Source organism: Frondihabitans sp. VKM Ac-2883, assembly GCF_015350875.1.
Lineage (GTDB): Bacteria > Actinomycetota > Actinomycetes > Actinomycetales > Microbacteriaceae > Frondihabitans.
The window spans coordinates 55,210-276,074 of the sequence record NZ_JADKSF010000001.1; the positions used below are offsets into that span (position 1 = coordinate 55,210).

Sequence of the window (220,865 nt, forward strand, 5' to 3'; positions counted from 1 at the left end):
GGGCAGATGAGTCACCCGCGACAAACGCCGAGGTGAGTTAGGCGGCCCCGTCTTTTCGACGCCGTGTCGGACTCTTTCAATCCTCGTCTGGCCCATGCTGCTGTAAATGATTAGGTTCGTCGTATGAGCGCACCGGAGCAACATCGCCCGCTGATAAGCCGACTCCGTAGAGCCGTCCTTGGCCGACGAGTTGGCACGCTCTCTTCCACGATGCGAAACGTGGATTCAATTGCCACCTATGGGCATACCGACCTCGACGCTGCCGTGTTCAACGAACGAGATACACGCGAGCCAGACCGGACCTAACCATGCGCGGTGGCCAACGCCACCCGATCCCGGTTCAGTTCTTCGTCCGGCAGGCGCAATCCTTCGAAGAGCGATCTGCGCGGCCTAGGTTTGGTCTATGAGTGGACACGGCGGTAACCAAGCGCCTCTCGATCAGTCCGGGGTCGGACGTTCGGAAGCCGAGACGCCGAGGTCCAGGGGATCAAATAGTCATCCTCGCGCTGTGCTCCTGGATTTTCATAACACGATGGCAGTTGTTCGTTCCATGGAGACGTGGATCGATGAGGCAGGATCCCTGCTGGCGAGACGTCCTGCGTCGAGGTCGACGGCAGCTGAGCGGCTCGGGAACGTGTGGGGTGACGCGAGAAAGCTCTTCCCGGCTCTGGATTGGGACCTCGATCCCGCGGCTCACAGGCACGCTTTCGTTTCAGCCCTGAGCCAAGACGGCGCAATCGCCCTCGATTTCGCCGGAGCGCTGTACGAGACCATGCCGAACCAGTGGAAGTTGAACCGAGGAGTATCGGATTTCATCGTTCGCGCGTCGGGCGCGGGGGTGCTTTTGGCGATCGTCTCAAACATTGCCCTGGACATCCGCCCCGCTCTGGAGGGTTGGGGCATCGCCTCGGCACTCGATGCAGTGGTCCTGTCCTACGAAGTCGGATACGTGAAACCGGATCCACGTATTTTTCAACTCGCGGCGGATTTGCTCAACACGGACCCGGCCGATTGTTTGATGATCGGCGACTCAGCGTACGACGACGTGGGCGGTGCGGTCTTGGGAATGCAGTGCATCGTCACTCGGCCTGAGGAGATGTGGCGGGCGTTCGAGCTCGCTAGTCCACGGTGAGCGGCCCCGCTTCGTACTCGCGGCGCGAAAAAAGTAGGCAGGCGTCCGCAAGCCGGACGCCCGGCACACTTCAGTTAAGAGACGCCTGGAGCGCCCGACTTGAACCTTCTGCGACCGGCGCGGGTGGTCCGAGGGTTCGTCGTGTCCAGTCGCCCAGGGCGGCGGTCGCGGTTTTCGAGATAACGGCCTGGGGCATCATGCTGGTGAATCCGTGGAAGGCGCCCGGCCAGACGTGCAGTTCGGCGTCGACTCCTGCGGCCCAGAGGGCACTGGCATAGGCGACGGTTTCGTCGCGGAACACCTCGGTGCTGCCGCAGTCGATGTAGGTCCTTGGGAGACCAGAGAGGTTTTCGGCGCGGGCGGGTGCGGCGTAGATGGAGACGTCGTCGGTGGCGCGGCGAGCGCCGAGGTAGGCGTCCCAGCCGAAGCGAGTCATCTGCCGGTCAGCAACTCCGACCCCGTCGATCTGGAGCGTGGACACCGTGTTGTCGCGGTCGTCGAGCATCGGTGAGACGAGGATCTGCGCCAACAAGTCCGGACCTTTCCGGTCACGTGCGAGGAGTGCTGTGCCGGTGGCGAGCCCGCCGCCCGCGCTTTGGCCGGCGATGACGATCCGATCGGGGTCGATGCCGAGCTCGTCGGCGTGGGCTGCGACCCAGACGAGACCGGCGTAGCAGTCCTCGACGGGGTAGGGGTCGGGGTATTCGGGAGCGAGGCGGTAGTCGATACTCAGAAGGACGACGTCGTGGTCGAGGAGCCAGTCGTCATAGGAGTCGAGGTTGCCGAGGTAGTGACCGAACATCATCCCGCCGCCATGGATCGTGTAGACGGCGGCCGTGGCGCCGGTGCGACCGATTCTCTGGATGACGGCCAGCTCGATGGGGTCGCCCAAATGCCCGGGGACGGTGACGCTTCGGCGTTCGTAACCACGGTCGCGGAGCTTCTCGTCCAGCTCTTCTTCCGTCGTGTCGAGCTGGCGCATGCGGGGCAGCATCTCGGTCGAAAGCGTGAATGGTCCTCGAGCTTCGAGGGCGGTGAGGAACGTCTGCAGTTCCGGGTCGAACGTGGGGCGAATGGTGTGGTCAGACATGAGTGGGCTCCGTGGCGGTGGCGGTGGCAGAAGTGGTGGTGGTGGGTGACGGGCTCGTGGCGTGTCGGGCACGAACGATGCCGAGCGCGACAAGGGCTACGGCGATGGCGGTGATCGTGAGGCCGGCGATGGTGAGGGCGGTCTCGAACGAGTCGACTCGCGTCGGCGTCCAGGACCCGCTGGTGATGCTGCCTGTCACGAGTGCGGCGAGGATGGTGCCGGTGGCGGTAATCCCGACGGCGGTTGCGATCTCGCTGGCGGTGTCGACGAGGGCGGCCCCGATCGAGGTGCGGTTCTCTGGCAGGCCCCGAAGGACGTTGTTGCCGGCGACGACACCCACGACTCGCATGCCCGCTGCGACGAGGACTAGCGCGAGGGCAACCCAGACGTAGCCGAATCGGGCGAGGGTAGCGAACACGGCAAGGCCGGCGACCACTGAGGCGGCGCTCATCCACGCGGCACGGCCAAGACCTGCCCGGGTGACGAAGGGAGCTACAAACCGTCCGCTTGCGAGGAGGACGACTACCTGGGGCAGGGTGCCGATGGCGGCGAGAGCTGGCGACCACCCCCACGCGAGCTGCAGCTGGAGTGTGACCAGATACGACAGGCCCGCCATGGCAAGACCCGCCGCGGCCTTGTAGGCCAGACCGCTGGAGACCAAGGGCGTGGCGATGAGGTGCAGGTCGAGGAGCGGAAAGCGGGCCGACCGCTCCCGGATCACGAAAGCGGCGATCGAGAGGGCAGTGACGGCAACTGACCCCCACGACAAACCCGTACCAGCGTGGGTGACGAAGAGCGTGGGTGTGACGAGGATCCCGAGGACGGTCACGCTGCCGAGGACGGCGCCGAGGACGTCGATCGGATCACGGTGCAGGTCGGCTTTCTGATCGGTGCTGACACCGACACGGATTCCGACGAACGCGAGGGCGGCGATGGGAGCGGTGGCCAGCAGGAGCACCTGCCAGGGGGCGACCGCGAGCACGAACCCGCCGACAGTCGGTGCGATGGCCAGACCGACGAGCCCGGCAGTGGAGATCACGGTCAATGCCCGGATCCGGAGATCCTCCCTTGTGAAGAGGCGGAAAGCCAGGGCCATCGTTCCGGGGGTCGTCATCGCCGCGGCGACTCCCATGAGGGCTCGGACGACGATGAGCTGTTCCATCGACGTGACGAACACGGTCAGGACGCTTGCGATGGCAAGGAGGGCGAGACCGGTGAGCATGACTCGGCGCCTGCCGAAGCGATCGGCCACGGCCCCGAACAGGAGCATGAGGCCACCGAATGCAACCGAGTACGCCCCCGATACCCACTGGAGTGCTGCGGTTGCCGCGCCGAGGTCGCGGCCGATTGTGGGCAGGGCGACGTTCAGGATCGAGTTGTCGAGCATCTCGAACAGGAAAACGGCCGACAGCCCGGCCAGGGCGATCCACGCGTCACGGAGCCGCTCCGGTCGGGCGGTGACACGGGGAGAGGAACTTGTTTGCACAGACATAGGCGCACTCCTTCGAGGAAGAAGTGGCGACTCCCATGAGACGCGTGCGCATTTCCGCCGGCCGAAGCCGAACGGGATTTTTCCCTCTGCTCGGAATGTAGCGCATGGGCGGCGTCACCGCCAGCTCTGCTGGTCTGGGCCAAAAGTGAGCAAGGCAGGGAACGGCCGGTAGTGGTCGTCACCCGGCGGGCGTTAGGGCTGAAGGGAGGCGCCGTGCTTCGGGAGTCGGCGACTCGGATCCTTATGTGATGTGACCAGGCAGCGCCGCGGTCCGAAAGCGCGAGCGACTCGACCGGCCCTTGGCACGGCGATGGCCACTCTGCCAAGCTGAGCGAAAGTCACCGCCTACCCCGAAAGTCGGCTCATGCGCATCGCCGCGTTCATTCTCACCATCGTGTTGGCCACCGGGATCCTGATGGGGGGAGTGGTGCTTCTTGTTCTTCAGGGGAACTCCGAGAATCCAGCATGGATCTTCGCGCAGACACTGGCCATGATTCCGTTCGTCTATGGACCTCTGACCATCGGCTCGTTTCGCGCATACTGGGATGTCGCCGGGTCGGACGAATCTCGACGGTATTTCCGTCGCGTCGTATCGATTGTTCTCGGCCTCGAGGTCGTGGCCGCCGTGATCACGGTGGTGAGTGCTGTGGCGACCTCGAGCGGCCCGCTCATCCCGGTCGTTTTCATTGGCACCGGAGCTCTTTTGACGGTCGTTGCACTGCTGGTCGGGCCGGTCGCCTACCGCTACGACCGGGCTCACCCGAGGCCGCAGCAGGAGTGGGTGGCGATTGAGCCGACCGAGATCCGGCGGAAGATCGTGACCGTGGCGGTCACGTTCGTCGGAGTGCTTGCTCTTGGCCTCGTCGGCCTTGGCGTTCTGTGCGCGGTGGTCCCGCGCAGTTTGAGCCTGCTGCAGGTTCTGATCTTCGCGCTGTCTTTTGCCTGCATCGCCGCCGGCGGTGTCGCGCTCTTCTCCACCCTCCCGTGGAACCGACGGTTGCGCGATGTCACTGATCGGGATCCCGCTCGACTCCGACGCATCGCGAAAGTCGTCATTCGTAAGAAGCCGGGGGAATTGGATCCTCAGGACATGACCGCTGCGGCCCGATACGCAGCCGTGATCTCGATCACGATGTCGTTCCAGCTGGCCTACCTCGTGCTGCTCTATGCCGGAATTGTGCTGCAGCAGGTCAACTCGTTGCGAGAAGGTTTTGGCGACAGCTTCTCTATCATCCTCATCGTGTTTCTCGTGGCGGTGCTGGCTGTCATCCTTCCTCTGCAGGTGGTCCGCATTCGGCGAGCCCGTCGATATGTCACAGAGCACGCAGCAGACCTGAACGAGTCCGCGGTCGTCTAACCGGGCGACCTCTCCAGCTTCGCCAGACAGGGATGCGCGCGACGGCGTCGTTGTGCGTCAGCTGTCTTCTCGTCTGTAACAAAGGCCGAGGCGGGAACTGGCAAACGCCGGTTCCCGCCTCGGAAGGAGCTAGTCGTGTGTCGGCCGCCTCGGAGGTGAGCGGGCCCAAGGTGTCGAGGTTGTCCGACGTGAGATGCGGCGCCATGACGTCGTCGAGCAACCGGGGACGCCCGCAGGTTTTGCACGAGATGGCGTCAAGGGCGGTGCTGCCCGAATGACGGTCACGCCGGTTGCGTCGTCGAGGACGGCGTCGACGAGTATCTGTTCCGCCTGGCGGATGACGTCGTCGATGTCATCCCGGGTGGGAGTGTCGAGAGCTGCGACCAGAAGCATGGTGGCCTCCTCGCTGGTGCGTAGTGAGAGGGTGGGGTGAGGGCCCTCCTGGAGGGGCCCCCACCCACGCCGTCAGCTGTTCAGGGAGTGCTGTTCCGAACCCTGACCAGAGCTGAGCTCGGAAGCCTGGCCGGTGGTGACCTCGATCTTGCGAGGCTTGGCCTTCTCGCTGACCGGGATCACCAGCGACAGCACACCGTTGTCGTAGTGCGCTGTGATCTTGGTCGAGTCGATACCCTCGCCGACCGAGAACTGGCGCAGGTACGAGCCATGCGGACGCTCCTGGCTGAGCCACTTCACGCCGTCGCGGGTGTCGGCCGTCCGGTTGGCGCGGATGGTCAGGAGCTGACCATCGACGTCGATATCGACCGACCCGGGGTCGATACCGGGCATGTCTGCGTTCAAGACGTACCGATCGCCATCGCGATACAGGTCGACAGGCATGAACTTGGGCCCCTGCCGGGTTCCGAGAAGACCGGCGGTGAGACGGTCGATCTCGGTGAAAGGATCAAAAGACATAGCCATGAAGAGTCCCCTTTCTTGGGTGCTGCGTGTGGAGTTGGTGGTGCCGAACCCTCCCGGATTCAGACACCAAAAATATAAAACCGTGGCCGGGGTCGTAGCTCAAAAAACGCTCAAAAGTGCCTTCACGGTCGCCGCAAACGGAGTCGTTTTCGCGACAGGTGGTGCCGCTATTGTGGGCGTCGTTTGCAACCCCCAGCTACTCGGATCGGAGACATGATGGTCGACCAGGTCAGCTCGCCCGCTCAGCACCAGATCGAGGTGCCGTTGGGCGCGCCCGTGCTCGCACAGGCGCTGCGGTACACGGCGATGTACGGGCCGAAGCCGTTCCCGGAGGCGCTTTTGGTGTACCTCGACAACGGCGCCTACAAGATCCTCTCGCTCGGCGAGGAGCACTTCGGCAGCTACGTCTCGGCGACCGACCTGTCGACCGAACCGCGGCACGTCGCCTTCCTGTCGTGGCCATCCGCCGACTGGGGCCGCAACGTCGCGTCGCACACCCTGACCTTCGAGAAAGACACGGGCGCGTTCGTGCAGTCGCTGGTCTTGCCGGGCGACCCAGTGCCCCGGGCGCAACACGGCTATGCCGCGGTGATAGACACCCCACCGGCCGAGCTGATGGATGCGTCGTGGGAGGAGCTCCGGGCAGCCTGCGCGCCGATGTTCGAAGCCCTCAGGGAGGGTGCCGAACGCGCTAACCGAAGCGACTAGGCGACGGGCGCGCCATCCCACGAGACCGCTCGCCAGCCCTCGGCGGGGGAGCCGTGCAGCTCGACGATGCCGGTGTTCTGCACACCGTGGGTGCGACTGAACTCGGCATCGAGGTTCGTGGCCGTCGAGGAGGCCCAGACGCAGATCGCTGCCTCGTGCGAGACCACAATGGCGACCTCGTCCGATGCAGTCGCAACCGCATCGATGGCAGCACTGAAGCGGGCCATAAACTCAGTGCCGCTCTCACCCCCGGGGATGCGGGCGTCGGGGTCGTGCCACCAGCGCTGCATCGTGCCCGCATAGCCGGAGAGGGCCTCGGCGTAGGGGAGCCCCTCGAGGTCTCCGGCGTCGATCTCGTGGAATCCGTCGATCTCGTGATGCGCCAGACCGTAGGCGGCGGCCACCGCTGCGGCTGTCTGCGACGCCCGCAGCGCCCGCGACGAGTGCACGACCCCGACCTCGTCGGCGGCGAGACGATCGGCGAGGGCGCGAGCCTGCTCGATGCCGGTCGGCGAGAGGGCCGGCCCGGGCAGGTGCGAGCCGATGGTGCGAGCGACGTTGTCAGCGGTCTCGCCGTGGCGAATGAGGAGGAGTCGCATCGGATCCTTCGGGTCGGGGTGGCCTTCATCGTGGCATGCGGTGGCTGGGGCCGGTCTGTGCCCGTCGACGGTGGGCGACACCCCGGGAGGGAGGGCCATACTTCGAGATATGAGCGCCAGCGAAGACAGCCCACGACAAGGATCCGACGGACCCGACGCAGCACACCGCCGACCGGCCGGTCTCGACGACGCGACGGTGGCGGCCCTCGGCAAGCTGTCCGAGGCCCTCGAGGTCGTGGAGCACGCCCGCGGTTACCTCTACGGATTCCATCGACTCACCGGCAAGGCCGACCTCGCGCTGGGGGAGGCCGTGGAGATGCTCCGCCAGGCCGGCCAGGAGGCGATCGCCGACGAAATTGAGAACGAGCTCGTCGGGCGCAACGTGATCCACGGCCGATGGACGTTTCAGGTGGTCGAGGATTACGACGACAACTACTACGCCACTTTCAAGGCGGCCGAGTCGAAGGCCCGCGACGAATTGGCCGGCGGCAAGCGCCACCTGTTCGAAGCGGAGATGAAAGAGGATCGCCGCAGCCACGGCCGAGCGCACCACGAAGCGAAGCCGTGAGTGCCGAATCACACGGCACCCTGCGATCGCACTTCGAGGCGACGCACCTGCATGCAACCGACCCGTGGTCGGTCGAGACGAGCTGGTACGAGATCCGCAAGCGTGCCGTGCTGCTCGCCGCTCTGCCCCGGGAGCGATACGGCGCGGTGCTCGAGATCGGCTGCTCCACCGGGGTGCTGACCGAGGAGCTCGCGGGCCGGAGCGATCGGATCCTCGCTGTCGACCTGGCCGAGAGCGCCGTGCAAACGGCTCGCGAGCGACTCGCGGGTCTGGCCCACGTGCGGGTTGCGCAGGGCGACGTGTCGGACGGGCTGCCGGCCGGGCAGTGGGATCTCGTCGTGGTGTCGGAGGTCGCCTACTACCTCGACGAAGCGGTCTGGCGCGACCTCATCGGCGCGATCGCGTCGCAGTTCACGGAGGGCGGCACGGTGGTGGCGTGCCATTGGCGGCACCCGGCGTCCGACTTCCGCCAATCCGGTGACGCTGTCCATCACGCGCTCACGCAGCACCCCGAGTTCACGACGGTCGTGCACCACGAGGAGCCCGATTTCGTCCTCGACGTCGTGACTCTCACCAGAAAGGCGACGACATGAAGCGAGTTGCTCTCTCCGCAGCACCCGTGGGTCGCATCACCCAGGCGGTCCTGGATGCGAACCCCCAGACAGTGCACGACGCGCTCGACCTCGGCGTCTCCCTGAATCCGCTCCGCCCCTTCGTCGGTCAGGGCGCGACACTCGATGTGTGGGAGGCGCTGGCGACTCTTGCCTCCCATGATCTCGCTCTCGCGCGCGCGATCGAGCCGCACATCGACGCTCAGACCATCCTCGATCAGGAGGCGTCGAGCCATGTGCGCGGCGGCACCTGGGGAGTGTTCGCGTCGGAGGGTTCCGGTCATCGCGTCGAAGCTCGCGAAAGCGACACCGGCTGGCGCCTCACCGGCGTGAAGCAGTGGTGTTCGCTCGGGGGATCGCTTTCGGACGCCCTCGTGACGGCCTGGGTGAGCGAGAGTGAGCGGCGACTGTTCCGCGTCAAGCTGTCGGAGCACGGTGTGCGGGTGTCGTCGGCCGAATGGCACTCTCGGGGGCTCGAAGAGATTCCGAGCAACGCTGTCGAATTCGACGAGAGCCCGGCAACACCCGTGGGCGCGACCGGCTGGTACCTCGATCGCCCCGGGTTCGCCTGGGGCGGCATCAGCGTCGCCGCGTGCTGGCTGGGCGGCGCGACCGGACTCGGTCGCTCTCTGCTCGAGGCGACTCGGCGACCGGGTGGTCGAGGCGACGACATCACGCTCATGCATCTCGGCGTGGTCGACGCCCGCCTTGCCGAATCCCGTCGGGCCTTCGCGGCAGCGGCCGCCGTGCTCGATTCCGGCGACGAGGCGGTCGTGCTCGGCAAGCGCCTCCGCTCCACTGTCGCCCGAGCCGCGGAGGGCGCGATGTTCCACGTCGGGCACGCCCTCGGGCCGGAGCCTCTCGTGCGTGACGCATCGCACGCGAAGCGGGTCGCTGACCTCACCGTCTACATTCGCCAGCACCACGGAGAGCGCGACGACGCCTCCCTCGGTCGAAGCGTGCGCGACTCCGACATCGAGTGGTGATGTTCGACTCCGCCGACCCTGGCACGGCGGCACGGGAATGGGACGAGGATCCGAGGTGGCAGCTCCTGCCCCCACTCCGCCTCGACGGAATCGATCACGTGATCGTCTTCGCCGCCCACCCGGATGACGAGACCCTCGGTGCCGGTGGGCTCCTGGCTTCTGCCCGATCGGCCGGAATCGCGGTGACCTTCGTCGTCGTCACCGACGGCTCCGGCGCCGGTGTGGTTACTCCGGGCGAGACGCTCGCCGCGGTTCGCACCGCGGAAGCGGAGGCGGCAGCCCGTGACCTCGGCATCGACGACGTCCGGTTTCTCGGAGTGACCGACGGTGCCATTCGCGAGAACCGTGACCTTGTCGCCCTGGCGACCGGTGGGATCCTGCGCGAATTTCCGGGCGCCCTCGTGGTCGCACCGTGGCAGGGCGACGGGCACCGCGACCACCGTGTTCTGGGCGAGATCACCCTCGAGGTGTGTCGGCGCGAGCAACGGCAGCTGTGGGCGTACCCGATCTGGCTGTGGCACTGGGCCAACCCCGAGCACGCGGATACCCCATGGCCGACGATGGCCACGCTGCCGCTGACCGGCGACGACGAAGCTGCCAAAGCTCGAGCGCTAGGCGAATACGGCTCTCAGGTACACGGCTCTGCCCCCGTTCTTCACGAGAGGTTCCTCGGGCACTTTCAGCGCCCGGAGGAGGTCTTCGTCGTGGAGAACGAGGGCAGAGTAGCGGTCGGCTAGACCGTTCAGGCCTTGACGTCGCCTCGCCAGGCGCCGTCCGGCTTGCCCTGTGACTCGATGTACTCCTTGAAGTTCTTCAGGTCTTTCTTGATCGCGTGGTTGTCGGCGCCGAGCGTCGAGCCGACCTTCTCGAGGAAGCCGGTGGGCTCCCAGTCGATCTGCACGGTCAGGCGGGTCTCGGAGTCGCTGAGCTTGTGGAACGTGATGACGCCGGCGTGGTCGACCTCGCCGCCGGTGGAGTTCCAGGCGACGCGCTCGTCGGGGTGCTGCTCGGTTATCTCGGCCTCGAACTGCTTCTCGACGGGACCGACCTTGACGTTCCAGACGGTCAGGGTCTCGGTGACCTGGTCGATCGACTCGACCTCGTCGAGGAACTTCGGGAATTCTTCGAACTGGGTCCACTGGTTGTAGGCGACGGACACGGGAACGTTGACGTCGATGGTTTCGATTGCTTGTGCCATGGAGATCTCCTGGTTTGTGATCGGTGTGACGTGGACGGTAGCTCGATGGTGGAACGGAGGCTCGGTCACGCGGCTATTCGAGGCCACTTGACAGGTCGAGACCCGGTCAGAACGACGGAGCCACGCAAGCCGGCACGAGGCTCTCGGCAAGGTATCGGGCGTAGCCACCCGGGGTGCGACCCACCTGTCGGCCGGAGGTCATCACGTCGCAATCATCCGATGCGGCGAGCGTGACGCCCTGCGCTCGCAGCCTCGTGACCAGGTCGTTGTCTTCGTGCTCGTCGTGGTGGAGAAAGCCACCGGCCTCGAGATATGCCGATGCACGAACCCCGAGGTTGGCCCCGTGAACGTGCCCGTTGGGCTTCCCTGGAACGCGCTTCGCTTTCCACGCGACGATCTGGGCCTCGGTGAGATCGGCGAAGTCGGGCGTGACCGTGCCGAGCATCACGTCGACTCCGGCGTCGGCGAGCCGGAGTTGCTCGACAAACCAGTTCGGCGGAACGACCGAGTCGGCGTCGGTATTGCCGATCCAGACACCGCGCCCGAGAGGGCCGACATCAGCATGACCACGGAGGGCAGTCAGACAGTGGTCGATGCCCTCCGCCCGGGCCGCACCCACCGTGCCGCCCGTGCTCGAAAGGACTTCGATGCCGGAGAACGACGTAGCGATCGCCACCGTATCGTCGCTGCAGCTGTCGGCCACCACGACGATTCGCAGAGCGATGTCGGGGCGGCCGGCGTGCAGAGCCCTCGCAGCCGCGTTGAGACCCTCGAGGCAGGCGCCGATGAGGCCCTCCTCATTGTGAGCCGGCACCACAGCACACATAGCCGTTATCGACGACACTCGTCACTCCCCACCCGTCTTGCGACGCGGTCAATCCCTGCTGCACCGGACGTGCACGAACTTGGAACTGTAGGCGCTCGCGGCGCTTCGCGCGGGCCTCCTCTGCCACGGTCGCCCGCGTATGGCGGGCCCGTGGCCGAGCACGAGGCTCAGCCGTCGAGTGCATCCAGGTCGCGGAGGGCCTGCTCGGCCTGGGCCAGACGGTCGGCCACCGGCCGCTCCCACCAGTAGTCGCCCCGCTCGCCGAGACCGTGCTTGGCGAGACCCACCCGCTTTCGTGCGGCCGTCACCGCCGACTCGTCGCCAGCGCGCTTCGCCGAACCCACTCCAGAGCGACCGCGGCCGAGGTGCGACCTCAAGGCGGACGCGACGTCGTTGGGCAGGCTCGGGTCGGTTCGCCGCCACCGCCGGCCGTTGATGACGAACCAGCGCTCGTCGTCGGCGTCGGAGTGAGCCGCGGCCCGCTCGCCCGGTTTGGACTCGGTCATGGCGGGCACGGTACACGGGCCAGCCCCGGTGGGGTCGCGACGGTGGGGAAAGTCGTTGACAACGAGTCTTCTCAAGCCATACGGTCTTTCCGACAGACGATCGTCTGACGGAAGAGGAGCTGTTCGCATGTACAGCTTGGACGACCCGTGTGGCATCCCGCACTCCGTGACCTACTGGGTTCCCTTCTGGGATGAGCCGGTCATCGCTGAATGCACCTGTGGCCTGTCGCACGACCATTTCGAAAACATTCCCCTCCTCGGCGCTGACACCGCAGCTGGTTTCTGGCGGAGCGTTCGTGCCTGGTTCAGAAAGGAACCCCGCCAATGACCACCTTTACCCTTCGCTCCTCGGGCGCGCGGCCCGCACGGGGTTCAGCGCGTCGCCTCCGGAGAAGTGCCGTCGTAGCGACAATCGGTCTGGTCGCCGCCAGCGTGTTGGTGGCGGCAGGGCCGAGCAGGGCATCGGCAGGGCAGGTAGGCCAGGCGCCGGCGGCTTCCGCGTCGGATTCATCGACGGTGGTGTCACAGCACGACCGCCTCTCCGCGATCTCTGCGCTCGTCCTTCGTCGCCTTCTTCTCGCCGACCCCGTAGCCGAGTCGAAATGGGTGAGTGGGCGGCCGATCAGCGACCCCGCCCGCGAGCAGGCCGTGGTCGACGCCGCAGTGGCCCGGGCAACCCAGCGCGGCATCGACCCCGCCTTCGTCACCCGAGTCGTACGAGCGCAGATCGATGCCAGCAAGGTCGTTCAGCGCGGCCTCTTCGTCCGATGGACCCAGGATCCCGAGACGGCGCCGAGCACCGCTCCCGACCTGGCCACGATCCGTCAGCAGCTCAACGCGATCGATGACGCTCTCGTCGACTCCCTCGGCGACGCCGAAGAGGTGGCCGCAAGCCCGCGCTGCTCGCACGCGGTCGACGCCGCGAGGTCACAGTCGTACGCCGGGATCGACGCGTTGCACCGCAAGGCCGTCCACACGGCCTGGAATACCTTCTGCGTCACCCCAGCGGGGTGATGCCCAGCCCGCGGAATGCGGGGGTTGATGGGGTGCCACGACCCGAAGCGTGTCACCCCCATCAAAGTGCGGTTGTGCGACCCGAAATCGCGTGACCTGCACCTATGCCGTGGGGCTCTGACCGAGCCCAGCTCAACAGCCCCACCCCTGGGGATGCCGGCCGACATGTGTCAAGTAAGCGCCTTTTTTCGCGGTTCTCCGAAAAGACAGGCAATTTGCCAGGTTGATTGATTTCGTGAACCACCTGAAAGCCGAATTGCGACGACTTAGGTGAATCTGTGAACCAGTCTTCCCGTACGGCCACTCGTGGGGTATACCTCAAGTACCGGGGATCACGCGGGCGTCGTCGACGCTTGCACACGTGCCTCTCCCACTTAGGCAGGGGCCATCATGGCCAGAACGCCCATCTTCCGCCCGCTGTTCGTGGTTGCGACCGGCATCGGACTCGCTTCTGCTCTCGCTCTCGGCGCCGCATCGACCGCGTCGGCGGCGACCGTCATCGATGGGCCGGTCAACCTCGGGACCGCTGCCACCTACGGCGTCCTCGGTGCGAGTGCTGTGACTAACACCGGCCCCACCGTCGTCACCGGAGACCTCGGCGTCTCACCCGGCACCTCGATCACCGGCTTCGGCGGAGCTCCGAACGGTGTCGTCAACGGCACGGTCCATCAGACCGACGCCGCGGCGACCCAGGCGCAGGCCGACACGACGACGGCGTACAACGTCGCCGCCTCTCTCACACCGACCCGCACGGGCATCAGCGAGCTCAACGGGCTCAGCTTGAGCCCCGGTGTCTACACCGGCGGCGCGCTCGCGCTCTCGAACAACGGCGCCCTCACGCTCGCCGGCAGCGCGAACTCGGTCTGGGTGTTCCAGGCCGCCTCGACGCTGACCATCGGCTCGGCGACTCGTATCACCTTCACGGGCGGCGCATCGGCGTGCAACGTCTTCTGGCAGGTCGGCAGCTCGGCGACGATCGGCACCGCCGCGCAGTTCCGTGGCACGGTCCTCGCCCAGCAGTCGGTGACGGTGACCACGAGCGCCACCATCGTGGGTCGTCTTCTCGCTCGCACCGGGGCCGTGACGCTCGACACGAACACGATCACCGCACCCACCGGCTGCCCCACTCCAGGAACCCCGTCCCAGACGGTTGCGCCCACGATCACCTCGGGCGCTCCGACGACCGCGACCGCGGGCACGCCGTACTCGTTCCCCGTCACGGCGACCGGAACCCCCACGCCCACCTACACGTCGACACCCCTCCCCGCGGGTCTGACGCTGAACGGCACCACCGGCGTCATCTCCGGTACCCCGACCACCCCCGGCAAGACCACGGTCACAGTCACGGCCAGCAACGGCACCACGCCGTCTGACTCGGAGACCTACGTCGTCACCGTCCGTACGCCCACGGGTGGAAGTGGAACCGGAACAGGCACGGGGACAGGCACCGGCACCGGTACAGGCACAGGCACGGGCACGGGCACTGGAACAGGGACCGGCACCGGCACCGGCACCGGCACCGAACTCGCCTACACCGGCAGCAACTCGGTCGGCGCCTTCACGGCAGCAGGGCTTCTTCTCATCGGCGGCATCGCGCTGCTGGCGACGAGCGTCCGTCGCCGTCGCGTCGCAACCACTCACCGCGCCTAGACCGTGACGGTCCTGCCGATTTCAGGCCACAGGTCTGACGTGCACCACCCCGTCATCCCGATCGTGCAGGCCATCACCGGGCCGCGGGCCGGGCCCTTCACCCTGACCTACCTCGACGAACCGACGAAGAGGCATACGCGCACTTCTGTTGCCGGCACGACTCTGGTGCTCCGAAACACGGGGCGCCACACCGTGAGAGACGTCCACGTGCGACCGCTGCTCCACACCGCCGCGGTGGCAACGGCGGGGCGCCTGCGAAAGCAGAGCGCGCTCGGGGTCTGCTCCGGAGTCGATGTCGTTAGGTACATCGCCGACAAAGAGCTTCTGGTGCGCTGGGTCGATCACACGGGGGAGGAGCGTTCCGTCTGGATGCGCATACCGCCTCTCCCTCGACGCTTCGTCATTCCTGCTCCCTCGGAGGTGGCGCGAAGGGCCTGACAGACGAGGCAGATGAGTGCGTGGTGAGGGAAGTGTGCTTCGATTGCTTCCTGCGGATATTCACCGACTGATGACGGATGCTCGCGGACCCCACTACGGAAGGTCCTCCATGAGCTCATGCTCCGCCTCGCTCGTCGACGAGCACGATGACAACGAACCGCAAGTAACGCCAGTCGCCCCTGCCACGCCCGTGGCGCTTCTCGAGGCCGTGTCTGCCCTTCAGACCGCCGACGCTCTGCTTCGCTGGCGGCTCCGAGATCTGCTGCACCTCCGGGCCAACGAGATCATGGCCCTCGAGTTCCTGGCCCGGCTCAACAATCTCGACCAGCCCGTCAGGGCCCTCGATATCGCGCGGGCCCTTGGAGTGACGAATGGAGCCAGCACGCTCATCGTGGCGCGTCTGATGGAGCGCGGCCTCGTGACCCGGACCGAGAACCCCCGAGACGGGCGGGGCCATCTGCTGCACCTGACCGTCGCCGCGATCACTGCGCTCGACGATGCGCTCGGCGACTCTCGCCACGGCATCCGTGCGTTGCTCGAGGGGCTCTCTCCGCGCGAGTCCAAGCGCATCATCATGATTCTGGGGGAGTTGACGGCCTCCCTCGACCTTGGCGGGTTGCAGCCCGCTGCATAGTCGGGCGCGACAGCACAAAGGCGAGTGATCGGCGGTGGTGAGAGAATCGGATCCTAGGATCCGACCTCACCAGGCCACCGAACACTCGCCCTTTGGCGTAAAGCGACTAGTTCTTCGTCGTGACCTTCTTGGCCGCGCTTGTCACCGAGGCGGTGCTGTAGCCGGGGCTCGACGCCTTGACACTGACGGTCAGGCTCGTGCCGACGTCACCCTTCGACGCGGTGTGCGTCTTCTTGGTGGCGCCAGAAATCGGCTTGCCATCGCGCAACCAGCGGTAGGTGAGCGTGGCCGACTTCGGCGTGAGGCCTGACGTTACGGCGGTCAGCTTCGAGCCGACGACGGTCTTGCCCGAGATGACCGGCTTCAGCGCGAAGGTGCCGGGGAGGGCGGCAGCGGTCGAGGCGCTGGTCTGGGTGGCTGTGACGAAGGCCGGGCCGGATCCTGAGACCTTGACGGTCAGGGTGCGACGGAGCTCGGCGGGCGCGACCGTGTGGTACTGCTTGGTCGCCCCGGCGATGGCCTTGCCGTCGACCGACCACTGGAACGAGAGCTTGGCGGTGGCGGTCCAGTCGCCGGGGACGGCGGTCAGCTTCTTGCCGACCTTCGGGGTTCCGGCGACGGTGGGGACGGTCGACTCGATCGGGGTGCCGGCCTTGGCGTTCTTGTCGTAGATGTAGGTGCTGAATCCGTCGAAGTCGTACGACGTGTAGAACAGCTTCGAGCCGAACTCCTTGAACATGCCGAACGGTGCGACGGTCCCGCCGATCGGGCCCTCGTTGGTCGTCGTGGTGCCGTCGAAGCTGTACAGCGTGGGGCGCTGGCCCTTCGTCTGGTTGGTGAACTCGAGGTCGCCGTCGTAGACACCCACGGCAGGCAGGGCCGTGGCCGTCTTGAACGAGACACCGGTGGTGACCGGGGTCGGTTCGCCGGTGCCGTCGAAGCGGTAGACGGCTACGGTCTCGGTCTTCGGCGAGACTCCACCGAAGTAGAAGGCACCCTTCCATTCGACGCCAGTGATGGCCTCGGGCGATGCACTAATCCGCGTGAGAGCGCTCAGGTCGACGCGGTAAAGAGCCATCGCGTTCGACGTCAGGCTCTGGACCCAGAAGTACTGAGTGTCGCCAATGGAGACGGGGCTGGCCAGCGATTTCGTTGTCGTGATCGGGGTGGAGAAGGTCGTTCCGTCGTAGCGGGTGATGGCCGAAGTCTGGGTGAAATAGTCGTCATCGTAATTGTCGTAGTCGGTGGTGTCTTCGACGATGGTCAGCGTCGACCCGGCCGAGGCCAGCGTGACGTCGTGGGAGAACGTCTTCACCGCGGCGTAGTTCGTGCCGTCGAAGCTGGTGAGCGTGACAGTGGCCTTGCCGCTGCGGGAGTACGTGCTGACCGTGAAGTAGAGCAGGCTTCCGACGACGACGACCTGCTCGTCGATGTCGGTGGGAGCGCCGGCGACCGTCTTCCAGCCGAACGATGTCCAGTGCTGAAGGCGCGTCTCGTCGGATTCCCAGTCGTAGCTGACGCCATAAAGCTCGTCGCCGAGAACGGCCTGCGCGTACGCACCACCGGCGTTCGCGTTCGGGTCGACCTTCGCGGCCGGGATCGCGCCGGCGGGAGCCGGGCGTACCGCGTCGGTGGTCGCGCTGCGCTGAAGCGACGACGACGGAAGCGTCGAGGATCCGGCAGCGGTCCCGTTCAACGCCTGGGTGACGGCCGCTCGGCTGGCGGGCGTTCCGAAGTCGGTGTTGTGCAGCGCGTCGAGGGCGCGGCTCGACGCGGTCGCGCTCTGAGCCGCTGCCGGAGCTGCTGTAACCGGCGCCGCGGCGTTCGCGGGTGCGATGCCGCCGAGCGCGAGCCCGACGGTGCCGGCGAGAGCGGCGGTGATCGTGAGCGCGCGGCGGCGCAGACGTGGTGCGGACATGGTGTTCCCCCGTGTTGTCAGGCGCGGCCGATGTGATCTCGGCCGCTTTTTCTGAATCCTAGGGGAGACGGCGAACGGGAAAGGGGTGGTTTAACCCCCAGTCCGGGCGAACGGTCTCTCGGCGTTCAGGCTCGCGTGCTGACCGATGCCCCGAGCTGGTGAGTGCCGAAGCTGTCGACGATCTCGTTCAAGAGGGACGACGGCCGCATCACGTCGGCGAGAACCGCGTCGGAGAGCAGATAGTGGCCGGCGAGATCCTGCTCGTGGCCTTGCGCCCCGGTGAGGTCGCCCTCGATAGCGGCCTCGTGGGAAGAGAGCTGTTCTGCAAGCGGGGTGAACACCGCCTTGAGGTCGGGGCTGGTGGTTTGGCGGCTCAGTTCTTGGGCCCAGTAGAGGGCGAGGGAGAAGTGGCTGCCACGGTTGTCGATGGTGCCGACGTCGTCGGCAGGGCTCTTGTTCTCGTCGAGCAGCGTCGCGGTGGCGCGGTCGAGGGTGTCGGCGAGGGCACGGATTCCTGCGTCGCCGGTCGTGGTGGCGAGGTGGTCGAAGCTGGCCGCAAGAGCGAGATATTCGCCGAGGCTGTCCCACCGGAAGTGGTTCTCGTCGCGGAGCTGGTCGAGGAGTCGCGGGGCGGTTCCGCCGGCGCCGGTTTCGAAGAGTCCGCCACCGGCGAGGAGGGGAACGACCGACAGCATCTTGGCGCTGGTGCCGAGCTCCATGATGGGGAAGAGGTCGGTGAGATAGTCGCGGAGCACGTTCCCGGTGACGGAGATCGTCTCTTCCCCCCGGCGGAATCGTTCCAGGGTGAAGGTCATGGCGTCGACGGGCGCCATGATCGTGATGTCGAGGCCGGTGGTGTCGTGCAGGGCCAGGTAGCTCGCGACGAGCTGCGCGATGACGGTGTCGTGGGCGCGCGACGAGTCCAACCAGAAGACGGCGGGGGCGTGGGTTGCTGTGGCGCGCTTGACGGCGAGAGCGACCCAGTCTCTGATGGCGTCGTCGCGGGTGCGGCACATCCGCCAGATGTCGCCGCGGGCGACGTCATGTTCGAGGAGGACCGTTCCGGCAGCGTCTCTGACGAGCACCCTCCCGGCGCGGGGGATTTCGAAGGTGGTGTCTTGCGAGCCGTATTCTTCGGCTGCGCCGGCCATGAGGCCCACGTTTGGCACGGTGCCGAGAGTCGCCGGGTCGAAGGCGCCGTTGATGCGGCAGTCGTCGATGACGGTCTGGTAGAAACCGGCGTAACTGGAGTCGGGGATGACGGCGAGGGTGTCGTGGCTGGATCCGTCCGGCCCTGTCATCTGACCCGACCAGCGGATCATGGCGGGCATGGAGGCGTCGACGATGACGTCGCTCGGCACATGCAGGTTCGTGATGCCACGGGCCACGTCGACCATGGCCAGCTTCGGCTCGGCGGCGAGAGCTTCGTCGAATGCCGCCCGGATGGTGGCACCGTCGGGAAGGCTTTCCAGCCGGGCGAACAGTGCGGCGAGGCCGTCGTCGGGGTTGATCCCGGCGGCTGTCATAGTTTCGCCGTGCGCGTCGAAGACGGTGTGGAAGTACGTGCGGACGGCGTGGCCGAAGAGGATCGGGTCCGAGATTTTCATCATCGTGGCTTTGAGGTGCACCGAGAAGAGGAGGTCGTCCTCTCGCGCGCGGTCGAGCTGCTCGGCGAGGAACTCGCGAAGAGGCCCCACGCGAAGGACCGCCGCGTCGATGACGTCCTGAGCTCCAACCATTAGGGGCTCTCGCAGTGGTGCGTGGGTGCCGTCGTCGCCGACCAACTCGATGGTGACCGGGCCGTCGGCCGAGACGATGGTGGATCTCTCGGTGTCGCGGAAATCGTTGGCCGTCATGGTGGCGACGTGCGTCTTTGACTCCGGGCTCCAGGGGCCCATGGGGTGGGGGTGCTTGTGGGCGTAGGCCTTCACCGAGGCCGGTGCACGCCGGTCGGAGTTGCCCTGCCGGAGGACCGGATTCACGGCCGAGCCCTTGAGGGCGTTGTACCGAGACCGAATTGTCTCGCTCGCCGGGTCGGAGGAAGCGGCCGGGTAGTCGGGCACGGCGTAACCGGCCTGCTGCAGCTCCGCGATCGCAGCCTGCAGCTGCGGCAGTGACGCAGACACGTTGGGGAGCTTGACGATGTTCGTCGTCGGGTCCGAGATCAGGGCCCGGAGCTCCTCGAGGGCGTCGGGCTGACGCTGCTCCGGGCGGAGGTGTTCCGGGAACTTCGCCAGGATCCTCGCCGCCAACGAGATGTCACGCGTCTCGACGTGCACACCGGCTTTCTCCGCGTACGCCTGCACGATGGGGAGAAGAGCGGCAGTGGCGAGGCGGGGCGCTTCGTCGGTCAGCGTGTAGATGATTTCGTGCATGCGGAGGCGGATCTTTCAGTCTGGAGACGTGGGCCCCATCGCATGCCGACCGCGGGAAGGCGGGAGGGTCGTGACTGACTGATCGTCGGTTGCCGAGGAGCCGGGGCTGTTCGTCGGTGAACACAGAAGAGAAGCCTACGGCCGATTGCCGCTCACGAACGTGATGGGCCCCTCGCCTCGTACGTCGCAGGCAGCGTCGTCGTCCTCCCGATTCGGCAACCGAAGGATCCGGCGGCCCGTCACTCAGCCACTATCCATCCCGCGACGCACCCCCGGATGGCCTCAATCAGCCTGGCAATCGGGGGTTATCTGGCCATCAGTGGGTGCGTCGACACCGTGCGCCGCCCGCGCGGGGCTCAGTGGATGACGCCGCGCTCGATCCGGCCCGCCAGATGATCCACCACGGCGAACGCGACCGGCTCGACGAGCGGGCCCGAGCGGTGCTCCGACCAGTTGGCGTCGAAGCGCTCGCGGAACCCGGTCGTCCACGGCAGAGCCGAAGGATCCGCTGACCCCGTCGCGGCCCACCGCCACAGCAGCTGCCCCCGTCGATTCACCTCTACGTCGCCCGGCCCGGGGCCGACCGTGATCGGAGTGGGGCGCACGCAGACGACGGGAGCGTCGATGCGCGGTGGCGGATCCATCCCCGGAACATCCTGCGTCAGCATCGAATACGGCAACGCGACCCCGCGGGCCGTGAGTGCGAAGATCTCGAGCGGCCAGCACGGCGCAACGCTCTTGTAGATCGGGGCTCCGTTCGCGGCCCGACCGAGCATGACGGTCGTGACGGGCTCGATCCCGCGTCGGCGAAGCGCGATCGCGGTCTCGGCCAGCAGAGACTGGAGCGCCCACGACCCGGCGACCTCCTCCGATTCGACGGGGAGCGCCTCGATTCCGCGCCGGGGCCGGACGAATCGTTCGATGGCCTCGTCGAGTTCGGTCATGGTTCCACGCTACCGTTCGCGCGCTGCCCCGCTTTGCTCGCGCGCTGATGCCGCTTCGCTCACCCGCCCGCTGGAGCGCCGCGATGTCGTGAGACTCCAGTAGGTGCGGGTAGGCGTCGTCGGCACCCGCATCTACTGGAGTCTCGATTTCGGGGGCATACGTGCACCCCTGCAGGCTTGCGGCCCGCGCATCACCTCGTTTAGCGTCGAAAGCGGGTGAAGGGGGAGAGCATGGCGCAATTTCGCGTGTCATCGGAGGCGGTCGAGGCTGCGAGTGCCGAGCGCGAAACCATGTTCGTTGACGTTTATTTCACCTGCTGGGAATATCTGTGATCACTCTCCCCGAATTCGTGCCTGCCGGCGCCGTCCGTAACGAGGTCATCGACTCTTACGCGTCGAGGACGCCGCATGAGGTGGTGGATCTGTGGAGGGAGCTAGGCACAGGCTCAGCTGCGGGCGGATACATCCGACTCGTAGACCCGGCCGAATGGCAGCCGATTCTGGCCGAAGCCTGCCCGGGCCATGACGACGCCGTTGTTGCCTTCACCACGGCCCTGGGAGACATGATCGTGTGGGAGAAGGGGCTCTTTTACCTTCTCCGTTTCCGCAATGGAATCGTCGATGTCGTCGGAGCGGATGCCACGAACTTCTTCACCTATGTGGCCGACGCCAGGTTACTCGAGTGGAAGTTCGACTGGGATGCGTATGCCCCGGCCGTTGAGCGTCTCGGTCAGCCGGAGTTCGATGAGTGCTTTGGCCACGTGCCGCTCCTTGTTCTGGGTGGCCCGGAACGCGTCGAGAACCTGCAGCGGGTTCATCTCCCAGCTCGCAGGCCCTCTCGCCTTCGACCCCCTTTGATGCGGATGCAGTCAACCCACGTCACGACCGTCAACGGTTTCACCCAGATCCCCCTGGACGACTCGGAGGGGCCCGTCCCCGAGACGCTCGCGGGGATGCTCGGCCGATTGAACGGGACGAGCCTGCCATCTACCTCGCCTATTACGAGACGGGTGAGATTCCCGAGGGGCTCGCACTCCGCGAACTTGACCTCGGTCTCTAGAAACTTGAACTCCATGCCTCCGTTTACTTCTGTCTCCGCGATGCCTGAGGCGTCGATCCGGGAGCACTCGGCTCGTGTTCCTCACGAGATCGTGGAGCTGTGGCGGGAGGTCGGCCTCGCTACCGGGGCGGGCGGATACCTCCGACTTGTCGACCCGTCCGAGTGGGCACCCGTGATCGCCGATGCCTATCCCGGCCACAACGACGCGGTTGCCATCTTCGCCACTGCTCTCGGCGATGTCGTGGTGTGGGAGCGCGACTACTTCAATCTTCTGCTGTTCCGAAAGGGCATCGTCCACGTCGTGGGCAAGAAGCCTTCGACGTTCGTTCGAGTGGTCGTCGACCCGGAGTATCTCGACTGGAGGTTTGACTGGGATGCGTATGCCCCGGCGGTAGAGCGCCTCGGTCAGCCGGAATTCGACGAGTGCTTCGGCTACGTGCCGCTACTTGCGCTCGGTGGCCCGGAGCGCGTCGAGAACCTGCAGCGGGTGAAGATGCGCGAGCATATCCTCCTGATCTCGCAGCTTGCTGGCCCCCTCACCTTCGACGCCGGCTGAGCGCCGCTCCGGCGAGCGGCGGTCCTGCGCCGAGACTCCACAAATGGCCCATCGTCAGCCGCACGATGGGCCATTTGTGGAGTCTCGGCGCCGTCGAGAGCGGCGCACAGGCGGAGACAGAGAAGCACAGACGCAGAGCGCAGGATCCGCGCCCCACCCACCTACAGTAGAACGCTTCCACGGATCAGCGTCGTGGTCGCCCCGCCGACCCACACGGCTCCCGCGGAGTCGACGTCGATCGACACGACGCCGTCGCGCTGTAGCCGGGTGCCCTGGCCGTTCGTGTACGACGCCGGCGCCCGGCCCTCGCGCTGGAGCCACTGCGCGAGCGCGGCGTTGAGGCTGCCCGTCACGGGGTCTTCGCCCACTCCGACGTTCGGCACGAAGCCGCGTACCTCGAAGGCGTGTCGGGCACCCTCGGGGTAGGCGCCGAAAACGCCGATGGCGAGATCGAGGACGCCGCTGAAGTCGGGCTCGACGGCGAGCACCGCGTCAGCGTCGGCGAGCTCGATGCCCATCCACTCCGGCCCGTTGACGATCCACTGGTGGCTGACGATGTCGGCGCGCGAGACACCGAGGGCAGTGGCCACACGAGTGAGGTCGGCTTCGTCGACCGGGCCGGAGCGGATGGTCGGGGGAGCGCCGAAGGCGAGACGACCGTCGGTGCGACGAAGAGTAACGAGACCGGCCGCGCACTCCTGCACGACGAAGCCGGAGCCGGAGCCATCAGCACCACCGGGCCGAGGCACCCCGCCCGCCTCCAGCCACGCGTGCGCCGACCCGAGCGTCGGGTGCCCCGCGAACGGCAGCTCTTCGCTCGGCGTGAAGATCCGCAGCCGGTAGTCGGCGTCGGGGGAGGTGGGAGGCAGCACGAAAGTGGTCTCGGAGAGGTTCGTCCAGCGGGCGAACGACGCCATGGCCTCGTCGGTCATTCCGTCGGCGTCGAGCACGACGGCGACCGGGTTACCCAGGTAAGGATCCGACGCGAAAACGTCCACCTGAGCGAACGGTCTCATGCGAGCGGGGGCGTGGGAGGAATCGGGGGTAGGCACAGGGTCACGGTAGAGGGCCCCGCGGTTTGGTCGAAAGGGCCAATCCCCGGATCCTGGACTCCCGTCTCGTTCCCGAGAGGACGCAGATAGGGCCCCAACGACGAGTCGGAGCCCCATCTGTGCACGCTGGGCGAAGATGCCGGCCGGTCAGCCGGCGGTGACGAACCCTTCGCTCTTCAGCCAGTCGAAGGCGACGTCAGCCGGCTCTTCGCCGCCGACATCGACGCGCAGGTTCAGCTTGCGCAGCTGCTCGTCGGTGATCTTCGGCGAGATCTGGTCGAAGACCTCTTTCAGCTGGGGGTACTCGTCGAGCGTCGCGGAGCGGAACACCGGCGCGACGTTGTAGGCGGGGAAGAACTTCTCGTCGTCATCGAGCACCGTCAGGTCGAGCGAGTTGATGCGACCGTCGGTCGTGTACACCTCGCCGAAGTTGCACTTGCCCTGGTCGGTGGCCGTGTAGACCGCACCGGTGTCGAGGATGCTGACGTTGCCGGACGGCACGCCGTTCTTACCCGACCCGCCGAGCTCGAGGCCGTAGTGCTTCAGCATCGGCTTGAAGCCGTCGGCCCGCGAGTTAAACTCCGACTCGACGCAGAAGGTGCGATCGGCGACGGGGAGCTTCGCGATGTCCGAAACCTTCGTGACGCCGAGCTTCTTCGCGGCCTCCGAGCGGATGGCCATGGCGTAGGTGTTGTTCAGTGGGGCCGGCTGGAGCCAGTCGAGGCCGTTCTTCGCGTCGGCGTCGCGCACCGCCGCGTACTGCTTGGCCTTATCGGGGATGCCCTTGGCGTTGCCGAGGAACGTCAGCCAGGCCGTACCGGTGTACTCGTACGTCACGTCGGCACCGCCGGTCAGCATGAGCTGCCGGACCGCGACGGAACCGGGCACGTTGGTCATATCGGTGACATCGAAGCCGGCGGCGCTCGCGGCGAGCACGGCGATCTTGCCGAGGATCAGCTGCTCGGTGAAGTTCTTGCTGGTGACGGTCAGCTTCGCGTCGGCGGGCAGGCCGTCGATGTGCTTGATCGAGCCCGGCGCGACGGCCGGAACGAACGCGGTGGCGGGCTGGAGGCCGCAGCCGGTGAGGGCGAGCGCGGCGACGGCGAGGCCGCCGACGAGCGAGGCGCGCAGGGCGCGGGGAGTGCGGGTCATCGGAGTCCCTTCGGAGTGGCGAAATGCTCGACGAGACGGCCGAGCCAGTCGATGAGCAGCGCGAGGAGCGCGATGAGTAGGGCGCCCGAGATGAGCACGCGGGGCAGGTAGAGCGTGACGCCGGTCGTGATCAGCAGGCCGAGCCCGCCCGCGCCGATGAACGTCGCGAGGGCGGCCGAGCCGACCAGCAGCACGAGCGCGGTGCGGATGCCCGAGAGCATCACCGGCACGGCGAGCGGCAGCTCCACCTTCATCAGGACGGCGAACGATGACATTCCCATGCCGCGCCCGGCCTCGACCGTGCGGGCATCGACGCTCTGCACGCCGATCATGGTGTTGCGCAGCACCGGCAGGATCGCGTAGAGCACCAGCGCGACGACGGCCGAGCGGAAGTTGAAGCCGAGCCAGAACGCGAGAAGCACGACGAGGCCGATGGCCGGTGCGGCCTGCCCGAAGTTGCTGATGGCGAGGATGATGCCGCTGGCCTTGTTGAACGGGCGACGGGTGAGCAGGATCCCGAGCGGGATTGCGATCACGAGCACGATCAGCGCCGACACGAAGGTCAGCGCGAGGTGCTGACCGGCGTAGTCGACGAGGTCGGACGGGTTGAGCGTCGAGCGCTCGCTCGGCGTGAGGTCGGCGGTCATCAACCAGACGACGAAGCCCACGAAGACGAGGGCGATGGCAGCGGGCTGAATCAGTAGTCCGCGCCAGCTCGTCGTACCGCTGGCCCTCTCTACCGCTACGACGTCGGTCACTGGGGTGCCTCGACGGTGGACGCGGATCCTGAAGCCTCGGTCGGCTCGGAGTCGTCGGCCTGCGTCACTGCGGGAATCGCGTCGAGCGTTCCGGTGTTCGTGCCGACCGGCTTGTAGGCCTCGTCGGCGGCGAGACGGCGCGAGCGCGTGATCGCCTCCATGACGACCTCGACCGTGATGACCCCGATGAAGCGGTCGCGCTGACCGGTGACGAGGGCGGCACCGGCGCTCGAGACGAGCATCGTGTCGAGCGCGTCGTTCAGGGTCGACCCCTGGCTGACGACGGGGAGCGCGGGGTCGACGTCGGCGGGGATCGTGTCGAGACGGCCGAGCTGGCGGCGCGACGGCCACCGGATCGGACGCTCGCGCGAATCGACGATGACGGCGTGGCCGTGGCCCGCCTCTTCCACGCGTCCCAGCACCGACGACGCGGTGTCGCCCGGGTGGGCGACGATCGCCTCGGCGAGTTCGACGTCGCGCACGCGGTTCAGGGTGAGCTGCTTGAGGCCGGCACCGGCGCCGATGAAGTTCTCGACGAACTCGTTGGCGGGCTCGGCCAGAATGCGCTCTGGAGTGTCGTACTGCACGATGTGCGCGCCCTCCGAGAAGACGACGATCCAGTCGCCGAGCTTCACGGCCTCGTCGAAGTCGTGCGTGACGATCACGATGGTCTTCTTGAGCTCGTGCTGGATGTTGATCAGCTCGTCTTGCAGGCGCTGACGCGTGATCGGGTCGACGGCACCGAACGGCTCGTCCATCAGCAGCACGGGCGGGTCGGCCGCCAGTGCGCGGGCGACGCCGATGCGCTGCTGCTGTCCGCCCGACAGCTCTTTCGGGAACCGATCGCGGTAGACCGCAGGATCCAGCGACACCAATTCGAGCAGCTCGTCGACGCGGGCGCTGATGCGCTCCTTCGACCACCCCAGCATCTTCGGCACGACCGCGATGTTCTGGCTCACGGTCATGTGCGGGAACAGGCCGCCGGCCTGGATCACATAGCCGATCTGGCGGCGGAGCTCGTCGCCGTCGATGCCGGTCACGTCGTCGTCGCCGAGGACGATGCGGCCCTCGGTCGGCTCGATCAGGCGGTTGATCATCTTGAGCGTCGTCGTCTTGCCGCAGCCCGAGGGGCCGACGAGCATGACGATCTGGCCGGCGGGGATCTCGAGCGTGATTCCGTCGACGGCGGGCTTCGACTGGCCCGGGTAGCGCTTGGTGACCTGGTCGAGCAGGATGCTGCGGCCGGAGTCGGCGGTCTTGTCGATGGTGGTGGTGGGGTCAGCGTTCTTGGAGTCAGCGTGCGACACGGATACCTCGCGAGATGGTCAGGCGGCCGAGGCCGAGGAGAAGAAGGTCGAGGACGAGGGCGAGGACAACGACGCCCACCACCCCGACGACGACTGATTGCAGGGAGTTGGCGCCACCGAGCCGGGAGAGCCCCGAGAAGACGAAGCCGCCGAGACCCGGGCCAAGTGCGTAGGCAGTGACGGCGGCGACGCCCATCACCATCTGCGCCGAGATTCGCACGCCGGTGAGAATGATCGGCCAGGCGAGCGGCAGCTCGACGGTGAGGAAGGTGCGGAACTTGCTCATGCCGATGCCGCGCGCCGACTCGACGATGCTGGGGTCGACCTCGTTGAGGCCGACCACGGCGTTGCGGAGCACGGGGAGTGCGGCGAAGAAGGTCACCACGACGACCGAGGGCACGACGCCGAAGCCGAGCGGCGCGATCAGGAGGCCGATCAGCGCGAACGACGGAATGGTCAGCCCGACCGCCGAGACACCGTTTGCCACGGCGCTCCAGGTGCGGCTGCGGTAGACGAGCGCCGCGATCACCAGAGCCAGGATGACGGCGAGCACCAGGCACTGGATCACCAGTGACAGATGCTGCCAGGAGGCGAACCAGATTTGGTCCCACCGCTCCACTACGAAATTCCACAACATCTGTCGTCTACCCATTCACATCGTCATCAGCACATTCGTCACGCTTTTCGCCTGTTCCGAGTAGATCGGTCGCAAGCAAATGCTGGTCAGCCTAGCGAATATATGAGTTCGGACCGAATTGCCGGAGAGTGTTATGGCAGGGGAGCGGTTGCGAATTCGAAGGAAAAGCGTGCAACGGCGGGGCCGGATCCTGATGTTTTCGTTACCGGATCGACGTTTCTCCTTCGAATTCGGAAGGAGGGAGGTGAGGGGATGCCGGCGAGGGGGCGACGGGCCTAGTCGGCGTTGCCGATCGCCTCGGCCGCCGGGAACACGTCACGATTCTCGACCCGATCGAGCTCGTCGATCTCGGGCTGCGCCACCTCGCCGCGGTCGGCCGCAGTGAGCGCTTTGTGCGCCGTGCTGAGCACGATCGCCGCGGCGACGAGTGTCGCGGCTCCGAGCAGGAACGGCACGTGCTCGTTGAACGCCGTGACCAGCAGGCCTGCGACGAACGGCGCCATGCCGCCGCCGATGAACCGCACGAATCCGTAGGTGGCGCTCGCGACAGGGCGCTCGACGGGAGCGATGCTCATCACGGCCGTCGTGACCAGCGTGTTGTTGATGCCGATGAAGGAGCCGGCGACGATCACGCAGACGATCACGGTGACGTGGCTGTACGGGAAGATGCCGATCACGGCGAGGTCGATCGCCATCAGCACGAAGTTCACGTAGAGGGTGCGCGGGGTGCCGAAGCGGCGCTGTAGCCACGGAGCACCCCAGACGGCGAAGAGAGCGACGAGCACACCCCAACCGCAGAAGACGAGCCCCAGCTGAATGGGGCTGTCGATGCCCATCAAGAAGGGCGAGTAGCCGAGCACGGTGAAGAATCCCCAGTTGTAGAGGAAACCGACGATGCTCGTCGTGCGGAGCGACTTGTGCTTCAAGGCGGTCAGCGGCTCGGACAGCTTCTGCTTGCGGGCCGGTGTGGGCAGCTTCGGCAGCAGGAAGATGGTCGCCAGTAGAGCGATGAACATGAGGCCCGAGACGCCGAAGAACGGGCCACGCCACGAGATGTTGCCGAGCAGTCCGCCGATCAACGGCCCGAGCGCGATTCCGACCCCGAGGGCGCTCTCGTAGAGCACGATGGCCCCGGCGAACCCTCCCGACGCGGAGCCGACGATCACCGAGAGCGAGGTCGCGATGAAGAGCGCATTGCCGAGACCCCAGCCGGCGCGGAACCCGACGATCTCGCCGATCGACCCGCTCGATCCGGCGAGAGCCGCGAAGACGACGATGATGGTCAGCCCTGCGATCAGCGTGCGCTTCGGGCCGATGCGGCTCGAGATCCAGCCGGTGCCGAGCATGCAGACCGCCGTGACGACGAGGTAGCTCGTAAAGAGCAGCTCGACCTGCGACGGCGTCGCGCTCAGCTGGCCGGCCAGCGACTTGAGGATCGGATCGACCAAGCCGATACCCATGAACGAGACGACGCAGGCGAAGGCGACGGCCCAGACGGCGCGTGGCTGCGTGAACGGGCTCGGCGGCTTCTCGCCGGGGGTGGCGCCGGTGCTGGTGTGGTGCGACATAGCTGCTATTTCTCCTCGGTGACGTGGGAGTCGTCGACGAACCGCTCGAGCGCCGGCACGGCTTTGGCCAGGGCGCTTTGCGACTCAGGATCCAACTGCTCGAGCCGAGCGGAGATCAGCTCGGTTCTCGAGACGCGGTACTCGGTCAACCGGGCCAGGCCGTCGCTCGTGAGTGCGACGAGCACGGCTCGGCCGTCGCCCGGATCGGCGCGGCGCTCAGCGAGGCCGGTCAGCACGAGTCGGTTGACGAGCGTGGTCATACCGGGTTGCGTCAGGCCTTCGCGCTCGGCGAGGTCGGTGATGCGCAGCGGCCCGACGACGTCGAGGCGCGCCAGCGTGCTGAGCGAGCTCTTCGAGATTCCGACGGGCTCGCGCGAATCGCGCAGCCAGGTGACGACGGCCTCGAGCGCGTGCGCCACGTCGGTGGTTGACGGCGCGTTCTCGGCGGGTGACATAGCTCAACTATATAACTGGCTTATGCATATGGCCAGCCGCCCTGCCCCAACCGCCGAGTGGCGGCAAATGCCGCGCCAGCCAGGGGCTGGGAGGCATTTGCCGCCACTCGACGACGGGCGGGAGGCCTACTGTGCCGCGAACACCCGCACATCCCAGGCGCCGAGCTCGATCGTGGCACCCGCCTCGAACGACGTGCCCGCGAGCACGTCCGCCGCCGCACCGGGCAGCTCGAACGTCGAGGGCTCCCACGACCAGTTGTGCACGACGTGGATCGTCTCGCCGTGGCGGTTCACCGACGACGACACGGTCTGCGAATCGGTCTGCGGGCGCCAGGTCGGCGTTCCGGCGCCGACCGTGACCGCCCAGTCGACGACCGCGCGCGCCAGCGCGAGGTCGGGGACGGTGCCGACGTACGTGACGCGTCCGGCGCCGTGTGCCTTGGTCGTGACGGCCGCGAATTTCGAGAAGTGGGGGTGGTCGTAGGAGGCGAGCACCTCGGATCCTTCGCTGTGGAGGCCGTCGGCCCAGAGCGTTCCCGTGGCGCCGGCGGGGAGGACGAAGCCGAGCGCGTCGGATCGCGACGACATGAGAGGCACCGGGCCGGCGAGGTTCGAGAACTCGTCGTACCAGACCCCCGCGGCCTCATCGAGGAACGCCGGCTTCCGCTCGAGGCGGGCGCGCTGCTCGTGGTCTTCGTAGCCGGTGCGGATGCCGACGACGAGGTGCCCGCCGGCTTCAGCGTAGGACGCGAGCCACTGCAGCTCGGCGTCGGAGGCGATGGTGAACGCGGCGGCGACGAGCACGGGGTGGTCGGCCGCGAATGCGGCCGGATCGAGCGAGAAGATCTGTGACGGGTGCACCGTGTTCGCCTGCAGTCCGGCCTCGAAGACGCCGCGGGCGAACGAGTCGAACACCGTCTGGAACGAGCGGCGGTCGGCCTCCGGCCCGTGACCGGTGCCCTCCAGGCTGAGCGCGGGGTGCTCGTTGAGCGCCCACTTCGACGCGTTCGAGAACAGCAGCGCCACATCGGCGTGTGGTGTCAGCTCGGTCACGCGGTCGCCCGCAGCGGCGAAGTCGGCCCCGATCGTGGCGATCTCGCGGTACACCCGGCCCGGCTGGAGCGAGTGCGGCAGGATCCCGCCCCAGTACGTCTCGACCCCGGCCTGCGTCGTGTGCCAGTGCCAGTACTCGATCATCGTCGCCCCGCGCGACACCAGTGCCCACGCGGCCTGTCGCCACTGGCCGTCCCACGCCGGCTTGTTCGACCAGGAGAAGCCGATCGCCTGGGCGTTCGTCTCGGTCACGAGGAACGGCGCCTGCTTCGAGCCGTACATGCGGTCGCCGCTCGAGAAGAGCGACCAGGTGCCCGACGAGGTCCAGTACTGGCTCGTCTTCTCGGTGGAGGGGAGGGCGAGGGAGTCTTGCATGCCGTAGTACGGGTTGCCGGCCGTGATGTCGAGGGCGACGGTCTCGGCGTCGTCTTCGAGGGTGGGGCGCTCGTACGAGTTGCAGGTGGTGACGAACTGGTCGGCCCTTGAGTAGTCGCGAACGATGCCCGACTGCCAGGCGATGAAGTCGGTGGTGATCGACGCCTGGAACTTGCGCCAGGCGAGGTCGTACTGCGGCTGCACGTTTCCGTCGGGGGTCCAGAGGTCGGCCCAGGTCGACAGTCGGTGCGACCAGTAGGTGAGGCCCCACTCCTCGTTGAGCTTCTCGACGGTGCCGTAGGTGTGGCGCAGGTGGTCGGCGAACTTCTGGAACACCTCGCGGTTGGCGATGATCTCGTTGCCGGGCTCGTTGTCGACCTGGTAGCCGATCACCGCGGGGTGCTCGGCGTAGCGGGCGACGATCTTGCGGATGACGCGCTCGGCATGGAAGAGGAACGCCGGGTGCGCGTAGTCGATTTCTTGCCGGGCGCCCCAGCCCATCGCGTGGCCGGCCTTCCGCTCGACGTTGATCTCGGGGAACTGGCGAGCCAGCCACATCGGGATTGCGTAGGTCGGCGTGCCGAGGATCACCTTGATGCCGTTCGCCTCGGCCGCGTCGAGGATCGGCGCGAGCCACTCCAGCTCGAACACGCCGTTCTCCGGCTCCCAGGTCGACCATACCGATTCGCCCACCCGGATCACGCTGAAGCCGGCCTCCTTCATCAGGCGCATGTCGTCGTCGAGCCGGGGGGTGGCGTGGTACTCGTGGTAGTACGCGGCGCCGAAGAGGACGCGGTCGGTCAGGTGCTGCATGGGTGTGCCTTTCAGTGACGGTGATGCGAGATGCGGTGGTTCAGGATCCTTGTCGCCGGCTTTCTAGCCCTTCACGGCGCCTGCCGTGAGCCCGTCGAGCAGCTGCTTCCGCAGTAGGAAGAAGACGAGGATCGTGGGCACCGAGGCCAGCACGGAGCCGGCCAGGACGAGGTCGTACGAGCGGTTCTCGGCGGCGAACAGCACGTTCAGGCCGAGCGGCAGCGTGTACTGGTTCGAGTCGGAGAGCAGCACGAGCGGCCAGAGGAACGAGTTGTAGCTCTGCAGGAAGCCCCAGACCGCGAGGGCGCCGAGCGACGGGCGGAGCAGGGGGAGCACGACGCGCCAGAAGGTGCCGAACTCGGAATTGCCGTCGATCCGGGCGGCCTCGATGATCTCGTCGGGGATCGACTGGACGATGAACTGCTGCATCATGAAGATGCCGAACGCCGGGGCGACCCAGGGCACGACCAGTGCGAACCACGGCGTCGAGAGCCCTGACTTCACCACCAGGATGAACAGCGGCACCAGGATCACCGCGAACGGCACCGACAGCGACGAGAACATGATGGTGAAAAGGGCCTTCTTGCCTCGGAACTGGAACTTCGCGAAGCCATAGCCGGCGAGGGCGCAGACGAAGACCGAGATGACGGTGGCGATGGCCGCGGTGCCGACGCTCATGCCGAACCACTTCCAGAACGGCTGCGTCGTGAGCAGGTTCACGTAGTTGGCGATCGTGGCCGGGTCGGGGATCAGGCTCGGCGGGGTGGCGAAGATGTCGCCGCGGTTCTTGAACGACCCGGACAGCGCCCAGACGAGCGGGAAGATGAAGACGAGCAGAAGCACGCTGAGGGTGACGTAGAGCAGCCCTCGCCGGGCGAGCCAGCCGCCGTTGGCGCGTTTCTTGGGTCGCTGCTGCGGCGAACCGGTGCCGTTCTCGGCACGGACGCGGCGCGCGTCGGCTCTCGTGGTGGTGCTGCTGGCGCTCATGAGGTCCTCCCGATGGCGAGTGCGCGGTTGAGGATCTGACTGACCCCGAACACGATGACGAAGAGCACGACGCCGGCGGCGGCCGCGTACCCGAACTGCTGCCTCTCGAAGGCCGCTCGGTAGATGAACATGGCGACCGACAGCGTCGCCTCGCCGGGCCCGCCCTTGGTGAGCAGGTAGGGCTCGTCGAACAACTGCGCCGCGCTGATGAAACTCGTGACGACGACGAAGCTCGTCACCGGGCGGATCTCGGGCAGCGTGACCGAGAAGAACTTACGGATCGGCCCGGCGCCGTCGAGCGAGGCCGCCTCGTACTGCTCGGGCGAGACCGCCTGCAGGGCGGCGAGGAAGAAGATCGTCAGGTAGCCGACCGTGCGCCAGAGGAGCACGAAGCCGATGGCGAGCTTGGCGAGGGTCGGGTCGCCGAGCCAGTCGGTGTTCGGCAGCCCGAAGAGCGCTTTCAGCGCCGAGTTCAGCAGACCGTAGTCGGTGTCGAAGATGAGGCTGTAGATGAGTGCGATGACGATCGGCGACAGCACCATCGGGATGAAGAAGGCGACGCGAAACAGGTCGCGAGCCTTGAGCCCCTTGGCGTTGAGAGCCTGGGCGACGAGGAGCGAGCACGGCACCACGATGAAGACGGCGATGAGCGTGTAGATCAGCGAGTTGACGAGCGCCGTGCCGAAGCTGGTGTCTTGCACGAGATTGACGTAATTCGTCACGCCGATGAATGTCGGCGAGCCGAGACCGACCCACTCGGTGAGGCTGAGGTAGACCGCTGCCAATACCGGCACGATCATGAAGAGGCCGTAGAGCACGTAGAACGGCGCGATGAACAGGTACGGCGCACGGCCGCCGCTGGTGTTGAGCTTGCGGCGGCGGGTCTTCGACTCGGGGCTCGCGGCGACCGGAACTCCGGTCGCAGTGGATGTCGACATGGTCGTCCCTTCTAGGCGCGGGCCTGGCCGCGGAAATCATCGGCCGCGGCGCTGAGTGCCTGCTTGGCGGTGAGCTGACCCTTGTAGGCCTGCAGGAGGTAGCCGCTGAGCACGGTCTGGAGGATCGCCGTGTCGGCGCTCTGGTGCTGCGACGGGACGTCGTCGATCACGTCTTTGTAGACGCCGAAGAGCCGCTGGCCGTCGAAGTACGGATCGCTGATAGCCGAGAGTCGTGGGTCGTCGAAGACGGACCGCAGTGTCGGCAGGTACCCGAGGTCGCGGTAGCGCTTCACCTGCTGGTCGGCGTTCAGGTAGGTCGAGAGAACGAGGTCGACACCCGCCTGAGAGAGAGGCTTGTTGCGAATCGCGGCGAACCCGGTTCCGCCTCCCACGCTGGTCGTCCGGCCGCCTCCGGCGAACACCGGCAACTTCCGCACCTTCCAGGTGCCCTTCTGCTCGGGCACGTTCGGTTTGATGCCGTAGCTGGCGTACCAGGACGGCATGTCGACGCCCACGATGGACGAGCTCTTGAGGCCGGACTGCAGGCTGGGGCCGTACATGTCGGCGACGGTCGCGATGGCTCCGGACTGGACGCCCTTCGCGATGAACGCGAGCGTGTCTTCCGCCTCCGGCGTCTCGATCGTCAGGTTGCCGTCGACGTCCCAGAGATCGCCGCCGCGCTGCAGCAGCATGATCTGGTAGCTCTGGACGGCCCCGCCCGGGTCGTTCGTCGCGACCGCATGCATCGACACGTTCTTCGACGGGTTCAGCTTCGCGAAGGCCGCCTCGAACTCCTCCCAGGTGGCGAGGTCGTCCGGGATGCCGAGCTTGTCGAACTGCTCCGGTCGGTAGTAGTAGACGCAGAGCGGGGTGTCGGAGTCGAGGGCATACAGCTTGCCGTCTTTGGAGAACGGGGTCAGCCGTGCGCCGATGAGGTCGTCTCTGTAGTCGGCGATCGAGGGCGAGAGGTCGACCAGCAGCTCCTTCGCGATATCGCCGCGGAGGGTGCGGGCGAACGCGCCGATCTCGAGGCCGACCACGTCGGGGGTCCCCGTGTTCGCGACCGCCTGCGCGATCAGCTTCGTCGGGATGTCAGCGGCGGCGATCTTCGTGATGTCGAGTGCGTAGCGGTACTTCGTGGCGGCGTCCGCGGTGGGGAGAGCCTCCGTGAAGAACTTCACGTAGCCGTCGTCGTGAGTCCAGAACGACAGGTCGGCGGCGCCCGAGGTGACCGCCGTGGATCCTGGTCCGGTCGAGCACGCCGACAGGAGCGCGCCGAGCGCGACTGTGCCTCCGGCTGCCGCGCCCCAGCGGAACAGGTCTCTGCGGGTGGGGGGAGAGGGGGTCATCGGTGACTCCTGACGTCGTCGTCGAGGGAAGGGGAGAAGGTCGCGGGTTTCAGTCGACCGGGCGCACCCGGCGGCGGTCGGGGGACGGCTTCGCCGTGCTGCTGCGGGTGACCAGCTGCGGAGCGAAGAGTCGGGCGCTCTCGATCGGCGGGTGGCCGTCGAGGGTGCGGAAAAGACGGTGCATCGCCTGGCGCGCTGCTTCGGCGAAGTCCTGATGGATCGTCGTGAGGGGCACGGCCAGAAACTCGGCGACCGGGTTGTCGTCGAAGCCGACGATGCTGATGTCGTCGGGCACGCGGAGGCCCTTCGCCTGGATGGCCGACATGGCGCCGATCGCCATCTGGTCGTTGGCGACGAACACGGCCGTGACGTCGGGGCGCTGCAGTAGCTTGCTCATCGCCTCGAAACCGCTGCGAGGACTCCAGTCGCCGACGAGCGGTTCGTGGCGGGCGGCTCCGGCGTCTTCGAGCGAGGCGGCCCAGCCGGCGACCCGGCGATTGGCCGGGATCCAGTCGGTCGGGCCGGAGATGTGCCAGACGGTCTCGTGGCCGAGAGCGAGCAGGTGGTCGGTTGCCGCGCGAGCGCCGCCCGACTCGTCCATGGCGATGGCGAGGGAGCCCGGGCGGATCTCGTCAGGCCCCTGCCCGAACGTGAGCACGGTGACGTCGGCAGGGATCCTGAGGGTCGACAGATGGTGGTCGACCGGCTCCGAGATCACGATCGCCTCGACGTTCTGATCGAGGAGGGAGTCGACGGCGGGCTGGAGGTCTTCGGGCGCGGTCTCGTCGGTGCGGACCACGGTGAGAGAGAAGCCGCGGGTACGGGTCTCGCGCTCGATCGCGGCGAGGGTGGACGCCGGGCCGTGCAGGGTCGTGGCGATTGTGATGACGCCGATGCGCCGTGAGCGCTGGCCCTTGAGCACGCGGGCGGCGGAGTTGGGGCGGAAACCGAGCTCGGCGATCGTGCCGAGGACGCGCTCGCGGATGACGGGGGAGACGTGCGGCTCGTCGTTGACGACCCGCGAGACCGTCTTCTGCGAGACGCCGGCTGCTGCTGCGACGTCCATCATCGACACGGGGCGGGGGGTGCGATTCGCGCTGTCGTCGGCGGGAGTCGATGGCATCTCGGCTCCTTCGCCGTGGTTGTGTCTGGTGGCTTGACTGCGTAGTCAATTCCGGGACTGCGCCTAGTGAACACGTAATTGTCTACGTAGTCAAGAGCGGGCGCCTCTCGCTCCTGAATTCGGTGACTCGTGCGACGCCGCCTTGGCCGGGGCTCCTGAGTTCAGGTGCTCGGTGCCCCGGATCCTAAATCCGAGCCCGCCCGGGCACCCCACCCCTGCTGCCAGACGCCCTGCGGACTACCCGACGTGGCGCGGCGCGGGCGCAAGTCCGCACTGTGTATGCCGGCGCCGCGGAGCTCCGAGGCACGGGCGGGGCTACGCCGTACTCGCGCGCACAACCAACTCGGGCTGGAATACCACCGCTCGCGGCGCGCCCCCGGCGACCTCTTCGAGCACCAGGTCGATCGCCGTGCGGCCGATGAGCTCGCTCGGCTGCCGGATCGAGGAGAGAGGCACGACGGCTGACGCGGCAAATCCGATGTCGTCATAGCCGATGATCGAAATGTCGCCGGGAACGCTGACGCGCTGGTCGGCGAACAGCGTCTGGAGGAGGCCGATGGCGATCAGGTCGTTCGCCGCGAAAACCGCGTCCGGTCGGGTCGCAGGGGTGCGGGCGAGGAGTACGCCGGCGACCCGGCGACCCTCGTCGATCGAGAGAGCGTCGGTGGTGAGCACCTCGAGGGTGGCGCCACGTGCGGCTGCGGCTCGCGCGGCCCCGGAGGCGCGGTCGGAGACCTGGCGGATGCCGAACGGCCCACCCACGAAAGCGATACGAGTGCGGCCCTGATCGATGAGGTGCGAGACGGCGAGGGTGCCGCCTTCGATGTCGTCGACCGACACCGAGCTGGAGCTGGAGTCGGGGCTGATGCGGTCGACGAGCACGGCGGGAATGCCACGGCTGCGGAGGCGTTCGAGGCGCTCTGTCACCGGCCCGACGGGAGAGAGGAGCACGCCGAGAACGCGCTGCTCTTCGAAGAGGTCGAGGTAGGAGCGCTCCAGTGCTGCCTGCTGGTCGCTCGAGCCGAGGATCACCGACTTGCCGAACGTCGCGGCGTGCTGCTGTGCTCCACGTGCGACGTCGGTGAAGAAGGGGTTGGTGACGTCGAGGATGACGAGCCCGATCGCGTTGCTGTGCCCGGCGCGCAATTGACGCGCGGCATCGTTGCGGATGAAGCCGAGCTGCGCGATCGCCCGCTGCACCCTCTCGACGGTTGCGTCTGCGACCTTTTCGGGTCGATTCAACACATTCGACACCGTACCCACCGAGACACCGGCCAGTGCAGCCACGTCTCGAACGTTCACCGAAGTCACGGCGTCTCCCCTCAAGACCTTGAATCGCCCTCAAAGTCTAAGGGATGCGCGTCTCCCGAAGATATTTCTCAGGAAGTCATTGACGGCACCCTCTCCGCTTCCCTAAGGTTCAAGCGTTCCCCCGTAAAACGTTTCAATCCTCACGACGAAGTCAGGAATCCCGCATGAACCGCGAACCAGCCGAGGCGCCGCCCGCCTTCGAATTGCGAGGGGTGACCAAGTCGTTCGGTCCGGTCGTCGCCCTGGCCGACGGCACGATCGTTCTCGAGAACGGCCGCATCCACGCGCTCGTGGGTGAGAACGGTGCTGGTAAGTCGACGATGGTGAAGACCATCGCCGGCATCTACCAGCCCGACTCCGGTTCACTCCGCATGCGCGGCGAAGAGGTGGTCTTCTCGGGTGCCGCCGAGAGTAAGGCGGCTGGCATCTCGGTCATCTACCAGGAGCCGACCCTGTTCCCCGACCTGACGGTCGCCGAGAACATCTTCATCGGGAGGCAGCCGAAAGGCCGCTTCGGGTTCGTCGACCGGGGCGCGATGCGACGCCAGGCGACTGAGCTCTTCACGCGCCTCGGCGTGCCGATCGATCCCGACCGCTCGGCCGAGGGTCTCTCCATCGCCGACCAGCAGATCATCGAGATCGCGAAGGCAATCTCACTCGACGCTCGGGTGCTCGTGATGGACGAGCCCACGGCCGCCCTGAGTGGCGTCGAGGTCGACCGTCTCTTCGCCGTGGCGCGAGGCCTCCGCGATCAGGGCGCTGCCATCCTCTTCATCTCGCACCGGTTCGACGAGGTCTTCTCGCTCTGCGACACCATCACCGTCATGCGCGACGGCGCCTACATCGCCACGCATGCCGCGGCCGACATCACCGTCGACGCGCTCGTCCGCGAGATGGTCGGCCGCGACATCTCGACTCTGTTCCCCAAGGGGGAGGCTGAGATCGGCGATGTCGTGCTCTCGGTCGAGGGCCTGAATCGGGCGGGCGTATTCTCCGACATCTCCTTTCAGGTGAGGGCGGGGGAGATCGTGGGGCTCGCCGGTCTCGTCGGGGCCGGTCGCACCGAGGTCGCGCGGGCGGTCTTCGGCATCGACCCCTACGACTCGGGCACGGTCGAGCTCTCGGGCAAGCCCGTCAAGCCGCGGTCCCCGCAGGCGTCGATCGATGCGGGGATGGCCTTCGTTCCCGAGGATCGCCGCAAGCAGGGGCTCGTCATGGAGCTCTCGGTGGCCAAGAACACCACGCTCACGCTGCGTCACCAGCTGTCGCGGTTCGGCCTCGTCTCATCCGGCCGCGAGAGGGCCGCCGCAGAAGACTGGTCGTCGCGGCTGCAGGTCAAGACCGGTTCGCAAGACCTGCCCGTCTCGACATTGTCGGGCGGAAACCAGCAGAAGGTGGTGCTGGCCAAGTGGCTCGCCACCGATCCGACCTTCCTCGTCGTCGACGAGCCCACCCGGGGAATCGACGTCGGAACGAAGTCGGAGGTCCACCGCCTCATCTCCGAACTCGCCGGGCGCGGAATCGCGGTGCTGATGATCTCGTCGGAGCTTCCCGAAGTCATGGGGATGGCAGACCGGATCCTCGTCATGCACGAAGGCCGCATCTCAGCCGAGCTGAGCCGGGCGGAAGCGACCGCCGAGCTGATCCTGCTCGCCGCCACGACCGACGGTTCAGCCGCACACGACGAAGGGGTGGCCGCATGAGCCGCGCGACCCTCACCGACACGCCTCCCGTCGCGAAGGCCTCGACGGGTACCGCACGCCGAGGTCTCGGGCGCACCTTTGCCTCGCGCGAGTTCTCGGTCTTCGCCGCCCTCGCGATCCTGCTGATCGTGACCACAGTGGCGAATCCGCGCTTTCTCTCGCCGCAGGGCACGAAAGACCTCCTGCTGAATTCGGCGATCTTCGTCGTGATGGCGGTCGGCGAAGCGCTCGTGATCATCACGCGCAACGTCGACCTCTCGGTGGGGTCGATCCTCGGCCTCACGGCCTTCTCGACAGGAGCCGTTTACGCGGCGGTTCCGACCATGCCGCTGATCGGCATCTTCGTCATCGGAATCGTCCTGGGTGCCATCCTCGGCGCGGTGAACGGGCTGATCGTCACGACGGCGAAGGTTCCGGCCCTCGTCATCACACTCGGCACGCTTTACATCTTCCGCGGCATCAACAACGCCTGGGCCGGCAGTACACAGTATTTCGTCGGCGACGCGCCCGACGAGTTCGGCAACCTCTCGGTGCAGACCGTCGTCGGCATTCCGCTCCTCGCACTCATTGCCCTCGTGGTCACGGTCGTCTTCGCGCTCTACATGTACGGGGCGCGTTCGGGCCGAGACCTGTACGCCATAGGATCCGACCCCACCGCCGCTGCGCTCTTCGGCATCAGGGTCAACGCCCGCGTCGTGACGGCTTTCGTCGCGAGTGGCGCACTTTCGGGCCTCGCCGGCGTGCTCTACGCCTCCCGGTTCAACTCCGTCGGCGCCGACACCGGCACCGGCTATGAGCTCCAGATCGTCGCCGCGGTCGTTGTCGGCGGTGTCGCCATCTTCGGCGGATCGGGCACCGTCGCTGGCGCGGCCGTCGGTGCGGTGCTGCTCACCACGATGACCGGTGCCCTCGCGGCCCTCAACGTCAGCAAGTTCTGGCAGCAGGCCATCGTCGGCGTCCTCATCATCGCCGCGATCCTCATCACCAAGATCATCTCCATCCGGAACGCACGCAAGCTGCGGGTCAGCGAGGCCAAGAATGTCTGACACGAAGACCGCCCCCGAGGTGCGCGCCGCCGTCGCTGCGACCGCACCGCGAGCTCCCCGACGGCTGTGGCGCTCCCGCGACGCGACCATCGTCTATGCTCTCGTGCTCATCGTCGTCCTCGCGGCGATCTTCATCCCGTACTTCGCGTCGGTGACGACGGTGAGCTTCCTCCTGATCGACGCAATCCCGATCCTCCTGATGGCCATGCCCATGGCGCTCATCATCATCACCGGCGAGATCGACCTGTCGGTGGCGAGCACGGCCGGTCTCTCGGCGGCAGTGCTCGGCGTCCTGTGGCAGCAGTCAGACGCGAAGGGGAACGTGGCCGTCATCTTCCTCGTCTGCCTGCTCGTCGGAGCCGCGTGCGGTGCCTTCAACGGATTCCTCATCGCGGTCGTCGGCCTGCCCTCGCTAGCCGTCACGATCGGCACGCTCGCGCTGTTCCGCGGCCTCGCGCTCGTCGTGATCGGCGACAATGCCGTGGCGGACTTCCCGGTGTCGCTGACGACGTTCGCCACCTCGAGCATCCCGGGCATAGGCGTGCCGACCGTGATGGTCTTCGTCCTCGTCGTCGTCGGGATATTCGCCGTGCTGCTCCACTTCACCCCGTTCGGCCGCTCGCTCTTCGCCATCGGCTACAGTCCCGAGGCATCGAGCTTCGTGGGCATCCGGGCCGGCCGGTCGAAGTTCTGGCTGTACGTCGCGAGCGGCGTGATCTCGAGTGCCGCCGGCCTGTTCTGGGTGCTCCGGTACTCGAGTGCGCAGAGCGATAGCGTCCAGGGTCTCGAATTGAGCGTCGTCGCGGCGGTCCTCCTGGGCGGGGTCTCGATCTTTGGCGGCTCGGGCAGCATCGTCGGAGTCGTCGCCGGCGTCCTCATCATCCGCACGGTCAACTACTCCCTTCAGCTCGGCGGTCTGCCCGACACCGTTCTCACGATCGTGACCGGAGGGCTGCTCGTGCTGTCCGTGGTCGCCCCCAGTGTTTCTGCTCGCATCACCGCGGCCCGCGAGCGTCGGGCTCGAGCCCGATCCCTCGCGGCTCTCGCGACCTGACCCTGCGGCGCCTGCACCGGCGCCGTTCACCAAGAGAGGAAAAACGATGAAGTTGTCCAATCACACACCCCGAGGATCCGCGCCTTCGGCGCGAAAGATCCTCGTCACGGCAATCGCCGCCACGGCCGCCCTCGGGTTGCTCGCGGGCTGCGCCGGCACCTCGTCGGGCGGAGGCTCAGGAGACGCTAACAAGAAGATCAGCATCGCCTTCGTGCCCAAGCAGCTCAACAACCCCTATACCGACGTCGAACTCGGCGGCGGAGAGAAGGCGGCCAAGGCGACCGGCGACACCTACTCCGTCGTCGGCCCGAACACGGCCAGCGCCTCGTCGCAGGTGAGCTACATCAACACCCTGACGCAGAAGCACACCGACGTGATCGCGATCGCAGCCAATGACCCCAACGCGGTCTGCTCGGCGCTCAACCAGGCCAAGGCCGGGGGAGCGAAGATCATCACCTTCGACTCCGACACTGCCAAGTCGTGCCGAAGCCTCTTCATCAACCAGGTCGTCGCGAAAGACGTCGGTCTCGTCGAGCTGAAGCAGATGGCGGAGCAGATCAACTACGAGGGTGACATCGCGATTCTGTCGGCCACGGCCAACGCCACGAATCAGAACGCCTGGATCAAGTACATGAAGGACGAGCTCGCCTCGAACTCCAAGTACTCCAAGATCAAATTGGTCACCACGGTCTATGGCAACGACGACGACACCACCTCGTTCCAGGCCGCCCAGGGTCTGCTCCAGTCGTACCCCAACCTCAAAGGCATCATCTCGCCGACGACGGTCGGCATCGCGGCCACGGCCCGGTACCTCTCGACGTCGTCGTACAAGGGCAAGGTCGTTCTCACGGGTCTTGGTCTGCCGAACCAGATGCGCAAGTACGTGAAAGACGGGACCGTGAAGGAGTTCGCACTCTGGGATCCCTCCAAGATCGGCACCGCCACCGTCTACGCGGCGAAGGCGCTCGTCGCGGGAACGATCACGGGCAAGGAGGGCGACTCCTTCAAGGCCGGCGAACTCGGAACCCTGAAGGTCGGCGCTGACAACACCGTCATCGTGGGGCCGCCGACCGAGTTCACCTCGGCGAACATCGACGACTACGACTTCTGATCCCGTCCCGGGCCCCCGTATCACGCGTGGGCCCGGGCTCCAGAAGGCGGAAGGAACAACTCCCGTGCAACGCATCTGCTTCGTCCTCCGAGTCAAGCCCGAACAGCTCCCCGAATACGAACGCCGCCATGCCAGCGTCTGGCCCGAGATGCTGAGGGCTCTCGCCGAGACCGGGTGGCGGGATTACTCCCTCTTCTCCGACGGCAAGGGCCTCGTGATCGGGTATCTCCTGACCGACGACTTCGACGCCTCCTCCGAGGCCATGGCCGCCACCGACGTCAACGCGCGCTGGCAGCGCGACATGGCCCCGTTCTTCGTCGACGCCGACAACCCCACCGAGCAGCTCACCTCGATCTTCCATCTCGAAACCCAACTCGACTCGCTTTCCGAGTCGGAGGAGCCCGCACCCTCATGAGCCTGACGCCCGAAGTCTCCCGGCTTCTCGCCCCCCGACCCCGACGCAAGCCGAAGGTCGGCCTGATCGCCGGCGGGCTCGGCACCTATTGGCCGCAGTTCCCGACATTGCTTCCGCAGCTGCAGGAGTCGACGAAGTACGTGGCGGAGCGCTTCGCCGCCCTCGACGCCGCGGTTGTCGACGTGGGCTTCATCTCGGATGCGCAGGATGCGAATCGTGCCGCCGAGCAACTCCGGATCGGCGACTGCGACGTCATCGTGATGTTCCTGACTACGTACCTCACGTCGTCGATGGTGCTGCCGATCGCCCGGCGGACCCAGACGCCCGTGCTCGTGATCGATCTGCAGCCGACCGAGAAGATGGACCACGCCATGTTCGGAACGGGTGAGTGGCTGGCCTACTGCGGCCAGTGCGCTGTGCCCGAGGTAGCCAACGTGTTCCGTCGAGCGGGCATCCCGTTCCAATCGGTGAGCGGATGGTTGCGCCAGGAGTCCGCCTGGGAGCGGATCGGGCGCTGGATCACCGCCGCTGCCGTCCGAGGCGCCCTCCGCAACGCCCGTCACGGACTCATGGGGCACCTCTATCCGGGGATGCTCGACGTCTCGACGGACCTGACTCTCGTCTCCACGCAGTTCGGCTCGCACGTCGAGGTGGTCGAGTTCGACGATCTCCGTGCCCGCGTCGAGCAGGTCACCGAGGCCGAGGTCGCCGACCGGGTCGCTCTCGCCCACGAGGTCTTCACGATGGACTCGACAGTGGCCGAGGCCGATCTCGAATGGAGTGCCCGCGTCTCAGTCGGCCTCGACCGACTCACCGACGACTTCGAGCTCGACTCGCTCGCCTATTACCATCGCGGCGTCGGTGATGACGTGTATGAGCAGCTCGGCGCCGGAATGATCCTCGGAGCGTCGCTCCTGACCGCACGGGGAATTCCGGTGGTCGGCGAGTACGAGCTCCGCACGAGTATCGCGATGCTGGCGACTCAGACGATGGGCGCAGGCGGATCCTTCACCGAGATCCAGGGCTTGAACTTCGAGGACGACGTCGTCGAGATGGGCCATGACGGCCCGGCGCATCTGGCCGTCAGCGCGCGTGACCCGCTGCTGCGGGGCCTGGGTGTCTATCACGGCAAGGCGGGCAAGGGCGTCAGCGTCGAGTTCGACGTGCGGCAGGGCCCGGTCACGCTGTTTTCCCTCGGTCAGGATTTCGATGGCCGCTTCCGGTTCATCGTCTCGGAGGGCGAGGTCGTTCCCGGGCCGCTGCTCGCCATCGGCAACACCACTTCGAGGGTCGACTTCGGTCGCGATCCCGGGGAGTGGGTCGACGAGTGGTCGGCGACGGGCACAGGCCACCACTGGTCGCTCGCGATCGGGCACCGGGCCGACGACATCAAGGCCGCGGCCGGATTGCTCGGGGTGCCGTTCACACAGATCTAGATGCCACACCCGCTCCATCCCCATCGCTCCATCGATTTTCAACGACCATCTCGCACCAAGGAGAACCGGCATGACAACCTTCGCCGCAATCACCCCCGTCCTCGAACGGCAGGGCATCGAACTCCCCTCCTGGGCGTTCGGCAATTCGGGCACCCGCTTCAAGGTGTTCGGCACCCCCGGCACTCCCCGAACGCCCCAGGAGAAGATCGCTGACGCGGCCAAGGTGAACGAGCTGACCGGGCTCGCTCCGGCGGTCGCCCTGCACATCCCGTGGGATCTGGTCGACGACTGGGCTGCCCTCAAGTCCCACGCCGAGGGGCTAGGGGTGCAGCTCGGCACGGTCAACAGCAACACCTTCCAAGACGACGACTACAAGTTCGGAAGTCTGGCCCATTCGGATCCTGCGGTCCGCCGCAAGGCCATCGACCACCACCTTCGCTGCCTCGAGATCATGACCGAGACCGGGTCGAGAGACCTCAAGATCTGGCTCGCCGACGGCACCAACTATCCCGGCCAAGACAGCCTGCGCCAGCGGCAGGACCACCTCGCCGACTCGCTCGCCGAGATCTACGCGGGGTTGAGCGGCGAGCAGCGTCTCGTGCTCGAGTACAAGTTCTTCGAACCGGCTTTTTATCACACCGATGTTCCCGACTGGGGCACCAGCTTCGCCCAGGTCAGCGCTCTCGGCCCGCAGGCTTACACCTGCCTCGACACCGGCCACCACGCTCCGGGCACCAACATCGAGTTCATCGTCATGCAGTTGCTGCGCCTCGGCAAACTCGGCTCGTTCGACTTTAACTCGCGCTTCTACGCCGACGACGACCTCATCGTCGGTGCGGCCGATCCGTTCCAGTTGTTCCGCATCCTGTTCGAGGTGGTCAACGGCGGAGGGCTGGACGTCGACTCGCCCGTGCAGTTCATGCTCGACCAGTGCCATAACGTCGAAGACAAGATCCCCGGCCAGATGCGGTCGGTGCTCAACGTCCAAGAGATGACGGCGCGCGCCCTGCTCGTCGATCGGCCGGCGCTTGCCGCGGCCCAGGCAGAGCACGATGTGCTCGGTGCCAACCAGGTGCTGATGGATGCCTTCTACACCGATGTGCGCCCCGCCCTCGCCGACTGGCGCGAATCGCGCGGCCTGCCGCGCGACCCGATGGCGACCTACGCCGAATCCGGCCACCAGCAGAAGATCGCCGCCGAGCGCGTCGGTGGCAAGCAACTGAGCTGGAGCGCCTGAACCATGATCGGAACAGAAGCGACCGCCATGACGACCGCTGCCGCCGACCTCATCGCCCGATCGAACCGCCTCGGCAAGGATCCGCGGAACACGAACTACGCGGGAGGCAATACTTCCGCGAAGGCGACCGCGATCGACCCGGCGACGGGTGAGCCGGTCGAGCTACTCTGGGTGAAGGGCTCCGGCGGCGATCTCGGAACCCTCACCGAGAAAGGCCTCGCCGTGCTCCGCCTCGATCGTCTCCGGGCGCTCGCCGGCGTCTACCGCGGTGTCGAGCACGAAGATGAAATGGTCGAGGCGTTCGACTACACATTGCACGGCAAGGGCGGCGCCGCCCCATCGATCGACACGGCCATGCACGGCCTCGTCGACGCCCGGCACGTCGATCATCTCCACCCCGACGCCGGTATCGCCATCGCGACCGCCGTCGACGGCGAGGCTCTGACGAAGCGGATTTTCGGGTCGAAGGTCGTCTGGGTGCCGTGGCGTCGTCCCGGCTGGCAGCTCGGGCAGGACATCGCCGACATCAAGGCCCAGAACCCCGACGCGATCGGCACGATCCTCGGCGGCCATGGCATCACGGCGTGGGGCGACACATCCCACCAGGCCGAGGCGAACTCGCTCTGGATCATCGAGACCGCCACGAAGTACATCGAGGCGAACGGTAAGGCAGAGCCTTTCGGCGCCGAGCTCGAGGGCTACGGCGCACTCGAGGCGTCGGCTCGCCGCGAGCGGGCGGCCGCATTGGCGCCGGCGCTGCGGGGGCTGGTGTCGACCGACCGTGCCCAGATTGGGCATTTCAGCGACGACCCGCGGATCCTGGAGTTCCTGAGCCGAGCCGAGCACCCTCGTCTCGCCGCCCTTGGCACCTCCTGCCCCGACCACTTCCTGCGCACCAAGGTCAAGCCCATGGTGCTCGACCTGCCGCCGACCGCGTCGGTCGAGGACTCGCTCGAACGATTCACCACGCTGCACGATGAGTACCGCGCCGATTACCAGGCGTACTACGACCGGTACGCGACGTCGGATTCGCCGGCGATCCGGGGTCAGGATCCGGCCATCGTGCTGATTCCCGGCGTCGGCATGTTCAGCTACGGCGCCGATAAGCAGACCGCTCGCGTCGCGGGGGAGTTCTACCTCAATGCGATCAACGTCATGCGGGGCGCCGAGGCCATCTCGTCGTACGCGCCGATTGACGAGAGCGAGAAGTTCCGGATCGAGTACTGGTCGCTCGAGGAGGCGAAGCTCCAGCGTCGACCGGCTCCGAAGCCGCTCGCGTCGCGCATTGCTCTCGTGACCGGTGCCGCTTCAGGTATCGGCAAGGCGATCGCCACGCGTCTCGCCGCGGAGGGCGCCTGCGTCGTCATAGCCGACCTCGACCTCGAGAAAGCCCGGGCCGCCGCCGCCGAGCTCGGCGGGACCGATGTCGCGATCGGCATCCAGGCGAACGTCACCAGCGAAGACGAGGTCGCCCGCGGTATCGACGAGGCACTTCTGGCGTTTGGGGGGCTGGATCTTGTGGTGAACAACGCCGGTCTCTCACTGTCGAAGTCGCTGCTCGAGACCACCGTCGCCGACTGGGATCTTCAGCACAACGTGATGGCGAAGGGGTCTTTCCTGGTCTCCCGTGCCGCCGCGCGAGTCCTAATGGCGCAGCAGCTCGGTGGCGACATCGTCTACATCTCGTCGAAGAACTCGGTGTTCGCCGGCCCGAACAACATCGCGTATTCGGCGACGAAGGCCGATCAGGCGCACCAGGTCCGCCTCCTGGCCGCTGAGCTGGGGGAGTACGGAGTCAAGGTCAATGGCATCAACCCCGACGGTGTTGTGCGCGGTTCGGGCATCTTCGCCGGCGGGTGGGGGGCGAAGCGCGCTGCCGTCTACGGGGTGCCTGAGGAAGAGCTCGGTGCCTACTACGCCCAGCGCACTCTGCTCAAACGCGAGGTGCTGCCGGAGCACGTAGCCAACGCCGTCTTCGTCTTGACGGCGGGTGACCTGTCGCACACCACGGGGCTGCACATCCCGGTCGACGCGGGTGTCGCCGCGGCGTTCCTGCGATGACGGGACGACTGTGATGACCACCGGCACCGGCACCGGCACCGTCGCCGCCGTCGACCTGGGCGCGACCAGCGGTCGGGTGATGCTCGGGCACGTCGACGGCGCGTCGGTGCGATTGCAGCACGTGGCGCGCTTCGCCAACCGCCCGGTGTCGATCGCCGAGGGGGAGGGGCAGACGGGACTGCACTGGGACGTCCTCGGACTCTGGGCATCGATCCACGACGGCTTGGCGCAGGCCCTCCGTATAGCACCCGACGTCGCGTCGATCGGCGTCGACTCGTGGGCGGTCGACTACGGCCTCCTGCGGCAGGGGCGACTCGTCGGCCTGCCATACCACTACCGCGACGAGCGGAGCGCAGCGGGCGTCGTCGACGTGCATCGCGCGGTGCCGGCCGTCGAGCTCTACCGCCGCACGGGCCTCGCGCACCTGCCGTTCAACACCGTGTTCCAGCTCGCCGCCGATCGTGCCGCCGGAACCCTGGCATTCGCCGACCGGGCCCTGCTCATTCCCGACCTCATCAACCGGTGGTTGACCGGCGTCGACGTGACCGAGCGGACGAACGCGTCGACCACCGGGCTGAGCTCGGCGGCCACGGGAGACTGGGATCCTCGTCTCGTCGACACCCTCGGGCTCCCCAGCACCCTGTTCGCCCCGCTCATCGATCCGGGGGCAGCTGTGGGCGGGCTCTTGCCCGACCTCGCGCGCGACATCGGCGGCGGGCGGGCTGTGCCGGTCACGGCCGTCGGCTCGCACGACACCGCGTCGGCCGTGGTCGGGGCACCTCTTCTCGACGAGCACTCCGCTTACATCTCGAGCGGTACCTGGTCGCTCGTCGGCCTCGAGCTCGAGCAGCCGGTCATGACCGAGGCCGCTCGATCCGCCAATTTCACCAATGAGGGCGGTGTCGACGCGCGCATCCGATTCTTGAAGAACATCTCGGGGCTCTGGCTGCTCAGCGAGTCGATGCGCACCTGGGCTTTCGCGTCGGGCGGTTCATCGACCGACGCCACCCGGTCGTCCGACCTTGCCTCGCTCCTCGCCGCGGCGGCCGAGGTCACCACTCCGGTCGCTGTATTCGATGCGGCCGACGAGCGCTTCACCCCACCCGGAGACATGCCCCGAAGGATCCGCGACTGGTGCGATGAACACGGCGTCGCGGCGCCCTCGACGCGGGCCGAGTGCGTCCGCAGCATCCTCGAGTCGCTGGCTGCGGCTTATGCCGACACTCTCGACGAGGCCGAGCGTCTCTCGGGGCGCACCATCACGACGGTCCACATCGTCGGCGGAGGCTCGCAGAATTCGCTGCTCTGCCAGCTCACGGCGGATCGCACCGGCCGCACGGTTCTCGCCGGTCCGATCGAGGCCACGGCGCTCGGCAACATCCTCGTGCAGGCTCGCGCCGCCGGGCTCGTCTCGGGCAGTCTCGAATCTCTGCGGTCGCTCGTGCGCACGGCCTTTCCACCCGTCCGCTTCCACCCGGCCACCGTCTCTCTCCCCTCCGAAAGGTCCTGACCCATGGTTGAACGCCGCATTCCTCGCTTCCACGACCTCGCGCCGCTGATGCAGTTCAAGAAGCCCACCTTCGACCTGAAGGCGAAGCGGCTGCGCGAGGCCCTCACGATCGAAGACCTCCGGAGGATCGCGAAGCGGCGCACGCCGACTGCCGCGTTCGACTACACCGACGGTTCCGCCGAGGCCGAGATCTCGCTGCGCCGAGCCCGGCAGGCATTCCGCGACGTGCAGTTCAACCCGGCGATCCTCCGCGACGTCGCCCACGTCGACACCGGATGGGACGTCCTCGGTAAGCGCGTCGAGCAGCCATTCGGCATCGCGCCGACCGGCTTTACCCGCATGATGCAGACCGAGGGCGAGAAGGCCGGGGCCACCGCGGCGGCGGCTGCTGGCATCCCGTTCTCGCTCTCGACGATGGGCACCGCGTCTGTCGAAGACGTGGCCGAGGCCGCTCCGAACGGCCGCAACTGGTTCCAGCTGTACATGTGGAAGGACCGCGACCGCTCGATGGCTCTCGTTGAGCGCGCGGCCAAGGCCGGATTCGACACGCTGCTCGTGACCGTCGACGTGCCGGTCGCCGGCGCTCGCCTCCGTGACTCCCGCAACGGCATGACGATCCCGCCGTCGCTAACGCCCCGCACGATCATCGATGCGCTGCCGCGCCCCTGGTGGTGGGTCGACTTCCTCACTACCGAGCCGCTGGCGTTCGCGTCGCTCGACCGCTGGTCGGGCACTGTCGCCGAGCTCCTGAACACCATGTTCGACCCGACCGTCACCTACGACGACCTGGCCTGGATCAAGTCGCAATGGCCTGGCAAGCTGGTCGTCAAGGGCATCCAGACGCTCGACGATGCCAAACGCGTCACCGAGCTCGGGGTCGACGGCCTGATCCTGTCGAACCACGGCGGACGTCAGCTCGACCGGGCCCCGATCCCGTTCCACACTCTGCCCGAGGTGGTGCGCGAGGTGGGCGCCGACGCCGAGGTCTGGGTCGATACCGGAATTATGTCGGGTGCCGACATCGTCGCGTCGATCGCGCTGGGTGCCAGGTTCACGCTCGTCGGCCGCGCCTACCTGTACGGGCTGATGGCCGGTGGTCGCGAGGGAGTCGACCGCATGATCGAGATCCTGTCGACCGAAGTCGCTCGCACCATGCGGCTGCTCGGCGTGAATTCGCTCGAGGAGCTGAACCCGTCGCACGTGACGCAGCTGGAACGGTTGGCGCCGCGCGCCCGGTCGTAGCGGCTGGCGCTGCGGTCGCTGCAGGTAGACGCCGTGCGGACCACCCGACGCGCCGCAGCGCGTCCGCCGGTCCGCAGGGCGTCTTCCAGCCTGCTAGTTCCAGTGCAGCGACGCCCCCGCGAAGCTCGCGACGAGCGCACCCGACTCCGCGTCGAGCACGAGCGTCGTCGCCCCCACGGGAGCCGGCGCGATGGTCGCGCCATCCGACCGAGCGCCGACAGGAGCGGACACGACCGTCAGATACTGGCCATTCGGCGAGACGTCCAGCGACGACAGCCGCGAGCTGGAGGGCGCCGTGTAGAGCGTGCGCGAACCGACGACGATCGACCGGGCCGAGATCGCGAGGCGAGCCGTGTCGGATCCTGCGCGAACCGTGCCCGCCGACTCGATCAGCGATCGTTCGCCGACCGTCAGAGAGTCAGCCGAGACAGTCGTCGTCTTGCCCTCGAGTCCGAGATCGGCGCGCGTGATGGTTCCGTCCGGGGCGCGCGACACGATTACCGGTGCCCCGGGTGTCATGCCCCAGGCGGTAGCCACGAGAGCGCGTCGATCCGCACCCCTGAGCGGCTCGGCTCGGTGCACGCCGGCGAGGTCGATCGAGTAGATCCGCTCGGCGGAGTCGGGCGCGGCTCCCGTGGCCGTGAATCCGAAGACGAGGATCCCGGTGGGCGCGTCCAGAGACAGGCTCCGCACGAGCCCGGGGCCGGGCAGGAGCAGGTCTTCGCGGGTTCCGTCACGGGCGACGATCGACAGGGTCGACGCGCCCCCGTCGTCGGCCGCGACGACGAGGTCGGTACCGATCGAGGCGAAGGCCTGAATGCCCCGGGCCTCGTAGACGACGTCGCGCCCGACCGTGTTCACCGAGGCTTCGACGATCCGATCGACGCCACCGGCGGTGGCCGACCGGTCGAGCGTCAGCACCTCGGCGTTCGCCGTCGTGAACGTCGTCTCGACGTCGGCGTCGCGCGACCCGAAGATGCTCGTCACCCCGTCAACGGCCACGGAGTACCTCGTCGCCGAGTGCAGCCGCCGGGAAAACTGGACGGTGACCACCGTGCCGGCAGTCGAGACGGTGAACGGCGTCGTCGGCGTAATGCGCACCTGGCTCGGTCGCACCGTCGACACCGACTCGTTAAGGAACAGCCGGGCCTGCTGGTCGGTCCGCTGTGTGACCGCGGAGGCGTCGACGCGCGTCTCGTCCAGGCGGGGTCCGCGGCTCTGGGTCACGACGACCAGGGCGGTGCAGATGAGCGCCAGCACGATCACGACGACGGTGAACGCACGGGCGAACGAAAGGTGGCGGGCGGCCTCGTCGGCATCAGTGCCGCCCGCACCGAAGTCAGTAGAGGTACGGGTCACGGGGCTGGGCGATCTTCGTGAGGGTTCGGGGTGCCAGGGTGATCGGGGCCGACGACGCGGTGCTGGGGTTGGTGGCAAACGATCCGCGGATCCTGACCCACTGGTTCTTCTTCAGGTCTTTGCTCCACCCCGGGTCGTAGACGGGCACGCCGACCGGCTGGGCGTCGACGGCGCAGCAGGTGACGACGAAGCGCGTGACGAAGAACGAGTTGTCGGGGTCGTCGGGGGAGGGACTGATGAAGCCGGTCACATCCACCGACTGGTTCTCATAGGTGCCGATGTCGGTCGACTGGCGCAGTCGCGTCGCCCAGTCGAGCACCGTATACGTCGAGGTCGGGCCGGTCGCGGGAGCATCGCCGCCCGAGGTCGTGACGACCGCCGTACCGAGACCCCGAGTGCCGGCGGTGGCGCTGGTGAGTGTTGCGGGAGGCAGTACGACGAGGCTGGCCGCGACGGCCGCCGTGACGACGAGACCCGCGGTGCCGAGGATGCGGCTGCGGCGGGCGGGTGACTCCGCGCCTGCGGCTGCGCCCTCGGCTGCGCCTGCGGCTCCATCGTGCTGGGCTGCCGGGGCGTCCTCTCCACCGTGGCCAGGCTCGTCATCACCGTCGGGTGACAGCGCCAGTGCGAGCAGCGCCAGCGCCATCCCGATCACCGTCAGCACGACCGTGAACACGACGTACCTCGGGTGGATGTAGAGCACGAGCTGACCCGCCGCGGCGAGCCACAGCGTTGTGACGCCGATGATCAGCGTGAGGGCGACCCCGCGCCACCGAGCACTCAGTGCAGCGAGCGAGAGCCTAGGCAAGGGCGTTCACCGCCAGCCCGAGCGCCGCGGCGACCAGCGCCACGACGAGAGAGATCTGCACCAGCACGACCGGTCGATACGTGGTGCGGAGCAGCGTCAGCATCTTGATGTCGACGATCGGCCCGAAGACGAGGAACGCGACGATCGATCCGGGCAAGAACGTCGATGCGAACGGCAGCACGAAGAACGCGTCGACGTTCGAGCAGATCGAGATGACGAAGGCGAGCGCCATCATCGCGAGGATCGACCAGAGCGGGTTCGACCCCAGAGCCAGCAGCACCGATCTCGGCACGAGCGTCTGCACACCGCCAGCGATCGCGGCCCCGACGAAGAGGGCGGGGAGCATGGTCGACATCTCGCGGCGGAAGAGCACAGCAGACGACGTGAGTCGCGAGTGCGGGTGGTCGTGCGGGGTCTCGGGGATCCTGCACTCCGCGTCGAACTGCACCGTCAGCAGCGACCGCTCGTCGCGCTGCTTCGCGTAGAGCCAGCCGAGCAGGTTGGCGACGACGAAACCACCCAGAACGCGCGAGACGAGGATCCCGTCGCTCCACCCGAACGCCTGGTAAGTCGTGATGATCGTGATCGGGTTGACGATGGGCGCGGCGATCAAGAACGTCATCGAGTCGGAGACCGAGAAGCCCTTCACGACGAGACCGCGTGCCAGAGGCACATTGCCGCACTCGCACACCGGCAGGAAGACGCCGAGCAGCGAGATGACGGCCCGCCTCGCGGTGGGGTTGCGCGGCAGCCAGGCAGCGAAGAAGCCAGCGGGCAGCCACACCTGCACCACGATCGACAGCACGATGCCGAGCAGCACGAACGGCATCGACTCGACGATGACGCTCAGCGTGAGAGTGACGAAGTCTTGTAGATGGTCGGGCAGGATCCCGGCCGGCAGGGTCGCGGTGGTGATCCGGACGAGCGCGAGGGCTGCGACGACGATGAGCCCCGCGACCAGCAGGCGGCGGGATGCGCGGCGCGGCCCGTGCGCGTGCGCTTCGGCCGGGTCGCGGGGCGCGCCCGGGTCGCGGGGTGCGCCGTGCTCGTGGGCCGCGGGCAGGGTCGTCGTCACGCGTCGACGGTAGCTGTCGCTGTCCGAATTCGAAGGAGAAACCGCCGCCCGCCAGCGAAGACATCAGGATCCGGCGGGGTCGCCCCCACAAATCTCCTTCGAATTCGGAACTCAGAATTCGGAAGTAGGGCGCGCGAACAGAGGCCCCGGGTGCACGGATGTTCACGTCACCGGCGCTCCGGCTCCGCGCCGGCAGCTCCCACCAGCTCGGCACTGCACATCCGTGCACATGCTGGTAGCGACCGTGCACGCTCCACTAATTTCAAAGGTGGTTCACCTTGGATAGAGGTGCGCCGACCCGCGCAGTCGCCTAGTCGGCGGCTCACACCCACAACAATGGAGTTAGCAGTGAGCGAATACGTCATCGCACTCGACCAGGGCACCACCTCGACGAGGGCCATCATCTTCGACCACTCGGGGTCGATCGTCTCGACGGGTCAGCTCGAGCACGAGCAGATCTTCCCCCGTGCGGGCTGGGTCGAGCACGACCCGAAAGAGATCTGGAACAACACCCGCGAGGTCATCGGCCAGGCGCTGTCGAAGGCGAACATCACCCGCCACGACATCAAGGCGATCGGTATCACGAACCAGCGCGAGACCGCTGTCGTGTGGGACAAGAACACCGGCGAGCCCGTCTACAACGCCATCGTCTGGCAAGACACGCGCACTCAGTCGATCGTCGACCGTCTCGCCAAAGACGGCGGCGTCGAGCGCTTCAAGCCGATCGTCGGCCTGCCGCTCGCGACCTACTTCGCCGGAACCAAGATCGTGTGGATCCTCGACAACGTCGACGGGGCCCGCGAGAAGGCCGAGGCCGGCGACCTGCTGTTCGGCACCACCGACACCTGGGTGCTGTGGAACCTCACCGGTGGCACCAAGGGCGGCGTCCACGTCACCGACGTCACCAACGCTTCGCGCACCCTCTTCATGGACCTCGAGACGCTCCAGTGGCGTCAAGACATCCTCGACGTGTTCGGCGTCCCGGCCTCCATGCTCCCCGAGATCAAGTCGTCGTCCGAGGTCTACGGAATGGCGAGCGACTCGTCGCTTCTCCGCGAGGTGCCAATCGCCGGCATCCTGGGCGACCAGCAGGCGGCGACCTTCGGTCAGGCCGCCTTCGACCAGGGCGAGTCGAAGAACACCTACGGCACCGGTAACTTCCTCATTTTCAACACGGGCGAAGAGATCGTCCACTCCGAGAACGGCCTGCTCACCACGCTCGGCTACAAGCTCGGAGATGCGGCTCCGCACTACGCCCTCGAAGGATCCATCGCGGTCACCGGATCGCTCATCCAGTGGCTTCGAGACAACCTCGGCATCATCAAGTCGGCGCCCGAGGTCGAGACGCTCGCGACGACGGTCGACGACAACGGTGGCGTCTACATCGTGCCGGCGTTCTCCGGTCTGTTCGCGCCGTACTGGCGTTCCGACGCCCGCGGTGCGATCGTGGGGCTCACGCGCTACGTCAACAAGGGCCACATCGCGCGTGCCGCTCTCGAGTCGACCGCATTCCAGACCCGCGAGGTGCTCGACGCGGTCAACGCCGACTCCGGTGTCGACCTCACCGAGCTCAAGGTCGATGGCGGCATGACCGCGAACGATGCGCTTATGCAGTTCCAGGCCGACCTGTTGAACGTTCCGGTCGTGCGTCCCGTCGTTGCCGAGACCACCGCCCTCGGCGCCGCGTACGCTGCGGGTCTCGCCGTCGGCTTCTGGGCCAACCTCGGCGAACTCCGCGCTAACTGGCAGGAGTCGAAGCGCTGGGAGCCGTCGATGGACGTCGCCGAGCGTGAGCGCCAAATGCGCCTCTGGAAGAAGGCCGTCACGAAGACCTTCGACTGGGTCGACGAAGACGTTCTCTAGCCAACCCTGACGCCGCACCACGTATCGCGGACTCGCAGGCTTGCCGCGGCAGGTCTCTGAGTCCGCGATACGCGTTACGTCACAAGTCAAGCCGCAACGTCAGGCGCGCGCAGCCCGCTCCGCCACGATCGACTTGAGCGTCTCGTCGAGGTACGGATGCTCGAACTCGTAGCCGGCCGCGGTCAGCCGCTCGGGTACGACCCAGCGGCTCTTGAGCACGAGCTCGACCTCGGTGCGGATCGCCGCCGTGCCGAGTTCGAGCATCCACCGGAACGCGGGCAGGCCGAACGGGACGCCGAGCGCATGGCGCAAATCGCGCATCATCGTGCGGTTGTCGCTGGGGTTCGGGGAGGCGAGGTTGACGACGCCCTCGATCTCGTCGTGCTCGCGCAGAAACCGGATGCTGCCGACAACGTCGTCGATGTGGATCCAGCTGAACTTCTGCCGCCCTCCCGCCGCACCGAACGCGTGATACGTGCCGGCCTCGCGTCGAGCCGCTGTCGACGGCCACGGCCCGTCGAGCTGAGGGCCGCCGAGGCCCGCGCGGGCGAGGTTGATGAGAGGCACGAGCGCGCTGCCATCGCCGAGCACGATCGCCATGCGCAGCGCGACGCGGCGGGTGCCGGGCAGGTCGCGCGAGAAGAACTCGTCCTCCCAGGTCGTGGCGATCGATACCGAGAAGCCCCGGCCGATCTCGCCGGTCGACTCGGTTTGCGGGTGGTCTTCGGCGTGGCGGTAGATGGTCGCCGTCGATGAGTTCAGCCACAGTCGCGGCGGGTTGTCGCTCGCGGCGATCGCCTCGCCCAGCTCGCGTGTCGTCTCGATGCGCGACCGGAGGATCTCCCGCCGGTTCGCCTCGCCGTAGCGGCAGTTGACGCTCTTGCCGGCCATATTGATGACGAGGTCGGCTCCATCGACGAGCTGCCGGATCCTGGTGGTCTCTCCCCAGCGCGCATCGGGGCCGGCGCGCCCGATCAGCTTCACGTCGGATCCTTCGGCGCGGAACACACGGGCGAGGTGGTCGCCGATGAAGCCCGAAGCCCCGGCGATGACGATGCGGTCGGTCATGGTGCCTCTTCCAGGGTGATGGCGTAGTCGAAGTGGCCGGAGTATTCGTAGACCCGGCCGACGAGTGGCAGCGAGAGGATCACCGTCACGTGCTGGCGGTCGACGTCGTCGTCGAAGCGCTCGGTGAGGGCGACGCGCGGCGCGAGAGCGCGGGGGAGCGCCACCCGGCGGCGTCCGACCCGAATGGTGAGACCACGGGAATCCAGTCGCAACGACCCGTCTCGCACGGTCGCCGAGAGCTCCGCGCCCAGCAGACGTGATGGGCCGAGGTGATCGACGAGGCCCGCGGGCTCGGCCGTGATGGCATCGACCATGGTGCGCGTACCGCCGTGGCGAAGGCCGAAGTGGAAGGTCCGTGCGGCGGCGACTGCCGTGTGTCCGGCTGCGTCGACCACGGGGCGGTTCTCGACGTCGAAGGGAACGGCGGCGGCCCAGACCGGGAAGGCGATGCCCTGAAGGCTCAGGATCCGCAGCGCCGGCCACAGCCACCGGCGCGGGGTGCCCACCACGTCGAACGTGCCCTGCCCCCGGCCGACCGACCCCTCGGGGATCGCGCCGAAGTACGCCCGCAGACGCGGGTGCAGATTGTCGAGTTCGTCCCCCAGGATGCGCTCGTACGGCGAGGCCATGGCTCGACGCTAGCGGTTGGCCTCGCAGCGATGTTCGAGAGTCCCTCGATCTCGAGGGGTGACGTCGTGGTTAGAGCAGGAGGTCGCGCCCGGTCTGGTCGTCGACGACGGCGTCAGTCGCGTGATCGCGAACGGAGTCGATGCCGTTCTGTGCCGCGCCTTTGGTGCTGTAGTTCTCGCTCGTGGCGATCACTTGCCCGGTGGTGGAGACGAGGGCGAAGCGGAAGGCTCCGTCTTCGGTCTTGGTGAGGACGAACTTGCCAGGCATGAGTACCCCTTGTCGATGACGGTGGATGAAGACTAGTCCGAGAGCAGGACGGCGAGGGCGCTCTTGAGGGTCTCACGGTCACGGCGCAGTTTGGCGACCTCGATCTCGAGCTCGGCCACTCGCGCGTCTGCCGACGCGGCGGCACTCGGGCGACCTCGTCGGACCGGCGGCTCGGCCGGCGCCTCGGGGGCCGCTGCGACGGGAGGTGCGGCGGTCTCGACGACCTCGGGTGCTTCGGAGGCGGGCTGGTCGGGGGTGTTGGCCTTCTCGTGTGCACGGATCCAACCGCGGAGCGACTGCTCGCCGACCTGGAACTCGTCGGCCGTCTCGCGGATGATGGCGCGGTTGCCCGGCTCGGCTTCGCGGCGCTCGAGCACGCGGGCCAGCGAAGCCTCACGCGTGTCGGGGGAGTACTTCTGTTCGAATGGCATGACTGACTCTCGACGTGTGCTGACAGATATGTGCCGGAGGCCCTCCGGCTATATGCGCATATCATGGCATACATCGATATGTAGCGGCGTCTTCATTGCGGTAACAGGCTTATGCATTATGCGAAAGATGCTCGACTCTGTGTGCGCAGCATCGACGAGTTATCACGTCGCCTCGCACAAGCCCTCGGCGCAGGAGTCTCGTCTGACGAAAAACAGCTCGTCCTCCCCACATTCCCGGGTCGCACCGCTTAAGGTCGATATGTGTGGCGTCTCGACAGTACTGACGGCGACGGCGACGGAATCGACTCCGGTCTGCCGCCCCTCTCCGACTCGACCCCGGGGTCGAGCCAGACTCAACCGCACACCCTGAGTCTCGGCGATCCCTCCCTCGCGGTCGGGAACGTCGCCGACCCGGTGTGGGAGGGCTGGCGGGCCCGCCTCGATGCGGTCGGCGGTGAATCCACCCTTCTGCATTTCCGTGACGCGCCCCGCACACGCATCGAGCTGAGCACGACCCACCCCGGCGGCCTCGCGCAGTTCATCACGGGCAAGACGACGCTGCTCTCCAGCCTCATCCGCGACGACCTCGCCCTTCGCACAGCCCGAATCGCCGCGGGCGAGATCGCCGCCAAGGGCCTCGAGCTGGCCACCGTCCGCGGCATCGACGCGGTGCACCTCGCCATCGGCATCGCGCAATGGGTGTTCGCCGGCGATACCTTCCGCGCCCCTCTCCTTCTGCGCCCCCTCGCGATCCGCCGTCACGGACGTGACTTCGAGGTCAAGCTCCTGGGCGCCCCTTTCCTGAACCCGGCGCTGGCCGATGCGCTGCACGACCAGTTCGGCATCACGCTCGACGCACCGGCCTTCGTCGCGCTCGCCGACCGCGAGGGATCCTTCACCCCGAACCCCGTCATCGACCGTCTGCGCGGACTGACCGCTCACCTCGACGGCTTCACCGTGCAGCCCCGACTCGTCGTCTCGACCTTCGCCGCGGTCTCCGACGCCATGGTCGAAGACGCGGGCGACCTCTCACACCTCGTGCTCGACGCCCTGGCGGGCAACCCCAGTGCCCAGCAGCAGATCCGGTCGTCGTACCGCCCGGTCTCGCCGACTCCGCAAGACGAGCGGAGCCCCGAGACCGACACTCTTCTTCTCGATGCCGACACCGAGCAAGAGAACGTCGTTGCGCAGATCACCGCCGGCAACTCCGTCGTGGTCAAAACGCTTCCGGGCACCGGTGGCACCCAGACGATCGTCAACACCATCGGCACGCTGGTCGCACAGAACAAGCGCGTGCTCGTCGTCAGCGCCCGCCGAGCCACGCTCGGGGCCATCTCGTCGCGCCTCACCGAGATCGGCCTGAACGGTGTCGCCGTCTCTCCGACCACGCTGCGCCGCGATGTGATCCGAGCCATCGGCCGCAACGAGAAGGCCAAGCAGCCCGGCATGGCCGAGGTCGACGACGCTCTCGTGCGCCTGCGCCGGGTGCTCGTCGACTACCGCGGTGCACTCAGCCGCAAAGACCCGGTGCTCGGCGTCTCGGTTCTCGACTGCCTGACCGAGCTCGCGCGTCTCGCGCTGCTCCCGGCCTCCCCGGCGACCACCGCCCGGTTGAGCCGCAAGAGTGTCGAGTCCATGGTCGAGGGCCGCGGTCGGGTCGCCGAGACCATGGTCAACGCGGCCAACCTCGGCGAGTTCCTCTACGGGCCGGGCGACTCGCCCTGGTACGGCGCGCGGTTCGACGACGGCGCAGGATCCGGGCCCACCGCCGGCCAGGCCCACCAGCTGGCCAAGAACCTCTTCCATCGTGACGTGCCGCACCTGCTCGAGCGGGCGAACGAGGTCGTGGGCGCGACGCGCATGCGTCCCTTCGTCAGCATCCACGAACTCGGCATCTACCTGCGCCTACTCGCCGACGTCCGCGACACCCTCGACAAGTTCCTCCCCGTCGTCTTCGAGCGCAGCGTCGCCGAGCTCGTTGAGGCGACCTCGGGGCGTCGCGACGGGCAGATGTCCGGCGGAGATCGCCGCCGTCTGAAGAAACTCGCCCGTGAGTACGTGCGGCCGGGCATGCACGTCGCCGACCTCCACGAGGCGCTCGAACGCGTGCAGCAGCAGCGCATCCTGTGGCAGCGCTACGTCGCTGCCGGCACCCCGCCCGAGGTGCCGACCGGAGTCACCGACACCATCTCGCTCTATCGCCACGTCGCCGACGACCTGGCGCAGCTCGACAAGCCGCTCGGGCTCGCCGGCGAAGACCTCCTCGAGGCCATCGGCATCGACGAGCTGCAGCAGAAGCTCGAGGTCCTGGCCGCCGACAGCGACGTGCTCGGCAACCTGCAGGAGCGCACCGAGCTCATGACGACTCTGCGCGACCTCGAGCTCTCGCCGCTGATCACCGACCTCGCCAACCGGCACGTGCCCGAAGCGCAGGTCGCCGCCGAGCTCGAGCTCGCCTGGTGGCGCTCCGCTCTCGAGTCGCTCCTCGAGGCCGATCGGGCACTGCTCGGCGCCAACACCGGCATGCTCGACCGGCTCGAAGCAGACTTCCGTCTCGTCGACGAGGCGCACGCCGCCGGAAGCGCCCAGTCGCTCGGATGGCAGCTCGCCGAGAACTGGAAGCTCGGTCTCGTCGACTGGCCCGAAGAGGCCGCGCAGCTCAAGCGTCTGCTGCAGCACCCGAACGTCTCCAGTCGCATGCTGCAAGACGCCGCCCCGCACCTCTCACGCTCGGTCGCACCGGTGTGGATCGCCTCTCCCTACGAGGTGCACCGCATCGCCGACACCGTGCCCTTCGACACGGTGATTCTCGTCGACGCCGGGGCCACGACCCTCGCCGAGAACGTCGGCGCGATCCGCCGTGGCAAGCAGACCGTCGCATTCGGCGACCCCGTGACCGAGACGCCGTCCGACTTCTCGATCGCGATCGTGCCGTACGTCGACGAGACGCCGAGCCGGGTGTCGAAGCGCGCGCCGTCGGATCCTGATTCCGGTGACGACTTCGACGCCGTCGCGACCGCCGAGTCCCGTCTCGAGCAGCTGCACGAAGAGTCAGCCCTCGCCCGGCTGTCGACGCTACTGCCCACCCTGTCGCTGACCCGCAGCTACCGCGCCGGCGGCGAAGACCTGGCCGAGCTCGTCAACCGACGGTTCTACGGCGGCCGCATCGAGTCGCTGCCCTGGGCGGGCAGCTTCCTCGGGCACGGCAGCATCGCCCTCGACTACGTGTCGGGCGGCACCGCGGTGCCCGACCCCGAGTCGGGCGCCGTCGAGAGCGTCGACGCCGAGGTCGACCGCGTCGTGGCCCTCGTGCTCGAGCACGCCCGGTCTCGCCCCGCCGAATCGCTGATGGTCATCACCGCCAGTGCGAAGCACGCCATCCGCGTGCAGCAGGCCGTTCTCACCGCGGTGAGCGGCCACAAAGACCTGACGGAGTTCGTCATCGGCGATCGCCGTGAGCCCTTCGTCGTCGCGACCCTCGAGCAGAGCGTCGCGCAGAGCCGCGACCACGTCATCTTCTCGATCGGCTACGGTCGCACACCTCATGGCCGTGTGCTGAGTGACTTCGGCTCGCTGGGTCAGCCCGGCGGCGAGCGGCTCCTCGCGGTCGCCATGACCCGGGCCCGCCGCTCGATGGTGATCGTCACCTGCTTCCAGCCGTCGCACATCGATGCCGACCGCATGGGTCACGGCACCGTGGCGCTCTCCGAGATCCTCAGCGAGGTGCAGGTCCGCACGGCGGCCGAGCATGTGCCCGACGACTCCGATCCGATGCTCGTCGACCTCGCCCGTCGGCTCGAGGCCAGGGGGATCCCCGTCGCTCTCGGGCACCGCGGCAAGCTGGGTCTCGTCTGCGCGAACGACGGCGTCTGCGTCACCATCGAGACCGACTCGACGCTCGTCGCGTCGAGCCTGCGCGAGTCGTTGCGCGAGCGGCCCGAGATCCTCCGCCGTCTCGGCTGGCACTACGTGCGTGTGCACGCCTTCCAGCTGTTCACCGACCCCGATGCCGTCGCGACTCGCATCGCCGACGTGCTCGGAATCGGGGCGACGCACACGCAGCCGGTGCCCATCCAACAGGCACCGGTCGTGGGGGCCCGCTCGCACGTCAACCACGCCTGAGCCATGGCCGACGACGACCTTCAGGATCCCGCGGCATCCCCGCAGGCCACCTCTCCCGTGCGCGGTCAGCGTCGCTCCGGCCGCCGTGTGACCACCGACCCCGCTCCCGGATCCGACCCGAACCCGGCCCCCGCCGACCGGCGCCGCGATTCGGGCGACAACGACTCGCGACTCAAGGCCGACAAGCCTCCGCACTGGTAGCGCGTCGCTTCGACAGCGAGACGAACCGCCCTGCTAGGCCGAGGGCATCCCGGGGACGCCCGTGGTGCCGGTGGCCGTCGGGGGAGCGACGGGGGCCGCGTGCGACCCGTGCGTGTCGCCGAGCGAGGTGTTCTGCGCGCGGAGCAGGTCGCGGATCTCGCTGAGGATCTCGACATCGGTCGGCGGCACCTCCTGCGGCTTGCCCTCGTCTTCCTTCTGCTTGGCGAAGGCGCGCTTGAGGAGGCCGTTGACTGGGAGCACGAGGCAGAAATATACGACGGCGGCGATGATGATGAAGTTGATCAGGGAGCCGATGACCGCCCCGAACTTGAGGTCGGCGCTCTCGCCGCCCACGGTCGGGATGCTGACGATGAGCGTCTTGTCGAGCATCGACGCGTTGAAGAGCGCGCCGATCAGCGGGTTGAAGATGTTCGTCACCAGCGACGTGACGATCGCGGTGAAGGCCGCACCGATGACGACCGCGACGGCAAGATCGATGACGTTGCCGCGCAGGATGAATTCTTTGAAGCCCTTCACGGGTACTCCTCTGGGTCGACGGAAAAGACGTGAATCATCGTCGACTCAACCAGATCGAGCGTATCGGTGCTACTTCGAGGGCGTCGAACCGCCCGAGGAGCCCGACCCGGAACCCGAACCAGAGGAGGCGGGCTTCGAGGGCGCTGAGCCGGTGCTGGAGGTCGTGCCGGACGAGGATCCGTCGGATCCTGCGCTCTTGCTCGGTGTCTTGGGCGAACCCGACCCCGATCCCTCGGACGGCTTGGCGCGCGAGTCGGTGCGGTAGAAGCCCGACCCGTTGAAGGTCACGCCGACGGCGGAGAAGATCTTGCGGAGCTTGCCCGAGCAGACGGGGCACACCGTGAGTGAGTCGTCAGAGAAAGACTGCTGGATGTCGAACGCGTTGCCGCACTCGGTGCAGCGGTAGCTGTAGGTGGGCACAGGACCTCGGAGCTTCGGGGGAAAGAGAAGAGTGGAGCGGAATCAGAACCGGACGATGCCGGAAGGGGTGACGACACCGTCGACGGGCTGGTCGTGCCGCTCGCTCGGCACAGACTCGACGTACTCGGAGTCGAACACCACAGCATAAACCGGCGGGCGCTTCTCCATCGATCCGAGCGTCTTGTCGAAGTAGCCCTTGCCCCAGCCCATGCGCATGCCGGTGTGGTCGATCTGCGCAGCCGGAACGATGATCAGGTCGACGTCGTTGATCGCCATCGGACTCAGCACCTCGCCGATCGGCTCGGGCAGGCCGAAGAGACCCTCGGTCTCGGATTCGAAGTCGGTCGACACCGCCCAGTCGAGCAGCCCGTCTTCGCGGGTGATCGGGTAGAGCACCCGGATGCCGCGGTCGTGTGCCCAGTTGAGGAATGGGCGCGTATTGGGCTCGAACGAGGCCGAGAGATACGCCGACATCGAGGTGATCCCGAGTTCGGTGGCGAGGCCGATGAGGTGCTCGGTCAGCGCCTCGGTCGACGAGTCGGCCTCCGTGTCGGTCATCATGCGGCGCCGGGAGCGCAGTTCTTTTCGGAGGGCTCGTTTGGCATCGGACACCAGATCGGTCATGCCCGCAATCGTAACCGCCCGGTCGAAGACGACCGGAGACCAAACTTAACCGCTCCGTAACGCAGGAAATAGATACGCTGAGCGGCATGGGTTTCACGATTTCTAAAGCCGTCATTCCAGCAGCAGGGTTGGGCACACGCTTTCTTCCCGCAACCAAAGCCATGCCAAAGGAGATGCTCCCCGTCGTCGACAAGCCGGCGATCCAGTACGTCGTCGAGGAGGCCGTCTCGGCCGGCCTCACCGATGTGCTCATGATCACCGGTCGTAACAAGAACGCGCTCGAGAACCACTTCGACCACGTGTCGGAGCTCGAAGAGACGCTTCGCAAGAAGGGCGACCACGAGAAACTCGCCAAGGTCAACCAGTCGACCGACCTCGCCGACATGCACTACGTGCGCCAGGGCGACCCGCTCGGCCTCGGCCACGCCGTCCTCCGAGCCTCCATGCACGTGGGCCGCGAACCGTTCGCCGTCCTGCTCGGTGACGACATCATCGATGCGCGCGACCCGCTGCTCAGCCGCATGATCGAGGTCCAGGGCCAGAAGAACGCCAGCGTCGTGGCCCTCCTCGAGGTGCCCGAGTCGATGACCCACCTCTACGGTGTCGCCACGGTCGAGAAGACCGACGACGACGACGTCGTGAAGATCACCGGTCTCGTCGAGAAGCCCCCGCAGGGCGAAGCCCCCTCCAATCTCGCGATCATCGGCCGCTACGTGCTGCGCCCCGAGGTCTTCGACGTGCTCGAGAAGCAGGCGCCCGGCAAGGGCGGCGAGATCCAGCTCACCGACGCTCTCGAGAAGATGGCTGCCGCCGAAGAGTGGACCGGCGGCGTGTACGGCGTCGTGTTCCGCGGGCGCCGATACGACACCGGTGACAAACTCGACTACATCAAGGCCATCGTGCAGCTCGCGAGCGACCGTGACGACCTCGGCGACGACCTCAAATCGTGGCTGATCGATTTCACGGCGGGCCTCGAAAAGGCCTGACCCGGGCCTGACGACAACCCGGACACCACGTGGGTGCGGCCCTGACAGGGGCCGCACCTCCCGAGAACCATTGGCAACCAAGTGACGACCATCCCCACGCTGGTGTCGGGGCGCATCGGAATCCGACCCCTGCGGCTGCGGGACGCACGCGACCTCGATCGGGCGCTGGCGGAGAACCGCTCCTGGCTCAGGCAGTGGGAGGCCACGAACCCGCACGGCTTCACGACGATCGACGTGCGGTCGAGCATCCGCTCGTTGCAGACCAATGCGCGCGCGGGCCTCGGTCTGCCGTTCGCCATCGAGCTCGACGGGCGCTTTGTCGGTCAGCTCAACGTGTCGGGGATCACCTACGGCTCGCTCGCGTCCGCGACGATCGGCTACTGGGTCACCCAGTCGGCCGCCGGCCACAACGCCACGCCCACGGCCGTCGCGCTGGCCACCGACTACTGCTTCCAGCGCCTCGGACTGCACCGGATGGAGATCTGCATCCGACCCGAGAACGGCCCCAGCCTCCGCGTGGTCGAGAAGCTCGGTTTCCGCTACGAGGGCCTGCGTCGCCGCTACATCCACATCAACGGCGAGTGGCGCGACCACTTCTGCTTCGGGTTGGTCTCCGAAGAGGTCTCCGAGGGGGTCCTGCGCCGCTGGCACGAGGGCCGGATTCCTCCGGGCCAAGGATCCGTGCCCCCCGACGCTCTCGACGAGGCCGCTCGCAGCTACTAGTTCGGCAGTGGCGGCTCGACACACCCCGCGATCAGCCGGGTTGGCGCGCACCGCCCTCCTACCCTTGCCAGCATGGGAATCGGGTCGTGGGGTGGAGGCATTGTCCTCGGGCTGGTCGCAGTGCTCTGGCTGGTCTACCTGATCCCGTCGTGGGCGAAACGTCAGCAGTACCTCGCCACCGAGCGCAACGCGGTGCGCCTGCAGCAGACGCTGCGCATTCTCGCGCAGACCGCCGAGCTGCCCGAGGAGGTCCGCGTGGAAGCCAACGCCAAGTCGGTCGCGACTGCGCAGAAGATCCTCCGCTCCGAGGAGTCGAAGCGCGAGGCCATCCGCCGCGCTCAGGAGGCAGCCCGACAGCGTGCGGTCACCCGTGAACTCGCCGCGACCGCTCCCGTTCTCCGCGCCGCCGACGCCGAACCGGCTCTCGCCGCGCGTCGTCTCCGTCGCACCCGCCTCGTGTCGACGCTCGTGCTCGTCGCCTCTCTCATCGCCTTCGTGGCCGGCATCGTCGGCCTTCCGTCGACGTGGCTCCTCCTCGTCGCCGGCACCATCGCCGGAGCGGGCTCGGTCGTCATGCTCGGGCAGTTGTCGGCGGTGTCGCGCGCCCGTGCACGCCGAGCACGAGTCGCGCCCGCGGTGACCGCTTCGGCGACTCCGGTGGCGCAGGCGTTCCACGACTTCGCCCCGTCGCAGGCGACGGACGGGGTCGTGGCCGAAGCGCAGGATCCTTCGGGGTCGCGTTCCGAGACCGCATCACGACAGTGGACGCCCGTCGCCCTGCCCCGCCCCCTCTACCTGCGACGGGGCTCGGCGCGCGCGCTGGCTCGCTCGGCAGCGGTCGCGGGCAGTGCGACGAACGCGGCCGACGCCGCCGCTTTGCAGGAGGCCGCGGCCGCTTCGGCGGAGGCGCTGCGTCAGGAGCAAGCTCTGCGCCAGGAGCAGGAGGCCGCGAGCCAGGATGCCCAGCGCGAAGCTCTGCGCGAAGTGGCGCGGGCGGAAGCGGCGCTGCAGGCGCAGCGGTCGGCGCGGTCGGCTGGCTCCGTTGGGTCGGCTGGGTCGGACGGCTCGGCCCGGGATGCGCCGGTTGTTGCGGCGGTTGCCGCGGATCCTGAGCCTGCTGTTTCGCCTGCTGCCGAAGCACCCGCTGCCACGAGCCGTTTCGCGCGCATGGGCTTCTACGACGAGGGCGAGATCGAGCAGCTCAGTCTCGATGACGTTCTTCAGCGTCGTCGCGCGGTCTGACCTTTCGCGCTGACACCGCTTTCCGGTCGCGGCACCGCGTTTCGGTGGCGACGCCGCCCTTCGGCGGTGTCCTAATCTAATCGCGGTGTCGTGGGCGCCTTCGCTGACGTGAGGCTGGCCCGCCTCGGTCGAGCCGCTGCCGGACTGGATGGCGCCTGCTGACTGTGTCGGTAGCGCCGCCGACGGGGTGATATCGTTGAGGAGCAGTTTGGGGCTATGGCGCAGTTGGTAGCGCGTCTCGTTCGCAATGAGAAGGTCAGGAGTTCGAATCTCCTTAGCTCCACCCTCAGAGGCCAGATTCCGAAAAGGATCTGGCCTCTTTGCCTTTTCCTTGGTGTAGCCGAGAGTGTAGCCCGGCGTCAGAATGGCCCCATTCGGGCCACTGCATAGTCGCCTGTTCTGAAGCTAGAGACTTCAATTCGCCGAAAGTAAGCCCATAGCTAACGCATCTCTTGGGCCCGCGCTACCCAGAACGGGGGCCACTGCGTTTCCGAACGAGTCCGTATGCTTGCCGACGATCACAACCCGAGGGGAACCCGAATGAAGAAACTCAGCATCGCCGCCGTCGTCCTAGCGTCGGCCCTTGCTCTGACCGCGTGCAGTACCGACGCGGGAACGACTAGCACGAAAAGCGACACCGCATCATCGGCCGCAAAGGCGACACAGAAGCCCGCCGGGAAGTCGCTCACCGCCAGCCAGGAGCAGGCTCTTGTCGCCGCGAAGAACTACCTGGCGCTGGGAACTGGCTTTAGCAAGCAGGGTCTCATCGACCAGCTGTCGTCATCCGCCGGCAGCGGCTTCTCCGTGAAGGACGCCACCGTGGCGGTAAAGGCTGCGAACGTGGACTACAAGAAGCAGGCCAAGCTCGCCGCGAAGGCCTACCTGGACCTCGGCACGGGTTTCTCCCACGCGTCAATGGTGGAACAGCTTTCGTCCACCTCCGGGAACAAGTTCACGCCCGAGCAAGCCGAGTTCGGGACAAAGGCGGTCGGCCTCTAACCCACCCGGGAATACCGCAGCGCCCCCACGACCGCATCACGACGCCGTGGGGGCGCTGCCATGCGCCCGGGGACTGTCGGCGGCTCATGCGAGGATCCTCCGCATGGGAGTTTCCGGACCGTTCAAAGGCAGCCGTGCTGAGTGGTTCGCCGCGAACGGGTGGCGGCATGTCCTCCACGCACAGGCCAGCCGATGGGATCTCCGGGAGTACCCCGACCAGGTGCCGGCGCGGTGGACGATCACGCGCTCGAACGAGCTGATGAAGTCCGAGGCACGCATCTTCCCGTCGTCGAGCGGCGGATGGGTGCTCGACCCGGACGCTGACTTTCGTGGTGCACCCGTTGACAGATTCCCCGATCCCGGCGCCGCGTTCGCCTGGTGGGTGGCGCAGCAGCCCTGAACGCACGAAAGCCCCCACCGATCCTCATATCTGAGGTGGTGGGGGGCTTCGCTTTTACGTGGGTAGGAACCGGGGCGGGCGGGGCCTCGTTGCTTCGAGCGCTGAGGGGATGACGTCGGCGAGAAGCGCGGCGTCGTGCTCGTCGGGGAGGGGCATGTCGATGTCATGTTCCGCGAACTTGTCCATCAGGCGGACGACCCACCGGGCCAGGGCCGTCCTAAATTTCCGGTCGTTCTCCCCGCGGTCGGCGAGCTCCTTTCTGAGACCCGCGACCTCGAGCCGGTAGGCCTTGACTTCCTCGGCGTATTGCCTGTTCGAGTCGAGGACATCGCGAACGAACAACCCCGGGTCGGCCATGTACCGGTCTTCGGCTGCCTGGTCTTCTTCACTGACTTCGCTCTCCCGCTCGGTCTGTTTCTTGTTGATCTGCCGGAGTGTGACAAGCCCGGCGATCGCCGCCGTGACGATCGACGAGATCGCAACGATCGCGGTCTTGAGCACGTCAGGATCGAGCACGTGTGACCGCCTTTCGTGCGATCTCGCCGGTCAGGTCGCGGATCCGCCAGACGACGGTGACGAGACGCAGGGCGGTGAAGATCAGCGTCAGGATCGACGTTGGTGATCCACCGATGATGTAGAGCCCGGTGGCCGCGATGTAGATGAGCAACCCGACACCAACGATGAACTCTCCGACCATCTCCACTTTCTCGTGGATCAGCGCGAGCCCGAGCAGGCTGAGTAGTGAGCCGACGAAAGTGGTGACGGCCCACGCAGGCGAGAACCACTGCACGGTGAAGTCGGCCACCACTTTCGAGCCGACGAAGTACGACGAGATTCCAAACAGGATCAGGCCGATGTAGACGCCCGGTAGGACGACCGTGTAGAGCGAGCGATACCGGACCGGCACGAGTGGCATTGCGTCTTTCGACCAGATCGTCCTAGGTGAGTCTTTGCTGAGGTGTGACATGGCTCCCCCTGAGAGCTCGAGGGTCAGAGCGAGCCGTCTTCGTCTTTGGATGCCGCGGCCACGAGCTCTGCGACGGACGAGGACGCTTGCACGGCATGATCTTCGGTCTCGACCTCGGCGACGGGAAGGGTCGAGACGTCGAACGCGCCGTCCGCCGCGGCGGGTGCCACCTGCGGGTCGACTCGGATGGCGACGCCGAGCTGCGCGCCGATGGCCTTGATGAGGCCGACGATGACGAGCAGGATCTGCGGGCCGGTGATGTGCCCGACGATCGCGAAAGGCAGCACGAGAGCGACGGCAGTTGTGACGAGCTCGACGCCGGTCTTGAACGCTCCCTGCCATTTCGTGTCCACGAGAGGCAGGAAGTAGGTCGACCCGGTGCCGACCGCGAGGGCGACGAGCTGCAGGATGACGACGAGGTTGAACGGGCCGGTCGCGGCCGCGGTCTGCACTGCGCCGAAGACGAGGACGGCGAACGAGATCAGCGCGGGTGCGTAGCGCTGCCCGATGGTCTGAATGGTGGTGGCTTCGTGGTCGGCCATGGTTACTTCTCCTTCTTGGGGGCGGTGCCCTCGTACAGGGCTCGGGCGCGGTTGGCGAGGGTGCGGAGCAGGCCGGACGCGGAGTAGGTCTTGCCGTCGACCTTCGCGCTGAACTTGTAGCCCCAGACGAGGGCTCCGACGCCGGCGGCGAAGGCTCGGACTTCTTCGAGCGTCTTTAGGGCGCGCTCGTTCGCTTGATTGGCGTTTACGCGCGCAGCGGCGGCGTCGTCGGCCGCCTTCACGTCACGTTTGCGGTCGGCGTCTGTGTACATGTCGTCTTCCTCTGAATCGATGGGAATGAACGGGCCGGTGCCGGCGCCGCTGATGGTGGTGGTGACGCGGGACAGATCCCACTCTTGATGCCAGGGCTCGCCGAAGCTGATGCCGGTGTTGAGCCAGCCGAAGACCTTGGCGACCGCTACCCAGACCAGGTGCGCGGTGCTGCCGAACGAGCTATTGACGCCGGACCAGATGTCGACGGCTCGCCCGTACCCGTGAATCGAGGTGCCCGGCACGGCCGCGGTCGAGGCGCCGGCGTTCTTGACCCACCAGGATCCGTCCCACCAGACCGCGCCAAGCCGCCAAAACAGCTTTCGGGTGTAGCGGGCACGGAAGATCGCGACCTGCGTCGTGTAGGGCCTGTAAGCCTCCTCGACCCACAACGCGACACCGGCCCCGTGGAAGAACGCGAGAGCCGCGGCGATCAGGTAGGGCAGGACATCTCGAGCGATGTACTGGTCGCCGTTGGTGTGGAGGCTCTCGGATTGGGGGATCTTGACAACGTCGACGCCGAGTTGCGCCTGACCGTTACTGAATGCCATGGAGGCTCCTTAAATGGCGAAAGCCCGCGCGGAAGCGGGCAGGCGAGCTACAGTGTGCGAATGGAATCACCCATTGCGCGGCTTGCGCGGCGGATCGTCGAGGGCCCACCGCGCGGCGAACGTGTGTGCGGCGGGTGCGGCAAAGAGCTAAGCGCCGAGCAGGAAGACCTCTGGGATCCGCACTATCGGAAGTACGTCTGCAGCGTTCGGTGCGAGAACTTCGTCTGGGCGGATAACTTCTAGGCCGGGCTAGGCGGGGCTGACAAACGCGATCATGCCGACCGGATCCGCCGTGAAATTTAGTGACGCTTGCGTGTTGTCCGTACGGTTTTGTACGAGCTGGAAGTAGATCACGTCCCCGGCATCTGCGAAGAAGATTGGGGCGGCCGCTCCAACGGGGAGGGTGGCGGTGTCCGATGCGCGCGTGAAGTACGGGGTGGAGCTGACCGGGCGCCCGCCAGCGATAGCCGTCATTCGCCGGGATCCGCCCATGGCCCCATCGAAGATCCCCGAGCCGGATGCTGCATAAAGACCCCTCAGGGGCGCAATAAATGCATCACCGATGCCGTTCAACTGACGAACGAACCCGCCCGATGCCGTGTAGCTCGCCCACCTGACGGTTGCCGCGGTTCCGTTTGGGACCGACTGAGCCCTCCCTCCGACAAGGTCGACTCGGGGAGCCACGCCACCTCGCCTTTGCCAAAGGCCTGCAGTGAAAACGAGCGTTGCCTTCAAAGTAGTGTCGTGCCAAGCCAACCCTTCCCACGCCAGGCCAGAGTTCGTGAACGTGTTACGTTGCGCTGTCGTGCCGGCTCGAGTGTTCCCCACGTCTGCGGCGTATTGGCCGAGTTCAGTGAGGTCCGCCGCGTCGTCGGGCGGGTTGTTGCTGTCGTAGGTCGGTTGACCTTTGTCGCCGGTGCCTTGACGGGCCATGAGGGGGCTCCTAGTAAATCGAGGTGAAGCGCAGCCGGCCGGAACCGGGATCTTGCGCCAGGGACTTGAACTTGGCTGGGCCGCCGTGGAGCACCCCGATACCGCCGATATTCGTGGCGAGGAACTCACCGAAAGCGAGGGGAAGAGGCACCCAGGTGCCGTCGTCGACGGGGACGGCTGTGGTGTCCGTGATCACCGGTGGGTCGGTGGGCTTCGCGGCGTAGTCGTGCAAGCCCAGAACGGGGATGCCTGCCAGCTGGTCGGTGGCCACGAACAGCTCGACACCCTGAATGACGGCGTCGGCGAGCGTGTCGGTGATCTTCGAACCGTAGAACCAGGCGCCGACCGACGATGGTGCCGCCCACACTTGCGGTTGTGTCCAGCCCGTCCATGCCGCCGTAGAGCCCGAACCGGCGTCGAGGGCGGTGAATGTGTCGATGTGCAGTCCGGGGACATCAGCGGGCGCGTCCGGCGGCGCGGTGACTGGTTTTGTGGTTGTGAGGACGCTCACGATGTGAGCACCTTCGGACCAAAGCAGTTTCACGGTCTGCCCGGACGACAAGGTCATGCCGGAACCGTAGGTGGCGGTCACCGAGCCGATGTCTGTGGAGACCGTGGCGAGGCCGCCAGTGACGTCCGTGATTGACCCAGTACCCGGCTTGGTGGTCGACGGGCCCAAATACCAAGGCGTTCCGTCGATGAAGAGCACGACGACGGCCTCTCCGACCTCGGGCCGGTAGTCCGTCGCTGGTTTCACGGGGATCCGCCCGCCACCGGTGTCGACGATCACGGAGCTGCCGTCCGTGGAGACGAACGTGCCGATATATGTCCCGATCGATGACTTTCCACTGAGAAGCTCGAGGACCTGCCTGCTGTCGTTCACTGCATCTCCAAGATCAGCTTCTGGGTGGCCCCGCCGTCCCGGTCGATGCTCTTGATCCGTCCGAGTGGTGTGCCTTCGGGGCGGACCACGTAGACGACGTCGCCGACCTCTCGGAGCGGGTTAAACTTCTCCGTCACCTCGAGGCGAGTAGCCCGGGTAGCGGAAACCTGCGCGAGCAGCTGCGGCGCCAACTTCTCCGCCTGAGCCGTCGTCGTGACGAGCTCGGATGAGTAGAAGTACGTCCGCCGGCCAAACGGGGTCCGGGGGTTCGACTTGGACGGTGCCGCCAGGGGCCCGCTGTCGAGCTGCGCGGTCGCGAGGATCTGCGTCTGCGAGTCGCTGGTGGCTCGGATGACGACGCGGTTGTAGACCTCTTCGCCCGACATTGACCGGGGCGCTTCGATGATCGTGCCCCGCTCTCCGGACCGCAGAGTGTCGACGGGTTCCGGCCATGCCGTCTGCCGCTGACCGAGGGTGCCGTCCGGCTTCATGTACGGGACCGCCGACAGCCCACCGATGAGGTCGTAGAGGTACTGCAGCCGGTCGGACTCGTAGGCGATCGACCGCGCGATCGGCGCGTCGGCGACGTCCTTCGTGAGCTGCAGTCCTGAGACTCGGTTCACTTCCCGGAATGTGGAGAGCAGCTGGGCCGGCGAGCCGGGGGCGTCGAACTGGTCGGCTTGCACGCCCTCCATCCGGTCCTGCAGGGTGAGCTTCACGACCGAGCCGACCGTGACGATCCGGTCGAGGAACGACGCCGTGCTGACGCTGATCTCCGGTGTTTCGGTGATCCGGTACCAGCCCATCGCGATCCGCTCGGAGAAGATCTCGCCGTCGCTGACGATCACGTACACGGCGAGCTCGGCGCCGAACGGTGCCAGTATGCCGCCGGCGTCTTCTGGGGCGATCGACTCGGCGAAGTCGTCCTGGTAGACGACCGTGCACGAGCCGGTGAACTGCACCAGCGAGTCCCCGTCGTCGGCGAACGCGGGCTCGCTGATGGGGAGGTTCTGCATGCGGCGGTCGCCGGCGTAGTAGAGATCTGCCATCCAGTACGTGGTGAAAGCGCCTTTGAGCACCTCTCGAAGGGTGGGAGATCCGGGACGCATTAGCCAGCCGATCCCGCGAGACTGTAGTCCGTATCGCGATAGAAACGAGTGAGGTACGCCGCATCCCTGGCCGCCCTGGTGGGGAAGGCCGCGTCGAGGTCGGCGCGGCGCACGGCAGGCCGAACGAGCCCTGCCGCGGGCGGCGACACCTCGTCGGCCGTGAACGAGAACTGGATGTCCTCGCCACCGGCGTGCACGTTGATGGCGTCCTCCGACATCTCGAAGTTGCCAGCGAAGAACGTGCGTGGGATCCGCATCGGCGGGGGCGTGCGAATGCACATCACCCCGACCTGGGACTGCTCGTACGTTCCAAGGACCGACTGCAGCTTGTCGGCATCCACGAACGAGGTCGTCAGAAACACGAACGGGACCCCGGTCAATCCTTGACGCGGCCCACCAATCCAGGTGGGTACGCGAGCACCCTCGGGGAGAACAGCGTCACCGTTGAACTTGCGGACTAGGCCGACAGCTGTCCCGGCCAGTGCATCCACACGGACCGCGAGAGTGGGGTCGAGCGGCTGGTGAATGCACGTCCCCTCGAACTCAAGTGTCACAATTGGGGACTGGGTGAACCCAAGAGACACGGTCGCGTCCACGTCGGAGAACATCTCAGCGCGATAGGAAGACGGCACGCCGTTCGGTGCCTCGTAGTCGATGACTGCGACAGCACCAAGCGCTGACACCTTCACTCCACCGCGAACGCGCATCGTGCGGCCGTCCGATACTCGGTAGATCGTCGCCGTCTTCACGGCCGAGTCCAGCTGAGTGAAGTTGACCTCGATCCGCGGGACGGGCGCCCAGTCTGTTCTGACGACGAGTTCCGTAGCGGCCCCCGACGCCGGGAACGTGCCCGTGCCGGGATACGTTTTCTTTCCGGGGAAGCTCATGGCGCTCCTGTCGTTACCTGGGGAGCAACGCGGCCAGACGCGCCTGACCCTTGACGAAATATCCGGACAGGTTCATGTGCGTGTTGTCGTTGGCGGCGAAGAAGCCCGCGTTGCTTGCAGCGGAGTAGCTGATGAATCGGCGTGCCACGTCCACGACGGTGCAGTCGCGGGCGACCGCGAGCTGGAACTTAGCGGCGTCGTAGTCGGCATAGTCGCTGTACTCGGTCGGGTTTGACGTCTCAATGAAGATGTCCGTCGCAGGGGTGAACTGGCTCAGCACATCTTCGAGGTTGGCTTTGAAGGAGGCCGGCGTGACATTGCCGTGCTGGTCGTTGATGCCGAGATTCATGAAGACGGCGATAGGGTTCAGCTGCGACGACACCGGGCCGTGGTTCCACGGCGAGCGTGCTTGCCAGTCGGAGCACGAGACCCCTTCGGCGGCCGTGTTGACGACGATGACACCCGTGTTCCGGAAGACGCCGATGTGGCCAATCCAGGTGGGGTTGCCGGTGGTGCTTTCGAAGTCGACCGTGTGAACGGCATCGGGGAGGTTGTCGACCTGAGCGAAAGTAGGGTTGGTCCCGACCGCAGCAAGATCCATCCAGGCGCCACCGTCAACTCGCCAGCGCGCTGCACCGTTCGCCATGTACTTCAACTGCGCGGACGTGCCCGGGCGAGTTGACGTGAAGGTGATCCGGTTCCCGGAAGCGTCGGACTCGAGGTACGGACTCTGGCCGAGAGTCACCCAGGCGCCTGTAAGGGAGATCCGTTCGTCGGTATGGACGTTGACCCCACCCTTGTTGGCCATGACGATCTCGCCCGCCACGGACACCCCGGCGCCGGCCAACGCAGAGGCAAGGAAGTCACGGCTCATCGACCCGGAGTTGTACTGAGACGTGGTGGAGTCGCCCGCAAGGACGATGATGACCTGCTGCAACCCGGCAGCAGCTTTGGCGAGACCGGCCGTCGCGCGGAACGTGTTCGTCGTCTTGCGGTTGAAGAGCATCCTGATGGGGTCGTACCCACCCGTCGTCGCGCCGGACGCGTCGAGGGCTGCCGGGCGCTCCTGACGCACGGCAGCCGCGATACCCGCTTCGATCTTCGTCAGCTTCGCCGCGGTGATCGGCGTGTTGCCTACCGCGTCGTCTTTCCAGACCGAGGGCTCGTACTGGCTCATGAGATGTCCTTCCATGGGCCAGCACGGCCCGTCGAACCGACACCAGGACGGCGTCAGCTTCTGTTCTTCTGCAGGCCAGTGCGGAGATCGACGATCTTCTTCTGGTCGTTCTGCTGAATGTGAATGTCGATCAAATCGCCCAGGGCCACGCCGGTCTTGTTTGTGACGTGCACCGTCAAAGGCGCCTGCGTGCTCCCCGTGTTCGGCTCCGCGCCCGGCGCGTAGGTCGGGAAGGGGTCGCTCACATAGGTGCTGCCCGAGCTGATCTGGCGGGCATACGACGACGTGTCCAAGGACGGCACATCGACGAGGTTCCCAACCGAGTCGGCGACAGCGGAGGCTGTGCTGTCGATTCCCTTGAGCAGGCCGGCGCCGATCTGCTGCCCCACTTCGAGCTCGAAGACCTTCGAGGGGGAGTGGATCCCCAGCATCTTCTTGATCTTGCCGACCAACTTCGTCGCGATGGACCCCATCGCGTCAGATAGCTCCTTGTCCTGAGATTTGAGCCCCTGGACGATGCCCTTCGCGCTGTCCACTCCCGCCTGGTATAGCGAGCGTGAAGTGGCCGTGCCAAGAGCCGACGCTGCGGTCGTGAGCTGCTTCTGCAGCGCCGCGACCTGGCGAATCTTTCCGCCACCCGCAGAGAGCAACGACTGGGCCATCGGGAGAGCATCCACGCCGGCCGCCGCAAACTGCGCGTAGGACGTGTCGTCGAGCCCTCCCTTGCGGAGCTTCGCGAGAACCGAGGCGAACTTTTTCGTGTCCGCGACCCGGGCCCGCAGGTTGTCGATCGCCGACGTTGCGGTGGAGAACTTAGTCACGTCACCCGAGTCGACGACTTTCGAAGCGACCGAGGCGGCGAAGTCGTTCCGTGTCTTCGTCGCGTCAGTCAGCTTCTGGCTGGCCTTCTTGATCTTGTCGGCGATCACGAGCCGCTGGGCGGCGAGCCGCTGCAGCTTCTTGTTGTCCTGGGTGATCCAGGACTGGATCGACTTGTTCTGGCGTGCCGACACGACGGGGGTTGAGATGGTCTTGTAGACCGCCTTCGTCGTCTTGGTCGCCGCCTTCACGAGCTTCTTCGTCACGATCTTGGTGTTGAAGCCGTTCGCGACCTTGTTCGAGAGGGACTGCATCGCCGAGGTGATTTGCTTGCTCGAGCCAGTGATGCCTTTCGCGAAGCCCTGCGTGACGAACTGACCGAGCGCCATCATGACCCGAGACGGCGAGTGGATCCCAAGCAGCTTCTTGACAACTGCCGGGATGCTGTTGACCACCCGGGACACGGCGGCGCCGAGGTTGCCAGCGATTCCCGTTACGCCGTTGATAAGGCCCTGGATGATGTTCCGGCCGATCTCGACAAGCCACGATCCTGCCCCGGAGAGAGCACCGAGAACCCCGGATTTCAGGTTGCTAACCGCGGTGACTACGCCACTGAGGGCGGTACGCACACCGGAAACCATCCCGCCGACGATGCTGACGACCCGGCCGACCGCCCCGGATACGATTCCGGGGATGGCGCCGAAGTTGCCGGTGAAGATGGCCTTGATGATGGCGAGTCCGGCCCCGATCACCGTCTTTACGATGCCGATGTTTCCGGAGACCACTGCGACGACCCCGGCGAAGACTGCACGGGCGATGGCGACGACGAAGTTGAGCCCGGCCTGCCACACCCCCCGGACCGCCATGACGCCAGCCGTGAAGATGGCCCTGACCAGGCCGAGGGCTCCGCGCACGACGGTAGTCACGATCGCAAGGTACGCCGAGGCATAGGCGGTGACAAAGGTCCACAAGCCTGTCCACAGGGCTGAAACCACAGCGATTCCAGCGGTGAAGAGGGCCTTGATGACCTCCCAAGCCGTCCCGAGGAACATGGTGAAGGCTGCCCACGCCGCCTGGCCGGCCTTCGTTTGGGTGAAGAAGTAGATCAGCCCGGCGACAAGCGCCGCGATTGCGACGATGATGATGCCGATCGGGTTCGCGGTGAGGGCAGCGTTGAAGAGCCACTGCGCTGCGGTAGCTGCCCCGGTTGCCACCGTCGAGGCGACCTTGGCCGCCGTCGAGGCGACCACAGCCACCGTGGCAGGCAGGCGGGCGATGAGGCCCTGCCTCTCCGCACCGGCGGCGAGCAGGGTGGCGTCGGCAAGAGCGTTGTTCGCTGCCGCCGAGGCAAAGAGCGCAGCGGTGCGAGTCACCTGCACGGGGATCGACGCCAGGGTGGCGATGTTCGCGGCCGCCTGGGCGGTCTTGTAGACCAAGAACGCGCCGGCGAGGGTGACGATGAGGGGCGTGAGGATCTCGGTGTGGTCTCCGAGGAACCCCAGAATGTCACTGAATGACTTGAGGATCGGCACAAGCAGCGGAAGGCCTGACGCGACGACCTGGCCGGCGGCGCCCGAAATGCTGCCGAGCCCCTTCGCGACCTGCAGGAAGAACGGCAGCAGCGGTTTGACGATGCTGCCGATGGTCCCGAGGGTCGCCGGGAACTTGCTCGCGTCGCCGCTTTTCATCGCCGAGAAGACACCAGCGACGCCGTCGTGGAGACCGATCAGGACACGCTCGATGCCCGCGACCTTGTCGAGGCCGAACAGCTGGGCGATATCGAGCCCCGAGCCGACTGCGGACCCGGATTGCAGAGTGCGGAACACACCCGCGATGCCCTTCACGACCTTGTCGAAGTCCAGCCGATCGATCCAGCCGGTGAGGCGCTGGATCCCGGTGGTTAGGGCGCCGTTGATCTTGTCCGAGTACGGCGTCAGAGACTTGCCTGCACGGTCGGTGGCGTTGGAGATCGCCTGGAAGAGCTTCGGGCCGCTTGCGACGCTGCCCTTGAGGAACTGGGCGCCCAGACGACCGAGGGCAGCCCCGACGTTCGCCATCGCGCCACGGTTCGTGTCGGCGGCTGACAGGGCGGCCCCGCCGATGTTTTCTTGGATGACCTTCCGGAAGGTGGCCGAGTCGACCTGCCCTTTTCGGACCATGTCGGACAGCTCGTCGGCGCTGACGCCGTATTCCTTCTGCAGCCACTGGAAGATCGGGATGCCCCGGTCGGCGAGCTGGTTGAGGTTGTCGGTGTAGACCTTCCCGGAGGTGGTGGTCTTGTTGATGATCGAGCCCATGTCGCTGAGCGAGGTTCCGGCGATGACTGCGGCGTCGGCAGTGAGCTTGAGGTACTTCGTGAGGTCCTGGCCCGGCTTGATACCGGCGGCGACGGCCGACGCGGCCACTCCGGCTGCGTCTCCGAGCCCGAACGCGGTCCCCTTCACGGAGGCGAGGGCGCTGTCCATGATCGTGGCGACCGATTTGCCGTCGTGGCCGAGCCCCTTGAGCTTTGCCTGAGCGTCCTCGATGTCGAGAAGACGACCGAGACCCTTCGTCGCCGCGACAGCGCCGATCCCGCCGACTGCCGCGGCGACACCGCCTCCGAGCACCTTTGCGGTGGTCTTGGCGATGCCGCCGACAGTTGACAGGAACGACTTCGAGAGGCCCTGGGAGATAGTCGCGCCGACGTTCTGGCCGTCGATCTGCGATGACAGCTTCGTTCCGAAGCCCTTGGCGGCCGGGATTACGCTCACATAGGCGACAGCAGACTCAGACGACATTTCAACCTCGGTTCTTGCGTAGGACCTCCATCGCCTGAGATGGGGTGAGGGTGGTTCGCCCGAACTGGGTCTCGTTGCTGTTGCGCCACGGCCGTGGGTACGGCTTCGGGCGCCTCTTGCTGTTCACCGAGACGAACTGGTCAATGAGATCGGCCGTCGCCAGGTACTCCCGGCTGACCGGATACCGCCAGTCGTTGAGCGCGACGAACAACCACGACGTCGTTTCCCGGGAACTCACCTTGATGAGCCGGTCGACGATGACGTGGTCGACGGTGCGTCCAATGTCAGACGGGGTGAAGCCGAGCTTGTGGAGCTCGTAAACGAACTCGTCGGGGTGAGCCCTCGCTAGCGATTGGAGGGCTTGGATTCCCCCAGGCCGACGTGCTCCGACCAGATGGTGAAGACCTGATCGAGGTCTTCGAGATCAAGGACGCTGCGGAACCCCTCGGGGACGACGTTGGCGTAGAAGGCACCGATTAAGGCGGCGCCGAGCTCGCGCTGGTACGTGTCGAGGGTTTCCTTCGACGCGCCGCGGGGCTGACGGAATCCAGCCTGGATCGTGAGGATCTCGGGGGGGATGCGGCCGGGGAGCTCGTAGAGCTCGCGGGATCCGGCGGGATACTCGAGCACGATCGGCTTGCGGACGGTCGCTGTGACCTGGACGGCCTGGCTGGCGGCCGGCGCGGTCTCTTCGGCGGGCTTGGCCTGCCACTGGCGGAACGCTTCTAGCTCGTCGGCAGTGGGCGCCGGGGCAGTCGTGTCGGTGGGGGTGTCAGACATGGTGGTCTCCTTGGTCGGTAGAAGATGGTCGGGAAGGTGTGGAGGGTGGCCGGCCCCGACCAAGCCGGCCACCCCGTGTGCTACTCGGGGTCGGTTTCGCCCTGAGTGGTCTTGTCGCCTTCGGTCGCCGGACTGGCAGCCTTGGGCGCCTTCGTGCTCGCCTTCGGGGTGGTGCTCCGAGGCTTGGCCGCGGTCTTCGAGTCAGGCACCTCGGTGACGAGAGCCCAGTGGTTCGGGTCTCGAGCCTCGAACTCTTCGTCGGTGAACTCCTTCACCTCGCCGGTCTGCGTGTGACGTGCATGCATGGCTTTTCTCCTTATTCGGCGAGTGCCGAGTACCACTTGATGGCGGAATAGGACTCGCCGTCGACGGTGACGGCGTAACCCGTGACGGTGATCTCGTAGCCGATGGCCTCACCGCTCGCGAAGACCTGGTCGCCGACCTCGGTGATCTCGCCCGAAGGGACGTAGATACGGATGAGGTCCTCGCCGTCGATGATGTCGATGACGTGCTGCTTGCGGCCGCCGGTCTTCGAAGGGTCGATCTTCACCGAACCATCGGCGGCGACGGTAACGCCGTAGTAGGTCTCGAGGGTGCCCTTGGTCGTCTCGAGCAGGGTGCCCTTGTACTGGATCGACGACTCGGTGACGGGCTCACGAACAAGGGCGCCGTTCTGCCAGGCACGGATCTGGTTCGTCGACCGGTCTCGGGTCTCGGTGATCCCGTCGTCGCCGACATAGCCGAGGTCGTCGAAGCCGGGGCCGGGCGTCGGTGCGGCGAGAGCCGACGAGGCGCTGGTGGGTGCCGGAGCAGTGAGGGGGCCGGTGTACCAGGCTCCCGTTACCGCCACCCGGACGTTGTCTGAGTTCAGGGCCACGAGGGCTCCTTTCATCTTGTGTGTTGTGGGCGGGGGTGCCCGGGTTCCTGGTCGGAGGAAATCGTGGGTTTAAACGGCCAGCTGTGAGCCGCGGTGGTGCAGCTCAAGCTCGGCGGTCTGCCGGAAATAGCCTGTCGCGGCGAAGTCGTCGTTTGGTCCGCCGTTGACGATCGCGGCAGTGAAGGGGCGACCGTCAGCCATGCCTCCGGGCCCCCTGGATGCGCACAGGGCCAAGACGAGGTTGATGAGGTCGACGGCCTCTGCTTCGTCGCGCGTGTAGACGTCGACGGTGGCGAAGCTGCGGCGCACCGTGTTGGTTGTGCCGCCGCCGGGGGAGCGGGTCAGGACTACTGCGCGCTCGGCGCCGGACGGGACCTGGTTCGAAACGGTGAGCCCTGCCGCGTAAGACTCTGGTCGCGACTCCAGCAGGGCCGAGAGGCGGCTGATGGCCGCGGCGAGGTAGTCGGAGTAGAGGATCGGTTGCACGAGGCCTCCTACGAGCTGGTGCCGCCAAGGACGGAACGGATTGCGGCGACCAGGGCCGCCCGGGTGTCGTGCTCGAACGAGCGCTGGGCCTCGATGCGGAGGCGCACACGACTGCCGCCTCCTGCCGCTGCTGTACGGATGGCAACGATGGTCGATCCGGGCACCTGTGCCGCGATCGACTCGGCGGACGGGCGCAGGGCGGCTTCCATCTCCGACGACGACATGACTTGGGCGCCGAAGGCTGCATTGTTCATGACCACGCGGGTTTTAGCCATCGACGTACTCCGAGCGGGTGAGGCGAACGGCCGAGCCGGGATCCCAGTCTGAGAAGCCTGAGCTCCAGTCGGCGGGGTCGCTGTCGACCTCGTAATCGATGCCTCGGACAGTGAAAGAGTCATGCGGGTCGACGGGGTGCCCGGGCGGCAGATAGAGGGTCAGGGACACCGTGTTGGTGTCACTTCCGACCGCGGCCGTCTCGCCGCCGAGAGCGGCACTCCCGCCTGGGGCTACGAAAACACCATCGATGGTGAGGTCGGAGGTGACGAAGGTTGGCTTTTGGTAACGATCGGGCGGGCCCGGTGTCCGGGTGTGCTGGGTGACTGTCTCGCCACTCATCAGCAGTCCTGCCGTGGGCGGTCGTACCCCGTGAGGATCGCGCCGTAGCGTGCTCGCCGGAACGACTGGGCGATCGCCAGGTCGTCAGGCGAGAGCCGGGGGGCGGCACCGAGCGCCCATGCGGCGTAGGTTTCCTGCGTCGTGAATGGCCCCTTGGTCTCGGAGCGTTGCGTGACGCCGGCCGCGGCGCTCTTCGAGGTGGTGAACACCTGGGCGGGAACACCGGCGACGGTCAGGCGTACGAGATCAGGGACCTCGCCGCCGTGCCGGTAAGTCACGCGAACGAAATCGCCCGCGCAGGCCTGGGGGATCGTCAACTCTTGCTGAAACAGGTCGAAAGCGAGGGTCTGGCCGGTCGTCGAGTCGGTGGTGACCGACACGACCTCAGTGACGGGGCGCTGCAGCAGGGCCACAGCGTTCCCCGTCACCTTGAGCCGGTTCGTCGTCTCGCCAGGCGTGAATTGCTGTCCCGACGCGATCCGGAACAGTTCCGACGCTTTCACGAGGATCGAATCGACCCTTTTCTGCTCGTCGGGGGTGAGGTCACGGCCGAGGACTTCTTCCACATCAGCGGAAACGGCAAGTGGTTCTCCGGTCATGACCTCACTCCTTTCTCAGCGCGTCAGGCGGCCGGCGCGGCGGTGCTGTAGGTCACCTTGATCGCGCGGACGAACTGCAGCGTCGGCTGGTTGTTGCCGTCGAGCACGAGCGAACCGTCCGCGTTCGTCTTCGGGTCCGTGACCGGAGCCGCACCGGCGAAGGCGTGGACGATCGAGCGGTCCTTGAGGTGGGTGCTGTCGTAGTCCCACAGCTGCGTGACCGCGAGCCCGTTGCCCGCGGCGACGCCGCCACCCTTCGCGACCCCGTTGGGGACGACGGGGGCGACGTTCGCGATCGCGAGGGCGCTCTCGTGGACGAAGAACGACTCCGTGGGGTTCAGGGCGTCGAGCTCGATGATGATGAACCCGCCGAGCTTGCCGACGACACCCTCGCGCAGTGCCTCGGGCAGGCCCGAGGTATCGACGTCGAGCAGCTTGTCGTACGAAGCGATCGCCTCGGAGATGTCCGAGCCGACGAGCCAGAAGCGGCCCGTTACGGGCACGTGAGCCTGCTGGAACAGCTTGCGGGCCCGGATCGCGACCTTGCGGGGGTCGGACTCGGCCGCGTCGGCGCTCTTGAGGTTGAACTTGACCGTGTTGACGAACGTCGCACCGGTCAGTGCGCCGACGACGACAGTCTCGATGAAGTCGGAGACTGCCTGCACCTGGGGGGCCTGAACGTCTCGGACGTAGTCGACCTCATCGAGGGTTTCCTCTTCCGGGGAGAGCTCGACGGCGCTGTAGATGTGCCGGTTCAGCGCGACCTGGATCTTGGTGTTCACCAGCTTGTCGATCACGATCGCGTCGTCGCCGCGCCACGCCTTCTCGCGTGCCACGAGAACGGCGGGACGGCGGATGCCGATCACGTCACCCTCGGCGCCTCGGAAGTCGGCCACGCCGAGCTTGGTGGTGAACAGGCTCGGGGCCTTGTTCGTCTTTCGGAGCAGGGCGAGCGCGGTAGCCGCGAACTTGGTGCCCTTGGTGAAGATGTTTGCCACGGTTCCTCCTTGGGGGTGTGATGTGGCCGCTTGGGGTCCGTGGCGGACACCAGCGGGGGTTACCTGGCGGTCACTGCCGCCACGATGTCGTCGGCCGACATCTCGCCTTCGCCGATCGGCTGACCGGCCTTGCCCTGACCGTCAGCAGACGGTGCGGCGGGGACCGGTGGGAGCAGAGCGAGGATCTGGTCGGCGTGCGTCTCGAGTTCCTCTTTCGTGGATCCTCGGAGCGTGTCGGACGAGATCTTGCGGTCCTCGAAGCCCTTGGCTTTCGCGACTTCCTCACGGAGAGTCGATTCGGCCTTCTTGGCGTCGATGTCCGCAAGTCGTTGCTCGGCGGCGTCGGCGCGAGCCTTCTCCCTCTCGAGGTCGGACTTGTTCGCGTCTTCGTGTTCGTCGAACTTCTTCGCCTTTTCGGCGTTCGACTTGGCCTGGTCTTCGTTCTTGCGAGACAGGGCCTTCCACTTTTCGGCTTCGGCGAGTGCTTCTCGAAGGGCTTTAGCCTCGGGCGTTTCGTCCGTGGGCTTGTCTTCCGGCTTGATGTCGTCAGTCATCGGTATCTCCCGTTTCGGGTTGGTTGCCGCCCATTTCGGGCGAATCCCCACGGTGTGGGGAAGATCAGAGGGCCGCGATGTCCGCAGCGCTGGTGAATTTGTCTGAACGCCACGCGAGGGTGGGTCCAAGTTCGCCGTGGTCGTTGGCGATGATGAGGTCGGTGAAGTCCGACAGGGGCTGGCCCGCGGACGAGACCTTCTCGCGGCCGAGGTCGCGTGCGCCCCGGTCGGTGCTGCCGAGGTGCGCGTCGATGAGGGCGTGCGTGCTTTCGAGCAGGTCGGGGTCGAGAACCGTGCCCGTGTGTGAGTCGCCGGACAGCGGTTCAACACCGCAGTCGCATCCGGGGTGGATCGGCATGAGGGTCTCTTTGCGGTACACCTGGGTGGATGCGATGACGCAGAGCGCGCAGTTCTCGAGGCCGGTGAGGGCCCGCCGGTAGTGGGTGAACCCCGAGTTTCCGAGGGCTTGCTGCGCCTGCCGGTTTCGCGACTGCTGAATGTTTGTGGCGACGATCGAAGCCATCCGGGCGGCCCCGTAGATCACAGCGTCGGCGAAGGGCGATCCGCCGGCGAGCGCCGTGTACAGGGTCACGGCCGCTCGACGGTAGACGTCGTACTGGGCGACCCCGCGATAGTTCAGCAGGGCATCCTGGTCGATCGTCGGGTTCCATGCCAACCCCGAGTTGAGGGCTGCCGCACCGATGTATGCGTTCTCGAGGTGAGCGACCTGCATCTGTGCAGCCTGAGTAGCTGGCATGATCTGCGAGATCAACCGGTCGATATCGGCGTCGCGGTACGACGGGGACGCGTCCCAGAGCGCGGCCGTGTAGGCGAGGGTTCGGTCCTTTACCTGCGCGGACGCGAGCTGGTTGGCGTTACTGAGCTGGAGCAGGGTTGCTTGGGGCATTGCCTGCTCCCGTCAGTGCGAACTGCTGCAGCATCTCGGATGCAGCGTCCTGGTCGTCTTGCTGGATCTCGTCGGGGGACATGCCCATGATGTTTCGCTTGATCCAGTGCCCGGACACGCCCGCGGCCTTTGCCTGCGTGGCGGCGAGCGTTTTTTCGGCGAACGAGATGTGCTCGGGCGGCTGCCAGAGCAGCTGGACAGTGGAACCGTCGTCGAGACCGCGGATACGGAGGGCAGCGACGAGCGCGGCTTCCATCGGCGCCGACGCCCGGGCGATGCGGTTCTTCGCCTTGAGGATCTGACCCTTCTGCGAGTTCTGCGCCCCCTCAGCGGATTGGTTGTCGCCGGAGGGGATGAACACAGACAGCGGGGTCTGAGTCACGCCGGCGAAGTCACGCCCATCGGACTCTTCACCCTTGAGAAGCGGGGTGATGTCCGTCTGCCCGGACTCCCACACGTCGATTCCCTCGGGGAGATCCCACAGGGCGCCCGGGGCAGGCTCGAGGATCTTGGCCCAGTCGATGCTGTTCCCGTCCTCGTCCTCCTGGGGGAGGCCACCTTTCATCGCCCGTTGCTTGTACGCCTGCATGGCCGTGGTGACCAGCCGCTGCAGCTTCCCAAGGTTGATGCGGTCGAGGACGTCGATGTGAGGCTCGAATTCGGCCACACCCTTGTCGTTCTCGAGCACATAGACAGGCACGCCGCCGTCGTACGACTCAGGTTCCGCCTCGGCGGTCCAGTCGCCGGCCGTGAGACCGATCGGGGTGCCGTTGCTGTTCTTCGACGAGCGCTGGAACAGCTGCCGAACACCGGGCACCCACACGAGGGCGTAGTCGAGACCAAGATCCGGGTCTCGCCACGCTTTCAGGGCAGCCCGAGCGCGCCACGGTTGCGCGGGGTCCGGGGCCGTGATGACCTGCTCGGGCGGCTCCGCGGTGATAATCGCGTCGCCGTCCCGCGTGCCCGTGATGAGGTAGCTCAGGCTGACGCTCAGCATGTCGAAGATGGCGTCGGCAAAGACCACATCGAGGCGGTTGTTCCGCCAGATGCGTTCCGCTTCTGTGACGGCCGGCGACTTGGACTTGCTGCCGATGCTGACCCCGTTCGGGATCATCCGACCGCCGAGCGACTCGCATGTGAGCCCGCCGTAGTTCGTCCGAGCCTTCTTCTGGAAGGCCTGCCACGTCGCCTTCGTGTTCTTCCCCATCTCGGGGAGAGGCGCGTGACCGTTCGAGTAGCGGCGCAGCCTCGCGATGCGGGGCTGCCGTGCATCGAGTCGCCCGGTGAGGATGGGGAGCCATTCGGCAGGCGTCGTAGCCATGGGCCCTCTTCTCAGTAGATGCGGCGAGCGCTTGTCTTTTTCTTCGTGAGCTTCGCGCCCAGAGCGTCGATGCCAGCCGCGTAGGCGAACATCGCGCCCCACGTCGCGTCGATCTTGGAACCGTCCTGGTCGTCGTCCGGCTTCATCAGCACGTACCCGGACCGGCGAGGGTCACGGCGTGCATTGAGGAAGTGCGAGGTGAGCTCAGGAGAGCCGTCGTAGGTGATATCGCCAGCGGAGATCGCGGACTCGAGCTGATCGAACGTGCCTGTGGTGCGTGCGAGGTCCTTCTGCCGCCACCGGATTGGCTCGTCGCGCGACATTCGAACCTTGAGGCGCTTCGAATGCTCGGCCTCCCACGTCTTCACATGGCCGGCCCAACCTGCTGACGGGTCGGCATAGAAGCCGACGACGTTGTAGTCCTTGAACGCCTGGCGGACAGCCGCTTCCACCTCGAGCACTGGTGGCCGCCAGCCCTCACCTTTCGGGCCATCTGGTTGCTCCCAGATGCCGACCTTGAACAGGTGGCGCTGAGCGACCGAGTAGCCGATCAGGACAGTCGAGTCTGCGGTGCCTCGGCCGGGCTTGCGCCCCTCCGAACCATCGAAGCCGAGTGTGATCGGCTCTGTCTTCGAGATGACCTTGTCGAAGTCCTGGATGGCGCGCAGCTCAGGCTGCGAGACAAACGAGTTCGTCGCGTGCGTGATCTGGTTCAGGAAGTCGGCACGGAGCACCTGCGGGTCATTCGACGTGTCGAGGAACGCCAGCGCCTGCCGCTCGATCGGCGCCCACCCGGGCTCACAGGGTGGCACGTGGATGACACAGCCGTCCGGATGGTCCGAACTGTCGCCGTACGCGTACCGGAGGCCGTAGATCAGCGATTCCCGGTTCGTCGGGTCGGTGTCGGCCGGCGCTTCACGGTGATCGTAGAGAAGCTGTCGTGCCGCGGAAAGATCCGGGTACTTACCCGACTCGATCAGCTCCCAGTCGCGCGCGGATGCCTCGGCGACCGAGTTCTCACCGGGGGTGAACGCGTTCGGCGACTCGATCGTCACCCCGGAGGCCTTCGTCGAGTTGTTCCGAATGTTCTGCGCCAGACGGAGACCGCCGTTGCCCTTCACCCACTCTTCGGTCTGGTCCATGATCGCCGCGACCTGACCAGGCAGGCCCTTGATCGACCGACCGGACGAAGTGCGAGGCTCGATCTTGCCGCCGGGGATCCCGATGAACGTGTCCATCGGGTCGACGTCGAACTCGTTGACCAGCGCATCAGTGCGCGCCATCTCGAGCATCGGCGCCCACGTGTTCTGCACCTGATCGTCCGAAGTCGCAGTGACCGGGACGTTGATGATGCTCTTGAAGTCCGACCACGGCCGGGCGACCGGCTGCCCATCCGCATCCCAGCCATCCGGGACGACCTCAAATAGGGCCTCGCTGATACCGATCGCGGCAAGCTTCGGCGACTTGCCCCAACCACGAGGGCGCTGAATGATTGCCCGGGTCTTCACCCGTTTGCAGGTGACCGGGTCGATCTCGTAGAAGCGGATCAGGAACTCGAGTTGCTCGCGGGACACGACGAAGTCGAGGAACTCGGCCATCTGGTCCGCGACGTGGAACCCGAGCGTGGGGAACGCTTCGCCGTCGAGAGGGAGCCACGGCACTACTCAGCCGCCGCTTCTGGCGGGAGGGCGATGCCACCGAAGCGATCACGTGAGCTACGGCGTGCGGTGGTCTTTGTCTCGGCCTCTTCGGCCTGCGCGAACGTGATCCGCAGCCGAGCGCGGTCCTCAGGGGTAGCACCGAACTTCGCAGTACGCAGCCGAAGCTCGCCAGCCAGCTTGATGTCGCCCTTCCAGAACCGTGCGTGGATCAGCGCGGTGTCTCGGAGCTCCGACCAGTCTGTGGAAGTGAAGTCGACCGACAGCGGGGAGTCAGCCCACATCTGCCACCACTCGAGCGTGATCTGCGGCCAGATGAACTCGGTGAACTCGCCATCCTCTTCAATGGCGATCGACGGCAGGAGCGGCTGATCGACAACCGCACGCGGCAGGATACGCATCGCGACCGGGTCCGAGTTCCGACGAGCCCTCTTAGCGGGGTCTTTCGGTGGTACGCCTCTTCCGGCCATGGGTGCTCCCGTTTCGGGTGATCGGCCGCCGTTTCGGTGGCCTCAGATGCTGCTCGCGCCGCGCGTCCCAGAATCCCCAGAACCGTACGCAGCCTTTGCCACAGCACCTATACGAGTCGGCAGAGGGGGTGGTAGGGGGTGGAGGCACCCCTTGCTGTGCGCCTGCGTGAGGCATCGGGTCAATCGTTGGTGGTGCTGCTGCTTGGTGCTGTGCTCGTGGGTGTCTGAGGCGCGTGGCACGCGTGGGATGGGTGTGAGGCTACGGCGCTACTGGGTCGTGATGATGATCGATGGGGTGAGCGTCTTGATACCCCTTGGACTCGGATCATTTCTCGCGTCAGTGCAAACCTGGATGCTTCTCTTTGGGCTTTGTTGCTGATGGTCGACGTGTGAGCATCCTTGCTTGGCGCGCTTCGACCGCTGTCTTCTTGTTGTGATGCCAGGCGCACAGCCATTGCAGGTTGGTCAGCCTGTGGTCGTCGCCTGGTTCGATGTGATCGCAGTCTGTTCCCCGTTCGACGCAGCGTGTGTCGTCACGCATGGTGGCTTCACATCGGCCGCCTGCTCGCTCTTCGACGGTGGCCCTGCGTGCTGCCCAGTCGTCGGGTAGGCGGGACTTGCGGTCGGACCCTGCCCACTGGCTACCCAAGGGTGGATACCCCCGGGTCGGTTGTGCCCACCCCCGGGTCGTCTTGGGTGGGGGTGGGTGTTGGTGCGGGGGCGGCGTCTCGGATGAGTGCCCGGAGTGTGTCGCTGTCGATGGTGGCGACGGCTGTGTAGCGGATAGTGGTTGGTCCGCTGTTGGGGATGAAGTCGATGGTGACTGTGCCTGCTTGGATGGCGTCGGGGTCGATGCCTGCCGTGGTGAGGATGGCACGGTCGAAGTCGGATCCGAGGTTGATCATGCGTCAGTCTCCTGCGGGTGAGGTGTTCCCCGGGGCTCTCAGCGCAGCAACGTGTGTGTCGCTCGGTCGCGGGGAAGTAGTTGCTCGGATTTGCGTGGCGAGCCTGCACGGCGCACGGCTGCTAGGCGGTGCGGCTGTCCCCGATCACAGGGGGCTGGTGGGCGAAACGGCCTGGAAACACAAAGGGCCCCTACCGAAGTAGGGGCCCTTTCATGCAAGAGGCCCGAGTGATGTTCACTCAGGCCCAGTCATTCGCTACACAGAGTGTAACTGGTTTCTGCTCGCACGCGCCATCATGCGGATCGTGTCGGCTTGTGCTCGTCTCGGTAGTCCTCCCAGCGCTTGTCTCGGGACGCCTTCTGCCGGATGCGGTTGGCTCTCCACGTTTCGAGCAGCTCTTCCACTCGGACGTGCACTGCACCGCCAGCCGTGTAGGTAGGCAGACCCTCGGCGATGTACCGGTCGAGGGTTGAGCGGCCCATCTCCAGCTCGGTGATTGCCTGCCGCTTCGTCCACCACTCGGCCTTCGGGTCGGCGTGCTCTTCTCGGAGTTCGTGCATAAGTTCGCGCACACGGCCGGCCTTGATGAAGTCGGCGGCGTCCTGGTGGTGGCCGCAGAACGAGCACCGGAGTTCGAAGTCGGTGACGTCGTCTCCCTGCCAGTCGGCACCGTAGGTGAACCGGTCGCAGACGGGGCATGCGCGGTCGAGGACGGGCCGTTGCCGTCGCGGCGAGGTCGGGTAGCGGGCGGTCAGCTCTTGCACGATCGTCGCCGCGTCGACGAAGTAGGTGCGCGCTGCCTCGTGCATCAGGATGCGATCGTGTCTGGTGAGCAGCCAGAACGTCGCGGCTGCGGTGAGGTGGTGTGCACCCTCGGCCGTGATACCGGCCCGGAATCCCTGCGCCTCGCCTGCTACTCGCCAGTGCGTCTGGATGAGCGCCGGCGGCTGCTCGTCGTAGACGCCAGCCCAGTAGGACACCCACTCGAGGATCCTGGCGAAGGCGAGGTCGGAGTCGTCGACCGCGTCCGCATGGAGCGGGAGCGGGGCGGTCTTCGATGCGGCGCGGGGCATGCCGTCCTGCACGCCTCCGATACCCGGGGTTACTTGGGCGCGGACCCAGCCGATGATGGCTGGTGCCTCGGTGAGGCGGTGTCGCGCTCGGGCTGCCTTGAGCTGCAGCTCTGTGCGTTCGTCGACGTCGGTCAGGGTGGTGAGTTCGGTCATGCCGGATCTCCGTTCGTCGTCGTGGTCTCTTCCTGGTCGGCGCGGTCGCGGAACCATTCAGCGGCCAGCCCGAGAGTGTCGTAGGCGTAGGGGATTCCTTTCGCCGCGTCCCGTAGCGCTGTCGCCCGCACGGCCTTGTCGCGCACGGCATCACGAGCGGCCAGGGCGTCATGCGGGGCCTGAGACAGAATTTCGTAGACCCGAAGTGCGCCGATGTGGGCCTTGTCGAATCCGCTTGGCCCAGCTTTGTGAGCGGAAATCGCTTGCTCGATCACGGCGTCGCGTTCCACGAGCTGCGCCTCAGCGGCAAGGGCACGTTTCTCCATCACAGCAAGCGCGTCCAACGTCTTTACGCGCCGCTCGGTTTCAGCCGTGGCCTTGTGGACCTGGCGTTGTTCCTCTTTCGAAAGTCGGGGTCGCATCATTCGTCTGGCTCCCATTCGAAGTCGTCCAAGCCCCAGTGCGTAGCGATAATTCGCTTCGCCCGTATGAGTCGCTCGTCGTCGGTGTCTTTGTTGTAGATCTGCTCGTCGTCATCTACGACGAGCATTAGCTTGCGCATCAGGGTCTCGCGTTCCACGACCTGCGCAGTGAGCGCACGAATCGCGGCGGCGGCATCCAAGGCGGCACCATAGGCCCGCTGAGGATGTTCAAGCCGTGTCAGCAGTTCGTCGTACTCCGATGTCATTTCTGGGCCTCCTTCGCGGCGTCTGCTCGCCGGTATTGCTCCTCGTAATCCGAAACCGCACCTCGCGTACGAGCGCGGGCCACTTCAAGATCTTTGGTCAAAGAGGCAATTTGTTCGGCTTGCTCGTCGATAGTTGATTCAGCTTGTTCGAGCGCGACCTCGTACTTGTTGCGAGCTCTAATAACGTTGTCTAAGAGCGTCTCGGCCTCATCTCGCTTAGCGCGCTCCGAGGCCAGCGCGGCTTGGTCCTGGTGCTCTTGCCAAGCCATGCCTGCGATGAAAGCGTTCTCGACCAGCTCATCGTTCGAGTCGAACAACCATTCCTCGGGAACTCCGGTCAGGAACGGTGGGGCCTGCTCTTCACTCATGGTTCAGCGCCTCCTTCGCGGCGTCGTAGTCGGCCAGTGCCGTGGCAACGTCATTGAACATGCCAAGTTGCGCACCGATAGAGCGAGCAGTTCGGACCTTCTCGATCGCTTTCTCCGCAACGTCGAGCGCCTTGAACAGACCTGAAACCGAGATCTGAAGTCGTAGCGTCTTGTCAGACGCAACGTCGAGCGCGGCGGTCAGCCGGTCCACCTCGGCGAGCAGCGGGCGGATGACGGCCATGACGTTTTCGATCACGTCCGGGTCTTCGTTCGCCGGCGTGAAGTCATCCTGGGTCATCGTGTTGTACTGCCACGCCTCCCACACACGCGTGCAGGCGTAGAGGTCTTCGAGCGCGACGGCGACCTTGTCGAGACTCTCGGCCTCGCGGAGCTCCGAGAGGCCAGCGGCAGAAAGGGGTTCGATGGCGGTCATCTCGTCACCCCGATGCACTGGGCTTCCTGGGAGCGGGAGGTGACCCAGTTGCCGCCGGCGGCGACGCACGAGTCGAAGCGGGCGAGATCCTTCACGGCCTGCTTCTGCGCGTTCTGTGTTCCGAGGAACACGGAGGCGACGATGCCGCCGACGATGATCGTGGCGATGAGGACGGCGGCGATGGGCCAGAGGATCTCGCCGGCGTCTCGTCGGGGGAGGGTGGTCTTGTCGAACGTCATGAGGTGGTGTCTCCGATCTGTGTCATGGCGAAGGCTCCGAGGGCCTGCGCGGTGTTGTGGGCGCCGAGCTTCTTGTAAGCACGGTCGCGGTATTCCTTGGCGGTGGTGAGGCCGATGCCCATCTCGACGGCGGCCATCTTCGTGGATGACCCGTCGCGGATGAGGCGCATGATCTCGGTCTCGCGCCCACTCAGCTGGGTCCCCTGCTCCTTGTGGGGCTGATGAGCGGCGGCCATCAGTCGGCCTCCTGCTGCACGCGGGCCGGGCGGCCTTCGTCGGGTGCGCTCTCGATCCGTGCGGCGAGCTCGCGGGCGTCTCCCTCGTCGTCGCACATGACGACGACGACCCATCGGAGGCCCATCAGAACGGGCTCTCGTCGTTGAAGGTGCCTCCCGTGTTCCAGACGTCGCCGGCGGGTGCTCCCTGCCCGCCCTGGGTGGTGGGCTGGCCCCAGGGCTCGCCGGCGGGGGCTGATTGGCCTGCGCCTTGGCTCTGCTGTCGTCCACCGCCGAACGAGCCGCCGGCGGCACCGTCGCGAGACGACGAAGCGCGGGTGACCTGAGCGGTCGCGTAGCGGAGCGAGGGGCCGATCTCGTCGATCTCGAGCTCGGTGCTCGTGCGCTTCTCGCCTGAGCTCGTCTCGTAGGCGCGCATCTTCAAGCGGCCCTGGGCGATGACCCGGGATCCCTTCGTGAGGGACGACGCGACGTGCTCGGCGAACTCACGCCAGACAGACGCTCGGAGGAAGAGCGCCTCACCGTCAACCCATTCGTTCTTCGCCCGATCGAACGTGCGCGGGGTGGAAGCGATCGTGAAGTTAGCCACTGCCAGCCCGCCCTGTGTGTAACGAAGCTCGGGCGCAGAGGTCAGGTTGCCGACGACGGTGATGACGGTCTCGCCGGACATCAGTTGCCCCCCTCGAGGTCGGCGATCATGATGTTCGCCGCTTCGAGGCACGCATCGCAGACGGGGAACTTCTCTGGGTCGCGGGCTGGAATCCACTTGTGGCCGCACAGGGCCGTGACTTCGAATCCCTCGACCCGTGCGCGCATCAGGTACGCCTCGGTGGGTTCCGAATCGCCCTGCCAGTTGACGATGTGGGTTCGGGTGGTGTCGTCGGTGGCGACGGCCTGCTCGGTTGGGCGGGTAATCGTGGCGTTGCTCATGCTGCTGTGTCCTTTCGTGCGCCCCGGACCAGTCGGTTCGGGGGGAGTTGGAGCCGTGTGCGCTGTTCGGCGACAGCTTTGTTGGTCATGTTCAAGCGCTTGCCGATCTCCGCGTCGGGCAGGCCGAGCTCCCACAGACGCTCGATGCTGCCTTTGCGGTCGTGTCCGAAGCCGGCCATCGCGAGGCCGGCACGGATGGCATATTCGGCGACGGTCATGCCTGCTGCTTCGGCGGCGTCTGACAGGGCGAAGAGCGCTTTGTCAGGGATATCTAGGACGACACGAGTGGTCACGACGCGACCCTCGTCATCCGCACACCCTCGGGATGGCGGCCGCACTGGCACTGCCCGAGCACCTGCCGGTGGCACTCGTAGGATCCGCACTCGCCAGTGATGCCGAAGACCTTCTCGCAGGTGAGCGATCGCTCCAGGATGAGGTCGAACGGGACCGGGCCCTTGTCGGTCTCCAGCGTGATCCGCGTCGGCGGTTTGTAGGCCGGCGGCGCGTAGAGGCTGATGCGGTCGCCCGCAGGCGAGCCGAACGTGTGTCCCTCGTCCATCGGGGGCTCCTTCCAGGGGTCGTGAAGCGCCCGGACCGTCGATAGGGTTCGGGCATGAAATGTGATGCGGGGGAGATCGCCTGCGCGATCGATCGACTGACCGAGACCATGGGCGGAACGCCCACACACGATGTCTTTGACTGGGTCACGCGGCTTGTCGTGCCCTTGTTCCTCGGGCTTGTGACGCTGGTTGTCGCCTGCATCTCCTTGAAAGTGGCCGTGGACTCCAACCGACTGACAGCTGCGGTTCGGCGCGACTCAGCCGAGTCGCGCGATCGTCAACATCGCCAGGAGGCGGCGGACGCGATGCTGGCGTTCATGGACACGCTGAATGCGGCCACAATGGCGGGAGCCGATGCGGATGCGGCCCCTCGATACGCCGACGATTACAGCGACCTGATGGCTCGAGCTGCGACGTTTCCAAAGAGGAAAGCCATCGACCTTGTTCAACACGTAGACCGGCTCTTCAGCCCTGGGGAACTTGCTGCGCAAGTCGCCGAAGGAATGAACAGGAGCGCCGCTATTGGCGTGAATAACGTTCGGGCACGGTTCGTGATCCGAAGCTGGGTCGCTTCGGGCGACTACGAACCCTTGAACGATTTGCGACTTCACGACGGAGAGTGGCGGGTCTACGCCGAGCGCCGAGATGGAGACGAGCAACTCTTCGACCTAGGCACCTGACGTCGCATCGTCGATGAGCTTCTGAAACTCGAACGGGTCGCGGGCAATGGCGCCGGTAACGAACGCTGTCGGGTGCTTCGGGACTTGCTTCGCTCGCTCGAGGACGGTCCCGATGATCTTGAACGCGTCGGTGTCTGAGCACTCCCGCCCGCAGTTTTTCAGGACCGCTGACTTCACCTTCATCAGGTCAACTTCGGGGCCCTCGCGACTACCAACGTAAGAGGACGTAGAAGAGTCTTGGTCCAGTGGCCGGGCCGGGTCGGGACGGGACGGGACGGGGTGTCCGGACACCCGCTGGTGTCCCTCCGTCCGTCCGGTGTCTGTCCCAGGGGTGTCCCGCTGGGACGCGCGGTAGGCGGCCTTCCGGATCCGCTCACGCTCGCGGCCCGCGTCGAGCTCGACCTTCGTCGGTTGATACTTGCCCCAGTTTCGGAACCTCCACCCGGGAACCCCAGGATCCGACGAGGACGCTTCGAGAAGCTGATGAGGATCGGTCGACGACGTCACGACGACCTCCCAAAGCCCGACCGAGACGAGGGTCTTGGCTAGGGCCTCCGTTCCGCAGACCTGCTCGAGCACGTAGTCGGGAACGAAGCCGTCCAGCTCTTCCTGAGCGCTCCAGGTACCGGCGAGCGTCCAGAGTCCGACCGCGGCCGCCCGATAGCGCCGCGGGATCCGGAGGACCGGCTTGCTGCTGTGGAATCCGTCGTCAACCTTGAACCACGACATCGGCAAGCCCTCCCGATCTCAGTCGCATTCGTCTTCCCAGCCGTCGATGACGCGCTGGTGTGCCCGGTGCCAGCTGCCAGCGCGGTCGAGCAGCACGAACCCGTGCGCGTAGTGGAACACGGGCACGCGCAGCGGGTCAGCCGTCGGCGGAATCGAGTAGCCGAGCTTCTGTGACAGCACCGGGTTCGCGCGCACCTTCTGGTTGCACTCGGTAGTCGGGTTGCCGCACAGGATGATCGTGTTCGCCACGGTCCCGAGCGCGGGCCCCGGTCTCCTTTCGTGGAGGACGTGGATGCGGGTGAGGATCGACGCACCGCAGCGGAAACACGCGAAGTTGTCGCGCTCCATGACGGCGTCAGTGGTGCTCTTGTTCTTGCCGATCGTGGTGCTCACGAGGCCTCTCTTTCGATGCTTTGTGCTTCCCAGTCGGCCAGGGTGAGCCGTGGGTGTTTCTCCCAGTGGGCGATCAGTTCCTCGGACGCGTAGGCGTAGGCGCGGGCGCGGTTGCCCATGAAGAGCGAGTACGGGTCGATGCCGGCGCGCTTCCCTCGGGCGTTCAGGAGGTAGCCGTTCGTGGCTTCCTCGGCGCGCTGGTAGGCGTTCTCCCGGATCTGCTCGTACTCGGCTCGCATGGTGTGCCACTGCCCGGCCGCGAGGGCGAACAGTGCCGACGTCATGCCGCTGCCTGCTCAACCTCAGTTCCGAGGACACCAGAGAGGGCGGCGCTCAGGACGACCTTGGCGAGAAGCGGTGGAACAGCGTTGCCGATGAGGAGAAATTTCTCGCCTTTGTTGCCAGCCCAGTCGAAGTCGTATGGGAACGACTGCAGAACGGCCGCCTCTTCCGGCAGAAGGCGATGGGTGGCACCCTCCCAGGACGGGAGCGTCGTGTACCGGGCGAGCTTCGCGATCGGCTCGGCTCCCCCTGTTTCAGTGCCGCCGCCGGTGATCGTCGGGGAAGGGCGGTCGGTTAGACCCCGACGCTCCCATTTCCAGCTGCGTGACCCGCTCGTGATGGTCTGCGCGGGCCGGAGAGCAGAGCGCTGGTGGTAGTCAGCACTCCCCTCTGACTTCTGGTTTCCCACGAGGACAAATCCGCCCGGCTCCATCCCTCCGGCTGAAGCTCGGATCGTGAAAGCAGGTTCGGCAGCGTCTCGGCCGGGCCGCTCCCCGTGACGCTCGACCATTCCCTTGCCCATGACTTTGTGCGCCTCGAATCCTGCGAAACCAAGAGCGTCAGCCATCGAAACCCACTTCTCGACCCCGAGGTCAAGCCGGTTTGGATCCTGCGAGTAGTAGCGCGAGTGCGTGGGTTCGGGCATAGCCGCGTCGATGCCATCGCGCCTTGCAACGAGGATGGCGCGGCGCCGCGTCTGCGGTACGCCGTACTGTTCGGCGTTGAGGATGCCAGTGACGACCGAGTACCCGAGCTCACGCATGACTGCTGCGTACGCTTCCCAGACGGGCAGCACTGGGGTCACCTGCTCGAGGACGACGTAGGTAGGGCGGTCGCGGTAGACGTGCGCGAGAGGCGTCAGCACGAGCGCTGTCCGTGGGTCGAGAGACACCGTCAGCTCGTGCAACGCAATCGGGTCTCGGTAAAGCCCGGCGCGAACGGCCGCGAGTACCGCGTCTAGGGCCTGCCGTCCCGCACCTTTCCCTGCTGGGCTGAAGGTCTGGCAGGGTGGAGAGGCGATGAGAATGTCGTACCTACCGACGCCGAAAACGCCAAAGAGTCCATCCCAGACATCGTGGTAGATGGTCTCGAGACCGGCCCGCGCTCTGGTCTCGATCACGGTTCGGGCGTTGTCCACCCCACGATCGATGATTCCAAGCGCTCGGCAGGCGAGGGCCCATCCGACCCCGGCGAAGAGGTCAAGCGCGATCACGTCAGCGCCTCGACTAGCAGCTCCATGTGAGGCTGCCCGCCTTTTTCGTATCGAATGATCGGCATGATCTTCTCCATGAATTCGTGGGTGTCGTCGGTGACGAGCCCCGCATCCACGAGGCCGTCACACATTGCTTTGAGGGTTGACACCGGGTTCTCGTCGTCGCGGCGGCCGCGGGTGGCGACGAACCAGGTAAGGGTGACGCGGCACCGGCCGAGCTCGGGGATGCGAGCGTTGCGGGCGAGCAGGTAGGTGGCGGATCTCACCTCTTTCGTGAGGCGCGCTTCCTCCATCCGGTGCAGCCGGTAGTTCAGGCTCAGGGGTGGCTTCGGGTAGTCGAACCGAAGCGTCCAAGACCTCACGGTGTGGGTGGTGGCTGCAGGCGGTTGAACTCCGCTCGGATGGCGGCGATCGCTCCAGCTGGTGCCTGGGCGGCTTCGGCGGCACGCCCAAGCGCGCCGACAGCTTCGATGTTGCCGCTCGTCTGCTGCAGCTCGGCGGCCCAGTCTCGCGAAGGCGGCGCGGCCGGGAGGGGATGCACGGTGAAGTCTTTGCGTCGGCCCCGCGTGGCAGTTAGGGCGACGACGAGCGGCTTCTCGAGGTGGCTCAGGTGCGAGATCTCGATGCCACCGACACGATCACGCCCGAACATGATCTCGGGGTTTCGGTAGAGCCTCAGCTGGTGGCCGGCGTAAAGCTTGCCCTCGGCGCCCCACGCTGAGACGAGGATCCGGCGCATCGATTTCGACGGGCGGTAGGCACGGCCTGGGAACTCGAGGAGGTGGACATTGACGGGCTGCTCGGTGTTGCCTTCCGTGACGTCGCTGATGGTCACGGTGACGGGCCCCGTGATCAGGTCGTCGGCGTTCAACTGGTCGGACTTAGGGACGATCGACTGTGTGAGGTCCATGGTCAGATCCTGATTTCCGAGGTCTCTTGCTCGTACTCGTCTTCGTGCTGGTAGACGAGCCAAGCGGGCGGGCTGAGCAGCTGGACTTCGTCGGGGTATCCGGGCCAAACGCCAGTGGCGGTGCACTCGGCGTGCAGGTCGAGGGCCCTCTGCACCTTCGCCGCGCCCATCTGCTGCCAAATGACGTCGATCTGGTGGACGCCGACGAGGTAGGGGGCTTCCGTCTCGACGACGAGGAAGTTGAACGGGAGGCGGTCATGGCCGGCCGCGACGAGAACTCGCTCGTAGAACTCCTGCTGGACGTCGTACCCGTACGACGCGATCGACTTCGCGAAGCCGAGCGCTGACGCCTCCTTGGCAGTGGTCTTCAGGTCCACGGCCACGGGAGCTTCAGAGCTATCCGGTAGGAAGTCGAACCGTGCGCGCATGGGCACTCCCGTGTCCGGGTCGGTAGCGAAGATCGACGCTTCGGCGTGCCCGACTTGCTCGAGCAGCTTCCGGGCTGTCGGATGCGCGAGGACTGCTTCGGCCATGCCGTCGACTCGCGCGGCTTGGGCGGGTGCAATCGGCACCAGTCCTGCGAGCCGCTGGTCTTCGGCCCAAACGACCGTTGCAGCTTTGGTGGACACGGCGCCAGACGGTGTCAGGTGCTCGTTCGGGTAGGTGATGGTGCCCGATCCGACGCCGAGAATTCGAGCGTGGGCGGCGTGCCCGACGTCGAACGATTGCTTTCCCGGCTGCTGGTGGGAACGCCACCAGTCGAAGCGCGCGGGCGACTCGAGCAATCTCCGCGCACCTGTTGAACTGAGTGCTGGATCCGCGTGGTACTTGTTTTCGTCGAGCTCGTAGTCAATTCGTGCGGTGTTCACTTTCTTCTCCTGACGTCGATCTCCGCACGAGACAGCGCGTCTTCGTGCGAGAGATCCGGGTAGAGGTCTTGCAGCTCCTGAGAGCGCTCGAAGACGAGTTGTTCGAACGCCGCGTCGGTCATGCCACGGCTCCGTCCGTGATGATCACGCCGGTCTCGGCGTTCTCGTCGACGACCTCCATGACGACGCGGAGACCCTTGTCTTCGGCCCAGGTGGCGAGCTTCTGGCGCGACGTCGAGTCGAGCAGTGACGCATCTCGGATGAGGATGAGCCGCAGCTCCGGGTTGCCCGCCGCTGCGACCTCGGCCGCGGCGATTACCGACTCGGCGCCGGATGCCTGCGAGTACGGCACGCCGTTGAGTAGCAGGCCGTCGGGGCCGAAGCCGAAGCCGCCGGGAATCGTCGCGGCGGCGAGGCCAGCATCTCGCTTGTCCTTGATTGCGGAGAGCTCGGCGGTCAGCGACGCGGCCCTCTCCATGGCGGCGGCGTAGGTGCGGGCCAGTTCGTTGCGTCGAGCGTTGGCCCGGACTGCTGCGTTCGTCGTGTCGACGCCGGCGATGCTCTTCTCGAGCGCGTCAGTGTCGGACCGTGCTGGAGGGCCCGCCTTCTCGATCATGGCGAGATCGGAGTCTGCTTTCTCCTTTCGGGCCTTGGCCTGTTCGAGCGCCGAGGCGGCCTCGCGGGCTTCTTCCGACGCGGCGTGGTAGTTGCGCACGATCGCGTCGGCTTGCTGGTTCGCCTCCTGAGCGGCCCGCAGTTGTGCGAACAGTTCGGCGGCGCTGACCTCTTCGGCGGGTGCGCTGGCGTCGATCGGTCCTGCAGCGTCGACCTGCGCGGACAGCTGCTTCGCCTCGCGATTCACATGAGTGCGGGTCTCGAAGATGTCGGTGGCCTGCGCGTCCACCTCGGCGAGATCGAAGGGGAGCTCGACGAGATCCAGGAGCGTGGCGACCTGCTTCTTTGCGTCCGCGGCCGCGAACGCCTGCGGGTCGAGCGCGTACGAAGTGAGAAGCGTGTCGAGAAGCGCCTGCGGCGACTTGCGGACGAAGCCCTCCGCGTTCGTCACGGTGAGGGTGGAGTCGATCGTGTCGTCGTCCTTGCGCCGGAACTTGCGGGTGATCACGAGCCCGTCGTCGGTCGTCGCGATCACGACCGCGGCGTCCTGCCCTTTGCTGATCGGGTTCGGAATTTTCGGAGCGTTCTTGCCAGCGATCGCGACGGCCAGCGCGTCGATGACGCTGGTCTTGCCGGCACCGTTCGCGCCGCTGATCGTCGTGACCCCGCCGCTGGCGTCGAAGTCGATGTCGACGGCCGTGATTCTCTTGAAGTGCTCGGCGTGCAGGCTGGTGATGTAGCTCATGGTCTCTCCGGTTCTGGTTGTGATCGGGATGCGTCGATGACGCGTTTGTCGTGGGCCCACTGGCGCAGGGCGCCGTCGGGGTTCTTGCAGCGCTCGTCGGGCTTGGCCTCGCACAAAGCGCAGGCGATGCGGTAGGGCGGGGTCTTGGGTGCGCTCATTCGTCTGCGGCTCGGTGATAGGCAGAGCGAGCAGCGGCCTCGTCTTTCTCGGTCCACCGGCGCTTCTCGCGGCGGTCGTCGATCGTGACCTTGACCATCGCGTAGACCGCGGCGGCGCCAATCAGACCGAAGATCAGCTGCATGGTGTGGCCGACTACCTCAGCCACGACGTCTCCTTGCGGCGCGCCTGGCCCGGATCCGTCGTGGTCCGCCGGCGAGCACCCACACCGCGAAGATCTGCACGATCGCCATCAGGATCAGGAGGTCGTGGATGGGGATGGTGCTCTCGGGTCCCATCAGCGTTTCGCCTTCTTAATCTCGGCGCCGATGGCGGTGAGTGCGCCGACGATGTCCCGGCCGACCTTGACCGCGTCTGCGGCGCTGTTCGCGATCGCGACGGCTGAGTTGGCGACGGAGGCGAGAAGAAGGACGCCCTGCTGGATGGGAGCGAGCGTGTCGTCGTCCGTGTTGGCGATCAGCGCCTTGGCGTGCTCGATGTGCTCAGCTGAGTTGGTCATCAGTTCCTCGTGTAGGTGGGGATCATGCGGGCGGCTGCCTTGGCGATGCGCTCGACTAGAGGGGCAGGCGGTTGGTAGTCGCTCACCCGACGCTCGGCGACCGGGGTGCCCGTCTTGACGGGGTGGACGAACTGGACGCCGGCGCGTTTGCGGGCCTTGCGGGCGGTGTTGGACATGAGATGCCTTTCGGTCGAAGTCGGTCAGTCGCGCAGGCCGTCGAAGCGGTCCAGGCGTGAGTAGGTGGGGTCGGGGTCCGCGGCTACGAACGCTCGAGCGATGCGCTGCCGGATGGGCGTCGGGTTCATTCGCATCTCCGCAACCAGGGCCAGCGCCGGGCCGAACAGGAGGGCAAAGAGGACGACTGCGTTCGTGAGCATGAGGTGCCTTTCAGTCGTGGCCGGAGTGGGCCGTCTGTGATCCGTGATGGCTCGAATGGGCCCGGTCAACTTCGGGTGAAGACCGGACTTGTGCCCCCGCCACCCCGTCAGGTGGACTTGCACGGCTACTGCCACGGGGGCCGTCTCGTCAGCGATGGGGCACGGTTTCTACCCACTTGCACGCTCCGTAGAGACGAAGAATTGGTGTTGCTCAGGTGCGCGGGGTGTCCGTTCCGTAGGGGGCCGCTTGACCTGCTCGGCCCGCCATAACTCGGGGCCGGTTTCGCTGTTGTCTTGTACCGCGGCGACCGGTTGAGCACCCGTGGTTAGCCGGGCGTCGCCTGCGATTTGTTGCGCGCCAAACACCGCCTCGTGAAGGCGGGTTTGACGAGATGGTGGGTAGCTCGTGAGCTACGGTCTGGCGTTCTCCAGGTTGGAGAGGTAGCGGTCGATCTCCGAGGGCAGCACGTAGAGGCTGCCTTCATCGCTCAGAGCCTTGAGCTTCTTCGCGTTGATCAGTTTCCGGACGAAGCCTTCGCTGCGGCCAAGGCGCACAGCGGCTTGCTTCACGGAGTAGGCATCCTGCTCGGGGACCATGCGGGTTGCGGTGTTCGTCATGCTCGTCCTGCAATCAGGTCTGCGGGGTGGATACGAAAAAAGCCGCCGAGACCAAGCAGCTCCGAGATCGAGAATTCCTCGCGATGGGCAAGGCGGTTCTCGAGCTCGGGCAGCGTGATGTCGGCGGCTCGTGCAACGCTCTCCGAGTCAGCGCCGGAGTGCGTCATCGCAGCAGCGACCGTGTCGGTCACTGTTGCGGCGGCTGATCTTCTTTCCATACGGACAAGCTACATGTCCAAATGGATGCGCGCAAGCACATTGTTTACTTTTTAGTAGTTTCTGATGTCTGAATGGCTGATACGGTCATCCATATGGAGAGTAGGAAGTCGGCTGTCAACGCCGCTATTGGTGCTGAGATCCGGGCGACACGAAGCCGCAAAAACATCACACGCGACGCGCTTTCTGCTGCTTCTGGGATTCCCACGGTTCAGATCGAACGCATCGAGAACAACAAGCGCGATCTGAACGTGAGCCAGCTGTTCGCAGTAGCTCGCGCGCTTGAGCTTGACGCCGAGGACATCATTCGACGTGCCGTCGACGCATCCGGCGGTCTTGCGGCGTTGACTGCCGAAGCCGATGGAATGTCGGAGGGTGCACCTAACAATGTGACGAAGCTCCCGCGACGGGTCGAAGACATGTCGGCGGACGAGCTCGAAGGCCAGCGGTACGCAGCGACGCGTGACGACGAGATGGATCAGCCCGAGCAGTTCGACTAGCCCGGGGCCTATAGGGGGAATGTGTACGACCCGTACCAGCACGCGGATGAGCTAGGGCTAACCGTCCTGCACCGGCCCATCAGAACAGCCCACGAGCTGTGGCTGCCCGATCACAACGCTGTCGTCGTGAGAACCGGGCTGCGGGCCGTGCACGACCGGTCGGCCCTCGCGCACGGGTTGGCCCACGCGGTCCTCGGGCACACCGACGATCGCCCTAAGCACGAAGTCCAGGCCGACCGGATGGCTGCTGCCAATCTGATCGACCTGGACGAATGTCGAGAGCTGATGAAGTGGACGCCGGACTGTCACCGTCTCGCGCGTGAGCTCGGCGTCACGACGCGATTGACCCGGGTGTTCCTGAACGTGAATCATCTAGCTGGGTGACGTGGCCGCTGAATCGGGTCATGGCTTCGCGCAGGCGTGTGACGTCGCGCGAGGCGTAGGCCCGGGTCATGGTCACCGTGGAGTGCCCGACGAGCTGCACGATGACGTCTTCGGGCACGCCGGCCGCGTAGAGAAGGTCGACCGCGGTGTGCCGAAGGTCGTGAAGGCGGACGTGCTTCTTGATGCCGATGGCGTCGAGTATCTTCACCCACGCTTTCGAGTCGTTGTCGGGGTCGACGGGCTGCCCGGCATGGGAGAACACGAGGCCGTATTTGCCTGGCGGGTTTCGGTCGAGGTGCAGCTCGATGATCGACTTGAGCGGCTCGACCAGGGGAATGATGCGCCACCCGGCTTTCGACTTGGGTCGGGTGAGGTAGATGGTGTCGTTCAGCATCCGGTACTCGTAGTCGTTCGGCACGTCGAAGTGCCTGTCGGGGCACATGTGGTTGCGTCCGATCCCGCATGGGTAACTGCGCTTCTTGCCGTCGATGACGGGCGCGCCGCAGCCGTGCTCCCAGGGGACGCGTTGCAGTTGCCACGACAGGTCGAGGACGTCAGTGACCCTGTCGGCCTCGAGGCCGAGGACTTCGCCGCGACGGGCGCCGGTGAGTAGGGCGAGCGCCCAGCGGGCCCCGTACTCGTCATCTTGGGCGACGTAGTTGATGACTTGCATGGCCTCAGCGCGGGTGAGGACGTCGAGCTGCGCCACGTTCTTCCTGGGCGCGGCCATCAGCTTGCAGGGGTTCCGGCTGATCCGTCCTTCGCGGAGCGCGGACTCGAACGACGACGACATGACCTGGTGGATCTTCAGGGCTGAGGAAGGCTTTGCGCCGGCGGCGATCATCCGATCGGTGACGCGTCGGACGGCGGTCGGGGTCACGCGGGCGAGGCGGACGCTTCCGATCTCGGGAACGATGTGCCGGTCGATCGCGGACTTGTAGCTACTCGCTGTCTTCGGCCGGACTTCCTTGAGGACGATCTGCGAGTACCAGTAGGCGCACCACTGCGCGACGGACATGTCCGCCGTGGGGAGGTCGCCACGTTCCTCGAGCTCGCGCTGCATAGCCCGAAGGGCCAGGATGACGTCGGCCTTGTTCTTCCGGCGGATGGTCTTCCGGCGCCGCTTCCCGTCGCGGGGCGGCAGCTCGACGATCCCGTTCCAGAGGCCGCGGGAGTCCTTGAAGACGGACCCTTCGCCCTTGCCTCGTGTCTTAGTCGCCATCAGGCGTCGATCGCCTTCTGCGTCGACCGGTAGACGGCATACATCGTCTGCCCTGTGCTGTCGACCATGTAGGGCATCATCACCTCATCGAGGGTGGCGAGCTGGGCGTCGATGAGCGCAGCCTGCGCCTCGAGCCAGTCCTTCGCGATGCGCCACGCGACACGGGCTGCCTGGGCCGGGTTGACCGACGATCGGGCGACCTTGGTGTCGGCCTTCATGGCGGCTAGGACGCCGTCGGTCCGCACGGGGAGCTGGAAGTCTCGGAGGCCGTAGTCGGTCTTCATTGTGAAGCCGAGGCCGGCCGCGACCCCGTTGTCGTCGAACAGGGTTGAGATGCGGGTAACGCCTCGTCGAGCGAGGGCTCCTTGGATCTCGCCCATGGTCTTGGCGACGTCGATCGATGTCGTGTAATTCAGAATCGGCATCAGTTTTCCTTCGTAGCTTCGTCGTCGAGAATGCTCTCGAGCTCGATGACCCACTCGGGCACGGGCAGAGGATCCGCCCAGCGCTCGGCTCTGTATCGATGCCTGGCCGCGAGTGCGCGGGCCCGGTCGCTGCGAACAGCCCGCCGCATGGCTTTATCGAGCATCTCGGAGCGTTCTCGCCAGGCCTCGTCCCGCTCAGCCGTCAGCCCCGCGATCTGCTCGGCCTGTTGCTCGATGAGGGTGTCTTTTCTGTGCAAAGCACCTTCGATGCGGGCCAGTAGATTCACCGGGACACGACGCCACATGCGGCCTTCCCGGGTGGGCTGCGATGCCATCTGCTCAAGAATGCTCGACACGGTCTGATGCATATTCATGGCGTCCTCGTCGAAGGCCGCGCGGGCGACCTGACCGATCATCTGCGCGGCGGTGATGTCGGTCATGCGCTGACCGCCCATTCATCCGCGCGCTGAAACCAGGCGGCGTAGGCGTCCGGCTCCGTGAACCGTGACGGTGCTGCCTCGATGGTGGACGAGTAGCGGACTCGGTTCTCGCCGGTGGTGGTCATGTGTGTCTCCTGCTGTCGCGACGGCGGGTGTCGTTGCCGTTGGCGAGGACTCCGTTGTCCTCGTGGGCTCTTCTTTCGGGGCGGTACATTGGTGCTGTTCCTTTCGCTGCTTGCTCAGTGGAGGGGATTGACGGTCGTTCCCATGCACGGGAACGGCCGTCTTCTGCGTGTAGCCACTTGTTGCCAATCGTGTCGCCATTGCTTTCGACGCACTATCTACTCTATGCGTCCATATGGACAACATAGCAACTCATGTGGGGCTGTGTCCACTCCATTTGGATAGTTACCACCGTGTTCGCAATGAGAAGGTCAGGAGTTCGAATCTCCTTAGCTCCACGACAAACAGCAGAAGGCGTGCCCTCCGGGGCGCGTCTTCTGCTTTTTGTCGTCTAGGCACAGCGATTCGAGGAGGAGAGAGGGCTTGCCCGAACGACGGGGTCTCCTTAGCTCCACCGATGCAAATGGCTCTCCCTTACGGGAGGGCCTTTTGCATGTGCTTGCCCGGTCGCTTCGCTCGCGGGAGGAACGGCGCGGGAGCCACCGACACCTAGGCTGAACGCGTGCCCGAATCGCAGACGCTTCGCATCGAACTCGCCCTCGCCAAGCCGCCGATCGGGTGGTGTGCGAAGCCGACCGTCGTGATCGACGGGCGCGGCCAGCCGGCGCAGTGGGGCATCGGCACCTGGCAGGTCGAGCCGGGCGACACGATCGGCGTGTTCCTCTTCAATCGGCTGTGGCGATTCGGGGCCGCTGAGCTCACTGTTGAGCAGGGCACCACGACGTTCCGCTACCGGGCGCCGCTGCTGCCGTTCCTACCGGGTCGACTGGCTCGCACCTAGTCGCGAATCGCAGGGTTAGTCGCGAAAAAGCGCGACTAAGCCTGCGATACGCGACTAGGAGAGCCCGCGCCGATCGACGAAGCGAGTGCGGCAGGATGGACCGGTGCGCTCCGACCTGATCTCCCGCCTCCGCTCCGACCTCTCCACCTCCCTCTTCACCGTGTCGCATCTGAGCGGTGCCGGGGCCTGGGGCGCGCAGGGAGGTGCTGCGCTGTTCCGGGGCGAGCGGATTGCGGCGCGACGGGCGCTGGCGTCGAGGATCCCGGAGACGCCTGCAGAACGCGCGTCCGACACCCTGGCGCTGTTGTTCGTGCTCGGCTACCCGCAGCCCGCCGATGCCGTGGCTGCCGCGTTGCCGACGCTCGGACTTGACGGCGCGATCGAACTGGAGCTCGTGGCACGCGACGACAGCGGCATGGTCAGCGCTCTGGTCGACCTGCGCCCCTATTCGTTCACGGATGCCTCCGGCGAAGCACACTGGTGGATCGCCTCCGACCTCGGTGAGCTCGCCCTGCAGGGGGCCCTTCGCGAAGACCATGTCTTGGGCATCGGCGGCGCTTCCGCAACTCTGAGCGGTCTCATGATCGCCCGACCGGTCGATCGGGCACTCGACCTCGGCACCGGCTGCGGCATTCAGGCGATGCATGCCGCCCGGCATGCGCGTCAGGTCGTGGCGACCGACATCTCGGAGCGTGCCATCGACTTCGCCCGCTTCAACGCCGAGCTCAACCTGATCGACGGCATCGAGTTCCGCCTCGGTAGCCTGTTCGAGCCGGTCGCCGGCGAGACGTTCGACCACATCGTGTCGAACCCGCCGTTCGTCATCACGCCGCGGGTCGACGGGGTTCCCGCCTACGAGTACCGCGACGGTGGCATGGTCGGCGATGCGCTCGTCGCGACGGTGGTCGAGCAGGCGGGGGAGTACCTCGCGCCGGGCGGCATCGCACAGCTGCTCGGCAACTGGGAGACGGGGGCTGCGACGAGTGACAAGCGGGGCCCGTTCAGTGTGGGGGACTGGGCCGAGCGCGGTCGTGTTGCGGTGGACGTCTGGGTAGTGGAGCGCGAGGCGCAGGATCCTGCGTCGTATGCCGAGACCTGGATCCGCGACGGCGGCACGAGACCCGGCAGCCCCGAATTCGAGCGGCTCTACGGGGCATGGCTTGATGACTTCGATGCGCGCGGGGTCGTCGAGGTCGGCTTCGGGTACGTCACGCTTAGAAGACCGAAGGATCCCACGGCGCGGCCCGAGACACGGATCGAGAGTCTCCGAGGCTCCCTCGGCCGCTCCGATGTGGGGCTCGGCGCCCACCTCGGTGCGACGCTCGACGCCCTGGACCGGCTGCGCACCCTCTCGGACGACGAGCTCGCGAAGACGACATTGCAGGTCGCCGGGGACGTCACGGAGGAGCGGCACTACTGGCCGGGCAACGACGATCCGACGGTGATCACGCTGCGGCAGGGCGGCGGCTTCGGGCGGAGCGTCGACGCGGGCACGGCCCTGACGGCGCTCGTCGGCGCCAGCGATGGCGAGCTTAGCGTCGGGGCGATCGTGGGCGCTCTCGCGCAGCTGCTCGAGGCGCCGGAGGCCGACCTGCGGGCCGAGCTGCTGCCGCAGGTGCGTGACCTCGTGGTGGGCGGGATCCTGAGTTTCTCACCCGCTGATCACTGACCCGTTCACACCGCCGGGTGATCGTCCACGATCTGCTGATGGCACAGCGCGGACATCAGCAGATCGGGGACAGTCACGCACTCGCGCTACTTGCCGGAGCGATCGCCCCAGCCGCGCCAGGAGTACTCGGGCACGAAGCCGAGCAGGTCGCGGGCCTTGTCGCTCGAGAGCAGCGGCATGGTGCCCTCGACGGCTGAACGACGCTCGACGTCGGGCAGGAACTGATCGGCCAGAACGGCCGTCGGCGTGTTCATGACCGTGTCGGACGCGGCGATGATGAACGCCTCGAATCCGACGAGATCCGACTCGAGCGCCAGACGCACAGCGAGAGCGCCGTCGCGGTGGTCGATGTACGACCACAGGTTGAACGAGCGCGACTCCGGGTCGTCGTCGAACGGGAACGCCTCGTAGTCGGCGTCGTCCATCACGTTCGAGAAGCGCAGGCCGATGAGCTTGAGCTGGCGATCCCAGCGGGTGAAGTGCCGCGCCATCTCTTCGTCGACGGCCTTGCCCAGCGAGTACGACGACTCGGGGCGCACGGGGTAGTTCTCGTCGACGGGGATGTAGGGCGGGTCGATGGCGAACGGGAGACCCAGGAGCGTCTCGCTCGAGGCCCAGACGACGTTGCGGATCTTGGCGGCGCGAGCAGCCGCGAACACGTTGTAGCTCGACGTGACGTTGTTCGTGAAGAGGGCCGCGTTCGGCACCAGCCCCGGCGCCGGGATGGCCCCGAGGTGCACGACGGCGTCGATGTGGTCGTAGCGGTCGTCGATGTGCGTGAGCGCCTCGAGCACCTGCCCGTAGTCGGAGAGGTCGACGCGGGTGAACGAGACGCCCGGCACGGGGTCGGGCGACGGCACGCGATCGAGCAGCACCACCTCGTAGCCGTGCTCGGCGAGATCGCGCACGACCGCACGGCCGAGCTTGCCGGAGCCGCCGGTGACAGCGACGCGGACGGGGGTGGGGGCTGACGACATCGTCGATCCTTCTGAGTGGGGGTGGGCGGCGAGAACCGCATCTTTTCGTTCTACAGCATCGCAGACGGGGGAGCCCAGGATCCGGCGGCCCGTTGTGGGGGGTCTGACACGCGGCGCTCGACTTGCGCCGCCGGGGCCTCCCGCGCTTCAATCAGCGCATGGGGGAACTCTGCACACACGCGATGGTCTTCGCCTCGGCCTTCGATCCGGCTCTGACGACCGGCGACGGCTCGGCCGACGATCCGTTCGTCGACGGCTCCGATCCGTTTGGCGGCAGCAGCGACCCGTTGATGCAGTCGGGGCCGGGACAGGCGTTCTCGGCGATCTTCACAATCATCGTGATCATCATCGTGATCGGGATCGGCCTTGCCATCTATCGCGCCGTCAAGCTCGCCCAGCAGGGCAAGAACCCGCTGACGCTCGACAACGACATCCGTGCGGCGGCCCTGGACACGCTGCAGGCGCAGAAGGCCGGGGTGGGTGCTGCCCCCGCAGACGACGCCTCCGGTGCGGCTGCCTCGGCGGATGCTCCGACACCACTGCCGACGCCACCGCCGACGTTGACGCTCGAGGAGCGCCTTCGCGAGGTCGACGGCCTCCGGGCGCGCGGCATCATCACCGAGTCGGAGCACGCGGCCGCTCGGGCGGCGATCCTCGCCAGCTGAGACGGGCCACTCGGCGCCTGGAGGGTTCGGGCACGCCCCGGATCCTTTGCTTGTCGGATCGTCCAGCCACCTTGTGCCCCGAAACGCTGAATTCTGTGCCCCGTGTAGGCATAAGTACCCACACCCGCCCGATCTATCACCCGATGATCACCCGTTGGTCAGATGCGTTGGCATATAGCTTAGGAAAGCTTTCGGCTGGTTACCGAGGCAGCACGTCCATCAACTGGTTCGATCGCGCGGCAGTCACCTGATCCGATTCCGCTCGTTCGCCCGCCAGGGACGTGTCGATGCGCCCCCAGTCCGAGCCTCGCGGCTCGTTGACGGGGGCGCATTCTGTGTTTATTGGCGGCTTCGCCGCGGCCGCGGCCGCGGCTTCGGCTCCGCGCGAGTGGGCGGGTGTTCTTAGGTGTTGGCGGGTGCTGCAGCACCCGCCGACCCTCAACAACACCCGCCCACTCACGGGGAACACCCGCCCACTCCACAAGCCCAGCCCACGCGATCCGGCGCCGTGCAGGGGAGTACGGCAGGATCGTAGACACCATGCCGACTGTCGAGTACCCCCTCAAAGCCCTCCTGTCCGAGTACTACGGGCCGAACGACACGCACGGCGACGGCAGCTACAACGCCGACACGGTCTACACCGACTTCGCCAGCTGGGCCGAGGAGTCGGGCAGAGCGCTCTACCCCGCTCAAGACGAGGCCATGATCGAGCTCGTGTCGGGTGCGAGCGTGATCCTCTCGACACCGACCGGCACCGGCAAGTCGCTGGTGGCTGCCGGTGCCCACTTCACGGCACTTGCGACAGGCAAGCGCAGCTACTACACGGCCCCGATCAAGGCCCTCGTCAGCGAGAAGTTTTTCCAGCTGGTCGAGCTGTTCGGCCCCGAGAACGTCGGCATGGTCACCGGTGACTCGTCGGTCAACTCCGACGCTCCGATCATCTGCTGCACCGCCGAGATCCTGGCGAACCTCGCCCTGCGGCACGGCCCTGCGGCCGAGGTGGGGCAGGTCGTCATGGACGAGTTCCACTTCTACGCCGACCCCTCGCGCGGCTGGGCCTGGCAGGTGCCGCTGCTCCTTCTGCCCGACGTGCAGTTCCTCCTGATGAGCGCGACGCTCGGCAACGTCGAGACGATCAGCGACGACATCGGGCGCCGCACCGGCAAGCCCGTCGCCCTCGTCACCGGCGTCGAGCGTCCCGTTCCGCTCCACTACTTCTATGCGACGACTCCCGTGCACGAGACGGTCGAGGAGCTCCTCAGCACCGGCGAGGCCCCGATCTACGTCGTGCACTTCTCGCAGGCGGCCGCGCTCGAGCGCGCGCAGGCTTTGTCGAGCATCAAGATCGCGACGCGAGAACAGCGCGACGAGATCGCCGAGCTGATCGCCGGATTCCGCTTCTCGACCGGCTTCGGCAAGACCCTCAATCGGCTGGTGCGCGCGGGCATCGGCGTTCACCACGCCGGCATGCTGCCGAAGTACCGCCGCCTCGTCGAGCAACTGGCTCAGCGCGGTCTGCTGCGCGTCATCTGTGGCACCGACACCCTCGGCGTCGGCATCAACGTGCCCATCCGCACGGTGCTGCTCACTGCGCTGACGAAGTTCGACGGCACGCGCATGCGGCAGCTGAGCGCCCGCGAGTTCCACCAGGTTGCCGGCCGGGCGGGGAGGGCGGGCTACGACACCGCAGGCACGGTCACCCTCCAGGCGCCCGAGCACGAGATCGAAAACCTCGCCCAGATCAAACGAGCTGGTGACGACCTCAAGAAGAAGCGCAAGATCGTGCGTAAGAAGGCTCCCGAGGGGTTCGTCTCGTGGGGCGAGCCCTCGTTCTTCAAACTCGTCGAGGCCGAACCCGAAGCGCTCACGTCGAGCATGCAAATCACCCACGCGATGCTTCTCAACGTGATCGCCCGCGGCGGCGACGTGTTCGGCAACGTCCGGTCGCTGGTGTTCGAGAACCACTCGACGAAGGCGCAGAAATACGCCCTCGCCCGGCAGGCGATCGCGATCTACCGGGCATTGCGGGAGTCCGGCGTGGTCGAGCAGGTGCCCGGGGTCGCGAGTGCCGCGGATCCTTCGCCCCGTCCGACCATTCAGCTCACCGTCGACCTGCAGCCGAACTTCGCGCTCAACCAGCCCCTCTCGCCCTTCGCGCTCGCGACGTTCGAGGTGCTCGACCCGGAGTCGCCGACCTACGCGCTCGACATGGTCTCGGTGGTCGAGTCGACCCTCGACGATCCGCGGCCGATCCTCTCGCAGCAGCAGTTCAAGGCGCGCGGCGAGGCGGTGGCCGAGATGAAACGGGAGGGGATCGAATACGAGGAGCGCATGGAGCGCCTCGAAGAGATCACCTGGCCGAAGCCGCTCGACGAGTTGCTGGGTGCGCTGTTCGAGACATACAAGGGGTCTCAGCCGTGGATCGGCGACTTCGAGCTGTCACCGAAGGCGGTCGTCCGCGACCTCTACGAGCGGGCGATGACGTTCGGCGACTACGTCAACTTCTACGGGCTCGCGCGCTCGGAGGGTCTCGTGCTGCGCTACCTCTCCGACGCCTACCGCGCCATGCGGCAGACGATTCCCGACGAGGCCAAGACCGATGAACTGCTCGACCTCATCGAGTGGCTGGGTGAGCTGGTACGGCAGGTCGACTCGTCTCTGCTCGACGAGTGGGAAGAGATGGTCAACCCGACCGAGGTCACGTCGCACGAGGCGATCGTGCCGCCGACCCTTCGCACTCTCACCGCGAACCATCGGGCCTTCACCGTGCTGGTCCGCAACGAGATGTTCCGCAGGGTGCAGCTCGCGGCGCTGGATGACGCGGAAGCTCTCGGCGCACTCGATGCCGCGGCCGGATTCGACGTCGACGCCTGGGGCTCCGCGCTCGACCGGTACTACGACGAGTACGACGCGATCGGCACCGGGCCGAGTGCCCGCAGTGCGGCGATGCTCATCGTCGAGGAGGGCGCCACCCAGTGGCTGGTGCGACAGATCTTCGAGGATCCCGCGGGCGACCACGACTGGGGCATCTCGGCGACCGTCGACCTCGCCGAATCGAACGAGCAGGGCGAGGCGGTCGTGCGGGTGACCGCTGTGGGGCCGGTCGGCGGGTAATTTGCGGGCGGCGCGCGTGTCCGCACGACGTATGGCGGACTAGGCGACCTACCGCGGCAGCGCGGGGAGTCCGCGAGACGTCGGGCGGCGTCTTAGAAGAGCGTGGCCGGGGGCTCAGGATCCGCGGAAGCCGCATCCGACACCGTCGTCACGGGCCGGCCCGGCCACCCGGGGCCGTGCGGCACCTCGCTCCGGCGCTGGAACGCCTCCGCCGCCGTGCGCGCCCGGATGTCGGCGGCCTCGTTCATCGGGTGACCGATGTGCCCCTTGACCCACTCGAACTTCACGCGGCGACCTTGGAGGGCCTCGTCGAGCTCCTTAATGATCTCGACGTTCATCACCGGTTTGCCGTCGGCCTTGCGCCAGCCCTTGCGCTTCCAGCCCGGCAGCCACTCGGTGCACGCCTTGATCGTGTACTGGCTGTCGCAGAGGATGTGCAGGTCGTCGTCTTCGTCGGCGGTGGCACGGAGCAGCTCGAGCACAGCCGTCAGCTCACCCACGTTGTTCGTGTTGCGCGGCCAGCCGCCCGCCGCCCATCGCGAGTCGTCGACGTACCAGGCCCAGCCGGCGGGCCCGGGGTTGCCGAGGGCGGAACCGTCTGCTGCGGCGGTGATCGTCATGGGTGCTCCTTGTGCTCTTCTTCTTCACCGAAAGCGTCTGAGATGCCGGAACTCGGGCAAGCCTCGATCGTCCGGCATCACTGCCGCTTTCGGTGTCCAGTGCGCGTGCCCTGCAACGGTACCGGGGCTGGTGCTGGGAGCTGCGCCGTCGGATCCTGCGCTCGGTGCCTGCGCTCGGCCGTTCGCTTGCAAATTTGAAGGAGAAACGCGCGGCCGGCAACGAAAACATCAGGATCCGGCGGGGTCGCGTGCCCAAATCTCCTTCGAATTTGCAACGGGGTCGGCGCGCTACCTGGCCGGGGCGTTGCGGAACTAGCCGACCTCGTCGGGGTGCGACCCCACACGCTCGCCGGCATCGAGCGCGGCGATCGACGCCATCTCGTCGGCCGAGAGCTCGAAGCCGAACACGTCGATGTTCTCGGCGATCCGCGACGGCGTGACCGACTTCGGGATCACGACGAGCCCCGACTGCAGGTGCCAGCGGATCACGAGCTGGGCGACCGACACTCCGTGGGCGCTCGCCAGCGTGGTGAGGACGGGTTCGTCGAGGATCCTGCCCCGCGCCAGCGGCGACCACGCCTCGGTGACGATGTGGCGGGTATCGCCGAAGTCGCGCAGTTCGCGCTGCTGCAGCCAGGGCTGCACCTCGATCTGGTTAATCACGGGCACGACGTCGGTCTCGCCGAGCAGGCGCTCGAGGTGGTGCACCTGGAAGTTCGAGACGCCGATCGATCGGACCCGCCCCTCCTCGCGGAGGCGCTCGAGAGCGCGGTACGTATCGACGTAGAGGTCTTGGCGGGGTGCCGGCCAGTGGATCAGGTAGAGGTCGAGGACGTCGAAGCCGAGCTTCGTCATGCTGCGGTCGAATGACGAGAGGGTCGAGTCGAAGCCCTGCTGGTCGTTCCACACCTTGGTCGTCACGTAGACGTCGTCGCGCGCGATGCCGGATGAGGCGAGTGCCCGACCGACGCCCGCCTCATTGGCGTAGTACTCCGCGGTGTCGATGTGGCGGTAGCCGGCTTGGAGGGCGGCCGCGACGCTGCGCTCCGCTTCGTCGTCGTCGACCTTGTAGACCCCGAGACCGAGCTGCGGGATGGTGTTGCCGTCGTTGAGCCGGATCCTGGGGACCGCGTCGAGAGTCATGACTCGATTATCGCCGGGCAGGGTTGCCGCACCGCCAGGGTTCGAGGGCTGGGCCGAATTCGAAGGAGAAACGCCTGTCTTGCCACGAAGAATCAAGGATCCGACGGGGTCGCCACCACAGATCTCCTTCAAATTTGAAGGCGGGCAGGCCGACCGATCGCGTCAGCTCGTCTGGATCGGCACCGGCTCCGTGTCGGCCAGCGGGCTCGCATCGGTGCCGCGCAGATCGGGCAGCCAGCGCTTGAAGACGACGGGCACGAGCACCCCGACCAGTGCGAACGCGGCGGCGACGTAGAGTCCGCCGACCGTTCCCTTCGAGTCGATGAGGGCGCCGGCGATGGCCGAGCCGATCGCAGCGCCGATCAGTTGCCCGGTGCCCGACCAGCCGTAGGCCTCGGCGGTATCGCTGAAGCGCACGCTCGACGAGATGATCGCGAACATCACGGCGAGAGCGGGCGCGATGCCGACGCCGGCGATGAGGAGGGTGACGCACAGCCAGACGAACGACGTCGGCATCACGATCGTCAGGATGATGCCGATGAACACGATCAGCATGCGGATCGGCAGCGACCACGGCCCGACGGCGAGGTGACCGAGGAGGAGACCGCCGACGAGTGACCCGATCGCGAAGATGGCGAGCACGAAGCCGGAGTTGGGGCTGCCGTCGCCGAACGCCGAGATGACTCCGGCTTCGACCGCGGCGCACGTGCCGATCAGGAGGAAGCCGGTCATCGTCGACAGGAGCACGGTCGGGCGCATCAGCACCTTGCCGAAGGCGCGCTTGCTCTGTGGGATGCGCACGCGGCCCACCTCGGGGGAGGCGATGAACCAGGCTCCGCCGCCGATCAGGAACGCAGCGGCCACCAGAATCGCCGCCACCGTGTTGACCTGGGTGCCGACGAACGTGGTGACGACCGGGCCCGCGACCCAGATGATCTCTTGCGCGGAGGCGTCGAGCGAGAAGAGGGGAGTGAGCTGCGTCGAGTTGACCATCTTGGGGTAGATGGTGCGGACGGCGGGCTGGATCGGCGGCACACTCAGCCCGGCGAAGAAGCCGACGACCATATAGAGGGGAAGAGTCAGCGGAGCGAGCGCGAACACCAGGAGGCTCGTGAGGCAGACCAGGAGCGTCAGCAGCAACACCGGTCGCATGCGCCAGATGCCCATCCAACGACTCGTGAGGGGGCCCGAGATGGCCTGGCCGACGCTCGTTGCTGCGAGAACCACGCCCGCCGCGCCATAGGAATCGGTCTGGTGCTCGACGTGCAGCAGGAACGCCAGCGACAGCATGCCGAACGGGAACCGGGCAGTCAGCTGTGCGGCGATGATCCGTGCGACTCCCGGCGTCTTCAGAAGATTCGAATAGGCGCCCACAAGGGGACAAGTCTACGGATCCGCGTCAACATTCCGCCACGCTCCTCCACGCCCCAAAACGGCCGAGGATCCGATGCTGGTCGCGTTCGACTACTGGCCTTGCGTCGTGGGTCGCGACACGCCGTGCCCCGAACTGGGGACGGCGCCCAAACGCAAATGGTTATCCACAGATCTGAGTGTCGGTGGTGGGGAGGAAGGTGTGGACAACGCCGATTTTCCGGGGATAAGCCAGGGCTTCTGTGGAGAACCCCTGTGGATAATCGCCCTCGGGTAATTACAGCGGTGTAACACATCATCTAGTTGTGCCTCCCGATGTCGGCCCCTAGATGTAGTATCGAAGCACACGAGCAAACACCACTCGGCACCACCCACCGCACTTCTTTTCTAGGGGAGAACCATGGCGATCACCGTCTACACCAAGCCGTCCTGCGTCCAGTGCACGGCTACCTACCGCGCCCTCGACAACAAGGGCATCGAGTACGAGATCTTCGATGTCTCCGTCGACGAGAAGGCTCTCGAGACCGTCAAGGCTCTTGGCTACCTCCAGGCGCCCGTCGTCGTCACCGACGAAGACCACTGGAGCGGATTCCGCCCTGACAAGATCGCCGGCCTCGCCGCCGCGATCGCCTAGAGCGCGTTTCTTTCCCCACCGATCGAGAGGAGTCTGGCCGTGCAACTAGCGACTACATCGACTCACCTCATCTACTTCTCGAGCGTCTCGGGCAACACCGCCCGATTCGTCGAGAAGCTCGGGCTCCCCGCTGAGCGCATTCCTCTCTTCCCCAGTGAAGAGCCGCTTCAGGCGCGCGACCCCTACGTCCTCGTCCTCCCCACCTATGGTGGCGGCGAAGGGCGAGGTGCCGTTCCCAAGCAGGTCATCCGGTTCCTCAACGACGAGGGCAACCGAAACCTGATCCGCGGAGTCATCGCGGCCGGGAACACCAACTTCGGAGAGGGGTACTGCCTCGCCGGCGACATCATCGCCGCCAAGTGCCAAGTGCCCCTGCTCTACCGTGTCGAGGTCTTCGGCACGCCAGACGACGTACAAGCAGTGCAAGAAGGATTGGATCGATTTTGGACACAGCAGTCGACGACCTCGAGGTAATCGCCGGGCCGAACAGCGGGATGGATTACCACTCGCTCAACGCCATGCTCAACCTCTACGGCCCGAACGGTGAAATCCAGTTCGACAAAGACCGCGAGGCAGCGAAGCAGTACTTCCTGCAGCACGTGAACCAGAACACCGTCTTCTTCCACAACCTGAAGGAGCGCCTCGACTACCTGGTCGAGAACCAGTACTACGAGCAGGCCACGATCGACCTGTACTCCTTCGACTTCATCGAGAAGCTCAACGAGCTCGCATACTCGAAGAAGTTCCGCTTCCAGACCTTCCTCGGCGCCTTCAAGTACTACACCTCGTACACGCTCAAGACGTTCGACGGAAAGCGTTACCTCGAGCGCTTCGAAGACCGCGTGGTCATGACGGCTCTCGGCCTCGCCCAGGGCGACGAGAAGCTCGCCGTCGACCTCGTCGAAGAGATCATCGCCGGGCGCTTCCAGCCCGCGACGCCGACGTTCCTCAACACGGCCAAGGCGCAGCGCGGCGAGCTCGTCAGCTGCTTCCTGCTTCGCATCGAAGACAACATGGAGTCGATCTCGCGCGGCATCAACTCGTCGCTGCAGCTCTCCAAGCGCGGTGGCGGCGTGGCCCTGTCGCTCTCCAATATCCGTGAGGCCGGCGCCCCGATCAAGCAGATCGAAAACCAGTCGTCGGGCATCATCCCCGTCATGAAGCTCCTCGAAGACAGCTTTAGCTACGCCAACCAGCTCGGAGCCCGCCAGGGTGCTGGCGCCGTCTACCTGAGCGCTCACCACCCCGACATCCTGCGGTTCCTCGACACCAAGCGCGAGAACGCCGACGAGAAGATCCGCATCAAGACGCTGTCCCTCGGCGTGGTCGTGCCCGACATCACCTTCGAGCTCGCCAAAAAAGACGAAGACATGTACCTCTTCTCGCCGTACGACGTCGAGCGCGTCTACGGAGTTCCCTTCGGCGACATCTCCATCTCCGACAAGTACCGCGAGATGGTCGACGACAGTCGCATCAAGAAGACCAAGATCAACGCTCGCGAGTTCTTCCAGACCATCGCCGAGATCCAGTTCGAGTCGGGCTACCCCTACATCGTGTTCGAAGACACGGTGAATAAGGCCAACCCGATCAAGGGCCGGATCAACATGTCGAACCTGTGCTCCGAGATACTCCAGGTCAACACGCCGACCACCTTCAACGAAGACCTCTCGTACAACGAGATCGGCAAAGACATCTCGTGCAACCTCGGGTCGATGAACATCGCCCTGTCGATGGACAGCGACAACTTCGGCCGCACCGTCGAGACCGCGATCCGCGGCCTCAGCGCGGTCAGCGACATGAGCCACATCGCCTCCGTCCGCTCGATCGAGGTCGGCAACGACTCGTCGCACGCCATCGGCCTCGGCCAGATGAACCTCCACGGCTACCTGGCGCGCGAGCGCGTGCACTACGGCAGCGAAGAGGCGATCGACTTCACGAACATTTACTTCTACACGGTGCTGTTTCACGCCCTCCGCGCATCCAACCGGATTGCCATCGAGCGCAAAGTCATCTTCGGGGGCTTCGAAGATTCGAAGTACGCCGACGGATCCTTCTTCGACAAGTACACCGAGCAGGAGTGGGTGCCCTCGACGGCCCGCGCCGCTGCGCTGTTCTCCGACGCCAACGTCACGATCCCGACGCAAGACGACTGGCGCGCTCTCAAGCAGAGCGTCATGGAGCACGGCATCTACAACCAGAACCTCCAGGCTGTGCCGCCGACCGGGTCGATCTCGTACATCAACCACTCGACGTCGTCGATCCACCCGATCGCGTCGAAGATCGAGATCCGCAAGGAGGGCAAGCTGGGCCGCGTCTACTACCCCGCGCCCTTCATGACCAACGACAACCTCGACTACTACACCGACGCGTACGAGATCGGGCCGGAGAAGATCATCGACACGTACGCCGCGGCAACGCAGCACGTCGACCAGGGTCTCTCGCTCACGCTGTTCTTCAAAGACACTGCGACCACTCGCGACATCAACAAGGCGCAGATCTACGCATGGCGCAAGGGCATCAAGACGATCTACTACATCCGTCTTCGCCAGCTCGCACTCGAGGGCACCGAGGTCGATGGCTGCGTCAGCTGCATGCTGTAAAGCCCCGGCACGCTGACAAGCTCAGGCTGCTCTGACGGCCGCGGGTGCGGCGCCGAGTGTGGCGCACCCGCGGTTGTCTTCCCCCGTTTTGATCGCACAACGACTACAGGATCCTGAAATGACTGTTACAGACCCGGCTCACGCCCTCGGCAAGAGCATCCCGCTCGTGCGTGCCGTGAGCGCGATCAACTGGAACCGCATCCACGACGACAAAGACGTCGAGGTCTGGAACCGGCTGGTCAACAACTTCTGGCTGCCCGAGAAGATCCCGCTGTCGAACGACGTGCAGTCGTGGAACACGCTGACCCCCGAAGAGCAGCAGCTCACCATGCGGGTGTTCACCGGGCTGACTCTGCTCGACACGATTCAGGGCACCGTCGGCGCGATCAGCCTGATCCCCGACGCGATCACGCCGCACGAAGAATCGGTCTACACGAACATCGCGTTCATGGAGTCGGTGCACGCCAAGAGCTACTCGTCGATCTTCTCGACCCTCGCGTCGACCCCCGAGATCGACGATGCGTTCCGCTGGTCGGAGGAGAACGTCAACCTTCAGAAGAAGGCCCAGATCGTTCTCGACTACTACACCGGCGACGACCCCCTGAAGCGCAAGGTCGCCTCGACGCTGCTCGAGTCGTTCCTCTTCTACTCGGGCTTCTACCTGCCGATGTACTGGTCGTCGCGCGCCAAACTGACCAACACCGCCGACATGATCCGCCTCATCATCCGCGACGAGGCCGTGCACGGGTACTACATCGGCTACAAGTTCCAGAAGGGGCTCGAAGGCGCCTCCGAGGAGCGTAAGCAAGAGATCAAGGACTACACGTTCAATCTCCTGTTCGAGCTCTACGACAACGAGGTGCAGTACACCCAAGACCTCTACGACTCGGTCGGGCTGACCGAAGACGTCAAGAAGTTCCTGCACTACAACGCCAACAAGGCGCTGATGAACCTGGGCTACGAGCCAATGTTCCCGAAAGACGTCACCGACGTGAACCCGGCGATCCTGTCGGCCCTCTCGCCGAACGCCGACGAGAACCACGACTTCTTCTCGGGCTCCGGCTCGTCGTACGTGATCGGCAAGGCCGAGACCACCGAAGACGAAGACTGGGACTTCTAAGAAGTCGGCTCTCCTCGCCAGAAGACTCGAAACGGCCAAAACCACCTGCCGCGGCAGGTGGTTTTGGCCGTTTGGCGTTGGGCAGCGCCGTGTGGTGAAAGCTCGGAGAGCAAGCTCAGCCGAACGGAATGCACCCCACGATGACCCCCACCGCGAGCATCGCCAACGCCACGACGGCCGCACGCCACAGCACCTTCCGGTGGTGGTCGCCGAGGTTGACGTTCGCCAGTGACACCAACAGCAGAATGGCCGGCACGAGCGGGCTCTGCAGGTGCACCGGCTGCCCGACCACCGACGCGCGGGCCATCTCGACCGGGGTGATGCCGAACGCGGCAGCACTCTGCGACAGCACGGGCAGGATGCCGAAGTAGAAGGCGTCGTTGCTCATGAAGAAGGTCAGCGGCAGGCTCAGCACGCCCGTGATGACGGCGAGATACGGGCCCATCGAGTCGGGGATCACCCGCACCAGCCAGTCGGCCATCGCATCGACCATGCCGGTGCCGTCGAGCACCCCGATGAGCACGCCCGCGGCGAAGACCATCGACACGACGCCGACGATGCTCGGCGCATGGGCCACGATCTCGGCCGACTGGCTCTTCACCTGCGGAAAATTGACCAAAAGGGCGATGGCGGTCGCGACCATGAAGACGTAGGCGAGCGGCACGACGTCGAGCACGAGCACGACCATCACGGCGACCGTGAGCGCGAGGTTGAACCAGATCAACTTCGGGCGGAGCGTGGGGCGGTCGGGGTCGAGCATCGTGTCGGCCAGGGTTCCCGAAGCCTCACCGCGTGGGCCGGATCCTTCGCCGTCACCCACCTCGTCGGTGCCGTCGGCACCCGCGCGACGCCCGTCGGCCACTCCGCCGCGGAGCCCGAGGGCGACCGTCGAGCTCGTGAACATCGAGGATCCGTCGCCCCCGGCCAAGGCGAGAGCGCGCGACTTCCCGACACGGCCGGCTGCGCGACCGGCGGAGAGCACCTTCGATTCGCCGAGTTCGACCAGCCCGAGGCGCTTGCGTTCGCGGAGGCCGAGGATCCAGGCGAAGCCGAACGCGAGGATCAGGCCCACGACGAGCGACGGTACGAGCGGCACGAAGATGTCAGCCGCGTCGACCTTGAGCGCCGCTGCGGCGCGTGCCGTCGGGCCGCCCCACGGGACGATGTTCAGTGTGCCGTTGGTGAGACCGGCGACGCAGGTGAGCACGACGGGGCTCATGCCGAGGCGCAGGTAGATGGGCAGCATCGCGGCCGTGACGACGATGAAGGTCGTTGATCCGTCACCGTCGAGCGACACAGCGCCGGCGAGCAGCGCTGTGCCGAGCACGATCTTCGCGGGGTCGTTGCCGGTCACCCGCAGGATGAAGCGGACGAGCGGGTCGAAGAGCCCGACGTCGATCATCAGCCCGAAGAACATGATCGCGAACATGAGCAGGGCCGCCGTCGGCGCGAGCGTGCCGATGGCCTCGAGGATCATGTCGCCGAGCCCGAGACCGGCCCCGGTGAAGAGGCCGAAGATCGTCGGCACGATGATCAGGGCGAGCATGGGCGAGAGGCGCTTGGTCATGATCAGCACCATGAAGGCGATGACCATGCCGTAGCCGAGGAGGACGAGCATTGCGAGGACTCCTTTGTCCGGTGGTGTGCTCCCAGCACGCTAGGGGCGTCTCGTGGCTGCGTCGTGCTTTTGCGCATTGGTCGAGTACAGCGCGTTGGCCGCGTTCTGCGCATTCTGCTCACGAGGGCGGGGCGGGAGTGCCTAGGCTGGGTCGCGTGATCGACGCTGACACGACGAGGCCGGAGACGGCACGACCCGCCCGACGCGGTGCGCGCTTCGCGACGCAGCTGCTGGTGCTCCAGCTCGTCGTCGTGATCGTCGTGGTCGGTCTCACCAGCGCCGTCTTCTTCCGCATCGCAGTGCACCGCCTCGAGACCGGTGCCGAATCGACAGCGCTGGCAATTGCACAGAGCGTCGCCAGCGACACCGACCTGCGAAGCGAGGTCGCTCGACTGAGCGTCGACGGCACCGACCTCGATCGCGCGGCGTTGGCCGACGGCCCCGTCCAGGCGGGCGCTCTCGACACGGCCCGCCGCACGGGCGCGCTGTTCGTCGTCGTCACCGACGACAACGGAATCCGTCTCGCCCACCCCGACGTCGACCGGATCGGCGAGCTCGTCAGCACGAGTGCGGCAGCGGCCCTCCGCGGCGAAGAGACCGTGTCGTGGGATCGTGGCACCCTGGGCGAGTCGGCCCGCGCGAAGGTGCCGATCTACGCGTCCGGCGCGGGAGCAGACTCGAAGCCCGTCGGCGAGGTCAGCGTCGGCTTCGCCCGAGCCCGCGTGTACGACTCGCTGATGCGCGACGCGATTCCTGTCTTCGGAGTGGGCCTGCTCGCGCTGCTGATCGGCATCGTCGCGTCGATTCTTATCCGGCGACGCCTGGTTCGCCTCACGCTCGGGCTCCAGCCCGAAGACCTGGTGTCACTCGTGCAGAACCAGCAGGCGGTGCTCGGCGGGTTCGGGGAGGGGGTGTTCGCGGTGTCACCGACGGGCGTGGTCACGGTGTGCAACGAGAGGGCGGCCGCGCTACTCGGAATTCAGGATCCGACGGGTCGCCCGATCGAGGAGGCCTCGCTTCCGGGCGAGTTCCGTCGGATCCTCGGCTCGCCGTCGTCCGAGGGCGACAGCACGCTCGTGGTCGGCGCCCACGTGCTGCTCGTCGATGTGCGCCGCGTTGCGCGCGACGGCCATGATCTCGGGGTCGTGGCCGTCGTCCGCGACCGGACCGACGTCGAGGCGCTCTCGCGCCGGCTCGACGCGGTCGGTGCGATGACGACGGCCCTGCGGGCTCAGCGGCACGAGTTCGCCAACCGCCTGCACGCGGTGTCGGGGCTGCTCGAAATCGGTCAGGTCGAGCAGGCACGCGGCTACCTCGCCGACGTGCTCGAGCGTGGGCCGCTCCGCTATCCCGTAAAGCACGCCGACCGGTTGACCGAGCCATATCTGCAGGCATTCCTCGGGGCGAAGGGCGTCGAGGCAGCCGAGCGCGGCGTGCTGCTGCAGCTCGGTGCCGAGACGCTCGTCGCAGGCGTCGTCGCCGAGCCGGGCGACGTCACGACCGTGCTCGGCAACCTCATCGACAACGCGGTCGCCGCGGCGGTGGCGGGCGACGTCAGCCCTGCCTGGGTCGAGATCGAGGTACTCGACGACGGCTCGGATCTGCACCTCTCGGTGATGGACTCCGGCCGCGGTTTCAGGCCGGGTGCTGCCGCCGCGGATCCGTTCGAGCGGCGGCCGGGCCCCGCCGACACGCCTCCGCAACCAGGGGCGAAGGATCCGGCGCACGGCCTCGGCTTCGGTCTGCCCCTGTCGCGCGAGCTGGCTCGTCGCAGCGGCGGCGACGTGTGGCTCGCATCCGCCGGTGGCGACGATCACGGCGCGATCTTCTGCGCCCGTCTCGTCGCCGTCATGACCCCGGGAGGTCTCTCGTGAACGACCCCGATCTCGTCGTCCTCGTCGTCGACGACGACTTCTACGTCGCCGACCTGCATCGTCGGCAGGTCAACGAGCTGGCCGGATTCCGGGCGCTCGCCCCCGTGGGTACGGCGGGCGAGGCGAGGCGCATCGTCGCGGAAACAGCGGTCGACCTCGTGCTGCTCGACGTCTACCTGCCCGACGGTTCCGGGCTCGACCTGCTCCGCACCCTCGACACCGACGTGTTCGTGGTGAGCGCCGCCTCCGATCCCGCGACCGTCCGGTCTGCCCTTCGCCGCGGAGCTCTCGCCTACCTGATCAAGCCCTTCTCGGCCGACTTGCTGGCCGAGCGGCTCCGCGCGTACCTGCGCTTCCGCAACGTGCTCGACGACCGCGGAACCCTCGATCAAGAGGCGGTCGAGCGGGGCCTGAGGATCCTGCACTCCGGCGATTCGAAAGCGGGCTCGCCCTCGCGCGCGGCGACCGAGCGGAGTGTGCTCGACGTGCTCTCCCCGGACGTCGAGCTGTCGGCGGCGGAGGTCGCGGAGCGCGTCGGGGTGAGCCGAGCGACGGCACAGCGCTACCTCGCCACCCTGTCGGCCGAGGGGCTGGCCCGGATGCGGCTGCATTACGGCACCACCGGGCGGCCCGAGCACCGCTACTCGGGCGTCTGACCTGCCGGCTTCAGGGTGCCGCTGGCCTCAGGGTGCCATCGTCGACGTCGGAGTGGGGGAGGAGGAGATGGTGCGCTGGGGGTCGGTCTTCGAGAACTCGCGACCGGCCACGAGGATCGCCCCGATGCCGATACTCACGAACAGAGCCAGCACGACGACGATACCGATGATGGCGAGAGTTCGGCGAGCGGGCAAGGAGCGACCTTACTGGACCGGCGTGCCCGGGGCCTGGCTGAAGCGGCATCGGGTGCGAGCGGCACGGGGTGCGAGCGCAAAAAAGACTGGTCAGGCGGGTAGCACGGCCCGCGAGCAGCGCGTCACGTACGGCAGATCGACCGTCGCGCGGCCCGCGGTGTCGGGGTGGGTGTCGAGCAGTTCGCGCACGCGAGCGAGCTGCGCCTCCCGCTCGGCCTCCGGCAGCGTGATGACATAGCTGCGCGAGGCGACCATGGCGACGACCTCGTCGTGCGTCATTGGGTTGACCCAGGCGAAGTCACGCCGCTCGACGGGGAGGAAGGGCGGGCCTACTCGCGGATCCTCGGATTCGAGCTCGCTCTCGGACGCCGCGTCGATGATCTCGTCGAGAGCCGCGGCCCAGGGGGTGCTCGTGTCGCGGATGTTCCACAGCAGGGCTAGGACGCCGCCGGGCTTCAGCACGCGGGCTGCCTCGGGCACGGCACGCTCGGGATCGACCCAGTGCCAGGCCTGGGCGGCGAAGATCGCATCGGCGCTCTCACCGTCGACCGGCATGCGCTCGGCCGATCCCGGAAGCGCCTGCGCCTCGGGCACGGCACGGATGAGCGTCTCGCGCATCTTCTCGGACGGCTCGACCGCGGTAACACGCGGCACCCGCTCGACTAGCAGCCGGGTGAGTTTGCCGGTGCCGGCCCCGAGGTCGACGACGTGCTGGGCGCCCTCGGGCAGGAGCCATTCGACGGCCTCAGCCGGGTACGACGGACGGCCTCGTTCGTAGACGTCGGCGGCCGACCCGAAGGAGGTGGCGTTGGCTGCATGTCGCTGGTCGGGTTCGAAGGCGTCGCCGGAAGTCATGCCTCCACTGTGCCACTCGAAGATTCGTTAGCACTGGAGGACGCTGCGCTAGTTGGCCTGGTCGCGAGACGTCAGAACCTGTCCACCCTCGGCGAGCGAACTGCCATCCTTCGAGTCTCGCTTAAGGCCTTCGTGGGGGCAACGAGGTGATCTGTGGGTCGCTTGCAGAACGGACATGGCACAGAATCGCGGGGCGGTCGTCCTGATTCCACGCCCGCCCCGCGATCGGTCGATCAGACGCCGACGGCCTTTCGAACCTGGGCAACAACCCAATCAATGGCTTGTCCGGCATTGAGCCAATTCAGGATCCGGCCTTTATTGGCCCAGGCCCAATCCACGGCCTTCTTGCCATATTTGCCCAGCAGGCCGATCAGCCTCAGGAAAGCAACCACGTGATAATCCTTCTTTCGATTTCCTTGGGGACGGTGCGACGATTCGATCGCGCCGGGATGAGGCTGACAGGGCGGCGTGCGATATGTCAAGCGTCTAATATGTATTAGGGTGTTCCTGGGGTTGCCAATCGTCGGACCAGCCGTCGATCTCCGGCAACCGGAATGGGGTGTCTCAGAATGAACTTCCGGAAGAGCTGGGTTTGGCTTTCGTCCGCCGGTGTCGTACTCGTGGTATCGCTTCTGGCCTTGGTTCCTTTGCTGGCCGTTGTCAAGGAAGTTGAAGCCGAGACGGGCGCGAGCCATGACGAGAGCGTTCTGGCGGTCGCACTTCTAGCTGGTGGAGTTGGCCTCGTGGCAGGCGGCTTAACTCTCCTTGTTTGCGCGCGGATTGCAAGAAGCCGAGCGCGGAGGTTGCCATGAATCGACACCGCATCGACTCCTTCGGCTGGCGGCGACTTCACCGGGCAATTCGAGTCGAAACCATGAAGTTGAATCGGATTCGTAGTCTCCGAGTTCTCCTTGGTTTGAGCGCGGTCCTCTTCTTGTCCCTTGGCCTAGGGAAATCTATTGCCTCCTCAGGGAACAACACCGCGTTGTCGCTCGCCCAGGCGAGCACGTATGGAAGCGATTCGGTCCCGATTCTTTACGCCTTCATGGGCCTAATCGTTTTTGCTGGGGAGGTCAACAGGGGGGCTATCGCCTATGCCCTTCTCTCCAGTCCACGGCCCACGACGGTTCTTGCATCGAAGGCTGTGGCCTTGTCTGTGGTCATCTCGGTGATATGTAGCGTTGCCCTCATCCTTACGACAATCTGTGCGGCTATCGTGTGTCTGCTGATAGGAGTTGATTTCTCCTTCCAACTAGGTGAGATAGTCGAGAAATTTGGATCCTGTCTTGTCGTATCCGTTCTCTACGGATTGCTTGGATTATCAATTGCGTCATCGCTCCGCTCCCTGGCTGGAGCTGTTGTTGCGTTGATGGCAGTTCTCTGGGCCTGGCCAGTGGCCGCCGCCGTAATTGGGATTTGGGTAGGCCCACTCGGCTCCGTGCTTACGGCGGCAAGCCCGGCCGCATTGACTGTGTCCCTTCTCGAGGCCTCGCCAGGTCAATCGGCTGCCCTTGTATCGTTCATCCTCTGGCCCGCAACTCTCCTCGGTATCGGCTGGCTCCGTCTCCAAGGGCGGGCCCCCCTATGACGATCGCCGCACTCTCTTTTCAGACAATTAGCAAGTCGTACGCGGGTCGTCGGGTCCTCCACGAACTCTCGTTTGAAGTCGAGGCCGGAGAAATCGTTGGCATGCTTGGCCCCAACGGTTCTGGCAAGAGCACTGCGATGCGGATTCTCAGCGGCTTGGAGCGCGAAGATGCTGGCCGGGCGTTAGTTTTTCAACAGCCCTACCGCCATCTGGAGAATCCTGGTCAAATCGTCGGAGTCCTTCTCGATCCATCCTGGTTGGATAGGAGGCTCCGTTGCAGGGACGTGCTTCAGATCGCGGCAGCGGCCTATGGCAGCCAGCTTTCGGACTTAGAGGCTCATGCGGAGTTGGACCGCCTCGGACTAGGCGGTAAGGCCAACGTCCGTGCTTCGCGTCTGTCTCTCGGGATGCGCCAACGGCTCGCGTTGGGAGTCGCGCTTCTGCCTCGACCTAAGGCTCTCATTCTCGACGAACCCGTCAACGGCCTAGACATCGAAGGTATCCTTTGGCTTCGCCGCGAGCTGAAGGACTTCTCAGCAGCTGGAGGTGCCGTCCTCGTCTCGTCTCACTTGCTCACGGAATTACAGCAGGTCGCCACGCGTGTCGTTGTCGTTGATGGGGGTCGTCTCGTTGCCGATAAGCCTCTGGACCTCACTTCCGAAATCTCCATAGGTACTTCATGCGAGGTCCTGGCTGGGTCCTCGACATTTCGAGCTCATCTCGAGAGAACGGGGGTAGTTTGCGATTTTCAAGTAGGGAACCGATTCTCGCTGCCCGAGTCCACGCCGGCAGAGGCTTTTGAACTTGCGTGCAGTGCGGGTGTCGTTCTGACGAATCTTCAATTGCAAAAGCGGAGTCTTGAAGACACCTACCTGTCCCTGACCCGGAAAGATGATGTCGATACAGAGTCGAGCAAGTGAACGACGCGTCTCCCGACCCGTCCTTCTCGTGGAATCAAGACTGCCTAGAGATACGAATGCCTGCCAACGCTCTGGCAAGGTCCCGGGTCTCCTCCTTGATCGCGGCCGCTGTGTTCATTGCCGTCAGCAGCCTCCCCGTTATCATCGGGAACGAGACCGTAGCTCGCATAGTGGCGTTGGTCGACGTTGCCATTTCCCTTTTTGCCCTCCTGGAGTTGATCTGGTTTGAGCCCATTCGCCAACGCTCGTTCTTTCTCGAGGTGAACGACAGGGTCATAACGATCAGTCAAGGCCGCATTTTTCGACATATGCGTCTTGTGCCCATTGACCGAGTCACTGTTGTCAAGACACGGTCCGGGCCATTCAGTCGACTGTACGACCATGTTGATGCCTCGATAGTCGCCACCACGCTAGACATTAGGCTGCCGCCGCTCTCGCGAGCATCCTTCGACGCAATGGTTCCTCTCTTGAGTCGCGAACCGTGACGAACCTCATTCCCTATCGGAAAAATTCGTCAAGACTCCTCCTAATTGAATTCGTAAAAGTGTGCAGGTCTGCATGGGTTGTCGTCGTGCCCCTCTCCATTGCTCTGACGCGGGTGGAGGGTGCGTGGCATACGGCAGTCACGGTTTCTCTCGGCTACTACGTCTACACACGTGTCTACCGAATCGCAGGTGATTGGGTTGCCGTCCGCTATAAGTGCGATACGCACTCGATCGTGTTTCGAAAAGGGCGATTATTTGGGACTCAATCGAGCATCCCGTGGGTCGACGTGAGGTCCGTTTCGGTCAACGCGTCGCCACTTGAGGCTGCGTTCAGACGTGAGCGGGTGACCATCGCCATAGAGTCTGCCAGTGACTCCATCGTGCTTGCTGCCCTCACCCGACGTGAGGCAGACCGAATTCGACGGCTCTTTGAAAAGAAGGATGCTCACCGTTCTCGGATGGCGAGGGGTCTTACGGCATCGTCGGCTTCGGTGATCACACAGGCGAGAAAGGGGCAAGTTCTGACGAAACAGCTCCGCCTGCCGGACCACATACTGATTGGTTTTACCCACGGATTCTTCTTCCTTGTAGTCCCGCTTGCGGTTACCCTTCCGGGCACCCTTCGTGAATACGCTGGAATTGATGCGCTTGACCTTCCTGGTTTTGATGGCGTGCAAGGATATTCAGCGTTCTTAACGGTGATGACCTGTGTTGGGGTAGCCATGCTTGCCGTCATCTATGGAACGTTTCTGTCCTGGGCTCGATTCCGTCAATACAGGGTCGTGCGCCAAGGCGCGTTCCTTACCTTTAGTGGCGGTATCAGGGACCGTGAACGCAAGACTGTGGCGGTGAACGATGTGAGTCTTCTCGAGGCGAAACAGAACACGCTCATGTGGCTTTCACGTCGTGTTCAAATTCGATGCCTTACCGGTGAAGCGACTGCGTCCGTATCCAGAAACATGTTGCTACCCCTTGAAACGCTCCCCGAAGCTCGGCGACTCGTCCAGCGTTTTTTTCCGGACTTCAAGCCCCTAGTAGAGCCCCGGGCCTCCGTTGGTTTCGCCTGGCCCACTATTGGACTCTGTGGAGTCTTACTCGCGCCTTTAGGCGCGATTGTAGGCAGCCAGCTGCATAACGTGCCCGGCCTCGAATCCGAATCGCTCGGCTGGCTTACAACGATCGCGGTGCTTGGTCTGTTGGTCCCAGTTATTAATCGGCACACGGGATCAGTGACGATCGACGTCGTGGGACGAAGGACCATCATCTCGGCCCGAGCCGGCATTTTCTGGCGAAGGACTGTCACGGGATCGATACATTCCTTCCACTCCATCGGCACGTGGACGGGACCGTTAGGCAAACACCTTCGTGTGTCTCGGATGACCTTCTGTTTCAGGGACCGCTTTACCCGGCGGGTCGTCGTTCGGATGGTTCCCATCACTACTGCCCAGCAGATTGCCGAGGCACTGCGAGGGCCAACAAACAACAGCTATGACCTCGCAGAGGATCGAACGAAAGTCAAGGAGAGCTGAAGAATGGGTGACTGGATCTGGCTGGTAGTCCTGGCAGTCTTTGGCGGGCACCTTCTCGTGTCCCGGTCGAATCGAGCGTGGTTGGGCGGGATCGTGCCGGCCCTGTGGCTCATAGCTGCGATCGTTCTCGGTTTCGAAGGACTCCTTGAGCCGATCCGCGACTGGCTGATGGCGGCTGCGGGTTTCGTGATGCTTCTCGTCTTCTGGGGGCGTGGCATCGATACACGCCGCGCGAAGACCCGAGTCGACGAGAGCCCCGGCGAAGCAGGCTGAATACCCCTATCGCGAGGCTGTTGGCTCGGCAGGCCCCGAGGCAACGGCGGCGAGACCTCAGAAACGACCGATCCTGTCGCCGCTAGACGGTCAGATTTGAGGTCTCACGGGCGCTCTAAGCGAGAGCGGAGCGAATTGCAGCGACACCAGCGCGCACCTCGGCGAAGGTGGTCGAGAGCGGCGAGAGACCGAGGCGAAGGGCGTCGGGATTGCGGAAGTCGGGGATCACCCCGGCCTGCCAGAGCGACGGCAGAATCTCGCGGAACGCCGGGTGTGTGACCGTGACGTGACTCGCGCGGATCCTGGTGTCTCTGGGGGTCGCCACGCGCACCCCGAGTGGCACGAGCCACTCGTCGACCAGAGCGAAGGCGTAGTCGGTGAGAGCGAGCGACTTGGTGCGGATCGCCTCGATTCCGGCCTCGTCGATCTGATCGAGCATGTCGCGGAGCGGGAGCATGCCAACGATCGGGGGAGTGCCGCTGATGAAGCGGCGGATGCTCGGCGCGGGCTCGTACGACGCGGCCATCGCGAAGACGTCGGCGGCGCCCATCCAGCCCTGGATCGGCTGCTCGAGCACCTCCTGCAGCTCTCGGCGCACGTAGGCGAAGGCCGGAGCGCCAGGGCCGCCGTTCAAGAACTTGTAGCTGCAGCCGACGGCGAGGTCGACGCCCGAGTCGTCGAGCGACATCGGGACGACGCCGGCCGAGTGACAGAGATCCCAGACGACCAGCGCCCCGGCCTCGTGCGCGATGCGAGTGATCTCAGTGAGGTCGGCCAGGTAGCCCGACCGGTACGACACGTGGTTGACGAGCACGACGGCCGTGCGCTCGGAGACCGCTTCGGCCACCAGCTCGGGAGTCACGCCGAGAGTCGGGTCGACGCTCACCCAGCGGATCGAGCCGCCCCGCTCGCGCGCGATGCCCTCGACCACGAACCGGTCGGTCGGAAACTGGTCGTCGTCGATGACGATCTCGTCGCGGCCCGACTTCTGCCCGTGATCGAGGGCGGCGCGCAGCAGCTTGTAGAGCAGCACGGTGGTCGAGTCGCCGATCACGGTCTGACCGGCGGCTGCGCCGAGCGCTAAGGATCCGAGACGGTCACCGAGCGACGTCGGTGCGTCCATCCACTGGTCGTCCCACGAGCGGATCAGGCGGGTGCCCCAGTCGTGGGCGAGGAACGACGCGATGCGCTCGCCGGTGGCCTTGAGCGGTCGGCCGAGCGAATTGCCGTCGAGGTAGGCGACGACGCCCTCGGCTGGCACGAAGCGCTCGGCGAAGTGCGCGAGCGGGTCGGCTGCGTCGCGCGGTGCGGCTTCGAGGTGGCTCTCGTCGGAGTGGCTGCTGTCGGGGGCAACGGTCGGGTGCGTCATTCGGCTTCTCTCACGAGGGCGGGCAGAGTCAGGATCCGACTGCTCGCCAGATCGGCGATCGTCGCGGGTCGATCGGGCATCCACGTCACGAGGCGTGTGTCGTAGCCGGGCTCACCGCTGCCGGGCGTCAGCGAACCCAGCACGGCGTCGGGCGTCAGCCCGGCGGCGCTGAGCCCCGCGAGCTCGACGCCGTTGAGCCCCAGCGGCAGCTCACCATTGCCGAGGTCGGTGCCGTAGAGCACGGAGCCGCCGCGGGTGTGAAAGCGGGCGAGGTTGTCGACGGCGATGTCGTAGGCGTCGCCGCCCTGGCCGTTGGCGCCGGAGGGGCGGGCGTGGATCGCGAGCGTCGAGATCCAGGTCATCGAGCGGGCGAGGTCGTCGAGGAGGTCGTCATCGAGGCGTTCCGAGAACGGCGTGTGGGCCAGGGCGTCGACGCGGGCTCGGGCGGCGCGGCGGGTCTGGCCGAGGCCCTGCGCGTGGGCGACGACCGGGAGGCCGGCGTCGTGGGCGGCACCGACGACGGCGTCGAGGGTCTCGTCACTCCAGACGGGGCCGGCGTCGGAGTTGAGGGTGATCTTGACGATGCTCACGCCGACGGCTCTGACGTCGTCGATCGCGTGCTTCGCGTCGTCGCTGGTTGCGACGGCAACGGCCGCCGTTGCCGGAGCCCACGCCGAGCGGCTGGGGTAGCCGCCGGGCGCCCCGAGTAGCGGGCCCGCGATCGACACCTCGGGCCAGCCGCTCGCGGGGTCTGCACCGATAGTTGGCCAGCTTTGTGCCTGTTCGGGATCCCACCCGAGATCGACTACACGCCCGATGCCGCCGGCGACCAGAGCGCCGGCATCGATCAGGCCGAGGTGCACGTGCGAGTCGGTAAAGGGGGCGAGCACGACCCCGCGGAGGTGGCCGTCGGGTTCTGCTCTCCGGGGGTCGCTATCGGGGTCGCTGCCCGGGTCGCCGGCAAGCGCGTTGGCCGGCCCGGCGTATCGCAGCCGCCCGGCTTCGATGGTCAGCGCGCTGGGCCCGCGCCAGCCGCCGAACCAGGCGTCATCGCAGGTGAGAAGCATGACTCCATCTTGCCGTGCTCCGCCGACATCGTCCGCGTCAGACCGCTCGTCCGCCGATCGGCGTCGCCGTCGGCGCCCCGAGTGACGCCATATGCCGGGGAGGCCAGGCCGCAGACGGCATTAGGCGGCACTCGATGACGGCCAACAGACTGCAGACGCATCGAGGTGTCGGGGTACCGCCCGAACCCGGGCACTACGCTCGGCGCATGCTGATCCGCACTGCGACCGCCGCCGACTGGAGCGCGATCTGGCCCTTCTTCCACGAGATCGTCGAGACCGGCGAGACGTATGCACTGCCGACCGGACTCAGCGAGGACGAGGCGATCGGCGAGTGGTTCGTGGGCGGGCACACGGTGGTTGTGGCGGTCGACGAGAATCCGGGGTCGGTGGGCCGGATCCTCGGGTCTGCCCACTACGGGCCGAACCGGCCTGCCCGCGGGTCGCACGTGTCGACCGCGAGCTTCATGGTCTCCTCCGAGGCCAGCGGGCGAGGCGTCGGAAGGGCGCTCGGCGAGTACGTCGTCGCGGCGGCCGCAGCCGACGGCTACCGGAGCATGCAGTTCAACGCGGTGGTCGAGACCAACACGGCGGCCGTGAAGCTCTGGACGAGCTTCGGCTTCACCATCGTCGGCACGGTGCCCGAGGCCTTCGATCACCCGACCGAAGGCCTCGTCGGCCTGCACGTGATGCACCTGCGCTTCTAGCCCTTCGAGACCTCGATCTCGACGACCGCCCACGAGAGAGCCGGCAGGCGCAGCGTCGCGGTCGAGCCGTCGACGACGACTCCGTCGAGCGGCACGAGGCCGAGTGCATCCTGCGACTCGAGCGTGTTCGCGGTTAGGCGCGTGCCACCCGACGGGATCTCGAGCAGCTCGGCTCGGAGCACCCGGCCGCCGACGAACCCGTTCAGCGCCACTGTGACGTCGGCCGCCCCGTCGAGTCCGCGGTTGGCCAGGAACAGCGCGACGCGTCCGTTCTGCTCGTCGAAGGTCGCACTCACGTCGACCTGGTCGGCGTCGCCGAACTGCTTCGACGACACCTTGTCGCTCGTGGTCGCGGTGCGGAGGATCTCGCCGCGCGCGAGAGCCGCCATGCGGGCGAACGGCCAGAAGATGGTCTGCTTCCACGCCGGACCGTTCTCTTCGGAGCGGATCGGGGCGATCACGTTGACAAGCTGCGCCTGGTTCGCGATTGACACGCGGTCGCCGTGCCGCAGCAGCGAGTTGAGCAGCGTGCCCACCACGACGGCGTCGGTCACGTTGTAGGTGTCTTCGATGAGGCGGGGGTGCTCACGCCACGACTGTGACACGGCGCCGGGCTGGTCGTCGGTTTCGAGGCCGGTCTGGTACCAGACGTTCCACTCGTCGAACGAGAGGTTGATGTATTTTTTGGCCTTGCGCTTCGCCCGGACCGCATCGCACGTCGCGACGACCGACTCGATGAAGTAGTCCATGTCGACGGCCGAGGCCAGGAACGACGAGGCGTCGCCGTCGTGCTCCTGGTAGTACGCGTGCATCGACATGTAGTCGACCTCGTCGTAGGCGTGCGACAGCACCGTGTGCTCCCACGAACCAAACGTCGGCATGCCCGAGTTCGACGAGCCGACCGCGACGAGCTCGATGGACGGGTCGACGAAGCGCATGGCCTTGCCGGCCTCCTGCGCGAGGCGGCCGTACTCCTCGGCGGTTTTGTGGCCGATCTGCCAGGGGCCGTCGAGCTCATTGCCGAGGCACCAGAGCTTGATGTCGAAGGGGGCCTTCGCGCCGTTCGCGATGCGCCTGTCGGAGAGCGCTGTGCCGCCGGGGTGGTTCGCGTACTCGACGATCTCACGGGCCGCGTCGACGCCACGGGTGCCGAGGTTGATCGCCTCCATCACCTCGACGTCGGCGTCTTTCGACCACTCGACGAACTCGTGCAGGCCGAAGGCGTTGGTCTCGACGGTGTGCCACGCGCCGTCGAGGCGGCGCGGGCGCTCCTCGACCGGGCCGACGCCGTCTTCCCAGTTGTAACCCGAGACGAAGTTGCCGCCGGGATAGCGGACGACCGTGGGGCCGAGCTCCTTGACGAGCTTCAGCACGTCCTGGCGGAAGCCGCGCTCGTCGGCCTCGGGGTGGCCCGGCTCGTAGATGCCGGTGTAGACGCAGCGTCCCATGTGCTCGACGAACGAGCCGAACAGGCGGCGGGGCACCGGTCCGATCGTGAAGTCGCGGTCGATGACAATGCGCGCGGAGGGCATAGGGATCCTTACGTGGGTGGTGGGTGGTGTGGTGCAGAAGAAACGAGAGCGCAGGATCCCGGTGCTGCGGATCCTGCGCCCGTCGCGTGTCGAACTCGGGGTCAGCCTTTGAGGCCGGACCCCGTGATCCCCTCGACTATCTGACGCTGGAACGCCAGGTAGAGGATGACCAGCGGCAGAGCCGCGAGGAGAGCGCCCGCCTGGATGTCGGCGTAGCGCTGACCGAAGCTGCCCTGGACGGTGGCGAGACCGACCGGGATGGTCATCAGGTTCGGATTGGAGAGGACGAACAGCGGCAGGAGCAGGTTGTTCCAGACGCCGACGAAGGTGAGGATGATCACGGCCGCGATCACGGGGCGGGACAGCGGCATGATGACCGACCAGTAGACCTTCCAGAGGCCGGCGCCGTCGATGCGAGCCGCCTCCTCGAGCTCTCTCGGGATGCCGTCGAAGAACTGCTTGAAGATGAAAACCGCGATGACGGCGGGCACCTGCGGGAAGATGACCGACCAGTAGGTGTTGAGCAGGTTGACGGCGCCGAGCTCTTGGAAGATCGGCACGATGAGCACCTGGCTCGGGATCATGATGCCGAGGATGATCAGCAGGAAGACGGCGTTCTGGCCGCGGAACTTCAACCGCGACAGGGCGAAGGCGGCCATCGACGCGAAGAGCACGGTCATCGCCGCGGTGACGACGCTCGTGACTCCGCTGGCGAGGTACCAGTTCCAGATGTCTCCGGCCTGGAACAGCGCGGCGTAGGAGTGGAGCGTCGGGTTCCAGGTCTTCAGGATCTCGTTCGCACCGAGGGCCGCGGCGCCGTTGTCGGACAGCGAGGTCTTCAGAGCGAAGACGCTCGGGATCAGCCAGACGATCGCGAAGACCGTGAGGACGATGGCCGAGACGATGCCGAACGTGCGACCGCTGGTGCCCATGCGGGCCCCGGTCGGACGCGCTGCCGGAGCGGCGGCCGAGAGCGGCGACTTGGTGCGGCGTTCGGGAGCTGTGGTGAGGGCCATGATTAGGCCGCCTTTCGGACTGCCGCGCGGTCGACGAGCTGCCTGATGACGGCGATCGCGATGATGACGATGAGGAGGAGGACGGACGCGGCCGAGGCAGCGCCGAGACGGTTGTCGGTGAAGCCCGTGCCCGTGACGAGCGTCAGGGCGACCGACGTCGAGATACCGGGGCCACCGGATGTCATCAGGTAGACCTGGTCGAAGATCTTGAGGCTGGCGATGATCTGCAGCAGCAGAACGAGAGTCGTGGTGCGGCTCAGCAGCGGGAGCGTGATGTAGCGGATCTGCTCCCAGGTCGTCGCTCCGTCGACCGCGGCGGCTTCGTACAGCTCGCGCGGAATCTCTTGCAGACCGGCCAGGTACAGCACGAAGTTGAAGCCAAGCGTCCACCAGATCGTGGCGATCGCGATGCCGATCATGGCCGTGTTCGGGCTGGCCAGCACGCCGGCTCCCGGAGTGATGCCGAAGACGCTCTGCGCGCTCGCCCAGAGGCCCGACCCCGGCGTGAAGATGAACACCCAGATGAGCGAGATGGTCGCCGACGGCAGGATGTACGGGAGGAAGAACGCGAGGCGGAAGAACCACTGCCCGCGGCGCACCCGGTTGGTGAGAATGGCCAGGAAGAACGCCAGGACCACCAGCGGCGGCGTCGTGTAGAGCGTGAACTGCAGCGTGTGCCACATCGAGCTCCAGAAATCCGCGCGACCGAGCATCTCGGCGTAGTTCGCGAAACCCGCGAACGACCCGAGCCCGGTGCGGACCGTCGACGTGTTGAAGAAGCTGGTGACGAACATCCAGATGGTCGGCCCGAGCAGAAACGCCAGGTAGAAGAGACCGAACGGGGCGAGGAACAGCCACGCGCCGCGGCCGTCGCCGCGCGAGAGCACAGAGTGCCTCTTCGGTCGGGCTTCTGGGGCGGCCGCTGCGCGGCGGGTGAGAGCGGGAGCGGCGGTCACGACGTTGTACCTCCTGGGGTCGGGGTGCGGGGATTCACAGCGGGCTGGGGGTGTTGGTGTAGACCTTGAGCTGGCCCTTTATGGCCGACAGTGCGGCCTGCGGCGAGCTCGAGAGCTGCTGGACGAGAGCCAGCTGAGCACCGACTGTCACTTCGAACGTGGAGCCGGATCCTCCGTACCAGGCGGGGTCGTCGTAGACCGCGTCTTCAGCCGCCTTCGAGTAGTCGGCCTGGGGTTCGAGGGTCTTGTACGCCGAGCTGTCGAGGGTCGGCAGGTAGGCGGGAACGTGACCACCCATCGCCCAGGTCTGGCTCTGGTCGAGCATCGACTTGATGAACACCATCGCCTGCTTGCGCTGGGCCGGCGTGCGGTCTTTGCGGGGGAGCACGAACGTGTGCGAGTCGGCCTGCGCGGCCGGCTTGTCGAACAGGGTCGGCACGGGAACCATGCCGAACTTCAGGCCCTTGATCGACTGGGCTGTCGTGATCTCCCACTCTCCCTGGAGGAAGAAACCGGACTTGCCCGTGAACATCGCAGTCTGGGCACCGGCGTAGTCGAGGCCCTTGTTGAGCCACCCCTTCTTGACCCAGGAAGCGATCCGCTCCATGACCTTCGCGTAGGCATCGTCATTGACCGTGATCTTGGAGCCGTTGTCGGAGAGGAACGGGGTGGCCCCGGTGATCTGCCAGTACAGCGTCTGAAACACGCGCCACGGCGTAGCGGTCTCGCTAACGTTGGCGACCGTGATCGCCGTGCCACCGGTCACCTTGCTGATGGCCGCGAGAGCCGCCTCGAAGGTGTCGAGCCCGGTGAGGTCTTTCAGCTTGCCGTCGCTGTCGAGGAGGCCCGCCTTCTTCATCACGTCGGCGTTGTAGAACATCACCAGCGGGTGCGTGTCGAGGGGGATCGCGATGTTCTTGCCGTCGGTCTTCTGGGCGTCCCACGACTTCGCGTTGAACGAGTCGGCCGAGAGCCCGACGGAGGCGAGGTCGGCGTCGGTGATGGGCTCGAGGATGTCGCCGTCGTAGAGCGGCTTCGCGCGGGTGAGGTGGGCGACCGCGACGTCCGGCGGCTTGTTGCCGACCGTGGCGAGGGTCAGTTTCGAGTAGTACGGGTTGCCCCAGGCGAAGACCGTGGCCTGCAGCGACTTGGTGCCGCCGTTGGCCTTGCGGTAGCCGGCCTCCATGGTCTGCATGCGGCTGCCGTCACCGCCGCCGAAGAGGTTCCAGAAGATGAGCTGCTCGGGGTTGAGCGGCGAGCCAAAGAGGCCCGCGCCGAGCGGGGTGCTGGAGCAGCCGGCGAGGGCCACCGCTCCGGCCGTTGCGAGACCCGCGGTGAGCAGACTGCGCCGGGTGAACGTGGACGATGGACGGGGTGCCATTTCGACCTCCTTGTCGGTGGGCAACGTGGGTCTGCGGTGCTGCCGTCGGGGGGAGTGTCGACTGCGCCGCGCTGCGCTGGTGACGACTATTACATCGTTGTAACCCTGCGTCAAGTACCCCGTGCGAATCATCGCTCGCGGGCCGCGTGAGACCGGCCCGCGGCGCGTCAGTGCCGCGTGCGAGTCGACGCCCGCGACACGATGTCGTGCGGGATCGCGACGTAACGCGGCGCCAGGGTCCGATCGGACACCCGAGCGGCGAGCAGGCTCAGCGTCTGATCGGCGAAGGCCCGCTTGTCGAAGGTGACGGTGGTCAGCGGCGGCGTCGAGAACCGCGAGTCGGCGATGTCGTCGAAGCCCGCCACCGAGACGTCGCCCGGCACGCTGATCCCGCGGGAGGCCAGCGCCGACAGCGCCCCGAGGGCCATCGAGTCGGTGAAGCAGAAGAAGGCGTCGACGTCGAGCCCGCGGTCGAGCGCGTCGAGCACCATGTGGCGACCCGACTCGGGCGACCACTCGCCCGAGAGCTCGAGCGCAGGATCCGACGGAAGCCCGGCTGCTGCGATCGCCTGCCGGTAGCCTTCGGTTCGCTGTCGATTAGAGGCGCTATTGAACGCCGGCCCCACGGCTCCCACCGCCGCGATGCGGCGGTGCCCCAGGCTCAGCAGGTACGCGGTCATGTCACGCGCGGCGGTGATCGAGTCGACCGACACCTGGTCGACGAGGGTCTGCTCGACCTCGCCGATCACCACCACCGGCGGGAGCGAGTCGGCGCCCACGATCGCGCTGGCCTCGAGTGTGACGGGGTTGAGCACCAGGCCGTCGACGAGGTGCTCCCGGCCCCGCGACAGCAGCTCGCGCTCGCGCTCGGGGCGCCGGCCGGTCTCTTCGAGCTGCACGGCCCAGCCCAACTCGTGGGCTACCTCGACGAACCAGTGCAGCATCTCGGCGGTGTACATGGTGCCGAGGTCGGGGAACGCGAGGGCGATCGCACCGGTGCGCCCGTTGCGGAGGCCGCGGGCGCTGAGGTTCGGCACGTACTGGAGCTCTTTGACGGCGGCCTCGACCCGCTCGCGCGTCTCGGGCCGGACGAACACGACGCCGTTGACCACGTTGGAGACGGTCTTCGGGCTGACCCCGGCCCGGGTCGCCACGTCTCGAACGGTTGCGCGCATTCGGCCAGGCTAGCGGGGCGGCGCGGTCGGGCGCGTTCCGAATTCGAAGGAGAAACCCGGGCTGGCACCCCGCCGATCGGCATGAATCGGTCGCGCCGGCGCCGGATCTCCTTCAAATTCGGCAGCGCGGGGTCAGGCCGACGCCGTCGCGAGCACCTTCTGGATCCGCTGCAACGACACCGACTCGGCCGGTCGCAGGTCTCGCGCGAAGAGCGACAGCCGGAACTCCTCAATCATCCAGCGCGCCCGCACGATCGGCGCCGGTGCAGAGACCGCGGGCGGGAAGGCCCCACCCGCATCGACGTACCGTTGCTGCGCCTGCTGCACCTCGACCATCCAGGCGCGGTCGCGCGCGGGGTTTTCGAGCAGTTTCGTCACGCGGCGCTGGATGCCGACGAGGTAGACCGGCACGCGCTGCAGCTGCGCGATCCCGGTGGCCGACACGAAGCCGGGGTAGAGCAGGCGCGACCGCTGCTCGCGCGCATCGGTGAGCGCCGGCAGGAGCGCCATGTTCGTGGCCTGCTTCAGCGCCTTGTCGGCGTCGCGAGCGGCCGTCAGCGTCCGGGCGACGAGCGAGACGGTCTGGAACATCTGATCCATCATGGCTCCCGACACCCGATCGCGCACGGTCTCGAACTCCTTCTTCGTGAAGACGACGCCGTCGGGCTTCACCCGGTACAGCACGTCGTCGACGACCGCCGTGAGGCAGTCCGCGAAGAGCGCGGCGGTGTTCTGGTACGGGCTGGTCGCGAGGATGAGCTTCTCAGCGCTCGTCAGGTGCTGCTGCACATAGGCGATCGGAGACGGGGTGCCGAGCATGAGCAGACGCCGGACTCCGCGCGGGGTGGCGAGAGCCTGGTCGGCGGCCGTCGCCATGAGCTGGATCGACACCGACGCGCCATCGTCGACGAGCGCCGGGTAGGCGCGGATCGTCGTGTCGCCGTGCTTGGTGTCGACGAAGGCGGGAAGGTCGTCGAAGTCCCACTTCGTGATGCCGTCGCGCTGGATCGTCACCCGAGAGGCGGGAGCGGTCTCGGTCGCCCGGGCCACACTGCGGCGCGTGTCTGCGGCGAGGGAGCGCTGCAGCGCGCCGAGCTCTTTGTCGATCCCGACGACACGCCCCTTCTCGTCGACCACCGCGAACGTCATGCGCAGGTGAGCGGGCACGCGCGACACATCGAAGTCGGTCTCAGCTACGGGGGCGTAGGTGAGCCGCTTGATGACGCCCGCGACGGTCGCTATGAACGACACCTGCGGATCCTGCGGTTCGTCAGGCAGTTCCGCGGTGATCTTCGCAGCCCAGTCGCCTGCAGGAACCACGCTCTTGCGCAGCTGCTTCGGCAGCGACTTGATGAGCGCGGTCACGAGCTCGTCGCGGAACGCCGGCACCTGCCAGTCGAAGCCGACGGGCTTGAGCGATGCCAGCAGGGGCAGAGGCACGAGCACCGTCACGCCATCGTCGTGCGAGCCCGGCTCGAAGCGGTAGCGGAGGGTCAGCGCCTGGTCACCCTGCCGCCACGTGGTTGGGTAGGCCTTTTCGTCGACCTCGGGCTCGTCGTCGCCGAGGAGGTCGTCGGCGCGCATGGTGAGGAGGTCGGGGGTTTCGGCACGGGCCTTGCGCCACCAGCCCTCGAACGATCGCGTCGAGACGACGTCGGCGGGGATACGGCGGTGGTAGAACTCGAACGCGGCGTCGCCGTCGACCAGGATGTCGCGGCGGCGGGTGCGCTCCTCCAGCTCGGTCAGCTCGTCGATGAGGCGGTCGTTGGCGTCTTGGAAGTTCTGGTGCGACTCCCAGTCGCCCTCGACGAGGGCGTGTCGGATGAAGAGCTCGCGGGCATAGACGGGGTCGATGCGGCTGAACTGGACTCGCTGGCGCGGGATGATCGGCACCCCGTAGAGCGTGACCCGCTCGAAGGCGACGACCGCGCCCTGCTTCTTCTCCCAGTGCGGTTCGGAGTGGCTCCGCTTGACCAGGTCGCCCGCGATCGGTGCCGCCCACGCGGGATCGATCGAGCCGGCCACGCGGGCGAACAGGCGTGAGGTCTCGACGAGCTCGGCGGCCATGATCGCGTTCGGCTGCTTCTTTGCGAGAGCCGATCCGGGGAAGATGACGAAGCGCGACTGGCGCGCACCGACGTAGTCCTTCTTCTGCAGGTCTTTCAGGCCGATTTGGCTGAGGAGCCCAGCCAGGAGCGACTTGTGCACGCCGTCGGGGTTGGCGCTCGGCTCGCCGACGTGGAGCCCGAGGTTCTTCGAGGCGCGGACGAGCTGCCGGTAAACGTCTTGCCACTCGCGGATGCGGAGGTAGTTGAGGTATTCGGCCTTGCACAGGCGGCGGAACGCACTCGAGCCGAGGTCTTTCTGTTGCTCCTCGAGGTAGTTCCAGAGGTTGAGCAGGCTGAGAAAATCGCCCGACGGATCGGTGAATCGAGCGTGCTGCTGGTCGGCCTGGGCACGGCGTTCGAGTGGACGCTCGCGCGGATCTTGGATGCTGAGCCCCGCGACGATGGCCATGACCTCGCGGGTGGTGCCGTGCTGCTTCGACTCGAGCACCATGCGCGCGAGACGGGGGTCGATCGGCAGGCGCGTGATCTGGTGGCCGAGCCGGGTGATCCGCGGCTCGTCGGTCGCACCGCGCGACTCGACGGCGCGCAGTTCGCGCAGCAGGTCGACACCGTCTTTGATGCCGCGCGAGTCGGGCGGCTGCAAAAAGGGGAACTTCTCGATCGCGCCGAGGCCGAGCGAGATCATCTGGAGGATGACCGCAGCCAGGTTGGTGCGCAGGATCTCGGGCTCGGTGAACTCCGGCCGCTTCTCGAAGTCCTGCTCGGAGTAGAGGCGGATCGCTATGCCGTCGCTCGTGCGGCCGGAGCGGCCGGAGCGCTGGTTGGCGCTCGCCTGCGAGATCGCCTCGATGGGCAGGCGCTGCACCTTGGCCCGGGTCGAATACCGGCTGATGCGCGCGGTGCCGGCGTCGATGACGTAGCGGATGCCGGGCACGGTGAGGCTCGTCTCGGCGACGTTGGTGGCGAGGACGATGCGCCGACGCGTTCCCGGTGTGCGACTCGTCTCGAAGACGCGGTGCTGGTCGGCCGCGCTCAGCCGGCCGTAGAGGGGAAGCACCTCGGTGGAGGGCAGGTTGCGGCCCCGGATCGACTCCTCGGCGTCGCGGATCTCGTTCTCGCCCGAGAGGAAGACGAGCACGTCGCCGGAGCTCTCGCGGGCCAGCTCGTCGAGGCCGTCGTTGATGCCTTGGAGGTAGTCGCGGTCGTCGGCTCGGGCCGGTCGGTCGCCCCGGGAGTCGAGATCATCGGGGTCGGTGCTGGATCCTTCGGTTTCTCCGTCAGCACTGACCTCATCGGCGACCAACGGCCGGTAGCGCACCTCGACCGGATAGGTGCGGCCGGAGACCTCGATGATGGGGGCGCCGTCGAAGTGCTTCGAGAACGACTCCGGGTCGATCGTCGCGCTCGTGATGATCAGCTTGAGATCGGGGCGGCGGGGCAGGAGCTGCTTGAGATAGCCGATCAGGAAGTCGATCGTGAGGCTGCGCTCGTGCGCCTCGTCGATGATGATCGTGTCGTACTTGGTGAGGTCGCGGTCGAAGTGGATCTCGTTGAGAAGGATCCCGTCGGTCATCAGCTTGATGCGGGTCGCGTCACTGACATGGTCGGTGAACCGGACCTGGTAGCCGACGAGGTCGCCCATCTCACTGCCGAGCTCGTCGGCGATGCGCTCCGCGACCGTGCGGGCGGCGATACGGCGCGGCTGAGTGTGGCCGATCATCTCGCGACCGAGGTCGAGGCAGATCTTGGGCAGCTGCGTGGTCTTGCCCGAGCCTGTCGCACCCGCCACGATGACGACCTGGTTGTCGCGAATGGCAGCCGCGATGTCGTCGCGACGCTGCGAGATCGGCAGCTCCGGGGGGAAGGTGATGGCAGGAATCATGAGCCCTCCAGCTTACCGCGCGGGTCGGTGAGGAGTTATCCACAGGGTGGTGGTCGGGGCCAGCGGGGGAGTCGCTCGGGTTGCCATCCTCGTCGCATGACTTCTTCGTATGACTCCAGCTCAGAGGGCGTTCAAGCCCTCATCGTCTTCACCGATCCCGTCTGCGTCTACTGTCTCGACCTCGTGCACGAGGGCCTCACCTCCGAGGCCGAGATAGCCGCTCGTGCCGCCGAGCGCATCGGCGTCACGGTCGAGCACGCCGCCGCGGTGCTCGACGGGTTGATCGGCGTCGGGTACATCGGGCGGGCTGGTCTCACCGAGATCGCCGATCTCGGGCTCGACGACTTCGCCGCGCATTTCGAGAAGGCGATGGATCAGCTGGAATGGCTGCGATCGAAAGGGGAGGGGCGCCAGGTCGACGACATCCTCGTGGCGTTGGACGCCGCCTGGAACACCCGCAGCGCCGATCCGGCGAAACGGCTCAGCGCGGCGCAGTTTCGCGCGTCGGCGGCGGGTCGCCGGCACGCCGCGAGGCTCGAGGCCCGGAGTCTCGGGCACGTCTCGGCCGTCGGAGCAGCCGAGGGGGCGCGCGCGTGATGATGTCGCCCGACCGGCGGGCCCTGATCCTCCTACTCAGCCCCGCCGTCTTGCACCTGCTCGACCTGCTCCTCACCGGCGTGACGAGCGAGAAAGACCTGACGCAGCGGACGGCCGGCCGGCTCGGCATCCCGACCTCGCACGCACGGGAGGTGCTCGAGAATCTCGTGCGCAACGACTTCGTCACGCGCGAACGCTCGGGCGGCTACCGAGGTCTCGACGAGGCTCGCTTCCGAGACGAACTTGCCGCCGCTCGTCGCCATCTGGTCGGGCTGCGCCTGGCTGGCGACCATGCCCAGGCCGACCTGCTGGAGCGCGCTCTCGACAGCGCATGGGACGCCCGGAGTGCCGACGCGGCTCGCAAGAAGAGCGCGAGGCGGTTCATCCGGTCGGAAGACGGCCGTCGTCTAGACGACCTGATGCAGAGTCAGACGCTGGGGGAGCCCTTCGCGCTCCTGCGGTTGCAGAAGAGGGCGGGGTAGGCCGGGGGTCGCCGATACGCGATATTTATGCCATGCTGGCGCGCATGGAGGCAGTGGAGCTGAAAGCGGAACCGGTCGTGGCCCTCGTCGGTGGCGGGACGGTGTTCCTGGCAGGCGTCGCGTCGGTGGGGGCAGGTCGAGTCTCAGGTGCCTTCCTTCTCGGGGCGCTGGCCTGGTCGGTGGGGCTTGCGGTGCTCGCCCTGGGGCTCCCCGGGAGGGAGGGCGTCTTCGGCGCGGGCAGGGCGGTGCGGCTGCTACTGGTGGGAGCGGCTTCGCTCTCGCTCGCGACAGCCATCGCGTCGAGTTTCGGCAGCGTGCCCTCCGAAAGGTTCGAGTCGCCGGCCGTTCAGGCGTTTTCATGGGCATTCGTGGTGGTCGAGCTCGCGGCCCTGGTTCTCCTCGTCGCTGGCGCGATCCAGGTTGGTCGAGCTCCCGACGCGTCTGCCCGCGCTCGGAACGGCCTGGTCGCGCTCGCTCTCGTGGCGGTCGTCTCCTCCGTGCTTCCGTACGTCGTCCTCGCCGCTCTCGCCCCGAGAGACGTGCAGATCGCGGCCGACGGTCTGTTCTGGGTCTCGCGGCTCTTCGCGCTCCTGACCTGTGCAGTGGGCGTCTGGTTCGCCTGGCCGTGGCTTCAACCTCGGGTCGACGCCGGTGTCGCTGCTGTGGCGCGGGCCTACCGCCGCTACGTCGACTCGACCCCCTAGGCGCATCGCCGGTGTGCCGACTCGATCCCGCAGGCGGTCTGTGTCTGTGTCTGTGTCTGTGTTGCCGTCGGGAGGGGGACTTTCTCTTTTCCTGATTGATTCCAAAGTCAATTGAAGAGTCAAGTGATCGGACCGCTTCTACCGGCCTCACTAGCGCGGTCTTCCGGGACGAAAAGCGTCGTTCCAGAAGAATTGCATCGTTCTGCTCGCTTGACTTTGGAGTCAAGTGAGCGGTCGCGCCGCACGCGAGTCTTGGGCAGCAGAGTCGTGGGCAGCAGGCTGGCTGTGAAGTCAGTCCAGGTGACCCGGACGACTTTTCCGCCGATCCCCGAGGTCATTTGATTTCAGAGTCAATGAGGAAAAAAGAAAGGGTCGACCCGGGCGGCTGAGACATTCGCTGCCGCGAGAGCGCGAGCGTCAGCGGAGCCATCGACTAGCGGGCCGACCCAACACACGTTCGTCATCTATCACGAAGAAGGGTAAGACCGCGTATGCCGGCGCTTAAGATGCGACCGATCGAAGCCCTCGCGAACCCCGTGCGGCGCTACCTCGTCGAGCTCCTCTGCGTCGGCGAACAGACATCGGGTGACCTGGCGCAGATGTGCTTCGATCGATTCCACATCAGCTGGGGCGCGGTCTCGCGGCACCTCAAGACCCTCACGGCATCAGGCCTGACGAAGACCATCCGCCACGGTCCGGTCCGGTTTTACCTGCTCGAAGACGACTGGCTCGAACTGCTCGACGCGGACGTCGACGACCTGCGAACCCACTGGAACGCCGGAGCCGACACTCGTCGACTCGGCTGGGCCGAAGTGCTGCGCGACGAGATCCTGCCGCGGAGTGTGTCTTCTCCGAAGTCGAGTCTTCGTGGATCCTCGACGTTCACCACCGCCGAACTCGGCCGCGGTCGATCGGAATGGAGCGACTGGCAGGAGGCGATCTGGGATTTCGAATGAGGCGCTCGCGACGATCAGGAGCGATCCGTATGCTGTGATCACCGCTCGAACCCGAGTCGTCAACGAAGACGAAATTGGAGCTCCAATGAGTAGTTCCCGCACCTCCCCCTCTCGTGCCACCGCGTCGGTCGCTTCCATCCTCAAAGAGTCGGCCGACCGACACGCCGATGCGGTCGCCGTCGTCGTCGGTCCGACCGAGACAACCTACTCCGAGCTGTGGGCCGAGACCCGCGCCTACGCCGGCGCTCTCCGTGCCAAGGGCGTTACCGAGGGCAGCCGCGTCGCCATGCTCGTGCCGAACGTGACCGACTTCCCCCGCGTCTACTACGCGATTCTCTCGCTCGGGGCAGTGGCCGTTCCGATCCACGCTCTGCTCAAGCAGCATGAGATCGAGTACGTCCTCCACGACAGCGGATCGGCCATGCTGGTCTGCGCCGCACCACTCCTCGGCGAAGGGGCGCCCGGCGCCGGTCTGGCCGGCGTCGACGTGGTCACCGTGCTGGCACCGCCCGATCTCGTCACCGGCTTCGATCGCCTCGAGGCGCTCGCCGAGGCGGCCGAGCCGATCGACACCTATGTGCCCCGCGACCCGTTCGACACCGCGACGATCCTCTACACGAGCGGCACCACGGGTCAGCCGAAGGGCGCCGAGGGGTCGCACTTCAGCCTCCTCGAGCAGACCAACGCCCTGCTTCTCTCCACGTTCAAGATCGAGGCCGGCGATCGTCTTCTCGGTGCGCTTCCGCTGTTCCACACGTTCGGCCAGACCTGCACCATGAACGTCGCCTTCCGGGCGGGCGCCACCATGGTGATGGTGCCAAAGTTCGACGGCGACACGGCCCTCCGAGTGATGGTCGAGCAGCACTGCGACATCTTCATGGGCGTCCCCACGATGTACATGGCTCTGCTCGACGCAGCGACCCGCACCGAGTCGCGGCCGAGTCTCAAATACGCGATCTCCGGGGGTGCCGCGCTTCCCGTCGCGATCATCGACCGGTTCCGCGAGATCTTCGGGGCGGAAATCCACGAGGGCTACGGCCTCACCGAGACGTCGCCCGTCGCGACCTTCAACCACGTCGGCCGCACGCCGCGTCCCGGAACGATCGGCACGGCCATCTGGGGAGTCGACGTCGAGGTCGCCGACCCCAGCGTTTCCGACCGCATCGTGCTCATGCCGAACGGCTCGATCGGCGAGATCGTCGTGCGCGGCCACAACATCATGAACGGCTACCTCAACCGCCCCGACGACACCGAGAAGGCGATCGTCGACGGCTGGTTCCGCACGGGCGACCTCGCCACCAAAGACGACGACGGCTACTTCACCATCGTCGACCGAACGAAAGACATGATCATCCGCAACGGCTACAACGTGTATCCCCGGCAGGTAGAAGAAGTCCTCGCCAGCCACCCCGACGTGCGCATGGCCGCCGTGTTCGGTGTGCCCCACGAGACCCATGGACAAGAGATCGAGGCGGCAGTCGTCCTGGCGCCCGAGAGCACGACGACCCCGGACGATCTCATCGCCTTCGTCGCCGAAGAGATCGCGGCCTACAAGTACCCCCGCGTCGTGCACGTGCTCGACGCCCTGCCCCTTGGTCCGAGCGGCAAGGTGCTCAAGCGCGAGCTCGTCCAGCGATTCGCCCCGGCTCACGCGTGAGAGACGTCGAGGTCCGCGTCCACCGAAGCGACGAGGGGTTCCCCAAAGAACAGGAGCTCGCCTGGCAGCTCGCCGAGCTGGCCGTCGACCCGGTGCCCGTCGCCGACGATGTCACCGAGATGATCATCAACCGCGTGATCGACAACGCGGCGGTGGCGACCGCATCGCTGCGTCGCGCGTCGGTGGCAGCGGCGCGCGCCCAGGCCGAGGCACATCCGATCAGCCCCGCGACAGACCCCAAGCGCCGGGGAGCAACCGTATTCGGCACCGACCCGACCCTCCGCTTCGCCCCGGAATGGGCCGCCTGGGCCAACGGCGTCGCCGTCCGCGAGCTCGACTTCCACGACACCTTCCTCAGCGCCGAATATTCGCACCCGGGCGACAACATCCCGCCGCTGCTGGCTGTCGCGCAGCACGCGGGCCGTTCAGGATCCGACGTGGTGCGTGGCATCGCGACCGCGTACGAGATCCAGGTCGACCTCGCTCGGGCGATCAGCCTGCACCGCCACACGATCGACCACGTCGCGCACCTCGGCCCGAGCGCTGCAGCGGGCCTCGGCACGCTCCTCGGCCTCGACGCCGAGACGATCTACCAGGCGATCGGCCAGGCCCTCCATACGACCACCGCGACGCGGCAGTCGCGCAAGGGCCTCATCTCCACCTGGAAGGCCTATGCGCCGGCCTTCGCCGGCAAGCAGTCGATCGAGGCGATCGACCGCGCTATGCGCGGCCAAACGAGCCCGTCACCGATCTACGAGGGCGAAGACGGCGTGATCGCGACCCTTCTCGACGGCGTCGAGGCGGGATACTCGGTACCGCTGCCGGCTGGGGGCGAGCAGAAGCGCGCCATCCTCGACACCTTCACGAAAGAGCACTCGGCCGAGTATCAGGCGCAGGCCTGGATCGACCTTGCCCGCCGACTCGGCCGCGAGCACCCGGAGCTCCGCGATTCAGCGCGCGTGGCGAGCATCGTGCTTCACACGAGCCACCACACCCACCGCGTCATCGGTTCCGGTGCGAACGACCCGCAGAAGTACGACCCCACCGCTAGCCGCGAGACGCTCGACCACTCCATTCCCTACATCGTCGCCGTGGCGCTGCAAGACGGCGAGTGGCACCACGAGCGCTCCTACGCCCCGGAGCGGGCCGCCCGCGCCGACACGGTCGCTCTCTGGCGGTCCATCACGACGGTCGAAGACGCCGAGTGGACTCGCCGCTACCACTCGCTCGACCCGGCCGAGCAGGCGTTCGGCGGACGCATCGAGGTCACGTTCACCGACGGAGGCACGCTGGTGGAGGAGATCGCGGTGGCCGATGCGCATCCCCTGGGAGCACGGCCGTTCCAGCGAGCGGACTACGTGGCGAAGTTCCGGACCCTGGCCAGTGGGATCCTCGATTCGTCGTCGATCGACGCCTTCATCGACCTCGCCGAGCGTCTTCCCGAGCTGACCGCCGACGAGCTCGGCGGGCTGACCGTGATGCCCGATTCTGCCTATTTTGAGGGGCTCACCGTGCGCGAGGGGTTGCTGTAGTGCTGTACTCCTCGGTCTCGGCTGCCGACAAACGCGTCGCCCTGCGGCGGGCACTCGACGGCCCGGGTCTGGTGCGGCTGCCGGGTGCCTTCAACCCGCTGAGCGCTCGGCTGATCGAACGCAAGGGCTTCGAGGGCGTCTACATCTCGGGTGCCGTGATCAGTGCCGACCTCGGCCTGCCCGACATCGGCCTGACGACCCTGACCGAGGTCGCCACCCGGGCCGGGCAGATCGCCCGCATGACCGACCTGCCGTCGATCGTCGACGCCGACACCGGCTTCGGCGAGCCGATGAACGTCGCGCGAACCCTGCAGACGCTCGAAGACGCCGGGCTGGCGGGCCTGCACATCGAAGACCAGGTGAATCCGAAGCGCTGCGGTCACCTCGACGGCAAGAGCGTCGTTGACGGCGAGACGGCGGTCAAGCGGATCCGCGCCGCGGTCGACGGTCGTCGCGACCCGAACTTCCTGGTGATGGCGCGAACCGACGTGCGCGCCGTCGAGGGTCTCGCGGCCGCCGTCGATCGGGCGAAGGCCCTCGTCGACGCCGGCGCCGACGCGGTGTTCCCCGAAGCGCTCGAGGGCCTCCGCGAGTTCGAGGCGATGGCCGATGCCCTTGACGTGCCGATTCTCGCCAACATGACCGAGTTCGGCAAGGGCGAGCTGCACACGGCCGACGAGCTCGCGAGCGCGGGGGTGAAGATCGTGATCTACCCGGTCACGCTGTTGCGCCTGGCCATGGGCGAGGCCGAGCGCGGTCTCGACGAGATCGCCGCCGCCGGCACGCAGGCGGCGCTCCTCGACCGGATGCAGCACCGCCGAGACCTGTACGACCTGATCGACTACGAGGGCTACTCGCAGTTCGACGACTCGATCTACACGTTCGACCTCACGAAGGAGTGACCGATGACGACATCCGCAGCGACCGACACCGCACCTGAAATCCACAAGGGCCTGAACGGTGTCGTCGTCGACGAGACCCGCGTCTCCAAAGTCGACGCCGCCTCGAATTCCCTCCTCTATCGCGGGTATCCGGTGCAGCAGCTCGCCGGCGCCGTCCCGTTCGAAGACGTCGTGTGGCTGCTCTGGCGCGGTGAGCTTCCGACCGCTTCCGAGAAGGAGGCGTTCCGCTCTGCCGAGCGCGGTGCCCGGGCGCTCGACCCGACCCTCCGCTCGCTGATCGATTCGCTGCCGAAGTCCACGCACCCGATGGATGTCTTGCGGACGGCCGTGAGTGCACTCGGCACCCTGGATCCTGAACCGGCGAAGCCGTCGCCCGACGAGACCTACGAGAGGGCTCTGCGGGTCTTCGCCCAGATCCCCGCCCTGATCGCATACGACCAGCGTCGACGACGAGGGCAGGATCCAGTCGACTCCCGCGACGACCTCGGGTATTCGGCGAACTTCCTCTGGCTCGTCTTCGGCGAAGAGCCCGATCCGCGCGACGTCGAGGCGTTCGACGTGTCGATGACCCTGTACGCCGAGCACTCCTTCAACGCGTCGACATTCACGGCTCGCGTGATCGCCTCGACTCTCTCCGATCTGCACTCGGCCCTCGTCGGCGCGATCGGCGCGCTTCGGGGCCCGCTCCACGGCGGTGCGAACGAGGCGGCACTGGCTCTGCTGGAAGAGATCCACGACCCCGACCGGGTCGACGCCTGGCTCGATGCGGCCCTCGCCGAGAAGCGCACCCTGATGGGCTTCGGGCATCGCGTCTACAAGAACGGCGACAGTCGCGTGCCGACGATGGAGGTCGCTCTCGGGCGGCTGCTCGACGAGCGGCCCGGGCAGGAGAACGAGCGGTTGCGCGATCTCTACGACGCGCTTCAGCAGGGCGTGCTCGAGCGGAAGGGCCTCAAGCCGAACGTCGACTACCCGTCGGGCGTTGCCTACCACCTGCTCGGATTCGACGCCGAGGTGTTCACGCCGCTGTTCGTCGCGGCGCGGGTCGCCGGCTGGACGGCGCACGTCGTCGAGCAGCGCGGTGCGAACGCTCTCATCCGGCCGCTGAGCGAGTACGTGGGGAAGGGGTATCGCGACGTTCCTGTGCCGTAGCGTGATCCTCATCGGGCTGACCGCCGCCTGCGCCGCAATCTCTCTCATCCTGCGTCGCCGGGATCGGCGCATGGACCGGAACGGGGTGCTGCTGGTCGGTGCCGTCTTCTTCGGCGTCCTCGGGGTTGTCGACCTCGCAGCGCACCGGTTCCCGTGGTCGAGATCGTGCTGGCGGGCGGAATTCTGGTGTCGCGTCAATACATGATTGCTGGTGCGCTCAGTCGAGCGCGGGTATGACGTGCACAGGATATGTCGCGGGTGGAGTATGTCGAATCCCCGGAGTGTGCGTGCCGTCCCTTGCCGACGCCCGGCGGACAAGCCCACCTGCCGCGGCGCATTTTTTGTCCGCCTTGCGTTTTAGTTGGAACCAGTTGCACGGGCGGTAGTCAGCGGTCAGGCAGTGCGCGGCGACACACCTCGCGGTACTGGTCCCCGAAACGACTGAGGGCGCTGTCGATGTGGTAATCGAGTTTTCCCTTGAGAGAGCGAATGACCTCTGCTGTCACCGTTTTCTCAACAACGGCGCTTGCGCCGGGGACTGCCCGATCGAGATCTTGGCGTAGCACGTCGTAGTCGCTCAGGCGCTTTGTGCGTGCTGCGGCAGCAGACGCCAACATGCTCATACAGGTATCTCGATCACCGTCGAACGCAGAGTACGAGACGTTCGTCGCGGCTGACCTGCTGGGTTTGCTTGCGCCCGGCATCGATGCAGCCTGTGTCAGGGCATCGAGCGGCCCCATGACGATCGAGTTCTTGCCCCGAACGAACCAGCGGTCATCTCCGATCGTCGGCTCCCACTCCTGGAGCACGTGGGGAATCGTTTCGGCATGGGCATAGACGCGGACGAATACCCCGCGCTTGTCACTTCGGATGCAATCCGTGCCCCGTGCCGGGTCGAAGAACGAAGCGTCGGACTTGAAAGGCAACCGCTCTTCGCAGACGAGGTCCTGTGAAAGAGCTTTATTCTCGCGGTCAAGCGAGGCACTGTCGAGGGGTTTGGAACGGCCCGTTCCCTCTTCGGTCGTCTGCGATGTGCTGGGGGCCAGGATTGCGAGCGACACAGAGGTCGCGAGCATTGCGAGAACGAGTGCGGCAAGAGCGTTTTGGTGGGGTGTGCGCACGACTCTATCGCCAGTTAAGTCCAGTCAAAAATGCCGAAGAATAGCCCCTGATCTTTTTGTTCGCTGCAACCTGACCCCAGAGAATGGTCGTTCTTCCGGCCGTCGCATTCACGCCCGCCAGTTGCCAGACAGGCTTCCGGAGGGCATTGAAACCGAGCCCCTGAACGGTGGCTTTGCCCTTTCCGCTTGTCACCTCCCAGACGTAAGTGACAGTGGCGTGGTTGGACGTTCCGATGAGATAACAGCCGGGAACCGAGTTAACCCATCCGCCGGGATTTGCCGAGAAGTTGCGCCACGTGTCACAGGAGTTGGCTCGCTGGTCCCGCTCACCAGCTGGAAGATCTCCGTTCTCATCGGAAAACGACGTGGGCTCGCCCTTCCGTGGCTCGTTGGCGATGAGAACGCCCGAGTGCTCTAGCTGAGCGAGGGATGCCCGCGGTGGGACGGCCTGAGCAGGCGATACGACGCTCAAGGCCAACGTTGAAGCGAGGGCTGCGGCGAGAATTGCAGAATTTGCGATGTTCATAGTTGCTCCTTTGTGCGCTTTCAAGCTTACGGTTCAAGATATTTAAGTCAAGAATGTCATGTTCCCCGGGATTTTCAGAGGCCCGGCGTAGGTTCACAACATGCCCAACGAGCTCCGCGATGCCATCAGCCCGTACCTCCGCAGCCACGCCGACAACCCCGTCGCCTGGCACGCGTGGGGTGCCGCCCCGTTCGAGGAGGCCGCCCGCCGCGGACTCCCCGTGATGGTGTCGATCGGCTACTCGACCTGCCACTGGTGCCACGTCATGGCCCGCGAGAGCTTCTCCGACCCCGAGTTGGCCGCGCACCTCAATGAGCGCTTCGTCGCCATCAAGGTCGACCGTGAGGAGCACCCCGACGTCGACGCGAGCTACCTCGCCGCCGCCGGCGCCTTCACCGGCAACCTCGGCTGGCCGCTGACCGTGTTCGTCACGCCCGAGGGCCGCGCGTTCTTCGCGGGCACCTACTATCCACCGGTTCCGGTGCAGGGCACTCCCTCGTTCCGCCAAGTGCTCGATGCCGTGTCCGAGGCCTGGACCGACCGCCGCGACGAGGTGGAGCAGAACGCCGGTGAGATCGCCGCCGCGCTCGCCGCAGCGTCGACGACCACAGGCGTAGGTACCGCCGCAGGCGACACCGCAGGATCCGACGTCACGGCAGACGAGATCCAGGCGCTCGTGGCTCGGCTCGCGTCGTTCGAAGACGATGAGTTCGGCGGCTTCGGCCGCGCCCCGAAGTTCCCGATCGCGCCCGTCCAGCGTCTGCTCGTCGACGTGGCGACGAGTTCGTCGCCGGCCGCACCGGCTGCGCGAGCGCTAGTGGGACGCACCCTCGACGCGATGGCCTCGTCGCCTCTCCGCGACCCGGTGGAGGGTGGCTTCTTCCGCTACTCCGTTCGGCGCGACTGGCACGAGCCGCACTACGAGCGCATGCTCTACGACAACGCCGTGTTGCTCGACGCCTACTCCCGTGTCGGATCGTTCGACGTGGCCGCGGGCATCGTCGACTTCCTGCTGACGACGCTGCAGCGGCCGGGCGGTGGTTTCGGGTCGGCCCAAGACAGCGAGAGCGACCTCGGCGAGGGCGGCTACTACTCGCTGGACGCCGAGGGGCGGGCCGCGGCGACACCGCCGAAGGTCGACGAGAAGGTGCTGACGGGGTGGAACGGCCTCGCAATCGGCGCGCTGGCAGAGGCCGGGGCGCGGCAGGGGCGAGCCGACTGGATCGCGGCGGCGAGAGCGGCGGCGGGTCGGATCCTCGGGTCCTCCGTGTCGTCAGACGGCGTCCTGCTGCGGGCCACGTCGGAGCGGGGTGTCTCCGAGGCCGTCGCGACCCTGGAAGACTTCGGCATGCTCGCCGAAGGGCTGCTCCGGCTCGCAACAGCGACGGGCGAGGTGTCGTACGCCACGGCTGCGCGCGACCTCGTCGAGCAGTGCCTCCCTGAATCCGGCGATGCACGCGTGTTCGCGGCTCCCGGCGGCGGAGACCCGGTGCTCGCCGCGCAGGGGCTCCAGCTCGCGAGCGACCCGTCGGAGGGCGCCTACCCGTCGGGCCTGTCGGCCATGGCCTCGGCGGCCCTGACCCTGTCACAGCTCACGGCCGACGCTCGCTACCGGGACGCCGCCGCGCGCGCCGTCCGCTCGGTGCACGACCTGGCACTCGACAACCCGACCGCTTTCGGGGCGATCCTGTCGGTCGGTGTCGCGCTGTCGGATCCTGCGGTTCAGGTGGTCGTCGTGACCGACGGGAGCGAAGGATCCGACGGCTCGCTCGCCGACTCCGCCCGCGCCGTGCGACAGCCCGGCGCCGTCGTGGCCGTCGTGACGGAGGCTCAGGCGGCAGAGTGGTCGGCCTCCGGATTCGAGCTCTTCGAGGGGCGGGTGCTCGGCGCCGGTGATGGAATTACTGCGACGGCCTACGTCTGCCGCGACTTCGTGTGCCGGCTGCCGGTCGGCTCGGTGCCCGAGTTCGAGGAGCAGCTCGCCGCCGTTGCCCGAATTTGAAGGAGAAACTCGTGCTGGAGGCCCCGGATCGGCATGTTTCCCGTCGCCGCGGCGCGTTTTTCCTTCAAATTTGCACGCGGACCAGGGGCTAGCGGGCTACTTCCAGCTCGGCACCCAGTAGTGCAGGTTGATGAAGGTCCACGGCGCCTGGGTCGCCGTCCACATCGGGTAGTAGAAGATCGTCAGCACGACTGCCACGATCACGATCACCCCCACGACGCGGATTCCGCTCAGGCGGCGGAGCGGATCGTCGGTGCGCTTGCCGAGGATGATGCCCAGAGCGGCTACCAGCCCCATCACGAGATAGGGCTCGAACGCGATCGTGTAGAACTGGAAGACCGTCCGGTTGAGGTACATCATCCAGGGCAGGTAGCCGGCGGCGACGCCGATCAAGATCGCCCCCGACTGCCACTCGCGGTAGCGCGCCAGCCGGTAGCAGAGGTAGAGGCAGGCGAGCACGGCGGCGTACCAGATCAGCGGGTTCGCGATGCCGCTGATGGCCTGGCCGCAGCGGTCGACGGTGCAGCCCTCCTGCCCCTTCGAGAGGCCGAGGTAGAACATGCTCGTCGGCCGCTGCATCACGAGCCAGAGCAGCGGATTGGCCTGGTAGGGATGAGGCGTCGAGAGCCCCACGTTGAAGGCGTAGATGCTCGACTGGTAGTGCCAGAAGTTCTGCACGACATCGGGCACCCAGGCGAGAGCCCCCTTCCAGCGGTCGGTGCCACCGCCGTCTTCGACCCAGGTGCGGTAGTAGCCGCCCCTCGTCGCGAACCAGCCCGTCCAGGTGGCGATGTAGGTGACGGCCGCCATCGGCACCATCAGCAGGAACGTCACCGGTCCCTGCTTGAACAGCGTGCCGGTGCCCCAGAACTCCACGCCGACCCGCCGCCTCGCCATCATGTCGACGGCCACCGTGTAGAGGGCGAAGACGGCCAGGAAGTAGGCCCCGTTCCACTTCACGCCCGACGCGGCCCCGAGGAGCACGCCCGCGGCGATCAACCACGGCCGGTTCCACAGGGCCGGGCCCCATGCCAGATCGCGCCCGCGTGCATCCATCCGGGACACCCAGGCATCGAGCCGCCGCTTGCTCTGAGCCCGGTCGAGCAGGACCGCGCCGAAGGCGAGCAGTGCGAAGAACATTACGAAGTTGTCGAGCAACGACACCCGCGACAGGACGATCGCCTGGCCGTCGATGGCGAAGAAGAACCCGGCCAGCACTCCCAGCACATCGGATCGGAGCAGGTGCCGCGTGATGAGCGTGACGAGGAGGACGGCGAGGATCCCGACCACCGCCGTGCTCAATCGCCAGCCCGCGGGGTTCGCTGGGCCCAGCGCGGCCATGCCGAGCGAGATCATCCACTTGCCGAGCGGCGGATGCGCGATGAACTCCGCGGCGCTCGTGAAGAGCCCCGTCTGCCCGGCCGCGAACTTGCCGTCGACATCACCCGGCCAGGTGCCCTCGTAGCCGAGGTTGTGAAGAGTCCAGGCGTCTTTGACGTAGTACGTCTCGTCGAAGACGAGGCTGTCCGGGTGGCCGAGGTGCCAGAGACGGAGAAGAGCGGCGATCACCGTGACGAGTGCGGGGCCGCCCCAGCGCCAGGCACGCTGTCGGGCCGGAGTCTGGAGTACCCGGCCCCACCAAGCGTCGATCGGCGCGAGCCCCCACCGATGGGCGACCGGCTTCCGCGGTCGCTCGACCCGGTCGGGCTCGTCACCGTGGGGGGATTCGCCGCCGGGGCCTTCGACGGGCGCGTTTCCGACCAGCTGGTCGAAGTCGCCGCTCGGCCGAAACGTCATTCGGCCATCGTAGATGGCCCGACGAAGGAGAATGGGCGGGTGATCGTTCTCGCGGCAACTCCTATCGGCAACCTCGGCGACGCCTCCCGGCGCCTGATCGAGGCCCTCTCGAACACCGAGGTGATCGCGGCGGAAGACACCCGCACGGCCATCCACCTGATGCGCGCCCTCGGCGTCGAGAACCGCCCGCGGCTCATCGCCCTGCACGAGCACAATGAGCGCGAGAAAGCATCCGAGGTCGTCGAGCTGGCGCGGAACGCCGACGTGCTCGTCTTGACCGATGCCGGGATGCCGGCCATCTCGGATCCTGGGTTCCCGCTCGTCGAAGCGGCGGCCGCAGCCGGAGTGACCGTCACCTCCCTTCCCGGCCCGTCGGCCGTGCTGACGGCGCTCGCCGTCTCGGGGCTGCCGACCGACCGCTTCACCTTCGAGGGGTTTCTGCCGCGCAAGCAGGGCGATCGTCTGCGGGTGCTCGGCGAACTCGAGGGCGAGCGCCGCACGATGGTCTTCTTCGAGTCTCCGCACCGCCTGGCCGACTCGCTCCTCGACGTGGCGTCGGCGCTCGGCGAGTCGCGGCGCGTGGTCGTCTGCCGCGAGCTGACGAAGCTGCACGAAGAGGTCAAGCGGGGCACCGCGGCCGAGCTCGTCACCTGGGCTGCCGAGGGGGTTCGGGGTGAGATCTGCATAGTCATCGAAGGATCCGCGGCACGTCACGTCGACCTCTCGGCCGGCGTCGCTCTCGTGCTCGCGGCCGTTGCTGCCGGTGACCGCCTGAAGGAGGCCGCCGCCGAGGTGTCGGCCGCGACCGGTCTCTCGAAGCGAGACCTGTACCAGGGGGCGCTCGCCGCTCGTTGATTGTTGCTCTCGTTGAGTGGGCGGGTGTTGTTGAGAGTGGGCGGGTGCTGGAGCACCCGCCGACACCACACAACACCCGCCGACTCCCGGAGAAGACCCGCCGACTCCCGGGAAAGGCCCGCTGACTTGCGTCTAACTTCGCGGGTTAGCTTCACCGCCGCGGTACTCCGGCCCGCAGCAACAGTCGCGTGAGGGGATCACCGCGCCAAATGTCGTCCCAGACCCATCGGATCACTCGGTAGCCAGCGGCTCGGAGGGCATCCTCGCGGCGTTTCTCCCGCCAGAGTTCGTCGACGTCTACCTCGACGCCCCGGCGCCCGTATTTCACGAAGCCGTCGCACTCTCCGATCAGCTTCAGCTTCCGCCAGTAACAGTCGACGCGGGGATGCCGTCCGTCGGGTAGATCGAGCTCGGCTTGAAGCTCGGGCAATTCGAATCCGGTCTCGATCATGTGAGCTCTGCTGAACGACTCGGCCACTGATTCTGCGCGGTTATCGGCGAGCGAAAGAAGGCGCCCGGCTCTCGCCCGGTTTCGGAGGCTCGACCGCCCGGTCAGCTCGGCTAGGAGTGCTTCGGGCGTCGTGCGCTGGCTGTGCAGAGCGGAGTCGAGCATGACGAGCGATCGGCGCAGAGAGCTCGTCGCCGCGACGTCGACAAGAGTGCGATCGAGGTTGGTGGCCAAAACCGAGCGCACTTCGACGGGCGCCGCAACGTCGTTGGATCGATGGCTCAGGATGCCCGGCTCTGATCGGCCGCCGTTCACACCGTGCATCAGCACGTCGAGCCGGTCGGGCAGGGGCCCGAGAAGGGGGAGACCGTGCAGGATCCCGGCCGTCACGTGACTGAACACGAGCGGCTTGGGCCGACTCAACGTCGTTGCCTGGGCTCTCGCGATGAACCGCCTTCGCGCGTCGAGGTCATTCCACTCCCCGGCATTCATGTACACCCCGCGGCGCACACGTTCGAGGGTGCCATCACGCGAGCCCTGCGATTGGCTCCAAGAGGGGACTCCGCTCGCCTCGAGGTTTCTACTCGTGTGGAGGGGCAATAGTTCGTCGTCGTTCGATGTCATGCCGAGATGGTGCCCAATGCGTCCCCCTGCTCGCTGGCGTTGTCCACAGGCGCGGTCCTTCGAGTGGGCGGGTGTTGTTGAGAGTGGGCGGGTGCTGGAGCACCCGCCGACTCTCAACAACACCCGCCGACCCGCGGGGAGCACCCGCCAACCACCACCACACGCCGAAACGCACCGCCGCGCGGCTTTAGGATGGACGACATGCCCGCCGGCGACGCCTTCTTCATCACCACGCCCATCTTCTACGTCAACGACGTGCCCCACATCGGGCACGCCTACACCGAGGTCGCGACCGACGTGCTCGCTCGGTGGCACCGCCAGCGCGGTGACGACGCCTGGCTGCTCACCGGCACAGACGAGCACGGCCAGAAAATTCTGCGCACGGCGACGAGCCACGGCGTCTCGCCGAAAGAGTGGGCCGACAAGCTCGTCGAGGAGGCCTGGATCCCGCTCCTCGAGACGGTGAACATCGCCAACGACGACTTCATCCGCACCACCGACCAGCGCCACGAGACCGGTGTGCAGACCTTCCTGCAGAAGCTCTACGACGACGGCTTCATCTACCAGGGCGAGTTCGAGGGCTTCTACTGCGTCGGCTGCGAGGAGTACAAGCAGGCGTCCGATCTGGTCGACGGCACCGGTCCGTTCGAGGGCCAGCAGGTCTGCGCCATCCACTCGAAGCCCGTCGAGCTACTGAAGGAGAGTAACTACTTCTTCCGCATGAGCGACTTCGAGAAGCCGCTGCTCGATCTGTACGAGTCGCGGGCCGACTTCATTCAGCCGGAGAGCGTCCGCAACGAGATCGTCCAGTTCGTCAAGCAGGGCCTGCGCGACCTCTCGATCTCGCGGGCCTCGTTCGACTGGGGCATCAAGGTGCCGTGGGATGACAAGCACGTCGTCTACGTCTGGTTCGACGCCCTGCTCAACTACGTCACCGCCGTCGGCTACGGCGTGCCCGATCAGCAGGCCGAATTCGACCGCCGCTGGCCCGCCACGCACATCGTCGGCAAAGACATAGCGCGTTTCCACGCCGTCATCTGGCCCGCGATGCTCATGGCAGCCGGTCTGCCCGTGCCGAAGCATGTCTTCGGCCACGGCTGGCTCCTGGTCGGCGGCGAGAAGATGTCGAAGTCGAAGCTGACGGGTATCGCGCCGCAGCAGATCACGGAGACCTTCGGCGTCGACGCGTTCCGCTACTACTTCATGCGCGCCATCACGTTCGGCAACGACGGCAACTTCTCGTGGGAAGACATCTCGGCGCGCTACCAGGCCGAGCTCGCCAACGGATTCGGCAACCTCGCGTCACGCATCATCGCCATGATCACCCGCTACTTCGACGGCACTGTGCCCGTCGCCGGCGACCTCGACGCGGCCGACCTCGCCATCCGCGAGACCGAGGTGCGCGTGACCGCCGCCGCGGACGCGGCGATCGAGCGGTTCGCGATCCACGAGGCCCTCGGTTCGATCTGGGAGCTCGTCGATGCCCTTAACGGCTACATCACCGAGCAGGAGCCCTGGGCTCTCGCGAAAGACGAAGCCAAGCGCGATCGTCTCGCGACGGTGCTGAACACGGCGCTTCGGGGTCTCGGCACGCTGACCGTGCTGCTCAGCCCGTTCATCCCGGATGCCACGCGCAAGCTGTGGGAGTCGATCGGCCAGGGCGAGCTGACGAGCCAGAACGTCGACCGCGCTCCGGAGTGGTCGTCGGCACCGAGCGTTCAACCGCTTCCGTCGACGCTCTTCCCGCGCATCGAGCAGCCGGAGCCGGCCACAGCGTGACTAACGCAGAATCCGGCGACGGAGCGACGATGCCCCCGTCTCACGACCAGAACGCCGGCGCGACCCACATCCGCAAGCGCAGTGACGAATCGGGCGGCCAGAAGCGCGATCTGAGCTACCCGCCGCTGCCGCAGCCCCTCACGGTTCCGGTCTACGACAACCACACCCACCTCGAGATCGAAGACGGCGAAGAGGGCCTCGACTACCGCGAGCACCTCGATCGGGCGTCGAGCGTCGGCATCCGCGGAGTGGTGCAGGTCGGCAACGACGTGGCCACATCGCGCTGGTCGGCCGAGATCGCGAGCCGTGAACCGCGCGTGCTGGCAGCGGTCGCTCTGCACCCCAACGAGGCGCCGAAGCTCGCCGCCGCCGGAGAACTCCACGAGGCGCTGGCCGTGATCGACGAGCTCGCCGCCAGGCCCCGCGTGCGTGCCGTCGGCGAGACCGGCCTCGACTGGTTCCGGCTTCCCGACGACGACACCCGCGACGCCGCCCGCGCCGCGCAGCTCGAGTCGTTCGAGGCGCACATCGAGATCGCCAAGAAGCACAATCTCGCCCTGCAGATCCACGACCGCGATGCCCACGACGATGTCGTCGCAACGCTCAAGCGTGTCGGCGCCCCCGAGCGCACGGTCTTCCACTGCTTCTCGGGCGGCCCCGAGCTGGCCACCGTCTGCGCCGAGAACGGCTGGTACATGTCGTTCGCCGGCACGGTCACGTTCAAGAACGCGCAGGCCCTCCGCGACGCTCTCATCCAGGCCCCGCGCAGTCTCATCATGGTCGAGACCGACGCGCCTTTCCTCACGCCGAGCCCGTTCCGCGGCCGCCCGAACTCGCCATACCTGATCCCGCACACCCTGCGCTCGATGGCCGAGACCCTCGGCACCGACGTCGGCATGCTCGCTGCGCAGATCACGTCGACCACCGAGCTGGTCTACGGCACGTGGGAGTCCGACCCCATCCGGATCGAGGCCTGACGTGGTATCCAGCACGCTTCTCGGGCCCGCCGAGATCCGCGACCTCGCCGACCTCCTCGGCATCCAGCCGACGAAGAAGCTCGGCCAGAACTTTGTGCACGACGGCAACACCGTGCGGCGGATCGTGGGGGCTGCCAAGGTCGCACGCGAGACTCGCGTGGTCGAGATCGGGCCGGGTCTCGGATCCTTGACTCTCGGTCTGCTCGAAGCCGGCGCCTCGGTCACCGCGGTCGAGATCGACAAGCGGCTGGCCGAACAGCTGCCCGAGACCGTGCGCCTGCTGCAGCCCGACGCCGACCTGACCGTGGTCGTCGCCGACGCGATGAGGGTCACCGAGCTGCCGTCCGAGCCGACGCACCTCGTCGCAAACCTGCCCTACAACATCTCTGTTCCGGTGCTCTTGCACTTTCTCGAGCACTTCCCGTCGCTGACGCGAGGGCTCGTCATGGTCCAGGCCGAGGTGGGGCTCCGTCTCGCGGCCTCGCCCGGGTCGAAGGTCTACGGCTCGCCGAGCATCAAGGCGGCCTGGTACGGCATTTGGTCGACGGCGGGTCAGGTCAGCCGCCAGGTCTTCTGGCCGGTGCCGAACGTCGACAGCATTCTGGTCGCCTACGACCAGCGCGAACCGAAGGGAACCGAGGTCGAGCGTGCCGCCACGTTCGAGCTCATCGACGCCGCGTTCCAGCAGCGTCGCAAGATGCTCCGGCAGTCGCTGTCGGTCGTGTTCGGGTCGTCGGCGGAGGCATCCGACGCGATCGAGCGCGCGGGCCTGGCGGCGACGGGTCGCGGCGAAGAGCTCACGGTCGACGACTTCCTGGCCATCGCCCGAGTGCGGCTGGCTGACCGGGCCGAGTAGTCATGTCTCCGAAGCGGAGGCGACAGCCCGAGGGGGCGGAGAGCGCACCGAGCGGGTCGAGTGCAGCCATGAGCCCGGCGACGCGCCGAGCGGCGGCCGGCCCCACGGATGCCAAGCTTGCCGCGAGGTCGGGACGAGGCGTGGCCGAGTGGTTCGAGATTCTCGACGCCGAAGCCGCCACGCGTCTCTCGCACGCGCAGATCGTCGACCTGCTCGTCGAGGTCTACGAGGCGCCCGACTGGGGTGCCGAGTCAGTTGCCGTCCGGTATCAGCAGGCGCACGGCATCGCGCTGCCCGGTCAGCAGCCCGACGGGACCTTCGCGGTGGCGGCGAGCCGCAGCATCCGGGGTGCCCAGACCGACCTCCTCGACAGCGCGATCGCCGAGGCCGCCACGATCGGCGGTGCCGCGCCAGCCGAGGTGCATCGCCAACCCGAGCGCTGCGTCGCCGTGTGGCTGCTCGAGAGCGGCGACCGGCTCGAGGCTCGCGTGGGCGCGTCTCGCGAGGGGCGGTGCGCGGTGACGATCGAAGAATCAAGGATCCGGCTGCCCGAACGCGTGCCCGAGCTGCGTCGTCGCCTCGAGCATGCCATCGAGCGCGTCGCCGCTGATCCCGCTAAGCGATGACCGCACGTATACATACATGTGTATTGAGTATTGCTAATTGGTATATTTAACGATTGACTGCTCGTGACAGGGAAGGGCCTTGTCGGCAAGGGGCAACAATGCAGTCATTGACCACCAGGCACAGCGGACTTTTCGCCGGGATGGCTCTCGCCGCCGGGATCGTCGTCTCTCTCGCACTCCCGGCCGCGCCAGCGCAGGCCGCCCAGTGCAACTTCAAGAGCGTGTCGACTACTAATGTCAACGGTCGGGTGCAGGGCAACAGCACGACGCAGTGTCAGGTGGGGCTCAAGGGCACGATCACTCAGCGCGTTTTCCACCGCTATCCCGGAATCATCCCCGATGCACTGGTCTTCTGGGGCGCAAAGCTTGGACCCCAGAACGGAGCGTCGTTTAGCTACTCGAACCGGCGCTGTGACAACCAGACGGAGGCCGACTACTACACCAGGGTCGAAGTCGACTACGGCGGATCTAAAACCAGCGGGGCCAAGCACATCCGCACGTGCGCCGGAACAGGGGGCTGATTCTTGGCAGCCATAGCGCCCGCGCTGCGCGTCGAGTCGCTCGTGGCGCGGCGCGGGCGGCGGCTAGTCCTCGACGAGCTTTCGTTCGTGGCGAACCCCGGCGTCCTCGCTGTCCTTGGGCCGAACGGGGCTGGGAAAAGCACTCTATTGCGCGTTCTCGTAGGCCTCGGGCAAGCCGATGCGGGAATCGTCCGGTTCGCCGGGCACGACCTGCGGAGCGGGAACGGACTCAAGGCTGCTCGAGCAATGACGGGGTTTCAGCCTCAAAAACCCCAGTTTCCACCACGGTTCACCGTCGCCGAGTCGGTCGGTTACGCGGCCTGGCTGAAAGGCATCCCACGGCAAGGGTCGCTGAAGGCCGTGACCCGCGCCCTCGAGTCGACCCATCTGACTGATTTAGCGGGGCGGGCTCTGCAGAGATTGTCCGGTGGTGAACAGAAAAGGGCGGCCATCGCCCAGGCCATCGTCCATTCCCCGGAGCTTCTCCTCCTGGACGAGCCGAGCGCAGCTCTGGATCCCGCGGAGCGTCGAGCCGTCCTTCAGGTCATATCGGTTATCGGTCAGACCACCACTGTGATCATGTCAACCCACATCACATCGGATTTGGCATCGGCAAACGATGTGCTCATTGTTGATCAGGGACGGGCTCGATTTCACGGTTCTGCGGGTGACTTCCGACGCCGGAGCACTCGGGGCGCAGTGGACCAGTGGGAGTCGGCTTACGCCTCTGTGACGGGAACGTCGTGAACGGCATCGGGGCAGTCTGGTTCCTTGCTCGGCGGTCGGTTTTGGGCCCAATCGGCTTCGTTGTTGCAGTCGCCGGTATCGCGATCGGGCTCGGCGAGACTGCCGAGGGCCTCTACCTCTGGCGCGACCGAACAGCGGCTGTCGCGGCGAGTCTGACCCTCGTGTTGCCTCTGGTGTGCGGCATGTCGGCCGTCGATGCTCGCCGATTCCGCCAATCGTCCTTCTTCGTGCTCGCGCGCACCTCTATCAGGGGTGGGTATCACGCCGCCGCCGCGACCGTGGCGACCTCGGCGATTCTCAGCACGGGCGTCTTCCTTGTCTGTGCCGGTGGAGTCTTCTTCTCGTGGGGTGGGTCAGGTGTTCCCGGGGGTTCGCCCGACTGGTCCTGGCTGCTGTCGTCGTACTTCGCGGTCGTCTCCGCCGGGCTTGTCGGCTTCGGGGCGGGCTTGGTCTTCCCCGTCTGGTGGATAGCTCCAGCCAGCTGTATCACTTCTTACGGGGTGGGGGTCATCGCGACTGTTCTGGGCACCGCGGTCGGCCCGAACGTTCCCGAGCTTTCCCCGCTTTTCGTGGCCTCGCTGGGCCCGTATTTCGACCTCAACGATCCCGTGTTCGCCGGCCGAGCGACGTGGTTTCTCGGTATCGCAGTCGTGGCGGCAGCGGTCTGCTTTCTCCGCATCGCCCGCCCTCTGGGACCCGCGGTGGGCTTGGCCGCTGCCGGCGCGTGTGCACTGGTCGCCGGTGCCGGCCTCGTGTGGATGACGCCAACGGGGCCTACGACGAACACGCCCTCTGACGCATTCCACTGCTCGGGGGCAAGACCTCGGCTCTGCCTCATTCCGGCCTATGAGCCCGTCCGTCGGCCCTTGAGTGATGCCCTCGGCCCCCTACAGAGACGCTTGGCCTCCACACCGTTCGCCATCAACACAGTCGTGGTCACATCACGCGGCGGCGGTTTACGGGAACCCGATGGTTCGGTGCAGTTGGTGGTCGACGATCTCGCTACAGGGTGGCAGGCGCGCGACCTGGGAGAGCTCGTACAGATGCAACTCGCGTCTCGCCAACCGGGATCGCCGTGTGCTCCTTATGCCCCTGTCTCTTCGGAGAGGATGCTGTTCGGACCGAACCTCGTTTTCGTTGGATGGGCAACCGGCTCGCGTGCTGTCGCTGACGAATGGGACGACGGCGGTGAGGCCTACGATCGACTCGCGTCGATGTCCGAATCCGAGCAGAAGACCTGGGTTCGCGGTCACGTGCGAGAGCTCTGCGGCGGCGAGGCCTCGCTGACGTCGCTCCGATGAGAGGTCTGGCAAAGTCGTTTCGGCTCACGGGTGTTGGTTCGGTCTTGCTGCTAATCGGCTATATCTGTGGTTGGGGGCAGAGTGTGGCTGTCGGTGTGGGCTACCAGATCGACTTTCATGTGCCCGCATCGCTCCTTCTCCCTCTGGTCGCCGCCTGCGTCTCACTCGCCGTTATCGTGGACCCCTTCGGCGCGCTCGTCGTCACCTCGGTCCGTCCGCTTCGTGTTCTCCTCTGCGGACGTGTGCTCGTCTGCTCGTTGCTGTTTGCCGGGGGATCGGCGATCGGGCTGACCGTAGTCGGGGGCTCGCCACCCGAGTTCTTCGTCATCATGCGTAACGGGGCACTGTTGATGGGGCTGGGCTTCGCCGCGATAGCAGTCGTAGACCTCATCTTCGCGTGGGTACCCGGTTGCGCTTACGTCATCACGTGCATGGCGGCGGGTTCGGCAGCCCACGAGGGTCGAGCTTCATGGGCGGTGATCCTGGAGGAAAGTGCAACGCCAGCGGTGCCCTGGATCGTCTCCCTGGCAATCGTCGGTGCGGGGCTGGCGGCCCTGCTGCCGAGAATCCGGCGCATTCAGGCACGTCACTAGCCGCGTGTGACTTCAGGAGGCGAACCGACGCAAATCGGCCATACCGACGCGGCGAACCGGGTCGATATGGCCGATCCTCGTTACTTCGAGGCCGGTGCCTTCTTCGACGCCGTGAAGTGCGCCGCGATGCGGCTGCTCGACAGTGCGCGCGGGTAGAGCGACACGTCGTCGACGGTGCCGGTGAGGTACGGCTTCGCGATCGTCGATCGATCGCCGGCAACGCGCCAGTAGCCCCAGCGTGACGGAAGCGAGATGGCCGCTGTCTTCGAGGCGACGACCTTGCCGTCGACGAACAGCTGTGCCGACTTCGTCGTGGCCGTCAGTGCCAACTGGTGCCACTTGCCGTCGGCGATGCTTCTCTTACCGAGCAGGTCGCCGGTGGTCGTCGATCGAAGGTCGAAGCCCGGAAGGCCCTTCGAGCTCACGTAGAGCATCCGGTCGGTCGCTCCCGAGGTCCGGCCGATCGAGTCTCCGAAGACGACCACGGTGCCGCCCTTGCCCGTAGGCACCTTGACCCACGCTTCGATGGTCTGCGCTCCGGCTGTCGTGGTCGACGGCTCCGCGGTGCCGGCGTACGTTGACGTCGCACCGGTGAACTGGGTCGCGGTGGTGCGGTCGGCACTGGAGCCCGCGGCCCCGGCGACGGGCTTTCCGAAGACGGTCAACGGAGCGAGTCCCGTCTCGTCGCGGACGGTGCTGCCGCTCGCCTGCCCGAACCGCCAGAACGACGTGGGCTTGTCGGCGAGGACCGACGCGGCGTACGCCGGTGGCGCAGAGGAGGCGATGGTCACCGAGACGCGGTCGCCGAGCGCGGCGTTGCCGTACGGGTCGATGGCCCGGATTCGGTACGAGTAGGTGGCCCCGGGAGTGAGTCCCGTGTCGGTGAATGACAACCGGGGTCGGTACCAGACGCTCGAGTCCGCTTTGACCTGGTAGAGGGGCGCGTCGTTGAGGCTGTCGCGGTAGAGCTGGTAGGTCAGCGTCGAGTTGTCGGGGTCGGCGTTCGATTTCCAGCTCACCGTGGCCGTTCCCGGAACCGTCGACGTGACGGTGGGCAAGAAGCCGGCACCGTTCGACACGGGGCCGGTCGACTGAGCTGCGGAGGCCGGTGCGGCGAACCGCGCGAGACCCTGCTGGGGGCGTCCGTTGACGGCCGTGAACTCGCCGCCGTACAGCACGTACTTCGACGTCGCGGCGACGCTCCAGGCCGCCTGCTGCTTGCCCGTGAAGGTCCCCGGGGTGAGCTCGGGGTACCAGTTGAGCAGGCTCGGCGAAGGGCGGCCGGTGAAAGCGGCGTTCGGCCCGGATCCTCGGTCATTGAGCTTCTGGGTCGCTGCGAGCGTGAACGCGAGAGCGCGCCGGTGGGTCACCGGCTTGGTCTCGCGGAATCCGCCCACGGAGTCGCAGTTGTGAGCGTGCCCGGCGGTGTACACGACCGAGCCCGAGACGGCTGCGGAGTACACGTCTCCCCGACAGGTCTCGAGCCATCGGACGGCCCCGGTCGACCAGTCGGCTCGGAACGCCCCCTCGAAGTTTCCGCTGGTTCCGAAGCGGAACGCTGTGCCGATGACACCGGTCGACGTGGCCGTCAGGCTCGTGATGGCCGAGTTCGCCCCGGCGTTGCGGACTACGCGGTCGACCGCCCAGCGCGTGGTCTTACCCGTGGTGCGGACGAGCGAGGCGAGGCCATAGCCGTAGGTCGACGAGCCGTTCACCGACGTGAAGGCTCCGCCGAGCACGACCCGTGTTCCGCGCGGCGCGATTGCGATCGACGTCACGTCGCCGCCCTTGAGCTTGGGGGCCCACGAGGTGAGAGCGCCCGTGCTCGACGACACGGCGGCGACCTTCACTCGAGACCGGCTGTCCATCGTCGTGAAGGCTCCGCCGGCATAGACCGTCGACCCGTAGACGCCGATGGCGCTGACCTGCTTGTTCGCGGAAGCGCGGAACGACGACACGACGTTGCCCGAAGCGGGCGAGATCGCGGCGATCCGATTCCTCGTCGTGCCGTTCACCGTCGTGAAGTCACCGCCGATGTAGAGACGCTTCTTGTCGGCTGACGGCACGATCGTCTTGACCTGGCCGTTCAGCACGGGCGCGAACTTCGCGATCAGAGCGCCCGTCCGGATGTCATACGCCAGGATCGACGAGCGCTTGACCGTCGACCGGCCGGGCAGGGCGCCGTCTGGTCGCGCGGTCGAGAACTTGCCGCCGACGAAGACGGTGTTGCCGACGACGGTCTGGGTCCAGACGACGCCGTTGATCTGAGGCGTCGGAAGAGACACCGCCGAGACGGTGGCCGGAGTCTTCGGGTTGGTCGGGGCGGTGGGTGCGGAGTCCGCGAGCGCGGCATCGGCGACGACCAGGCTTCCCGCGACGAGCGCGAGAACGGTTGCCGATGCGGCGGCGAGTCTCCTGTTTCGGGACAGGAACAAAGGGGTGCTTTCAGTGCGTGGTACTGGATCAGCGTCTTGGCACCAGTTCGCTTGGGGGAGGGCGAACCGGTCGGGTAGCGGTTGACGCGGAGGTGGCTCGGGTAGCCGTGTCGGGCCGTAGCAACGACACTCCCGAGATTACTTCGAATTGTCGAGAAACGCGATGGGCAGTTTCGGGGCCGGTCAGAAATCGGTGAGGTTGCCGCGCAGACCGGAGGTACCGAACGAGGAGCGCAGGATCCTGCGCTTCCGCAGCTCGGGCACGAGCCGGTCGAGCACGCGATGCACCGTGACCGGGTGCAGGTCGCCGTTGAAGATGAAGCCGTCGTTGTCGGCGTCGTCGCCGAGCCGTTCGATGAAGTCCGCGACCTGCTCGACCGTGCCGACGAACCCGGATCCGTCACTGATCCGGCCCTTGCGGTATTTCGCCACGAAGAGCTCGCGCAACGGAGTGGCCGGGTCGGCGCCGCCCACGAGTCCGCCGATGCTGCCCGTCGACACGTGCTGACCGAAGACCGCCGGGTCGAGCGGCCTGTCGAGGTCGAGCCCCGTGAGGTCGGTCTCAGTGATGATCGACTGCCGTTCGATGACCTCGTGCAGATCGGCGTCGCTCGGGTGGGCCGAGGCAGCCACGATCCGGTCGACCTCTTCCTCGCTCGCGACGATCTCGGGGGTCAGAACGAAGAGGATCCGAATGTCGGTCGCCTTCCGCCCCTCGGCCTCTCGGTGGATCTTCTGCCGGTATGCCCGGACGGTCTCCACGTCGAGCTTCGCGAGTGCGAGCTGCACGTCGCTGTTGCGCCCGGCGAACTCCAGGCCGCGGCCCGAGCCGCCCGGGGAGACGATGACCGGGTCGCCGTCTCCGCCGCCGGCCGCCGGGTCGAACGGGGGAGCGTTGAGCGGGCCGTCGAGCGAGAAGTACTCGCCGCGGTGCTCGAACGCGTCGAGCTTCGAGCCGTCGGCGTAGCGCCAGGTGTCGGTGTCTTCGACGATCGCCCCGTCAGCCCAGCTGTGCCAGAGCTGGCGGACCACGTGCATCCACTCCTCGGCGCGGTCGTAGGACTGATCGTGCGCCAGCTCGGGGATTCCGAAGTGGCGGCTGCCCTTGACGTCGGTCACCACGTTGAGGCCGACGCGGTAGTCGCTCAGGTGCTGCAGAGTCGCGAACTGGCGCGCGGCGAGGTAGGGCGGGAAGACGCCGGCGTTGATCGTCGGGGCCACGCCGAGGTGCTCGGTCGCGGCGAAGAGGTACGGGGTGAGCTGGAGCGGGTCGAGCTTCGGAGCGCCGAGGGCACCGCGCACGCGCAGGTCGAGCTGCTCGCGGGGGCCGGGGGAGAGGCTGTCTTCGATGATCAGCAGGTCGAGGCCAGCGCGCTCCAGTTCGCGCGCCGACTGCTGGTAGAGGTCGGGGCGATCCCACCGGAGGTTCCAGTGCCAGTCGGGCCGGAGCCAGCCCTGCGGGCCGAAGCCTCGGCCGAAGAACCATCCGAAGTGCTGCATCCGTGCCATTGCTCCAGTGTGCCCGGCTCGCCGCCGCGATGCGACGCGAATCGGCCAATGTGACGCGGCGCGGCGCACGATATTGGCCGATCCACGTCGGTTCACCCGGCCAAGTAGTCGAGTGCGGTGAGTGCCGTGACCGCGGTGATGAGGCCGCCGAGGCAGGGCACCCACCACGACGATCGGCGGCGGCGGTATCGGAGGAGAGACCCCACCGTAGCCAGGACGAATGATCCGACGGCCACTCCGAACGTGACGTTGAGAGCGATGCCGCTTCTGAGCGGATCGTGTGGTCCGACGATCCACGGTCCGAAGAAGACCGCGACTACCGCCACCCCGGTCACAATCAACTGAGCCGTGATGAGAGCGGCCATAGCCAGCAGCTGCCTCAAGGTGCTCCGCTTGGGGTCAGGGTCGAGTCCGAGTCCTGGCGACCAGTCATCCTCATTAGCCGGGAACAGCGTCTACTCCTTCACTACGGGAATGCCGGATCGGGTCTGGTCGATGTTCCAAGCTCGCATGAATGCGTAGGCCGCGTAGGTCGACCGGGAGGCATAGCTGGAGTGAATCGCATCCGCATTTGATCCCAATCCCTTTTGGCACCAGCGATCACCGGTGTAGCAGTAAGACCGAATGATCGGCATTTGCTTGGGCTTGCTTGATGTTGCCGAGGGGTATGCAAGTCGCGTCCAGGAGGCAAGGGCGCCCGCGCCTCTCGCGAAGAGACCGTTGCCCCTCCCGGAAGCCGACGAGTTGTACTTTTCACCCGCCCGATATGACGGGTCTCCGAAGAAGACGACACTCGTAATGTGGTGGCGGTCGGAGCTTGCAATCGGGCTGACGCCGGAACCCGAGAGGACATTGCCAATCACATGGGCACCTTGGGAGTAGCCAGCAAGGTTGATAGAAGCGTGTGGGCATTCTCTGAATATCGTTCCTAGGAGGCTACGAAGATTCGTGGCGCCTGTCTTCACGCTGCCGTAGTACGGATCCGGAACTGATGTCGCCGTCGCCGGGTAAGTGAGCGCTTGGCTCCAAGTCGGGATGTCTTTGTCCTCGTTGAAGAAGCTCTGGACCAGTCCGACCGTGCCACCCATGCCTGGGCGCTCGCCGGTTCCGCGTACTCCGATGAAGATCAATCCGGCGCCGCATCGCTCCGGCATGATTTTGGCAACAGCGGGCGAGGTGCCTGCCAGGCCAGGGAGCATTGCCACAACCGCAAGAGCTCCAAGTTGAGTTGCGCGTCTGCGGCCTCCGCGAAAAACACCGAGATCCTTACATTCGTATGTTACACATGCAAACTTCATGCGAATTAACTATCAGAATTCTGCAAATCTCGTCAAGCTGGAGCGACCGTAGCCGGAGGCAACAGTTCAGCGCACACCCAGGCGAGTGCCTAGGCTGAGGCGGTGACCGATCAGCCCACCGTCTACGTGATCCACGAGAACCCCGAGTGGTTCCCCCCGCTGCGCGCCGCATTCGAGGCCGAGGGCGTTCCCGTCGAGGAGCTCCTGCTCACCGACGGCGCCATCGACCTCTCGGCCGAACCCGCCGAGGGCGTTTACTGGTCGCGCATGTCGGCGAGTGCCCACACGCGCGGCAACGAGTTCTCGAAGGAGTTCACGCGCGCAACCCTGTCGTGGCTCGAGGCCGCGGGTCGCCGCACGGTCGGTGGCCGCACGGTCATCGACCTCGAGGTCAGCAAGGTGCAGCAGCACGTCGCTCTGCAGGCGCTCGGCTTCGACGTGCCCCGCACGAAGGCCGTGTTCGGCACGACCGATCTGGTCGCGACCGCGGAGGCGTTCGGCGCTCCGTTCATCTCGAAGCACAACCAGGGCGGCAAGGGCCTCGGCGTCCGCCGCTGGGATTCGATTGACGAGTTCCGGGCCTGGGTCGATGGCCCGGACTTCGAATCGTCGCCGGATGGCATCACGCTCATCCAGGAGCTGCTCGTCGGCGCCGAGTCGTTTGTGACGCGGGCCGAGTTCGTCGGCGGAGAATTCGTGTATGCGGTGCGCGTCGATACGTCGGGCGGATCCTTCGAATTCTGCCCGGCCGACGCGTGCGCGCTTCCTGGCCAGGCCCCGCTCTTCGCCCTGCGCGAGCGGACAGCGAACGGCGACCCGATCGCGGAGCACCCTCTGATCAAGCGGCTTCCCGAGTTCTTGGCGGCCAACGAGATCGAGATCGCCGGCATCGAGTTCATCGAGACGACCGACGGCCGCACGGTCGTCTACGACGTCAACACCAACACGAACTACAACCCAGACGTCGAGGCCGCGGCTCCGAGGTCGGGGCCGCGCGAGATCGCGAAGTTCCTCGGGGGCCTGCTCGAAGCACGGTACCCGGAGTCGTCGAAGGTCGAGGCCCTCGCATGAGGTTTGGCTTCTGGACACCAATTTTCGGCGGCTGGCTCCGCAACATCGACGACGAGCAAATGCCCGTCACCTTCGACTACGTGAAGAAGGTCGTGCAGACGGCCGAGCGCGTCGGCTTCGACCTGACGCTGATCCCTGAGCTTAACCTCAACGACATCAAGGGCGTCGCGGCGCCCTCGCTCGAGGCGTGGTCGCTCACGGCCGCGATCGCTGCGGTGACCGACAAGCTCGAGCTGATGGCGGCGGTTCGCCCCGGCTACCACCTGCCCGCAGTCACGGCCAAGCAGGCCGCGACGATCGACGAGGTCTCGGGCGGTCGCTTCACTCTCAACGTGGTCAGCGCCTGGTGGGAGGAGGAGTCGCGGCAGTACGGCGGCATCTTCTCGGAGCACGACGACCGGTACGCGCGCACCAGCGAGTTCGTCAGCATCCTCAAGGGGCTGTGGAACGAGACGCCGTACGACTTCCACGGCGACTACTACGACCTCACCCGCTCCCACCTCGAGCCCAAACCGCGGGTGCAGCCGCGCATCTACGCCGGCGGCGAGAGCGCGGCCGGCAAAGCTGCGATCGTCGGGTTCGCCGACGCCTATTTGACGCACGGCGGCACCGTCGACGAGCTCCGGGTCAAGATCGACGACATGCGAGTCAAGCGCGAGGCGGCGGGTGCCACGCCGTTCGAGGCGTTCGGCATGGCCGCCTACGCGATCGTGCGCGACACCGAGGCCGAGGCCGAGCAGGAGCTCGCCCGCATCACCGACGTGAGCTCGGGCGCCGCTTACGAGTCGTACCAGGACTTCGTCCAGCAGTCGCATCTCGAGCACCAGCCCGACCTTCGCGACTATTCGGTGTCGAACCGGGGGCTCCGGCCCGGATTCGTCGGTACCCCGCGGCAGGTGGCCGACCGGATCCTTGAGTTCGAAGCGGTGGGCGTTGACACGCTGCTGCTCCAGTTCTCGCCGCAGGTCGAAGAGATGGAGCGGTTCGCCCGTGACGTCATTCCCCTCGTGCGGGCCGAATCGACGTCGGTACGAGAGGCCGTCGCACCCAGGTAGGTTGGTCGTATGACGTCTGTGGCGCCCTCGACCGTGGTGCACACCCGCGCCCCGGGCAAGATCAACGTCTTCCTGGCCGTCGGAGACCTGCAAGACGACGGCTACCACGAGCTGGCCACCGCCTACCAGGCTGTCTCGCTCTACGAAGACGTCCGGGCCCGAGACTCCGACGAGTTCACGGTGCGCTTCACCTCGACGACCGCTGGCATCGATCTCTCCGGCGTGCCGGTCGACGACACCAACCTGGCCATCCGTGCCGCGAGACTTCTCGCGAAGGCGGCCGGCTACCGCGGGGGAGTCGAACTCTCGATCGACAAGAACGTCCCCGTCGCCGGTGGAATGGGCGGCGGTTCAGCCGACGCGGCGGCGACCCTCCTCGCCTGCGACACCCTCTGGAACACGGGTCTGTCCCGCGACGAACTGCAGCGACTCGGAGCCCAGCTCGGCGCCGACGTACCGTTCGCCCTCATGGGCGGCACGGCCATCGGCACCGGCCGCGGCGACGAGTTGAGCCCGGCGCTGGCCCAGGGCACCTTCCAGTGGGTGCTCGCCCTGGCCGACTTCGGCCTCTCGACCCCCGCCGTCTACAGCGAACTCGACCAGCACCGGCTGCGGCACCAGGCCGACATCAGCCCCGTCGTGCGCTCACCCCGCGTCGACTCCGCGGTCTTGCAGGCTCTTCGAGCAGGCGACCCCGCCCGCCTCGCCGACGTGATGTACAACGACCTGCAGGCCCCCGCGCTGCACCTCGAGCCGGGGCTCGCCGCCGTTCTCGAGCTGGGCGAGCAGAACGGCGCCCTCGCGGGCATGGTGTCAGGATCCGGCCCGACCGTCGCGTTCCTCGCCCCCGATCTCGATGCGGCGCTCGAACTGCAACTCGCCCTCGGCGCGGCCAAGCTCGAGGTCGTGCGGGCGACCGGGCCCGTTCACGGCGCCCGCCTCATCGTCGACTGACGCTGCATTCGGGCTGATCGAGGGCGACCGGCGCCGACTCCCCGGTGCCGACTTCGTTCTGCCAGAGAGGTATTAGCGCTCGTACCGGACGATGTTGACCCAGGTCAGGCTCCACTCCTGATCGACGGCGTACCCCTCGGCCTTGAGGGCCGAGGTCACGCTCGGGCGGAGGTCTTGCCTGTTGCTCGTGACGAGATAGACGTACCGATGCCCGTCGACGCGGTCGATCGTCTCCGACAGCGGGTAGCGGGTCTCCCACAGCGAGCCGGTCTCGGCGGCGGGCGTCTTGAGCGTCACGTCGGTCATGCCCTCGAATGCGTCGGGGTACGAGTAGGCGATGTTGCGGGCCGATGCAGCCGGGTGCCGACGGATGGGGCCGTAGATGATCGCGTCGGTGGCTCCGCTCGGCTCGAGGGCGCGCTCCTTCGCGATGAGGGCGGCCACCTCCGACCACGACGAGCTGTCTTTGGCCTCGGTCTGACGCTGTTCGACGTAGCTCGGAGCCGTGAGGGCGATCGCGGCGATGAGGCCCGCGCCGATCACAGCTCGGAACTTAAGCGACGTCAGGCCCGCCGCCATCAGCAGCGCGACAGCGGGGGCCGCAAAGGCGACGTACCGCGGCGAGTAGAGCGGGCTGAGAACGGTCGAGGCGACGATCAGGCCGACGACGGGGACGAGGATCCACGGCACCGCGATCTGCACGACGTTGGGAGCGTCGTAACGCGATCGCCGCCGCACGACCGCGATGATGCCGACGGCGACGAGCGCCCAGCCGAACACCGCCATCGGGAAGTTCTGCATGAACCACGGCCAGGTGAAGAGACTAACGAGCGTCGAGAAGTCGGGCTTTGAGATCCAGCTGATCTGTTTCGATTGGCTGCTCGACAGCAGAGCGAGCGGTACCAGGCAGGCGCCCACGATCGCGGAGGAGACCAACCAGCCGCCGATGGGGGAACGCCAGGCCTGAGCCCGGCCGGCGCGGCGCCCGCGCAGGCTCCAGAGGGCGAGGGTGACGCCGTGGGCCACGACGACGAGCACCGTGTAGAGGAAGACCGCGCCGGAGGCCAAGGCCACGACTCCGTAGAGGAGCCACCACCGAACGAAGCGGGGAGGATTCTTCAGGGTCTGCTTCGAGGCGTGCACGAACACGAGCGTTAGGGCGGCCACCAGGGCCGTCGCCGTGGCATAGGACCGCCCCTCCGTGGCCATGAACGTGACCCGTGGCAGCACCACGAAGAGGAGGCCGGCGACGAGGGCAGTTCGCCGCGTGGTGAGCTCACGGGCGAGGACGACGAGAAGACCGGCGGCCACTCCCACCGCGACAGCGCTCGGCAGCCGCAGGGTGAAGGGCGTGTAGCCGACGAGGTCGAACCAGCCGTGCATGAGCGCGTAATACGTCGCGTGGACGGCATCGACGTTCTGCACCTCGGCGAAGAGCTGCTTCCACGAGCGGGTCGCCGAGACGACGGTGGCCGACTCGTCGAACCAGACCGAGGGCACCCACGAAAATGCCACGCTGACGAAAAAGCCGAAGAGACCCGCGATCGCGGGGTCGCCGCCCGGGTGTGCCCGCAGGCGTCGAAGCAGACCGATCGGGCCCGTCTGAGAGGGCCGTACAGTAGGAATAGCAGAAGTCGACGACGAGAGGAGGTTGGTCATGGTGGCGCTTCCTCCTCTGGTGGGTGACGGTCTGGTGGGTGACGGACAAAAAGGCTCGAGCGGGGGTGCTTTCCCCCGACACAGCAAAGAGGGCGCGAAAGCACCCGACCTCGCACGCTACCAACGCTCTATCCGATTGCCTGAGATAGGCCTGAGCGGTCAGTCTCGGTTGCATAACGCGAGAGTGCTCGTCATTGGAGCGGGTGGGCTCGGAAGCCCGATCATCCAGTATCTCGCGCAGAGCGGCATCGGCACCCTGGGAATCGTCGACGACGATGCTGTGGATCTCTCGAACCTGCAGAGGCAGGTGCTCTACCGCGCCGATCAGGTGGGGCTGCCGAAGGCACGCGCAGCCGCCGACTGGGTGCGGCAGGCCAATGCCGAGGTGACCGTGCGGGTTCACGCGTTCCGTCTCGACGAGGCGACCGTTCGGATCCTCGACGACTACGACCTCGTCGTCGACGGAAGCGATTCGTTCGACACCTGTTACCTGGTCGCTGATGCGGCAGCCGCCCGAGGGCTCGCCGTTGTCTGGGGCAGCGTCGCCCGCTTCGACGGCCAGGTCAGCGTCTTCTGGGATGCCGCTCCCGACGGGCTCGCCGTCGACTACCGCGACCTCCACCCGCAGGCCCCCGCCGACGGCTGGGACGAATCGTGCGCCGATGTCGGCGTGCTCGGTCCTCTTTGCGGCCTCGTCGGCTCGGTCATGGCCACCGAAGCGATCAAGCTGCTGACCGGTGCGGGCGATTCTCTGCTGGGCCGGGTCGTCACGATCGACGCGCTCGGCGGCGGCTGGCGCGAATCACGACTGCGGCGGTCGCCCGAACGGGCCGAAGAACGACGGCAGGATCCGGCACACCGCCCGGTAGCCGCCGCCCGCCCGCCTGTCACCGTTCCGGCCCTAACCGCCGACGCCCTCGAAGAGCGCCTCGCCGCTCGCGCCGACGGTGGCGCTGACTTCGCGCTCGTCGATGTGCGCGAGCGGCAGGAGCACGACGTCGAGGCGATCCCCGGGTCGATCCTCGCTGCAGGATTCGGGTCGACCAGCGCCGACCACCCGCCGCTCGACCCGGCCGTGCCCGTCGTCGTGTACTGCGCGCGCGAGCCGCGGTCACGACAGGCCGCCGAGCTGCTGGCGGCTGAGGGGTACGACGTCTCGGTGCTCACCCGCGGCATGCTCGGTTGGAATCTGCGCCCGGGCGCGCTCGCCGCTGGTGCTGGTGCTGGTGCTGGTGCTGGTGCGACTGGACGGGTGCCGCTGCCGCTCGGCGACATCGACCCCGACGGCTTCCGGCCCAACCTGCACTCGTAGGCTGCTGCGCCCCGTCCCGCCGCCCCGCCCTGCTCCGCTCCGAATTTGAAGGAGAAACCTCGCGTCGACCCCCGCCGATCGTGATGTCTGCGCTCGGCCCGCCGCGTTTTTCCTTCAAATTTGCAGGAGAGCCCACCGTGCCAGCCTCTGGTCTTCAGCCTCCGGCAAAGGGCGGCATGACGTCCACGACCGCACCGGCTGGTACAACTCGCGACCGATCCTGCGTCGAGACGCCATCGACGAGAAAGGCGCACCGGCCGAGCACTCGGGCGAGCTCGTCGGGATCCTTGCCATTGGCCGGAAGCACACCATCGACGAGCTCGCCGATGGTCGGCTCGCCCGCCGACACGCACGCGAGCTCGTCGAGGCCGGTGGCAGCCCGAGCGGCGGCGAAGAAGCGGAGGGTGACGGTGGTCGACATCGCGTCAGCCACCGATCGCGCTCATCGAACGGTCGGACTGCACGAACGAGGGGTCGTCGATGCCGTGGCCCTTCGGCTTGGCCCACATCGCGCCCCGCCAGAGGTCGGCGATGTCGTCGTCGGAGCCACCGGTGCGAAGCGAGGCTCGCAGGTCGGTCTCCTCGTGTGAGAACAGGCAGCTCATCACGCTGCCCTCGGCGGTGAGCCGGGTGCGACGGCAGTCGTCGCAGAACGCCTCGGTCACGCTGGCGATGATGCCGACGGTTCCGGTGAGCCCGGAGCCGTCGCGCGCGGTCGCTATAAAGCGCTCGGCGGGCGCCCCGTCGCGCGGTTCCCTGGCGACGGTGAGGGTGAATTCGGCGTCCACCAGCTGACGCATGTCGGCTGCGGTGACCATGCTGTCGCGACTCCAGGTGTGGTCGGCGTCGAGGGGCATCTGCTCGATGAACCGGAGTTCGTGGCCGCGCTCGAGAGCCCAGCGCAGCAGCCCCGGAGCCTCGTGGTCGTTGACGCCCGGCAGCAGAACCGCGTTGATCTTGATGGGCCCGAGCCCGGCTGCGGCGGCCGCGTCCACTCCGGCGATCACCTGCCGCAGGAAGGGGCGCCGGGTCAGTGCGGCGAACGTCTCGGCGTGGAGGGAGTCGAGCGAGACGTTGATCCGGTCGAGCCCGGCGTCGGCGAGGCCCTGAGCTCGGAAGGCGAGGCCGATCGCGTTCGTCGTGAGCGAGATCTCGGGTCGAGGCTCGAGTGCAGCGCAGCGGCTGACGATGTCGATTAGGTCGGCGCGCAGCAGCGGCTCGCCCCCGGTGAAGCGCACCTGGCGCACTCCGAGGTCGCGAACGGCGATCCCCACGAGCCGCACGATCTCGTCGGCGGAGAGCGCCTGCTCGCGATCGAGCCAGGGCAGGCCTTCGGCCGGCATGCAGTAGGTGCAGCGGAGGTTGCAGCGGTCCGTCAACGACACCCGCAGGTCGGTCGCGACCCGGTTGAAACGGTCGAGGAGGCCCGGCACGCCCGCGGGGCGGGAGACAGCACCCGGGCGCGCAGGATCCTGCTGACCCGGCAGGGTGGGCATGCCCAGCGAAATGCTCATTCCTCGACCCTATGTCAGTGCGAGCTCTACGACGAGGCCACCAGTGGTCGGTGCCTGCGCCTTCACCGTGAATCCGTGGGCCTCGGAGATGGACTGGACAATGGACAATCCGAGACCCGCATGGGCGCCGGCGCTGTCGCGGTCGCGGTCGAGCCGGACGAACGGTTCGAAGAGGCTCTCGACGGAAGGGGGGTCAATCACTGCCCCCGAGTTCCGAATTCGAAGGAATCGGTCGACAAGATCGATCTGCACGGCACCGGGGCTGAGCGTGTAGTCGAGGGCGTTGTCGAGGAGGTTACCGACGAGCTGACCGAGGAGAACGGGATCGCCCGTGACTCTCGTCTCGTCAAGGCGGACTCGAAGGGTCGTGGAGTCCGCCGAGGTCCGCTCTCGACGCATGTCGACTTGCTCGGCGACGACGGTCGCCAGGTCGACCTCCTCGGTGCGGCTCAGCCCGCGCTGGCCTTTCGCCAGGGCGAGGAGGCCCGACAGGAGGCGTTCGCTGCGTCGATTGGCCGTCAGGAGCTGCTCGGCCGTCGCGACGACGTTCTCGGGTGTCGGATCGGCGAGTCCGACCTGGATGGCGGTGCGCTGAATGGCCAGTGGGGTGCGGAGTTCGTGCGAGGCGTTCGCCACGAACCGGCGCTGGCTCTCGAACGTCACCTCCAGGCGCGCCAGGAGGCCGTCGAAGGTGTCGGCCAGGTTCTTCAGCTCGTCGTCGGGGCCGTCGTGTGCGATCCGCTCGTGGAGGTCTTCTGCCGAGATTCGGCCTGCGGCCGCGGTCACCATTCGGATCGGTTTCAGCATCCGACCGGCGACAAGCCATCCGACCACGGCTGCGAGAAGGGTTGCCGAGACGAGACCGACGAGTGACCACAGGAGGAGCTGCTGGCGGGCGATCTCGTCGACGTGCACGGTCATCTCGCCGATGCTGCCGCTCGCCCTCTCGAGGGTGATCGATGCACCCGATCTGGCGCTCACTCCGATGCCCGTCAGGATGTTGATCACCGCCAAGACAACTCCCGAGAGAACCAGGAACGCCGCGGCGAACACGAGGGCGGTTCGCCCGCGGAGGCCGAGTCGAGAGGCAGACGGATGCGGAGTCACAGCGAATACCCCTTTCCGTGAACGGTGGTGATGACCGTTGGCTCTCCCAGTTTTCCGCGCAGCTTGCTGATCGCGACCCGGACTGCCCCGGTGAAAGGATCGACGTTCCTATCCCAGCATTTCTCCAACAGCAGTTCAGCGCTCACGACGGCACCCCTCGCTTCCAGCAGCACCTGCAGCAGCATCAGCTCCTTGGGAGTGAGATCCAGGGGTCGACCGCTTCGCGTCGCGCGGTGGCGGGCCGGATCGAGGGCGATGTCGCCGGCCGTGAGGACGATGGGAAGAGCGGGCGACGCGCGTCGCCCCAGGGCCCTCACCCGAGCGACGAGCTCCGGAAACTCGAACGGCTTCGCCAGGTAGTCGTCGGCGCCGAGATCGAGGCCGGCCACCCTGTCGCCGAGCGTCCCCGCGGCCGTGAGCATCAGGATCCTGGTGCTGTCGCCGCGTTCGGAGATCCGCCGGGCGACCTGATCGCCGTGGAGCCCGGGGAGATCGCGGTCGAGCACGACGACGTCGTAGTCGTTGATGCTGAGGAGCTCATCGGCCTCGTCGCCACGGTGCGCGACATCGACGGCGATGTGTTCGGCCCGGAGACCTCGGGCCACCAGGTCGGCCAGCATGACCTCGTCTTCGACGACCAGCAGTCGCATCCGAATCTTCTTTCTGCAGGGCGAACATCTGTCAGCACCTTACGGGGAGGAGTGTTTCGCACACCTTTCGCGTGGAGAGACGTCCGCGAAACAGGCCGTCTGGTGACCTGGTCTCAGCACCTCGGTCGAGATGCTTAGACACGAAAGGGCTCGCCAATGCCATCCGTTCTCCGTCCCTTCCCCCTCGGCTCCGCCGCAGCTCTCGCTCTGGTCGTGACGCTTACCGGCTGCTCGTCCGGGGGCTCGCCCAAGCCGTCATCCGGAGTCGGCGACGTCACCGCCGCGGCGGCGAAATGGGGGGCCTGCATGCGTGACAACGGCGTGCAGGTCGAGGATCCCAGTCCGCAGCAGTTCTCACAGGGCATCACCTCCCTGCCGGCCGGGGTCGACCGGGCGACCTTCGACACGGCTTCGCAGAAGTGCGCGGGGAAGCCCGAGGATCGCGGGGTCGATGACGAACACCGGGCCACGCCGGAGAACATCGCGAAGTGGAAGAAGCAGGCGGAGGCCGTCACCTCCTGTCTGGACGAACACGGTGTCACCGGTGTTCCTGCGCCGAACGACGTGGGCGCCGTCGACTTCAGCAAGGTCGATCAGGAGAACCCCGCGTTCAAGGAGTGGCTTCCCAAGTGCGAGAAGATGCACGCGCCCGACACCGAATCGCTGGGCCTCTGATGCGCCGACGCACCATCTGCATGGCGGGGGCCGCGGCAGTCCTCGTGCTCGGGGGCGCGTGTGTCGGCGCCATGGCCCTGACCGTGCCGCAGCCGGCGGTGGCGGAGTCGCGCATCGCGACGTCCACCGTCGCCGTCACGCGGGGCGACCTCGTCGACAGCACCCTCTACCCCGGGGTCCTCGGCTACGGGAGCCCGGAGCCCCTCGAGGCGTCGGCGTCCGGCGTCGTCACATCGATCGCGGCTTTCGGGTCAGTCGTCCGCCTGGGAGGCACCCTGTACACCGTCGACGAGCGTCCCGTGGTGGCGTTTCACGGTGCTCTGCCGGTCTATCGCACCATGTCGTGGGGAATGAAAGGGGGAGACGTGCGTCAGCTCAACAGCAGCCTCCGAGCCCTCGGCCACGCCACGGTGCCCGATTCCGACGAATTCACCAGCGAGACAGCTCGAGCTGTCAGCGCCTGGCAGAAGGAGCACGGCCACGTCGCCGACGGCATCATCGGCGCCGAGCAGATCGCCTTCGTGCCGGGTGACGTGCGCATCGCGGCCGTCACCGCCCACGTGGGATCCTCGGCCTCGGGGCCGATCGTCGACTACACGTCGACGCGACGGGTCGTGACGAGCACCGTGAGCACTCGACAGGCATCCGCATTCGCCGTCGGCGCCAAGGTCGAGATCGGGTTGCCCGACGGTTCGACGGCGAAGGCCACGGTGGTCGGGCAGACCTCGCAGGTCGACGCCGACTCGAGTGTGGGTGATGCGCCGGGCGACTCCACCGTCGAGGTCACGATGGCGCCCACCGGGCCGGCGACGAAGATCGCCGGCGGGGAGCGATCCGTCGACGTGCGTGTTCCAGGGGTGACGAGGAAGCACGTGCTCTCCGTCCCTGTGGCCGCCCTTGTCGTCGACGAGAAGGGCGCGTACGAGGTCGAGACGAAGTCGCCGAAGGGAACCGTTCGGGTGCATGTCGAACTCGGTCTCTTCGCGCAGGGGCGGGTCGAGATCAGCGGGAACGGCATCACCGAGGGAACGAAGGTCGTGGCGCCCGCATGAACGGGCCGGTCATCGACCTCCGGCAGATCTCGAAGTCCTACGGCGATACCGAGGTGCTGCACGAGGTCGACCTCTCGGTCGAAGCGGGCGAGATCCTCGCGATCGTCGGGCCGAGCGGCTCCGGAAAATCGACCATGCTTAACATCATGGGCACGCTGGATCGGCCCACCTCGGGCAGTCTCGCCCTTGCCGGCCACAGCGTCGAGCATCTCTCCGATGACGACCTCGCCGAGCTGCGCGCCGTTCACATCGGCTTCGTGTTCCAGCACTTTCACCTCTCCGCGGGGGCCAGTGCCGTTGAGAACGTCGCTGACGGACTCCTCTACAGCGGTGTGCCCCGGGCTGAACGGCTTGCACGAGCCGCCACAGCACTCGACCGCGTGGGATTGTCTCACCGACTCGCGCATCGCCCGCCTCTCCTCTCGGGCGGAGAGAAGTAGCGAGTGGCGATCGCCCGCGCCGTGGTCCGCAATCCGAGCGTGCTCCTGGCGGACGAGCCCACCGGGGCCCTCGACAGCGTGTCGGGAGCCAACGTGCTCGACATTCTTCGGGGACTGAACACCGATGGCACCACCGTCGTCATGATCACGCACGATCGTGATCTGGCCGCGTCGCTGCCTCGGAGCGTGAGCATGCGCGACGGCAGGCTCTCGGCTCTTGGCTGCGAGACTCCCGGAGGGATTCGATGAGGCGCCGCCCCGCGAGCCAGGTCGTCAGAGGGCGACGTGCGGGTGTCAGTGGCGGCGACCTCGTCCGACTCGGCCTCTTCGGACTCCGGACTCGGCCGACGCGGGTGGTCCTGTCCGCTCTCGGCATCGCCATCGGAATCGCCGCCATGGTGTCCGTGGTCGGCATCGGCTCGTCGAGTCAAGCGCAGCTTCAAGGCGTTCTCGACCGACTCGGCACCAATCTCCTCGCTGTCTCGCCGGGCAAGTCCCTTTCGGGCGAGACCATTCCGCTGCCGGCCTCCGCCGTCGGTCAGGTCGGCCGAGTGCCCGGGGTGCTGGAGAGCGCGGGCACGGGGGTGGTTCGCGGCGCCCACGTCTATCGCAACGACAAGATCCCCGAGCTCCAGACCCGCGGGCTCGACGTCCGCGCCGGTTTCGACGACGTCCCCGGGATCCTCGGTGGCGGTTTCCTCTCGGGGTCGTGGCTGCACCGGTCGGGCACGAACAGCACTCCCTCGGAGAAGTCCCTCGGATCGCCTTCCGAAGTCGTGCTGGGCAGCCACGCCGCCTCGGCTCTCGGCGTCGAACGAGTCACGGGAGTCGAGCGGGTCTGGATAGGAGGCAGCTGGTGGACCGTCGTCGGCATCCTCGAGCCGCTCACGCTTGCAAAAGACCTCGACTCGTCGGTGTTCGTCCCCGTCGAGGCGGCAGCCTCGCGCCTCGGTTTCGACGGAGTGCCGACGCAGGTCTACGCGCGGGCCGACCCCGCCCATCTCGACGCCGTTCGCGCCGTGCTTCCTCGAGCCGCCAACCCCGGGGCCGAAGCCGGGGCCACCGTCTCGCGCCCTTCCGACGCGCTCGAGGCACAGCAGGCGTCCGAGGCCTCGTTCACGGGCCTCCTCCTCGGTCTCGGTCTCGTAGCGCTTCTCGTGGGCGGTATCGGAGTCGCGAACACGATGGTCATCACCGTCCTCGAGCGGCGCGCAGAGATCGGTGTCCGTCGAGCCCTGGGAGCACGCCGGCGACACATCCGCGACCAGTTCCTGATCGAGTCGCTCTTGCTCGCCCTCCTCGGCGGGGCCTGCGGCGTCGCACTCGGATCAGCGGTCACGGTGGTGTTCTCGGCCATCGAGGGCTGGCCTCCCACCGTTCCGATCTGGGTGGTCGCTGGCGGCGTCGGCTCCACCGTCGCCATCGGGGGACTGTCGGGCATCTATCCCGCTTGCCGAGCCGCATCCGTTCCCCCGACTTCGGCTCTCGCGGCGGCTTGACCGGTCACGCTCGCCGCTGTCCCAGGTGCCTGCGCCCCGGGGAACGGCGAACGCCCGGAAGACTGCAACGCGAGTTGTTCGCTGCGGGATTCCGGGCGTCGCACCGATCCGGTGTGGTGCGTGCCAGGCTGCGGGTCTCTCGCCTGGCAGAGAGTGAGCACCGCTGTAGGGACGGCGCTCCAAGGAGTTCGCAGTGCTCCCGAAGAGGGTTTGGAGTGTTCAAGAAAATCTTTCGGGGCCTCAGCGGGACGGCGTCTCGATGAGGACCGTCGTGGCCTTGACGATGGCGATAGCCGCCGATCCGAGCTCGAGTCCGAGCTCGCGCACCGCCTCTGAGCTCATCAGCGACACCACGCGGAACGGCCCGCACTGCAGCTCGACCTGGGCCATGACGGTGTCCATCGTGATGTCGGTCACGAGGCCCACGAAGCGGTTGCGGGCGGAGCGGCCGACGTCGGAGGGATCCTCCGGCAGCACCGAGTTCTTCCGAGCCAGCTGGGCCAGAGCCAAGCCGTCGACGACGGTGCGACCCGCCTCGTTCTTCGACGCCTCGAGGGTGCCGTTGTCGATCCATCGCCGGAGGGTGTCGTCAGAGACCCCGAGGTACCGGGCGGCTTCGCTGATTCTGATCTGGGGCATGCCCGGATCCTAGAGGCCCGACAGGGTTTCGGCACGGGCGACCGGCGGCGTCCGGCAGGTGAGGAGGCGCCATTCCGAGGCCGCTCGACCCCGGATCCTGCCCGTCCACCCCGGCCCGGACCGCCAGATGCTGACGGCGATGATCACGGCGAGAGCCACGCCGAGTGTCGAGGCCCGCACGTAGGCGAAGGGCCAGAACTGCCGGATCGAAATCGCGAGCGCCAGCGTCAGCCATTCGATCCGGCCCGTCATGGCGACGAACGGGATCAGCAGGAGTGCATACCAGGGGTACCGGGGGCTCAGAACGAACAGGAAGGCGCCGATCATCACCAGCTGTCCGAGCCAGACGGTGTGGACGTCGGACGTGCGCCAGGCGATGACGGCCACGACGGCGAGGATGACGACTGCCAGCACGGTCGTCGCCGTGCCGTGCACCAGCAAGTAGACCAGCGCGAACCTCGACCCGTCGTTGACGCCCTCTTCTTGAAGGTAGCCCGGAAGGTAGCCGAGCACCTTGGGGCCCGTCGACACGACATAGGGCACGTAGAGGAGGGCGAAGACCGCAATCGACCCGAGGATCACGGGAAGGGGCTTGCGGCGGAGCAGGGCAGGGGCCGCGACCACGGGAATCAGCTTGACCGCGATCGCCGCTCCGAGTGCCGCGCCACCGCCCCAACGGCGGATTCTGGAATGACCCTCGGTCGCCACCAGCGCGGTGGCGAGCAGGCACAGCCCGGCGGCCAGAAGGTCGACGTGCGAGTTCGTCACCGCCTCGGAGGCGACGAGGGGGCACCACCCCCAGAGCGCGGCCCAGCGCGGATCGAGTCCGCGGCGTCGCAGCAGCACGAGGAGCCCCGCGGTGATCGCCAGGCTGATGAGCAGCCCCGATGCCTGCAGTGGCCAGTACTCGGCCTCGACCGGCACGACCGCGCGCACGGCGGCGAAGTAGAGCTCCGCCGCCGCCGGGTAGATGGTGAAGACCCGGGGTCGGTTGATCGCCGTGCACAGGAGGTCTCCTGACCCCTTCTCGTGCGTGGTCATGATGCGGGTGCCGGTGCACTGCTGGGTGCCGTCGGACGCGGTCGTCGGCGTCGGGAACAGCCATTCCGGCTTCAGCTGGGCCGTCGCAGCCGAGTTGGGCGCATGGGCGTAGGGCGAGACGCCGGCGTTCTGCACGATGCCATCCCACGCGTATCGGGCCGAGTCGGTGCTCGTGTTCGGCGGCCCCGCGATGGCGGCGCCGCCGATGAGCGCCGATCCGATGAGCACGACGACCGTGGCGGCCCGCGCGGGTACCCGTTGCAGAAGCACGACCGCACCGACGAAGAGCAGCCAGCAGACGATGGTCCAGATCTGGAACGAGTGTCCGACACCGGGTTTGTAGAAGCCGAGCGTCACGACGCCCCAGGCGATGGTCGCGGCGACGACGGCCGAGCCGAGCAGGGCGAGAGGGGTGCGCACGTTCCTACTCTGCCCGAACCGAAGCCGGTTCCGGTCCGAACTCCTTACGCGACTGTGACATCTCGAGCCGATCCGCTTGAAACGGGCCGCCGCTCCTTCCGATCATGGTGAGATTCAGTATGCGAGAACTGCTCTACGGACTCCGACGGTCGATGACCTCGCCGAACCGCAATGCGCGGACGGCCGTGGTCATGGGCCGACTTCTCGGCCTGGCCTTCGTCATCTGCCTGGGTACCGGCCTCTACAGCCACTTCCTCCAAGAGCCCGCGGCCTGGATGTCGTTCCCGACGAAGCCCGTCTCGCTCTACCGCTGGACTCAGGGCATCCACATCACCGTCGGCATCGCCTGCTTCCCGCTCCTGTTCGGCAAGCTCTACGCGGTGTTTCCGCAGCTTTTCAAGTACCCGCCGATCTCGTCTCCCGCGCAGATCCTCGAGCGTGCGTCGATCGCCCTGTTCGTCGCGGCGTCGCTCGTGCAGATCTTCACCGGCCTGCTGAACACCTTCCAGTACTACCCGTGGCCGTTCCCGTTCAAGCAGGTGCACTACGCGCTCTCGTACGTGATCATCGGTTCGCTGGCGGTGCACATCGGCGTCAAACTGCCGATCATCGCTCGCTACTGGCGGGGGCGCGACAGCTACGACGCCGAGGGCCGCTTCCTCGTCGACGAGAGCGTCGGAGTCGACGAGGTCCCGCCCACGACCCAGCGGGTGGCGCGCGAGAAGCTGGCGACGATGGGCGTCGACCCCGACGACCTCAAGGATCCGCGGATCGTCCTGCCCGAAGACGTCACCCGCGAGGTCGTCGCCGCTCGCGCCCCGTCCGGTCTCATCGGCCGCGTCTTCGAGTGGATCGACCGCACTCCCACCATCGACCCGAAGACCTCTCGCCGTGCGTTCTTCGGCGCCGTCGGCGTCACCACGGCCGGCCTCGTCGCTCTGACCGCGGGCCAGTCGGCCACCCCGCTCTCACCGATCAACGCCTTCGCGCCGCGCAAGAACGGCCTCGGCCCGAACGATCTGCCGATCAACCGCACCGCGGCGGCCGCCCAGGTGCTCGAGACCGCCACCGACCCGGGGTGGGAGCTCACGGTGGTTCGCGGATCCTCGTCTCGCACGTTCTCGCTCGCCGACCTCCAGGCGCTGCCCCAGCACGACGCCGCGCTGCCGATCTCCTGCGTCGAGGGCTGGAGCCAGATGGCCGACTGGAGGGGCCCGCGACTGCGCGACATCGTGGCGCTGGTCGGCGCGAGCGACTCCGACAGCCTCCGCATCACGAGCCTCGAGAAGAAGGGCGGCTACCGGGTGACCCTCATGGGAGCCGAATACGTTCGCGATGAGAACACCCTGGTCGCCCTCCACCTCAACGGCGCCCGGCTCGACATCGAGCACGGGTATCCGGCGCGCATGATCGCTCCCGGCCGCCCCGGCGTGCTTCAAACCAAATGGTTGAGCCGACTGGAGGTGCTGTCGTGAAGATCGCTCGCGGAATCCTTCTCGGCCTCGGTGCGGCGGCGATCCTGTTCGGCGCCTACGTCATGGTCGACACGGTCAAGCCCAAGAACATCTGGGGCCTGGTGACCTGGCTGATCGGCGCCGTGATCATCCACGACGGCATCATCTCGCCGGCTGTCGTCGCCATCAGCCTCGCGATGCGCAAACGCGGTCGCAGGGTCCGGCCCGCCGTCATCGGCATCATTCAGGGCGCCATCGTCGTCGGCTCGATCTTCACCCTCGTCGTCGTGCCCGAAATTATCCGCAAGGCCAAGGGTCCGAAGAACGTCACGGTGCTGCCGTTCGACTACGCCGACCGGCTGGCGATCCTGTGGGCGGTTATCGCCGTGCTGGCTGCGCTCGCCATCGTGGTCTACCTGCGGGTGGTGCGCCGGCGGGCTGAGCGTCCGTAGCCCCTGCGTCCGCCGCAGCCCGCGATGCACCCCCTGTTGGCCACGATCGGCCTGGCAATCGGGGGGTGTTTGGCCATCAGGGGGTGCGTCGGTGATTGCGGGCCGGACTCGCGCCGGCTTCAGCGGCGCCTACGCGCGAACGAGCCGGGCGAACACGCGCCCGTCGATACGCCACTCCTGGTCGACACGCAGGCCGGCCGAGGCAGCATGGCGCGCCATGGCGTCGGCGCCGACCTCGGCCCAGGGGAAGTCCGAGGAGGCGCGACCGTGATCGTCGACGACGTGTGCCGAGAAGACGGAATCGGCCTCGTCGCGGGGGGAGGCCTCGACGATGACGGCGCCGGTCGCAGAAAGCAACTCGCGGCAGCGGTTCAGCAAGCGCACGGGGTCGCCGCCGATTCCGATGTTGCCATCGAGCAGGAGGGCCGTACCCCAGTGACGTTCGCGGGGCAGGCGCTCGAAGACCGTCCGGCGCAACACGGGGAGACCCGCGTTCCTGGCGACCGCGACGGCGGCCGGAGAGACGTCGATGCCGAGTGCCACGAAACCCAGCGCGATTCCGGCCTCGACCATGCGACCCGGCCCGCAGCCGATGTCGAGCACGGGGCCACGCTCGGCCGCGAGCAGGGCACGGTCGACATCGTCAGCGGCTGCCATCCAGCGGCCGAGGTCGTAGTCGCCCGAGCCCGGTTCGGTGGATCCTTCGCCGTGGGATCCTGAACTCTCGCCGCCCGAATCGGAGCGGACGAGAGTCAGACGCCCTTCGCGGCGCAGCGCATGCGCGTAGGGCTCGGCGCCGCCGGCACCGAAGGTGGCCTCGCGGCCCAGTTCGGCGATGGTCATTCGGTGCTCCCGAGCGCGTCGTTCAGCACGGCGGCGAATCGGCCGCCGGGAGCGGCTGCGGCTGCGGCGATCGCGTCGTCGATGTGATCGACGTCGGTGAGGGTGCGGAGTCGGCTCACGCGGAGCCCGGCGGCCGCGAGGCGCGCGAGCTGGTGCGCTCCGGTGTCGTCTCGCGACATGGGCACGCCGCGCACGAGTGAGCCGTCGGGGTCGCGCAGGCCGAGGGCCCAGAACCCGCCATCCGTCGAGGCGCCGTACCAGGCGTCGACATCGCTCGGCCACTCACCGTCGAAGGCGGGGGCGAGGTCGTCGCGCACCAGCTGGGGGGTGTCCATGCCGATGAGCACGGTCGGCCCGGTGACCTGGTCGAAGAGCGCAGCGATCCGCTCGTCGAGGGGGCCGGTCGTCTGGGGGATCACATCGAACTGTTCGGAGCCGACCGGCGGTCGGTTGCCATCGAAGAGAAGGATCCGACGGCTCGCCGGCAGCGAATCGGTAGCGAGCAGGGTGTCACCGAGGCTGGCAGCGGCCACCTCCGCCGCCTGCTCGAGCGACAGGGGTGGGTGCAGCCTGGTCTTCACCTTGCCGGGAAGACACTCCTTTGCGATCACCACCAGGGTCGTCATGCTCGTGCCTGGCGGAGGAGTTTCGACATGTCTTTGATTGCGCGAATCGTTCCGCGCACCGTTCCGGTGACTTTGCTGCGCCCGACCCGGGGGGAGTAATCGATGTCGAGTTCGCGGATGCGCCAGCCCGCCTCGGAGGCGCGGAGCACCATTTCGAGCGGGTAGCCGCTTCGGCGATCCTGGAGGTCGAGGGCCAGAAGCCCCTCTCGGGAGGCGACTCGGAGGGGACCGAGGTCGTGGAGGGCCACACCGGAGGCCTTCCGCATCAGGCGGGCGAGAACGAGATTGGCGAACCGCGCGTGGAGAGGCCAGGCCCCGCGGGTGGTCGGGCGGCGGCGGCCGAGCGTCAGTTCGAATTCTCCCGCCAGCACGGGGGCGGCGAGCCGAGGGAGATCGCCCGGATCCATCGAGCCGTCGGCATCGCAGAAAGCGACGAGTGGTGCCGTTGCCGCGAGGAGGCCGGCGTGGGCAGCCGACCCGAAGCCGCGCCGGAGTTCGGTCACGACGAGTGCCCCGTGGGCTCGGGCCACGTCGGCTGAACCGTCGGTCGAGCCGTTGTCGACGACGATCGCGCGGTAACCCTCGGGCAGCCGTGAGAGGACGCCGGGAAGGGCGGCAGCTTCGTCGAGGCAGGGCAAGACGACGTCGACGGCAGAAAACGGCATTCCCTGAGAGTACGGGGCGGCGCGGGTCTTGGGCCGTTCAAGGGATTACAGGAGTCGAACGGATGAGGAGTGTGTACGACATCCAGGCTCCTTAGGGTAAAATATCACACATGCCGTACCCGTCAGTGTCTTCGCCTGCCCTTCCGCCCTCGTCTCCGTCGCAGGCGCCGGCGTCGACTCAGCGAAGCGTTCTCGTCGTCGAAGACGATCCGGTCATCGCCGACGTGGTCGTGTCGTATCTCGTCTCGAACGGGCACGCGGGTCGCCTCGCCGTCGATGGGCTCGCTGCCGTCGAGGCCGTTCGCGAGACGCCACCCGATCTGGTGCTGCTCGACCGGATGCTGCCCGGAATCGACGGACTCGAGGCCTGCCGACGAATCCGGCTCTTGACCGACGTGCCCATCATCATGCTGACCGCTCTGGGACAGGAGCACGACCGAATCTCAGGTCTCGAGGCTGGGGCGGACGACTACCTCGTCAAGCCGTTCTCGCCCCGAGAGCTCATGCTCCGGGTCGAAGCCGTTCTCCGACGCACTTCCTCGCCGGAGGAGCCCCCGACGACGATCGTGGCAGGCAGGTTCCGTCTCGACCGCGCTCGTCGCGAGATCGCGGTCGACGGGCGCCCCGTCTCGCTGACGGCACGCGAGTACGACCTCCTGGCCCATCTGATCACACACCCCGATCGGGTGTTCCGTCGCGACGAGCTGCTCCGGTCCGTGTGGGACTGGGAGCTCGGCGACCTCTCGACGGTCACGGTGCATGTGCGGCGGCTCCGAGAGAAGATCGAGGAGGATCCTTCGTCGCCGGCCAACCTGCTCACAGTGTGGGGCGTGGGCTACCGATTCACCCCGGGAACGGCGCGGTCGTGAGCCTGAGCGAGTTCCTGCTCGTCGTCGGCTGGGCGCTGGGTGCCGCGATCGTGGTCGGCTCCGTCGCCGCGCTCGTTCTCCGCCCCCTGCGACGCCTCTCGCTCGTGGTCCAGATTATCTTCGTCGCGGTGTCGTCCATCGCCGCACTTGTCGCCGGCATGTTCGTCGCCGCCGACCAGATGTACCTCTCGGCTCATGATTTCACCGTCTTCCTCTGGGTGGCGGTCGTCGCGGGCACCGTCTCGACCGGTCTCGCGGCGGCTCTTGGCCGGTCGCTGATCGGCAACAGCCGGGCACTCCTGCAACAGGTGCGGGCCGTCGGAAGCGAAGAGGCCTCGGCCTCGCCCATCGCACCGGCGGCTAATGAATTCGCCGTCCTCGCTCGTGAGCTCGCCGACTCCGATGCGCGACTCCGCCGATCGCGTCAGCGGGAGGCCCGGGCCGAGGCAGCGAGGCGCGAACTCGTCGCGTGGATCTCGCACGACCTGCGGACGCCCCTGGCGGGTCTTCGAGCCATGACCGAGGCGCTCCAAGACGGCGTGGTCGTCGATGAACCGCGCTACCACGGTCAGATGGCGGTGCAGGTCGAGCGTCTCGGAAGCATGATCGACGACCTCTTCCAGCTCTCGACCATCCACTCCGGGGCGCTCCGCCTCACACTGCGCACGGTGTCGTCGGCGGAGCTGCTGAGCGACATCGTGACCGAACTCGAGCCGGTCGCGGCCGGTCGAGGCGTACGGCTGGTCGTCTCGGACGCGCGCGACGTATCGCTCGAGGCGGACGCCGACGAGCTCACCCGCGCCGTGGCGAACCTCGTCATGAACAGCATCCGGCTCTCGGCCCCCAACACCGAGATCGTGCTCTCGGCGACGCCCGACCCGACCGGCGACTTCGGCGTGCTCTCAGTGAGCGACTCGGCGGGCGGGATCGACGAGACCGACCTCGGGCGGGTCTTCGAGCCCGGCTGGCAGGCGAATACGGCACGCACGCAGGGCGTGGGAACGACCACCAGCGGGGCCGGCCTGGGGCTTGCGATCGTCAACGGGATCGTCACGGCGCATCGAGGCCGAGTCACCGTCCGCAACATCGAGGGCGGCTGTCGGTTCGACGTGTTCGTGCCCGCCTCGCTCGTCGAGTGAGCAAAGTGAGAAGGCGGCGGCGACAGCGGGCGCTTGCGCTCGGCTCCGGGACGGCGAGGTGGTGCCCTACACGCTGGCGCGCAGGGAAGCGGTTGCGAACTCGCGCATGCCCTCCTCGAACGACACCGAAGGCTCCCACCCGAGCTCGCGGCGAAGGCGTTCCGACGAGGCAGTGATGTGGCGCACGTCGCCCGATCGGTACTCGCCGGTCACGATCGGCGAAGGCCCGCCCGCGTGGAGGGCAAGAGCGGCAGCCATCTCTCCGATGGTGTGGACTATCCCGCTGCCGACGTTGAAGGCCCGGTAAGCCGTCGGATCCTGGTCTCGCGTCCACTCGAGGGCGGCGATGTTCGCCGAGGCGATATCGCGCACGTGCACGAAGTCGCGTCGCTGGGCTCCGTCTTCGAACACGCGGGGGGCCTCGCCGCGTTCGAGCGCCGAGCGGAACAGCGAGGCGACTCCGGCGTAGGGGGTGTTCTGCGGCATGCCGGGGCCGTAGACGTTGTGGTAGCGGAGGGCGGCGGCGCGACCGCCGGTGCTCCGGGCCCACGCCGTAGCGAGGTGCTCCTGGGTGAGTTTCGTCGTGGCGTAGACGTTGCGCGGATCGAGCGGGGCATCTTCGGCGATGAGCTCGGGTGCGAGCAGATCGCCGGCGTCGTCGCGCGGATCGAAGATGCCGGCATCGAGGTCGGCGATGCGGCGAGGCGCGGGGCGCACGATGCCGGAGGGGCCGCGGTAGGCGCCCTCGCCGTAGACCACCATCGACGACGCGATCACGAGACGGTCGACGCCCGCGCGAGACATGGCTGCGAGCAGCACGGCGGTGCCGAGGTCGTTCGACGAGACATAGTCGGGGGCGTCTTGGAAGTCGACGCCGAGACCGACCTTCGCGGCCTGGTGGCACACCGCGTCGACGCCGAGCAGAGCTTCGTCGACGGCGGTGACGTCGCGGACGTCGTCGCGACGGAAGTCGACCCGAGCGTCGATCGGGGCTGGCCCGCCGTGGACATCCGGCCGCAGGGAGTCGAGCACCCGCACCCGCCAGCCGCGCTCGAGGGCGGCATCGACGACGGCCGAGCCGATGAACCCTGCACCGCCGGTGACAAGGAGCAGAGGGGCGGTGGGCGCGGATCCTTCGGTCATTCGGGAAGCCTCGGATCGCCCGAGACCGGACGCGAGAGAACCGCGTCGACGGCCTCGGCGGGGATGAGCTGGCGAGGCGTGAAGTCGCTCGGGATGGACGCGACGATGCGCTCGATCGCCGCGACGATGAGCGGCTGCGCCTCGGCCAGGCGGGCCATCACGAGTCCGTGGCTGACCGTCTCGACGTCCGCCTCGGCGTCGTCGTCGCTCGGGGCCAGCCCCGCGTCGGCGTCGGTGACGAACGAGAGGTTGACGGTGCCGATGTTGAGCTCGCCGGCGAGAGGCACCTCGGGCACCATCGTCATGTTGACGGTGTGGGCCCCGGCCTGCCGCCACCAGAGCGACTCGGCACGGGTCGAGAACCGCGGGCCCTGGATCACGACGCAGGTGCCGGACGGGGCGAAGGATCCGAGTTCTTTCGCGAGCGCGTCGACCGCGAGATCGCGCAGGGTCGGGTCGAACGGGTCGGCGGCCGACAGGTGCTGCACCGAGCCCTGGTCGTAGAAGGTGTCGGCACGGCCCCAAGTGCGGTCGATGAACTGGTCGGTGATGACCATCGTTCCCGGCGGGTAGTCGGGGTGCACGCCGCCGACGGCCGACGACGACACAATCGCCTTGGCGCCGAGGGCCGCGAGGGCCCAGATGTTCGCGCGATACCCGATCTGGTGCGGCGGCACCGAGTGGTCGCCGCCGTGCCGGGTGAGGAACGCGACGCGTTTGCCGCCGAGCTCGCCGATCGAGACGGGGCTCGACGTGGGGCCGTACGGGGTGTCGACGATGACCTCGTCGGATGCCCCGCGCGGGAACAGCGAATAGAGACCGGAGCCGCCGATCACGGCGACGTCGACGCGGGGAAGCGCGCCTGTGGACAACTCCCGAGGTGCCTGCGACATGAATGCGAGACTACTGGGACAGCCCCGTCCGAGAGTGAAAGCGAGGTGCGAGTGCGCACGATCGAAGAGCATCAGCGAGCGATCTCCGAGCTGGTCGAGGCGGCTCTGGCGTCGCGGGGCACCGAGATTCTGCCTGTCGCGGCGGCTGCCTCCGGGTCCTTGTCGCTCGGCCCGGCGTCTCGCGGGCGCGAGCTCGTGCACGACGTGATCGCGCCGCTCGATCTGCCGCCGTTCGACAACTCCCAGATGGACGGCTATGCGGTGCGCTCGTCCGACCTCACCGCGGGGCCACGGGCGCTGACCGTCGGGCGAAGGATCCCGGCCGGCGTCGCTCCGCCACCGCTTCTTGCCGGTACGGCCGCCCCCATCATGACCGGCGCCGCGATTCCCGACGGCGCCGACGCCGTCGTCCAGATCGAGCTCGCTGATCCGCCGCGGTTTCTCGACGAGGTGGCGGGCCCGGCCTCCGTGACTCTGCCGGGGTCGGTCCCCGCCGGCCAGTTCGTCCGGTCTCGCGGCTCCGATCTGCCGGGCGGGTCTGTTCTGCTGGAGCGCGGCACGGTTCTGCGACCGGCGCACTGGGGTGTGCTCGCGTCGTCGGGTGTCGAGACGGTCGAGGTGATCGCCCCGCTTCGCGTGATGCTCGTCTCGACGGGGGCCGAGCTGGCGATGGGCCCGGGCAACCTTGGCGCGGCGAAGATCCACGACGCCAACACGGCCGCTCTGGGGTCGGCGATCGCCTCCCTCGGGGTGCACGTGTCCACCTACCAGGCGACCGACGACGTCGATGCCTTCCTCGCGTTCATCCGGGGCCTCGGCGGGGCCGACCCCACGACCGCCGACGGTGCCGCCATCGACCTCGTCGTGACGACCGGCGGTGTCAGCGCTGGCGCCTACGAGGTCGTCCGCGAGGCGCTTCACGATTGCGGCGTCGAATTTGGCTCGGTGGCGATGCAGCCGGGCGGGCCGCAGGGTTGGGGCGCGGTCGACACCGAGCACGGCTCTCTACCGATCGTGTGCTTTCCGGGCAATCCCGTCAGCGCGCTCGTCTCTTTCGAGGCATTTCTCCACGAGCCGCTCGCCCGCGCAGCGCACGCCGCCTTCGCTGATCGCGATCGTCGGGCGCCTCTCGCCGAGGCCGCCGACTCGCCGCCCGGCAAGCACCAGATCCGTCGCGCCAGGCTCGACGCCGACGGCCGGGTTCACTTCGTCGGCGGCCCGAGCTCGCACCTGCTGCACCACTATGCGCAGGCCACCGTGCTCGCGCACATCCCGTTCGGCGTCTCACGGGTCGAGCCGGGCGACGAGGTCGTAGTGTGGGCCCTCGATGAGTGATTCAGGGTTGTCGCACGTGCGCGCCGACGGCAGCGCCCACATGGTCGACGTGACCGAGAAGGCCGAGACCAAGCGTGTGGCGACGGCACAGGCCGTGCTTCGCACGCGATCCGACGTCGTCGCGATGATCGCTGACGGCTCCCTGCCGAAGGGCGAGGCGCTCGGCACGGCCCGCGTCGCCGGAATCATGGCGGCCAAGCAGACGTCGAGCCTCATCCCGCTCTGCCATCCGCTCCCGATCGGCTCCGTCACGATCGACTTCGAACCGGGCGACGAGTCGGTGCGCATTCTCGCGACCGTGTCGACGCGAGGCGTGACCGGTGTCGAGATGGAGGCGCTGACCGCCGCCTCCGTCGCCGCCCTGACCCTGTACGACATGATCAAGGCGGTCGACAAGTTCGCCGTGATCGAGGCGATCCAGGTGCTCGAGAAGTCCGGCGGCAAGAGCGGCGACTGGGCTCGCGACTCGCAGGGTGCGCAATGACCGACCCACTCTCTGCTGCTTCCGCTCCGGTCGTCGTGCCACGGACGGCCCTCGTCATTGTCGCCTCGACGCGCGCTTCCCGCGGCGAAGCCGAGGATCGCACCGGCCCGGTCATCGCCGCCTGGCTCCGCGAGCGCTCCTTCACTCTCGACGACCCCGCGGTCGTCGCCGACGGCGAGCCGGTCGGCCAGGCCCTCATCGGCGGCATCGCCCAGCCCGTCTCGGTCATCATCACGACGGGCGGCACGGGTGTGACTCCTACCGATGCCACCCCCGAGATGACTGCGCCGCTGCTCGACAAGCGCCTCCTCGGGCTCGAAGAAGAGCTCCGGCGCCGGGGTGTCGCGCACACTCCCACTGCACTCCTCTCGCGGGGGCTCGTCGGAATCGCCGGCCGCACTCTCGTCGTCAACCTCCCCGGATCGCCCGGGGGAGTGCGCGATGGCCTCGACGTTCTCGGCGGCGTGCTCGACCACCTCCTCGACCAGCTCGGCGGTGGCGGGCATGGATGACGACGTGCGCCGGATCCTGGAGCCCCGCGTGCTCCTCGCCCGGGTGACCGCCGATCCGCTCAGCGTGGCGGCCTGTTCGGCGCTCGTGCACGAGGCGACAGCCGGTGCTGTCGTCACGTTCGAGGGCGTCGTCCGCGACCACGACGACGGCCGCGGGGTCGCCGCTCTCGAATACGAGGCGCACCCCAGCGCGAGCGACGTGCTCGCGGGGGTGGCGGCCGACATCGCGCGGGCTCATCCCGAAGTGGCTATCGCGGTTGAGCACCGCACCGGGCCGCTCGGCATCGGCGACGTCGCGCTCGCGGCCGCGGTCTCGAGCGCGCACCGGGCCGAGGCGTTCGCCGCATGCGCGCTGCTGATCGACGAGATCAAGGCCCGCGTGCCGATCTGGAAGAAACAGGACTTCACCGACGGCACGAGCGAGTGGGTGGCGTCGCTCGGCTAGACCCGCGCGATCGGCCCAGACGCTCGCGATCGGCCCAGACCCTCACGGCCGGCGTAAACACCGCTCCTAGGCAGGTGTTTACGCCGATCGTGAGGGTCTGACGGTCGAAGCGCGCGCCTACACCGCCGCTGCGTGCGTTTGTAGGCGCTGTGCGTGTCGCGCCGTGCCCTCCTGGCACGGCGCGGCACTCACACCGCCTACCCTTGACGGGTGGCCCACCTTCTCGGCGCTGAAGCGCTTCACCTCGAATTCCCCACCCGTGTGATCTTCGAAGGCGTGACCCTCGGAATCGACGAGGGCTCACGCATCGGCGTCGTCGGCCGCAACGGCGACGGCAAATCGACCCTCATGTCGCTCCTCGCCGGCCGCATGGAGCCCGACTCCGGCCGCGTCACCCGCCGCCGCGGCATCACCATGGGCGTGCTCGACCAGCGCGACATCCTGCCCCTCGACTCCATCGTGAGCGAGGTCATTGTCGGCGACCGCGACGAGCACGAGTGGGCCGGCGACGCCCGCATCCGCGACGTCATCTCGGGCCTCGCCACCGACATCCCCTGGGATTCCACGATCGGTGCCCTCTCGGGAGGCCAGCGCCGCCGCGTCGCGCTCGCAGCCCTCCTCGTCGGCGACTGGGACGTCCTCTTCCTCGACGAGCCCACCAACCACCTCGACGTCGAAGGTGTCGCCTGGCTAGCCGAGCACCTCAAGCGCCGCTGGTCGCCGCGCGAAGGTGCACTCGTCGTGGTGACTCACGACCGGTGGTTCCTCGACGAGGTCTCGACCGACACCTGGGAGGTGCACGACGGCATCGTCGAGCCCTTCGAGGGTGGCTACGCGGCCTACGTGCTGCAGCGCGTCGAGCGCGACCGATCGGCCTCCGTCTCCGAGGCCAAGCGCCAGAACCTGATGAAGAAGGAGCTCGCGTGGCTGCGCCGCGGTGCCCCCGCGCGCACCGCGAAGCCGAAGTTCCGCATCGAGGCGGCCGAGACGCTCATCGCCGACGAGCCTCCCGTGCGCGACAAGGTCTCGCTGTCGCAGATGGCCACGTCGCGCCTCGGCAAGCAGGTCGTCGACATCATCGACGTGTCGGTGGACTACGGCGAGCGCAAGGTGCTGAAAGACATCGAGTGGCGCATCGCTCCGGGCGAGCGCACCGGCATTCTCGGCGTCAATGGCGCCGGTAAGTCGACGCTGCTGAAGCTCGTCACCGGGGCGGTTCTGCCGACGACGGGTCGCGTCACCCGCGGCAAGACGGTCAAGTTCGCCGTGCTCGACCAGCAGCTCGCCGACCTCCACGAGTTCGCGAACGAGCGCGTCAATACGGTCGTCTCCCGCTACCGCTCGTCATACGTCTCGGGCGGCAAAGAATTGACGCCCGGTCAGCTCCTCGAACGTCTCGGCTTCACCACCCCGCAGCTCCAGACCGCGGTCAAAGACCTGTCGGGTGGTCAGAAGCGCCGTCTCCAGCTGCTACTCATCCTGCTCGACGAGCCGAACGTGCTGATCCTCGACGAGCCCACCAACGATCTCGACACCGACATGCTCGCGGCGATGGAAGACCTCCTCGACACCTGGCCCGGCACGCTCCTCGTCGTCAGCCACGACCGATACTTGCTCGAGCGCGTCACCGACATGCAGTACGCCGTGCTCGGCGGCGAGATGCGCCACCTGCCCGGAGGCGTCGACCAGTACCTCGAGCTGCGCCGCATCGCGGTCAGCGGCGCGGGCGAGGCGACCGACCGGCCCACCGCGACGCAGGGAGCCTCGGCGACCGTCACCGCGGCGGCCAAGGCCTCGGGGCTGAGCGGCGCCGAGAAGCGCAACGCCGAAAAGGAGCGCGCTTCGCTCGACCGTCGCATGCAGAAGGCGGCCGCCGAGCGCCAGACGCTCCTCGACCAGTTCGCCGCCCACGACCAGAACGACTACGTGGGGCTCGGAGAGCTGCAGAAGAAGGTGGCCGCGATCGAGGTCAAGGCCGACGAGCTCGAGCTGGCATGGCTCGCAGTGAGCGAGAAGCTCGAGGGCTGAGCGGGGGTGGGCCGGATCCTTGGGTTTCGGCCCGGCTTCTAGGCGCCGAGGGTGAGCGACAGCGAGCGCAGCAGCCCGGCGAGCGTCTCGCGGTCGGCGGATGAGAGGTCGCCGAGCAGGCTGCGTTCGGCCTCGACGAGCCGGGTGATCGCGGCGTCGGCAGCGCTACGACCGTCGTCTGTCAGAGACACCAGGATCCCGCGCCCGTCGCTCGGATCGGTGTTCCGCGCGACCAGACCCCGCCCGACCAGGCGGTCGATCCGGTTGGTCATCGTCCCGCTCGACACGAGTGTCTGCGTGAGTAGGGCCTTCGGCGAGAGCGCGTAGGGCGATCCGGCGCGGCGAAGGGCACTCAGCACGTCGAACTCCCACGATTCGAGGTCGCTCGCCGTGAACGCGGCGCGGCGCTCGCGGTCGAGGTGCTTCGCGAGCCGGCCCACGCGCGACAACACGTGCAGGGGCTCGAAGTCGAGGTCGGGGCGCTCGCGGTTCCAGCTGGCGACGATTCGGTCGACCTCGTCGCGCTGTTCTTCGGGCATCGGGCCATTATGTCGCGTGGTCTCGGGGTGCCGCCGGTGCTGGTACGAGTGGGCGGGTGTCGATGAGGGTCGGCGGGTGCTGCAGCACCCGCCGACTCCTCACAGCACCCGCCCACCCCGGCCAGCGGCACGGAACACGGCGACCAGAATTCGCCCCGCAGCGGAGAGCTAGCGCGGACCAGCCAGACGCCTCGCCTCGCGCGCCGCACGCCGAACCGTCTTGCGGCGCCTATCGAGGCGCACGAGTGCGATATTCGAGACCACGGTCACCACGAGCATCACGACGGCGATGACGATGTACAGCCGCGGCAGGTCGTCGAGCCCCACGCCCGACAGCACCAGGCCGCCGAGCAGGGCGCCGGCGCCGATGCCCGCGTTGAACGACGACGTGTAGAACGAGCTCGCGATGTCGCGGATGCGGGCCGGGGCCACCTGCAACAGACGCGTCTGCAAGAGAGGCGGCAGAGCGCCGAACGTCACACCGAGGATCACGAAGACCACGAACGACGGCACCGGCTGACCCTCGAAGACGAGCAAGCCGACGACGGCGACTGCCACGAGGGCCATGACGACCGGGATGCTCAGGTCGGGGCGCCTGCCGAGCACGATGCCGACGAGGAGGAGGCCGACGGCTCCGGCGATCCCGTAGGCGAAGAGGGTGCTGCTCAGGATGTCGGACGGGAGCTCGCTCGACCGGGTGAGGAACGGCGCCACGTAGGTGTACAGCGAGTAGTGGCCGACCATGAAGAACCCGGTGACGATGCAGGCCATGACCACGCCGAGCACGCTCGGATCGATCTCTTCGCGCGGCGGGCGGCCACCGGCGCGCGAGCCGGGCCGGATGATCGGAATCGAGCCGGTCGCGAGGGCACCGGGGCCGATCGGGGTCGCGCCGGTCATCGCGTCGCTGTATTCCTGGCGAAGCGTCGCGGCATCGGACGCCCCCGAGCCGACGTCGGGCAGCAGCCGCCAGACCAGAACGGCTCCGATCACCATCAGCACCGCGAGGAGGCCGAACGCCAGGCGCCACCCGACCGCCTGCCCGACCGCGGTTCCGAGCGGCACGCCGAGCACGAACGCGAGCGTGCCGCCGCTCGACGACACGGCGAGCGCCTTGCCCACCTGGTCGCGCGGAACGAGGTGCGCGGCGTAGGCGCCGGTGATGGCCCAGAACACCCCGTGGGCCAGGCCCCCGACAACGCGGGCGACGACCAACGTCGCGTAGCTCGGGGCGAGGGCGGTGCCGGCGGCACCGATCGCGATCACGAGGATGAGACCGACGAGAAGGCGGTGGCGAGGGATCCGGGAGGTGAAGTGGGTGAGGATCGGCGACGTCAGCACGACGGTGAAGGCGAACACCGAGACCAGCAGCCCGACCGACGACTCGCTGACACGGAGTTCGTCGCCCATCTCAGGCAGGAGGCCGGTCGGGAGCATCTCGCCCGAGATCGAGAGGAACGACGCGATCGCCAGCGCGATCAACCCGGCCCAGGGAAAACGGAGTGCGGTTGTCGTCGTCACCGGAAAAGCCTAGCGACCAGGGCCGACGGAGTAGAACGGAATCATGACCCTCGACGAGAAGACCTGCCGCTCCTGCGGTCGGCGTATCGAGCGGCGCGCGAAGTGGGCGAAGAACTGGGATGAAGTGGCGTACTGCAGCGACGCGTGCCGCCGCCACAAGATCAAACCCGTCGACCGGGCGCTCGAGGCGAGCATCCAGCGCCTACTCGCGAGTCGTGCTGCCACCTCCACCATCTGCCCGTCCGATGCCGCCCGCGACGTCTACGAGGGCGACGACGACGGCTGGCGCGAGCTGATGGAGCCGGCCCGTCGCGCTGCCCGGCGGCTCGTGGCCGCGGGCGAGGTCGACATCACGCAGGGCGGCAGCGTGGTGGATCCCTCGACCGCCAAGGGCCCCATTAGGATCCGGCGCCACCGCTCCTGACTCAGCGTCACCCCGCCGTCCACCCCGACCGAGGCACCGCCGACTAGGTTTGTCGGGTGCCCGCCCTCCTCGCCCGAAGCCCGTGGGCCGCGGTACTGGGGGTCTACCTGCTGTCGCGGGTGCTCTCGACCGGACTCCTCGGATCCTTGTTCGCCCTCGCCACCTCGCAGGGCTGGACGTTCGCGAGCGACCGGGCCGACCCGACGTTCTTTACGTTCTCGGGCTCGTGGGATGCCAGCTCTTACAAGACGATCGCCGAGCAGGGCTACCCGACGACGCTGCCGAAAGACGACGACGGCTACGTGCAGACGAATCCGTGGGCTTTCTTGCCGGTGTTCCCGGGCATCGTTCGGGCTGTGGTCACGATCACGGGCCTGCCGTTCTACACGGCCGGCGTGCTGGTCGCGACCGTGTTCGGATTCGGCGCGGCACTGATGCTCTACCGCCTGCTGGCCCTACGGGTGCCGCGGGAGCGGGCGCTCTTCGCGGTCGCGGTGTTCTGCGTCGGGCCGATGGGGTTCCTTTTGCAGTGCGCCTATGCCGAGAGCGCTTTCCTGTTCTTCTTCTTCACGGCGCTCTGGTGTCTGATGACGAGGCGCTACCTGCTGCTGATCCCGTTCGCCGTGGTCGCGGCTTTCACACGCCCCGGCATACTGGCGTTCGCCCTCACCCTCGGCATCCACCTCGTGGTCCGGTGGCGGGAGTCGAGGATCCGAGGCGGTCACCTCCCGGTGCGCGACACGCTCCAGATCCTCTTCGCCGGCGTCGTCGTGACTGTCGCCGGCTTGGCGTGGCCCTGGGTCGCCACTGGCGTGACCGGCGAGCGCGACGCCTACCTCGACACGGAGCTGTCGTGGTGGGTGGGCTATGTCGGTCACCAGGCCTTCCGTCCGCTGACGCCATGGTTCACGATGGCGGCGACCTGGCTGTCGTGGCCCGGCGTCCTGCTCGTGCTCCTGGCCCTCGCCGCGGGTGCGTTCTGGCTCACTCGGCGGTCGACGCGCGAGCTCGGGCACGAGATCGTCGGTTTCACGACCTCGTACTGGCTGTACCTCGTCGCGGTGTTCTTGCCGCAGCAGAGCCTGATCCGCTTGATGATGCCGGTCGCGCCGCTGCTCGGCAGTCGGCTGTTCTCGGAGACGCGGCGGCGGCGCGTGGTCGTGCTCGTCGTGGCGGTGGTGCTGCAGGCGGTGGCACTGATTCCGCTGTGGTTCATCGGGTATCCCTGACGCGACCCAACATATGCAGGTAGACTGCATAAGTTCCCGATCGACGCCGCCGTCGACCAGTCCGTCGACGACCTGAGTAGGCGACCACCACGAGCCCCCGCACCCGCAGCACCCGCACCGAGACCGGCTTCGGCCCCCGCTTCGTCATCCCGATCCTGTTCGGCCCTCTGCTCAACCCGATCAACACCACGATGATCGCGGTTGCCCTCGCCCCGATCTCCCGCGATCTCGGTATCGGTAGCGACCAGGCCATCTGGCTCGTCTCTTCGCTCTACCTCGCCTCGGCTATCGCGCAGCCCACGATGGGCAAGCTCGCCGATCGGTTCGGTCCGAAGAAGATCTTCCTCTTGGGGATGGTCGTGGTGATCGTGGCAGGGATCCTGCCCGCTCTCGTCCCGACGTTCGGCGGCGCCCTGGTCTCGCGAGTGCTCATCGGCATCGGCACGTCGTCGGCTTACCCGGCGGCGATGAGCGCGATCCGCAACCAGAGCGACCGTCTCTCGATCGCCACCCCGCCGCTCGTGCTCGGCGGCCTGTCGATCTCATCGCTCGTCTCGGCCGCAGCCGGCCCACCCCTCGCGGGCGCGCTCATCGGCGCCTTCAGCTGGCACGCGATCTTCCTCGTCAACGTGCCTCTGGCGGGCATCGGGCTCGTGTTGGCGGCGCTGTGGCTTCCATCGGACAAAATCCGGCCGATCCGCTCGGCGCCGCTCCCGATCGTCCAGGCCATCGACCCTCTTGGCCTCGGCCTCTTCGCCGTGACCATCAGCAGCCTGCTGGTGTTCCTCCTCGACCTCGGGGCGGGCCTGTGGTGGCTGCTGATCGTGACGGCTGCGGCCCTCGTCGCACTCATCGTCTGGGAGCGTCGCGCCGTTGCCCCCTTCATCGACGTGCGCATACTCGCCTCGAACGGGCCGTTGACCCGCACGTACCTCCGACTGTTCCTGGTCTACGGCATCGCCTACACGATGACCTACGGGTTCTCGCAGTGGGTGCAGGAGGTCGCCGGCATCTCGTCTCAGACGGCGGGCCTGATCCAGCTGCCCGGTGCGATCCTCGCGGGTGTCGCGTCCTTCTGGTTCGCGCGAAAAGCGGGCGTCCGCCTGCCGTTGATCGCGGCCGCCCTGATTCCGCTGGTCGGCGGATTCGTCGTGGTGTCGCTCACCTCGGGATCCCCGGTCTGGCTGTTCGTCGTCGCCACGATCTTCTTCACGATCCCGCAGGGGCTCGCCTCGGTATCGAACCAGGCCGCGCTCTACCGCCAGGTCGACCCTGCCGGAATCGGAGCGGCCGCGGGGCTGTCGCGCACGAGCATCTACATCGGCGCGATCGCGTCGACGAGCCTCATCGGCGTCGCGTACGGCGACCGGCCGACGACCGGCGCTCTTCACGAGCTCGGTTGGGTGATCGTCGGGATCGCCGTGGTGCTCAGCGCCCTGACCATCTTCGACCGGCGACTGAAGGCCTCGCGGCCGGCGACGTCGAAGCCGGCCGACGACAGCGCTGCCACGCGCGCCGACACGGAGCCCATCAGCGTCGTCTGAGCCGCCGCTGCTCCCCCCTCCTCCGAATTCGAAGGAAAAACCCGCGAGGTCGGACGCATTCATCCCGATCGCGGCCTGCCCGGGCGACGAATCTCCTTCCAATTCGGGAGGAGACGGGTCGCCTAGGATTGACCGCGTGACCGAGACCCACTGGACCCTCACGCTCGTCTGCCAAGACAAGCCCGGCATCGTCCACGCGATCAGTGGCGCCGTGGTCGACGCGGGCGGCAACATCACCGAGTCGCAGCAGTTCTCGAGCATCGACACCGGCACCTTCTTCATGCGCCTGCAGGTCGTCTCCGACACCGGCCGCGACGCGTTCGCCGGGGCACTCGCGCCAGTCGCCGAGCGCTACGACATGGAGTGGAAGCTCGACGTCGTCGGCCGCCCCCTCCGCACGCTCGTGCTCGCGAGCAAGGCCGCGCACTGCCTCAACGACCTCCTCTTCCGCCAGCGCGCCGGGCAGCTGCCGATCGAGATCCCGCTCGTGCTGGCCAACCATGCCGATCTCGCCGAGCTGGCCGAGTTCTACGGCGTGCCGTTCGAGCACCGCGCCGTCGTCGGCCCCGAGCTCAAGGCCGACTTCGAGCGCCGCGTGCTCGAGGCGGTCAAAGAGCACGACATCGAGCTGGTCGTCCTGGCCCGCTACATGCAGATCCTCAGCCCCGAGCTCTGCGCCGCTCTCGAGGGCCGCGCGATCAACATCCACCACTCGTTCCTGCCCGGCTTCAAGGGCGCGAACCCCTATCGGCAGGCGCATGCCCGCGGCGTGAAGCTGATCGGTGCGACCGCCCACTTCGTCACGAGCGACCTGGACGAGGGCCCGATCATCGAGCAGAACGTCGTCCGGGTCGATCACAGCCGCACTCCGGGCGACCTGGTGGCGATCGGCCAAGACGAAGAGAGCCGCACCCTCACGCAGGCCGTCCGCTGGTTCGCCGAAGACCGCGTGCTCCTCGACGGCGCTCGCACGATCGTCTTCCGCTGACGCCTCACCCCGACACACGACCAGAGCAGACACCAGGATCCATGTTCGACACTCCCAAGAGACGCCCCGGTCGCGGAGGCGGAGACGACGGCACCGGCCACCCGATCTCGCCGAACACCGTCGTGCGCATCGTCCTCCAGGTCTTCGCGCTGTTCAGCCTCGCCTTCTGGGGCTACCTGGCCTGGCCGTTCCCCTTTCCCTCGCTGTTCTTCGTCATCGGGGCTCCGCTCTTCGCCGCTGTGGTGTGGTGGCTTTTCCGCTCGCCTCGCGGTCCGCTGAAGACCGACCCGCTCGGGCGGGCCATCGTCGAGATCGCCGTGATGGGCTCCGCGGCGTACGCGTGGTTCAGCCTCGGCTATCCCCTCGTCGCGGCGGTGTTCGCCGTGGTCGCCCTCGGGTCGGGAATCATTCACTTCCGACGCGAGCTTCGCGCCGCCGAGTGACGACGCCGCTCACCCCTGCGACGGTGCCGGGCGGGCGGCGCGCGCGTCTGACATGATCGACGGATGACAGCGACGTCTCTCCTCTTCATCGGCGGCACCGGCCAGATCAGTGCGGCGTGCGTCCGCGAGGCGGTGCGCAACGGCCTCGCCGTGACCGTCCTCAACCGCGGCACGACGACGGCACGGAGCATTCCCGACGGCGTCGAAGTGCTCACCGCCGATGCGCATGACGAAGCGGACGTGTCTCGGATCCTCGGCGACCGCCGCTTCGACAGCATCGCCGACTTTCTGACCTTCACTCCCGACCAGGCCGCTGCGGCAGTCCGCCTCTACGGCGATCGCACCGACCAGTACCTGTTCGTCAGCTCCGCCTCGGCGTACCAGAAGCCCCCGGCTCGGCTGCCGATCGACGAGACCGTCCCCCTCTTCAACCCCTTCTGGCAGTACAGCCGCGACAAGATCGCCTGCGAGCGATTGCTGCGCGACGAGCATGCGGCGGGCAGGGTCCGCGTCACCGTCGTTCGCCCCTCCCACACCTACGACCGCACCCAGGTACCTCTGCTCGGCGGGTGGACCGTCATCGACCGCCTGCGTCGCGGACTGCCGATCGTGCTCCACGGCGATGGCACCTCGCCCTGGGCGATCACCCACTCGGATGACTTCGCCACCGCGTTCCAGTCGTTGCTCGGCGCCCCTGAAGCGATCGGCGAGGCGTTCAACATCATGTCGCCCGAACTGCTGACCTGGAACGCGATCGCCCTCGATCTGGCCGACGCCGCCGGGGTGGAGACGCCGCAGATCGTGCACCGCACGACTCACGACCTCGTCGTCGAGGCCCCGGAGTGGGACGAATCGCTCCGCGGTGACCGCAGCCACCCGGCGATCTTCGACACGACCAAGATCCGGTCACTGGCCACCGGATGGGAGCCGCGAATCCCCTTCGCCGAGGGTGCCCGGCAGATCATCGCCTGGCACGACGCCGACCCCTCGCGTCGCGTTGTGGATCCGGAGGTCGATGCGCTCATCGATCGACTGACGGGTCGGGTCGCTGTCGGCTGAGGGTGTCCCCTGAAGAGACGACTGCGCGCGGCGGCGGTGCACTCTAAGGTTCGGGTATGAAGTCAGAGCGTCGTCGGATCACAGAGCGCATCGCCATCGTCTCGGGGCTGGTGGGCGGCTTTTTCCTGGTCGTCGCCTTCACGTTGATGCTCACGACCGCACCGATCGTCGCATCGGCCATCTGCCTTCCCGTCGGACTCGCCGGCCTCGTGCTCGGGATCGGGCTGGCGCTGCTGCTTCGTCGCGGCGTCGCAGCCGACACCTGGCCCCGGTCGGGTCGCAACGCTCCCCGCTAGGTTCCGGTCGGCGAGACGTCAGAATCGACGACCGCACGACTCGTTCAGGCGTCGTTTTTGAGGTCTCAAAGCCTCCCACCTGCTAGAAGCAAGTAAGAATGACCCCCGAGACCGCAGGCAGCGCGCGCGGTTGAGCCCGACCGTCGTCGATCGTCGCGATGTCGGTCCACTTGTCGATGGTCGTGCACGGGTGAGAGATGCCGAGACGGACGAGGTCGCCGATCGCCAGCGATGACTCGGGCGGGAGCTCGACGAACGCGTGCTGGTCGTTGAGGCCCGTCACGCGAGCGGCCTCGACGGCGCCGGGCACACGCCTCACGCCCTGGGCCGAGGTGCGGTACGCCTCGATGAGAATCGGCAGCCCCTCGTCGTCGGCGGTGTCGCGTCGGCCGACGTTGAGCAGCGCCAGCGTCGCCTCCGGTTTCGAGATGACGCTCGCCCACAGGTCGAGCGCCGGCAGGAAGCGGTCGGCATTCTCGATGCGCTCGAACGGGGTGAGTCGTCGATACAGGTCGTGGTCGTGCGTGACGTAGGCGCCCGATCGGAGGACGACGCGGGTTCGCACCCCGCGCACCCCGTCGGGGTCGTGCCGGAATCCGAGCGCCTCGACCACGCGATCGAAGTAGACGCTGCCGCCGGCCGTGAGCACGACGTCTCCGCCGAGGTCGAGCCACTGGGTGAACGATTCGCCATCGAGCCGATCGCGGAACTCGATGAGCGTCGCCAGGTAGTCGTCGACGAGCTGGAGCGACTCGGCGTCGATACCGTGGGTCAGAGCCCCCTCGTAGCCGGCGACTCCGGCCAGCACGAGGTGGTCGGCGTCGCGGACGGCCGCGGCCACGGCGAGCGCCGCGTCGAGGGTGCGAGCCCCGGTCCGACCACCGCGCGCGCCGAGCTCGACGAGCACGGGGAGCGGCCGGGTGGCGTTGCCCCGCTCGAGCGCCGCATCGACGAGGTGGACTGTCGCGACCGAGTCGACCCACATGAGCACGTCGCTGCCGGGCTCGACCAGAAGCAGAAGCGCGTCGGTCGAGAACGTGGTGCCGGCGAAGATGATGTGGCGAACGCCGGCCTCACGCGCGACCTCGGCCTGGTACGCGGTCGCGACGGTGATCCCCCAGGCCCCGGCGTCGAGTTGGCGTTGCCAGATGTCGGGGGCCATCGTGGTCTTACCGTGCGGGGCGAGATCGACCCCGGCCTCGGAGCACCACCGGGCCATCGTGTCGATGTTGTGGTCGAGCACGGCCGTGTCGATGGTGAGTACCGGCGTCGGCAGCTCGTCGAGCGGAATTGGCCAGGGCCGCGGGGTGAATGCGACCTTCGACGAGGCCGGGAGCGCCGCCGACGGGTCTGTGCGGGGAGTCATCATCGTCCTCTTTCGGGTGGTGGCCGATGCAGAAGCGCCGTCGACGACTGCCGGGCAATCGGCGACGCGGTGAGACACAGAATGGACCCCGCACCGAGCGACGGCAAGCCCCCGTCACGACGACCGATCCCCGATCAGTGTTGGGCCGGGATCCTCGCGTTCGATTGCAACCACCGCGCGACACCGTCGTCGGCGTTCGAGTCGATGACCCCCGTTGCCCGCGCCTTCACCTCGTCGCTCGCGTTGGCCATGGCATAGGCCTCGTCGGCCACGTCGAACATCGGCAGGTCGTTGAGGTTGTCGCCGAAGCAGACCACCCGATCGGCTCCCCAGGCCCGGGCCAGTTCGCGAACGCCAGCACCCTTGTCCGACCCGAGCGCGGCCACCTCGAGCCAGTGGATGCCCTCGAGATACGTCTCGGGCTGCAGCGTGACCGTCAGCCGATCGCCGTAGCGGGAGTCAAGGATCCTTCGCACCGGCTCGAGATCGGCCTCCGGCGCGAGAGCGACGATCGAGAATGTGCCGTCGCGCGTCAGCTCGCTCGGGTGCGCCACGGGCCGGAATCGCGGATCCGCGCCGCGCTCCGCGAGGTACCACTCGATGCCCGGGCCTTCGGCCCCGCGCACCCAGCCGACCGTGTCGGCGTGCGCCTCGGCCTCCGGCGACGAGTCGAGCGAGTACACCAGCGGGGCGGCACCGTTCTCGGCGAAGACGCCGAGGACCTCGTCGACGAGCTCCGGGTCAATGACGTGATCGACGAGCGTCTCGCCGGTCGTGAGGTCGACGATGAACGCCCCGCCGTAGACGCACGCGGGCCCCTCGAGATGGAGGCCCTCGGTGACCCGCCGCAGCGAGACGACGGAGCGGGCCGTCGCGATGGCGATCGGAAGCCCCTGCGCGACGAGCGAGTTGACCGTATCGACGGTGAAGGCGCTGGGGCTCGCGTCGGGCGAGAGCAAGGTGCCGTCGAGGTCGCAGACGTAGAGGGTGGTCACGCGTTCATTCTTGCGGAGGCTGAGGGGGCCCTTCGACCCCAGTGCGGGGTGAGCGGCGCACGGGGTGCGCGACTCCGTCTCAAACGAAAGGGTATTCATACCCGAAATTGACATGTCGTGTTTGTCACTCTAAATTCGTCGGAGTCCTGTTTCGACCCACGATGAGGTGGCCATGTCTTCACCCCGATCCATCCCTTCGCGCGCCGCACGCGCCCGGCGCCTTCTGACGTTCGTCATCCTGTCCATGACCGGCGGGGTGATCTTCCAGGTCGCCTACATCCGCTACGTCTTCCTGCGCGAGACCTACGAGGCGCTCGACCTGACCGGCCAGGAGTACGGCGTCGTGGTCTCGGTATTCGGCGCGACCGCGACGGTCATGTACTTCTGCGGTGGCTGGTTCGCCGACCGGTTCTCACCGAGGCTCCTCATCGTCATCGCGTTGGTCGGCATCGGGCTCGCCGACCTCGCCGTCGCCACCCGCCCGGGCTTCGTCGGAGTCGTGGGTGCCCACGTCGTCATGGCCGTCCTCGGCACCGGCCTGTACTGGCCAGCCCTCGTCAAATCGATCGGCCTCCTCGGCGACGAGTCGAGTCAGGGGCGAGCCTTCGGGTTCCTCGAAGGGCTTCGCGGCCTCACCTCCACCGTGGTCGGTCTGATCGGCGCCGGCATCGTCTCGGCCGCGCTGGTGCCATCGACGGGTGTGCTGACGCTGATTCGTGTCTACGGCGTCCTCTGCCTCGTCTTCGCGATCCTCGTCCTCGTCGTCGTCCGCGAGGAGCGCTCTCGAGTCTCCGAACTCGTATCGTCCGCCGTCGGAATCGGCCAGCTTCTCGCGGCCACCCGCAACCCGTTCACGTGGCTCATTGGCGGCACGATCGCCATGTCGTTCAGCTTCTACACCACTCTCGGCTACTTCTCGCCGCTGCTCGAGACCGGATTCGGGGTCGGTCTCGGCGCCCTGGCCGTGATCGGGGTCGTCCGCAGCTACGTCTTCCAGTTCGTGGCGGGGCCCGTCGGCGGGCTCGTCGTCGACAAGGTCGCCCGCTCGAGTTCGCAGTTCCTTCGCTGGATGTTCGTGGTCTCGACCGTGCTGGCCCTCGCCTTCCTCCTCCTCCCCCACGACCCCGCCCTTACCTGGGTCGCCCTCGCCCTCCTCGTCGTCCTGTGCCTGGCCGTCTTCATGAGCCGCGGGGTCTACTGGGCCCCCGTCGGCGAACTCGGCATCCCCGAGTCCCAGCGCGGCGGCGTGATCGGCCTGGCATCCGGCATCGCCTATCTGCCCGACGCGTTCCTGCCTGTCGTGTGCGCGTGGTGGATCGGTGATACCGCCGCCGGAATACCCGAGCAGGGGGGCGGATTCACCGCGCTCTTCACGACCCTCATCGCGGCCGGGCTCATCGGCGTCCTCCTCACGGTCGCGACCGAGCGCGTCGCCGCCCGCCGTGCCGGCAGCCGCGCCGACGCCGACGACACTCGCCTCCTCTCCGCCTAGATCTCATTCCCTCTCCCTGCTCACCGCTTCCGAAAGGCTCCCCGTGGACATCCGCGACTTCTCGCTCGACCTCTTCTCCCTCCGAGGCAAGACCGCCATCATCACCGGCGGCAACACCGGCCTCGGCCAGGCCTTCAGCCTCGCCCTCGCCAAGGCCGGGGCCGACATCTTCGTGCCGAGCATCCTCGACGACGACGGCACCACACGCACCCTCGTCGAGAACGAGGGCGTGCGATACGAGTTCCTCGAGATCGACATCACGGGCGAGGGCGCACCGCGCGAAGTGATCGACACCTGCATCGAACGTCTCGGCGCCGTCGACATCCTCGTCAATTCCGCGGGCATCTGCCGCATCGCCCCCGTCGCCGACTTCGGTCGCACCGAGTGGGATCCCATGATCGGGCTCAACCTCACCGCCCCGTTCGAACTCGGCAAGGAGGCGGCCCGGGTCATGTCGACCCAGGGGGCCGGCAAGATCATCAACATCGCCTCGCTCTTCTCCTTTCTGGGCGGGCAGTGGTCGCCGGCGTATGCCGCCACCAAGCACGGCATCGTCGGCTTCACGAAGGCGTACTGCGACGAGCTGGCCGCCGACGGCGTGCAGGTGAACGCCATCGCACCCGGCTACTTCGCCACCGCGATCACGGTGGCGACGCGGGCCGACCCGGTCACGAACCAGCGCGTGCTCGACCACATCCCGGCCGGTCGCTGGGGCGAGGTCGCCGACCTGATGGGAGCCACCGTCTTCCTCGCGAGCCGCGCCTCCGACTACGTCAACGGCCACGTCCTCACCGTCGACGGCGGCTACCTCGTGCGCTGACACCGCGCTTCCCTCTCCTCGTCCCCTCCCCCACCAGAAAGACACACTTCCCATGATCGCCTCCATCTCCGCCCTCGAACGCCAGCAGATCGTCGCCGCCCTGACCGACCTCATTGGCGCCTCGAAGATCGACACCGACCCGGCCCATCTCGCCGAGGCGAGCGTCGACCGCTTCAAGAAGTACCAGTCTGTGCACGGCATCTACGACGGCCCGAAGCCGGCCGCAATCGTCTACGCCGAGAGCACCGACGACGTCAGCGCCGTGCTCCGCTTCGCCAACGACAACCTGATCAACGTGGTTCCGCGCACCGGGCGGACCGGCACGGAGGGCGGGCTCGAGACCAGTGTGGTCGACACGATCGTTCTGGACGGATCGCGGATGTCGCGGATCCTGAAGATCGACGAGGTGAACATGCAGGTCACCGTCGAGGCCGGCGCCCCGCTCCAGGTCGTAGAAGACGCCCTCCGCGAGCGCGGCCTGACCACCGGCCACTCACCGCAGTCGAAACCCCTTGCGCAGTACGGCGGGCTGGTCGCGACTCGCTCCATCGGTCAGTTCTCGACCCTCTACGGCGCCATCGAAGACATGGTCGTCGGGCTCGAGGCGGTGTTCCCCGACGGCTCGGTCATTCGCGTCAAGAACGTGCCACGGCGAGCGGCCGGCCCCGACATCCGCCACGTGATCATCGGCAACGAGGGCGCCCTCTGCTTCGTCACCGAGGTGACGGTGAAGGTGTTCAAGCACTACCCCGACAACAACGAGTTCCACGGCGCGCTCGTCGACGACATGGCCACCGGCATCGCCATCCTCCGCGAGGTGATCACGGGAGGCTTCCACCCCTCGGTGGCTCGCCTGTACTCCCCCGAAGACGCAGCGCAGCACTTCTCGCACTTCGCGAACGGCAAGTGCGTCGTCGTGTTCGTCGCCGAAGGCCCCGCCGGCATCGTCGCGGCCACGAGCGCCGAGATCCGCCGAATCCTGAGCACGGTCCGACATGAGCCGGTCGACCCGTCGCTCATCGAAGCCTGGTTCGACAACCTCAACTGGGGCCCGGAGAAGATCGAGGCCGAGAAAGAGGTCATGCGTGCCGGGAGCCAGCTCGGGTACACCACCGAGATCTCGGCCGACTGGTCGCAGGTCGGCACGATCTACGACGCCGTCATGCACCGGATCCGCACCGAATACCCGTTCGCCGATGACCTCACGATGCTCGGAGGCCACTCGTCGCACAGCTACCAGACGGGCACGAACATGTACTTCGTCTACGACTACCGGATCAACTGCAGCCCGCGCGAAGAGATCGAGAAGTACCACGTGCCACTCAACGCGATCATCGTGGAGGAGGCCCTGCGCTTCGGCGGCTCGATGGTGCACCACCACGGAATCGGCAAGTACCGGGCCCCGTGGACTGTGGCCGAGCACGGCACCGCCTACCCGATCCTCGCGGGCCTGAAGGCGCAGTTCGACCCGAACGGCATCATGAACAAGGGCACCATCTACCCCGTCGAGGGCGCCGGGATCGCGCCCACCGCGGTCTCCGATACCTCAGCCGCCGACGCCGCGGTCTCGAACACCGCGGCCTCCGACACCGCAGGCGCCTGATCGTCGTGGCCCGATTTCTGGTCGGCATCGACAACGGCTCACAGTCGTCGAAGGTCACCGTCTTCGACGAGCACGGGGCGGCGATCGCCAGCGGTCGCTCTGCCCTTCGGCCCTACAGCACGCCCCGCGCCGGAGTCGTGGAGCACCCCGACGACGATCTCTGGACATCGATCGGTGTGGCCTCCCGGGCCGCCCTCGCCGACTTCACAGCGGCCGGTCACGACACCGGCGACATCGTCGGGGTCGGGCTCTGCACGATCCGGTTCTGCCGCGCTCTCGTGCGCGCCGACGGCACCCTGGCCGCTCCCGTGCTCAGCTGGATGGACGATCGCGTGTCTCGCCCGCACGAGCAGACCGACGACGATGTTGCCGTCGTCACGACCTCGTCCGGCTACATCACGCACCGGCTGACCGGGCAGTTCGTCGATACGAACGCCAACTACCAGGGGCAGTGGCCGATCGACACGGCCAGTCGCGAGTGGCTGCCGGACGGCCCCGAGTTCGAGGCGTTCGGCCTCCGGCGAGACCAGCTCGTCGACCTGATCGACCCCGGCGGGATCCTCGGCCGCGTCACGGCTGCAGCTGCCGACGCGACCGGCCTGCCCGAGGGCCTCCCCGTCGTCGCCACGGCGAACGACAAGGCGGTGGAAGCGCTCGGCAGCGGCCTGTCGGAGCCGACGACGCTGCTCATCTCGCTGGGTACCTACATCACCGGCATGACGATTGGCGCGTCGAGCCACCCCGATGCGGTGTCGTTCTGGTCGAACTTCGCCTCCAAGCCCGGCGACTACCTCTACGAGTGCGGCGGAATCCGTCGCGGCATGTGGACCGTGAGCTGGTTCCGCGATCTGCTCGGCCCCGAGGCGGCCGTGGCCGCAGCGACCCGGGGGCTGTCGGTCGAGGAGCAGCTCGGGCTCGAAGCGCAGGAAGTCCCCCCAGGATCCGGCGGCCTCATCACCGTCCTCGACTGGCTGGCGCCCACAGACGAATCGCACCGCCGTGGCTCGCTGCTCGGTTTCGACGGCAGGCAGGGCCGAGCTCACATCTACCGGTCGATCCTCGAATCGATCGCACTTACGATGCACGGGCACGCGTCGGCCATGGCCAGTGAGCTCGACACCGACTTCACCCGCGTGGTGATCTCAGGAGGCGGCTCCGTCTCGCCGCTCCTCGCGCAGATCCTGGCCGATGTCTTCGATCGGCCGGTCCACCGCCCACGGACGACCGACGGAGCCGGGCTGGGCGCGGCTGTCTGCGCAGCTGTCGCGACAGGCGTCCACCCGTCGTTCGCTGCCGCTCAGGAGGCCATGGTCTCCGTCCGCGACGAGTTCGTGCCCGATCCTGTCGCGAACGGGGTCTACTGCGCGCTCGAGCCGATCCACGCGTCGACCGCGCGAGCGACCGACGACCTGTACCGGCGGCTTGCCGCTCTCTGAGTCGGCTCCTCGACGGGCAGGTGGTCAGACGGTCAGCTGCCCGTCGCGGGCGAGCCACTCCAGACCCTCTTCGACGGCCTGCAGTGTCGTGTAGCGGGGTTCGTAGCCGAGGATCCGGCGCCCCTTCTCGATCGACATCGAGTGGCTGCGCGAGATGTGTGCCTCGCTCGCCTCCGCCGACTCCGCACTCACGCCCCGCCTCCATTCGGCGAACGGCTCGAACTCGAGCTGCGCCTCCTGCCCGTACCAGCGGGCGATGCCCTCGGCGAGACCGCGCAGGGTGACGGCCCGGTCGGAGACGACGTGGAAGCTATTGCCGACCGCCGCGGTCGACCGCTCGATGGCCTTCTCGAACGCCTGTGCGACATCGTCGGCGTGGACGTGATGGAGCGTCTCGAGGCCGAACCCCGGAAGCGTGACGGGGCGCCCGTGCGCCAGGTCTTCCCAGACCGACAGGTCGAGGTTGCCCTGCGGGTTGATCATGGCCCAGCCCGGGCCGGTGATGTGCCCGGGGTGCAGCACGACCGAGCGGAGACCGCCGGGCCGCTGCGATTCGCGCAGCAGAAGCTCTTCGATCTCGGCCTTGCCGGTGCCGTACTCGCCGAACGGGGTGCGGATCGCACTCTCGGTGATCGGGACCTCGGTCGCCGGGCCGTGCACCCAGACCGTGCCGCAGTGCAGGAGAAGAGGCGAAGCGGGCCGGAGTGCGTCGACGAGCTGCTTGGCGGAGGAGCGGGTGAAGCACACCATGTCGATCACGACGTCGGCCTCGAGGGCCGCGATGGCCGGCGCGAAGGTGCGGTCGGCGTCGCCTTGCTCGCGGTCGAGCTGGATCCTGGTGACTTTCTCCCAGGCCGGGTCGTCGCGATAGGGAGCGCTCGTGCCCCGGCTCACCGCCACGACCTCGTGTCCGGCAGCGATGAGGCGAGGAACAAGGTAACCGCCGACGTGCCCCGTTGCTCCGATAATGACGATCTTTGACATGGGGGCGACGCTACGCTCGGGGCGGCGTCGGTGGCTCGATTGCGACTCGCGCGGCGACACGAAAACACCGCCTTCCGGGGAAGGCGCCGCCGATGGGCGGTGCCGCGCCCGAAAGGCGGTGTTGTGACGCCGGGTGCCGCCTAGAGGGCGGCCAGCGCGGCGTTCAGCGTCGCCGACGGGCGCATCACGGCCGAGGCCTTCGCGTCGTCGGGCTGGTAGTAGCCGCCGATGTCGACCGCGTGGCCCTGCGCCCCGTTGAGCTCGCCGGTGATGGTCTCTTCGCCGTCGCCGAGCGCCTTCGCGAGCGTCGCGAAGTCAGCGGCGAGAGCCGAGTCGTCGGTCTGCGCGGCGAGCTCGTTCGCCCAGTAGAGCGCGAGGTAGAAGTGGCTGCCGCGGTTGTCGATCGAGCCGATAGCACGTGCCGGCGACTTGTTCTCATCGAGGAAGGTGGCCGTGGCCCGGTCGAGGGTGTCGGCGAGGATCTGCGCTCGGGCATTGCCGGTCGTCGCCGCGAGGTGCTCGAAGCTGGCCGCGAGTGCGAGGAACTCGCCGAGGCTGTCCCAGCGGAGGTAGTTCTGCTGCACGAGCTGCGAGACCTGCTTCGGGGCCGAACCGCCGGCACCGGTCTCGAAGAGACCGCCGCCGTTGAGCAGAGGCACGACCGACAGCATCTTGGCCGAGGTGCCGAGCTCCATGATCGGGAACAGGTCGGTCAGGTAGTCGCGCAGCACATTGCCGGTGACCGAGATCGTGTCTTCGCCGCGACGGATGCGCTCGAGCGAGAACTTCATGGCGTCGACCGGCGACATGATCTCGATCTGCAGGCCGTCGGTGTCGTGGTCGGCGAGATAGGTCGTGACCAGCGAGGCGAGCTGGGCGTCGTGCGCGCGCGTCCGGTCGAGCCAGAAGATCGCGGGGGCTCCGGTGGCACGGGCACGAGCGACCGCGAGCTTGACCCAGTCGCGGATGACGACGTCTTTGGTCTGGCACATGCGCCAGATGTCGCCCGCCTCGACGGACTGCTCGAGGAGCACCTCGCCCGATGCGGTGGACACCGTGACGGTGCCCGCGGCGGCCAGCTGGAACGTCTTGTCGTGCGAGCCGTACTCTTCGGCGGCCTGGGCCATGAGGCCGACGTTCGGCACGGACCCCATCGTGGTCGGGTCGAAGGCGCCGTTGGCACGGCAGTCGTCGATCGTCGCCTGGTAGATGCCGGCGTAGCTCGAATCGGGGATGACCGCGAGGGTGTCGTGCTCGGCCCCGTCTGCACCCCACATGTGGCCCGACGTGCGGATCATCGCGGGCATCGACGCGTCGACGATCACGTCGCTCGGCACGTGCAGGTTGGTGATGCCCTTGTCGGAGTCGACCATGGCGAGCTCGGGGCCCGCGGTGAGGCCGGCTTCGAAAGCCGCTTTGATCTCGGCGCCGTTCGCGACCGAGTCGAGGCCGTTGAGGATCGCGCCCAGGCCGTCGTTGGGGTTGAGGCCCGCGGCGGCGAGGTCGTCGCCGTACTTCGCGAACACGTCGGCGAAGAAGACGCGGATGACCTGGCCGAAGATGATCGGGTCGGAGACCTTCATCATCGTGGCCTTGAGGTGCACCGAGAACAGAACACCCTCGTCTTCGGCGCGTTGCATCTGCTCGTGGAGGAACGTGCTGAGGGCGGCGACGTGCATGACGGTCGCGTCGAGCACCTCCCCCTCGAGCACGGGCACCGACTCACGGAGGACGCTCTTCGTGCCGTCGGCGCCGGTGAACTCGATCTTCACCGAGCCGGCGGCTGTGACGACGGCGGTCGTCTCGTTCGACCGGAAGTCGTCGTGGCCCATGGTGGCGACGTTCGTCTTCGAGTCGGCGCTCCAGGCCCCCATGCGGTGCGGGTGCTTGCGGGCGTACTGCTTGACCGAGAGCGGTGCCCGGCGGTCGGAGTTGCCCTCGCGGAGCACCGGGTTGACGGCCGACCCCTTGACCCTGTCGTAGCGCGCCCGGATGTCGCGCTGTTCGGCAGACGCGGCATCGTCGTCGCTTGACGGCTCGTCAGGATAATCGGGAAGGTCGTAGCCCTGCGAGCGGAGCTCGGCGATGGCCGCCTTCAGCTGCGGCACCGATGCCGAGATGTTGGGCAGCTTGATGATGTTGGCCCCGGGCGTCTTCGCCAGGTCGCCGAGCTCGCCGAGGGTGTCGGGAACGCGCTGCGCCTCGGAGAGCCGATCGGAGAACTGGGCGAGGATGCGGGCCGCGAGCGAGATGTCGCGCGACTCGACGTCGACGCCGGCCTTGGCCGCATACGCCTCGACGATGGGCAAGAAGGAGAAGGTCGCCAACCGGGGTGACTCGTCGGTCAAGGTGTAGATGATCGTGCTCATGCGAGTGGCGACTCCTTCGTTGGCGGCGATGCCTCGAGCTGCGGCCCAGGTGCATCGGACTGTCTCGATATCAAGATACCTCGCCGACCCATGAGCCCGCTGGCATCTCCCCCCAGACTAGTGAGTGCCTCCGACGCCGCGCGCTCAGCCCTCCACAGGTGACGACGCCACGGGCCGCCCGGTCAGACGAAGAGTCACCGCGTCGCCGAACTCGAAGCGTTCCTCGACCGAGTGCTGCACCGAAACGATGGTGTCGTCGTCGAGGCGCACAGTCGTGCGGCGGAGCGACCCGAGGAAGCTCGTCGAGGCCACCGTCCCCGAGAAGTCGCCGGGGGCAGTCGACGACGTCGGCACGAACACGATGTCCTCCGGCCGCACGAACGCGAGCACCTCGCCGTTCGGCAGGGCCGGGTCGATCGACGGCAGTCGCGAGCCGCGCACGGTGACGACCCCCGACACCAAGGGTCCGCGCATCCGGTTGCTCACCCCCACGAAGTCGGCGACGAACGGTGTTGCCGGGGTGAGGTACAGCTCCTCGGGCGTGCCGATCTGCTCGATGTCGCCGGAGCGCATCACGGCGACCCGGTCAGCGACCGCGAGGGCCTCTTCCTGGTCGTGCGTGACGAAGACGGTGGTGATGCCGAGTTCGGTCTGGATCCTTCGGATCTCTTCGCGGAGCGACACCCGCACCTTGGCGTCGAGAGCCGACAGCGGCTCGTCGAGCAGGAGCACACGCGGCCGGGTCACGAGCGCGCGGGCGAGGGCGACGCGCTGCTGCTGGCCGCCCGACATCTGGTGCGCGTACCGCTCGGAGAGGTGGTCGAGCGACACCATCTCGAGTGCCTCGCGAGCGCGGGTCGCCCGGTCCGATGCCGACACCCGGCGCATCTGCAGGCCGAATTCGACGTTCTGCTGCACGGTGAGGTGCGGAAAGAGCGAGTACTGCTGAAACACCATGCCGATGTCGCGTCGGTTGACGGGCACGCCCGCCACGTCGACCCCGTCGATCCGGATGGCGCCGGCCGTGATCTGCTCAAGGCCCGCGAGCGCGCGGAGGGCCGTCGTCTTGCCACAGCCGGAGGGGCCGAGCAGGGCGACGAACTCGCCGGGACGGATCGTCAGCGACAGCTCGTCAAGGGCGCGGACTCCCGAATACTCCTTGACGACGCCGAGGAGCTCGACGGTCGCGCCCTCGCCGAGACGCTCGAGGGTGGGGGCGGGGCTGGTGGACGTCATGAGGCACTCCGGGCGGGTGTCGGTGTCGGGAGGGGGATCCTCGGCTCCGTGCCGCGAGGGCGACGGGTCTTCTTGACGCGACCGCCGGGGCGGACAGCACCGAAGCGGCCGATGATGACGAGCAGGACGAAGGCGAACACGAGGGCGGTGAGCGCGAAGATCGTCGCCACGTACGAGTCGGTCTGGCTGATCAGCAACAGGGCCGTCTGGAACGTGTTTTGGCTGAGGAACGACGCGATCGTGTACTCGCCGAGCACGACGGCAACAGTGAGGAACACCGCCGAGATGACCCCGCGCCGCATGTTCGGCAGGATCACCCGGGCGATCGCCGTCGGCCAGGAGGCGCCGAGCGAGCGTGCCGCCTCGGTCAGCGTGACGAGGTCGAAGGCCTGGATGTTCGTGGCGATCGGCCGGTAGGCGTACGGCAGCACGATGATGCCGACCGCGAACGCGAGAGTCCAGGGCGCACTGCCGAACACGGCCGCCACCCGCTGGTAGACGGGCACGTAGCCGACTACGAGCACGATCGACGGGATCGTGATGGGCAGGATGCAGACGAACTCCAGGATCCGACGGAACCGGGGATACCGCAGCTCCACCAGCAGCATGGTCGACAGCAGCACCAGCATCACGATCGCGACGGTGATGACGCAGATCACCAGCGAGTTCTGGATGCCCTGCCAGATCGGCGAGTAGTCGGTGCCGAGGGCGGGGTCGGGATGGAAGATCGAGACGTAGTGGATGAACGAGTAGCCGCTCTTGCCCGCCAGGCGCAGCGTGAACTGGAACATCGCCGCCAGCGGCACGACGAAGACCAGCCCGACCACGATCAGGATGACGAGGCGTGCGGTGCGGCTCGGCTCGGCGCCGATGCGGGGCGCGCTCATCGCTGCCACCTCGCTGCCCGACGCTGCAGGAGCGAGTAGAAGAACATGATCACGACCATGATCACCAGCATTCCGAGGGCGAGGACGCCCGCGGAGTTCGCGACCCCGACGATCGTCTCGCTGGTGAGCTGCTGCTTGATGGCGAGCGGCACGATTCCGCCCTGGCTGAGTAGGGCCGCGGCCGTCGCGAACGACGAGAACGAGTTCGCGAAGAGGAGGAGGACGGAGCCGAAGAACGCGGGTGCGAGCACCGGCATGGCGATTTTCGTCCAGTACTGGAATCGGGTCGCGCCGAGAGTGGCCGCGGCCTCGCCCCAGGTGGCTTTGAGCCCCTCCATCGCCGGCATGAAGGTGAGCACCATGAGCGGTACCGAGAAGTAGGAATAGGGGATGATCAGGCCGGACGTCTGGTAGAGCAGCGCACCGTTCGCGTTGACGTCGAGGCCGAAGGTGTCTTTCAGCCAGAGCGTCACGACCCCCTGGAAACCGATCGTCGCGATGAACGCGAAGGCGAGCATGACGCCGCCGAACTGGGCGAGCACGCTCGAAG

233 protein-coding genes and 1 tRNA gene (1 of these 234 running past the window's edge) are annotated in these 220,865 nt (G+C 67.0%); 98 read left to right on the plus strand and 136 right to left on the minus strand.

Annotated features, from left to right (window positions below):
• Nucleotides 1-508 precede the first annotated feature (508 nt).
• Nucleotides 509-1,132, plus strand: a complete 624-nt coding sequence (locus ITJ49_RS00305; protein ID WP_194600168.1) for an HAD-IA family hydrolase — start codon at nt 509-511, stop codon at nt 1,130-1,132.
• 70 nt (nt 1,133-1,202) lie between these two features.
• Here ITJ49_RS00305 and ITJ49_RS00310 read toward each other — a convergent pair whose 3' ends face one another.
• Nucleotides 1,203-2,222, minus strand: coding sequence for an alpha/beta hydrolase (locus ITJ49_RS00310; protein WP_194600169.1), 1,020 nt, complete (start codon nt 2,220-2,222; stop codon nt 1,203-1,205).
• Nucleotides 2,215-3,714 carry an MFS transporter gene (locus ITJ49_RS00315; RefSeq protein WP_194600171.1) on the minus strand — a complete coding sequence of 500 codons (1,500 nt, stop codon included), beginning with the start codon at nt 3,712-3,714 and terminating at the stop codon, nt 2,215-2,217. The genes ITJ49_RS00310 and ITJ49_RS00315 overlap by 8 nt, the downstream gene beginning before the upstream one ends.
• A gap of 364 nt (nt 3,715-4,078) precedes the next feature.
• Here ITJ49_RS00315 and ITJ49_RS00320 point away from each other — a divergent pair, with 364 nt between their 5' ends.
• A complete protein-coding gene (locus tag ITJ49_RS00320) occupies nt 4,079-5,071 on the plus strand; it encodes a hypothetical protein (RefSeq protein WP_194600173.1) in 993 nt (330 codons plus the stop codon).
• Between the two features lie 465 nt (nt 5,072-5,536).
• On the opposite strand, the gene ITJ49_RS00325 is transcribed toward ITJ49_RS00320, so the two are convergent.
• Nucleotides 5,537-5,989, minus strand: coding sequence for an Hsp20/alpha crystallin family protein (locus ITJ49_RS00325; protein WP_055963672.1), 453 nt, complete (start codon nt 5,987-5,989; stop codon nt 5,537-5,539).
• A 213-nt stretch (nt 5,990-6,202) separates the two neighbouring features.
• On the opposite strand from ITJ49_RS00325, the gene ITJ49_RS00330 reads away from it, so the two are divergent.
• Nucleotides 6,203-6,697, plus strand: a complete 495-nt coding sequence (locus tag ITJ49_RS00330; RefSeq protein ID WP_228513880.1) for a hypothetical protein — start codon at nt 6,203-6,205, stop codon at nt 6,695-6,697.
• Here the strand turns inward: ITJ49_RS00330 and ITJ49_RS00335 are convergent.
• Entirely contained in the window at nt 6,694-7,296 is a 603-nt protein-coding gene (locus ITJ49_RS00335; RefSeq protein ID WP_194600175.1) for a histidine phosphatase family protein, read from the minus strand. The two genes, ITJ49_RS00330 and ITJ49_RS00335, sit on opposite strands and share 4 nt — an antisense overlap.
• A 109-nt stretch (nt 7,297-7,405) precedes the next feature.
• On the opposite strand from ITJ49_RS00335, the gene ITJ49_RS00340 reads away from it, so the two are divergent.
• The 4 genes from ITJ49_RS00340 to ITJ49_RS00355 are packed head-to-tail and all read left to right on the plus strand — an operon-like array spanning nt 7,406 to nt 10,198.
• Complete coding sequence (locus ITJ49_RS00340; protein ID WP_194600177.1) at nt 7,406-7,864, plus strand: hypothetical protein; 459 nt, start codon at nt 7,406-7,408, stop codon at nt 7,862-7,864.
• Entirely contained in the window at nt 7,861-8,457 is a 597-nt protein-coding gene (locus ITJ49_RS00345) for an SAM-dependent methyltransferase (protein WP_194600180.1), read from the plus strand. The genes ITJ49_RS00340 and ITJ49_RS00345 overlap by 4 nt, the downstream gene beginning before the upstream one ends.
• Nucleotides 8,454-9,461: an acyl-CoA dehydrogenase gene (locus tag ITJ49_RS00350; protein WP_194600182.1), complete on the plus strand. Its 1,008-nt coding sequence runs from the start codon at nt 8,454-8,456 to the stop codon at nt 9,459-9,461. The genes ITJ49_RS00345 and ITJ49_RS00350 overlap by 4 nt, the downstream gene beginning before the upstream one ends.
• Nucleotides 9,461-10,198 carry a PIG-L deacetylase family protein gene (locus ITJ49_RS00355; protein WP_194600184.1) on the plus strand — a complete coding sequence of 246 codons (738 nt, stop codon included), beginning with the start codon at nt 9,461-9,463 and terminating at the stop codon, nt 10,196-10,198. The genes ITJ49_RS00350 and ITJ49_RS00355 overlap by 1 nt, the downstream gene beginning before the upstream one ends.
• Before the next feature lie 5 nt (nt 10,199-10,203).
• Here ITJ49_RS00355 and ITJ49_RS00360 read toward each other — a convergent pair whose 3' ends face one another.
• From ITJ49_RS00360 to ITJ49_RS00370, 3 genes are all read right to left on the minus strand, one after another.
• Nucleotides 10,204-10,659: an SRPBCC family protein gene (locus tag ITJ49_RS00360; protein ID WP_055964096.1), complete on the minus strand. Its 456-nt coding sequence runs from the start codon at nt 10,657-10,659 to the stop codon at nt 10,204-10,206.
• Nucleotides 10,660-10,765: 106 nt separating this feature from the next.
• The gene (locus tag ITJ49_RS00365) at nt 10,766-11,473 is read right to left on the minus strand and encodes a glycosyltransferase family 2 protein (RefSeq protein ID WP_370544312.1); all 708 of its coding nucleotides are present in this window, start codon (nt 11,471-11,473) and stop codon (nt 10,766-10,768) included.
• Nucleotides 11,474-11,652: 179 nt separating this feature from the next.
• On the minus strand, nt 11,653-11,991 hold the full coding sequence (locus ITJ49_RS00370; protein WP_194600186.1) for a biopolymer transporter Tol: 339 nt from the start codon (nt 11,989-11,991) through the stop codon (nt 11,653-11,655).
• Nucleotides 11,992-12,510: 519 nt separating this feature from the next.
• Here ITJ49_RS00370 and aroQ point away from each other — a divergent pair.
• From aroQ to ITJ49_RS00390, 4 genes are all read left to right on the plus strand, one after another.
• The gene (aroQ, locus tag ITJ49_RS00375; protein ID WP_194600188.1) at nt 12,511-13,005 is read left to right on the plus strand and encodes a gamma subclass chorismate mutase AroQ; all 495 of its coding nucleotides are present in this window, start codon (nt 12,511-12,513) and stop codon (nt 13,003-13,005) included.
• Nucleotides 13,006-13,395: 390 nt separating this feature from the next.
• Nucleotides 13,396-14,655 carry an ice-binding family protein gene (locus tag ITJ49_RS00380; protein WP_194600191.1) on the plus strand — a complete coding sequence of 420 codons (1,260 nt, stop codon included), beginning with the start codon at nt 13,396-13,398 and terminating at the stop codon, nt 14,653-14,655.
• 39 nt (nt 14,656-14,694) lie between these two features.
• Nucleotides 14,695-15,093: a hypothetical protein gene (locus ITJ49_RS00385; RefSeq protein ID WP_194600192.1), complete on the plus strand. Its 399-nt coding sequence runs from the start codon at nt 14,695-14,697 to the stop codon at nt 15,091-15,093.
• Between the two features lie 109 nt (nt 15,094-15,202).
• The gene (locus ITJ49_RS00390; RefSeq protein WP_194600195.1) at nt 15,203-15,727 is read left to right on the plus strand and encodes a MarR family winged helix-turn-helix transcriptional regulator; all 525 of its coding nucleotides are present in this window, start codon (nt 15,203-15,205) and stop codon (nt 15,725-15,727) included.
• 106 nt (nt 15,728-15,833) lie between these two features.
• Here the strand turns inward: ITJ49_RS00390 and ITJ49_RS00395 are convergent, their stop codons facing one another.
• The 3 genes from ITJ49_RS00395 to ITJ49_RS00405 form a co-directional block, all read right to left on the minus strand.
• A complete protein-coding gene (locus ITJ49_RS00395; protein WP_194600197.1) occupies nt 15,834-17,645 on the minus strand; it encodes a hypothetical protein in 1,812 nt (603 codons plus the stop codon).
• 125 nt (nt 17,646-17,770) lie between these two features.
• Nucleotides 17,771-20,020: an NADP-dependent isocitrate dehydrogenase gene (locus ITJ49_RS00400; protein WP_194600199.1), complete on the minus strand. Its 2,250-nt coding sequence runs from the start codon at nt 20,018-20,020 to the stop codon at nt 17,771-17,773.
• Nucleotides 20,021-20,376: 356 nt separating this feature from the next.
• On the minus strand, nt 20,377-20,964 hold the full coding sequence (locus ITJ49_RS00405; protein WP_194600201.1) for a hypothetical protein: 588 nt from the start codon (nt 20,962-20,964) through the stop codon (nt 20,377-20,379).
• 329 nt (nt 20,965-21,293) lie between these two features.
• Here ITJ49_RS00405 and ITJ49_RS00410 point away from each other — a divergent pair, with 329 nt between their 5' ends.
• Complete coding sequence (locus ITJ49_RS00410; RefSeq protein WP_194600203.1) at nt 21,294-22,580, plus strand: T6SS immunity protein Tdi1 domain-containing protein; 1,287 nt, start codon at nt 21,294-21,296, stop codon at nt 22,578-22,580.
• 161 nt (nt 22,581-22,741) lie between these two features.
• On the opposite strand, the gene ITJ49_RS00415 is transcribed toward ITJ49_RS00410, so the two are convergent.
• From ITJ49_RS00415 to ITJ49_RS00475, 13 genes are all read right to left on the minus strand, one after another.
• Nucleotides 22,742-23,596, minus strand: a complete 855-nt coding sequence (locus ITJ49_RS00415) for a PhzF family phenazine biosynthesis protein (RefSeq protein WP_194601336.1) — start codon at nt 23,594-23,596, stop codon at nt 22,742-22,744.
• 183 nt (nt 23,597-23,779) lie between these two features.
• Nucleotides 23,780-24,784 (minus strand): glycine betaine ABC transporter substrate-binding protein, encoded by a 1,005-nt coding sequence (locus tag ITJ49_RS00420; RefSeq protein WP_194600205.1) that lies wholly within the window; start codon nt 24,782-24,784, stop codon nt 23,780-23,782.
• The gene (locus tag ITJ49_RS00425; protein ID WP_233573061.1) at nt 24,781-25,542 is read right to left on the minus strand and encodes an ABC transporter permease; all 762 of its coding nucleotides are present in this window, start codon (nt 25,540-25,542) and stop codon (nt 24,781-24,783) included. The genes ITJ49_RS00420 and ITJ49_RS00425 overlap by 4 nt, the downstream gene beginning before the upstream one ends.
• The gene (locus tag ITJ49_RS00430; RefSeq protein WP_370544313.1) at nt 25,539-26,849 is read right to left on the minus strand and encodes an ATP-binding cassette domain-containing protein; all 1,311 of its coding nucleotides are present in this window, start codon (nt 26,847-26,849) and stop codon (nt 25,539-25,541) included. The genes ITJ49_RS00425 and ITJ49_RS00430 overlap by 4 nt, the downstream gene beginning before the upstream one ends.
• The gene (locus tag ITJ49_RS00435) at nt 26,836-27,486 is read right to left on the minus strand and encodes an ABC transporter permease (RefSeq protein ID WP_370544314.1); all 651 of its coding nucleotides are present in this window, start codon (nt 27,484-27,486) and stop codon (nt 26,836-26,838) included. Before ITJ49_RS00435 ends, ITJ49_RS00430 begins: the two co-directional genes overlap by 14 nt.
• Nucleotides 27,487-27,761: 275 nt before the next feature.
• Nucleotides 27,762-29,054 carry an MFS transporter gene (locus ITJ49_RS00440; protein WP_194600207.1) on the minus strand — a complete coding sequence of 431 codons (1,293 nt, stop codon included), beginning with the start codon at nt 29,052-29,054 and terminating at the stop codon, nt 27,762-27,764.
• A 5-nt stretch (nt 29,055-29,059) separates the two neighbouring features.
• Nucleotides 29,060-29,509, minus strand: a complete 450-nt coding sequence (locus ITJ49_RS00445; RefSeq protein ID WP_194600209.1) for a MarR family winged helix-turn-helix transcriptional regulator — start codon at nt 29,507-29,509, stop codon at nt 29,060-29,062.
• 126 nt (nt 29,510-29,635) lie between these two features.
• Nucleotides 29,636-31,750 carry a beta-galactosidase gene (locus ITJ49_RS00450; RefSeq protein ID WP_194600211.1) on the minus strand — a complete coding sequence of 705 codons (2,115 nt, stop codon included), beginning with the start codon at nt 31,748-31,750 and terminating at the stop codon, nt 29,636-29,638.
• Nucleotides 31,751-31,813: 63 nt separating this feature from the next.
• Entirely contained in the window at nt 31,814-32,737 is a 924-nt protein-coding gene (locus ITJ49_RS00455; protein ID WP_194600213.1) for a carbohydrate ABC transporter permease, read from the minus strand.
• Nucleotides 32,734-33,675: a carbohydrate ABC transporter permease gene (locus ITJ49_RS00460; RefSeq protein WP_194600215.1), complete on the minus strand. Its 942-nt coding sequence runs from the start codon at nt 33,673-33,675 to the stop codon at nt 32,734-32,736. Before ITJ49_RS00460 ends, ITJ49_RS00455 begins: the two co-directional genes overlap by 4 nt.
• A gap of 11 nt (nt 33,676-33,686) precedes the next feature.
• Nucleotides 33,687-35,024, minus strand: coding sequence for an ABC transporter substrate-binding protein (locus ITJ49_RS00465; protein ID WP_194600217.1), 1,338 nt, complete (start codon nt 35,022-35,024; stop codon nt 33,687-33,689).
• Nucleotides 35,025-35,073: 49 nt separating this feature from the next.
• Entirely contained in the window at nt 35,074-36,147 is a 1,074-nt protein-coding gene (locus tag ITJ49_RS00470) for a LacI family DNA-binding transcriptional regulator (RefSeq protein ID WP_194600219.1), read from the minus strand.
• 315 nt (nt 36,148-36,462) lie between these two features.
• A complete protein-coding gene (locus ITJ49_RS00475; protein ID WP_194600221.1) occupies nt 36,463-37,458 on the minus strand; it encodes a LacI family DNA-binding transcriptional regulator in 996 nt (331 codons plus the stop codon).
• Between the two features lie 164 nt (nt 37,459-37,622).
• Here ITJ49_RS00475 and ITJ49_RS00480 point away from each other — a divergent pair, with 164 nt between their 5' ends.
• From ITJ49_RS00480 to ITJ49_RS00525, 10 genes are all read left to right on the plus strand, one after another.
• Nucleotides 37,623-39,161 carry a sugar ABC transporter ATP-binding protein gene (locus tag ITJ49_RS00480; RefSeq protein WP_194600223.1) on the plus strand — a complete coding sequence of 513 codons (1,539 nt, stop codon included), beginning with the start codon at nt 37,623-37,625 and terminating at the stop codon, nt 39,159-39,161.
• Nucleotides 39,158-40,207 (plus strand): ABC transporter permease, encoded by a 1,050-nt coding sequence (locus tag ITJ49_RS00485; protein ID WP_194600225.1) that lies wholly within the window; start codon nt 39,158-39,160, stop codon nt 40,205-40,207. The genes ITJ49_RS00480 and ITJ49_RS00485 overlap by 4 nt, the downstream gene beginning before the upstream one ends.
• Nucleotides 40,200-41,261: an ABC transporter permease gene (locus tag ITJ49_RS00490; RefSeq protein WP_194600227.1), complete on the plus strand. Its 1,062-nt coding sequence runs from the start codon at nt 40,200-40,202 to the stop codon at nt 41,259-41,261. Before ITJ49_RS00485 ends, ITJ49_RS00490 begins: the two co-directional genes overlap by 8 nt.
• 46 nt (nt 41,262-41,307) lie before the next feature.
• Nucleotides 41,308-42,372 carry a rhamnose ABC transporter substrate-binding protein gene (rhaS, locus tag ITJ49_RS00495; protein WP_194600229.1) on the plus strand — a complete coding sequence of 355 codons (1,065 nt, stop codon included), beginning with the start codon at nt 41,308-41,310 and terminating at the stop codon, nt 42,370-42,372.
• A 64-nt stretch (nt 42,373-42,436) separates the two neighbouring features.
• On the plus strand, nt 42,437-42,787 hold the full coding sequence (locus ITJ49_RS00500) for an L-rhamnose mutarotase (protein WP_194600231.1): 351 nt from the start codon (nt 42,437-42,439) through the stop codon (nt 42,785-42,787).
• Nucleotides 42,784-44,223, plus strand: coding sequence for an L-fucose/L-arabinose isomerase family protein (locus tag ITJ49_RS00505; protein ID WP_194600233.1), 1,440 nt, complete (start codon nt 42,784-42,786; stop codon nt 44,221-44,223). Before ITJ49_RS00500 ends, ITJ49_RS00505 begins: the two co-directional genes overlap by 4 nt.
• Before the next feature lie 70 nt (nt 44,224-44,293).
• Nucleotides 44,294-45,460, plus strand: a complete 1,167-nt coding sequence (gene rhaI / locus ITJ49_RS00510; protein WP_194600235.1) for an L-rhamnose isomerase — start codon at nt 44,294-44,296, stop codon at nt 45,458-45,460.
• 27 nt (nt 45,461-45,487) lie between these two features.
• Nucleotides 45,488-47,521 carry a bifunctional aldolase/short-chain dehydrogenase gene (locus tag ITJ49_RS00515; protein WP_194600237.1) on the plus strand — a complete coding sequence of 678 codons (2,034 nt, stop codon included), beginning with the start codon at nt 45,488-45,490 and terminating at the stop codon, nt 47,519-47,521.
• 13 nt (nt 47,522-47,534) lie between these two features.
• Nucleotides 47,535-49,031 carry a rhamnulokinase family protein gene (locus ITJ49_RS00520; RefSeq protein ID WP_194600240.1) on the plus strand — a complete coding sequence of 499 codons (1,497 nt, stop codon included), beginning with the start codon at nt 47,535-47,537 and terminating at the stop codon, nt 49,029-49,031.
• A gap of 3 nt (nt 49,032-49,034) precedes the next feature.
• Nucleotides 49,035-50,273 carry an alpha-hydroxy acid oxidase gene (locus ITJ49_RS00525; protein WP_194600242.1) on the plus strand — a complete coding sequence of 413 codons (1,239 nt, stop codon included), beginning with the start codon at nt 49,035-49,037 and terminating at the stop codon, nt 50,271-50,273.
• Nucleotides 50,274-50,366: 93 nt separating this feature from the next.
• Here the strand turns inward: ITJ49_RS00525 and ITJ49_RS00530 are convergent, their stop codons facing one another.
• The 3 genes from ITJ49_RS00530 to ITJ49_RS00540 are packed head-to-tail and all read right to left on the minus strand — an operon-like array spanning nt 50,367 to nt 53,515.
• Nucleotides 50,367-51,632 (minus strand): hypothetical protein, encoded by a 1,266-nt coding sequence (locus tag ITJ49_RS00530; protein ID WP_194600244.1) that lies wholly within the window; start codon nt 51,630-51,632, stop codon nt 50,367-50,369.
• Nucleotides 51,613-52,440, minus strand: a complete 828-nt coding sequence (locus tag ITJ49_RS00535; protein WP_228513883.1) for a TIGR03943 family protein — start codon at nt 52,438-52,440, stop codon at nt 51,613-51,615. Before ITJ49_RS00535 ends, ITJ49_RS00530 begins: the two co-directional genes overlap by 20 nt.
• Nucleotides 52,433-53,515 (minus strand): permease, encoded by a 1,083-nt coding sequence (locus tag ITJ49_RS00540; RefSeq protein ID WP_370544315.1) that lies wholly within the window; start codon nt 53,513-53,515, stop codon nt 52,433-52,435. Before ITJ49_RS00540 ends, ITJ49_RS00535 begins: the two co-directional genes overlap by 8 nt.
• A gap of 348 nt (nt 53,516-53,863) precedes the next feature.
• Between ITJ49_RS00540 and glpK the strand changes: the two genes are divergently transcribed.
• Complete coding sequence (glpK, locus tag ITJ49_RS00545; protein WP_055963569.1) at nt 53,864-55,378, plus strand: glycerol kinase GlpK; 1,515 nt, start codon at nt 53,864-53,866, stop codon at nt 55,376-55,378.
• Between the two features lie 99 nt (nt 55,379-55,477).
• Here glpK and ITJ49_RS00550 read toward each other — a convergent pair whose 3' ends face one another.
• The 4 genes from ITJ49_RS00550 to ITJ49_RS00565 form a co-directional block, all read right to left on the minus strand.
• Nucleotides 55,478-56,446, minus strand: a complete 969-nt coding sequence (locus ITJ49_RS00550; protein ID WP_194600246.1) for an epimerase — start codon at nt 56,444-56,446, stop codon at nt 55,478-55,480.
• Entirely contained in the window at nt 56,443-57,075 is a 633-nt protein-coding gene (locus ITJ49_RS00555; RefSeq protein WP_194600248.1) for a DUF4166 domain-containing protein, read from the minus strand. The genes ITJ49_RS00550 and ITJ49_RS00555 overlap by 4 nt, the downstream gene beginning before the upstream one ends.
• 70 nt (nt 57,076-57,145) lie before the next feature.
• Nucleotides 57,146-57,343: a YegP family protein gene (locus ITJ49_RS00560; RefSeq protein ID WP_055963565.1), complete on the minus strand. Its 198-nt coding sequence runs from the start codon at nt 57,341-57,343 to the stop codon at nt 57,146-57,148.
• A 32-nt stretch (nt 57,344-57,375) separates the two neighbouring features.
• The gene (locus ITJ49_RS00565; protein ID WP_194600250.1) at nt 57,376-57,774 is read right to left on the minus strand and encodes a hypothetical protein; all 399 of its coding nucleotides are present in this window, start codon (nt 57,772-57,774) and stop codon (nt 57,376-57,378) included.
• Between the two features lie 261 nt (nt 57,775-58,035).
• On the opposite strand from ITJ49_RS00565, the gene ITJ49_RS00570 reads away from it, so the two are divergent.
• Nucleotides 58,036-61,896: an AAA family ATPase gene (locus ITJ49_RS00570; RefSeq protein ID WP_370544316.1), complete on the plus strand. Its 3,861-nt coding sequence runs from the start codon at nt 58,036-58,038 to the stop codon at nt 61,894-61,896.
• A gap of 3 nt (nt 61,897-61,899) precedes the next feature.
• Nucleotides 61,900-62,097 (plus strand): hypothetical protein, encoded by a 198-nt coding sequence (locus tag ITJ49_RS00575; RefSeq protein WP_194600252.1) that lies wholly within the window; start codon nt 61,900-61,902, stop codon nt 62,095-62,097.
• 33 nt (nt 62,098-62,130) lie between these two features.
• On the opposite strand, the gene mscL is transcribed toward ITJ49_RS00575, so the two are convergent.
• The 3 genes from mscL to ITJ49_RS00590 form a co-directional block, all read right to left on the minus strand.
• The gene (gene mscL, locus ITJ49_RS00580; RefSeq protein WP_194600254.1) at nt 62,131-62,634 is read right to left on the minus strand and encodes a large conductance mechanosensitive channel protein MscL; all 504 of its coding nucleotides are present in this window, start codon (nt 62,632-62,634) and stop codon (nt 62,131-62,133) included.
• 69 nt (nt 62,635-62,703) lie between these two features.
• Nucleotides 62,704-63,054: an FmdB family zinc ribbon protein gene (locus tag ITJ49_RS00585; RefSeq protein ID WP_194600256.1), complete on the minus strand. Its 351-nt coding sequence runs from the start codon at nt 63,052-63,054 to the stop codon at nt 62,704-62,706.
• A gap of 42 nt (nt 63,055-63,096) precedes the next feature.
• On the minus strand, nt 63,097-63,678 hold the full coding sequence (locus tag ITJ49_RS00590; RefSeq protein WP_055963533.1) for a 5-formyltetrahydrofolate cyclo-ligase: 582 nt from the start codon (nt 63,676-63,678) through the stop codon (nt 63,097-63,099).
• Between the two features lie 86 nt (nt 63,679-63,764).
• On the opposite strand from ITJ49_RS00590, the gene galU reads away from it, so the two are divergent.
• The 6 genes from galU (at nt 63,765) to ITJ49_RS00620 (ending at nt 68,028) form a co-directional block, all read left to right on the plus strand.
• Entirely contained in the window at nt 63,765-64,664 is a 900-nt protein-coding gene (gene galU, locus ITJ49_RS00595; RefSeq protein ID WP_194600258.1) for a UTP--glucose-1-phosphate uridylyltransferase GalU, read from the plus strand.
• Between the two features lie 81 nt (nt 64,665-64,745).
• The gene (locus ITJ49_RS00600; RefSeq protein WP_370544317.1) at nt 64,746-65,387 is read left to right on the plus strand and encodes a GNAT family N-acetyltransferase; all 642 of its coding nucleotides are present in this window, start codon (nt 64,746-64,748) and stop codon (nt 65,385-65,387) included.
• Between the two features lie 72 nt (nt 65,388-65,459).
• On the plus strand, nt 65,460-66,629 hold the full coding sequence (locus tag ITJ49_RS00605) for a hypothetical protein (RefSeq protein WP_194600260.1): 1,170 nt from the start codon (nt 65,460-65,462) through the stop codon (nt 66,627-66,629).
• A gap of 210 nt (nt 66,630-66,839) precedes the next feature.
• Nucleotides 66,840-66,912 (plus strand) — tRNA-Ala (locus tag ITJ49_RS00610).
• A gap of 257 nt (nt 66,913-67,169) precedes the next feature.
• The gene (locus ITJ49_RS00615) at nt 67,170-67,628 is read left to right on the plus strand and encodes an Ltp family lipoprotein (protein WP_228513884.1); all 459 of its coding nucleotides are present in this window, start codon (nt 67,170-67,172) and stop codon (nt 67,626-67,628) included.
• Between the two features lie 103 nt (nt 67,629-67,731).
• Complete coding sequence (locus ITJ49_RS00620) at nt 67,732-68,028, plus strand: hypothetical protein (protein WP_194600264.1); 297 nt, start codon at nt 67,732-67,734, stop codon at nt 68,026-68,028.
• Nucleotides 68,029-68,082: 54 nt separating this feature from the next.
• Here the strand turns inward: ITJ49_RS00620 and ITJ49_RS00625 are convergent, their stop codons facing one another.
• From ITJ49_RS00625 to ITJ49_RS00640, 4 genes are all read right to left on the minus strand, one after another.
• Nucleotides 68,083-68,529 (minus strand): hypothetical protein, encoded by a 447-nt coding sequence (locus tag ITJ49_RS00625; RefSeq protein ID WP_194600265.1) that lies wholly within the window; start codon nt 68,527-68,529, stop codon nt 68,083-68,085.
• Between the two features lies 1 nt (nt 68,530).
• Nucleotides 68,531-68,944, minus strand: a complete 414-nt coding sequence (locus tag ITJ49_RS00630) for a hypothetical protein (protein WP_228513885.1) — start codon at nt 68,942-68,944, stop codon at nt 68,531-68,533.
• A 74-nt stretch (nt 68,945-69,018) separates the two neighbouring features.
• Nucleotides 69,019-69,537: a hypothetical protein gene (locus tag ITJ49_RS00635; protein ID WP_194600270.1), complete on the minus strand. Its 519-nt coding sequence runs from the start codon at nt 69,535-69,537 to the stop codon at nt 69,019-69,021.
• 2 nt (nt 69,538-69,539) lie between these two features.
• Nucleotides 69,540-70,358 carry a D-alanyl-D-alanine carboxypeptidase family protein gene (locus tag ITJ49_RS00640; RefSeq protein ID WP_194600272.1) on the minus strand — a complete coding sequence of 273 codons (819 nt, stop codon included), beginning with the start codon at nt 70,356-70,358 and terminating at the stop codon, nt 69,540-69,542.
• A gap of 60 nt (nt 70,359-70,418) precedes the next feature.
• Here ITJ49_RS00640 and ITJ49_RS00645 point away from each other — a divergent pair, with 60 nt between their 5' ends.
• Nucleotides 70,419-70,601 carry a hypothetical protein gene (locus ITJ49_RS00645; RefSeq protein WP_194600275.1) on the plus strand — a complete coding sequence of 61 codons (183 nt, stop codon included), beginning with the start codon at nt 70,419-70,421 and terminating at the stop codon, nt 70,599-70,601.
• 6 nt (nt 70,602-70,607) lie between these two features.
• On the opposite strand, the gene ITJ49_RS00650 is transcribed toward ITJ49_RS00645, so the two are convergent.
• From ITJ49_RS00650 to ITJ49_RS00805, 33 genes are all read right to left on the minus strand, one after another.
• Nucleotides 70,608-71,291, minus strand: a complete 684-nt coding sequence (locus ITJ49_RS00650; RefSeq protein WP_194600276.1) for a hypothetical protein — start codon at nt 71,289-71,291, stop codon at nt 70,608-70,610.
• A gap of 10 nt (nt 71,292-71,301) precedes the next feature.
• On the minus strand, nt 71,302-72,174 hold the full coding sequence (locus ITJ49_RS00655) for a hypothetical protein (RefSeq protein ID WP_194600279.1): 873 nt from the start codon (nt 72,172-72,174) through the stop codon (nt 71,302-71,304).
• Nucleotides 72,171-73,253, minus strand: coding sequence for a hypothetical protein (locus tag ITJ49_RS00660; protein ID WP_194600281.1), 1,083 nt, complete (start codon nt 73,251-73,253; stop codon nt 72,171-72,173). The genes ITJ49_RS00655 and ITJ49_RS00660 overlap by 4 nt, the downstream gene beginning before the upstream one ends.
• Before the next feature lie 29 nt (nt 73,254-73,282).
• Nucleotides 73,283-74,170, minus strand: a complete 888-nt coding sequence (locus ITJ49_RS00665; protein WP_194600283.1) for a hypothetical protein — start codon at nt 74,168-74,170, stop codon at nt 73,283-73,285.
• 13 nt (nt 74,171-74,183) lie between these two features.
• Nucleotides 74,184-75,347, minus strand: coding sequence for an SGNH/GDSL hydrolase family protein (locus ITJ49_RS00670; protein WP_194600285.1), 1,164 nt, complete (start codon nt 75,345-75,347; stop codon nt 74,184-74,186).
• A gap of 53 nt (nt 75,348-75,400) precedes the next feature.
• Nucleotides 75,401-78,946 (minus strand): tape measure protein, encoded by a 3,546-nt coding sequence (locus tag ITJ49_RS00675; protein WP_194600287.1) that lies wholly within the window; start codon nt 78,944-78,946, stop codon nt 75,401-75,403.
• A gap of 1 nt (nt 78,947) precedes the next feature.
• The gene (locus tag ITJ49_RS00680) at nt 78,948-79,184 is read right to left on the minus strand and encodes a hypothetical protein (protein WP_194600289.1); all 237 of its coding nucleotides are present in this window, start codon (nt 79,182-79,184) and stop codon (nt 78,948-78,950) included.
• 107 nt (nt 79,185-79,291) lie between these two features.
• A complete protein-coding gene (locus tag ITJ49_RS00685; protein ID WP_194600291.1) occupies nt 79,292-79,726 on the minus strand; it encodes a hypothetical protein in 435 nt (144 codons plus the stop codon).
• A gap of 80 nt (nt 79,727-79,806) precedes the next feature.
• Nucleotides 79,807-80,031 carry a hypothetical protein gene (locus tag ITJ49_RS00690; protein WP_194600293.1) on the minus strand — a complete coding sequence of 75 codons (225 nt, stop codon included), beginning with the start codon at nt 80,029-80,031 and terminating at the stop codon, nt 79,807-79,809.
• 11 nt (nt 80,032-80,042) lie between these two features.
• Nucleotides 80,043-80,603, minus strand: coding sequence for a hypothetical protein (locus ITJ49_RS00695; protein WP_194600295.1), 561 nt, complete (start codon nt 80,601-80,603; stop codon nt 80,043-80,045).
• A 69-nt stretch (nt 80,604-80,672) separates the two neighbouring features.
• Complete coding sequence (locus ITJ49_RS00700) at nt 80,673-81,089, minus strand: hypothetical protein (RefSeq protein WP_194600297.1); 417 nt, start codon at nt 81,087-81,089, stop codon at nt 80,673-80,675.
• Nucleotides 81,090-81,097: 8 nt separating this feature from the next.
• Nucleotides 81,098-81,364, minus strand: coding sequence for a hypothetical protein (locus ITJ49_RS00705; RefSeq protein WP_194600299.1), 267 nt, complete (start codon nt 81,362-81,364; stop codon nt 81,098-81,100).
• Nucleotides 81,357-81,704 (minus strand): hypothetical protein, encoded by a 348-nt coding sequence (locus tag ITJ49_RS00710; RefSeq protein WP_194600301.1) that lies wholly within the window; start codon nt 81,702-81,704, stop codon nt 81,357-81,359. The genes ITJ49_RS00705 and ITJ49_RS00710 overlap by 8 nt, the downstream gene beginning before the upstream one ends.
• Nucleotides 81,704-82,303, minus strand: coding sequence for a hypothetical protein (locus ITJ49_RS00715; RefSeq protein ID WP_194600304.1), 600 nt, complete (start codon nt 82,301-82,303; stop codon nt 81,704-81,706). Before ITJ49_RS00715 ends, ITJ49_RS00710 begins: the two co-directional genes overlap by 1 nt.
• 23 nt (nt 82,304-82,326) lie before the next feature.
• Complete coding sequence (locus ITJ49_RS00720) at nt 82,327-83,301, minus strand: P22 phage major capsid protein family protein (protein ID WP_194600306.1); 975 nt, start codon at nt 83,299-83,301, stop codon at nt 82,327-82,329.
• A 59-nt stretch (nt 83,302-83,360) separates the two neighbouring features.
• On the minus strand, nt 83,361-83,855 hold the full coding sequence (locus tag ITJ49_RS00725; protein ID WP_194600308.1) for a hypothetical protein: 495 nt from the start codon (nt 83,853-83,855) through the stop codon (nt 83,361-83,363).
• A gap of 64 nt (nt 83,856-83,919) precedes the next feature.
• A complete protein-coding gene (locus ITJ49_RS00730) occupies nt 83,920-84,762 on the minus strand; it encodes a hypothetical protein (protein WP_194600310.1) in 843 nt (280 codons plus the stop codon).
• The gene (locus tag ITJ49_RS00735; RefSeq protein ID WP_194600312.1) at nt 84,731-86,083 is read right to left on the minus strand and encodes a phage portal protein; all 1,353 of its coding nucleotides are present in this window, start codon (nt 86,081-86,083) and stop codon (nt 84,731-84,733) included. The genes ITJ49_RS00730 and ITJ49_RS00735 overlap by 32 nt, the downstream gene beginning before the upstream one ends.
• 11 nt (nt 86,084-86,094) lie before the next feature.
• A complete protein-coding gene (locus tag ITJ49_RS00740) occupies nt 86,095-87,744 on the minus strand; it encodes a terminase (protein WP_194600314.1) in 1,650 nt (549 codons plus the stop codon).
• Nucleotides 87,744-88,142 (minus strand): hypothetical protein, encoded by a 399-nt coding sequence (locus ITJ49_RS00745; protein WP_228513886.1) that lies wholly within the window; start codon nt 88,140-88,142, stop codon nt 87,744-87,746. The genes ITJ49_RS00740 and ITJ49_RS00745 overlap by 1 nt, the downstream gene beginning before the upstream one ends.
• Before the next feature lie 710 nt (nt 88,143-88,852).
• On the minus strand, nt 88,853-89,116 hold the full coding sequence (locus tag ITJ49_RS00750) for a hypothetical protein (RefSeq protein ID WP_194600318.1): 264 nt from the start codon (nt 89,114-89,116) through the stop codon (nt 88,853-88,855).
• A 293-nt stretch (nt 89,117-89,409) separates the two neighbouring features.
• Entirely contained in the window at nt 89,410-90,342 is a 933-nt protein-coding gene (locus ITJ49_RS00755) for a hypothetical protein (protein ID WP_194600321.1), read from the minus strand.
• On the minus strand, nt 90,339-90,767 hold the full coding sequence (locus ITJ49_RS00760) for a hypothetical protein (RefSeq protein WP_194600322.1): 429 nt from the start codon (nt 90,765-90,767) through the stop codon (nt 90,339-90,341). The genes ITJ49_RS00755 and ITJ49_RS00760 overlap by 4 nt, the downstream gene beginning before the upstream one ends.
• A complete protein-coding gene (locus ITJ49_RS00765) occupies nt 90,764-91,030 on the minus strand; it encodes a hypothetical protein (RefSeq protein ID WP_194600324.1) in 267 nt (88 codons plus the stop codon). Before ITJ49_RS00765 ends, ITJ49_RS00760 begins: the two co-directional genes overlap by 4 nt.
• Nucleotides 91,027-91,398 (minus strand): hypothetical protein, encoded by a 372-nt coding sequence (locus tag ITJ49_RS00770; RefSeq protein ID WP_194600326.1) that lies wholly within the window; start codon nt 91,396-91,398, stop codon nt 91,027-91,029. Before ITJ49_RS00770 ends, ITJ49_RS00765 begins: the two co-directional genes overlap by 4 nt.
• Nucleotides 91,391-91,831 carry a hypothetical protein gene (locus tag ITJ49_RS00775; protein WP_194600328.1) on the minus strand — a complete coding sequence of 147 codons (441 nt, stop codon included), beginning with the start codon at nt 91,829-91,831 and terminating at the stop codon, nt 91,391-91,393. Before ITJ49_RS00775 ends, ITJ49_RS00770 begins: the two co-directional genes overlap by 8 nt.
• Complete coding sequence (locus ITJ49_RS00780) at nt 91,828-92,070, minus strand: hypothetical protein (protein WP_194600330.1); 243 nt, start codon at nt 92,068-92,070, stop codon at nt 91,828-91,830. The genes ITJ49_RS00775 and ITJ49_RS00780 overlap by 4 nt, the downstream gene beginning before the upstream one ends.
• Complete coding sequence (locus ITJ49_RS00785; protein ID WP_194600332.1) at nt 92,067-92,306, minus strand: response regulator transcription factor; 240 nt, start codon at nt 92,304-92,306, stop codon at nt 92,067-92,069. Before ITJ49_RS00785 ends, ITJ49_RS00780 begins: the two co-directional genes overlap by 4 nt.
• Nucleotides 92,306-92,431: a hypothetical protein gene (locus ITJ49_RS17755; protein ID WP_255521616.1), complete on the minus strand. Its 126-nt coding sequence runs from the start codon at nt 92,429-92,431 to the stop codon at nt 92,306-92,308. Before ITJ49_RS17755 ends, ITJ49_RS00785 begins: the two co-directional genes overlap by 1 nt.
• Entirely contained in the window at nt 92,431-92,976 is a 546-nt protein-coding gene (locus tag ITJ49_RS00790) for a single-stranded DNA-binding protein (RefSeq protein ID WP_194600334.1), read from the minus strand. The genes ITJ49_RS17755 and ITJ49_RS00790 overlap by 1 nt, the downstream gene beginning before the upstream one ends.
• Complete coding sequence (locus tag ITJ49_RS00795; RefSeq protein WP_194600335.1) at nt 92,976-93,236, minus strand: DUF3039 domain-containing protein; 261 nt, start codon at nt 93,234-93,236, stop codon at nt 92,976-92,978. Before ITJ49_RS00795 ends, ITJ49_RS00790 begins: the two co-directional genes overlap by 1 nt.
• Entirely contained in the window at nt 93,233-93,529 is a 297-nt protein-coding gene (locus ITJ49_RS00800; protein WP_194600336.1) for a hypothetical protein, read from the minus strand. Before ITJ49_RS00800 ends, ITJ49_RS00795 begins: the two co-directional genes overlap by 4 nt.
• Nucleotides 93,526-93,795 (minus strand): hypothetical protein, encoded by a 270-nt coding sequence (locus tag ITJ49_RS00805; protein ID WP_194600337.1) that lies wholly within the window; start codon nt 93,793-93,795, stop codon nt 93,526-93,528. Before ITJ49_RS00805 ends, ITJ49_RS00800 begins: the two co-directional genes overlap by 4 nt.
• Before the next feature lie 54 nt (nt 93,796-93,849).
• Between ITJ49_RS00805 and ITJ49_RS00810 the strand changes: the two genes are divergently transcribed.
• The gene (locus ITJ49_RS00810; RefSeq protein WP_194600338.1) at nt 93,850-94,476 is read left to right on the plus strand and encodes a hypothetical protein; all 627 of its coding nucleotides are present in this window, start codon (nt 93,850-93,852) and stop codon (nt 94,474-94,476) included.
• On the opposite strand, the gene ITJ49_RS00815 is transcribed toward ITJ49_RS00810, so the two are convergent.
• The 17 genes from ITJ49_RS00815 to ITJ49_RS00890 form a co-directional block, all read right to left on the minus strand.
• Entirely contained in the window at nt 94,465-95,205 is a 741-nt protein-coding gene (locus ITJ49_RS00815; RefSeq protein WP_194600339.1) for a hypothetical protein, read from the minus strand. The two genes, ITJ49_RS00810 and ITJ49_RS00815, sit on opposite strands and share 12 nt — an antisense overlap.
• An 18-nt stretch (nt 95,206-95,223) precedes the next feature.
• Entirely contained in the window at nt 95,224-95,598 is a 375-nt protein-coding gene (locus ITJ49_RS00820) for a hypothetical protein (protein ID WP_194600340.1), read from the minus strand.
• The gene (locus tag ITJ49_RS00825; protein WP_194600341.1) at nt 95,595-95,882 is read right to left on the minus strand and encodes a hypothetical protein; all 288 of its coding nucleotides are present in this window, start codon (nt 95,880-95,882) and stop codon (nt 95,595-95,597) included. Before ITJ49_RS00825 ends, ITJ49_RS00820 begins: the two co-directional genes overlap by 4 nt.
• Nucleotides 95,879-97,093, minus strand: coding sequence for a DNA cytosine methyltransferase (locus ITJ49_RS00830; protein ID WP_194600342.1), 1,215 nt, complete (start codon nt 97,091-97,093; stop codon nt 95,879-95,881). The genes ITJ49_RS00825 and ITJ49_RS00830 overlap by 4 nt, the downstream gene beginning before the upstream one ends.
• A complete protein-coding gene (locus ITJ49_RS00835; protein WP_194600343.1) occupies nt 97,090-97,455 on the minus strand; it encodes a hypothetical protein in 366 nt (121 codons plus the stop codon). The genes ITJ49_RS00830 and ITJ49_RS00835 overlap by 4 nt, the downstream gene beginning before the upstream one ends.
• Nucleotides 97,452-98,003 (minus strand): hypothetical protein, encoded by a 552-nt coding sequence (locus ITJ49_RS00840; RefSeq protein WP_194600344.1) that lies wholly within the window; start codon nt 98,001-98,003, stop codon nt 97,452-97,454. The genes ITJ49_RS00835 and ITJ49_RS00840 overlap by 4 nt, the downstream gene beginning before the upstream one ends.
• 2 nt (nt 98,004-98,005) lie before the next feature.
• Complete coding sequence (locus ITJ49_RS00845) at nt 98,006-98,872, minus strand: PD-(D/E)XK nuclease-like domain-containing protein (RefSeq protein ID WP_194600345.1); 867 nt, start codon at nt 98,870-98,872, stop codon at nt 98,006-98,008.
• Nucleotides 98,869-98,994 (minus strand): hypothetical protein, encoded by a 126-nt coding sequence (locus ITJ49_RS17760; protein WP_255521617.1) that lies wholly within the window; start codon nt 98,992-98,994, stop codon nt 98,869-98,871. Before ITJ49_RS17760 ends, ITJ49_RS00845 begins: the two co-directional genes overlap by 4 nt.
• On the minus strand, nt 98,991-100,232 hold the full coding sequence (locus ITJ49_RS00850; RefSeq protein ID WP_194600346.1) for an ATP-binding protein: 1,242 nt from the start codon (nt 100,230-100,232) through the stop codon (nt 98,991-98,993). Before ITJ49_RS00850 ends, ITJ49_RS17760 begins: the two co-directional genes overlap by 4 nt.
• A complete protein-coding gene (locus tag ITJ49_RS00855) occupies nt 100,229-100,390 on the minus strand; it encodes a hypothetical protein (protein ID WP_194600347.1) in 162 nt (53 codons plus the stop codon). Before ITJ49_RS00855 ends, ITJ49_RS00850 begins: the two co-directional genes overlap by 4 nt.
• Nucleotides 100,387-100,557, minus strand: a complete 171-nt coding sequence (locus tag ITJ49_RS00860; protein WP_194600348.1) for a hypothetical protein — start codon at nt 100,555-100,557, stop codon at nt 100,387-100,389. The genes ITJ49_RS00855 and ITJ49_RS00860 overlap by 4 nt, the downstream gene beginning before the upstream one ends.
• On the minus strand, nt 100,550-100,687 hold the full coding sequence (locus ITJ49_RS00865) for a hypothetical protein (protein WP_194600350.1): 138 nt from the start codon (nt 100,685-100,687) through the stop codon (nt 100,550-100,552). Before ITJ49_RS00865 ends, ITJ49_RS00860 begins: the two co-directional genes overlap by 8 nt.
• On the minus strand, nt 100,687-100,908 hold the full coding sequence (locus ITJ49_RS00870) for a hypothetical protein (protein WP_194600352.1): 222 nt from the start codon (nt 100,906-100,908) through the stop codon (nt 100,687-100,689). The genes ITJ49_RS00865 and ITJ49_RS00870 overlap by 1 nt, the downstream gene beginning before the upstream one ends.
• Nucleotides 100,908-101,084 (minus strand): hypothetical protein, encoded by a 177-nt coding sequence (locus ITJ49_RS00875; RefSeq protein WP_194600354.1) that lies wholly within the window; start codon nt 101,082-101,084, stop codon nt 100,908-100,910. The genes ITJ49_RS00870 and ITJ49_RS00875 overlap by 1 nt, the downstream gene beginning before the upstream one ends.
• A 24-nt stretch (nt 101,085-101,108) precedes the next feature.
• Nucleotides 101,109-101,285: a hypothetical protein gene (locus ITJ49_RS00880; RefSeq protein ID WP_194600356.1), complete on the minus strand. Its 177-nt coding sequence runs from the start codon at nt 101,283-101,285 to the stop codon at nt 101,109-101,111.
• 411 nt (nt 101,286-101,696) lie between these two features.
• On the minus strand, nt 101,697-101,903 hold the full coding sequence (locus ITJ49_RS00885; RefSeq protein ID WP_194600359.1) for a helix-turn-helix domain-containing protein: 207 nt from the start codon (nt 101,901-101,903) through the stop codon (nt 101,697-101,699).
• A complete protein-coding gene (locus ITJ49_RS00890) occupies nt 101,900-102,094 on the minus strand; it encodes a hypothetical protein (protein WP_194600361.1) in 195 nt (64 codons plus the stop codon). Before ITJ49_RS00890 ends, ITJ49_RS00885 begins: the two co-directional genes overlap by 4 nt.
• 99 nt (nt 102,095-102,193) lie before the next feature.
• On the opposite strand from ITJ49_RS00890, the gene ITJ49_RS00895 reads away from it, so the two are divergent.
• Together ITJ49_RS00895 and ITJ49_RS00900 are read left to right on the plus strand one after the other, a co-directional pair.
• Nucleotides 102,194-102,619 (plus strand): helix-turn-helix domain-containing protein, encoded by a 426-nt coding sequence (locus ITJ49_RS00895; protein WP_194600363.1) that lies wholly within the window; start codon nt 102,194-102,196, stop codon nt 102,617-102,619.
• 21 nt (nt 102,620-102,640) lie between these two features.
• Nucleotides 102,641-103,003 (plus strand): ImmA/IrrE family metallo-endopeptidase, encoded by a 363-nt coding sequence (locus ITJ49_RS00900; RefSeq protein ID WP_194600365.1) that lies wholly within the window; start codon nt 102,641-102,643, stop codon nt 103,001-103,003.
• Here the strand turns inward: ITJ49_RS00900 and ITJ49_RS00905 are convergent.
• Genes ITJ49_RS00905 through ITJ49_RS17765 form a run of 4 tightly spaced genes read right to left on the minus strand, consistent with a single transcriptional unit; the run spans nt 102,951 to nt 105,215 of the window.
• Nucleotides 102,951-104,225: a site-specific integrase gene (locus ITJ49_RS00905; protein ID WP_194600367.1), complete on the minus strand. Its 1,275-nt coding sequence runs from the start codon at nt 104,223-104,225 to the stop codon at nt 102,951-102,953. The genes ITJ49_RS00900 and ITJ49_RS00905 overlap by 53 nt on opposite strands.
• Nucleotides 104,225-104,650, minus strand: a complete 426-nt coding sequence (locus ITJ49_RS00910; RefSeq protein ID WP_194600368.1) for a hypothetical protein — start codon at nt 104,648-104,650, stop codon at nt 104,225-104,227. The genes ITJ49_RS00905 and ITJ49_RS00910 overlap by 1 nt, the downstream gene beginning before the upstream one ends.
• Entirely contained in the window at nt 104,650-105,090 is a 441-nt protein-coding gene (locus ITJ49_RS00915) for a hypothetical protein (RefSeq protein ID WP_194600370.1), read from the minus strand. The genes ITJ49_RS00910 and ITJ49_RS00915 overlap by 1 nt, the downstream gene beginning before the upstream one ends.
• A complete protein-coding gene (locus ITJ49_RS17765; RefSeq protein WP_255521619.1) occupies nt 105,087-105,215 on the minus strand; it encodes a hypothetical protein in 129 nt (42 codons plus the stop codon). Before ITJ49_RS17765 ends, ITJ49_RS00915 begins: the two co-directional genes overlap by 4 nt.
• A gap of 560 nt (nt 105,216-105,775) precedes the next feature.
• Between ITJ49_RS17765 and ITJ49_RS00920 the strand changes: the two genes are divergently transcribed.
• Together ITJ49_RS00920 and ITJ49_RS00925 are read left to right on the plus strand one after the other, a co-directional pair.
• Nucleotides 105,776-106,054, plus strand: a complete 279-nt coding sequence (locus ITJ49_RS00920; RefSeq protein WP_194600372.1) for a hypothetical protein — start codon at nt 105,776-105,778, stop codon at nt 106,052-106,054.
• Between the two features lie 103 nt (nt 106,055-106,157).
• Nucleotides 106,158-107,723 (plus strand): methyltransferase, encoded by a 1,566-nt coding sequence (locus tag ITJ49_RS00925; RefSeq protein ID WP_194600374.1) that lies wholly within the window; start codon nt 106,158-106,160, stop codon nt 107,721-107,723.
• Between the two features lie 86 nt (nt 107,724-107,809).
• Here ITJ49_RS00925 and ITJ49_RS00930 read toward each other — a convergent pair whose 3' ends face one another.
• Nucleotides 107,810-108,700 (minus strand): NAD(P)-dependent oxidoreductase, encoded by an 891-nt coding sequence (locus ITJ49_RS00930; RefSeq protein WP_123943111.1) that lies wholly within the window; start codon nt 108,698-108,700, stop codon nt 107,810-107,812.
• Nucleotides 108,701-108,858: 158 nt separating this feature from the next.
• On the opposite strand from ITJ49_RS00930, the gene ITJ49_RS00935 reads away from it, so the two are divergent.
• Together ITJ49_RS00935 and ITJ49_RS00940 are read left to right on the plus strand one after the other, a co-directional pair.
• On the plus strand, nt 108,859-109,365 hold the full coding sequence (locus ITJ49_RS00935; protein ID WP_194600377.1) for a hypothetical protein: 507 nt from the start codon (nt 108,859-108,861) through the stop codon (nt 109,363-109,365).
• A 540-nt stretch (nt 109,366-109,905) separates the two neighbouring features.
• On the plus strand, nt 109,906-112,479 hold the full coding sequence (locus ITJ49_RS00940; protein ID WP_194600379.1) for an RNA helicase: 2,574 nt from the start codon (nt 109,906-109,908) through the stop codon (nt 112,477-112,479).
• Nucleotides 112,480-112,571: 92 nt separating this feature from the next.
• Here the strand turns inward: ITJ49_RS00940 and ITJ49_RS00945 are convergent, their stop codons facing one another.
• The 3 genes from ITJ49_RS00945 to ITJ49_RS00955 form a co-directional block, all read right to left on the minus strand.
• Entirely contained in the window at nt 112,572-113,099 is a 528-nt protein-coding gene (locus ITJ49_RS00945) for a ribonuclease H (RefSeq protein WP_194600380.1), read from the minus strand.
• A gap of 312 nt (nt 113,100-113,411) precedes the next feature.
• Nucleotides 113,412-114,242, minus strand: a complete 831-nt coding sequence (locus ITJ49_RS00950; RefSeq protein ID WP_194600382.1) for an aldo/keto reductase — start codon at nt 114,240-114,242, stop codon at nt 113,412-113,414.
• 162 nt (nt 114,243-114,404) lie between these two features.
• Nucleotides 114,405-115,616: an MFS transporter gene (locus ITJ49_RS00955; RefSeq protein WP_194600384.1), complete on the minus strand. Its 1,212-nt coding sequence runs from the start codon at nt 115,614-115,616 to the stop codon at nt 114,405-114,407.
• Between the two features lie 397 nt (nt 115,617-116,013).
• Here ITJ49_RS00955 and nrdH point away from each other — a divergent pair, with 397 nt between their 5' ends.
• The 4 genes from nrdH to nrdF all read left to right on the plus strand — a co-directional run bounded on the left by nrdH (nt 116,014) and on the right by nrdF (nt 119,967).
• Nucleotides 116,014-116,247 (plus strand): glutaredoxin-like protein NrdH, encoded by a 234-nt coding sequence (gene nrdH / locus ITJ49_RS00960; RefSeq protein WP_055963503.1) that lies wholly within the window; start codon nt 116,014-116,016, stop codon nt 116,245-116,247.
• Nucleotides 116,248-116,280: 33 nt separating this feature from the next.
• Complete coding sequence (nrdI, locus tag ITJ49_RS00965) at nt 116,281-116,721, plus strand: class Ib ribonucleoside-diphosphate reductase assembly flavoprotein NrdI (protein ID WP_228513922.1); 441 nt, start codon at nt 116,281-116,283, stop codon at nt 116,719-116,721.
• A 20-nt stretch (nt 116,722-116,741) separates the two neighbouring features.
• A complete protein-coding gene (gene nrdE, locus ITJ49_RS00970) occupies nt 116,742-118,847 on the plus strand; it encodes a class 1b ribonucleoside-diphosphate reductase subunit alpha (RefSeq protein WP_194601350.1) in 2,106 nt (701 codons plus the stop codon).
• A gap of 118 nt (nt 118,848-118,965) precedes the next feature.
• Entirely contained in the window at nt 118,966-119,967 is a 1,002-nt protein-coding gene (gene nrdF, locus ITJ49_RS00975; RefSeq protein ID WP_194600386.1) for a class 1b ribonucleoside-diphosphate reductase subunit beta, read from the plus strand.
• A 115-nt stretch (nt 119,968-120,082) separates the two neighbouring features.
• Here nrdF and ITJ49_RS00980 read toward each other — a convergent pair whose 3' ends face one another.
• Nucleotides 120,083-121,585, minus strand: coding sequence for a CitMHS family transporter (locus ITJ49_RS00980; protein ID WP_055963496.1), 1,503 nt, complete (start codon nt 121,583-121,585; stop codon nt 120,083-120,085).
• Between the two features lie 155 nt (nt 121,586-121,740).
• Here ITJ49_RS00980 and ITJ49_RS00985 point away from each other — a divergent pair, with 155 nt between their 5' ends.
• Both ITJ49_RS00985 and ITJ49_RS00990 read left to right on the plus strand, forming a co-directional pair.
• Nucleotides 121,741-123,459, plus strand: coding sequence for an ATP-binding protein (locus ITJ49_RS00985; protein WP_370544318.1), 1,719 nt, complete (start codon nt 121,741-121,743; stop codon nt 123,457-123,459).
• Nucleotides 123,456-124,115, plus strand: coding sequence for a response regulator (locus ITJ49_RS00990; protein ID WP_194600388.1), 660 nt, complete (start codon nt 123,456-123,458; stop codon nt 124,113-124,115). Before ITJ49_RS00985 ends, ITJ49_RS00990 begins: the two co-directional genes overlap by 4 nt.
• A 27-nt stretch (nt 124,116-124,142) precedes the next feature.
• Here ITJ49_RS00990 and ITJ49_RS00995 read toward each other — a convergent pair whose 3' ends face one another.
• The 3 genes from ITJ49_RS00995 to ITJ49_RS01005 form a co-directional block, all read right to left on the minus strand.
• On the minus strand, nt 124,143-124,310 hold the full coding sequence (locus ITJ49_RS00995) for a hypothetical protein (protein ID WP_194600390.1): 168 nt from the start codon (nt 124,308-124,310) through the stop codon (nt 124,143-124,145).
• A 90-nt stretch (nt 124,311-124,400) separates the two neighbouring features.
• The gene (locus ITJ49_RS01000; RefSeq protein WP_194600392.1) at nt 124,401-125,165 is read right to left on the minus strand and encodes a class I SAM-dependent methyltransferase; all 765 of its coding nucleotides are present in this window, start codon (nt 125,163-125,165) and stop codon (nt 124,401-124,403) included.
• 233 nt (nt 125,166-125,398) lie between these two features.
• Nucleotides 125,399-125,557: an aureocin A53 family class IId bacteriocin gene (locus tag ITJ49_RS01005; RefSeq protein WP_194600394.1), complete on the minus strand. Its 159-nt coding sequence runs from the start codon at nt 125,555-125,557 to the stop codon at nt 125,399-125,401.
• Nucleotides 125,558-125,973: 416 nt separating this feature from the next.
• Here ITJ49_RS01005 and ITJ49_RS01010 point away from each other — a divergent pair, with 416 nt between their 5' ends.
• From ITJ49_RS01010 to ITJ49_RS01030, 5 genes are read left to right on the plus strand one after another with little or no spacing between them, the layout of a single operon-like run.
• The gene (locus tag ITJ49_RS01010) at nt 125,974-126,753 is read left to right on the plus strand and encodes a hypothetical protein (protein WP_194600395.1); all 780 of its coding nucleotides are present in this window, start codon (nt 125,974-125,976) and stop codon (nt 126,751-126,753) included.
• Complete coding sequence (locus ITJ49_RS01015; RefSeq protein WP_194600397.1) at nt 126,750-127,673, plus strand: ABC transporter ATP-binding protein; 924 nt, start codon at nt 126,750-126,752, stop codon at nt 127,671-127,673. The genes ITJ49_RS01010 and ITJ49_RS01015 overlap by 4 nt, the downstream gene beginning before the upstream one ends.
• A 56-nt stretch (nt 127,674-127,729) precedes the next feature.
• Complete coding sequence (locus tag ITJ49_RS17985) at nt 127,730-128,158, plus strand: PH domain-containing protein (RefSeq protein WP_370544348.1); 429 nt, start codon at nt 127,730-127,732, stop codon at nt 128,156-128,158.
• Entirely contained in the window at nt 128,155-129,687 is a 1,533-nt protein-coding gene (locus ITJ49_RS01025) for a PH domain-containing protein (protein ID WP_194600402.1), read from the plus strand. Before ITJ49_RS17985 ends, ITJ49_RS01025 begins: the two co-directional genes overlap by 4 nt.
• 3 nt (nt 129,688-129,690) lie before the next feature.
• Nucleotides 129,691-129,960: a hypothetical protein gene (locus tag ITJ49_RS01030; protein WP_194600404.1), complete on the plus strand. Its 270-nt coding sequence runs from the start codon at nt 129,691-129,693 to the stop codon at nt 129,958-129,960.
• A gap of 115 nt (nt 129,961-130,075) precedes the next feature.
• On the opposite strand, the gene ITJ49_RS01035 is transcribed toward ITJ49_RS01030, so the two are convergent.
• Both ITJ49_RS01035 and ITJ49_RS01040 read right to left on the minus strand, forming a co-directional pair.
• Nucleotides 130,076-131,329: a kynureninase gene (locus tag ITJ49_RS01035; RefSeq protein WP_194600406.1), complete on the minus strand. Its 1,254-nt coding sequence runs from the start codon at nt 131,327-131,329 to the stop codon at nt 130,076-130,078.
• Entirely contained in the window at nt 131,326-132,396 is a 1,071-nt protein-coding gene (locus ITJ49_RS01040) for an amidohydrolase (protein WP_194600408.1), read from the minus strand. Before ITJ49_RS01040 ends, ITJ49_RS01035 begins: the two co-directional genes overlap by 4 nt.
• 206 nt (nt 132,397-132,602) lie before the next feature.
• Between ITJ49_RS01040 and ITJ49_RS01045 the strand changes: the two genes are divergently transcribed.
• Nucleotides 132,603-133,100 carry a GNAT family N-acetyltransferase gene (locus tag ITJ49_RS01045; RefSeq protein ID WP_194600410.1) on the plus strand — a complete coding sequence of 166 codons (498 nt, stop codon included), beginning with the start codon at nt 132,603-132,605 and terminating at the stop codon, nt 133,098-133,100.
• Here ITJ49_RS01045 and ITJ49_RS01050 read toward each other — a convergent pair.
• The 6 genes from ITJ49_RS01050 to hrpA all read right to left on the minus strand — a co-directional run bounded on the left by ITJ49_RS01050 (nt 133,097) and on the right by hrpA (nt 143,111).
• Nucleotides 133,097-134,632 carry an alpha-N-arabinofuranosidase gene (locus ITJ49_RS01050; RefSeq protein WP_194600412.1) on the minus strand — a complete coding sequence of 512 codons (1,536 nt, stop codon included), beginning with the start codon at nt 134,630-134,632 and terminating at the stop codon, nt 133,097-133,099. The genes ITJ49_RS01045 and ITJ49_RS01050 overlap by 4 nt on opposite strands.
• 101 nt (nt 134,633-134,733) lie before the next feature.
• Entirely contained in the window at nt 134,734-135,648 is a 915-nt protein-coding gene (locus ITJ49_RS01055) for a carbohydrate ABC transporter permease (RefSeq protein WP_194600414.1), read from the minus strand.
• Between the two features lie 2 nt (nt 135,649-135,650).
• Nucleotides 135,651-136,604: a carbohydrate ABC transporter permease gene (locus tag ITJ49_RS01060; RefSeq protein WP_194600416.1), complete on the minus strand. Its 954-nt coding sequence runs from the start codon at nt 136,602-136,604 to the stop codon at nt 135,651-135,653.
• A 34-nt stretch (nt 136,605-136,638) separates the two neighbouring features.
• Nucleotides 136,639-137,985 carry an extracellular solute-binding protein gene (locus ITJ49_RS01065; RefSeq protein WP_194600418.1) on the minus strand — a complete coding sequence of 449 codons (1,347 nt, stop codon included), beginning with the start codon at nt 137,983-137,985 and terminating at the stop codon, nt 136,639-136,641.
• A 167-nt stretch (nt 137,986-138,152) separates the two neighbouring features.
• Nucleotides 138,153-139,160: a LacI family DNA-binding transcriptional regulator gene (locus ITJ49_RS01070; RefSeq protein WP_194600420.1), complete on the minus strand. Its 1,008-nt coding sequence runs from the start codon at nt 139,158-139,160 to the stop codon at nt 138,153-138,155.
• A gap of 132 nt (nt 139,161-139,292) precedes the next feature.
• Nucleotides 139,293-143,111 carry an ATP-dependent RNA helicase HrpA gene (hrpA, locus tag ITJ49_RS01075; RefSeq protein WP_194600422.1) on the minus strand — a complete coding sequence of 1,273 codons (3,819 nt, stop codon included), beginning with the start codon at nt 143,109-143,111 and terminating at the stop codon, nt 139,293-139,295.
• A 96-nt stretch (nt 143,112-143,207) separates the two neighbouring features.
• On the opposite strand from hrpA, the gene ITJ49_RS01080 reads away from it, so the two are divergent.
• From ITJ49_RS01080 to ITJ49_RS01115, 8 genes are all read left to right on the plus strand, one after another.
• Complete coding sequence (locus ITJ49_RS01080; RefSeq protein WP_194600424.1) at nt 143,208-143,708, plus strand: hypothetical protein; 501 nt, start codon at nt 143,208-143,210, stop codon at nt 143,706-143,708.
• Entirely contained in the window at nt 143,705-144,190 is a 486-nt protein-coding gene (locus tag ITJ49_RS01085) for a hypothetical protein (protein WP_194600426.1), read from the plus strand. The genes ITJ49_RS01080 and ITJ49_RS01085 overlap by 4 nt, the downstream gene beginning before the upstream one ends.
• A gap of 32 nt (nt 144,191-144,222) precedes the next feature.
• On the plus strand, nt 144,223-144,894 hold the full coding sequence (locus ITJ49_RS01090) for a hypothetical protein (RefSeq protein ID WP_194600428.1): 672 nt from the start codon (nt 144,223-144,225) through the stop codon (nt 144,892-144,894).
• Nucleotides 144,895-145,400: 506 nt separating this feature from the next.
• On the plus strand, nt 145,401-145,850 hold the full coding sequence (locus ITJ49_RS01095) for a helix-turn-helix transcriptional regulator (protein ID WP_194600430.1): 450 nt from the start codon (nt 145,401-145,403) through the stop codon (nt 145,848-145,850).
• Between the two features lie 85 nt (nt 145,851-145,935).
• The gene (locus ITJ49_RS01100) at nt 145,936-147,507 is read left to right on the plus strand and encodes a long-chain fatty acid--CoA ligase (RefSeq protein WP_194600432.1); all 1,572 of its coding nucleotides are present in this window, start codon (nt 145,936-145,938) and stop codon (nt 147,505-147,507) included.
• Nucleotides 147,504-149,039, plus strand: a complete 1,536-nt coding sequence (locus ITJ49_RS01105; protein ID WP_194600434.1) for an MmgE/PrpD family protein — start codon at nt 147,504-147,506, stop codon at nt 149,037-149,039. The genes ITJ49_RS01100 and ITJ49_RS01105 overlap by 4 nt, the downstream gene beginning before the upstream one ends.
• On the plus strand, nt 149,039-149,941 hold the full coding sequence (gene prpB, locus ITJ49_RS01110) for a methylisocitrate lyase (protein WP_194600437.1): 903 nt from the start codon (nt 149,039-149,041) through the stop codon (nt 149,939-149,941). Before ITJ49_RS01105 ends, prpB begins: the two co-directional genes overlap by 1 nt.
• Nucleotides 149,942-149,944: 3 nt before the next feature.
• Nucleotides 149,945-151,093 carry a bifunctional 2-methylcitrate synthase/citrate synthase gene (locus tag ITJ49_RS01115; protein ID WP_194600439.1) on the plus strand — a complete coding sequence of 383 codons (1,149 nt, stop codon included), beginning with the start codon at nt 149,945-149,947 and terminating at the stop codon, nt 151,091-151,093.
• A gap of 386 nt (nt 151,094-151,479) precedes the next feature.
• Here ITJ49_RS01115 and ITJ49_RS01120 read toward each other — a convergent pair whose 3' ends face one another.
• Nucleotides 151,480-152,214 carry a hypothetical protein gene (locus tag ITJ49_RS01120; protein WP_194600441.1) on the minus strand — a complete coding sequence of 245 codons (735 nt, stop codon included), beginning with the start codon at nt 152,212-152,214 and terminating at the stop codon, nt 151,480-151,482.
• 4 nt (nt 152,215-152,218) lie between these two features.
• The gene (locus tag ITJ49_RS01125; protein ID WP_194600443.1) at nt 152,219-152,740 is read right to left on the minus strand and encodes a hypothetical protein; all 522 of its coding nucleotides are present in this window, start codon (nt 152,738-152,740) and stop codon (nt 152,219-152,221) included.
• A 100-nt stretch (nt 152,741-152,840) separates the two neighbouring features.
• Here ITJ49_RS01125 and ITJ49_RS01130 point away from each other — a divergent pair, with 100 nt between their 5' ends.
• Nucleotides 152,841-154,742, plus strand: coding sequence for a thioredoxin domain-containing protein (locus tag ITJ49_RS01130; RefSeq protein WP_194600445.1), 1,902 nt, complete (start codon nt 152,841-152,843; stop codon nt 154,740-154,742).
• A 96-nt stretch (nt 154,743-154,838) separates the two neighbouring features.
• On the opposite strand, the gene ITJ49_RS01135 is transcribed toward ITJ49_RS01130, so the two are convergent.
• Nucleotides 154,839-156,539, minus strand: a complete 1,701-nt coding sequence (locus ITJ49_RS01135; RefSeq protein WP_194600448.1) for a dolichyl-phosphate-mannose--protein mannosyltransferase — start codon at nt 156,537-156,539, stop codon at nt 154,839-154,841.
• Nucleotides 156,540-156,578: 39 nt separating this feature from the next.
• Between ITJ49_RS01135 and rsmI the strand changes: the two genes are divergently transcribed.
• The gene (rsmI, locus tag ITJ49_RS01140; protein ID WP_194600450.1) at nt 156,579-157,394 is read left to right on the plus strand and encodes a 16S rRNA (cytidine(1402)-2'-O)-methyltransferase; all 816 of its coding nucleotides are present in this window, start codon (nt 156,579-156,581) and stop codon (nt 157,392-157,394) included.
• Nucleotides 157,395-157,545: 151 nt separating this feature from the next.
• Here the strand turns inward: rsmI and ITJ49_RS01145 are convergent, their stop codons facing one another.
• Complete coding sequence (locus ITJ49_RS01145) at nt 157,546-158,466, minus strand: hypothetical protein (RefSeq protein WP_194600452.1); 921 nt, start codon at nt 158,464-158,466, stop codon at nt 157,546-157,548.
• A gap of 201 nt (nt 158,467-158,667) precedes the next feature.
• Between ITJ49_RS01145 and metG the strand changes: the two genes are divergently transcribed.
• The 8 genes from metG (at nt 158,668) to ITJ49_RS01185 (ending at nt 165,866) form a co-directional block, all read left to right on the plus strand.
• Nucleotides 158,668-160,245 (plus strand): methionine--tRNA ligase, encoded by a 1,578-nt coding sequence (metG, locus tag ITJ49_RS01150; protein ID WP_194600454.1) that lies wholly within the window; start codon nt 158,668-158,670, stop codon nt 160,243-160,245.
• A complete protein-coding gene (locus tag ITJ49_RS01155) occupies nt 160,242-161,222 on the plus strand; it encodes a TatD family hydrolase (protein WP_370544319.1) in 981 nt (326 codons plus the stop codon). Before metG ends, ITJ49_RS01155 begins: the two co-directional genes overlap by 4 nt.
• Nucleotide 161,223: 1 nt before the next feature.
• A complete protein-coding gene (gene rsmA, locus ITJ49_RS01160) occupies nt 161,224-162,078 on the plus strand; it encodes a 16S rRNA (adenine(1518)-N(6)/adenine(1519)-N(6))-dimethyltransferase RsmA (RefSeq protein ID WP_194600456.1) in 855 nt (284 codons plus the stop codon).
• 68 nt (nt 162,079-162,146) lie between these two features.
• The gene (locus ITJ49_RS01165; protein ID WP_194600458.1) at nt 162,147-162,704 is read left to right on the plus strand and encodes a hypothetical protein; all 558 of its coding nucleotides are present in this window, start codon (nt 162,147-162,149) and stop codon (nt 162,702-162,704) included.
• A gap of 107 nt (nt 162,705-162,811) precedes the next feature.
• Complete coding sequence (locus ITJ49_RS01170) at nt 162,812-163,225, plus strand: hypothetical protein (RefSeq protein ID WP_194600460.1); 414 nt, start codon at nt 162,812-162,814, stop codon at nt 163,223-163,225.
• Nucleotides 163,226-163,312: 87 nt separating this feature from the next.
• Nucleotides 163,313-163,972, plus strand: a complete 660-nt coding sequence (locus tag ITJ49_RS17990; RefSeq protein WP_370544349.1) for an ATP-binding cassette domain-containing protein — start codon at nt 163,313-163,315, stop codon at nt 163,970-163,972.
• Nucleotides 163,969-165,273: a hypothetical protein gene (locus ITJ49_RS01180; protein ID WP_194600464.1), complete on the plus strand. Its 1,305-nt coding sequence runs from the start codon at nt 163,969-163,971 to the stop codon at nt 165,271-165,273. Before ITJ49_RS17990 ends, ITJ49_RS01180 begins: the two co-directional genes overlap by 4 nt.
• A 95-nt stretch (nt 165,274-165,368) precedes the next feature.
• Entirely contained in the window at nt 165,369-165,866 is a 498-nt protein-coding gene (locus ITJ49_RS01185) for a hypothetical protein (protein ID WP_194600466.1), read from the plus strand.
• An 80-nt stretch (nt 165,867-165,946) separates the two neighbouring features.
• On the opposite strand, the gene ITJ49_RS01190 is transcribed toward ITJ49_RS01185, so the two are convergent.
• From ITJ49_RS01190 to ITJ49_RS01205, 4 genes are all read right to left on the minus strand, one after another.
• Nucleotides 165,947-168,301 (minus strand): LamG-like jellyroll fold domain-containing protein, encoded by a 2,355-nt coding sequence (locus ITJ49_RS01190; protein ID WP_194600468.1) that lies wholly within the window; start codon nt 168,299-168,301, stop codon nt 165,947-165,949.
• Nucleotides 168,302-168,484: 183 nt separating this feature from the next.
• Nucleotides 168,485-169,810: an LLM class flavin-dependent oxidoreductase gene (locus ITJ49_RS01195; protein WP_194600470.1), complete on the minus strand. Its 1,326-nt coding sequence runs from the start codon at nt 169,808-169,810 to the stop codon at nt 168,485-168,487.
• A gap of 92 nt (nt 169,811-169,902) precedes the next feature.
• Entirely contained in the window at nt 169,903-170,175 is a 273-nt protein-coding gene (locus ITJ49_RS01200) for a DUF6264 family protein (RefSeq protein WP_194600473.1), read from the minus strand.
• 90 nt (nt 170,176-170,265) lie between these two features.
• Nucleotides 170,266-171,009 carry a cutinase family protein gene (locus tag ITJ49_RS01205; protein ID WP_228513930.1) on the minus strand — a complete coding sequence of 248 codons (744 nt, stop codon included), beginning with the start codon at nt 171,007-171,009 and terminating at the stop codon, nt 170,266-170,268.
• Between the two features lie 201 nt (nt 171,010-171,210).
• Here ITJ49_RS01205 and ITJ49_RS01210 point away from each other — a divergent pair, with 201 nt between their 5' ends.
• Genes ITJ49_RS01210 through ITJ49_RS01220 form a run of 3 tightly spaced genes read left to right on the plus strand, consistent with a single transcriptional unit; the run spans nt 171,211 to nt 174,188 of the window.
• Nucleotides 171,211-172,179 (plus strand): alpha-L-glutamate ligase, encoded by a 969-nt coding sequence (locus ITJ49_RS01210; RefSeq protein ID WP_194600477.1) that lies wholly within the window; start codon nt 171,211-171,213, stop codon nt 172,177-172,179.
• Nucleotides 172,176-173,234 carry an LLM class flavin-dependent oxidoreductase gene (locus ITJ49_RS01215; protein WP_194600480.1) on the plus strand — a complete coding sequence of 353 codons (1,059 nt, stop codon included), beginning with the start codon at nt 172,176-172,178 and terminating at the stop codon, nt 173,232-173,234. Before ITJ49_RS01210 ends, ITJ49_RS01215 begins: the two co-directional genes overlap by 4 nt.
• A 9-nt stretch (nt 173,235-173,243) precedes the next feature.
• A complete protein-coding gene (locus tag ITJ49_RS01220) occupies nt 173,244-174,188 on the plus strand; it encodes a 4-(cytidine 5'-diphospho)-2-C-methyl-D-erythritol kinase (protein ID WP_194600481.1) in 945 nt (314 codons plus the stop codon).
• 72 nt (nt 174,189-174,260) lie between these two features.
• Here the strand turns inward: ITJ49_RS01220 and ITJ49_RS01225 are convergent, their stop codons facing one another.
• Nucleotides 174,261-175,847 carry a glycosyltransferase family 39 protein gene (locus ITJ49_RS01225; RefSeq protein ID WP_194600483.1) on the minus strand — a complete coding sequence of 529 codons (1,587 nt, stop codon included), beginning with the start codon at nt 175,845-175,847 and terminating at the stop codon, nt 174,261-174,263.
• Here ITJ49_RS01225 and ITJ49_RS01230 point away from each other — a divergent pair.
• Entirely contained in the window at nt 175,846-177,159 is a 1,314-nt protein-coding gene (locus ITJ49_RS01230; RefSeq protein ID WP_228513887.1) for a ThiF family adenylyltransferase, read from the plus strand. The two genes, ITJ49_RS01225 and ITJ49_RS01230, sit on opposite strands and share 2 nt — an antisense overlap.
• A 154-nt stretch (nt 177,160-177,313) precedes the next feature.
• On the opposite strand, the gene ITJ49_RS01235 is transcribed toward ITJ49_RS01230, so the two are convergent.
• The 4 genes from ITJ49_RS01235 to ITJ49_RS01250 are packed head-to-tail and all read right to left on the minus strand — an operon-like array spanning nt 177,314 to nt 180,430.
• On the minus strand, nt 177,314-177,580 hold the full coding sequence (locus ITJ49_RS01235; RefSeq protein WP_194600487.1) for a MoaD/ThiS family protein: 267 nt from the start codon (nt 177,578-177,580) through the stop codon (nt 177,314-177,316).
• Nucleotides 177,581-177,584: 4 nt separating this feature from the next.
• Nucleotides 177,585-178,673 (minus strand): GTP 3',8-cyclase MoaA, encoded by a 1,089-nt coding sequence (gene moaA, locus ITJ49_RS01240; RefSeq protein ID WP_194600489.1) that lies wholly within the window; start codon nt 178,671-178,673, stop codon nt 177,585-177,587.
• A 9-nt stretch (nt 178,674-178,682) separates the two neighbouring features.
• Entirely contained in the window at nt 178,683-179,780 is a 1,098-nt protein-coding gene (locus ITJ49_RS01245) for an ATP-binding protein (RefSeq protein WP_194600491.1), read from the minus strand.
• Entirely contained in the window at nt 179,777-180,430 is a 654-nt protein-coding gene (locus tag ITJ49_RS01250; RefSeq protein WP_194600493.1) for a response regulator transcription factor, read from the minus strand. Before ITJ49_RS01250 ends, ITJ49_RS01245 begins: the two co-directional genes overlap by 4 nt.
• 156 nt (nt 180,431-180,586) lie before the next feature.
• On the opposite strand from ITJ49_RS01250, the gene ITJ49_RS01255 reads away from it, so the two are divergent.
• Genes ITJ49_RS01255 through ITJ49_RS01270 form a run of 5 tightly spaced genes read left to right on the plus strand, consistent with a single transcriptional unit; the run spans nt 180,587 to nt 184,096 of the window.
• On the plus strand, nt 180,587-181,105 hold the full coding sequence (locus ITJ49_RS01255; RefSeq protein WP_194600495.1) for a hypothetical protein: 519 nt from the start codon (nt 180,587-180,589) through the stop codon (nt 181,103-181,105).
• A complete protein-coding gene (locus ITJ49_RS01260) occupies nt 181,105-182,157 on the plus strand; it encodes a peptidoglycan-binding protein (protein WP_194600497.1) in 1,053 nt (350 codons plus the stop codon). The genes ITJ49_RS01255 and ITJ49_RS01260 overlap by 1 nt, the downstream gene beginning before the upstream one ends.
• Nucleotides 182,154-182,597, plus strand: a complete 444-nt coding sequence (locus tag ITJ49_RS17995; protein ID WP_370544320.1) for an ABC transporter ATP-binding protein — start codon at nt 182,154-182,156, stop codon at nt 182,595-182,597. The genes ITJ49_RS01260 and ITJ49_RS17995 overlap by 4 nt, the downstream gene beginning before the upstream one ends.
• A 3-nt stretch (nt 182,598-182,600) precedes the next feature.
• Nucleotides 182,601-182,846, plus strand: coding sequence for a hypothetical protein (locus ITJ49_RS18000; RefSeq protein ID WP_370544321.1), 246 nt, complete (start codon nt 182,601-182,603; stop codon nt 182,844-182,846).
• Nucleotides 182,843-184,096, plus strand: coding sequence for an ABC transporter permease (locus ITJ49_RS01270; RefSeq protein WP_194600500.1), 1,254 nt, complete (start codon nt 182,843-182,845; stop codon nt 184,094-184,096). The genes ITJ49_RS18000 and ITJ49_RS01270 overlap by 4 nt, the downstream gene beginning before the upstream one ends.
• A gap of 240 nt (nt 184,097-184,336) precedes the next feature.
• Here the strand turns inward: ITJ49_RS01270 and ITJ49_RS01275 are convergent, their stop codons facing one another.
• Both ITJ49_RS01275 and ITJ49_RS01280 read right to left on the minus strand, forming a co-directional pair.
• Complete coding sequence (locus ITJ49_RS01275) at nt 184,337-184,735, minus strand: molybdopterin-binding protein (protein ID WP_194600502.1); 399 nt, start codon at nt 184,733-184,735, stop codon at nt 184,337-184,339.
• Nucleotides 184,736-184,744: 9 nt separating this feature from the next.
• On the minus strand, nt 184,745-186,196 hold the full coding sequence (locus ITJ49_RS01280; RefSeq protein WP_194600504.1) for a glycosyltransferase 87 family protein: 1,452 nt from the start codon (nt 186,194-186,196) through the stop codon (nt 184,745-184,747).
• A 119-nt stretch (nt 186,197-186,315) separates the two neighbouring features.
• On the opposite strand from ITJ49_RS01280, the gene ITJ49_RS01285 reads away from it, so the two are divergent.
• Both ITJ49_RS01285 and ITJ49_RS01290 read left to right on the plus strand, forming a co-directional pair.
• Complete coding sequence (locus tag ITJ49_RS01285) at nt 186,316-187,671, plus strand: molybdopterin-dependent oxidoreductase (RefSeq protein WP_194600506.1); 1,356 nt, start codon at nt 186,316-186,318, stop codon at nt 187,669-187,671.
• A complete protein-coding gene (locus ITJ49_RS01290) occupies nt 187,668-188,102 on the plus strand; it encodes a hypothetical protein (RefSeq protein ID WP_194600508.1) in 435 nt (144 codons plus the stop codon). Before ITJ49_RS01285 ends, ITJ49_RS01290 begins: the two co-directional genes overlap by 4 nt.
• 129 nt (nt 188,103-188,231) lie before the next feature.
• Here ITJ49_RS01290 and ITJ49_RS01295 read toward each other — a convergent pair whose 3' ends face one another.
• From ITJ49_RS01295 to ITJ49_RS01305, 3 genes are read right to left on the minus strand one after another with little or no spacing between them, the layout of a single operon-like run.
• The gene (locus ITJ49_RS01295; protein WP_194600510.1) at nt 188,232-188,945 is read right to left on the minus strand and encodes a bifunctional 2-polyprenyl-6-hydroxyphenol methylase/3-demethylubiquinol 3-O-methyltransferase UbiG; all 714 of its coding nucleotides are present in this window, start codon (nt 188,943-188,945) and stop codon (nt 188,232-188,234) included.
• Nucleotides 188,942-189,571, minus strand: coding sequence for a DUF2064 domain-containing protein (locus tag ITJ49_RS01300; protein ID WP_194600512.1), 630 nt, complete (start codon nt 189,569-189,571; stop codon nt 188,942-188,944). The genes ITJ49_RS01295 and ITJ49_RS01300 overlap by 4 nt, the downstream gene beginning before the upstream one ends.
• A complete protein-coding gene (locus tag ITJ49_RS01305; protein WP_194600514.1) occupies nt 189,568-190,236 on the minus strand; it encodes a glycosyltransferase family 2 protein in 669 nt (222 codons plus the stop codon). Before ITJ49_RS01305 ends, ITJ49_RS01300 begins: the two co-directional genes overlap by 4 nt.
• 110 nt (nt 190,237-190,346) lie before the next feature.
• Between ITJ49_RS01305 and ITJ49_RS01310 the strand changes: the two genes are divergently transcribed.
• Nucleotides 190,347-191,105 carry a response regulator transcription factor gene (locus tag ITJ49_RS01310; RefSeq protein WP_194600516.1) on the plus strand — a complete coding sequence of 253 codons (759 nt, stop codon included), beginning with the start codon at nt 190,347-190,349 and terminating at the stop codon, nt 191,103-191,105.
• Nucleotides 191,102-192,244, plus strand: coding sequence for a HAMP domain-containing sensor histidine kinase (locus ITJ49_RS01315; protein WP_194600519.1), 1,143 nt, complete (start codon nt 191,102-191,104; stop codon nt 192,242-192,244). Before ITJ49_RS01310 ends, ITJ49_RS01315 begins: the two co-directional genes overlap by 4 nt.
• 66 nt (nt 192,245-192,310) lie before the next feature.
• Here ITJ49_RS01315 and ITJ49_RS01320 read toward each other — a convergent pair whose 3' ends face one another.
• Both ITJ49_RS01320 and ITJ49_RS01325 read right to left on the minus strand, forming a co-directional pair.
• Nucleotides 192,311-193,387, minus strand: a complete 1,077-nt coding sequence (locus ITJ49_RS01320) for an NAD(P)-dependent oxidoreductase (RefSeq protein WP_194600521.1) — start codon at nt 193,385-193,387, stop codon at nt 192,311-192,313.
• Nucleotides 193,384-194,280, minus strand: coding sequence for an MTAP family purine nucleoside phosphorylase (locus ITJ49_RS01325; RefSeq protein ID WP_194600524.1), 897 nt, complete (start codon nt 194,278-194,280; stop codon nt 193,384-193,386). The genes ITJ49_RS01320 and ITJ49_RS01325 overlap by 4 nt, the downstream gene beginning before the upstream one ends.
• 51 nt (nt 194,281-194,331) lie before the next feature.
• Between ITJ49_RS01325 and glp the strand changes: the two genes are divergently transcribed.
• From glp to ITJ49_RS01350, 5 genes are all read left to right on the plus strand, one after another.
• Nucleotides 194,332-195,615, plus strand: coding sequence for a gephyrin-like molybdotransferase Glp (gene glp / locus ITJ49_RS01330; RefSeq protein WP_370544322.1), 1,284 nt, complete (start codon nt 194,332-194,334; stop codon nt 195,613-195,615).
• Nucleotides 195,608-196,099: a cyclic pyranopterin monophosphate synthase MoaC gene (gene moaC / locus ITJ49_RS01335; RefSeq protein ID WP_194600530.1), complete on the plus strand. Its 492-nt coding sequence runs from the start codon at nt 195,608-195,610 to the stop codon at nt 196,097-196,099. The genes glp and moaC overlap by 8 nt, the downstream gene beginning before the upstream one ends.
• Complete coding sequence (locus ITJ49_RS01340) at nt 196,096-196,611, plus strand: molybdenum cofactor biosynthesis protein B (RefSeq protein WP_194600533.1); 516 nt, start codon at nt 196,096-196,098, stop codon at nt 196,609-196,611. The genes moaC and ITJ49_RS01340 overlap by 4 nt, the downstream gene beginning before the upstream one ends.
• Entirely contained in the window at nt 196,604-197,056 is a 453-nt protein-coding gene (locus ITJ49_RS01345) for a molybdenum cofactor biosynthesis protein MoaE (protein ID WP_194600536.1), read from the plus strand. The genes ITJ49_RS01340 and ITJ49_RS01345 overlap by 8 nt, the downstream gene beginning before the upstream one ends.
• A gap of 210 nt (nt 197,057-197,266) precedes the next feature.
• Entirely contained in the window at nt 197,267-199,084 is a 1,818-nt protein-coding gene (locus ITJ49_RS01350; protein WP_194600539.1) for an ABC-F family ATP-binding cassette domain-containing protein, read from the plus strand.
• Nucleotides 199,085-199,122: 38 nt separating this feature from the next.
• On the opposite strand, the gene ITJ49_RS01355 is transcribed toward ITJ49_RS01350, so the two are convergent.
• Together ITJ49_RS01355 and ITJ49_RS01360 are read right to left on the minus strand one after the other, a co-directional pair.
• Entirely contained in the window at nt 199,123-199,623 is a 501-nt protein-coding gene (locus ITJ49_RS01355) for a MarR family winged helix-turn-helix transcriptional regulator (RefSeq protein WP_194600542.1), read from the minus strand.
• A gap of 168 nt (nt 199,624-199,791) precedes the next feature.
• Nucleotides 199,792-201,144, minus strand: a complete 1,353-nt coding sequence (locus ITJ49_RS01360; RefSeq protein WP_370544323.1) for an MFS transporter — start codon at nt 201,142-201,144, stop codon at nt 199,792-199,794.
• 43 nt (nt 201,145-201,187) lie between these two features.
• On the opposite strand from ITJ49_RS01360, the gene ITJ49_RS01365 reads away from it, so the two are divergent.
• The 7 genes from ITJ49_RS01365 to ITJ49_RS01395 all read left to right on the plus strand — a co-directional run bounded on the left by ITJ49_RS01365 (nt 201,188) and on the right by ITJ49_RS01395 (nt 207,127).
• Nucleotides 201,188-201,568, plus strand: coding sequence for a DUF3253 domain-containing protein (locus ITJ49_RS01365; RefSeq protein WP_055965190.1), 381 nt, complete (start codon nt 201,188-201,190; stop codon nt 201,566-201,568).
• 56 nt (nt 201,569-201,624) lie between these two features.
• Nucleotides 201,625-202,797 carry a hypothetical protein gene (locus ITJ49_RS01370; RefSeq protein ID WP_194600545.1) on the plus strand — a complete coding sequence of 391 codons (1,173 nt, stop codon included), beginning with the start codon at nt 201,625-201,627 and terminating at the stop codon, nt 202,795-202,797.
• 167 nt (nt 202,798-202,964) lie between these two features.
• Nucleotides 202,965-204,341, plus strand: a complete 1,377-nt coding sequence (locus ITJ49_RS01375) for an MFS transporter (protein ID WP_228513938.1) — start codon at nt 202,965-202,967, stop codon at nt 204,339-204,341.
• 136 nt (nt 204,342-204,477) lie between these two features.
• Nucleotides 204,478-205,329 carry a formyltetrahydrofolate deformylase gene (gene purU, locus ITJ49_RS01380; RefSeq protein WP_370544324.1) on the plus strand — a complete coding sequence of 284 codons (852 nt, stop codon included), beginning with the start codon at nt 204,478-204,480 and terminating at the stop codon, nt 205,327-205,329.
• A gap of 41 nt (nt 205,330-205,370) precedes the next feature.
• On the plus strand, nt 205,371-205,772 hold the full coding sequence (locus tag ITJ49_RS01385; protein ID WP_194600551.1) for a YrdB family protein: 402 nt from the start codon (nt 205,371-205,373) through the stop codon (nt 205,770-205,772).
• 63 nt (nt 205,773-205,835) lie between these two features.
• Entirely contained in the window at nt 205,836-206,831 is a 996-nt protein-coding gene (locus ITJ49_RS01390) for an NAD-dependent epimerase/dehydratase family protein (RefSeq protein WP_194600554.1), read from the plus strand.
• Nucleotides 206,832-206,887: 56 nt separating this feature from the next.
• Nucleotides 206,888-207,127, plus strand: coding sequence for a hypothetical protein (locus ITJ49_RS01395; protein WP_055965175.1), 240 nt, complete (start codon nt 206,888-206,890; stop codon nt 207,125-207,127).
• Nucleotides 207,128-207,209: 82 nt separating this feature from the next.
• Here the strand turns inward: ITJ49_RS01395 and ITJ49_RS01400 are convergent, their stop codons facing one another.
• The gene (locus ITJ49_RS01400; protein ID WP_194600557.1) at nt 207,210-208,493 is read right to left on the minus strand and encodes an alanine racemase; all 1,284 of its coding nucleotides are present in this window, start codon (nt 208,491-208,493) and stop codon (nt 207,210-207,212) included.
• 134 nt (nt 208,494-208,627) lie between these two features.
• Nucleotides 208,628-209,488 carry an HAD family hydrolase gene (locus ITJ49_RS01405; RefSeq protein WP_194600560.1) on the minus strand — a complete coding sequence of 287 codons (861 nt, stop codon included), beginning with the start codon at nt 209,486-209,488 and terminating at the stop codon, nt 208,628-208,630.
• Between the two features lie 172 nt (nt 209,489-209,660).
• Here ITJ49_RS01405 and ITJ49_RS01410 point away from each other — a divergent pair, with 172 nt between their 5' ends.
• The 4 genes from ITJ49_RS01410 to ITJ49_RS01425 are packed head-to-tail and all read left to right on the plus strand — an operon-like array spanning nt 209,661 to nt 214,839.
• Complete coding sequence (locus ITJ49_RS01410; protein ID WP_194600563.1) at nt 209,661-210,980, plus strand: MFS transporter; 1,320 nt, start codon at nt 209,661-209,663, stop codon at nt 210,978-210,980.
• 43 nt (nt 210,981-211,023) lie between these two features.
• Complete coding sequence (locus ITJ49_RS01415; protein ID WP_194600566.1) at nt 211,024-211,800, plus strand: SDR family oxidoreductase; 777 nt, start codon at nt 211,024-211,026, stop codon at nt 211,798-211,800.
• Nucleotides 211,801-211,852: 52 nt separating this feature from the next.
• Complete coding sequence (locus ITJ49_RS01420; protein WP_194600569.1) at nt 211,853-213,403, plus strand: FAD-binding oxidoreductase; 1,551 nt, start codon at nt 211,853-211,855, stop codon at nt 213,401-213,403.
• A gap of 5 nt (nt 213,404-213,408) precedes the next feature.
• A complete protein-coding gene (locus tag ITJ49_RS01425; RefSeq protein ID WP_194600572.1) occupies nt 213,409-214,839 on the plus strand; it encodes an FGGY-family carbohydrate kinase in 1,431 nt (476 codons plus the stop codon).
• Between the two features lie 24 nt (nt 214,840-214,863).
• On the opposite strand, the gene ITJ49_RS01430 is transcribed toward ITJ49_RS01425, so the two are convergent.
• The 5 genes from ITJ49_RS01430 to ITJ49_RS01450 form a co-directional block, all read right to left on the minus strand.
• A complete protein-coding gene (locus ITJ49_RS01430) occupies nt 214,864-215,823 on the minus strand; it encodes an NAD(P)-dependent oxidoreductase (RefSeq protein ID WP_194600574.1) in 960 nt (319 codons plus the stop codon).
• A gap of 140 nt (nt 215,824-215,963) precedes the next feature.
• Nucleotides 215,964-218,192 carry an NADP-dependent isocitrate dehydrogenase gene (locus ITJ49_RS01435; RefSeq protein ID WP_194600576.1) on the minus strand — a complete coding sequence of 743 codons (2,229 nt, stop codon included), beginning with the start codon at nt 218,190-218,192 and terminating at the stop codon, nt 215,964-215,966.
• A gap of 144 nt (nt 218,193-218,336) precedes the next feature.
• Nucleotides 218,337-219,428 carry an ABC transporter ATP-binding protein gene (locus ITJ49_RS01440; protein ID WP_194600579.1) on the minus strand — a complete coding sequence of 364 codons (1,092 nt, stop codon included), beginning with the start codon at nt 219,426-219,428 and terminating at the stop codon, nt 218,337-218,339.
• Nucleotides 219,425-220,315 (minus strand): ABC transporter permease, encoded by an 891-nt coding sequence (locus ITJ49_RS01445; protein ID WP_194600580.1) that lies wholly within the window; start codon nt 220,313-220,315, stop codon nt 219,425-219,427. The genes ITJ49_RS01440 and ITJ49_RS01445 overlap by 4 nt, the downstream gene beginning before the upstream one ends.
• Nucleotides 220,312-220,865, minus strand: the 3' portion of a protein-coding gene (locus ITJ49_RS01450; RefSeq protein ID WP_194600582.1) for an ABC transporter permease subunit. The gene runs 454 nt beyond the window's last position; the window shows 554 of its 1,008 coding nt (coding positions 455-1,008); its start codon lies off the right edge, out of view; its stop codon occupies nt 220,312-220,314. Before ITJ49_RS01450 ends, ITJ49_RS01445 begins: the two co-directional genes overlap by 4 nt.

Excerpts from the sequence above, each read along its gene's own strand:
- ITJ49_RS01275 (WP_194600502.1), bottom strand. The coding sequence starts at position 184,735 with ATGCCCCAGATCAGAATCAGCGAAGCCGCCCGGTACCTCGGGGTCTCT.
- ITJ49_RS17995 (WP_370544320.1), top strand. The coding sequence starts at position 182,154 with ATGAACGGGCCGGTCATCGACCTCCGGCAGATCTCGAAGTCCTACGGC.
- ITJ49_RS01095 (WP_194600430.1), top strand. The coding sequence starts at position 145,401 with ATGCGACCGATCGAAGCCCTCGCGAACCCCGTGCGGCGCTACCTCGTC.
- ITJ49_RS00565 (WP_194600250.1), bottom strand. The coding sequence starts at position 57,774 with ATGCCATTCGAACAGAAGTACTCCCCCGACACGCGTGAGGCTTCGCTG.
- ITJ49_RS00875 (WP_194600354.1), bottom strand. The coding sequence starts at position 101,084 with ATGTCCAACACCGCCCGCAAGGCCCGCAAACGCGCCGGCGTCCAGTTC.
- ITJ49_RS01295 (WP_194600510.1), bottom strand. The coding sequence starts at position 188,945 with ATGACCATCGCCGAACTGGGCCGCGAGGCCACCTTCGGTGCCGGCGGC.
- ITJ49_RS00905 (WP_194600367.1), bottom strand. The coding sequence starts at position 104,225 with ATGGCGACTAAGACACGAGGCAAGGGCGAAGGGTCCGTCTTCAAGGAC.
- ITJ49_RS01390 (WP_194600554.1), top strand. The coding sequence starts at position 205,836 with ATGACAGCGACGTCTCTCCTCTTCATCGGCGGCACCGGCCAGATCAGT.
- ITJ49_RS01305 (WP_194600514.1), bottom strand. The coding sequence starts at position 190,236 with ATGCCGTTTTCTGCCGTCGACGTCGTCTTGCCCTGCCTCGACGAAGCT.
- ITJ49_RS01220 (WP_194600481.1), top strand. The coding sequence starts at position 173,244 with ATGACGTCTGTGGCGCCCTCGACCGTGGTGCACACCCGCGCCCCGGGC.
- ITJ49_RS00405 (WP_194600201.1), bottom strand. The coding sequence starts at position 20,964 with ATGACCGAACTCGACGAGGCCATCGAACGATTCGTCCGGCCCCGGCGC.
- ITJ49_RS01310 (WP_194600516.1), top strand. The coding sequence starts at position 190,347 with ATGCCGTACCCGTCAGTGTCTTCGCCTGCCCTTCCGCCCTCGTCTCCG.
- ITJ49_RS01400 (WP_194600557.1), bottom strand. The coding sequence starts at position 208,493 with ATGACTCCCCGCACAGACCCGTCGGCGGCGCTCCCGGCCTCGTCGAAG.
- ITJ49_RS01035 (WP_194600406.1), bottom strand. The coding sequence starts at position 131,329 with ATGACGCACCCGACCGTTGCCCCCGACAGCAGCCACTCCGACGAGAGC.
- ITJ49_RS00440 (WP_194600207.1), bottom strand. The coding sequence starts at position 29,054 with ATGTCGCACCACACCAGCACCGGCGCCACCCCCGGCGAGAAGCCGCCG.
- ITJ49_RS00750 (WP_194600318.1), bottom strand. The coding sequence starts at position 89,116 with ATGATCAACCTCGGATCCGACTTCGACCGTGCCATCCTCACCACGGCA.
- ITJ49_RS00395 (WP_194600197.1), bottom strand. The coding sequence starts at position 17,645 with ATGTCCGCACCACGTCTGCGCCGCCGCGCGCTCACGATCACCGCCGCT.
- ITJ49_RS01285 (WP_194600506.1), top strand. The coding sequence starts at position 186,316 with ATGCGAGAACTGCTCTACGGACTCCGACGGTCGATGACCTCGCCGAAC.
- moaA (WP_194600489.1), bottom strand. The coding sequence starts at position 178,673 with ATGAGCATTTCGCTGGGCATGCCCACCCTGCCGGGTCAGCAGGATCCT.
- ITJ49_RS00490 (WP_194600227.1), top strand. The coding sequence starts at position 40,200 with ATGTCTGACACGAAGACCGCCCCCGAGGTGCGCGCCGCCGTCGCTGCG.
- ITJ49_RS00505 (WP_194600233.1), top strand. The coding sequence starts at position 42,784 with ATGAGCCTGACGCCCGAAGTCTCCCGGCTTCTCGCCCCCCGACCCCGA.
- ITJ49_RS00445 (WP_194600209.1), bottom strand. The coding sequence starts at position 29,509 with ATGTCACCCGCCGAGAACGCGCCGTCAACCACCGACGTGGCGCACGCG.
- ITJ49_RS00940 (WP_194600379.1), top strand. The coding sequence starts at position 109,906 with ATGCCGACTGTCGAGTACCCCCTCAAAGCCCTCCTGTCCGAGTACTAC.
- ITJ49_RS01125 (WP_194600443.1), bottom strand. The coding sequence starts at position 152,740 with ATGAACATCGCAAATTCTGCAATTCTCGCCGCAGCCCTCGCTTCAACG.
- ITJ49_RS00690 (WP_194600293.1), bottom strand. The coding sequence starts at position 80,031 with ATGCATGCACGTCACACGCAGACCGGCGAGGTGAAGGAGTTCACCGAC.
- ITJ49_RS00640 (WP_194600272.1), bottom strand. The coding sequence starts at position 70,358 with ATGGCATTCAGTAACGGTCAGGCGCAACTCGGCGTCGACGTTGTCAAG.
- ITJ49_RS00710 (WP_194600301.1), bottom strand. The coding sequence starts at position 81,704 with ATGAGTGGCGAGACAGTCACCCAGCACACCCGGACACCGGGCCCGCCC.
- ITJ49_RS00730 (WP_194600310.1), bottom strand. The coding sequence starts at position 84,762 with ATGCCCCAAGCAACCCTGCTCCAGCTCAGTAACGCCAACCAGCTCGCG.
- ITJ49_RS00765 (WP_194600324.1), bottom strand. The coding sequence starts at position 91,030 with ATGACATCGGAGTACGACGAACTGCTGACACGGCTTGAACATCCTCAG.
- rhaI (WP_194600235.1), top strand. The coding sequence starts at position 44,294 with ATGACAACCTTCGCCGCAATCACCCCCGTCCTCGAACGGCAGGGCATC.
- ITJ49_RS00650 (WP_194600276.1), bottom strand. The coding sequence starts at position 71,291 with ATGGCCCGTCAAGGCACCGGCGACAAAGGTCAACCGACCTACGACAGC.
- ITJ49_RS00620 (WP_194600264.1), top strand. The coding sequence starts at position 67,732 with ATGGGAGTTTCCGGACCGTTCAAAGGCAGCCGTGCTGAGTGGTTCGCC.
- ITJ49_RS00840 (WP_194600344.1), bottom strand. The coding sequence starts at position 98,003 with ATGGACCTCACACAGTCGATCGTCCCTAAGTCCGACCAGTTGAACGCC.
- ITJ49_RS00315 (WP_194600171.1), bottom strand. The coding sequence starts at position 3,714 with ATGTCTGTGCAAACAAGTTCCTCTCCCCGTGTCACCGCCCGACCGGAG.
- ITJ49_RS01325 (WP_194600524.1), bottom strand. The coding sequence starts at position 194,280 with ATGTCGCAGGCACCTCGGGAGTTGTCCACAGGCGCGCTTCCCCGCGTC.
- ITJ49_RS00715 (WP_194600304.1), bottom strand. The coding sequence starts at position 82,303 with ATGACCGGAGAACCACTTGCCGTTTCCGCTGATGTGGAAGAAGTCCTC.
- ITJ49_RS00705 (WP_194600299.1), bottom strand. The coding sequence starts at position 81,364 with ATGGCTAAAACCCGCGTGGTCATGAACAATGCAGCCTTCGGCGCCCAA.
- ITJ49_RS00435 (WP_370544314.1), bottom strand. The coding sequence starts at position 27,486 with ATGTTGTGGAATTTCGTAGTGGAGCGGTGGGACCAAATCTGGTTCGCC.
- ITJ49_RS00320 (WP_194600173.1), top strand. The coding sequence starts at position 4,079 with ATGCGCATCGCCGCGTTCATTCTCACCATCGTGTTGGCCACCGGGATC.
- ITJ49_RS17760 (WP_255521617.1), bottom strand. The coding sequence starts at position 98,994 with ATGACCGACGCGGCGTTCGAACAACTCGTCTTCGAGCGCTCTCAGGAG.
- ITJ49_RS00770 (WP_194600326.1), bottom strand. The coding sequence starts at position 91,398 with ATGAGTGAAGAGCAGGCCCCACCGTTCCTGACCGGAGTTCCCGAGGAA.
- ITJ49_RS00355 (WP_194600184.1), top strand. The coding sequence starts at position 9,461 with ATGTTCGACTCCGCCGACCCTGGCACGGCGGCACGGGAATGGGACGAG.
- rhaS (WP_194600229.1), top strand. The coding sequence starts at position 41,308 with ATGAAGTTGTCCAATCACACACCCCGAGGATCCGCGCCTTCGGCGCGA.
- ITJ49_RS00865 (WP_194600350.1), bottom strand. The coding sequence starts at position 100,687 with ATGGGACCCGAGAGCACCATCCCCATCCACGACCTCCTGATCCTGATG.
- ITJ49_RS00735 (WP_194600312.1), bottom strand. The coding sequence starts at position 86,083 with ATGGCTACGACGCCTGCCGAATGGCTCCCCATCCTCACCGGGCGACTC.
- ITJ49_RS00665 (WP_194600283.1), bottom strand. The coding sequence starts at position 74,170 with ATGAGCTTCCCCGGAAAGAAAACGTATCCCGGCACGGGCACGTTCCCG.
- ITJ49_RS00485 (WP_194600225.1), top strand. The coding sequence starts at position 39,158 with ATGAGCCGCGCGACCCTCACCGACACGCCTCCCGTCGCGAAGGCCTCG.
- ITJ49_RS00915 (WP_194600370.1), bottom strand. The coding sequence starts at position 105,090 with ATGACCGACATCACCGCCGCGCAGATGATCGGTCAGGTCGCCCGCGCG.
- ITJ49_RS00605 (WP_194600260.1), top strand. The coding sequence starts at position 65,460 with ATGGGAATCGGGTCGTGGGGTGGAGGCATTGTCCTCGGGCTGGTCGCA.
- ITJ49_RS01340 (WP_194600533.1), top strand. The coding sequence starts at position 196,096 with ATGACCGACCCACTCTCTGCTGCTTCCGCTCCGGTCGTCGTGCCACGG.
- ITJ49_RS00780 (WP_194600330.1), bottom strand. The coding sequence starts at position 92,070 with ATGACGTTCGACAAGACCACCCTCCCCCGACGAGACGCCGGCGAGATC.
- ITJ49_RS00880 (WP_194600356.1), bottom strand. The coding sequence starts at position 101,285 with ATGCTCACGAACGCAGTCGTCCTCTTTGCCCTCCTGTTCGGCCCGGCG.
- ITJ49_RS00790 (WP_194600334.1), bottom strand. The coding sequence starts at position 92,976 with ATGTCCGGCGAGACCGTCATCACCGTCGTCGGCAACCTGACCTCTGCG.
- ITJ49_RS01225 (WP_194600483.1), bottom strand. The coding sequence starts at position 175,847 with ATGACCAACCTCCTCTCGTCGTCGACTTCTGCTATTCCTACTGTACGG.
- ITJ49_RS01115 (WP_194600439.1), top strand. The coding sequence starts at position 149,945 with ATGACGACATCCGCAGCGACCGACACCGCACCTGAAATCCACAAGGGC.
- ITJ49_RS00855 (WP_194600347.1), bottom strand. The coding sequence starts at position 100,390 with ATGAGCGCACCCAAGACCCCGCCCTACCGCATCGCCTGCGCTTTGTGC.
- ITJ49_RS00480 (WP_194600223.1), top strand. The coding sequence starts at position 37,623 with ATGAACCGCGAACCAGCCGAGGCGCCGCCCGCCTTCGAATTGCGAGGG.
- ITJ49_RS00980 (WP_055963496.1), bottom strand. The coding sequence starts at position 121,585 with ATGCTCGTCCTCCTCGGCTACGGCATGGTCATCGCCTTCATGGTGCTG.
- nrdH (WP_055963503.1), top strand. The coding sequence starts at position 116,014 with ATGGCGATCACCGTCTACACCAAGCCGTCCTGCGTCCAGTGCACGGCT.
- ITJ49_RS01065 (WP_194600418.1), bottom strand. The coding sequence starts at position 137,985 with ATGGCACCCCGTCCATCGTCCACGTTCACCCGGCGCAGTCTGCTCACC.
- ITJ49_RS01395 (WP_055965175.1), top strand. The coding sequence starts at position 206,888 with ATGAAGTCAGAGCGTCGTCGGATCACAGAGCGCATCGCCATCGTCTCG.
- ITJ49_RS01355 (WP_194600542.1), bottom strand. The coding sequence starts at position 199,623 with ATGCCCGAAGAACAGCGCGACGAGGTCGACCGAATCGTCGCCAGCTGG.
- ITJ49_RS01045 (WP_194600410.1), top strand. The coding sequence starts at position 132,603 with ATGCTGATCCGCACTGCGACCGCCGCCGACTGGAGCGCGATCTGGCCC.
- ITJ49_RS01270 (WP_194600500.1), top strand. The coding sequence starts at position 182,843 with ATGAGGCGCCGCCCCGCGAGCCAGGTCGTCAGAGGGCGACGTGCGGGT.
- ITJ49_RS01430 (WP_194600574.1), bottom strand. The coding sequence starts at position 215,823 with ATGTCAAAGATCGTCATTATCGGAGCAACGGGGCACGTCGGCGGTTAC.
- ITJ49_RS00560 (WP_055963565.1), bottom strand. The coding sequence starts at position 57,343 with ATGCCTGGCAAGTTCGTCCTCACCAAGACCGAAGACGGAGCCTTCCGC.
- ITJ49_RS01320 (WP_194600521.1), bottom strand. The coding sequence starts at position 193,387 with ATGACCGAAGGATCCGCGCCCACCGCCCCTCTGCTCCTTGTCACCGGC.
- nrdE (WP_194601350.1), top strand. The coding sequence starts at position 116,742 with ATGGATTACCACTCGCTCAACGCCATGCTCAACCTCTACGGCCCGAAC.
- ITJ49_RS01235 (WP_194600487.1), bottom strand. The coding sequence starts at position 177,580 with ATGTCGACCACCGTCACCCTCCGCTTCTTCGCCGCCGCTCGGGCTGCC.
- ITJ49_RS01440 (WP_194600579.1), bottom strand. The coding sequence starts at position 219,428 with ATGACGTCCACCAGCCCCGCCCCCACCCTCGAGCGTCTCGGCGAGGGC.
- ITJ49_RS00785 (WP_194600332.1), bottom strand. The coding sequence starts at position 92,306 with ATGGCCGCCGCTCATCAGCCCCACAAGGAGCAGGGGACCCAGCTGAGT.
- ITJ49_RS01445 (WP_194600580.1), bottom strand. The coding sequence starts at position 220,315 with ATGAGCGCGCCCCGCATCGGCGCCGAGCCGAGCCGCACCGCACGCCTC.
- ITJ49_RS00670 (WP_194600285.1), bottom strand. The coding sequence starts at position 75,347 with ATGAGCCAGTACGAGCCCTCGGTCTGGAAAGACGACGCGGTAGGCAAC.
- ITJ49_RS01255 (WP_194600495.1), top strand. The coding sequence starts at position 180,587 with ATGCCATCCGTTCTCCGTCCCTTCCCCCTCGGCTCCGCCGCAGCTCTC.
- ITJ49_RS00615 (WP_228513884.1), top strand. The coding sequence starts at position 67,170 with ATGAAGAAACTCAGCATCGCCGCCGTCGTCCTAGCGTCGGCCCTTGCT.
- ITJ49_RS01100 (WP_194600432.1), top strand. The coding sequence starts at position 145,936 with ATGAGTAGTTCCCGCACCTCCCCCTCTCGTGCCACCGCGTCGGTCGCT.
- ITJ49_RS00885 (WP_194600359.1), bottom strand. The coding sequence starts at position 101,903 with ATGACGAACACCGCAACCCGCATGGTCCCCGAGCAGGATGCCTACTCC.
- ITJ49_RS00630 (WP_228513885.1), bottom strand. The coding sequence starts at position 68,944 with ATGCCACTCGTGCCGGTCCGGTATCGCTCGCTCTACACGGTCGTCCTA.
- ITJ49_RS00550 (WP_194600246.1), bottom strand. The coding sequence starts at position 56,446 with ATGACCGACCGCATCGTCATCGCCGGGGCTTCGGGCTTCATCGGCGAC.
- ITJ49_RS00360 (WP_055964096.1), bottom strand. The coding sequence starts at position 10,659 with ATGGCACAAGCAATCGAAACCATCGACGTCAACGTTCCCGTGTCCGTC.
- ITJ49_RS00330 (WP_228513880.1), top strand. The coding sequence starts at position 6,203 with ATGATGGTCGACCAGGTCAGCTCGCCCGCTCAGCACCAGATCGAGGTG.
- ITJ49_RS01365 (WP_055965190.1), top strand. The coding sequence starts at position 201,188 with ATGACCCTCGACGAGAAGACCTGCCGCTCCTGCGGTCGGCGTATCGAG.
- ITJ49_RS17985 (WP_370544348.1), top strand. The coding sequence starts at position 127,730 with ATGCCTGCCAACGCTCTGGCAAGGTCCCGGGTCTCCTCCTTGATCGCG.
- hrpA (WP_194600422.1), bottom strand. The coding sequence starts at position 143,111 with ATGATTCCTGCCATCACCTTCCCCCCGGAGCTGCCGATCTCGCAGCGT.
- ITJ49_RS00895 (WP_194600363.1), top strand. The coding sequence starts at position 102,194 with ATGGCTGATACGGTCATCCATATGGAGAGTAGGAAGTCGGCTGTCAAC.
- ITJ49_RS01230 (WP_228513887.1), top strand. The coding sequence starts at position 175,846 with ATGGTGGCGCTTCCTCCTCTGGTGGGTGACGGTCTGGTGGGTGACGGA.
- ITJ49_RS00935 (WP_194600377.1), top strand. The coding sequence starts at position 108,859 with ATGGGGGAACTCTGCACACACGCGATGGTCTTCGCCTCGGCCTTCGAT.
- ITJ49_RS01080 (WP_194600424.1), top strand. The coding sequence starts at position 143,208 with ATGACTTCTTCGTATGACTCCAGCTCAGAGGGCGTTCAAGCCCTCATC.
- ITJ49_RS00450 (WP_194600211.1), bottom strand. The coding sequence starts at position 31,750 with ATGCAGCACCTGACCGACCGCGTCCTCTTCGGCGCCGCGTACTACCAC.
- ITJ49_RS00725 (WP_194600308.1), bottom strand. The coding sequence starts at position 83,855 with ATGACTGACGACATCAAGCCGGAAGACAAGCCCACGGACGAAACGCCC.
- ITJ49_RS00465 (WP_194600217.1), bottom strand. The coding sequence starts at position 35,024 with ATGACCCCCTCTCCCCCCACCCGCAGAGACCTGTTCCGCTGGGGCGCG.
- ITJ49_RS00685 (WP_194600291.1), bottom strand. The coding sequence starts at position 79,726 with ATGTCTGACACCCCCACCGACACGACTGCCCCGGCGCCCACTGCCGAC.
- ITJ49_RS01145 (WP_194600452.1), bottom strand. The coding sequence starts at position 158,466 with ATGACATCGAACGACGACGAACTATTGCCCCTCCACACGAGTAGAAAC.
- ITJ49_RS00340 (WP_194600177.1), top strand. The coding sequence starts at position 7,406 with ATGAGCGCCAGCGAAGACAGCCCACGACAAGGATCCGACGGACCCGAC.
- ITJ49_RS01165 (WP_194600458.1), top strand. The coding sequence starts at position 162,147 with ATGAGCCCGGCGACGCGCCGAGCGGCGGCCGGCCCCACGGATGCCAAG.
- ITJ49_RS17765 (WP_255521619.1), bottom strand. The coding sequence starts at position 105,215 with ATGACCACCACCGGCGAGAACCGAGTCCGCTACTCGTCCACCATCGAG.
- ITJ49_RS00310 (WP_194600169.1), bottom strand. The coding sequence starts at position 2,222 with ATGTCTGACCACACCATTCGCCCCACGTTCGACCCGGAACTGCAGACG.
- ITJ49_RS00325 (WP_055963672.1), bottom strand. The coding sequence starts at position 5,989 with ATGGCTATGTCTTTTGATCCTTTCACCGAGATCGACCGTCTCACCGCC.
- ITJ49_RS00825 (WP_194600341.1), bottom strand. The coding sequence starts at position 95,882 with ATGACGTCGGCACTGTTCGCCCTCGCGGCCGGGCAGTGGCACACCATG.
- ITJ49_RS00760 (WP_194600322.1), bottom strand. The coding sequence starts at position 90,767 with ATGATGCGACCCCGACTTTCGAAAGAGGAACAACGCCAGGTCCACAAG.
- ITJ49_RS01040 (WP_194600408.1), bottom strand. The coding sequence starts at position 132,396 with ATGCTTCTCACCTGCGATGACGCCTGGTTCGGCGGCTGGCGCGGGCCC.
- ITJ49_RS00635 (WP_194600270.1), bottom strand. The coding sequence starts at position 69,537 with ATGGCCGACCACGAAGCCACCACCATTCAGACCATCGGGCAGCGCTAC.
- ITJ49_RS01030 (WP_194600404.1), top strand. The coding sequence starts at position 129,691 with ATGGGTGACTGGATCTGGCTGGTAGTCCTGGCAGTCTTTGGCGGGCAC.
- ITJ49_RS00755 (WP_194600321.1), bottom strand. The coding sequence starts at position 90,342 with ATGACCGAACTCACCACCCTGACCGACGTCGACGAACGCACAGAGCTG.
- ITJ49_RS01300 (WP_194600512.1), bottom strand. The coding sequence starts at position 189,571 with ATGACGACCCTGGTGGTGATCGCAAAGGAGTGTCTTCCCGGCAAGGTG.
- ITJ49_RS00775 (WP_194600328.1), bottom strand. The coding sequence starts at position 91,831 with ATGACCGCCATCGAACCCCTTTCTGCCGCTGGCCTCTCGGAGCTCCGC.
- nrdF (WP_194600386.1), top strand. The coding sequence starts at position 118,966 with ATGACTGTTACAGACCCGGCTCACGCCCTCGGCAAGAGCATCCCGCTC.
- ITJ49_RS01135 (WP_194600448.1), bottom strand. The coding sequence starts at position 156,539 with ATGACGTTTCGGCCGAGCGGCGACTTCGACCAGCTGGTCGGAAACGCG.
- ITJ49_RS01000 (WP_194600392.1), bottom strand. The coding sequence starts at position 125,165 with ATGACTTCCGGCGACGCCTTCGAACCCGACCAGCGACATGCAGCCAAC.
- moaC (WP_194600530.1), top strand. The coding sequence starts at position 195,608 with ATGAGTGATTCAGGGTTGTCGCACGTGCGCGCCGACGGCAGCGCCCAC.
- ITJ49_RS01205 (WP_228513930.1), bottom strand. The coding sequence starts at position 171,009 with ATGCTCCCTGGCCTGGCAGGCACCTCGCCCGCTGTTGCCAAAATCATG.
- ITJ49_RS00415 (WP_194601336.1), bottom strand. The coding sequence starts at position 23,596 with ATGAGACCGTTCGCTCAGGTGGACGTTTTCGCGTCGGATCCTTACCTG.
- ITJ49_RS01345 (WP_194600536.1), top strand. The coding sequence starts at position 196,604 with ATGGATGACGACGTGCGCCGGATCCTGGAGCCCCGCGTGCTCCTCGCC.
- ITJ49_RS00810 (WP_194600338.1), top strand. The coding sequence starts at position 93,850 with ATGAAATGTGATGCGGGGGAGATCGCCTGCGCGATCGATCGACTGACC.
- ITJ49_RS00420 (WP_194600205.1), bottom strand. The coding sequence starts at position 24,784 with ATGACCCGCACTCCCCGCGCCCTGCGCGCCTCGCTCGTCGGCGGCCTC.
- ITJ49_RS01015 (WP_194600397.1), top strand. The coding sequence starts at position 126,750 with ATGACGATCGCCGCACTCTCTTTTCAGACAATTAGCAAGTCGTACGCG.
- ITJ49_RS01195 (WP_194600470.1), bottom strand. The coding sequence starts at position 169,810 with ATGGCACGGATGCAGCACTTCGGATGGTTCTTCGGCCGAGGCTTCGGC.
- ITJ49_RS01215 (WP_194600480.1), top strand. The coding sequence starts at position 172,176 with ATGAGGTTTGGCTTCTGGACACCAATTTTCGGCGGCTGGCTCCGCAAC.
- ITJ49_RS01410 (WP_194600563.1), top strand. The coding sequence starts at position 209,661 with ATGTCTTCACCCCGATCCATCCCTTCGCGCGCCGCACGCGCCCGGCGC.
- ITJ49_RS01090 (WP_194600428.1), top strand. The coding sequence starts at position 144,223 with ATGCTGGCGCGCATGGAGGCAGTGGAGCTGAAAGCGGAACCGGTCGTG.
- ITJ49_RS01260 (WP_194600497.1), top strand. The coding sequence starts at position 181,105 with ATGCGCCGACGCACCATCTGCATGGCGGGGGCCGCGGCAGTCCTCGTG.
- ITJ49_RS00910 (WP_194600368.1), bottom strand. The coding sequence starts at position 104,650 with ATGCCGATTCTGAATTACACGACATCGATCGACGTCGCCAAGACCATG.
- ITJ49_RS17755 (WP_255521616.1), bottom strand. The coding sequence starts at position 92,431 with ATGGGCCTCCGATGGGTCGTCGTCGTCATGTGCGACGACGAGGGAGAC.
- ITJ49_RS01250 (WP_194600493.1), bottom strand. The coding sequence starts at position 180,430 with ATGCGACTGCTGGTCGTCGAAGACGAGGTCATGCTGGCCGACCTGGTG.
- ITJ49_RS01200 (WP_194600473.1), bottom strand. The coding sequence starts at position 170,175 with ATGGCCGCTCTCATCACGGCTCAGTTGATTGTGACCGGGGTGGCGGTA.
- ITJ49_RS01010 (WP_194600395.1), top strand. The coding sequence starts at position 125,974 with ATGAATCGACACCGCATCGACTCCTTCGGCTGGCGGCGACTTCACCGG.
- galU (WP_194600258.1), top strand. The coding sequence starts at position 63,765 with ATGGGTTTCACGATTTCTAAAGCCGTCATTCCAGCAGCAGGGTTGGGC.
- metG (WP_194600454.1), top strand. The coding sequence starts at position 158,668 with ATGCCCGCCGGCGACGCCTTCTTCATCACCACGCCCATCTTCTACGTC.
- ITJ49_RS00470 (WP_194600219.1), bottom strand. The coding sequence starts at position 36,147 with ATGCCATCGACTCCCGCCGACGACAGCGCGAATCGCACCCCCCGCCCC.
- ITJ49_RS00950 (WP_194600382.1), bottom strand. The coding sequence starts at position 114,242 with ATGACTCTCGACGCGGTCCCCAGGATCCGGCTCAACGACGGCAACACC.
- ITJ49_RS00645 (WP_194600275.1), top strand. The coding sequence starts at position 70,419 with ATGGAATCACCCATTGCGCGGCTTGCGCGGCGGATCGTCGAGGGCCCA.
- ITJ49_RS01435 (WP_194600576.1), bottom strand. The coding sequence starts at position 218,192 with ATGAGCACGATCATCTACACCTTGACCGACGAGTCACCCCGGTTGGCG.
- ITJ49_RS00795 (WP_194600335.1), bottom strand. The coding sequence starts at position 93,236 with ATGAGCAACGCCACGATTACCCGCCCAACCGAGCAGGCCGTCGCCACC.
- ITJ49_RS01070 (WP_194600420.1), bottom strand. The coding sequence starts at position 139,160 with ATGCGCGCAACCGTTCGAGACGTGGCGACCCGGGCCGGGGTCAGCCCG.
- ITJ49_RS00945 (WP_194600380.1), bottom strand. The coding sequence starts at position 113,099 with ATGACGATCACCGCCGCAGCAGACGGTTCCGCCCTCGGCAACCCCGGG.
- ITJ49_RS00870 (WP_194600352.1), bottom strand. The coding sequence starts at position 100,908 with ATGACCAACTCAGCTGAGCACATCGAGCACGCCAAGGCGCTGATCGCC.
- ITJ49_RS00675 (WP_194600287.1), bottom strand. The coding sequence starts at position 78,946 with ATGTCGTCTGAGTCTGCTGTCGCCTATGTGAGCGTAATCCCGGCCGCC.
- ITJ49_RS00335 (WP_194600175.1), bottom strand. The coding sequence starts at position 7,296 with ATGCGACTCCTCCTCATTCGCCACGGCGAGACCGCTGACAACGTCGCT.
- ITJ49_RS00815 (WP_194600339.1), bottom strand. The coding sequence starts at position 95,205 with ATGTCGTGGTTCAAGGTTGACGACGGATTCCACAGCAGCAAGCCGGTC.
- ITJ49_RS01385 (WP_194600551.1), top strand. The coding sequence starts at position 205,371 with ATGTTCGACACTCCCAAGAGACGCCCCGGTCGCGGAGGCGGAGACGAC.
- ITJ49_RS00850 (WP_194600346.1), bottom strand. The coding sequence starts at position 100,232 with ATGAGCTACATCACCAGCCTGCACGCCGAGCACTTCAAGAGAATCACG.
- ITJ49_RS01055 (WP_194600414.1), bottom strand. The coding sequence starts at position 135,648 with ATGGCCCTCACCACAGCTCCCGAACGCCGCACCAAGTCGCCGCTCTCG.
- ITJ49_RS00555 (WP_194600248.1), bottom strand. The coding sequence starts at position 57,075 with ATGGCCTCGCCGTACGAGCGCATCCTGGGGGACGAACTCGACAATCTG.
- ITJ49_RS00930 (WP_123943111.1), bottom strand. The coding sequence starts at position 108,700 with ATGTCGTCAGCCCCCACCCCCGTCCGCGTCGCTGTCACCGGCGGCTCC.
- ITJ49_RS00525 (WP_194600242.1), top strand. The coding sequence starts at position 49,035 with ATGGTTGAACGCCGCATTCCTCGCTTCCACGACCTCGCGCCGCTGATG.
- ITJ49_RS00390 (WP_194600195.1), top strand. The coding sequence starts at position 15,203 with ATGAGCTCATGCTCCGCCTCGCTCGTCGACGAGCACGATGACAACGAA.
- ITJ49_RS00400 (WP_194600199.1), bottom strand. The coding sequence starts at position 20,020 with ATGCACGAAATCATCTACACGCTGACCGACGAAGCGCCCCGCCTCGCC.
- ITJ49_RS00460 (WP_194600215.1), bottom strand. The coding sequence starts at position 33,675 with ATGTCGACATCCACTGCGACCGGAGTTCCGGTCGCCGCGAGCCCCGAG.
- ITJ49_RS00350 (WP_194600182.1), top strand. The coding sequence starts at position 8,454 with ATGAAGCGAGTTGCTCTCTCCGCAGCACCCGTGGGTCGCATCACCCAG.
- ITJ49_RS00520 (WP_194600240.1), top strand. The coding sequence starts at position 47,535 with ATGACCACCGGCACCGGCACCGGCACCGTCGCCGCCGTCGACCTGGGC.
- ITJ49_RS01050 (WP_194600412.1), bottom strand. The coding sequence starts at position 134,632 with ATGCCCTCCGCGCGCATTGTCATCGACCGCGACTTCACGATCGGACCG.
- ITJ49_RS00515 (WP_194600237.1), top strand. The coding sequence starts at position 45,488 with ATGACGACCGCTGCCGCCGACCTCATCGCCCGATCGAACCGCCTCGGC.
- ITJ49_RS00380 (WP_194600191.1), top strand. The coding sequence starts at position 13,396 with ATGGCCAGAACGCCCATCTTCCGCCCGCTGTTCGTGGTTGCGACCGGC.
- ITJ49_RS00745 (WP_228513886.1), bottom strand. The coding sequence starts at position 88,142 with ATGCGTATCCTGCCGCGTGCGGTTGTCGATCAGCCGCTCCTGCCGTCG.
- ITJ49_RS01130 (WP_194600445.1), top strand. The coding sequence starts at position 152,841 with ATGCCCAACGAGCTCCGCGATGCCATCAGCCCGTACCTCCGCAGCCAC.
- ITJ49_RS00805 (WP_194600337.1), bottom strand. The coding sequence starts at position 93,795 with ATGGACGAGGGACACACGTTCGGCTCGCCTGCGGGCGACCGCATCAGC.
- ITJ49_RS00370 (WP_194600186.1), bottom strand. The coding sequence starts at position 11,991 with ATGACCGAGTCCAAACCGGGCGAGCGGGCCGCGGCTCACTCCGACGCC.
- ITJ49_RS00590 (WP_055963533.1), bottom strand. The coding sequence starts at position 63,678 with ATGACCGATCTGGTGTCCGATGCCAAACGAGCCCTCCGAAAAGAACTG.
- ITJ49_RS00575 (WP_194600252.1), top strand. The coding sequence starts at position 61,900 with ATGGCCGACGACGACCTTCAGGATCCCGCGGCATCCCCGCAGGCCACC.
- ITJ49_RS01420 (WP_194600569.1), top strand. The coding sequence starts at position 211,853 with ATGATCGCCTCCATCTCCGCCCTCGAACGCCAGCAGATCGTCGCCGCC.
- ITJ49_RS00455 (WP_194600213.1), bottom strand. The coding sequence starts at position 32,737 with ATGAGCGCCAGCAGCACCACCACGAGAGCCGACGCGCGCCGCGTCCGT.